The sequence below is a fragment of the Enterobacter sp. Lyrl_3 genome (assembly GCF_051948675.1).
Lineage (GTDB): Bacteria > Pseudomonadota > Gammaproteobacteria > Enterobacterales > Enterobacteriaceae > Enterobacter > Enterobacter cloacae.
This window is the reverse complement of record NZ_JAYJLI010000001.1, coordinates 228,693-455,231: the sequence shown is the minus strand read 5'-3', so window position 1 is coordinate 455,231 and position 226,539 is coordinate 228,693. Positions and strand designations below refer to the sequence as shown.

Genomic DNA, 226,539 nt, shown 5'->3' with positions numbered 1-226,539 from the left:
AAAGCGCTGACGGGCGAGGATCAGCTCGTGCAGTTGCTCAATCACCGGCATATCAATGTGGTAAGTTTCACCGTCTCCCCCGGTATCGTCATAGCTGGCGCCAAAGAGGTCGGGATAAAACACGCTCGGCACGCCATTTTCCCGCAGCAGGATCAGCGCATACGCCAGCGGTTTAAACCAGGCTTCCACCGGGGCTTCAAGCGCCTGCAACGGCTGGGTGTCATGGTTGGCAACCAGCGTCACCGCATGGAACGGATCGGCCTCCACCAGCGTGCCGGTGAAAATCTGGCTCATGTCGTAGTCCCGCCCCTGACGCGAGGCCTCGTGGAATTTCATCTGCAGGGGGGCATCAAACAGCATTGTTTTACCCTCGACCTGATTAATATAGGCCTGCAGTTTATCCACCTCGTGCGACCAGTATTCCGCGACGATAAACAGCGGCTGCGTCGCCACTTCCTGAACGTGTTCAATCCACTCCTTATAGAACCAGGCGGGGATGTGTTTGACCGCATCCAGGCGGAATCCGTCGCAGCCGGTTTGTTCCATGACCCAGCGCGCCCAGTACTTGATCTCCTCCGTCACGGCATGGTTACGGAAATCGATATTTTCGCCCATCAGATAGTCGAAATTACCCATTTCGTCATCGACCTGATCGTTCCAGCCTTCGCCGGTGTAGTCATTGACGATTTTGAAGATGCCATCCTCATCGGGGTTTTCGATGTGGTCGATGCCGCTAAAGCATTTGTAATCCCAGACGAACTGCGAATACTGTCCGGCGCGGGCAGGGAAGGTGTAACGGGTCCAGGCTTCACACTCGATGATCTCATCATCGATTTGCGTTCGGTCCTGTTCGTTCACGCGCTGAACGCGAACGTGCTCTTTCTCATCGGCGCCCATTTTGTGGTTAACCACCACATCCAGCAGCACCGCGATGTTATTACTTTTGAGCGCATCAATGGCTTCCAGAAGCTGGGCTTTATCACCGTATTTGGTGGCAACACTGCCTTTCTGGTCAAACTCGCCGAGATCAAACAGATCGTAAGAATCATACCCGACCGAGTAACCGCCCGATGCGCCTTTATAGGCTGGCGGCAGCCAGATCATATTGATGCCGATTTCGTTAAGATTGGGGGCTAATGCCGTGACCTCTCGCCACAATTCACCGCCTGCAGGGTAATACCAGTGAAAGCATTGTAACAGGGTGGGGTTTTTCATCGTCCGTGCTCCAGAAGCCGTTTGGCTGACTTCTGGAGTATGGATGAAGAAATCATAATTGTGTGTCGCGGGTCAAACTTTCTGGATAAAGAATATTCCCTGACAGCTTTCCATAGGTTGATGTGATGGATTGCTGTTTACCGGTTTGATCAATGAGGCTGCGCAGTTCGTCCATGCGTGTGGCAAGCAGCATTTTGAGCTCGGTCTCGTTTTGCAGAACCTTCTCGAGTAGAAAACGTGCCTGCTCAATCTGGGACGGATGTGCCTCCGAAATAGGGTTTTTGGAGATATTCTCTACCAGCTGAACATAAGATATCTCAAGGGTAATGAGCTCGTCCCAGAGACCGGAACGAGCATGTTTTAACATGGTAAGGCTGAGGTTATAGAGGGCCTGCCAGTTATCAAGAGCGGACGCTGGATTATTCATCAATAGATATCCTGAGAAGAAGGACCATTGGGACCAATTTGTTTCCACGCATCCGCAATGTTATTGAGCAGCGCTTCGACCTCTACAATCGCCTCCACGTCGTTACGCAGATTTGCATGCAACAAACGTCTGACCATGTACTCGTACAGCGCAGCAAGGTTGCCCGGCAGTTCACTGTCGATCTCCATATTCAGACCGGCTTTTAACCCGTTATCGATAATATTGATCGCCTTCGATAAGGCTTCGCCTTTTTCGGTGATTTTTCCTTCGTCCAGGAAAAGACGGGCGCGGACAAGGGCACTCAGTGCCCCGTCAAACAGCATTACGACAAGTTGATGCGGACTGGCACTCAGCACCGCGCTTTCCAGCCCGACCTGCTGATAAGCTCGGGCGCCATTTTGTGCATACATATACGTTCCTTACGACTAAGAACTGAACTGCTGTTTCAGGTAGGTGGCCGTGTTATTCAGTTTACTCATCATGGTATCAAGACTGTTGAACTGTGCTTTATAACGGGCCATCGTGGCTTCGATGCTCGCTTCCATTGCGTCGTAGCGCTTATCCAGGGTTTTCAACGTGCTGTTGATACCGTCAGTCGCGCTTTTGATGATCCCTTCTTTACCGGTGGTCGTGCTCAGCATGGCGGTCAGGGTATTGCCCATCTGCGTGGCCAGACCGGTTGTTTTGCCATCGCCAATAAAGTAGGCCTGCACCGCTTCCGGGCTGTCGGTGAGTGCTTTTGTCAGTTTGGCATCGTCGATTTTCAGGTTACCCATTGAGCCGTCAGCGCCCACGGTAGGATCCTGGGTGATACCGAGCTGGGCCATAATCGCGTAGGAGCCAGACTGGACCACGGTCAACATATCGCGCAGCTGTGACTGTACAGAACGCACGGTGTTGTCACCCAGCAGCGCACCGTTGCTGGCGGACTGATCGGCACCGGCTTCCACTTTCACATACTTGGTGATGCTGGCGATGGTCGATTGCAGGGAGTTGTAGGCGGTAACCCAATCCGTGACGGCTTTTTTGGTGGCATCGGTAGAGCGGGTAACATCTAAATTTTCGCTCTTGGTGCTTTCTGCCTTCAGGGTGAGGGTTACGCCCGGCAGCGCGTCATTAATTGTGTTGGTCGAACGCTCAATGTCGATGTCGTTGATGGTAACCAACGCATTTTGTGACGCGGTTTGCTGATTCATCGCGCCGGTATTCGTGGATGAGTCGTAGCTGATAATGCCTTTTAAGGTGTCGTCACCGGTCACCGTCACCGTCATGTCATTGGCCGTGCCGGTGGTTTTCGAGGACAGCATCAGGGTGTACTCGTTGTCCTTCGACTTCACTACCGTTGCCGTGACGTTGCCGTTAGCCTTGTTAATCGCGCTGGCAATACCGTTCAGGCTGGTGTCGCCGTCAGAAAGATCGACGGTCAGCGGTTTGGTGGTGCCTGGCTGACTGATGGTGATGGTACGCGTGGTACCGGTAGTCGCTCCCAGCTGCGCGGTGGCACTGGTCTGGACGGCAGAGGTTAATACCTGAGCTTTCGCCAGCGATTTAACCTGTACGCTATAGGAACCAACCGCTGCACCGGCCGTGGTCGTGGCGCTGAAGGCGGTGTTGGTTGAGCCAATAGACGCCGCGTTCCAGGTGTCCGTTTTTCCCAGGGCTGCAGTGGCGGTATTCAGCGACGTCATTGCACTTTGCAGCTTACTGAACGCGCTCAGCTGGGCATTATAGGATGTCTGCTGATTGGTGATGGTGTTCAGCTTGGTTTTTTCAGCCGTTTCGAGGTTGTTATACAGTGTTGCCAGATCCAGACCTGAACCTACGCCCAGACTCGTAATAGTCGCGCCTGAAGAGAGAGTGATTGAGCTACTCGCCATTTTTTTATTTCCTTTAGCCAATGGTAGTTTCAGGTAGTTATCGGCGACTTATGCAGATAGTTTACGTTTCAGGTAAAAAAATTATCGGCTGAATAGCGCTCAACCTTACGGCCATATAGCACTATTGGCGCGTGAGAGACATATATAAAAGAAAAACGCGGGAAGAATAAAATGTGAAAACGTTTCCTGAAAAAGTGCGTTTCTGATGGCGTTCTGAATAGACTTTAATAACTATAAATTCATTAAAATCAATGTATTAATAATTTTTTGACGAAATTTCTAAAGTCTTATTCAGACCCGTCGATAACTTTCATGACGGTGAGAGACGCCGTGAGTGTTAAGGCACCGACCCTAGAAACCATTTTTGAAGGAATTAAATTATGGCAGTTATCAATACTAACCTGTTGTCCCTGACCACTCAGAACAACCTGAACAAATCTCAGTCTTCTCTGGGCACTGCTATCGAGCGTCTGTCCTCTGGTCTGCGTATCAACAGCGCGAAAGATGACGCTGCTGGCCAGGCGATTGCTAACCGCATGACCTCCCAGGTTAAAGGTATGACCCAGGCGGCGCGTAACGCCAACGACGGTATCTCCCTGGTTCAGACTGCTGAAGGTAACCTGAACGAAATCAACACCAACTTACAGCGTATTCGTGAGCTGTCTGTTCAGGCTGCTACCGACACTAACGGTTCTTCTGACCTGACTTCTATCAACACTGAAATCAAACAGCGTCTGGCTGAAATCGACCGTATCGCGGGCGCAGCTAACTTCAACGGTAAGAAACTGCTGGACGGTTCCGTATCTACCGCGCTGAAAATTCAGGTTGGTGCAGGTACTTCTTCTAACGACACCATCTCCATCGACAGCAACGCGCTGATCAACGCCACCTCTGGTACCCTGAGCGCTGGCCTGAGCACTGCAATCTCCGATAACGCCTCTGCACAGGCTGTTATCTCTGCTGCTGACGCTGCAATCGCGAAAATCGATACCGCGCGTTCTAACATGGGTGCGATTCAGAACCGTTTCGAATCTACCATCAACAACCTGAACAACTCTATCAACAACCTGTCTGCTGCTCAGTCCCGTATCCAGGACGCTGACTACGCTACCGAAGTTTCCAACATGTCTCGCGCGCAGATCCTGCAGCAGGCTGGTACTTCTGTACTGTCTCAGGCAAACCAGGTTCCACAGGCAATGCTGTCTCTGCTGCGTTAATCGCCGCGCCTGTTTCACAAAAGGTTGCTGGAAACAGCAACCTTTTTTTTTGCCCGTCAGACAATCTCCGAAATAAGCCATTATTCCCGGGGGTGTTCCTTCCATTATCCCGGATATTCCCTTGTACGATGGGTAAGAATCGCAATCTTACTAAGAGAATCGGGATGAACAAGTTCGAGCGTACACGATCGCTGCATCAGTTTTACCGTGACGAATTTTCACGGTTAATTTTCCTGCCGGAAACGGATGCATTGCCTGCGCATATCGTTACCGAAATCCTGCATTATAAAAATTCCGATATTGCCACGCTCGAACCCCAGATCATGGAAGCCATGACCGATCTGGATGCAGACAAAGAACTCGCCGTGAAGCGCATGCTGTGCGCGATTGCTGCTGCAAACGCCGCGTTTGATTTTAAAAATGAAGGGAAGCCCACGCCATTTTCAAAAGAGATGAGCGACACCATTACCGGCTGGGTGGTAGAGGCGCTTCAACACGACAACAGCATTAATCTACTGGTGGCGGGTATTCAGGTCTTCTTCCGCATTAACGAAATTGACGCCGCCTTATTCCTGATTTCTAACTACTACGCGGTGGTGAGTCCATCCCCAACCGTGATGAAAATATTGTTGTTGGTTTGTCTGATGGAAGATGATTTTAATCAGATGCAGACGCTTATCCAGCAGCTGACCGCCAATCCTGAACATATTGGTGAAGACGCGTTAACGATGCTGATGATCGTCACGGGCATTCATAAGCTGGGTGGCTGTCCCGAATCGTTCATCGATTTTTCCGCCCTGAAAATGCCTGATTATGAGCCTGATTTTTCGCACTACGAGTGGCTTCTTCCGGCGGAAGAAAACGGAAAAACCACGGTTCTGGTGGCGTGCGACAAACGTTATTACTTCGATCATGCCCTGACGCTGTTAGGGTCTGTCTACCACACCAACGGCGATGGGCTTAACGTTCACCTGCATCTTTATAACCCGGATGATGAGACAAAGGCGCACGTTAATGCCCTGCACCAGCGTTTTCCGGGCATGGTGATATCCGCGACGGCCGAAACCATTACGCCTGTTTTTGGTATCAACGTCTGGTATGCCTCAAGACGCTTTGTCTTCCTTAGCTATGCGCTGAGCGTATTCACGTCACCGATCATGGTGCTTGATGCGGATTGTCTGGTGCGTAAGAACTGGTCGGATATTGAGCCACATCTCCCGAAGAGTGAGATTGTCCTCTCTTACAGCAACGGCGCGCCGCCGTGGGAGCAGGTGCCTGCGGGCTTTGTCTATACGGTCCCTGGCACGCTTTCGCGTAAATACCTTTCGCTTGTCGCCACCTTTATTGACTGGAACTTACGCCGCGGTAATGCGGAGTGGTTCCTTGATCAGGTCGCGCTGTCGGTCTCACTGGATGCCCTTCCGGCGATAGAACAGATGGCCATTCATCGCGAGCCGCTGGAGAAACTGATCGACATTCGTTACACCGACGACACGTTCAGCTGGACCGTGACCACGCAAAAATCAGGCGGCGAAGCGTACCAGAACTATAAAGCTGCGATGCAACAAACCTATTTTGGCTAACCACTGAACTCATGGAACTTTCTCTGTATGTTGTATCCAGATAATCGATTCACGCTATCCAGTCTGCAGGCTGCCGCTGCTCTGTATCAGTTTCCTGCCGGGGCGCCTGAAAATGCGCGCGTCCTGGATTTAGGCGGCGGACAGGGAGATGTGTTGTTATCCGCTGCGCTGGCCTGGCCGGATTGTGTCGGGATAGGGATAGATAGTAACGAAGAGGCTGTTTCAGCGGGGCAGAGGCAGGCGCAGCGTCTGGGTATCGCCAATATCGAACTGGTTGCGGCGGGTCTTAACGATGTGCTGAGCGTGTCGCCGGGTGAATTCGATTACATTCTGATCCGCGGGGACTTTATTCCTGCTGGCATGCCAGAGCGTGACGCGCTGTTGCAGTGGTGTCGCCGTCATTTGGCGGCGCGCGGCATGATTGCCATTCATCAAACCTTTACCCCGCCTGAGTCCGCGGCGCAGTATGTCCAGGATGCGCTGGCTTTCCATGCACGTCTGGCGGGCCGGCCAGAAGAGCAGGTGGCGTTTGCTCGCGGCATGCTCAGCTATCTGGCCATGACTCAGCCGGAAGGTGAGATCAAACACCATGTGCTCACGATGGAGCACGTTGATGACGCCACTCTTAGTGAGATGCTGGCAAGCGCCACCCATACCTCCGGTCAGTTTATTCACTTCAACGATAGCCTTTCCGCCTGCGGGTTACGCTACGTGGGAGATGCGCTGCCGCAGTACGAAACGGGTGAAAGCGTTAGCGAGCAAATTCATCAGCTGCACGCTCTGGTCTCATCCGGACAGACGTCGATTGCCGCGCAGCAATATCTCGATTTTGCCGTCAACCGTCGCGAGCGCGTCAGCCTGCTTTCCCGTGATGATGCCGTCAACGCGGCGGCGCTGGATTTTACCCGCCTGAACACGCTGCACTGGGCCGGTGATTTCAGGCGTTACCGCAACGAACGGGGTGAGATTGTTAATGCTCACACCAACGCGGAAGGGAAGTTTTTCTCAACGCTTAATACTACGACCCTGCACATTCTCGATCTGCTTGGCGGCGCATGGCCGCTGAGCCTGTCGTTTGAACAGCTGGTGTTCAACACCCGTCTTCCTGAAAAGGAGGAGGATGTCGCCCAGCAGGTACTTGAGTCACTGAAAGATCTGTTTCTCAATCAAATTCCGGGACTCTACTGGGCCGGTTCACCGGGGCCATACAATGTTCAACCGGAACGTGAACTTGCCTTCATTTCACCTCTTCAGGCAGGCGATGACGCCGACGTCACGTTTAATCTGTGGGGCGCGCGCGTCACGCTTAGTCAGGAAGAGCGTGAATTTGCACTTGCAGGCATGGATGTCAATCAGGCCAAAAGCAGCGAGCTTTTTTCGGCACTGAAAGCGAAAGGTCTGTTGAAAGGCACCCCTGAAGCGTGGCGCAGAGCACAGCAGCATTATTTACGCCCGGGGGATGTCGACTATCTCAAACGTAGCATCGATACGCTGTTGCTGCTTAACGTCGGGTCGCAGCAGGGCGGTTTACTGGCTGACGGACAGATAATGGCAGGGGAGAAGGATGAACAGGATCCTGCTATCGATCTCATCTACAAAAACGTCAATGCCCTGATTGCTGCGGGGCTGGCTAAAGACGCGCGTGATTATATCCGGGGACAGATTGAAAACGATCCCCATAACCTGCATATGCTTCGCTGCTATTCCCGCGCCAGCCTGCTGATGGGGGACTGGGATGAGGCCTTATCGGCACTCGGTCAACTGATGAGCCGCTACTCTGCCGGGCAGGATATCTGGTTCGACCTGGCCACGGTGCTGCAGAAAAAGGGTGAGTTGCATTATTCAGCCCGCATCCTCCAGGCGCTGCTGCGGTTGAATAAAAACAACGCGTCATTCTGGAATACGCTGGCGGTGGTGTATCACTCGCGCCGCAACATGGCCATGGCTGAACGCTGTGCCAGAGAGTCTTTGCGCTATAACGCCACGAACCCGCTGCATCTCGCGATGATGGGCATCATTCTGAGTGATAACCAGAAACTGACGGAAGCACGCTATTTCCTTGAGAAATCGCTCGAGTTTGCGCCGGGTGATTTTGACTGTTTCACCAGCCTGCTGTTTGTTCTGACCCACGATTTTTCCGTCTCGCCGGAGGTGCTCTTCGAGCGCCATCTTGCTTATGGCGAGCTGGTGAGCGCATGGGCGAAAAAATTCGACCTGGCGCTGCCGTGGCAGGGTAGCAAGGATCCTGAGCGGCCGCTGCGCGTCGGCTTTGTCTCCGGCGATTTCCGCAACCACCCGGTAAGCCGCTTCCTGCGGCCGTTCTGGGATGGTATGGACCGGGAACAGTTCTCCCTCTACGGCTATAGCACGCTCGATAAAGATGATGCCGTCACGGAGCACTTCCGTAACACCTCGACGAAGTGGTTATCCGTTACCGATCTCAATAACGTTGAGCTGGCAAAACAGATCCACAGTGACGGGATCGATATTCTTTTTGACCTCTCGGGCCATACCACCGGAACGCGGTTACCTGCGTTTGCCTTTAAGCCTGCGCCAGTGCAAATCACCTGGCTGGGCTACCCGGGCACAACCGGGATGACGCAGATGGATTACCGCATTATCAGTACCGGGTTTGTCAGAAATGCGGCGATAGACGCGCAGTTCACGGAGAAGCTGATTGCGATCCCGCTTGATAATTTCTTCGAGCCGGATGCGTCCAGTCCTGACGTCAATACGCTGCCAGCCCTGACGAACGGCTGGTTTACCTACGGTAGCTTTAACCGTCCTAAAAAATTGAACGATCGGGTCTTCGCGCTGTGGGCGCGCATTCTCCAGCATAACGCCACGTCAAGGCTGCTGATTGGTTTTATGGATGATGACGCGATGATCGCCCGCTACCGCAAAAAGCTCAATGCGCTGGGCGTGGAGGATGAACAGCTCATCTTCCGTAAAACCACGGGAATGGAGGCCTACCTGCAGATGCATCACGAGGTGGACATGCTCCTTGACTCCTTCCCATACAACGGAGGCACCACCACCAGCCATGGCATCTGGATGGGCGTCCCGACGCTCACCCTGGCAGGGGCGACCTATCCTGCCCGTCAGGGGCTGGAGATTATGCATATCTACGGGCTGGATGAATTTGTTGCGGAAAGTCAGCAGGACTATTTCGATAAAGCCGTGCGCTGGCAAACCCAACTGGAAACCCTTAACGCCTTGCGCCAGAACATGCGGAGCACGATCCCGACGCAGGGGCAGAGCAATGTGGCGATTCCTTTCCAGCAGGCCCTACGTCAGGCCTGGCGTAAATGGTGTGCTGACGAAGCACCTCACAGTTTCCGGGTAACAGGTACTGAGGATTAACTTATGAGAAATGTCTACGTTACCAGTCCACTTCTTCCGCCACTTGAGGAGTTTATCCCTTACCTGGAGACCTTGTGGGAAAGTAAAATTTTGACCAACAGCGGGCAATTCCATCAGCAACTGGAAGAGGCGCTGGCGGCCTATCTTGGCGTAAAGCATGTCTGCCTGTTCTCTAACGGTACGCTCGCGCTGCTGACGGCGCTGCAGACATTGCGTATTACGGGCGAAGTGATCACCACGCCATACTCCTTTGTCGCCACCTCTCACAGCCTGCTGTGGAATGATTTAACGCCGGTGTTTGCCGATATTGACCCTGTCACGTTTAATATCGATCCGGATCGCATTGAAGAACTGATTACGCCTAAAACAACGGCCATCATGCCGGTTCACTGCTACGGTATTCCGTGCGATATGGAACGCATCCAGAAGATTGCCGATACCTATGGGCTGAAGGTGATTTACGATGCGGCCCACTGTTTCGGCGTCAAACAGGATAACGCCAGCATTCTCAATTATGGCGATCTCTCCGTGCTGAGCTTCCACGCCACGAAGGTATTTAATACCTTCGAAGGGGGCGCCATTATTTGCCACGACGCCAAAACCAAACAGCGCATCGATTATCTTAAAAACTTTGGTTTTGCCGATGAAACCATCGTGATGGCGCCGGGTATTAACGCCAAAATGAATGAAGTGCAGGCGGCCATGGGACTGCTGCAATTAAAGTATATTGACGGTGCGCTGCAGGAGCGCGCGGTGATTTATCAGCGTTACGTTGAACTGCTCGATGCCGCGCTTCCGGCGCTGGAATACATTAAACCGGCCAGTAATATTGAATGGAATTATTCTTACTTCCCGGTACTTATTCGCGCAGATTCGGCGGTCAGCCGGGATGCGATTTATGCGGAATTACGTAAGCATAATATCTATGCCCGCCGTTATTTCTACCCGCTTATCAGCGCCTTCCCGATGTATCGCCACTTCCCGACGGCGAATGTACAACATCTCCCGGTTGCCGATGAAATTTCTCATGCGGTGCTTTGCCTGCCTATCTATCCCGGACTGCCGGTGGCCGATCAGCGTCGTATTATTGAGATTATTCAGGGCTTGTTTATCGATGCTGCTCATGCGGCAGAGCCAGCGCTGGTGGTCAATGGATAGGAAAGGAAACCGATGAAGCTGGCGATCATGCAACCCTATTTTTTCCCGTATTGCGGCTATTTTCAGCTCATGGCGGCCGTTGATGCTTTCGTGGTGTATGACAACATCAAATACACGAAAAAAGGGTGGATTAACCGTAACCGTATTCAGGTTCGCGGTGCGGAGTCGTTAATCTCGCTGCCGCTAAAAAAAGACTCGGACTTTCTGGATATCAGGGAGCGGCAGCTCTCAGCCACATTTGACCGCAACAAGCTGTGCAATCAGATAATCGGGGCGTATCGCCACGCCCCCTCATTTTCTGCGGTAATGCCGGTTGTTGAGGAGATTATTCAGAACCCGGACGAAAACCTGTTTAATTATCTGTGGCAGGGGCTGAACCGGCTGCGGGACTATTTTGGCTTCTCCTGCGAGCTGATTGTCTCGTCCTCATTACCGGCGAATCACGCGTTAAAGTCTCAGGATCGCGTCATCGATATTTGTCAGGTGATGAACGTCCGTACGTATATTAATCCCCCGGGGGGCATGGCGCTCTATTCCCGGGAGGATTTTGTCGACCGCGGGCTTGAGCTGAAATTTATCCAGCCGCAGCCGTGGCACTACCCGCATTCTGACGCGGCGTTTATTCCGTGGCTGTCGATTATTGACGTCATGATGTTTAACCCTCGCAATGAGGTGGTTCGTCGCCTCCAGCATGGTTATGAGTTAATTTAATATGTTTACATGGAAAAAATTGGGTAAGGTCTTTACCCCGCAGGAAGTGACCCATCTCCCCTGGCTTAAAGAGTTTGCGCAGGCCCCTGCGACGCTGATCTTTGATGATTTCGTACGCGTCTATTTCTCCTGCCGTCCACCCGCCGATGAACAGGGAAAATATGTCAGCTACTCCGCCTGGGTCGATTTGGCACGTGACGATCTCTTCCACGTGTTGCGCGTCGCCCGCGAACCGATTCTCCCGTTGGGCGGATACGGAGAGTTCGACGAATTTGGAACCTATCCCGTCTCCGTAATGCGCGATAACGATGTGGTAAAAGCCTGGTATGCAGGCTGGACCCGCTGCGAATCGGTGCCGTTTAACGTGGCGATTGGCATGGCGGTGAGCCATGACCAGGGGGAAACCTTTGTTAAAGCGGGCCCGGGACCGGCAATTGGCTACTCACCGGATGAGCCGTTTGTGATGAGTGGGCCAAAAATTCGCAGATTCAATAACCAGTGGCAGCTTTTTTATATCGCCGGGCGCAAATGGAAGTGGGTGGATGGCCGCGCAGAGCCGGTCTACAAGATCCGCATGGCGACCTCTGACGATGGCATCAACTGGACGAAGCTGAATAAAGATCTGATCCCCAGCCGTATCGAAGAGGACGAGGCGCAGGCCAGCCCGGATGTCTTTTACGCCAACGGCAAATACCATATGTTCTTTTGCTACCGCTACAGCGCCCATTATCGCGGAAAGCAGAACGGTTACCGCATCGGCTACGCGTGGAGTCTGGATATGATCACGTGGCATCGGGATGACAGTAAAGCTGGCATTGATGTGTCTGCCTCCGGGTGGGATGCCGAGATGATCAGCTACCCCCACGTATTTGAACTGGATGGCACTATTTACATGGCTTATCTGGGGGATCAGGTGGGCCGCTATGGCTTTGGCCTGGCACAACTTGAGGGCAAATTATGCTAACCCTGAACTGGCGTAAGCACGGACTAATCTATTCGCCGTCACAGTTTCCCCCACTGGCAAATGGGGTAGGGTTTGCCCAGTCTCCGCAAGCGCTGGTGTTTGATGACTTTGTCCGTATCTACTTCTCCACGCGTGAGCAAGAAAAGCACTCAGCAAAGTTCATCAGCCGCGTCTGCTATGTGGATATGGATAAATCTCTGCGGGAGGTGCTTCGCATCAGTCCCGAGCCGGTGCTTGCTCCTGCTGAACTGGGCACATTCGACGAGCACGGTATCTTCCCCTGCAACGTTTTGCGTCACGACGGCAAAATCATGGCATGGACAACCGGGTGGAACCGTCGCGTTTCGGTCTCGGTTGATACGGCTATTGGTCTGGCAGTAAGCACAGACAATGGCGAACACTTCACCCGTGTCGGAACCGGGCCGGTGATGGGCCCCTCATTGCACGAGCCGCACTTAGTGGGGGATGCCTTTGTTATCCATACCCGTGAACGTTTCCACATGTGGTACATCTTTGGCACGGGCTGGAAAAAGCGGACGCCGGAATCGGTGCCGGATCGCATTTATAAAATTGCCCATGCGGAATCAGACGATGGCATCAACTGGCAGCGTGACAGCCAGCAAATCATTCCTTCGGTGCTGGGGGAAGACGAATGCCAGGCGCTGCCGACGGTGATTGAAATCAATGGCCGGTATCATATGGTCTTTTGCTTCCGGGAGTGTTTCGATTTCCGTACTGGGCAGGGGCGCGGTTATCGTCTGGGCTATGCCTGGTCTGATGATTTACACCACTGGCATCGTGATGATAGCCAGATGGCGTCGCTCGCGTCCGTGGATGACTGGGACAGCGAAATGCAGTGCTATCCCCATCTTTTCCGCTGCGATGAAAAAGTCTATTTGCTTTATAACGGTAATGCGTTTGGCAAAGCGGGCTTCGGCCTTGCGGAACTGGTGTTATGAATCGCTGGGTGTTTTGTCAAAACCGCGCCTCTCGGGAGGAGATAGTCGAACATTTTAACCGGTGTGACCCGCTATTTATTGCGTCAATCAGCGAAAGAATAGCGTTACAGGACTATGCCCAAAAAATAGTGGCGCGGGCATGGCGAAGCGAAGCCTGGCAAAACAACACCCTCAGAGGACTGGTGGCTGCCTATTATAACGCGCAGTGTCAGCAGGGATTTATTACGAATGTTTCCGTTTTGCCGGACGCTCAGCATTGCGGCATGGGTAGTCAGCTGTTAATTCAAAGCATTGCACATTTACACTCCCAGGGTGTGACTGAAATTAATCTTGAAGTCGATAAGAATAACGTGTCGGCACAACGTTTATATCTAAAGCATGGTTTTACCTTTGGAATAGCAAACGGTTCAAAGATAACCATGACTTTACAGAGAGAGAAAACAACATGACCCTTCGTGATTACAATCTGGAAATCAAGGATACTGCCGATCATCAGTACGCCTATAACTTTGATTTTGATGTGATGCACCCTTTTATGATTCGTGCGTTCACACCGTTCTTTAAGCCGGGTAATTTACTTGAACTGGGTAGTTTTAAAGGTGATTTCACCGCACGCCTGGCTGAAAAATTTAACGCCATCACCTGCGTGGAAGCTTCCGAAGAGGCGATGACCATCGCCCGTGAGCGCCTGGGAAAAAATGTCTCGTTTGTCCATTCCCGCTTTGAGGATGTTCAACTTCCTGAGCGTTATGACAATATTGTTCTCACCCATGTGCTGGAGCATATTGACGATCCCGTTAACCTCTTAAAACGCATTAATGATGAATGGCTAACGGATGACGGACACCTTTTTCTGGTGTGTCCCAATGCGCATGCCGCTTCCCGACAGATTGCGGTCAAAATGGGATTAATCTCGCATAATAGTGCGGTGACGGAGGCCGAGTTTCTCCATGGCCATCGTTGCACTTATTCTCTGGATACGCTTGAGAGAGATGCCCGTCTTGCCGGACTGAATGTGGTTTATCGCACAGGTATTTTTTTCAAAGCGCTGGCTAATTTCCAGTGGGATAAACTTTTACAAACGGATATCATCTCGACGCAATATCTTGAGGGCTGCTACGAGTTAGGCCATCAATACCCTGATTTATGTTCAAGCATATTCTTGCTGTGTAAAAAAGGCTGACGTTATTCCTGCTGCAGGATGCATGTTATCCCGACATGCATCGGTAACCCCCAAATAACCCCTTATTTTACCCACTATTCATCCAATTGAACGCCCTGCAGAATCGGATAATCATGCCGATAACTCAACTAACGCAGGGCTGTTTATCGTGAATTCACTCTATACCGCTGAAGGTGTAATGGATAAACACTCGCTGTGGCAGCGTTATGTCCCGCTGGTGCGTCACGAAGCATTGCGCCTCCAGGTGCGTTTGCCGGCGAGCGTGGAACTGGACGATCTGCTACAGGCGGGCGGTATCGGGTTATTGAATGCAGTTGACCGATACGACGCTCTGCAAGGAACGGCATTTACCACTTACGCAGTTCAGCGTATTCGTGGTGCGATGCTGGACGAGCTGCGCAGCCGGGACTGGGTGCCGCGCAGTGTTCGCCGCAACGCGCGCGAAGTGGCGCATGCGATGGGGCAGCTGGAACAGGAACTGGGACGCAACGCGACGGAAACGGAAGTGGCGGAACGGCTTGGTATTCCTGTTGAAGAGTATCGTCAGATGTTGCTCGATACCAATAATAGCCAACTCTTCTCTTATGACGAGTGGCGCGAAGAGCATGGCGATAGCATCGAGCTGGTGACGGATGAGCATCAGCAAGAAAACCCGTTACACCATTTAATGGAAGGTAATTTACGCCAGCGCGTGATGGAAGCCATTGAAGCTTTGCCAGAGCGCGAACAGCTGGTGTTAACCCTCTATTATCAGGAAGAGCTTAATCTCAAAGAGATTGGCGCTGTTCTGGAAGTGGGAGAGTCGCGGGTAAGCCAGCTGCACAGCCAGGCCATCAAACGCTTACGAACCAAGCTGGGTAAGTTATAGGTGATTGATTCACCTGAAAAATGCCGCACAACGTATTGACAACCAGGAGTTATCATGACGGTGCAGCAATCTAAAAGACGGCCTTTAAGCCGCTACCTGAAAGACTTTAAACACAGCCAGACGCATTGCGCCCACTGTAACAAGTTACTCGATCGTATCACGCTGGTTCGTCGTGGCGAAATCGTCAATAAAATTGCGATTTCTCGTCTCGACACGTTGATGGACGAAGCCGCGTGGCTCGAAGAGCAGAAAGAGTGGGTGGCGCTTTGCCGTTTCTGTGGCGATCTCCACTGCAAAGAGCAAAGCGACTTCTTCGATATTATCGGTTTCAAACAGTTCCTGTTTGAACAGACCGAGATGAGTCACGGGACCGTTCGCGAATACGTGGTTCGCCTGCGTCGCCTGGGACAGCATCTGACCGTGAATAACATTTCCCGCGATCTGCTCAAGACCGGCTATCTGGATGAAAACCTGGAGCCGTGGCTGCCTGCGACCAGTACTAATAACTACCGTATTGCGCTGCGCAAGTACGCACAATATAAGGTCCAAATGCCGGCGGCGGTAAAGCAGAAAGCCCACGCCGGGACAACTTCTGATATATATTAAAAAAGAATAAGATGTAGCGCAGTCGCCTTTGACCTTGCAGGCGATTTCTCTACACTACACAAAAATTCCACTATATCGGGGTACTTATGAAATTAGCACTTCTGGGTCGTCAGGCGCTGATGGGCGTTATGGCCGTTGCGCTGGTCGCGGGAATGAGCGTGAAAACCTTCGCCGCAGAGAACCTGCTTAACAAAGTGAAAGAGCGCGGTACGCTGTTGGTCGGGCTGGAAGGAACCTATCCTCCGTTCAGCTTCCAGGGTGATGACGGTAAACTGACCGGTTTCGAAGTGGAATTTGCGGAAGAACTGGCGAAACACCTTGGGGTGAAAGCGTCCCTGAAACCGACCAAATGGGACGGTATGCTGGCGTCGCTGGATTCCAAACGTATTGATGTGGTGATTAACCAGGTGACCATTTCTGACGAGCGTAAGAAGAAGTATGACTTCTCCACGCCGTACACCGTGTCCGGTATCCAGGCGCTGGTGAAGAAAGGCAACGAAGGCTCAATCAAAACGGCCGCGGATCTGAAAGGTAAAAAAGTCGGTGTCGGTCTGGGAACCAACTACGAAGAGTGGCTGCGCCAGAACGTTCAGGGTGTGGATATCCGCACCTATGATGATGACCCGACAAAATACCAGGATCTCCGCGTTGGCCGTATCGATGCTATCCTGGTTGACCGTCTGGCGGCGCTGGATCTGGTGAAGAAAACCAACAATACCCTGGCGGTCGCCGGTGATGCGTTCTCTCGTCAGGAATCCGGGGTTGCTGTCCGTAAAGGTAACAAAGACCTGGTCAAGGCGATCGACTCCGCCATTGCGGATATGCAAAAAGACGGCAGCCTGAAAGCACTTTCTGAGAAGTGGTTTGGGGCAGACGTCACCAAATAAGTCTTTGACGTTAAAAAAAGGCGCTTTTAAAAGCGCCTTTTTTATTTCTTACGCGTCTGCGTGCATAATGAAAAATATCACATTTTGTCTGAGTTACCGGAGAACCCATGTCACTACAGAATTTAACGCGCTTTCCCCGCCTGGAGTTTATCGGCGCGCCGACGCCGCTGGAGTATCTGCCGCGATTTTCTGACTATTTAGGACGCGATATTTTTATTAAGCGTGATGACGTGACGCCAATGGCGATGGGGGGCAATAAGCTGCGCAAACTGGAGTTTCTGGCGGCTGACGCGCTGCGTGAAGGGGCGGATACGCTCGTCACCGCAGGGGCGATTCAGTCCAACCACGTTCGCCAGACGGCGGCGGTGGCGGCAAAACTTGGGCTGCACTGCGTGGCGTTGCTGGAAAACCCAATCGGTACACGGGCAGAGAACTACCTGACCAACGGTAACCGTCTGCTGTTGGATCTCTTTAACGTGCAGGTTGAAATGGTCGATGCGTTGACCGACCCGACCGCACAGCTCGATGAGCTGGCCACACGCCTTGAAGCACAGGGCTTTCGTCCGTATGTCATTCCGGTGGGCGGCTCGAATGCGCTGGGTGCGCTGGGGTATGTGGAAAGCGCGCTGGAGATTGCTCAGCAGTGCGAAGGGGCGGTGAGCCTCTCGTCAGTGGTGGTTGCCTCTGGCAGTGCGGGCACGCACGCGGGGCTGGCCGTCGGGCTGGAGCACCTGCTGCCGGACGTTGAGCTGATTGGTGTGACGGTATCGCGCAGCGTTGCGGATCAAAAACCCAAAGTGGTGAGCTTGCAGCAGGCGGTGGCAGACCAGCTCGAGCTGAAGGCAAAGGCCGATATTCTGCTCTGGGACGACTATTTTGCGCCGGGTTACGGTACGCCGAACGAAGAGGGAATGGAAGCGGTTAAACTGCTGGCGCGCCTTGAGGGCATACTGCTGGATCCGGTCTATACGGGCAAAGCGATGGCCGGGCTTATTGATGGCATTGCGCAGAAACGCTTTAAGGATGAAGGGCCGATTTTATTTGTGCACACCGGCGGCGCGCCCGCGCTGTTTGCCTATCATCCTAATGTCTAAAAATCAGGTCGAAAAATAATAATGCAAGAAAGTATTCAACTGGTTATCGATTCGCTGCCGTTCCTGCTGAAAGGCGCGGTGTTCACCTTACAGCTCAGTATTGGTGGCATGTTCTTCGGCCTGGTCCTCGGGTTTGTGCTGGCCTTAATGCGTATGTCGCCCGTCTGGCCGGTGCGCTGGCTGGCTCGCTTTTATATCTCTGTGTTTCGCGGTACGCCGCTTATCGCGCAGCTCTTTATGATCTACTACGGTTTACCACAGTTCGGGATTGAACTGGACCCGATCCCGGCAGCGATGATTGGCCTGTCGCTTAATACGGCGGCGTATACCTCGGAAACCCTGCGTGCGGCAATTTCGTCGATTGATAAAGGGCAGTGGGAAGCCGCAGCCAGTATCGGTATGACACCGTGGCAAACCTTGCGCCGGGCCATTCTGCCGCAGGCGGCGCGGGTGGCGTTGCCGCCGCTCAGCAACAGCTTTATCAGCCTGGTGAAAGACACCTCGCTGGCGGCGACGATTCAGGTGCCGGAGTTGTTCCGTCAGGCGCAGCTTATCACCTCGCGCACGCTTGAAGTGTTTACCATGTATCTTGCTGCCTCGCTGATCTACTGGGTGATGGCGACGGTGCTGTCTGCCCTGCAAAACTATTTTGAAAACCAGCTTAACCGCCAGGAGCGTGATCCAAAATGAGTGCTATCGACGTTAAAAACCTGGTGAAGAAATTCCACGGGCAAACGGTGCTCCACGGGATCGATCTGGAGGTGGAGCAGGGTGAAGTGGTGGCGATTATCGGCCCGAGCGGCTCAGGAAAAACCACGCTGCTGCGCAGCATTAACCTGCTTGAACAGCCGGAGGGAGGCACCATTCGGGTTGGGGAGATCACCATTGATACCGGTAAATCCATCAGCCAGCAAAAAGGCCTGATCCGCCAGCTGCGCCAGCACGTGGGGTTTGTTTTCCAGAGCTTCAATCTGTTCCCTCACCGGACGGTGCTGGAGAACATTATTGAAGGTCCGGTGATTGTGAAAGGTGAACCAAAAGAGGAAGCCACGGCACGCGCGCGTGAACTGCTTGCCAAAGTGGGGCTGGCAGGGAAAGAGACCAGCTATCCGCGTCGTCTTTCGGGCGGGCAACAGCAGCGTGTGGCGATAGCCCGCGCGCTGGCAATGCGCCCGGATGTGATCCTCTTTGACGAACCCACTTCTGCGCTCGATCCTGAGCTGGTGGGCGAGGTGCTTAACACTATTCGTCAGCTGGCACAGGAAAAACGCACCATGGTCATTGTGACTCACGAAATGAGCTTTGCCCGTGACGTCGCCGACCGGGCTATTTTCATGGATCAAGGACGGATTGTGGAGCAGGGGCCGGCAAAAAGTTTATTTGCCAACCCGCAGCAGCCGCGAACCCGTCAATTCCTTGAAAAATTCCTTATGCAGTAGCATTTTTGCACGCATTTGCTCCAGATTTTTCTTCTGGAGCAAATTATTCTCTCGCGGTTTCGTCTGCCATGTTTTTTTATTCCGCTCAGTACAGATAAACCTTATCAAAACTAAAGTTAATTGTGCTATTGCCGATATTTTGTGGTTAGAAATAAGTTTTATGTGTTAGGTTATATTCACCTTAATAATGAATATCATTTCAGAGGCTTCATTTAGTAAGTATGAAGGATTCAGACTTTTTCTCCTGGCGACAGGATTGCTTCCTCCGGTTTCAGGCACTGACCTGTGCCAGTGAGGTATATCAGGAACTGCAGCGACAAACTCAGGCGCTCGAATTTGATTATTACGCACTCTGTGTGCGCCATCCTGTGCCATTTACGCGCCCCAGGATATCTGTGCACGCCACGTATCCACAACAGTGGATGGCGCAATATCAGTCAGAGAATTATTTCGCCATTGATCCGGTGCTCAAACCAGAGAATTTCATTCAGGGCCATTTACCCTGGACGGATGAATTATTCGCGGACGCTGAGGCATTATGGAATGGCGCACGCGACCATGGCTTGCGTAAGGGAATAACACAGTGCCTGATGCTGCCAAATCACGCGCTCGGTTTCCTGTCCGTTTCGTGTACCAGCGTTCAGGCGGGCGCGGTCACCAGCGAAGAATTAGAGCTGCGGTTGCAGATGCTGCTGCAAATGGCGTTAACCAGCCTGCTGCGTTTTGAAGATGAGATGGTGATGCCACCCGAAATGAAATTCAGCAAACGTGAGCGGGAAATTCTGAAATGGACTGCGGAAGGGAAGACATCAGCGGAAATAGCGATCATTCTCTCTATCTCGGAGAATACCGTTAACTTCCATCAGAAGAATATGCAGAAGAAATTCAACGCGCCAAACAAGACGCAGATTGCGTGTTACGCGGCGGCAACAGGGTTAATCTGAGCAGAGAGAACGTTCTGCGTGCCAGACGAGATAACGGCTGAATGCAACACATTCAGCCGTTTTTTTTACTGACGGTAGGCTTGTTTAATTTGCTTAACGGTATTGGCAAATACCGCTGACTCAGCCTGGTTTTCCATCTGCGCGATTTGCTTTTCCATTTTAATGATCACACGTCCGGCGTCAGCCTGACCCATTGCCTGTAACATCAGCGTCAGCAGGGCTTTCAGGCAGTTGACTTCCTGGGCCAGTTCCTGGCTATTCTCCGCAGTTGCAAATTCAGGTGTGCTCATTTATTTTCCTCGTTATAAAACAGCGCTCGCGCGCGATGATGCAAGTCAAGGCGGCGGAGTATACCACAAGCTGTTCCAAAAAATGCAGCGGTTGTTTTTCATACTTTTCCGCAGGGTGTTTATTGGCATAAACACCGCGTGCCAGTAAACTGTACAGGGTCGAAGATTATTAATTGTTTATGGCCGGTTCGCTTGCCGTTAATTATTGTTACAAAAATTTGAGAACTGTTTTTTTGACCGTGACGGGGCAGCGATTTTTGTAACTTTTTGAATACAGATGCTTAAAAAAAGCCGTACAAGCGCTCACCGCGCGGGCTTTCTTTCCAGCATCTGTACAGGCTAATTTCCAAAAACGCGAGCGAAATCGAATAGCCGGTTTTTTAACGTTTTAATCTTGTGAGGAAAAACGTTAATATAAAGCCAATTATCACTCAGTAGCGTTATCCCTATTCTGGAGACATTCCCTTTGATCAACGTCCTTCTTGTTGATGACCACGAACTGGTGCGCGCAGGGATACGACGCATTCTTGAAGATATAAAAGGTATTAAAGTTGCCGGTGAGGCGTGCTGTGGCGAAGATGCCGTTAAATGGTGCCGCACCAATTCAGCCGATGTGGTGCTGATGGATATGAACATGCCCGGTATCGGTGGGCTTGAAGCAACACGCAAAATCGCGCGTACCTTTGTTGACACAAAAGTCATCATGCTGACCGTACATACCGAAAACCCGCTTCCTGCGAAGGTGATGCAGGCAGGGGCGGCAGGTTACCTCAGTAAAGGCGCCGCGCCGCAGGAAGTGGTGAATGCGATTCGTTCCGTCTTTGCCGGCCAGCGTTACATTGCTTCCGATATTGCGCAACAAATGGCGCTGAGCCAGATTGAGCCGGAGAAAACCGAATCTCCGTTTGCCAGTTTGTCTGAGCGTGAATTGCAGATTATGCTGATGATCACCAAAGGCCAGAAGGTAAATGAGATCTCGGAGCAACTGAATCTCAGCCCGAAAACGGTGAACAGCTATCGTTATCGGATGTTCAGTAAACTGAACATCCACGGTGATGTTGAACTGACTCATCTTGCCATCCGTCATGGTCTGTGTAATGCGGAGACGTTATTAAGTCAGTGAGTGATGTATTTGATTCAAAAGCATTTCTGAAAACCGTGACCAGCCAGCCTGGCGTTTATCGCATGTATGACGCTGGCGGTACGGTTATCTACGTGGGGAAGGCGAAAGATCTCAAGAAACGCCTCTCCAGCTATTTTCGCAGCAACCTAGCCTCCCGTAAGACTGAAGCGCTGGTCGCGCTCATCCAGAATATTGATGTCACCGTCACCCATACGGAGACAGAAGCACTCCTGCTTGAGCACAACTATATTAAGCTCTATCAGCCGCGCTATAACGTTCTGCTCCGGGATGATAAATCCTACCCGTTTATTTTTCTGAGCGGCGATACCCATCCCCGGCTCGCGATGCACCGTGGTGCGAAACATGCGAAGGGTGAATACTTTGGGCCGTTTCCTAACGGCTATGCCGTGCGTGAGACGCTGGCGCTGCTGCAAAAAATCTTTCCTGTTCGTCAGTGCGAAAACAGTGTCTACCGTAACCGCTCGCGTCCGTGCCTGCAGTACCAGATTGGCCGCTGCCTGGGGCCCTGCGTCGCCGGGCTGGTGAGTGAAGAAGAGTACGCGCAGCAGGTTGAGTACGTGCGCCTGTTTTTAGCCGGTAAAGACGATCAGGTCCTGACCCAACTGATTGCCCGTATGGAGAAAGCCAGCGCCGCGCTGGAGTTTGAAGAGGCCGCGCGCATACGTGACCAGATTCAGGCGGTGCGCCGGGTGACGGAGAAACAGTTTGTTTCGAACACCGGTGACGATCTCGACGTGATCGGCGTTGCCTTTGATGCCGGTCTGGCCTGTGTGCATGTGCTGTTTATTCGTCAGGGCAAAGTGCTCGGCAGCCGCAGCTATTTCCCTAAAGTACCAGGCGGTACGGAGCTGGGTGAAGTGGTTGAAACTTTTGTCGGCCAGTTTTATCTGCAGGGGAGCCAGATGCGTACGCTGCCGTCGGAGATCCTGCTTGATTTTAACCTTGCCGATAAAACCCTGCTGGCCGATTCTTTATCCGAGCTGGCGGGACGCCGGGTGAATGTCCAGACCAAACCGCGCGGCGACCGTGCGCGTTATCTGAAGCTGGCGCGTACCAATGCCGCGACAGCGCTCAGCACCAAACTTTCCCAGCAGTCGACGGTGAGCCAGCGTTTAACGGCTCTGGCGACGCTTCTGAAATTGCCGGAAGTGAAACGCATGGAGTGTTTCGACATCAGCCATACCATGGGGGAGCAGACCGTTGCTTCCTGCGTGGTGTTCGATGCGAACGGTCCGCTGCGTGCTGAGTATCGTCGCTACAACATCACCGGCATCACCCCGGGGGATGACTATGCGGCAATGAATCAGGTGCTGCGTCGTCGCTATGGTAAAGCCATTGAAGAGAGCAAGATCCCGGATGTGATCCTGATTGACGGCGGGAAAGGGCAACTCGGCCAGGCGAAGGCGGTCTTTGAATCCCTGGATGTCAGCTGGGATAAAAACCATCCCCTGCTGTTGGGGGTGGCAAAAGGGGCCGATCGTAAAGCCGGGCTGGAGACGTTGTTCTTCGAGCCGGAAGGTGAAGGCTTTAGCCTGCCGCCGGATTCCCCGGCGCTGCATGTTATTCAGCATATTCGCGATGAGTCACACGATCACGCCATTAGCGGTCACCGTAAAAAACGGGCGAAGGTGAAAAACACCAGCACGCTGGAGACCATTGAAGGCGTTGGGCCAAAACGTCGCCAGATGCTGCTGAAGTATATGGGCGGATTGCAAGGATTACTCAACGCCAGCATGGAGGAAATTGCAAAAGTGCCGGGTATTTCGCAAGGGCTGGCAGAAAAGATCTACTACTCGTTGAAACATTGAGGGCTCTGTAGCAACATAGAGCTAAATTTTACTGACAACAAATAGTTACCGTCATTATGCAATATAACATCCCTACGTTGCTCACTCTCTTTCGCGTCGTGCTTATCCCGTTCTTTGTACTCGCGTTTTATCTGCCGTTTGTCTGGGCCCCTTTTGCCTGTGCGCTGATTTTCCTGGTTGCCGCGGTCACCGACTGGTTTGATGGTTATCTGGCGCGCCGCTGGAACCAAAGCACCCGTTTTGGTGCTTTCCTCGATCCGGTGGCCGATAAAGTGATGGTGGCTATTGCCATGGTGCTGGTGGCTGAACATTACCACACCTGGTGGGTGACACTGCCAGCCGCCACCATGATTGGACGCGAGATCATCATCTCTGCACTGCGTGAATGGATGGCTGAACTGGGTAAACGCAGCAGCGTGGCGGTATCCTGGATCGGTAAAGTGAAAACCACCGCGCAAATGGCGGCGCTGGTCTGGATGCTGTGGCGTCCGAACGCCTGGGTAGAGTGGGCGGGAATCGGCCTGCTGTGGGTTGCCGCGGTGCTGACCCTGTGGTCAATGCTGCAATATTTGAACGCGGCGCGCGGAGATTTGCTTGAACAGTGATCGTTTCGCCGTAATTTTCAGCAAACGATCCGGGGATGCAAAAAATAACGTTGACTCATCACGTCATATCAGTAGAATGCAACGCATCGAACGGCGGCACAGTTAGCCGGACGATAATGAAATCAAGTGGTTAGCAGTTAACTTGATGACATGCGGGAATAGCTCAGTTGGTAGAGCACGACCTTGCCAAGGTCGGGGTCGCGAGTTCGAGTCTCGTTTCCCGCTCCAGATTAAAGACATGCGCAATAGCGGGTGTCAGTTTAAAAAGTTTAACGGCGCGTTAGCAAAGCGGTTATGTAGCGGATTGCAAATCCGTCTAGTCCGGTTCGACTCCGGAACGCGCCTCCACTTTCTTCCCGAGCCCGGATGGTGGAATCGGTAGACACAAGGGATTTAAAATCCCTCGGCGTTCGCGCTGTGTGGGTTCAAGTCCCACTCCGGGTACCATGGGAAAGTAAAGAATAATCAAAGCAATAAGCAGTGTCGTGAAACCACCTACGGGTGGTTTTTTTGTGCATGCAATTCACGCCCTGTGCATATCCTGTGCTCACGGGGTGCAATGAGCTGCAATCTACAGCCTGGCAATGCCGAATTGAACGTGTCGCCTCCTGCATAGAGAACCAGGCCGCTTTGCCTGTTTTCCGGTACTCTTCCGGGAAGGGGGGCCTGCTGAGCAAACTGTAATGCTCTAGCCACCCTGAGTACAAAGTTGCTTAATTCGTGCAATCACCTCATCTCTGTACTTCTGGTGTCCGCGCATAGCCCTTGGATGGGCAATTCTGAAACAGATTGCATTACCTGTTTTGAACTCCCATAGCTTCCCCGGAATGACTGCAGAAGTCTCATAGCCGCCCAGCTCAGTAAGCACCTGTTTTATGATGTAGTCTGTTCTCCGGGCTCCAGATGCAAAGATGATGAAATCAGGCTCAAGGTGTTTAATTTGTACCGCCAGTAGCTTCAGCGAGGCTAATATGACTTCCTGCACTTCATTTTGAGGGCGATTGAGAGGGGTCAGTCCGTCGTAATCCCACGCCAGTAGATTGGCATACACGATTGCCTGGGGAGGAATATTAAGCTCCCGGGCCAGCCTGAAATGATATTGCGTGAAGCGGCTACGCGATTTGAGGTTGGTGGTGCCATCACTTTGTACCGGAAGATGTTTCCTGTAACGATCTACAGCTTCTTCAACCACCTGCGCGATGGTGACGTCAGGTATAAGTCCCAGTATCCGTGATATCGTATTCTTACCATTCAGCGTATTCCAGCCTGCGGTTTCACGTCCAACCAGCATGATTTTTATCGGTGAGTGCCAGTATTCTTCAAACGGCACGGGTAAAAAGACGCCTGAGTATTTATCTTCATTCAGGTTAAATGACTGGGCGTCAACTTCCTGTAATATCCGTTTGTACGCGTCTAATAGCCTTTCCATTCTTCAATCCTGCCCCGTAATAAAAACACCTTCAGATATATATTATTTTCATGATATCAATCAGATACATGAGGATAAATATGCAAAAATCCTTCCGATTCACCAATTCGTCCATCAAAGCCCTTCCGGCAAACACAGATACCAGATCTACAGAGCTTGAGGTATCTGATACCGAAGTTATTGGCCTCAAATGTCTCTCAGGTCGAACGGGTAACAAACGTTTCCTCCTGCGCTACACATTCCACGGTACCAAAAAAAGTATCAGTATTGGCAGATTCCCTGAAATCGATGTGGGGACAGCCCGTCAGATAGCTCGTCGTCACAAGGAGGCGATTGCACTGGGAAATGACCCTAAAGCAGAACGCGATAATTATCGTGCGATGCCAACACTTAGTGAGTTTTTTCACCAGACCTATGTTCCGTTCATCAAACGCCATAAAAAGTCCTGGGATAAGGATGTTCAGCGTTTCACGCAATACATTGAACCTCGTCTGGGGAAGATACGTTACTGTGACCTTCGGGCCCGGGAGATCCAGCAGGTGCTTTTTGACATGCTTGAGGGCCGTATTCACGGCCAGCAGTATGCACCGTCTACCTGTAACAGGGCACTGGCTATTCTGAAAACTATGGGGCGTTATGCGCTACGACAGGATGTCCTGGAGAAGAATGAAGCCGATAAGATCCCTTTGCTGAAGGAGAATAATCAGCGGACGCGCTTTTTTGACGCTGATGAGATCAGGAGGATCCTCGACGCTGCGGCACGATATCCCAATAAGGCTGCTGGGGGACTGATAGCGATGCTGTTGTTAACCGGTACCCGCAAATCAGAAATGCTTAACGTCATGCACAAACATGTTGATCGAGATAACAGGTCCTTGTTTATTCCTTATACAAAGAATGGTCGCAGCCGGACTGTATATCTTAGCGAAGCCGCATTATCAATTATTGATTCGATCCCACGGGTTGGCAGTAATCCCTATCTGTTCGCCATAAAGGACAATGGAAAACCGATATCTGAACCCCGATGGGCCTATGAAAAAATACTGGCAGAGTGCGGGATAGATAAAAGTGAAGTCTGTTTCCACACCACGCGCCATTCTGTCGCATCATTACTTGTCTCCAGTGGTCAGTACAGTCTGTATGACGTTAAAGCCCAACTGGCGCATGCGAGTATTCAAAGTACGGAGCGCTACGCGAAATTGACACCAGAGCGTATGCGTCAGACCGGGCAGGGCGTAACTGACCTTCTTTTGAACACCGTTACTGCCGGTAACAATGATGATTTTAGCACCCCTTAAACGTGGAGAATGAGTATGCCGTTAAAATGTCCTAAGTGTGGTAGCCGAAACACAGTGACAGAAACTGCCGGAAAGATAGCAGAGGTGACTCGCGATGACCGGTTCCTGACATCGACATCCGGATATATTAGCCCGGACCAATTACCAGAATTGCTTAAAGAAATCATCAGGGCGATACAACGTCTCTTTAGATTCCTTGAACAGCGTGAAAGGAATAATGCGCCAGTGCTGATCTGCAAGGATTGTGGATATTATGAAAGAATATAGATGACCACTGAAGGCAATTCCAGATTATTTACCCTGTCTATGTAACCCCGATACTTAAAACGTATCGGGTTTTTTGTTTATGAGGATTATTCAATGAAATTTGTCTCGAACTGGCAAGACCTGCCGTCGCTCCTTCTTCCCGATTCAGTTATGTCTGTTTTGAGAAAAGAACTGATACTCCCATTTGATGATGAACTTTCCGCAATGAATTTTTGGGGAGAGGTGGGTGTAACATTAATGTACATTGAACCCGGAGATGTTCTCGAAGATATTAAACGACACGTACTGAATGTAATTCATCATTTAATTGCTAACCCCGAGTTCGTGGTCCGTCTGACAGATGAATATTACTTGATGCTATCAATTACAGAAGATAATGGAAATGGTATTTATCTGTTGTTTCATCCCAATTGTCCTCTGGGCGGGATTGATAAATTAATGTCTATGGCGGAATCCCGTCTGTAAATCAGATTAAAATCAGGAGATGAAAATGAGAAAGTCAAAGTCAGGAAAAAATAATAATGAACACGAGGGGCTGGAGTTAAATAATGATTTAAGTGATATTGAAAAAGGTATCACTGAAAACGGGCAAATATTACCTGAAGAGAGTTATAAGCTGCTCATTGAATCAGGACAGGCGGAAAAAATCAGCCCTAAAGCCAGTGGCATGCTGACATGGCAACTGGCAATGTCTGAAAAAGATAATGATCTCTATCTGCGCCTCCTGGCAAATGGCAGCGGCGGATTGTTTTCTAAAGACTGGATCCCTCTTTCTAAGATTGAAAGTGTGCTCGAAGTACAACCGACAACGGGCTTCAAATCTGGTGTATTCAGAACCCTTTTTAAAGGGGCAAGTGCCAATAATGCCGGTTTCCTGGCCGCTGTTTTACGCTCACCGGAGATATGTCTGCTTGAGGCGCACCCTGAGAAGTTGTTTACGCATGTTTTATATGCTGACTGGCGGGCGCGTCTTAAAACACTCAGTAAGGTTGGCGATTGAGAAAGGATTGCGAAGAATTAATTCTTTACCAGAACTGTTATACAACCAGAAACTACTACACATCTCTACTCACCTTTTAAAGGAAAATCTATTATGCAAACACAGTATGCCTTAAAACAGGCAGGATTAACGCTGCCTGTCACCAAATTATTTCAGCAGCACATCGCTACGCTTCTGGCAGAACAATCTCAGCAAACGTCGGTCAGGGCAGTAGTCATTAATTTTCGTGACCCGGACTACAGTGCAGAATCCGGCGGATTTCATCCGGTTGAAATGCGGTTCATCCGTCAGGATAACGAATGGTATTTCGATTATGTCACAGACTTTAGTTACATGGGACGAGTCTACCCGGAACTGGAAAAGGAAATAGATTTTTGCTGGTCGGGTCATTACGTCTTCCATTATCTGTTTGGAGATATTTCATTGGTATCTGAGAAGAATGAACTCTGGTCCCTGTGGGAGCGTAATTTTATGGAATATCTCTCTATGGGGATTTACCGGGTAACGGTAACTGTGGAAAGTTGTTGACCCGTTATGAACAGGAAGGAAGCGGGCGGCTTTGTAAACTTCTGCATGTGGCGTGCATCATAGCATGGGGATGATGTCTCTTTTTCCTGGCTGTTCGCATAAACATGTGCAGACACGGGGGATCTCAGATCCCTCGTGGTTTTTGCCCCCTATGGAGCATTCTCCTGTAGCAGGGTGATAACGGTTAATCCATTACCCCAACGACAGTATTACACCGGTAATAAATGTTCATGAATACAGTCAGTTATGTGGGTTTTGAGGTGGGCTATGTCATCGTTGACGATAAATGAAGGTTTTACAGATGTATAAAACTCGCGGTGAAAGGATCGCAGAAAGGCTGTGCTGGATATTACTTCAACTGTATACCGGTAATACGGTATCGGTTAATGATATATGTCAGCGTTTCGCGGTCAGTCGCCGAACCGGACAGCGTGATTTGTTGAGAGTTGAAACTGTAACGGAAACTATTTCACCTGGAAGGGTAAGGCTGGCAAGTTTGATAAGGGAACGAGTTAGACGAAATTTTTAATCGAATCCATATCAATACTATAAAATATGAAAATTAACGGGAGTAAATATATACTCCCGTTATAATGCAACCTTTTTTTAACTACTCAAATGATATTAATTTAGGTGCGACAGTGTTTTTATGATGTGTTGAATTTGCAAGATTAATAATATCATGAAATGATTTCATGTCGTCGTCAGTGATTTCTACGGCTGGATCAGCTAAATCGGCACAGGTAACATTTAACCAGTGTGTTAATGAATCAATCCTGTTTGAAGTAATATATTCAGTGTGACCAATATTCCACTTCCAGTTGATTATCCGAGCAGGTCTGAATCTCACCTCCCGAACCCCAATTGGTGTTACTGACTCAACGAGAGGGTATATCGTGTTAAGTACTTTATCATGTTCACTGTAGATATTTAAATGCCCCATTTTTGAACCGTAAGCCATTTTCATTATGTTCTCTGTATAACTTGTTATTGGGGTGGCTCCGGCCATAGAGATTGTTAAGAGAATATTATCATTTTTAATATAGGGTAATGTATTGTTTATTAATCGAGTCCCTAAAGAATGACCCATTATGATCACATTACGCTTTTCTTTAACGTATATCTCGTTTATTACGCGTGCTAATTTTTCTCTGTTATTAACTGCTGCTTTCGTTGCATTATACCAGGCCTGACGCGCTTTAAATGGGATGGAGATTGATGACAATAAAGGAGATGTTCTCAGGGGGAAGAGAGTATATAACCCCCACTTGTTCGCTATGTCAGAACTTAATATGGATAGTAGATTTGCCGATTCCCATTTATAGTGTCTGACATCAAGGCCACACCCTGCTTTAATTCGGTTAAACCATGATATATCATTTTCGGTCAGAAACCCTGATACAACAAGAAGAACCGGGCATTTTTTCATGGTAACTCCATTTTTTAGCTTACAAAAATAGCACTCAATGAAAATTATATTATCCGTGTCATTACGGGGCGTTACTTGGCTGGGTGTAACGTTTCAGTGCGGATTGTATATCTTCAGCAAGTTGTTGACGGATTGAGGCCGGTTGTATTACTTCGACATCCGGTATCCAGTATTTCATTAAAGGCATTATCTGATCTGTGTGTGTTACACGTGATATCACCAGTAAATCGCCAGACCGGGAAGTATGAATTATTTCCTGTCCTGGCAATAGATGACGGTGGGTAAACCACGGAGCAACATGTGCGGAAACTGAAATGAGAACTTCGATAAGGTCTTCGCTATACCAGATACCATCTGTCTTTTCTATTTTTTCATTAATTTCGGGGATTATCCTGAAAGCGATATTACTCATGCAAACGTCTTTGACAGATGAGATAACAAAGCTTTTTAATGTACTGTCATGGGCGGCAGCGAGATACCACAATCCGTTGTCATTAACCAGCCTGTATGGCTCAACAGCCCGAAACTCTTTATCTTTGTAATTAAAATTTACTTTCTTCTGTGACAGGATGGCATCGGATAATACATTCAGAATTGACATGAATGATCCGCAGTTTTCGTATGGACGTTGTTTTATCAGAAACGGGTTGTTTTTCGTGTTACCTAACAAAATACTCAGTAGTCTGTCATCCCAGCGAGGGAACAGCCCTTCAATACCCAGGATGCGCGTGAAATGACGTAAATCAGCATTGCTGCGTTGACCGAGAACACCGTCAGACAGGCGATAACGACCATTTTGTCGAATCAGATTAAGATAGGACAGGCGCTGAGTAAGATCACGACGGATAGTTTTTTCGCAAACGTTAAATTCCTCAGATAACTCCCGGACGGCTAGTGACTCACCATTGTTCAGGCGAGTTAATATCAATCCGAGTCGATATCCAAGTTTATCGTGCTTACCCATTCGTTTATCCGGTTAATGCCAGCGAAGAGGATATTTTCAGCAAAGTAACGGACAGGATGAGTCCACTTTTACTGTGACGGAGAAAAAAATTAACTCATTAATTATCAATATATTAAAACATTGCTGGAATCATCGAATAACATGTGGACTCATCCTGTCCATGTGTATTTTTACGTTCAGGGTGATAATTATCATCCTGACCTGTACATGACCTGTTTTTGCTGCATATTTGACCATGTACTTTTGCCATCAAGTCGGAGAGGCTGGGGGGAACGTAAGATACGAAGGTTAGAGAGGTTATCAGCAATTACAATGATGATTAATATTTTCATAATATCGGAGAACATCATATTAGTTGAAATAACATAAAGGTGGTTCTATGTATTTACATATCAGAAAGTATCAACTCGTAAATGCGAGATGGCGTGATGTTATTGATCTGACAGATTGTGAAGAAACAATCAGGCAGGTTGTCGGTACATTATTTGGAAATGATTTTATTGAGGTCAGCGTTGAAACAAATTGTTTTACTCTGACAGTAAACAGTACAAGCAGTAAAATACCACACGGCATACTGGTGAATATGGGGAAAAGGCTGGCGGCTAATCTCCAGAGTATCACCTGTCATGCCATGCGGATCTATCATGTAAATGGCCATCCTGACGCGCGGCAGTTATTTCACTGTTTTGATGCCGATTGCCTGTGATTAAGCCCCCAACTTCTGTTAAAGGAGTTGGGGGAGATTTAACGGTTATCAGACTGGAAGACAGAATGTCGGATATTTACGGGCTATGATATCCATCAGTGACTTCATTCGCGGTGTTACAGAACTAAATTTCATTTGGGGTATTTTTGCTCTTACCGCATTTTTTACATCAGTCACCGTTACTGAATAGCCTTCTGACGTCAGCCATTCAGCAACCTCTTTACAGGAATAACTTTTTTTATCTTTCAGCATAAGCCCCCATTGGCACTGAGTCAGCGCCCGGAGAAATAGTCTGACTAAAATATCATCACTACGTTTGCTTCCGACTTTTAGTTTCATATCAGAAAACACCGTCCGGCAATAGAGAAAATCACACCAGTCATCCCAGTCAGCCAGAGTCTTCAGTGTATGCGTTTGCCGCCAGTCGTCGAAAAGGGAGCGTTGCTGCAGAGCTTCTTCCATATTATCCCACGGGCGGGAAAACATCAGTAAATGCCCTTCATTCATGGCGGGCTGTACGGGGTGGCGTTTGAAATCGAATTCCAGATTAAGACGGATATCCTGTTCACGGGATATCAGATCGCTTTCCGACAGCCACATCTCACGCGTTGATATCAACGTACTTCGGGATAACGTCTGGCCGGGTAAACGATTAAGGTAAAGATCTACCATATAGTCGTTATAGTCACTGCGTGGAATATCGGCAGGAGGTTTAACGCCAGCCCTGGCATGAACAACCGGTTTTCCCTGAATAGCTCTATAGGTTAACTGCCCCCGGGTTTTCATGGCGATAAGCTGGCTGACCTCATGCTTACATGTCAACATTGATGAACCCGGATCAACAATATCGCACAGCGACTGGAAGCGGGAAGACAGTGGACCGCTCATGTTTATCTTGTTAAGTGGGCAATTTGTCAAAAAGCCATCGGTTGTGACGCTGACAACCGAGGAATCAGAAGGCAAAGCATTCATGAGTTCCCCGACAACGGCGCGGATAAATCCCGTCACATGCGCAGCAAAGAATGGCTGAGTAACCGATGATGGTGGGAGGGATCTGTTTAATCCACGGGCAGTATCAAAGGCGGTTTTGGCGCGAAGGCCTTGAGCAAGTTTGCCATAAAGCGAGTTGCCAATTTCTTTCCAGAATTTCTCCTCCAGAGAACCTTTGATATGGCGATTACGGTTCTCACGGACCTGTTGAACAAAGGGAAGAAACACCGATGTTGATTTGCTGTTATGTGCAGAGGTGGCACAGATCCAGGGGACGATGATCCCATTATGGATCGTCATATCTGCCCCGAGCGACAGAGCAAGTTCGATTTCAGGTGCCGTTGCCCATGATTCGCCACTTAATGGAAAGAATAACCCATATTGATCGGTCCGAACCGGCAGGCTGGGATAGGGAACTGATTCCGGGAACCGAAATTTGACAAGCGCAAATCCCATCACATGCCCACAGTAATCGTCCGGATTTTTACTGAGGCGGATGTTCCCGTAATCGGGTGTGAGGATATCTAATAGCCCGGTGGTATACGCTCCAGCCAGATCGTAGTCATACCAGTGATCAGACGGTGTAACCCCCATCATAAAACACTCATTGCGTCCGCCGTGGTAACAGTTGATCGGGAACGTTTCAAACAGCTCTCTTGAAGGAACACTGGCGGGGTTTTTAATCGTCCGGAATGCCTGTTTCTCCGTGAGCCAGAGTTCACGGGTTTTAATGTGTGTCCCAAGGCAGACTTCAGGAGACATATTGTTTTCTTTAAGTGTTTTGGTGAACCGTGAAACTGCCATCGCCCCGATGGTGGCGGGGACACGATCAATCATCAGCTCCCGGGCGCAAAAATTGCGAACCTGTAAAGCATAACGAACCGCAATCTCGGCATCCCGCAGAGCATAGGCTTCAAACCCTGCTCTGTCGCCCAGAAGATATTCACGCATATTGGTTATGGAATAAGGTGCAGGAATGGTGAGTTTGGGAAGACCCAGTAATTCACCACATTCAGCCAGACCCATACCCCCAGGAGTGATAAGCAGTGTATCGATGAAAGCTACGTTACTGCAACGCGGAGGGGAAGTTCGTTTGTCAAACATTATCTGTTCAGTCTTTACGCGACGTTCCTGCTGTTCATCAAAATCGATGCCGTAACGATTTTTGAAGCTGCTGACAGTACCGCGTATTCCTTTCAGAAGAATTTTGTAGTCTGACCAGAAATTGGCAAAGGAGGTGATATCCGCACGAATGAAATGCGCATATATATTAATAATACCGGGCCATTTTGTAATCACACCCGTTTCAAGAAGCGGTGTAATCGTTTGAAAGAGAAAGTCCTTAAAAGACAGTCGGGATTTTTTCTGTGAGTCAGGTGGATAGATAATATTCGATATACCAGTGTTATCGGGTAAGACGACATAACTCTGATATGACAGAATATCATTCTGTCGTGTTTCAGGGTTGAAAACATATTCGGTATCAAAACCGATATGGAGCGTCAGGTCGTTTGAAATCACAGACACGTTTTTTGATGCAGGTGGCATCACAGGATAATCATCAAGCGTTTTAGGTCTTTTAAGATTGAGCTCTGGCTCTGAAGTCACGGACTGATACCCCGAGGCGGCAGCGAGGATATCCTGCAAATTATGGCTCATAGTTAACTCCGAAAAAATGCCGGGAGCTGTGTCCCGGCATAAAGAATCAAGATTTAATAACATTTACTACAGATTTGAAAATATCGGTTTTGTGTGATTCATCATCTGCATGGATAAATGAAACAAGGTTCCTGCCTGCTTTAATCAGGATGCCACGTTGCGTCTTTTCCACAGATGGGGTGACGCGTGCTGATAACAGACAATTTTCATGTAACTGAAGAAACTTTTTTGAGGCGTAGCCGCCATGCAGTCGGGCTTTAATTTCATTATACATATCATCAAGAGAACCTGGTTCTCCTGATTCACTCAATACCGGATAGCCCTTCTTATCAAAAAGGCTGAGGATAGATTTACCATCATGTTCGAACAAGGTAACACCGTAAATGTATTTCATTCGAAAGGTGAGGGCGTCGGTGGTGTAGATCTCCTCCTGACAACTGAAATTTTTGAGACGCCTGGCTAATTCATTAAAAACAGCACGAACAGTAGCCGTGTCTTGCAGGGTGTAGGTATAAAGTACGAAGCCATCTGTGCCGATGAGCTTTACTAAGTTGCCCATAATCGTGATAGCGAGAACTAATGCAAAGGACAGATATTTTTCATCGTTGTCTACAGCTGTGCTTGCTGATTCGGGAATAATGTTCAGTGCATTATTAGCGTTATTTTCCGTTTTCTTAGTAACCATTTATATCACCTTTAAGTTTGTTTTGACGATGTGCATTTTCCCACTCAACAATATCTTCAAGAGAGAATCGTATAGCCCGCCCAATTCTGATGAAGGGCGGGAGTTTTCCGGGGTTGCGCGATATATCTGACGCAACCGTGGATGCAGAAAGATTAAATCTTTCTGCGAACTGCTTAATGGTTAAATACATAAACCTCCGGTTTCAGAGAATAAGAAGCCACGCGGATTTAATATCAATCCACATTCTGTGATGACTTAATGCAGGGCCCTGCAGAAGCATGCAATGACAATACCGTCCTTAAACGAGTGTTGCATCAATCACGAATCACAGATCATAGGTTCATTTTGTGTCATAACTTTCTATGACCTGAGAAACCACTGCGTGTGATGTCGCTGCATTGTGAAAAGCGTAGCGACGGGTCGCCGTGAGTGAATGGTGATTTAGCAGATGGGAAGCGATTGCAATATCCCCGGTCGCCTGTAGTACCCGGGTGGCAAAAGTACGGCGCAGGTCATGCATCCTCAGGTTATCAATGTTGGCATCCCGACAAATACGGGCAAAGGTTGCACGCGGATATGCCAGAGGGCGGGCATTGTCGGTTAGTTGTGGAAAAATGTAAGTTTTGCTGAGCATCAGGTCCTGCTGGCACTGGACAACTGCAATGGCTGGAGGTGCAAGTGGGCAGGTGAAAGGGTGTCCGGACTTTGTATCAGGCAGTATGAGTTGATGCATATCCGGGTGCCAGTACTCCCATTTCAGGGTACATACCTCACCAATACGCATCCCCGTATAAAGAGCAAGCAATATAGAATCAGCTGCCGGTGTTTGCAGCGCTGTTGCCGCGTCAATAAAGCGCGGGATTTCTGTCGCTGACAGTGTGCGATAGCGAATGTTATTTTCTTTCAGATAGCGGACATGTGACATCGGGGAATGTGTGATCCATCCAGCACGTACTGCCAGAGAGCATATTTTGGACAATATTGCGAGGATACGGTTTACTGTTGACGGACGTAATTTTTCCCGTAAGCCAGCAGCATATTGTTCTAGTTCTCCTGCCGTGATGTCGCGAAGTTGCCGCTTGCCCCAGAACGGGCGAACGTAGAGGTTGAGTTTTGACAACTCCGACTGAGGACTCTTTTTATACAACTGCAAATCCGGTAGCCACAGGTCATTGATGGCCTGTTCCACAGTGAATCGACGGGACTGAACCGCAAGACGATTTTTATCAGCAAGCAGTTTCATCACATGCTGACGGGCATCCTCAACGCAGAGCTGAGGGAACTGACCCAGGGTTTCATATATACGCTGATTGTTTATAGTGGCACGAAAGGCCAGCGTGATCCGATTGGGATACACCAGAGCACGCAGGTTTTGGCAGTGAATATCACGGTATTCCTGACAGCCCGTGAGGGGATGGGGAAGTTGGTTAAGTGATTTGTTGCTGAAACGCAGATCCAGAATGGGCATCGTATTTCTCCTGTAAAATAACACAGAAAAAATACGGTGCGAGATTACTGTCTGCCAGTCTCAGTTTTCACAGTTCATCAGGTGAAAAATGCTGATTCGGATATAATGGCAACACAATTCCATGTCGCCATTATATTAAGAAACTACAGTTTCATGATCTTGTTCGCTATTTTTTCGAAGTAAACCTCATTCTTAAGAAGAGTGATATTGTTAGTTTGAACACCCAGACCACTGGACGTTGACTGGAAATTCATTGAACCACTTATCTCGGTGGACTCTCCTGATAAAAAGGAAATCAAATCCTTGGATGATGGTACCCACTCAGGGTTCAAAAGTAATGCAATGTAGATATATGTCTTTCGAAGCAATTGTTCGATATCTTTTTTATGTCCCGTGGTGTTTTGCTTACCTTTAATGCAAAATGCTTTGATAATAAACTCATCGGGTGTGGTTAATGGTGTTTTAAACTCACTCAGTGATTCATCGTTACGAATGACTTCATAAGGCAGCATAGATAAAATGATCAATGCAATCATTTTAGGATGATAAAGGTAGTTATCACGAATGATTTTTCCTGCTTTCATTGTATTGAGCGTTGTTTGAATAAATACAAAAAGATATTCAGAGCAAAAGTAACAAAACACAAGCCAGGATAGGTCAATGGCTGGAATGTTAATATCCTTAGGTAGTTTGTTTAGCCAGTATTCAGACTTCAAAAAGGTCCTGATTTCAACAGTATATTCATGCATTTTTGCGCTGAAATCAAGCATTGCAACTTGACCAGATTGTTCCGTAACTGCGTGGGCAATAAATGTTAAAGGATTGCACATCTTTTTCAAGGTATTTAGAAAATGAAAAAGGGGTTTAGAATTACTATTGCCATTAACCGCAGATGCAAGTTCAGTATTAATAAATACGTCCAGTTGTCTACAGATTTTTTTCGGAATGACATTTTTACGGGATTGCTGTGCATAGAAATAAATAGCAAGTGAATTAAAGGCAGTGCACTCCTTTTTTAACCATAGTTCGATCACTGGGACGTGCTGAAAAAAATTGATATGGTTAGCAGTGGATGCTGAAGGAGATAGTACATGAAGAATATCTACAGAAGGTTTCATTTGCAATGTTTGATTAGGGTTGGTAGTCGTCATTAGATCCAGTAATAGCTGTTCAGAAAATAATTTAGACAGGTGATCAATGTCTTTTTGGTATTGATTAAGTATGGTTAAATTCCCCGGTACACGGGTTACATTGTTTTTCATTTTCTCGAACATGGTTTATCCTCGTTTAAATTAATACATTGATTTATAATGAAACATGCTGTGTTAGCGAGGAAATCCTAAATCGTGAGTGGTAGAGGGCGCAAGCTTGATTCTGCCGGGACATATACCATAAATAAAAGCCAGTCATCTGTAGTTGTAATGGTTATAGTTATTTAAATTCAATATGTTATTGATTTTGTTAGCGGGTATAAACCGGTTAGTTTTTATGGTTAAATTGTGAGCGTTATGGGGTTTCAGAGATGGTGGTGTTTAAATTACATAAAACCAAGGCCTGATAATCAGTATCAATACCGGAACGATGTCATATGATTAACACTGTCTATGGCATTGATAATGATCTATGCAAGGCTGAAATTAGCCCTGCTTCACGATGATATAGTGTTCTCTAAAGATTAAAAGGAAATAAACAGAGCCTTTCGCCGATGAATCAATGTGCTGATTTCTCGAAAATCAGCCTCAATACTACCAACATCACCAAAGACTTCACCACTAATCTCTCTTCGATTTTTCATGAAATTGGTGCTTAATAAGCTTTCTTTTTTTAGTGTCATTAATTTTGGTTTTATATCGTTATAGAAATGCTTACGGCTTACCCTGATGTTATGAATCGAGTAGTAAACTGTTTTATACATCAAAAATATAAGTAACTGGCCGAGAAGATATTCTTTTTCAATGTATTTATATTGAGAGGATTTTTCGCGTTTCGCCAGGTAGAAAACATGAGGTGCGATGATGGTGGGGATGAAATCTAGTGCTGGAGAAGTTTTTGTTTTTTCTGTTTTTCTTCCGGATTGAAGATGTTGAAGTACAGAGTATACAATGCTTAAAATTATGGCGTTACTTATATTATTAATTGCAGTTGGGTAAATATGCAGGTTGCTTATCAATTCTGAAAGGCAAAGTAAAACACCAGTGATGTTGGGTTTTCTGCCAGAGATTGTGGTGCTGTTGAAAATGTGACGATTCTTACGACTTATATTGACAAGTTTATGAGTGCAGAACTCTATATGTTCGACGATTTTATCTTGACTGTTTTTAATGTATTTTGAAATGTTAGTGATCCGGCCATTCAACGTTAGTTCATCAAGCAATATATCATTTTTAATATTGCGAATTTCATCGCAATGTTCACATTGAGAAACTATCTCATGTAATACATAACTCGAAGTATTGCGTGGCGATGCTGATATGTAATCTAAAATGGAATGCTCGACTTTGATCTTTTGTTTGTATTTTTTAATGCACTGTTTAATTATTGTTTGTAGGGTGTTTGAGATGTGTTTTTTATATTCTTTTAGAAAAGCTGGCTCTAAAAAATGTGAGGAGAAGATTAACTGCTGGTGAGATAATTTAATCTCAGGCTTGATCAATTTAATCCGGAAAACTCTTCCCTCCAACTCATAGCTGAACATGGAAGATAAGTCATAGTGGGGTGATAAATGTTCGAGTAACGAGATTCGTGTATTCACTAGCCGCTTGAATTTATGGTCAGCATACATAAGTGTTTTTTTTATTTGCTCATCGTAAAGTGGGCCGATAACGCAATTAGCAATACTCATACTATCCGGAGACCTCCAGTCAACAGGGGAATCACATTGACGGCCACCATTACAATCAAAGGGCATCAACGTTGCCGATTATGGATCATGTCAGCCCCACACACCAGAACGGGTGATATATGGATCATCATTACCCCAACGGCAGTTTTACACCATGGCTAATATGGATGCTATCTTACTAAGATAATTGGTTTTTAGCGAGTGACGAGCCAGGTTGTGTCAGTCTGTCTCATGTCGATATTACGGGGATGATGCAAACCTGAATGCTGCGATATTGGCGTGTCAGGGGAGGCATCTTACGGTATCATTTACCGCAATTTTTAAGATGCAAAGCCCTGCATCGCTAGCTTTTTCTTCAGACCAGGATGATTCATGAACGACAAAATCAGTCAGGACACGATCAACAAAGCCCTGTGGGCCGCGTGTGATACGTTCCGTGGCACCATCAGTGCTGATACCTATAAAGACTTTATCCTTACCATGCTGTTCCTCAAGTACATTTCAGATGTCTGGCAGGATCACTATGACGATTATAAAGAGCAATATGGTGATGCGCCGGAACTGATTGAAGCCATGATGGCGAATGAACGCTTCGTGTTGCCGAAAAGCGCCAGTTTTTACGCACTTTATGAGCGCCGTCATGAGCCGGGTAACGGTGAGCGTATCGATCAGGCGCTGCATGCGATTGAAGAAGCCAACGGCGCTAAACTGAAAGATGCCGGGAAAAGCGTGTTCCAGGATATTTCGTTTAACGCCGACCGTCTGGGTGAAGAAAAACAGAAGAACACCATCCTGCGTCAGCTGCTGGAAGACTTTGCCGGTGAAGATCTTAACCTCAAGCCAAGCCGTGTAGGTAAGCTGGACGTCATCGGTAATGCCTATGAATATCTGATCAAAAACTTTGCCGCCAGCGGTGGGCAGAAAGCCGGGGAGTTCTATACCCCGCCGGAAGTCTCGGACCTGATTGCTGAACTGCTCGATCCGCAACCGGGTGATACCATCTGCGATCCAGCCTGTGGTTCCGGTTCATTATTGATGAAGTGTGGGCGTAAAATTGTCTCCGGGCATGATAGTCGTAACTATGCCTTGTTCGGTCAGGAGGCGATTGGATCTACATGGTCGCTGGCGAAAATGAACATGTTCCTTCACGGCGAAGACAACCATAAAATCGAGTGGGGCGATACCATTCGTAACCCGAAGCTGCTCGATAAAAATGGCGATCTGATGCTGTTTGATATCGTGACCGCTAACCCGCCGTTCAGCCTGGATAAGTGGGGGCATGACGAGGCCGAGAATGATAAGTTTGGTCGTTTCCGTCGCGGTGTACCGCCGAAGACTAAAGGAGATTACGCCTTTATCTCACACATGATAGAAACCCTAAAACCGGGGACTGGTCGTATGGGCGTGGTGGTGCCACACGGTGTGCTGTTCCGTGGCTCCAGCGAAGGTAAAATTCGCCAGAAACTGATTGATGAAAACCTGCTGGATTCGGTGATTGGCCTGCCGGAAAAACTGTTTTACGGTACGGGGATTCCGGCTGCGATTCTGATTTTCAAAAAACAGAAAGTGGATGACAAGGTGCTATTTATCGATGCCAGCCGCGAATTCAAGGCAGGTAAAAACCAGAATCAGCTCAGCGAAGAAAACATTGAGAAAATCGTCAGGACCTACCGTGATGGCGATAACGTCGAGAAATACGCCTATCTCGCCAGCCTGAAGGAGATTCAGGACAACGACTATAACCTCAATATCCCGCGTTATGTCGATACCTTTGAGGAAGAGGACGAGATTGATTTACGTGCCGTACATGCCGAACGTGAGCAATTGAAAGTGGAACTGGCGAAGCTGGAAACGGAGATGGCTGAGTATCTGAAGGAGTTGGAATATGGTGCCTAAGGGATGGTGTTTAGGTAATTTTCGGAGCCTTAGAATATCTACTATCGATGGGGACCGAGGGAAAAATTATCCTAAAAAAGATGATTATTTAACCAATGGATACGCTTTGTTTTTAGGGGCCGATAATATAAATAGTGGCTCACTAACCCTGGATAAATGTATTTTCATTTCTAAAGAAAAACATGACGCAATGAATAAGGGGATTGTAAAAGATGAAGATATACTTCTTGTTATGCGTGGTAATGGCACCGGCCGCTCATGCATATATATAAATAGAATGAAACATCAGGCGGCTCGAATAAATTCCGGGTTGGTTATTATCAGAAATACCCCTGAGTTTACTGATGTGAATTTCTTGCATCAATTAATGCAGTCATCTTTTATTCAGAAACAGTTTTTAAGTTTTATGTTCGGAAGCGCACAACCGCAGTTAACGATACAGTTGCTAAATAGTTTGATCATTCCTGCGCCTCCTTTAGTAGAGCAAAAGAAAATCGCCAAAATCCTGTCAACTTGGGATAAGACGATTTCAGTGACTGAAAAGCTTCTCACCAACAGTCAGCAGCAGAAAAAAGCCCTGATGCAGCAATTGCTCACCGGGAAGAAACGCTTGCTGAATGAGAATGGGGGCAGATTTATTGGGGAGTGGTGTACGTGCACTTTGTCTGAAGTAGCACATATTATTATGGGATCATCACCTAAATCCGAAGCCTACAACGATATTGGCTTAGGTTTGCCATTAATACAGGGTAATGCCGATATAAAGTGCCGAGTTTCATGTCCCAGAGTTTATACGTCTGACATTACGAAAGAATGTTCTCCTGGAGATATTCTTCTAAGTGTCAGGGCACCTGTAGGTACTGTTGCACTTTCTCAACATAAAGCATGTATAGGGCGTGGTATATCGGCTATAAAATCCAAGAGAAAAATGAGTCAATCATTTCTTTATCAATGGTTTCTTTGGTTTGAACCAAAATGGTGTTGCCTATCACAAGGTAGCACATTTGAATCAATTAATAGTGATGATATAAAGACATTAAAATTATCAGTGCCCAATTTTGAAGAACAACAAAAAATCGCCGCCGTTCTGTCCGCAGCCGATGCTGAAATATCCACGCTGGAGAAAAAACTCGCCTGCCTGAGAGATGAGAAAAAAGCCCTGATGCAACAGCTACTGACTGGCAAACGTCGTGTTAAGGTCGATGAGGCGGTTGCCGAATGAAACTGACGAAAAGCGGGCCGCTGATTGACCGGGAAATCGGCTGGCTGGAAGAGGTGTTGCTGAAATACGGCAATGATGACTCTGTACTCTGTTTCTCTGAGCTGGATGGCTTCCTGACGGCGGTTGTCTCTGGCCCGAATATGATCCCCCCTAATACCTGGCTTAGTGCTATCTGGGGTCGTGGTGACTATCACCCTCACTGGACCACTGAAAAAGAGATGACGCGTTTTGTGGGGCTGTGTTTTCAGCATATGAACGATATCGCTGGCTGCCTGTATGAGGCCCCTGAACAGTTTGAACCGATTTTCAATAGACGTGAGGTGAAGGGGAAGACATATACAATCGTCGAAGAGTGGTGTTTCGGGTATATGAAAGGCCGGTCTCTGGATGACTGGTCAGCCTTGCCAGAGGCCTTACGTCCCTCGCTGGAGGCGATAGCCCTTCATGGTATCGAAAAGAACTTCCCAGTGGTTGAGAAAATGTCACCTGTTCAATTTGAACAGAGTATTACTCTAATTCAGCCTGTGGCACTGGCGCTTTACCAGCACTGGTTGTCGGTGAGAATGTCAGAGGCATCATCCCGGCCTGTTCCCGTGAAGGGGGCAGAAAAACTGCCCGGTCGTAATGACCCGTGTCAGTGTGGCAGTGGTAAAAAATTTAAAAAGTGCTGCCTGCACTGACAAAGCGGAAGGGGGCTTGCTCATGGCAGTGAACAATCTGGATCGTTCCCGGTGGTACATGGGAAATGTTCTCTGGTTCGGAGGCTACAACAGCAAAACGGATCGAGAGAATAACTTTGGCTTTCTCTTATCAGAGAATGGTAATGAGCTGTTTTTTCATAAGAATGAGATAAGCCGGAACTATACACCCGCTGACAATACACCGGTGCTGTTCAGGGAAGGTATAGGTAAAAATGGTAAGCCTACGGCTTTTAACGTTCACATTCTTGATAAAACAGATGAGGAGACGGCTGAGCTCCTCATTGAATATCTCCGGGCTATTATTGAGGAGGGCGTTGATTTCGCTCGTTGGCGTTATCGTGACTGCGTTATTAATTTCCTCACTCAGTCCTTTGGCGAAAGGGCTATAATTCGGTTAGTTACCAGTGATATAGCTGTTACAAAAGTCTTACCGCTATTTTTAAAATCACGTAACTACGATAACCAGTTTGCACTTTTCGCCTCTGATAAGAATTTTGATGATTTGACCGCACAACAAATATCTCCTGCGGTCATGCCCTCGTCATTTATCGATAATAACATTGAACAATTCGCTGTTTGGGTGAAAGGATGTTCTGCGGCTACGGATTGCCAGGGGGCTTCAACATCGGACATCATCAATGAATTACTCAGCCATATATCTATAAGTGCTATTCTCTACCTGGCTTTTTACGATTGTATAAGTAGTGAGCGGATTCTTGAGCATCGGCATGATGATATAGAGAATTTTGTTCGACGTAGTTTCACGAAAAATAAAATGGATATACAACCATTTGTCCGTGATGCCTATCAGCAGAAATTCTCATCGAGAAAGCAATTTTATAAACATTCCGTGATTAGTCCTTTTATCAATACGTATTTGATTAAACAGAAGATGTTCAGAAAAGATTTCAGTTTTGTTAATGATGTCGAGTCGAATACTGAAATTGCTTCTGATCCTGAATACTTCATTCTGAGTAAATTGTTACCGTTGCTTGGGCGCAACGATGAACAGTCCGTTCTGAGTATTATTCTGCATGAGATATGGCACGGAGTCTTGTCGGGTAAAATTCCGGTAAATCATCCTTCTGTTTTCAAATTGTTCCCACAATGTAGTTCATTACAAATTCGTTTCCCAAGTTTAGAATTATCCTGTGAGGCGTTTCACTGGAATGCAAAACAACCTGACGGAACGATAGAGAAAAAATTCCTTTGTCGTTCGAAAATCTGCCATGATCCGCAGGTACTACCCGATCTCAGTCGGGATTACATCGACTTCACTATTTATGACTGGCTTGCCCACTATGGCATGACCTATCTGATTGCAGGCGAACCTTCTAAGCGGGATTTCCCAATTAAACTGGCTGGGTATTTCAATCGTATCAGAGAATTACATTCCCGCTTGCATTGCCGAAGTTGTGGGGTGCTGATGGTTCCAGATATGAAATATGCTCGTGTGGAAGTCAGCGTCTGGGATACAAAGTCGAAAGGATTTGTGAAAAAACCTTTCCAGGCCGCGTATCGCCTGACCGTCTTTAAATGTGCCAGTCATTCGTGCGAACAGTTTGGTATCGGGCATTACATTAATCACTGTATTGGTTACAAATGCAGCGAAATAATTGACGCCAGGGATTTGCATGAAAAATGTTCAGAAGGACGATTTATTTGTGCATCCTGTGGTTCCTGCTGTACGACGCATCAGGAGAAATTTGGTAATGTAAACAAGGGCGAAACAGAACAGGTCAAGTACAATCGCCTTTATCGGGACTCGCCGTTCTTTTCATCATAAGTCTTCGTTCATTTTGAGTATGTCCGTAAGGACATACAGTTTCACCTCTTAGCCAAGAAGGATTACCGGGTGGATAAGCACTACCAACCTAAATTCCAGGAAGAATACAGCGCCAAAATTCCGGCACTGACGTTACTGACCAGCCTCGGCTGGACGTTTTTATCTCCGAAACAGATTATGGATTACCGGGGCTATAAACAGGATGAGGTGGTGCTGCGTCCGGTTCTGCGTGAAGAGCTGTCGAAGCGTTCCTTTATGGCGGGTGGCAAAACCTGCCAGTTATCGGAAAAAGCACTGGATAACCTGATATCACAGGTCTGTTCTCCGGCGCTCAATGAAGGGCTGCTCAAAGCCAATGAACGGATGTATAACCATCTGCTCTACGGTATCGCCGTCACGGAGTTTGTCGATGGCAAGAAGGTCAACCCCACCATTGCGCTGATCGACTGGGAACATCCGGAAAATAACCAGTTCCATTTTACTGAAGAATTTACGGTATTGCGGTCAGGTGGTGTTGAAACCCGGAGGCCAGATATTGTCTGCTTTGTTAATGGTATCCCGCTGGCTGTTATTGAAGCGAAAAGCCCGGCTGGTCATGGCAAGAAAGGGCCAACCATTGACGAGGGGATATCTCAGAGTATCCGTAATCAGCTCAACGATGAAATCCCGCAGCTGTTTGCCTACAGCCAGATATTATTGTCGATTAACGGGCATGACGGGCGCTACGGTACCTGTCATACACCAATGAAATTCTGGGCGGCATGGCGCGAAGAAGATATTACTGAAGCACAGATGTATGCGCTGCGCAACCATCAGTTATCGACTGAACAAATTCATGCGTTGTTTGATCATCGTCTTTCAGCCGATCTCGACTGGTATCAACAGCTAATCGCCGCTGGTGAACTGGCTGTCAGTGGACAGGATAAGATGCTTATCAGCCTGCTTTCGCCGGAACGTCTGCTGGAGATGACCCGCTTCTTCACCCTGTTTGATAAAAAGACCGGAAAGATTGTCGCCCGCTATCAACAGGTTTTCGGGATTAAAAGACTGCTGGAACGCATCAGTACTCGCAGACCGGATGGGGGCAGGGAAGGTGGGGTGATCTGGCATACCACGGGGTCAGGTAAATCGTACACCATGGTTTTCCTCAGCAAGGCGCTGATCCTTCATGACAGCCTGAAGGAATGTCGCATTGTGGTGGTGACGGACCGTGTCGATCTTGAAGGGCAGCTCAGCGGTACTTTCGCTTCTGGTGGAGAACTGGCCGGGAAGGATGATAAGGCCAAAGCGATGGCGACCTCAGGTCAGAAGCTGGCACAGCAGATTGGCTCTGGTAAAGAACGTATAATCTTTACCCTTATCCAGAAATTTAACTCAGCGACAAAATTGCCTGAATGCGTCAATACCAGCCCCGACATCATCGTTCTGATTGATGAAGGACACCGCAGCCAGGGTGGCGAGAACCATGTGCGAATGAAACTGGCCCTGCCTAACGCCGCCTTTGTGGCGTTTACCGGTACGCCATTGCTGAAAGAAGATAAAACCACCAATAAATTCGGACCGATTGTCCACGCTTATACCATGCAGCGAGCGGTAGAAGATAAAGCCGTTACACCTTTGCTGTATGAAGAACGTATTCCCGACCTTGAGGTTAACGATCGGGCAATAGATGCCTGGTTTGATCGTATTACCGATGGGTTAAGCGAAGCGCAAAAAGCCGACCTTAAGCGTAAATATGCCCGTAAAGGTGAGGTTTATAGTGCAGATGACCGCATCCGGCTGATTGCATTAGATATCGCCACGCACTTCTCGAAGAATATTGATGAGGGGCTGAAAGGCCAACTTGCCTGCGACAGCAAGATTTCCGCCATCAAATATAAAAAGTATCTTGATGAAGCCGGGTTGTTTGAGTCAGCTGTAGTTATCAGCCCGCCGGATACCCGGGAAGGGAATACCGAGGTGGATGAAAGCAAACTGCCGGAAGTGACAAAATGGTGGAAGGATAACGTTGGCACACAGGATGAGTCCGTTTATACCCGCAATATCATTAGCCGTTTCGATACCGATGATAAGCTAAAATTGTTGATCGTCGTTGACAAACTGCTCACCGGGTTTGATGAACCGAAAAATACCGTGCTGTATATCGACAAACCGCTTAAGTCCCACAACCTAATCCAGGCGATTGCCCGGGTAAACCGACTGCATCCACTGAAAAAGTTTGGCCTGCTGATTGATTATCGCGGCATTCTGGCTGAACTGGACACGACGATCGGTAAATATCAGGATCTCGCCTCCCGAACTCAGGGAGGATATGACATCAAGGATATTGACGGGCTGTACAGCGCCATGAGCTCTGAATACAAGCGTCTGCCGCATCTGTATAACCAGTTGTGGGCCATATTTGCCGGTGTTAAAAACAAGAATGATACTGAGCAGTTGCGTGCAGTTCTGGTGCCTAAAATGGAAGAACGTAACGGAGAGATGGTCGATATCCATCAGAAAACCCGTGATGATTTCTTCGAGGCATTAACGGCCTTTGCCGGATGCCTGAAAGTGGCACTGCAGTCCGCTACCTTCTTCACAGACAAGAGCTTTACGGAACAAGACCGAAATCTCTATAAAGAAACCGTAAAACAGATGTCCAGCCTGCGCCAGTGGGCAATGCAGGTCAGCGGAGAGCAGGTCAATTATGACAACTACGCTGAGCAGGTGAAAAAACTACTGGATAAGCATGTCACCGGCGTTGAGGTTCGTGAACCGGATGGCGTGTATGAAGTCGGTAAAATGGGGAAAAGTGAAAAGCCCGAAGAGTGGGACAGCAACAAAACCCGCAATGAAACCGACATCATTAAAACCCGCGTGACGAAGATGATTGAGCAGGAGCTGCGTGATGACCCGTATGCTCAGGAGGCCTTTTCAAAACTCCTGCGTATGGCTATCGAAGAGGCTGAAAAACTGTTCGACCATCCACTGAAACAGTACCTCTTATTCCGTGAATTTGAAGAACAGGTTGAAGCCCGTAAGCTCAGCGATATCCCGGATGCACTGGCGGTAAACAAGCATGCTCAGGCGTATTACGGTGTTTTTAAAAAAGAGCTACCGGAGGTTTTTGCGGTAAACGACGTTCAGGTGCAGGAGAAGTGGACGAAGCTGGCCTTTGAGGTGGACAGCATTATCGTCAAAGCAGTGGCAGAAAATTCCCTGAACCCTCAGGATATTGAGAAGGCCGTTAAGACAAGTTTGTTACCACTGCTGTTTACGGCCTGCCGGGAAATTGGTGCCGGAATGAATCAGGTTAACCGTATCGTGGAAACCATTATCCAGATCCTGCGCGTTGGTTTGATGAAATCATGAGTGAACAAGAATCGCCAGCAATGAAAGCGTTACGCATTGTTTATTGTGATGAGGTCATCGTCGTACAGTGTGTTCCGCGTCAGGTCGTTAAGGGCAGGGTGCTCATCAAGGTGCATCCGGACTGCCGGGTTATTGCCTCTGTACCGCCAGGAACACCGGAGCACGAAGTGCTGTCTGCGCTGAAAAAACGAGGGCGCTGGATATATCAGCAACTGCGTGATTTCAGGGAGCAACAGACACACATTGTGCCGCGTCAGTATGTCAGTGGAGAAAGCCATTACTATCTTGGTAAGCAGTATCAGTTGAAAGTGACAGAAGACGCTACTGTTCCGCAACGAGTGAAAATGTTGCGTGGGCGGCTGGAAGTTACTGTCAGACACAAATCGGCAGAAAAAGTAAAAGCGTTGCTGACCGAATGGTATCGGGAACGTGCCAGAGATGTCTTTCAACGCAGGCTTGATTCACTAATACCGCAGACCCTTTGGGTTAGTGAGCGTCCGCCGATACGTTTGCGAGCGATGCAAACGCAATGGGGAAACTGTTCTGCGAAAGGTTGTCTGACACTGAATCCATGGCTGGTTAAGGCATCCTCAGAATGTATCGATTATGTCTTGCTACATGAGTTATGTCATGTTGCTGAGCACAACCATAGTGAGGAGTTTTACCGCTTGATGGGGCAGGTTATGCCGGGGTGGGAAAAGGTCAAGAAGCGACTGGATGGGATGGCTGGGATGTTGTTGGCTGATATGTAACTTATCAATATGAGTTCTTAAGGGTTTGGTCAGTCTCGTTAATGCAGGGAGTATAAAAATGAGTAAGTTAGATAATAAAATTGAAGCACGCCATCGTAATTTGTTTGATGTTCTAAATGCGCAAAAATATACCGTTGATTACTTTCAGCGCGAGTATAGCTGGGGTGAGAAACATATTGAAGAGTTGGTTACAGACTTAACATCTGCGTTTCTCAATGAATACACCGTCGGTGATTCTCGGGAGCAGGGTGAAAACTACAATAATTATTACTTAGGACCATTTGTTGTGAGTAGTAAAGATGGGAAACGGAGTATTATTGATGGTCAGCAACGACTGACTTCATTAACTTTATTTCTAATTTACCTCCATAACCTTCAGAAAGAACTTAAATATGAAGAGAAAATAGAATCAATGATTTTCTCCGAGCTACGTGGCAGTAAATCATTCAATATAGTAGTTGAAGACAGAATTCCTTGCATGGAAGCATTGTTTAATTTTGGTAGCTATAGTTTAGTTGATGGGGATGATGAGTCAACCCATAACATGGTGGAGAGATATCAGAATATCACAGATGCTTTTCCTGATGAGTTAAAAGGTCAGGCTTTTCCTTTTTTTATCGACTGGCTTAAGTATAACGTTATTATGGTTGAGATAGTTGCCTATTCAGATGAAAACGCATATACCATCTTTGAGACTATGAATGACCGAGGATTGAATCTTACTCCGTCCGAAATGCTTAAAGGTTTTTTACTTTCACGTTTTCATCAGGGAGATAAACGCCAAAAGGCAAATGAACTCTGGAAAAAAGCGATGATGGATTTAAAAAACTATGACAAAGATGAAGACCAACGTTTTTTCCAGTCATGGTTGCGAGCTCAATATGCTGATACAATACGCCCGGGTAAAGCTGGTTCAAAAAATGAAGACTTTGAAAAAATAGGTACGCGTTTTCATAGCTGGGTTAGAGATAATCTTCAGGCGGTGGGATTGGACCCAGATAATGGTGAGACATTCGAACGATTTATACAAAATAACTTTTTGTTTTATTTGAATGCCTATACACAAATACTGAATGCTGAGAGAGCATTAACGCACCAACTGGAATATGTATTTTATATCCACCATTGGGGTATTGCACCTACTTTAAGTTTCCCTTTGATGTTGGCTCCATTAAATGTAGGTGACAGTCCTGAGGCTGTGATAGCCAAAATAAACCTGGTGGCGCGCTATATTGAAACATTTGTTGTTCGTCGTTCTGTTAATTTCCGAAAATTCTCTGCCAGTTCTATTCGTTACACAATGTACAGTCTTGTTAAAGAAATTCGTGGTAAAAGTATTGAAGAATTAAAAGATTTGTTATCTAAGAAGTTATCCGAAATGCCAGATACTTTTGCAGGAATGGAAGAGTTTCGTCTCCATGGTCAAAACTATCGTTTTGTGAAGTTTTTGCTTTCTCGTATAACTGCGTGGGTTGAGCAGCAAGCCGGAATGAGTACAACCTTCATTACATATTATCAGCCAGAACACGGTAAGCCATTTGAAGTCGAGCATATTTGGGCAGATAAATATGAACGTTACTCTGATGAGTTTGAACAAGAGCACGAATTTAACAATTACAGAAATCGCTTAGGTGATTTGGTTTTATTACCTAGAGGCTCAAACCAGTCATATGGTGATTTGTGTTACGATCAAAAGCAACCTCATTACATCAAAGAGAATCTCCTGGCTAAATCGTTATGCCCATTGGCATATATGAATAACCCTAATTTCAATCAGTTGAGAAATGTATTCGGATTGCCTTTCAAACCACATGATTCATTTAAAAAACAAGATGTCGATGAACGACAGTCTTTGTATAAAATAATTTGTGAGAATATTTGGGACCATAATTTATAGCAAAGTTAGGGTGTTATTTAATCTGTAATGGCATCATGATTTTTAAAAGGAGGTTGAATTGCGTTCTGAAACGTTTTTTGTCAAATTTATTGAACAACTGAAAGGTATTTCGGTTGAGGATGATGTTGAATTCAATTTTTTTGAATTGGGTGGTTCCGGATATCTCGAAAATCCAACTACGGATTTGATGGCTTTGTTTATGGGAGCCCAGAAAATGGTGCCGCCATGGTTGCTCAAAGCATTGCTATGTTGCCTGGATGATTCCCTCGATGTTGATGAAATTGATTTCACTTCTCTGGAGCTAATGAGAGAGGCCCGAACAGAAGATGGGAAATATATTGATATTCTTATCAGACATGATGAATTCATTATAGGTATTGAGCATAAAGTTCTGGCTGATACATATAATCCTTTTCCCAGCTATGTAAGTCTCATTGATAGTTACGGCGGCAACAATCAAAAACTATTTCGCTGTATATTAAAGCCTGACGGTAACAGCGCTAAAGGCGTAGACGGTTGGCAACTGATCAATTATTCACTGCTGCTGAAAACCGCCATTCGACGTCTGGGGTTAGAGATGATGAATCAAGAGTTCAGCAAGTGGACTTTTTTTTATCAGGAGTTTTTAAGTCATCTTAAAAAATTGAGTGAGGTTAGTATGGATAAAGTATCTGATAAAAATGTGGAGTTTGTCACTGAAAATTTCACAGCTTTGATAAAATCGGTTCAATTGCTGGAAATGTACCAAAATGCTATCACCGAGGAAGCTAAATCGGTTGTCTCAGAGGTATTGCCTGATATTCATATTGCAACAGGTATTAATAACTGGAAGGGTTACTATAAAGCAATTCATCTGATGCCGGGATGCTGGGGGCAAGGTAAAACAGGAATTACGTTAGTTTATCGCCCTTCAGAGGATGGTCGAGATGAAGCTGAGTTCTACGTATATGGATGGATACATTCAGATGATTACCCTGAAGTTAATGCACTAAAAGAAGAAATAAGAGTTGCTTTAAGTGCTGGAGATTTCATTCCAACAGCTAGCCCTGAGGACTATGAAGTATCAATTACTGGGAAGGGGAAAGTGCTTGAACTGAGTTTTTGGGGGAATACGAGAAGCAAAAAAGATGCACTGGTTCTTCTTAAGGATATGACTAAGTGGATGGACTCAAAAATAAGAACATAAAGTAATATGACTGAGTGATGACGATCTTTTTTAAATTGTGGATTATTAGGCTGGTAATTGAAGCGCCGAATAGACAGATATTGGAATAAAAGGAGAATATTCAAATGATTTATCAGTGTGATACTTGCAGTAGAACGACTTTTGAGATTAATTGTCCATGGTGTAGTGGAGTTTCGCCTGTAAAAACGTCTGCATGGGGTTCAGCATCATCGACCTCACAAGCAATAGATATACAACGTATGACACCATTGAATCCATCGTTTTATCCCGAATTTCAGTATCGTTCAAAGGGTGTTCTTAAAGATCTATTTGGGAAAAAGAAAGAACAAACTCAGCTTAATCAATTGCTTGAAAATGTTCTCGAAAAATACTCCAATTTAAAAGATCCATATTTTACTAACTTCATTTACACTTCCAGATTCTCACATAATAATAAATCTGAAGCAGATTTCTCAACAGATAATGGCACATACTCCGAATTACAACTTTTCCGTGAGGTGTTGGTCAGAAAAGGGTTCAATGAGCTTGAGGAGTTACCTGAGCTATTAGATAAATTACTCCTTACCACGTCATTTAACGCTCTTTATTATGGTTTCGCTAAGGAAGTTAAACGGCATATTAAATTTACACTTACTGAATCCTTGAAGTCATGGATTGAGGAAGCAGGCACCACTTTTCGGGCAGATCTTTCATTATTTCTATTCTATATATGGAGTAATAATATAGAGTTCTCATCAGTAGAATTCAATGAAAAAGCAGAGGCCACGCCTGGTGTCCCTTTGGTTTTATTTGAGGAAGTTAAAAAATACTTGGCAGTGTGCGAACGTATTTATTTTGACATTCTGGTTGATAGATTAGCTACACGCCTTGAGCATTTTAACCCTAATAAATTCGTCACCATGTATTTAGTTGATGCAATGGATGGTTTCCAGTTCGAAGATTTCCTTGTAGAAATATTCCAGACTATGGGTTATGACGTCAAAGAAACCAAGAGAACGCAAGATCAGGGTGCAGATCTTTTCGTCACTCGATTTGGTAAGGATATGGTTATTCAGGCGAAAAATTATTCTGGTTCTGTAGGTAACTCGGCGGTGCAGCAGGTGATCTCGGCTAAAACGTTCTATGGTTGTGATGAGGCGATGGTTGTGACTAATTCCTACTTCACACGCTCTGCCAAAGAATTAGCTGAGTCAGCCTTGGTACGTTTGATCGACAGGGATGAACTGCAAAAGTATCTGGATGATTACAATCAGAAGATAATTGAAGATTTCCAGTCAAACTCGTAACTTTGCAGTCATATAGATATAGCAAAGGACAGGTAGGCCTCCGTGAGAGGGGGACTTACCTGTGCAGATTCTGTGCTCAAAGTTATCCAAGTCTATCTATTTACTGCCAATTACAGTAAAATGAGTAAGCAATTACAGCAAAGTTTCGCAATGCACTGCTATGTAACTCATTGATCCTGCGTAGAATTTAAAATCCCTCGGCGTTCGCGCTGTGTGGGTTCAAGTCCCACTCCGGGTACCATGGGAAACAAAGAATAATCAAAGCAATAAGCAGTGTCGTGAAACCGCCCCTTAAGGCGGTTTTTTTATTTCTTTCACAATGCGCTAATCAATATCTCTTTGTTCGTATGATGGCGATCAGCCATATACATGCAGTAGTTACTGCAATCGCTATCAAATAGAGAATTAATGTGTAGTAATCCAGAAAATCCTCTTCGATAACAAACCCATACTTTTCTACATACCAGTCATATAGCTCCAAATCAGGCGTGAAGTAACAGAATATACAGTAAAGAATGCTTAAGAAGCTCAATTCGGCAAGCCAGATAAGCACTGAGTGAACGGGTTTCATCAGTAGACCTGTATAGTGCCAAATGCACGTAGTTGAGGGGTGATCATCGTTGATGGGGTTCTGACAAGCGCTCTCCAAAGCACCATATAATCATTGAGAGAGACAAGCGTTATACACCCATCACTGTTGCCACTGCTTCCTGCCGGGTGTAGACGAAATGATCCTCGCTCAACTTTATTTATAAAAGTAGTGTCATCAATCCGTTCATCTTCACGCAAGAGTGCAAACCATAAGTCACGGTCCGATCCGCTTCGAATTGATTTCATCCAATTGCTGGTACGGTTTTTAAGATTACCCCGAGATCTTACAACAATGTAATAATTACCCGGAGGAAGAGGCCCCCTTTTGGCGATTGCTATAGAATCTGGGTTGTTTCTGTGCTTCCCTTTATTGCCTGAATAGGCGGCGAAAAAACCCACACCAGGACAACTTAGTGACGATAGCTGCCCATTATTCATATGAAAATAGCAACGGATCATCTGTCTGCCCAAGAATCAGTAAAAATAATATTGCCGTCGCAGTGCTTCCAGGTTATGCGTTCATAACGCAAAGATATGCTTTCAAGATGGTTGTGCTTTTCAGTCGTAGGATCTTTCACATCGTGCATGACGGGGCATACAGACACTACCTTTACCCCTTCAAGATACATATTGAAGTATTCAACTTCCTGCCCAGCGTCGTTAATTCTGTACCACTTAAATTCCGCTGATTGTAACGTTTGCCCATGCGCCACAGCTTTATAAAGATATGGGCTTGATGAATCGAATTCTTTTTCAAAATTTAATGCGGAGTGAACTCGTGTACCTGTGATTTTTCCGGTTGCGCTATCAGTAGGAAGGTGCAAACCATGTCCAAATCCAAGAACTTCAATACTACCTTCACGGTGCTGAACATCTACAGAACCTGTAATGTTTGCACCGCCGTCATCTTTAAGCCAAAGATATGCGGGTATAGCCATTCTGAAAGCTCCTTTTCAGTGAGTTTGACGTGATTGTCAGAGACTAATAAATCAACAAACTCAGGCCGTCTCAAGGCATTGCGTGCTATACCTGTCGTGAATATCTCATTGTTATTTATATGAAATTACTTTTAATGATTCCTTTCATATCAAATCACACCCCGCCCAAATACGCCTTCCTCACCTCCTGATCCCCCAATAACTCCTCTCCGCTGCCGCTCAGGCGGATCTGCCCGTTAACCATCACGTAGCCGCGGTCAGAAAGCTTCAGCGCGTGGTGCGCATTCTGCTCCACCAGAAAAATGGTCATCCCGTTGCGGGTCAGTTCGCGCAGCGTCTGGAAGATCTGTTTCACCACAATCGGCGCCAGGCCGAGGCTGGGTTCATCCAGAAGCAGGAGTTTAGGGCGGCTCATCAGCGCCCGGGCGATGGCCAGCATCTGCTGTTCCCCGCCGGACATGGTCATCGCCCGCTGTTTACGCCGTTCTTTAAGGCGAGGGAAGAGGTCAAACATGGTGTGCATATCTTCCGTTGCAAACTGGCTGCCAATGGGGATGGTCCCCATCAGCAGGTTCTCCTCCACGGTCATATCGGGAAAAATACGTCGTCCTTCTGGCGCCTGGGCAATGCCTTCGGAGGCGACATAGTGGGTCGATTTATGGCTAATGTCCTCTCCGCAAAACACGATCTGCCCGCTGCGAATACGCGGCTGGCCGAAGATAGACATCAGTAATGTCGATTTACCCGCGCCGTTAGCGCCTATCAGCGCCACGGTTTCCCCTTTGTTTACTTCAAGGGTTACCTGTTTCAGCGCCTGGATCACGCCGTAAAACACGTCCACCTCGCGAAAGGCCAGCATCGGTTCGCTCATAGATTGACCTCGCTTTCATCGGTGCCCAGATATGCGGCGATCACTTTTTCATCATGCTGGATCTGCTCGGGTTTTCCCCTCGCGATGACGTCTCCATGGTCGAGCACAATGATGTCGTCCGAAATCTCCATCACCATTCCCATATCGTGTTCAATCAACAGTACCGTAATGCCGTGGTGGTCGCGCAGAAAACGGATGATGTTGCTCAGCTTGTGCGTTTCAACCGGGTTGAGCCCGGCGGCGGGTTCATCCAGACAGATCATCTCTGGTCCGGTGCACATGGCGCGCGCGATTTCCAGACGCCGCTGCTGGCCGTAGGACATCTCGCCCGCCAGGCGATTGGCACACTCCACAAGATCCACCACCTCAAGCCAGTAGAAGGCCCTGTCCAGGGCGTCGCTCTCTGCCCGTCGGTAAGCGGGGGTATTGAGGATCCCGGCGAGCAAATTACGGTTAACGCGCATATGCTGTGCGACCAGCAGGTTTTCCACGACCGACATCTCGCGGAACAGACGAATGTTCTGGAAGGTGCGTGCCAGCCCGGCGCGGTTAACCAGATGCGTCCCGCCAAACATCTTATAGAAAAGGCGCTGCCCCAACTGTGCAGGGTGAATCCAGTCGTCCGGCTGGAATTTTTGCCCGAGTACCTGAATGACGTTGGTCGTTCTGTTGCGTGCATTAAACAGAATGTTCCCGCCGGACGCTTTATAGAAGCCGGTCAGGCAGTTAAAGACGGTGGTTTTGCCAGCGCCGTTTGGGCCGATAAGGGCGGTAATTGAACCGCGCTGCACGTCGAGATTGACGTCATTAAGCGCCTTGATCCCGCCAAAATGCATCATCAGGTGCTCTACGCTTAAAATCGTTCCGTTCATGGCGCCACGCCCTTACGCACGGCAAACCCGCTGCGGTTAATGCGGATCAACCCGCGCGGACGCCAGATCATCATCACCACCATCAGCATGCCAAACAGCAGGACGCGATACTCAGCAAAGCTGCGCAACAACTCGGGTGTCACGGTGAGCACAAAGGCTGCCAGCACGACTCCGAGCGTGGAGCCCATGCCGCCCAGTACCACGATGGCGAGGATCAGCGCAGATTCAAAAAAGGTGAATGAGGTTGGATTCACAAAACCCTGATAGGTGGCAAAGAACACGCCCGCAATCCCGGCCGTTGACGCGCCCAGCGTAAAGGCCGAAAGCTTAACCAGCACATGGTTGAGGCCCATGGAGCGGCAGGCGATTTCATCTTCCCGCAGGGCTTCCCATGCCCGGCCAATTGGCATTCGCGTCAGGCGATGCTTGACATAAAGCACCAGCAGCACCACCAGAAACAGCACCGCGTAAATAAAGATAAACTTCATATTCGGGTTGTACGTCAGATGGAAAAATTCATGAAATGGCACGCCACCTTCTTTGGCGCGTCGACCAAACTCCAGTCCGAAAAACGTAGGCGGCGGCGCTGACACGCCATTAGGCCCGCCGGTGAAAGTTAGCCAGTTGTTCAGCACCAGACGGATAATTTCCCCGAACCCGAGCGTCACAATCGCCAGGTAGTCGCCGTGCATGCGCAGCACCGGGAAGCCGAGCAGGGCACCGGCAGCCGCAGCCATAATTGCCGCCAGCGGCAGCATGCTCCAGAATCCGAGTCCCAGATATTGATACCCCAACGCCAGCCCGTAAGCGCCGATGGCGTAGAAGGCGACATACCCCAGATCCAGCAGTCCGGCCAGACCCACGACGATATTCAGGCCGAGGCCGAGCAGGACGTAAATCAGCCCGAGGATAGCAACCGTCAGCAGGTATTTGGTGGCGACAAACGGGAAGCAGATCGCAAGGGCGATCGCCAGAGGAATAACCCAGCGCAGACGGCTTTTGTATTCCGGCGGGCGAACATATACCCCCGCGCTGTTGGCTTCGAACCGCGCCTGAAAACGGGCCCCGACAGCGGTACTTAAAAAAGCGCTCAGCAGAAAACGCCCAACCATCACTGTGCCGACCATCCAGGCCAGGCGCTGTCCGGCAAAGTTAAAGCTATATCCGTCCAGCACCACGCCCGCAATCGGGCCAAAAATAATCAATGCGATCAGCCCGGAAAACATCGCGTCCAGCAGGCAGCGCTTGAGGGCGAAACCGTGTGATGTCATCGTTTTCTCCTTCACACTTTGGCCACGACAGGGCGGCCGAGCAGTCCCTGAGGGCGGAAAATCAGGATCATGACCAGCAGCCCAAACGAGAACACATCTTTGTAGTCCGAGTTCACCATGCCGGAAAACTGAGCCTCGGCCACCCCCAGAATCAGCCCGCCGAGCATCGCGCCGGGCAAAGAGCCGATCCCCCCGAGCACCGCGGCGGTAAAGGCTTTGATACCAATCACAAACCCGACGTAGAAATCAAAGGTGCCGTAATTCATGGTAATGAGCACCCCGGCCAGACCGGCCATTGCCGCGCCGATGACAAATACCAGAGAAATAATCCTGTCGGTATTTATCCCCAGAATGGAGGCCATTTTTCGATCCTGTTGTACCGCACGACACATGCGTCCCAGCCGGGTATGGCTGATAATCCAGGTGAGCAATAGCATCCCGGCGAAGGAGGCGACCAGAATGAATACTTTGGTATAGGTAATCTGCACGAACCCCTCTCCCAGATGCAGACGAATCACGCCGTCCAGCATGGTGGGAACCCCTTGCTGACGCGGCCCCTGGCTCAGTTGCGCGTAATTTTGCAGGATAAGCGACATGCCGATGGCGGAGATCAGCGGCGCCAGACGGGTGGAGTTGCGTAGCGGTTTATAGGCAATGCGCTCGATGGTCCAGCCATACACTCCGGTGACCACGATGGTGAATACCAGCGTGCCGAGGATCAGTAGAGGGAACGACTGCAGGCCGAAGAAGGAGAGCAGCGCCAGGCCAATCGCGCAGAGATAGGCAGAGATCATATACACTTCGCCGTGGGCGAAGTTAATCATCCCGATGATGCCGTACACCATCGTATAACCGATGGCGATGAGTCCGTAGACGGAGCCCAGCGTTAAGCCATTAATTAACTGTTGCAGGAAGAATGTACTCATCTTAGCGCGCTCTTTATAACGGCCGCACAAACCGCGCAGCCTGATGTGTTGTTTGCGTCGGCAGGCGGCCCTGCCGACGTTGAGCGTGACTCCGTCCCGTTACGGCACTTCCTTATACTTTCCTTTGTCGTCCCACTGATACACCACGTAGTCAGAGACTTTCAGATCGCCTTTGCTGTCCCAGGCTTTTTTGCCCATCACCGTATCGACGGAATTAGCCTTCAGCCATTCGCTGGCTTTGGCTGAGTCCTTGCCGCCCGTCGCCTTGAATGCCGCGGCGATAGCCTGCACGGAGGCATAGGAGTAGAGGGTGTATCCTTCCGGTTCGAATTTACCGGCGCGGAATTTCTCAATTACCGCTTTACCGTCCGGGATCAGGCGCGGATCTTTACCGAAGGTCATATAGATGCCGTTGGTATATTGCGGTCCTCCCGCCGCGGTCACCATCTCTTCGTTGACAATACAGTCGCCGGAGAAGAATTTTGCCTGCACGCCCTGTTCACGCATCTGGCGAACCAGCGGGCCGGCTTCAGGGTGACAGCCCCCGAAGAAGACGACGTCCGGTTTTTGCGCCCCAATTTTGGTGACCAGGGCGTTAAAGTCTTTTTCTCCGCGGGATAACCCTTCGTACATTACGTCCTGCACGCCGCGTTTTGCCAGTGCGGCTTTGGTGGCGTCCGCCAGCCCCTGACCGTAGGTGTCTTTGTCGTGAATGATCACCACCCGTTTGGCTTTCAGCTTGTCGATAATGAAATCGCTGGCGACCTGACCCTGCTGGTCATCGCGGCCGCACATGCGGAACATATCGCTCATGCCGCGCTCGGTAATCTGCGGGTTGGTGGAGCCAGGCGTGATGGCGATGATCCCCGCGTCGCTGTACACCTCAGAGGCGGGCATGGTGGACGAAGAGCAGAAATGACCGACCACCGCGTTGACCTTATCCTGGTCGACTAAACGGTTGGCGACGGCAACGGCCTGCTTGGGCTCGCAGGCATCATCTCCCTGAACCAGCTTAATTTTTTCACCGTTGATCCCGCCTGCGGCGTTAATGTCCTCTGCTGCCTGTGTTGCGCCATGCCAGTACTGATCGCCGTAGGTGGCATTGGGGCCTGTAAATGGCCCGGCCACGCCAATGACAATATCTGCCCGGGCGGAAAATGCCGTCACCAGACAACCGGCCAACAAAAGAGAAAGAGGAGTTCTGATTAATTTCAGCGACATTATTGTGTTCCTTAGCAATGAGGTTTTTGCACCACGGTGTAAACCCGAACGCCCGGCGGCGCAGCCAATCAAAAACACGAGCGAGAAAAATGATGTTACGAACAAGATACGGTCAGCATCCTGCTTAATACGGCGAGGTTTCCATGCGCAGTGTCGCGTGCTGAAGATTAAGCAAAATCGTTGCCAGAATGGTTAACCTGTTGACGGCGTTGCGACATGTTGAGTATAGAGCGCCGTTGTACGCAGCCTTGCGGGACGCACTAAAATTACAGCGGAGATCACATCTCGTTAACAATAAAGCCCATAAGTTGTGCAAGGGTCACGATTTGCACGTTTTTGCAGCAATAATTCCCGTAACTTCCGCCGGGAAAGGCGTACGATATGTGCTAGGATCCTTTCCTTTTTGATCAGGAGTGTCAGCAATGACTGAAGGCCCATTAAATGAAAGCGAAATGGCGTGGCTGGAAGAGACGTTAATGTCTTACGGTCATGACGATGCGTCCGTGATTGACGTGTCCGAACTGGACGGCATGCTTACGGCAGTGCTTTCCGGCCCCGTGGTTGTCGAGCCAGACACCTGGCTGGTGGCGGTATGGGGCGGCGAGAAATATATCCCGCGCTGGAAAAACGATCGAGAAATGAACCGTTTTATCGATCTCTGCTTTAAGCATATGAACGACATTGCTGAGCGCCTGAGCGAATACCCGGATCAGTTTGAGCCGATGTTTGGTTATAACGACGTGGACGGCCAGAGCTACACCGTTGTGGAAGAGTGGTGTTATGGCTATATGCGCGGCGTGTCGCTGACCGACTGGTCTGCACTGCCAGAAGAGCTGAAAGCGGATCTGGATGTCATCGCGCTTCACGGCTCAGAAGAGAACAGCGAGAAGCTGGACGCGCTGAGCGAAGAGGAGTACATCGCCAGCATTGAGCGTATCCAGCCAGCGGCGCTGCGTTTATACGACTACTGGTCTGCTAACCCACAGCAACCGGAAGCGAAGAAACCGATTGTTAACGGCACAAAGGTCGGGCGTAACGATCCGTGTCCGTGCGGCAGCGGGAAGAAGTTTAAGAGCTGTTGCTTACACTGATAAAAAAGGGGCTGTTGATAGCCCCTTTTTTTTACCCCACTTCCGGCAGCATTCCCGCCGCAATCAAAAATTGCACCAGAATAATGACGACCCCGCAGGCAAACACAATGCACAGCAGCGGCTTTCCACCTGCCACCCGGTACCCTTGCCGGGCATGCTGTTGGCGGCTCTTCCACGCCAGCAGAGAAGGGAGCAGCAGGGCAAGGATGGATAGAGCCACCCCCGCATACCCCAGCGCCATGACAAACCCGCGCGGGTAGAAGAGGGCAAAGGCCAGCGGAGGCAGGAAGGTGATCGCCCCTGTCTGTAAGCGGCCGGTGACGGAATTGCGACGCTGGAACAGATCTGCCAGATAATCAAACAGACCGAGCGCCACGCCCAGGAAGGAGGTGGCCAGCGCCAGATCGGCAAACAGATGCACCGCCAGCTCAACGTGTGGAGAAGTTACCACTTCACGCAGCGCCAGCAAGAAACCGTTCAGACCGGCGTGTTCCGCCATCAAGCCAATAAAGGAGGAAGAGTCGATACTGCCCAGCGTCACCAGCTGCCAGAAAATGTAGGCAATCAGCGGGATGGCGCTACCGATAACAAACACGCGGCGAAGCTTGCGAATATCACCGTTCATGTAGCTGACAATGCTTGGCACACTGCCGTGGAAGCCAAATGAGGTAAAAATGACCGGGATCGCGGAAAGCGCCAGGCCTTTTTCCAGCGGCAGCGTCAGCAGGTTGACCTTATGAACATGCGGTGCCAGCAGAACCAGCATCACAATCAGAAAAAGAATTTTGGCGCTGAATAAAAAACGGTTAAACAGATCGACCAGCGAGGTGCCCACACAGACTACGCCGCCGCCGATGAGCGTAAAGAAGATGGCCCCCTTCGCTGGCGTAATGTCAGCACCGAACCCGTCGTTGACGCTGGAAGCGATCAATTCCCCGGCACCGCTGATATACGCAGCGGTCAGGGCGTACATCAGAAACATCATGCTAAAGCCGGTCACCCACTGTCCGTAACGGCCCAGATAGCGTGCCGCAAGCGAACCCAGCCCGGTATCGGCGGGGACGTGCTGATAAACCTCAAGCAGCAACAGCGCGGTGTAACACATTAATGCCCAGAGCGTACCCAGTAGCAGTAATGTCATGCCAAATCCGACGCCCGCGGCGGCCAGCGGCATCGCCAGCATTCCTGCGCCAATCGTCGTTCCGGCGACGATAAAAATACTTCCCAGGGTTCTGTTTTTCACGCTTTCCTCTACAACGCTTCACGATCGCGACAAAATCTGCGGCGCAGAGTAAGGGAAAAGCCGTATTTCGTCAAATCACCGTTACAAGAAGTGTAACTTTAACTTTACGATTTTAGCCGGGCGAGGCTCTTCAGGTAACTCTCTGATCCTTCGGAGGTGTAAGGCTACTTCATAAGGACAATAGGATCGCGTGAAAATCAGGCGTAATTTAAACAAAAATTGCAAAACATAAAATAAAATGAGGGTCTGATGGCGGGGGAAAATCCATTCACAGCGGCCTGGAGCCGGGGAGGCAATTTGCTATGTCACGGCCACTGGATCATCAGCTGGCAGAATACGGCGCTGACGTTGCCGGAATCCCGACGTGAAAAGGATATGGGCACATGGGCGATTTATTCGATTATCGATCCTGAGGATGAGACCTTTGCACAGGGGTTAAAAGAGGATGAGTGGATAATCGAAAACGTGGACTGGCTGACGGATTTATTCTTCGACGCCGGGATCCCGCTTGAGGCGGCAAACTACCGGTACTTTTTCCAGGCCGTAAATCCGCATGACTGGCGCTGCACCAGTTGCGCAGGTTGCATGTAAAAAAATACGGCGCTGAAAGTCAGCGCCGTATCGATATTAATTCTGGGTATCAAGCGTAGAGAGTTCTTTATCAATAAAGTAAAGACCTTCACCGGTTTTACCGGCCAGCGATAATTTATCCAGAACCGATTTAAACAGTTTCTCTTCTTCGTGTTGCTCGGCCACATACCACTGCAGGAAATTAAAGGTTGGATAATCCTGGCTGGTCATTGCCGCATGCACCAGCTCGTTAATTTTCTGGGTGATCAGCTGCTCGTGCTCGTAGGTAGCGCGGAAGAGTTCATCAAGTGAGCCATACTCCGCAAACGGTGATGCCACGTTATCAATGCGCGGCAGGCTGCCGGTATCTGTCAGATAATCAAAGAGACGCTGCATGTGGGTCATCTCTTCCTGAGCGTGACGACGCAGGAACGCGGCGGCACCTTCAAAGCTGTGATAGCTGCACCAGGCACTCATCTGCTGGTAGAGCAGGGAGGAAAAAAGCTCAAGATTCATTTGTGCATTGAGCTTGTCGATCATTTCAGTTTTCAGCATGGTGACGCTCCGGTTTATTATTTCTGGTTCACAATGAGCGACACTATAATTTGTTATTTAATTATATGCAAAACGTAAAATAAATATTTGTTTATTTAAAAATACGAATGGGAATAAAACGCATTGGCGATATTTATATTTATAAATGAGAATTATTTATTTTAACGGGCTGCCAGCCAAAACTGGCAGCGCAGATTAATACCACGGATTACTGGTGGCCGGTTTAACAGCATAACCCATGCATTTGTACTGAATGGTCACGCTCTCGTTCAGACACAGTGAGCCGCTAATCAGGGTGCAGGTTTTAATGGGCTGTCCATAGGAGGAGGCGGTGGCATATCCCATGCCCTGGCACGCTTTGGTTGCAGTGCCATTGTTCACATATTCATCAGACCAGGCGTTTTGCAGGGCGGCCTGACCATAGTCAAGGCGGACTATGCCATTTGGCGCATCCAGACTGCTCACCTGTGCCTGGCGGTTGATGCTACATCCCGCGAGCAGCAGGACCGTGCCGACAACGAAGACTCTTTTCATGGTTCGCTCTGAGTGGAGGGAAATACGTTATCGTACCGCTCGCTGTCCGCCGCAATGCCCTGAATAGCCGGACAATCTGCCCTTTCTCTTTGCAACGGGCCGGGCTCAGACCTGTCATCAACAAAAATGTGAGTCCTCTTTGGTTTTTTAAAACAATCTTTCATTTAATTTGAAAGTACGTTTGTGTGATAGTAGGGTGAAGATGAAAAGGTATCCATGATGGGCTCGCCCGCAACGCATTCAGGAGAGAGACAATGAAAATCGCACTGATGATGGAAAACAGCCAGGCCGCAAAAAATCCAGTGATTCTGAAAGAGTTAAAAACGGTCGCCGATGAAAAAGGGTTCCCGGTGTATAACGTTGGCATGAGCGATGAGAACGACCATCATCTGACCTATATCCATCTGGGGATCATGGCGAGCATTTTACTCAATGCGAAGGCCGTCGATTTTGTGGTGACTGGGTGTGGAACGGGCCAGGGGGCGTTGATGTCGCTGAACATCCACCCGGGCGTGATCTGCGGTTACTGTATCGACCCTGCAGATGCGTTTCTCTTCGCCCAGATTAACAACGGTAACGCGCTTGCCCTGCCGTTTGCCAAAGGCTTCGGCTGGGGTGCAGAGCTGAACGTTCGCTTTATCTTCGAAAAAGCGTTCACCGGCCGCAAGGGAGAAGGTTATCCGCCAGAGCGCAAAGAGCCTCAGGTACGTAATGCGGGGATCCTGAATCAGGTGAAAGCCGCTGTGGTCAAAGAGAACTATCTGGACACGCTGCGGGCAATCGATCCTGAGCTGGTAAAAACCGCCGTTTCCGGCCAGCGCTTCCAGCAGTGCTTCTTTGAAAACTGTCAGGACAAAGAGATCGAGGCTTTCGTGCGCGAGATTGTCGGCTAACACGCGTAGTTGAATACAGAAAAAATTGTGATGTGAGTCACAAAAATATTGATTTTTGTGATAGTGGTCATATTATAGGCACATTGACGATAAAGTTGTATAACAAGTTAATGGAGCATCACAATGAAACTGCGCAAAATCCTCAAAAGCATGTGGGCTAACTACTGCAACACCTTCAAAGACGTGCCGCCTGGCGCGATGTTCTGATAAAAAAACCTGCTTCGGCAGGTTTTTTTATGCCTGCAACCACCAGAAGGGAGATGAAAGGGGGCGTGTTTTGTTACTATGGCGGCCTTTGAATAAGGAGAAACCCCATGTCTCAAAACCTGAGCGCCGATCAGGAACTGGTATCTGATGTTGTCGCATGCCAGCTGGTCATCAAACAGATCCTTGATGTCTTAGATGTTATCGCGCCGGTGGAAGTGCGTGAGAAGATGTCTACCCAGCTGAAAAACATCGATTTTTCCAGCCATCCCGCTGCGGCTGACCCGGTTACGCTTCGGGCGATCCAGAAAGCCATCGCGCTGATTGAGCTGAGATTCACGCCGCAGAGTGAATCTCACTGATAGCGCGCAACGTGAGAAGGGCGACAGTGCCTGTCGCCCGAAAGCGTTTAAAAGAAGGTCTGTACCAGCAGATAACTCGCCGCGCAAGCACAGCTCACGCCAATTATCCCCGGCAGGATAAAGCTGTGGTTGATAATAAATTTGCCGATACGGGTTGTCCCTGAGCGGTCAAACCCGATGCAGGCCAAATCGCTTGGGTAGGTGGGCAGAACAAAATAGCCATACGACGCCGGGAAGAAAGCGATCAGCATTTTCGGATCGATACCCAGCATTAACCCCATCGGCGCCACGGCCGTCAGCGCTGCCGCCTGGCTGTTCACCAGTTTAGAGACCAGGAAAAGCACGATGGCGTAGGTCCACGGATGGCTTTTCACGACCCCTTCCAGCGCCAGTTTTAGCTCGTCGAGATGTGCCTGGAAAAAGGTATCACTCATCCACGCGACGCCGAACACCGAGAAAATCGCCACCATTCCGGCTTTAAAGACCGCGCCGTTAGAAATGGTCGCTGCATTGACCTTGCAGGTGACCAGCATCACCGCACCCGCAATGAGCATCATCATCTGAATGACAAGGTTCATCGACAGCGCCGTCATTTTGCCTTTCACCTCAAACGCCGGACGCAGTTCAGGCAATGCCCCGAGCAGCACCACCACCGCGATCCCGGCGAAGAAAATCCACGTTGACCAGTAGGCCTGTTTCGGAAAACGTTGATTCATCAACGTCTCGGTTCCGCCGTAGATAAACTCGCGCTGTTTTGGATCTTTCAGCTTTTCCTGGAATTCCATGTCATCGGCTAAATCTTTCCCGCGGCGTAAACTCCACAGGGCGGCAATAGTCACACCGAACAGCGAGGCGGGAACTGACACGGCGAGAATTTCGAGGATCCCCCACGCGTGTCCAATGCCATGCTGGGCGGCCAGAATGGAAATCAGCGACACCACGGCAACGGAGACCGGGGAGGCGGTGATCGCCATTTGCGATGCCACCGACGCCACGGCCATCGGACGTTCCGGGCGGATCCCTTTTTTCAGGGCGATATCGGCAATAATCGGGAACATGGTGTACACCACATGGCCGGTACCGCAGAGAAAGGTCAGCATCCAGGTGGTAAAGGGGGCGAGGAGGGTGATGTGCTGAGGATGCTTGCGCAGCAGGCGCTCGGCAAATTGCATCATCACATTCAGCCCACCTGCCGTCTGCAGGGTGGCCGCACACCCGATCACAGCGAGGATGGTCAGCATCACATCAACCGGCGGTTTACCGGGCTGCAGACCAAAGATAAACGTCAAAATAAACAGACCGATACCGCTTATCAGCCCCAGTCCCATCCCGCCAAAACGCGTGCCTGTCAGCAGGCACAGGAGGATGACAATAAACTCAATGGTGATCATGATGCTCCCTCGTCATTAATTATGTAATTAAATAAATCATTACATGTTGTAGGGATAATCATTGAGAGCGAGATCTGATTTGTTAAATCTTTTAAAAAGCAGGAGGTTGGCTGTGAAAAAGAGGCCCACTCCCGAACGGGAGCAGGCGAAAAGCTTAGTGGTGCTGTACTGTCACCAGATCGAGCAGGTGACGGTCGGTCTGTTCCGGGCATAACCCGGACTGTTGCGCGTTGCGGAGCTCATCCGCCAGTGCTTTAAGCAAAATGCCGTCCTGCTGCTGCTCTTTGTCCATATCGCGCAAGAACTGCAGTGTTGCGCTGTCATGCTGAGCCCTGGCTTCATCCGCCAGTTTATTCAGCGTGGCGCAGCGTTGCTCATACTCTTCAAGCGTTTTCCTGAATAACTCCTCCAGCGAGGAGTAGTGCCCATTAATTGCATCCGGGGCTTTGACGATAGGATTTGCCCCTGCGCCTTTCAAAAAGTTAAAGACGCGCATCATATGGGTGACGTTACTTTGTGCCTGGGTACGAAAAAAAGTGGCGGTACCGTTGAGACGGTTCTCAGAACACCACTCGCTCAAATGGAGGTGCAGATTCGACGCATAGAACTCCAGGTTCATCTGCGCATTGAGTTTTTGCATCATCGTTTGGGTAGTCATACCAATATCCTTATAGACTGTTAGTGTGATGTCCGTAACAAAACCTGAACGGGCAGGTTAAGACGAGTAAGTGGCAGAAAAGCATTTCTGCAGTGACAAAAGTCGACCGAATAATCACTTCCTGTGTTCGATATAAATAAGCATACCCCTGCTCGGTGTTTAAGAAAACTCTTAATTGGTGCGTTTTACCATACATTACAAAATTTAATATAGTACAAAAATAACAACATGTTGTTATAAAATAAGATTTATCCAATGCCTTGAAATTACTGGTTTTTAGCTATTTTAATATCGATATTTACCCACTGGGAATAGTGAGCCGGAATAATGCTCTGAGAAATAGTTAATTCAGGATTAACTATTTCAAATATATGATGCGCGGACTAAATTGCGCTAAATCAATTTTCGCAGAATAACGCCATAAAATATATTTTGCGGCAACGCCAGTGCTACACAGTTCCTGATGATGGTAACGCCGTACCGCGATCGCGCCCGGAGCGCGGGGGTTTGGGTATCAGGGATTTCTTAGCTGATCTTATGGATAATTCTGCTTATCTCGGTTTCATTTGTCCGACAAATACTGCCGTTTTTATGTCATTTTTCGCTGAATTTATGTACGCAATTACTGTAATTCTGCGGTGTGATGGCGCTCTCTTATGGATGATTAATTTCCCGCTAAAACTATCACCAGCACTAACGCTTATGACGAGGTAAGCGCTAATGCCTTGTTTTAAGTCCGATTAAATAAGAAGTACGCAAATATTCCCTACAGAAAAGAACGCTAATGCTGGAGTTTACCATGCACAAATTTACTAAAGCGCTGGCGGCCATCGGTCTGGCTGCCGTTATGTCACAATCCGCTATCGCTGAGAATTTAAAACTCGGTTTTTTGGTAAAACAGCCGGAAGAACCCTGGTTCCAGACCGAATGGAAATTCGCCGATAAGGCCGGGAAAGATTTAGGATTTGAAGTCATTAAAATCGCCGTGCCTGACGGTGAAAAAACGCTGAACGCTATCGACAGCCTGGCGGCCAGCGGGGCGAAAGGGTTCGTTATCTGTACGCCGGATCCCAAACTGGGCTCTGCGATTGCAGCCAAAGCGCGCGGTTACGACATGAAGGTCATTGCGGTTGACGATCAGTTCGTCAACGCCAAGGGCAAACCGATGGACAGCGTGCCGCTGGTGATGATGGCGGCCACCAAAATTGGCGAACGTCAGGGCCAGGAACTCTATAAAGAGATGCAGAAACGCGGCTGGGATGTGAAAGATACCGCCGTGATGGCCATCACCGCCGACGAGCTGGATACCGCCCGCCGTCGTACCACCGGGTCGATGGACGCGCTGAAAGCGGCCGGCTTCCCGGAAAAACAGATCTATAAAGTGCCGACAAAATCCAACGACATTCCGGGGGCCTTCGACGCCGCCAACTCCATGCTGGTTCAACATCCAGAGGTGAAGCACTGGCTGGTGGTCGGCATGAACGATAACACCGTCCTGGGCGGCGTACGCGCAACGGAAGGTCAGGGCTTCAAAGCGCCTGATGTGATCGGTATCGGCATCAACGGCGTTGACGCGGTGAGTGAGCTCTCTAAAGCGCAGGCGACGGGCTTCTACGGCTCACTGCTGCCAAGCCCGGACGTGCACGGCTATAAATCCAGCGAAATGCTCTACAACTGGGTTACCAAAGGGGTGGAACCGCCGAAGTTTACTGAAGTGACCGACGTGGTGCTGATCACCCGCGACAACTTCAAAGAGGAGCTGGCGAAAAAAGGACTGGGCGGTAAGTAATACGCGGTGATTGTGCCCCTCGCGAACCGCGAGGGGCCAGACGTACACACTACAGGAATCACGGAGACGTTATGCGACAGTCTGATCCGTATCTCTCTTTTCGCGGTATCGGGAAAACCTTTCCCGGTGTTAACGCGCTGACCGATATCAGCTTCGACTGCTATGCCGGTCAGGTTCACGCCCTGATGGGCGAAAACGGCGCCGGAAAATCCACGCTGTTGAAAATCCTCAGCGGCAACTACACGCCAACCACCGGCACGCTGGCCATTCGCGGCGAAGAGGTGGCGTTTGCTGATACCACCGCTGCGCTCAACGCCGGGGTGGCCATCATCTATCAGGAACTGCATTTGATCCCTGAGATGACGGTGGCGGAAAACATCTATTTAGGCCAGCTCCCGCACAAAAGCGGCGTGGTAAACCGGTCGCTACTTAATTACGAAGCGGGGCTGCAGCTGAAACATCTGGGTCTGGATGTCGATCCCCAGACACCTCTGAAGTATCTCTCCATCGGCCAGTGGCAGATGGTTGAAATTGCCAAGGCGCTGGCGCGTAACGCCAAGATCATTGCCTTCGACGAACCGACAAGCTCGCTTTCCGCGCGTGAAATCGAAAACCTGTTCCGGGTGATCCGCGAGCTGCGTAAAGAAGGCCGCATTATTTTGTATGTTTCGCACCGTATGGAAGAGATTTTTGCCTTAAGCGATGCAATCACCGTCTTTAAAGATGGCCGGTACGTGCGCACCTTTACCGATATGGAGCAGGTCAATCATGACCAGCTCGTTCAGGCGATGGTTGGCCGCGAGCTGGGAGATATCTATCACTGGCAGCCACGCGAATACGGCCCTGAGCGCCTGAAGCTGGAAAACGTTAAAGCGCCGGGTGTGCGAACGCCGATCTCGCTCTCGGTGCGCAGCGGGGAGATTGTCGGGCTGTTTGGTCTGGTGGGCGCAGGGCGTAGCGAGTTAATGAAAGGCCTGTTTGGCGGTACGCGCATCACCGAAGGGCAGGTATCCATTGACGGGCAGCGGGTCGATATCCAGAAGCCCGCACATGCCATCCAGGCCGGGATGATGCTCTGCCCGGAAGACCGCAAAGCGGAGGGCATTATTCCGGTGCACTCGGTACGTGACAACATCAATATTTCCGCGCGGCGGAAGTTTATTCGCGCCGGTTGCCTGATCAACGACGGCTGGGAGGAGAGCAACGCCGACCACCATATCCGTTCGCTGAACATCAAAACCCCGGGCCCGGAACAGCTGATCATGAATCTCTCCGGCGGTAACCAGCAGAAGGCGATTTTAGGCCGCTGGCTGTCGGAGGATATGAAGGTCATTTTGCTGGATGAGCCAACGCGCGGCATCGATGTGGGGGCGAAACACGAAATTTATAACGTGATCTATGAGCTGGCAAAACGCGGTGTGGCGGTGTTGTTCGCCTCCAGCGATCTGCCTGAGGTACTCGGCGTGGCCGACCGCATTGTTGTGATGCGTGAGGGCGAAATCGCCGGTGAATTGCTTCATGAACAGGCGAATGAACAACAGGCGTTGAGTCTCGCCATGCCGAAAGTTAGCCAGGCTGTCGCCTGAGTAAGGAGTTAATGATGTCCTCTGTTACTACATCCGGAGCGCCGAAATCGAAATCGGCCTTCAGTTTTGGCCGCATCTGGGATCAGTACGGCATGCTGGTAGTCTTTGCCGCACTCTTTGTCGCCTGCGCGATCTTTGTGCCCAACTTTGCCACCTTCATTAATATGAAAGGGCTGGGGCTGGCCATTTCCATGTCCGGTATGGTGGCCTGCGGGATGCTGTTCTGTCTGGCCTCGGGCGATTTCGACCTGTCAGTGGCCTCCGTCATTGCCTGCGCTGGCGTCACCACGGCGGTGGTAATCAACATGACCGAAAGCCTGTGGATTGGCGTGCTGGCGGGTCTGCTGCTGGGCGTTATCAGCGGTCTGGTTAACGGGTTTGTGATTGCCCGCCTGAAGATTAACGCCCTGATCACCACGCTTGCGACCATGCAGATTGTGCGCGGTCTGGCCTATATCATCTCCGACGGTAAAGCGGTGGGGATTGAAGACGAGCGCTTCTTCACCCTGGGCTATGCGAACTGGCTGGGTTTGCCTGCGCCAATCTGGCTGACGGTGGCCTGTCTGATCCTGTTCGGCTTCCTGCTTAACCGCACCACGTTTGGCCGAAATACCCTGGCGATCGGCGGTAATGAGGAAGCGGCGCGACTGGCGGGTGTACCGGTGGTGCGCACTAAGATCATTATCTTTGTGCTCTCCGGTCTGGTCTCGGCGGCAGCGGGGATTATTCTGGCATCGCGCATGACCAGCGGCCAGCCTATGACCTCCATTGGGTACGAGCTGATCGTCATTTCAGCCTGCGTGTTGGGCGGGGTTTCGCTGAAAGGTGGCATCGGAAAAATCTCATATGTAGTGGCCGGTATCCTCATTTTGGGGACGGTAGAGAACGCCATGAACCTGCTGAATATTTCGCCGTTCTCCCAGTATGTGGTTCGTGGCCTGATCCTGCTCGCAGCCGTGATTTTCGACCGTTACAAGCAAAAAGCGAAGCGTACCGTGTAACGTTCTTCCTGTCTTTTAATTGCTCAACTTATAACCTTAGTTGACGCCTGAACCGCCCCGCCAGTTCCGCTGGCGGGGCGGTTGTCAAATGGCGAGCGACGTCACACTGTCTATACTTACATGGCTATGAAAGAGGTAAAGGCGTTTACCTCTCGTAAACCGTAAGGAGGACCAGGGTGGCTGACTTGTTAACCGCACCGCCTGTACTGCCCGGACACTATGCTTTCTTTTTCGATCTCGACGGCACGCTCGCCGGGATAAAACCGCACCCCGACCAGGTGGTTATCCCGGAGGCGGTATTACAGGATTTGCATCAGCTCTCGCAAATGAATGAGGGAGCACTGGCATTGATATCAGGGCGCTCAATGGCCGAGCTGGATCTGCTCGCCAGTCCTTACCACTTTCCGCTGGCCGGTGTACACGGAGCGGAGCGCCGCGACATCCATGATCACACGCACATCGTTTCACTCCCCGATGCATTAATCGAAAAGCTGCAGGCGCAGCTCGCTGCTGCACTGGCTGAACTGCCGGGCACGGAGCTGGAAGCCAAAGGGATGGCCTTTGCTTTGCACTATCGCCAGGCACCGCAGCATGAAGAGGCCGTGCTTGCGCTCGCCGCCAGGGTCGCGCAGGCGCATCCTGAGCTGGCGCTGCAGCCGGGTAAATGCGTCGTGGAGCTTAAACCGAAAGGGATCAATAAAGGGGCTGCGATCGCCGCGTTTATGGCAACGCCGCCTTTCCGGGGCCGGACGCCCGTTTTTCTTGGGGATGACCTGACCGATGAGGCTGGGTTTCGTGTAGTGAATCAGGCCGGAGGGATCTCCGTGAAGGTTGGGCCTGGTGACACTGAAGCCGAATGGCGTCTGGCAAATGTGACCAGCGTCTGGCAGTGGATATCTGACATCGCTAACCAGCAACAACAACAAATAGCGCAAAACAAAGGGGGAAACCATTATGGGTCGCTTAGTCGTCGTCTCTAACCGTATCGCACCGCCTGACGATAAAAAAGCCAGTGCAGGTGGGCTGGCGGTGGGGGTATTAGGTGCCTTAAAAGCTGCTGGCGGGCTGTGGTTTGGCTGGAGTGGTGACATCTGTGAGGAAGAAAAACCACTTAAAAAGGTGACGCGCGGCAACATCACCTGGGCGTCATTCGCCCTGAAAGAGAAAGATTATGACGAGTACTACTCCCAGTTCTCGAATGCCGTGCTGTGGCCCGCATTCCACTACCGTCTGGACCTGGTCAAATTTCAGCGAGAATCGTTTGAAGGCTACAGCCGCGTCAATGCGCTGCTGGCGGATAAACTGCTGCCTTTAATCGAGGAAGACGATATTTTATGGATCCACGATTATCATCTGCTTCCCTTCGCCCGTGAGCTGCGAAAACGCGGAGTCAACAACCGCACCGGCTTCTTCCTCCATATTCCATTCCCGACACCGGAAATTTTTACCGCGCTGCCGCCGCATGAAGAGCTGCTGGAAGCGCTGTGTGATTACGATTTGTTGGGCTTCCAGACTGAGAATGACCGCATTGCGTTCCTGGATTCGGTATCGGGCAAAACACGCCTGATGACGAAAGGGGGCAAAACGCATACGGCCTGGGGTAAAACGTTCCACACCGAAGTCTATCCGATTGGGATAGAGCCGGATGAGATTGCTGAGCAGGCGTCTGGTCCGTTGCCGCCGAAGCTGGCGCAGCTTAAAAACGAGCTGAAACACGTGAAGAATATCTTCTCGGTGGAGCGTCTCGACTACTCCAAAGGGCTACCGGAGCGCTTCCTGGCGTATGAAACGCTGCTGGATAAATATCCGCAGCACCACGGTAAAATCCGCTATACGCAGATTGCACCTACGTCGCGTGGGGAAGTGCAGGCCTATCAGGATATTCGTCATCAACTGGAGACGGAAGCAGGGCGCATCAACGGCCGCTACGGTCAGCTGGGCTGGACGCCGCTGTTTTATCTGAACCAACACTTTGACCGTAAGATCCTGATGAAGGTGTTCCGCTATGCTGACGTCGGTCTCGTAACACCGCTGCGCGACGGGATGAACCTGGTGGCAAAGGAGTATGTGGCGGCACAAGATCCGGCCGATCCGGGGGTGCTGGTGCTTTCTCAGTTTGCGGGAGCCGCGAACGAACTCACTTCAGCGCTCATCGTGAACCCTTACGACCGGGATGATGTGGCGAACGCGCTCAACCGTGCTCTGACGATGCCGCTGACGGAACGTATTTCCCGTCATGCGGAAATGATGGATACGATCCGCGAGAACGATATTAATCACTGGCAGGCACGTTTTATTCGCGATTTGCGTAATATTGAGCCGCAAAGCCATGAAGGCGTTCTGCAAAAAAAGATCGCGACTTTCCCTAAACTGGCGTGATATTCCTCTGGGGGTTTAACGACCCCCAAGAGGCACCAACAGCACATCAACCAGGCTTGAGGCGACTATCGATTTCGCCGCGCAGGCCGCCCGTGAAATAAAGCTTTGGTTATGATTACCGCATATCACTAAATCAATTTTCTCTTTGCGACATACGTCGAGAATATGCGCATTCAGTTCACCTGTCGCAATGACGGTCTGATAAATGGGATATTGCGCTTTCTCCACCAGCTCCTGCAGAAATTGCTGCGTTTCTTCCTGTAATACCCCACGAATATCTTCCAGCATGGGGGCTGCCAGTTGATTGTACATCTCGGGTTCGGCCGCAAGGGTAATTAAGCTGATGCGCGCATTATGCGGGCGGGCGATGGACACCGCCCGGGCAACGAGTTGGTGACTTTCCGGTGAAACTGCAACAGAAACAAGAAGATGGGAGTAACTCATCACGCACTCCTTAGCTGTCTGAAAAACCGCGTCTGTGTCAGCATTACCGCGAAATCAGCACTTCTGCAAGAGGTGAATACGTCATTAGTGTGAAGCTTCTCATAATTATTCATTAATTATTCTTATAAGAAGAATAACGGCAAACCGCGTGCAAATGAAAAAAATTAACAACTTAACGTAAATCACACATTTTGATGCGCGTGATGTTAAATCGTTTTAAAGCGTTATAGACGCAATGTGAATGATCACGCTTTGAAACAAATTTTTCACCCCTCAAGCATAACTGTATGTTTTTCATAGGTAATGAAAATGTGGCCCTGAGATGTATAGCGTGTGAATTGTTGCGGTAGTCGCTATTGCTCAAAAAAGCAATCGCCATGCGCCTTCTGTTCACACTTCTGCATGAGTATTCGTCCATAAAGAATATAAAATGGTCTTGATCGGTTAAAAAATGAACAAATTACAAGGCTCACTGATGGATTTATGGATGATATTCACTTAAATTATGTGACATGGATCACATTTTTTTTAAATTTGAGGATGGCTGCATTGTATGTGTCAAAACTGACGAGTAGAGTTTGCGTCGAATTAGGAAAAATCTTAGTTATTTGTAAGAAACGATAAAACATGTAAGAAGCGCATCCGCGCTTCGTTGGTGCACGTTTTGCAGAATACAAACCTAAATTCAACTATGCATTTAGCCTTTTTTTTAAATACCGGGTGTTTTCCCGGCGACATCACGGGGTGCGGTCTTTCCGCATAAAAATAATAGTTGGTTATTCGGGATGGGAAAAATGCATACATCCGAGTTGCTAAAACATATCTATGACATCAACCTGTCATATTTACTGCTCGCGCAGCGATTGATTAGTCAGGACAAAGCGTCCGCGATGTTTCGTTTAGGTATTAACGAAGAGATGGCAACCATGCTGGGCGGGTTAACCCTGCCGCAAATGGTTAAACTGGCTGAAACGAATCAACTGGTTTGCCAGTTCCGCTTCGATAATCCTCAGACTATCACGCGGCTGACACAGGAATCTCGTGTGGACGATCTGCAACAGATCCATACCGGTATTCTTCTCTCCACCCGCTTGCTCAACGAAATCAGCCAGCCTGATGACGCAGCCCGTAAAAAAAGAGCGTAGAAATGAGCGAGAAAAGCATTGTTCAGGAAGCGCGTGACATACAGTTGGCCATGGAGCTGATTACACTGGGTGCTCGTTTACAAATGCTGGAAAGCGAAACTCAGTTGAGCCGTGGTCGTCTCATCAAACTGTACAAAGAGTTACGTGGTAGTCCCCCACCGAAAGGAATGTTGCCGTTTTCAACGGACTGGTTTATGACCTGGGAGCAGAACATTCACGCCTCCATGTTCTGTAATGCCTGGCAGTACCTTCTCAAAACCGGTTTGTGTAGCGGCGTCGATGCCGTGATCAAAGCGTATAAACTTTACCTTGAACAATGCCCACAGCAGGAAGAGGGTCCCCTGCTGGCGCTGACCCGCGCATGGACGCTGGTGCGTTTTGTTGAGAGCGGAATGCTTGAATTGTCGCGCTGCAACTGCTGCGATGGCAATTTCATTACCCATGCTCATCAGCCTGCAGGCAGCTTCGCCTGTAGTTTATGTCAGCCTCCATCCCGTGCAGTAAAAAGACGTAAACTTTCCCGGGATGCTGCCGATATTATTCCACAACTGCTGGATGAACAGATCGAACAAGCTGTTTAACCCGAACGTGTGGGAAAGATTCCAGCAGCGGTAAGCCATTACCGCTGCTTTTTTTTATCCTGGATTCGGTAAACGCTGCGAGCTGAACGTCCTTGCCATAGTCACTAGCGGAAGGATGATGTCGTGCTTATCTTATTAGGTTACCTGGTAGTTCTCGGTACAGTTTTCGGCGGTTACATGATGACCGGCGGGCACCTTGGAGCACTCTATCAACCGGCTGAACTTATTATCATCGGCGGCGCAGGGGTAGGGGCTTTTATCGTTGGCAACAACGGGAAATCGATCAAGGGGACGCTGAAAGCTATTCCATTGCTGTTCCGTCGCTCGAAATACACCAAAAGCATGTATATGGATCTACTGGCTCTGCTCTATCGCCTGATGGCGAAGTCGCGCCAGCAGGGGATGTTCTCGCTGGAACGGGATATCGAAAACCCGAAAGAGAGCGAGATTTTTGCCAGCTACCCGCGCATCCTTGCCGATGCCATGATGCTGGATTTCATTGTCGATTACCTGCGCCTGATCATCAGCGGCAATATGAATACCTTCGAAATTGAAGCGCTGATGGACGAAGAGATCGAAACCCACGAGAGCGAATCCGAAGTGCCGGCCAACAGCCTGGCGCTGGTGGGGGACTCATTGCCGGCCTTCGGTATCGTGGCGGCGGTCATGGGGGTTGTTCACGCGCTGGCCTCGGCGGATCGCCCGGCGGCAGAGCTGGGGGCGCTGATTGCCCACGCCATGGTGGGAACCTTCCTCGGTATTTTGCTGGCGTATGGTTTTATCTCTCCACTGGCCAGCGTTCTGCGCCAGAAGAGCGCGGAAACCACCAAAATGATGCAGTGCGTGAAGATTACGCTGCTCTCTAACCTCAACGGTTATGCGCCACCGATCGCGGTTGAGTTTGGCCGTAAAACGCTTTACTCCAGCGAGCGTCCGTCGTTTATCGAGCTTGAAGAACACGTGCGTGCGGTGAAAAACCCAAACCAACAGACGACAACTGAGGACGCATGAAAAACCAGTCCCATCCGATCGTCATCGTAAAAAAGCGCAAGCATAAGGGGCATGGGCACGGTGCGCATGGCTCCTGGAAAATTGCCTACGCCGATTTTATGACCGCAATGATGGCCTTCTTTCTGGTGATGTGGTTGATCTCGATCTCCAGCCCGAAAGAGCTGATTCAGATTGCGGAATACTTCCGTACGCCGTTGGCGACTGCGGTCTCCGGTGGGCCGCGTATCTCTAACAGTGACAGCCCGATCCCCGGCGGCGGCGATGATTACACTCAGAAGCAGGGTGAGGTGAAAAAAGAGCCGAACATCGACGAGCTGAAGAGAAAGATGGAGCAGGCGCGTCTGAAGAAACTGCGCGGCGATCTCGATCAGCTGATTGAAGCGGACCCGAAACTGCGCGCGCTGCGACCGCATCTGAAGATCGATCTGGTGCAGGAAGGGCTGCGTATCCAGATTATTGATAGCCAGAACCGCCCGATGTTCAAAACCGGTAGCGCCGAGGTTGAACCCTATATGCGCGATATTTTGCGCGCCATTGCGCCGGTGCTGAACGGTATTCCAAACCGCATTAGCCTGTCAGGCCACACGGATGACTTCCCGTACGCCACGGGCGAGAAGGGATACAGCAACTGGGAGCTTTCTGCCGATCGTGCCAACGCCTCGCGTCGCGAGCTGGTGGCGGGTGGGCTTGATGATGGCAAGGTACTGCGCGTGGTCGGCATGGCAGCAACCATGCGTGTCTCCGACCGCGGGCCGGATGACGCCATCAACCGTCGTATCAGTCTTTTAGTGCTGAACCAGCAGGCGGAGCAGGCCATCCTGCATGAAAACGCCGAAAGTCAGAATGAGTCACTGGACGATTTAAAACAGCCTGGGGCCGTTCCTTCGGCTGCCGTTCCAACATCGCCACCAGCCAATCCGAGGTGATAGCGTGAGCATGGATATTAGCGATTTTTACCAGACATTCTTTGATGAAGCCGACGAATTGTTGGCGGATATGGAGCAACATTTGCTGGATTTGGTGCCAGAAGCGCCAGACTCCGAGCAGCTCAATGCCATCTTCCGCGCTGCGCACTCCATTAAAGGCGGAGCCGGAACATTTGGATTTACCATCCTGCAGGAAACCACCCATTTAATGGAAAACCTGCTTGATGAAGCACGACGCGGTGAGATGCAGCTCAATACCGACATTATCAACCTGTTTTTGGAAACCAAAGATATTATGCAGGAACAGCTCGACGCCTATAAAAGTTCGGCAGAGCCTGATGCCGCCAGCTTTGAATACATCTGCAATGCGCTGCGCCAGCTTGCGCTGGAAGCAAAAGGTGAGGTCGCCGCAGCCGTTGTTCCTGCAGCCAAACTGAGCGTTGTTGATGCGCCAGCGGCTGAAGATGCAGCACCTGCCGCCGCTAAAGCGGGGAAACTGCGCGTTGTGCTGTCACGCCTGAAAGAGAACGAAGTCAACCTGCTGGAAGAGGAGCTGGGTAACCTGGCGACATTAAGCAACGTGGTAAAAGGCAAAGACAGCCTTGCTGCGACGCTCGATGACGGTATCAGCCAGGACGACATCGTGGCAGTGCTGTGCTTTGTTATCGAAGCCGATCAAATCGCCTTTGAAACGGAAGCGGTTGCCGTTGACGCGCCTGCTGCAGTGGAGGAGGTTGCCGCTGTGGCTCAGGCTGCTGCGCCCGCGGTCGCCCCTGCTGCCCCGGCGTTGAAAGCCGTTCCTAAAGAAGCTGCTGCCCCGGGCCGTGGTGAAAAACCGGCGGCGCGCTCCAGCGAATCGACCAGCATCCGCGTTGCCGTAGAGAAGGTTGACCAGCTGATCAACCTGGTCGGCGAGCTGGTGATCACCCAGTCAATGCTGGCCCAGCGTTCTAACGAACTGGATCCGGTCACGCACGGCGATCTGATTACCAGCATGGGGCAGTTACAGCGTAACGCCCGCGATCTGCAGGAATCGGTGATGTCCATCCGTATGATGCCGATGGAGTACGTGTTTAGCCGCTTCCCGCGTCTGGTGCGCGACCTGGCCGGTAAACTCAATAAACAGATTGAACTGACGTTGATGGGCAGCTCCACCGAGCTGGATAAGAGCCTGATTGAACGCATTATCGATCCGTTAACGCACCTGGTGCGTAACAGCCTGGACCACGGTATCGAACTGCCGGAAAACCGTATTGCCGCCGGAAAATCCCCGGTCGGTAACCTGATCCTGTCTGCGGAGCACCAGGGCGGGAACATCTGTATTGAAGTAACCGATGACGGCGCGGGCCTTAACCGCGAGCGTATCCTGGCGAAGGCGATTTCGCAGGGGATGGCGGTCAGCGAAAACATGACCGATGAAGAAGTGGGCATGCTGATCTTCGCCCCGGGTTTCTCAACCGCCGAGCAGGTGACGGATGTCTCCGGACGCGGCGTGGGAATGGACGTGGTGAAGCGTAACATTCAGGAAATGGGCGGCCACGTCGAAATCCAGTCTAAGCAAGGTTCTGGTACCACCATTCGTATTTTACTGCCGCTGACGCTGGCGATCCTCGACGGTATGTCGGTGAAAGTGGCGGACGAAGTCTTCATTCTGCCGCTGAACGCGGTAATGGAATCACTGCAGCCACGTGAAGAAGATCTGCACCCACTGGCAGGTGGCGAGCGTGTGCTCGAAGTGCGTGGGGAATACCTGCCGCTGGTGGAACTGTGGAAAGTCTTCGAAGTCGACGGGGCGAAAACAGAGGCCACGCAGGGTATCGTCGTGATCCTGCAAAGTGCGGGTCGCCGCTACGCGCTGCTGGTTGACCAGTTGATTGGTCAGCACCAGGTAGTGGTGAAAAACCTCGAAAGCAACTACCGCAAAGTGCCGGGTATTTCTGCCGCCACCATTCTGGGTGATGGTAGCGTGGCGCTGATCGTCGACGTGTCGGCGCTTCAGGGATTAAATCGTGAACAACGTGTGGCGTACACAGCCGCCTGATTAAGTAAAGGGTAAGAACATGACCGGTATGAGTAATGTAACGAAACTGGCGGGCGAGCCATCAGGACAGGAGTTCCTGGTATTCACTTTAGGCGATGAGGAGTACGGCATCGATATCCTGAAAGTGCAGGAAATTCGTGGTTACGATCAGGTTACCCGCATCGCGAACACGCCAGCGTTTATTAAAGGCGTCACCAACCTGCGCGGCGTGATTGTGCCTATCGTTGACCTGCGCGTGAAGTTCAGCCAGGGCGATGTGGAGTATAACGATAACACCGTGGTGATTGTCCTCAATCTGGGGCAGCGCGTGGTCGGTATCGTGGTGGATGGTGTGTCTGACGTGCTCTCACTGACGTCTGACCAAATCCGTCCGGCGCCGGAGTTTGCGGTCACGCTGTCTACCGAGTACCTGACGGGGCTGGGTGCGCTGGGTGAGCGTATGTTGATTCTGGTAAACATCGAGAAGCTGTTGAACAGCGAAGAGATGGCATTGCTGGATATCGCGGCGAACCATGTAGCGTAGGTAAATGCAAAACGGCAATCCAGGTTGCCGTTTTTTGTGTTTGCTCCCCCTCCCACAGGGAGAGGGGTGGGGTGAGGGCATCAGGCCACACCCCTTTTGTACTCTTACACTTCCTGCTCTACCAGCTCCGCTTCAGCTTCCCGCGCCCCTTCATTCTGCGACAGCATTGCGGTTGCAATCCCGTTACCCAGCACGTTAATGGCGGAACGCCCCATATCCAGGAAGTGGTCGATCCCCATCAGCAGCAGAATACCCGCCACCGGAATATTAAAGCTTGGGATGGTCGCCGCCAGTACCACCAGCGAAGAGCGTGGTACCCCCGCAATGCCTTTTGATGCCAGCATCAGCGTCAGCATCAGAACGGTAACCTCAGAGAAACTCAAATGAATATTGTACGCCTGAGCGATAAACATTGAGGCAAAAGAGCAGTAGACCATCGAACCGACCAGGTTAAAGGAATACCCAATTGGCAGGACGAAAGAGGCGATGCTGCGCGAGCAGCCAAATCGCTCCAGTTGCTCAAGAGTTTTCGGATACGCTGCCTCGGAGCTGCTGGTGGTAAAGGCGACCAGCACCGGATCTTTCAGCATGCTGAGCAGGCGGAACACCTCTTTTTTCAGCACCATGTAACCCACTGCCAGCAACACCATGCAGGTGAGCAGGATCGCCACATAGTAGCCGCCAATAAAGGAGGCATAGTTCAGCAGAATGCCGAGACCCTGGGTGGCAATCACCGACGAGATCGCGGCGAAAATCGCCAGCGGGGCAACATACATGACGTAGCCCGTGACCTTCAGCATTATATGGGATACCACATCCAGCGCCGCGACCAGCGGGGCGTTGAATTTCTGGCCCAGCGACGCGCCGCCGATGCCAAAGAACATGGAGAACACTACAATTTGCAGAATTTCATTGTTCGCCATCGCCCCGGCAATGCTGGTCGGAATGGTGTGTGAGAGGAACGCTTTCAGGGTCATGCCGCCGACGGCCAGCCCGGTATCCACTGCTTCAGTGGGGATCGTCAGGTTCAGACCGCTGCCTGGATGCTCCAGAGTGACAATAAACAGCCCCACCAGAATAGAAAGCACCGATGAGCTGATAAACCATACCATCGCTTTACCGCCTACGCGGCCAATAGTCGAGGTTTCGCCCATTTTCATAATGCCGACCGTCAACGTGCTGAAGACCAACGGTGCAATCACCATTTTGATCAGTCGCAGGAAAATATCGGTGAGAAGCGTAATGTTATCCGACCAGGTTTTGATGGCATCCGCAGATGCGTATTCATGAATGGCCGCCCCTGAAAGAATACCCGCCAGCATGAATATCACGATGAAGAGCGTAAGTTTGTTTGCACTTGCCACGAAAAAGACCCCTATGCGCTGTAGATGTCGCCCGCGCCGATATATATGGATTTTTTATTACTGCGCGGGAAATTATTCGGCACATAAATTGAAGTAAAGCGGGGGGAGATACAACTCCTTTTTAAATTTTATTAATTTTGTTGCTAATGCCGCGACGATATATTGTGACGCTTATCACACTTTAATGGGATATATCCTCAGGCAACATTCGGTAAATTCCGTTTATAAATCAATAACCCAATGTTTCTAAAATCATTTCTCTGTCAATCGGACAAGGGGGTGACTGACATGGCCGCCAGTGGTCGAAGCGATAACCATAAACTAAATTCTCAATAACCCCCTCGGAGGAACATTAAGCGGGGCTAACATCTTGAACGTTAAAACTAAATTGTTGTACGTGAACGGAGACGTCTTCTGGAGGGTGGTAAATGAAAAGAAAACGCCTTTTGACCTGCGCTGGCATTCTGTTAACCGCGACAACCGCCCATCAGGCGCTGGCGGTCACCAGTAGTGGCACTATCGGCGCGACGCTGACATTGACAAACGGGTGTCTGATTAATGGATCGCCCACTCAAAACGGCATTAACTTCGGGACACTGGATTTCGGGACCCATCCTGCAACCTTTTCCACCCTGACGACGCAGTTGACCGGTGCCAGCGGCGGAAACACCTTCACGATTCAATGTACAACCGCCAGCTACACGGTGGCGATAACCGGGAATACCAACTCCACTGCGCCGGGCACCGTCGTTGGCACGACGGGGACACCCGCCCGCTATCTGATCAACACCACCAACACGGCGCAGGGTGTGGCATACAGCCTGTATAGCGACAGCGGATTTAATAACGTTGTGGCGAATAACGCGGCATTGCCGATCGCGTCCACGGCCGGTGGGGTGGACAGTTACACCCTCTACGGGCGTATTACCGGCGGCGGAAACAGCGTTACGGTGGTACCGGGGACCTACACCGACACCATAAATGTCAGCGTAACCTATTAGCCCACTTAGCCCATGAAGACCGCTTTTTCAGGTCTGCGCCACTGCGCAGAGGGGATCGTGCATCTTTTTTTTACGCTGATCCTCGGGCTGGCGCTGGTGCCGGCCGCTATGGCCGTCACGTCGCAGTCCTTTAAGGTCAGCGCGACCATTGTGCCGGGATGCGCGGTGAGCACCGGCAGTGGGGGGCTGTTAGGCACGCTGAACTTCGGTACCCATACCGGCGTGGAGAGTGCTCCGGTGAGCACCAGCTTCGTACCAAACGGGGCACTCTCGATCGCCTGTACGCCAGGCGTGGCGCTGAGTATGAGTATTAACGGCGGGCAGAATTACGCCTCCGTGCGGCGAATGACGCGTAACGGCGGGAACGACGTGGTGGGATACCGGCTTTACAGCAGCAGTTCACTTGCGGCGAACAGCGAAATAGGGGTCAACCAGGCGATTCCGGTGACCTATACCAACAGCAATAACATCGCGCTGCCGCTGTTTGGCGTGGCGCTATTGACCGGGTTCAGCCCGGCAGGAACCTATTCTGATCAACTTACCGTGACCTTGTCATGGTGATAAAGGGAGAGAGTCGATGACGGCATATTTCAGGCACATATGTCTGGGAAGTTTGCTGGGGGTGATGGCCGTGGCGGCAGGCCAGGTGCAGGCCGCCGCCACCATTCTGTTATGGCCTATCGATCCGTGGCTGGCGGCTGATGCCAAAGCCACGGAGCTGTGGATCCAGAATCAAGGAAACAGCCCAACCACCATGCAGGTACGCATTGTGCGCTGGAAGCAGGAGGGCGGGTTCGAACGTTACAGTGCCCAGCAGGATGTGGTGGCCAGCCCGCCAATTGTCACCATCGCAGCGGGTAGCAAGCAGCTTATTCGTCTTATCAAACAGGGGACGGTTCCGGTGGGGGTCGAGCAGGCCTACCGCATTATTGTCGATGAAATTCCTCAGCCGGACAACAAAGCCGAACCGGCTATTGGTCTCAAACTGCAGATGCGTTATTCCATTCCCCTTTTTGTCTATGGGCAGGGGATCCCGACAAGCAAAGAGGGGGCGCACCATGCGTTTGTGGATACGCACAACCTCAGCTGGCGGGTAAAAAATGAGGGCGGACAGCCTCACCTGGAGGTTAACAACCGGGGCGATGTACACGTCAGGCTCAGTCAGGTTTCGCTGGTGCAGGGCGGGCAGAAACGTCCTGTTGCTGAGGGATTGCTGGGCTACGTGCTGGCGGGCAGTACCCGCAGCTGGGCCATCCCGGCCGGAATTCGGCAGCCAGACCAGATGCGCGCGCAGATTAACGCCAGGGATGAACAATGGCAGTCGACGCCCGTCAACTGAAACCGGCGATGATGATCCTGCTTTGCGTCACGACCAGCGCCTGGGCAGAACCCGGCGATGACAGTTTACCGCCGCCTCCCGAGGCCCGGGCGGTGAACGATGAGGCGGTTTTTCAGCTTGGCCTCATAGTGAACCACTACGATACCGGTCTGGTGGTGCCCGTGACGCAGCGTAAAGGCGCTTACTTTGTCTCGAGCGCCGATTTGCTGCGTGCCGGGCTGCCGCCGGAGCATGTGCCGACCGGCGAGGTGGATCTCTCATCGCTTGCTCAGGTTCGCGTGGAGTACGACAGCGCCGGACAGCGTCTGCTGCTCACCGTGCCCCGCGAATGGGTGGCCTCCCGGGTGACCTCCTTTGGCGGGCAAACCGCGCAAAGCAAACCTCACTTTGGGCGCGGGGCGCTGCTGAATTACGATCTTTATACTAACCACACGGAACACGTGGGCGGCCAGGCTTCTCTGTGGCATGAGTTCCGCTACTTCAATGAACGCGGCTCGCTCTCTTCTACCGGTTATGTGCGGAAAAATTTCGCTGGCGATGACGGCCAGCAGGCCGGATATGTGCGCTATGACACCACCCTGCTGGTCACCAACGAAGAGGACGCCACCACCTGGACGGCCGGGGATGTGATCAGCGATGCCCTGAGCTGGAGCTCCAGCGTGCGAATGGGTGGGATAAGCTATGGGCGTGACTTCTCCCTGCGCCCGGATCTGGTGACCTGGCCGCTGCCGGAATTCTCCGGGGAAGCAGCGGTTCCCACCTCGGTCGATCTCTTTATTAATGGCTATCGGTCTGGTTCTACGCAGCTTCAGCCGGGCCCCTTTACCCTGACGAATCTGCCCTATATTAACGGGGCCGGAGACGCGGTGCTGATCACCACCGATGCGCTGGGACGGCAGGTGAGCACTACGCTGCCGTTCTATGTCACCAGCGAACTGCTTAAACGCGGCTTGAGCGATGGGGCGGTGACGCTGGGAAGCCTGCGGCGCAACTACGGGATCGACAATTTTGATTATGGTCCGGCGGCGGGCAGCGGTTCTTATCGCTACGGGGTAACGGACTGGCTGACCCTTGAAGCTCACGCGGAAGGGGCGGAGTCGCTGGCGCTGGGCGGGGCCGGGACGGTGGTGAAGCTCGGGCACTTTGGCGTTGTGAATACCGCGTATACCCAAAGCCGGATGCGCGGCGATGAGGGCGGGCAGATCGCCTGGGGCTATCAGTACAGTACCAGCGATTTTAGCCTTGCCACTCAACATACGCGACGCGATCGCGGTTTTGGCAACCTGGCCCTCTATGACCAGCCGACGATCTATGACGAAAACGACCGGCCTGTCGCCAGCTTCAGCCGCAATACCGATCAATATTCCCTGACTTTTAACCTTGGGCAGTACGGCAATATCGGGGCTGCCTGGATCGGTGTGGAGAGTTTTGACAGCCAGAAAACAGAACTGCTTAACCTCTCATGGAGCCGCAACCTGTGGGGCGCGAGCAGTCTTTACCTCGCCGCAAGCCGTGATCAGCAGCGGGGCGACTGGACGGTTGCACTCTCGCTACAGGTCCCGCTTGGGGAACGGGACAGCGCCGCAGTCACCTTCGAAAACACGCCGGAGGCAGGCAGCACGCAGCGCATCAACTACAACCACTCCATGCCTTCCGATGGCGGGTTAAGCTGGAACATGGCATGGGCGCATCAGTCGCGGGCGAACAATTATCAGCAGGGAACCTTGGGCTGGCGTAACAATAATATCGAAGTGCAGGGCGGGGCCTACGGTGAAAAGGACATGATGACCTGGTGGAGCGAGGCGCTGGGCTCCATTGTGCTGATGGACGGCGAGCTGTTTGCGGCGAATAAAATCAACGACGCCTTTGTGGTGATCAGCACCGATGGTCAACCGGATGTACCCGTCAGCTACGAGAATCAGCCGGTCGGCAAAACGAATCGCAACGGCTATCTGCTGGTGAGCGGCGTGTCGGCCTATTACCCGGCCAGTTACCGCATTGACACCCTTAATCTGCCTGCCGATACGCGTCTGAAAGAGACCGAACGCCGGATTGCGATCCGCCGCCACAGCGGTTATCTGGTGGACTTCCCGATGGAGCAGGAGCGGGTGGCAAGTGTCATTCTGCATGATGCCGAGGGACAGGCCATTCCGGTGGGCAGCCAGGTCAGACGTGCCTCACGCAGCAACGCGGTGGTGGGTTATGACGGGATCGCCTGGCTGGAAAATCTTAGCGACGTCAATTCGCTGGAGGTGATCACCCCGACGGGCAAACGGTGCCTGGTGACGCTGACCGTTGGCGCGAACCCGGAACACAGGCTGCAAACCTACGGGCCGCTGGTATGTCGGGAGGCACGGTGACGCGTTATCTGCTGGTGATTCTGCTGCTCTTCTCCGGTGCCAGCGGCGCGGCCTGCACCGTCAGTACGGTGAATGCGTCGTTTGGCAGCGTGACCTCGTTCGCGCTGAGCGGAACCGGGGAAGTGGAAACCACCGGCACGCTGGTGGTGGCCTGCGATACGGTCCTCAACCTGCTTACCAACGACTCGGTGGCGCTGACTTACACCTCGGCATCGATATTCGCCAACAGTCGCGCCACCCTGAAGCGCACGGACAATGCGGCTATTACCGATGTCATACCCACGCGCCTGTGCGCTGCCTCCGGCTGTGGCGGTAGCAGCGAAGTGCAGATCGGTAATGCCTATACCTGGAGCGGGAACACGCTGCTCGGGCTGCTGGGGTCGAAGCGCTACAACATTCCGCTCTATTTCCGTACGGTGCCGGGGCAGAACGTCTCGGCCGGCCCGTATCAGGTGCTGCTGACATTCAGCATCAATTACAACGTCTGTGCCGTTGGCGCTGCCGGACTTTGCCTGACGCCGCAAACCGGCACGGCCACCACCACGATCCTTCTCAACATGACCGTCACTAACGACTGCAGCACCATGACCACCCCGGACGTGAATTTCAACAGCGCGCCGCTGGTACAAAGTTTTCCCACCGTCTCGCAGGCCATCGCCGTCACCTGCACCAAAGGCAGTACCTATACCATAGGGATTAACAATGGTGCCAATGCGCTGAACAACGTTCGTCGCATGGTGAGCGGCAGTAACTACATGAGTTACGACATCTATAAAGAAGCTACCACCAACCGCTGGGGCAGCAGCGGCACCGAACGCTGGACCAGTGCGACCTCGTCCCAGGTCAGTACCGACGGATTACTGCGTACCTACAATTACACCGCCAAAGTCCTGACCGGGCAGGCCACGCCCCCCGCCGGAACCTATACCGACACGCTGATTGTTGACGTGGCGTTCTAACCCCCGCGCTTTTCCCTTTCGCAAATGTAAAGTTCCTGTGGCCTGTGCCGATAACACCGTTAATAAATCTATGAGAAGGTGTTGTATGTTGAACCGTATCCGCGTTGTCACAATGCTCATGATGGTGCTGGTCATTTTCGCACTACTTCAGCTTATCTCCGGTGGGCTTTTTTTCTCGTCGTTAAAACAGAATCAGGACAGTTTCGCCGCCTCAAACGATCTGCGCCTGCAGCAGAGTGAACTCACGTCAACGTGGGATTTGATGCTGCAAACGCGTATCAACCTGAGCCGCTCCTCCGCCCGCATGATGATGGATCCCAATAACCAGCAGAGCAGCGCGAAAACCGATCTGCTGAAAAATGCCCGCGCAACCCTTGCGGATGCCGCAAAGCACTACGACGCCTTTAAGAAGATCGCCCCGCAGCCTGCCATGGAGCAGGTGAGCCAGAATATCGACGAAAAATATAACGCCTACTATGCCGGTCTGACGGAGCTTATCCAGTTCCTGGAGAGCGGCAACATGGACGCCTATTTCGCCCAGCCGACACAAGGAATGCAAAACGCGCTTGGCGCGGCGCTGAGTGAATACGCCAAAGCCAGCGCAGATCTCTACCACTCGGCCTTTACGGAAAGCCAGAATGATTACCGCTTTGCCAAATGGCAGATGGCGGTAATGGCGCTGGCGCTGGCCATTGTGCTGATCGCGGTATGGTACGGCATTCGCCATAGCCTGCTGAACCCACTGGGTCGCGTCATTGCCCATATCCGCGAGATTGCGAGCGGCGATTTGACCAAAACGCTCACTGTCTCCGGGCGGAATGAAATCTCCGAACTGGCCAACAGCGTAGACCATATGCAGCGTTCGCTTATCGATACCGTTGCCAACGTGCGTAGCGGCACGGATGCCATCTATACCGGCACCAGCGAAATTGCGATGGGCAATAACGATCTCTCTTCCCGTACCGAACAACAGGCCTCCGCGCTGGAAGAGACCGCGGCCAGCATGGAACAGCTCACCGCCACCGTGAAGCAGAACGCGGATAACGCGCGTCAGGCTTCTCAGCTGGCAGAAAGCGCGTCCGAAACGGCGCAGCGTGGCGGTCGGGTGGTGGATGGTGTGGTGAAAACCATGCATGAAATTGCCGACAGCTCGAAGAAAATCGCTGACATCATCAGCGTGATCGACGGCATTGCCTTCCAGACCAATATCCTGGCGCTGAACGCCGCCGTTGAGGCCGCGCGTGCGGGTGAACAGGGGCGCGGGTTTGCGGTGGTGGCCGGTGAAGTACGTAATCTCGCCAGCCGCAGTGCTAACGCGGCGAAAGAGATTAAAGCCCTGATTGAAGACTCGGTTTCCCGCGTCGATACCGGCTCCGTGCTGGTGGAAAGCGCAGGGGAGACCATGAATGACATCGTGAATGCCGTTACCCGCGTAACGGACATCATGGGTGAAATCGCCTCTGCCTCTGATGAGCAGAGTCGTGGTATCGACCAGGTTGCCCTGGCGGTATCGGAAATGGATCGCGTGACACAGCAAAACGCCGCTCTGGTGCAGGAGTCCGCCGCGGCGGCCGCTGCTCTGGAAGACCAGGCGAGCCGTCTGAAGATGGCCGTCTCGGCGTTTCGTCTCGCTTCACTCGCTGGAAATACGGTCACCCCGCAAGCCACGTATCGTGCGCCCGCCGCTGAGCCGGCGGCCACGCGTACCCGCGCCGCGACGACCGGACATGATGAAAACTGGGAAACATTTTGACTGACATTTAAACCGCGGCTGCTTGCCGCTTGATGGGAGCGTGGATGTTAAATCGTATTCGTATCTCGACCACACTGTTTTTGATTCTGATCCTTTGCGGTGTGTTGCAGGTTGGCAGTAACGGGTTGTCTTTTTGGGCGTTTCGCGATGGCTATCAGAATTTGCAGGAAGTTGAGGCGAGTAATCAGCAGCGCTCCGCACTGGCACAAACGCGTGCCGTGCTGTTGCAGGCAAGCACTGCGCTGAACAAGGCGGGAACCTTAACCGCGCTGAGTTATCCGCCGGATGATATCAAGGCGCTGATGGCGACGGCGCGCAACAGCCTTAAACAGGCCGACGCGCAGTTCAAAACGTTCACCGCGCAGGAGGACGTCAGCGAAAAAGGGAAAGCGCTGAAAGCTGCCATGAAGAAGAACTTTGAGCAGTGGCACAGCGATCTGGATCACCAGGCGACCTGGCTTGAGAACAACCAGCTCTCGGACTTTATGAGCGCGCCGGTGCAGGCCTCACAGGCGGCGTTTGATGACAGCTTTAACGCCTGGCAGCAGGATATTAACCAGTTTGTTCAGCGCGCAGGGGAAAGCAGCCGCATGAGCTACCACATGTCCGGCGTGATTTTTACCGTGGTGGTGATTCTGGCGGCACTGCTGACCGGTGCCGCGCTGCTCTGGTCGCGCAAGATGATTGTTCAGCCGCTGGCGATTATCAGCAGCCACTTCGACAGCATTGCGAAGGGGGATCTGGCGCGTCCGGTGGCGGTGTATGGCAAAAACGAAATTTCGGCGATCTTTGCCAGCCTGAAGGCGATGCAAGGATCGCTACGGGAAACGGTCTCCGATGTGCGCCAGGGCAGCTATGCCATGCACACCGGGATCTCAGAGATTGCGGCTGGCAATAACGATCTCTCTTCCCGCACCGAGCAACAGGCGGCCTCGCTGGCGCAAACGGCGGCCAGCATGGAACAGCTGACTGCGACGGTAAGCCAGAACGCCGACAACGCGCGCCAGGCGTCAGACCTGTCAAAACAGGCGGCGATGACGGCGAAGAAGGGGGGCGACCAGGCGTCTCATGTGGCCAGCACCATGCAGGATATTGCCGCCAGTTCGCAGAAAATTGGCGACATCATCAGCGTGATTGATGGCATTGCGTTCCAGACCAACATTCTGGCGCTGAACGCGGCTGTGGAAGCGGCGCGTGCGGGTGAGCAGGGGCGCGGGTTTGCGGTGGTGGCGGGTGAAGTCCGTAACCTGGCGAGCCGCAGCGCCAACGCGGCGAAAGAGATCAAAGGGCTGATTGAAGAGTCTGTCTCCCGCGTCCAGCAAGGCTCCGCGCTGGTGGATACGGCGGCGAAAACCATGCACGAGATTGTCACCTCCGTTACGCGGGTGAACGACATCATGGGCGAAATTGCCTCGGCGTCTGATGAGCAGCGTCGCGGGATTGAGCAGGTGGCCCAGGCGGTAAGCCAGATGGATCAGGTCACGCAGCAGAATGCCTCGTTAGTGGAGGAAGCGGCAGCGGCAACCGATCAGTTGGCCAGTCAAGCGGATCATCTGACCGGACTGGTCGCGGTATTTAATGTCAAAGAGCACGTTGAAGCAGTAACAGAAGTCGGGCGGTCGCAGGCCGTGCCAGTTGTATCCTGAATGTAATTAAGAAGGCGCTATGACATCACCAATGCCTCCAGGGCAAACGTCATTATTGTTGCAGATGACACAGCGCCTCGCGCTGTCCGACGCGCATTTTCGTCGGATATGTCAGTTAATTTACCAGCGTGCGGGGATCGTGCTTGCTGACCATAAGCGAGACATGGTCTACAACCGTCTGGTGCGGCGCCTGCGTACGCTGGGGCTGGATGACTTTGGTCGCTACCTGAGCATGCTCGAAGCGAACCAGAACAGCGCCGAGTGGCAGGCTTTTATTAACTCTTTAACCACTAACCTGACGGCCTTTTTCCGCGAAGCTCATCACTTCCCGGTACTGGCAGAGCACGCCCGCCGTCGCACCGGGGAGTATCGCGTCTGGAGTGCGGCGGCCTCGACCGGGGAAGAGCCTTACTCGCTGGCGATCACCCTTGCCGATACCCTGGGAATGGCGCCGGGTCGCTGGAAAGTGTACGCCAGCGATATCGACACCGAAGTGCTGGAGAAGGCGCGTAACGGCGTCTATCGCCAGGATGAGCTGAAGACGTTGTCGCCTCAGCAGCTTCAGCGTTACTTCATGCGCGGTACCGGCCCGCATGAAGGGCTGGTGCGCGTGCGCCAGGAGCTGGCGAACTGCGTGGAGTTTGCACCGGTTAACCTGCTGGATAAGCAGTACAACGTGCCGGGGCCTTTCGACGCCATTTTTTGCCGTAACGTCATGATCTATTTTGATAAAACGACGCAACAGGACATTCTGCGTCGGTTTGTTCCGTTGCTCAAGCCTGACGGTTTACTGTTTGCCGGGCACTCGGAAAACTTCAGCAACCTCGTGCGTGAGTTTAGCCTGCGTGGGCAAACGGTATATGCGCTGAGTAAGGAAAAAGCATGAGTAAAATCAGGGTATTGTCTGTCGATGATTCGGCGCTGATGCGCCAGATCATGACTGAAATTATCAATAGCCACAGTGACATGGAGATGGTCGCTACCGCGCCGGATCCGCTGGTAGCGCGGGATTTAATTAAAAAATTTAACCCCGACGTGCTGACGCTGGATGTCGAGATGCCGCGCATGGATGGTATTGATTTCCTGGAAAAGTTGATGCGTCTGCGTCCGATGCCGGTGGTGATGGTCTCATCGCTGACCGGCAAAGGCTCGGAAATTACGCTGCGCGCGCTGGAGCTGGGGGCGGTGGATTTCGTCACCAAACCCCAGCTTGGCATTCGTGAAGGCATGCTGGCCTACAGCGAAATGATCGCCGAGAAGATCCGCACCGCCTCGCGCGCGAAGCTCGCGGCCCATAAGCCAACGGCTGCCCCGGCAACCCTGAAGGCGGGTCCGTTACTCAGCTCGGAAAAACTGCTGGTGATTGGCGCATCAACCGGAGGAACAGAGGCAATTCGCCATGTACTCCAGCCATTGCCGCTTTCCAGTCCGGGTATTTTGATTACTCAACATATGCCGCCAGGCTTTACCCGCTCATTCGCGGAGCGTCTGAACAAGCTGTGCCAGATCAGCGTGAAAGAGGCGGAAGATGGCGAACGTGTGCTCCCGGGTCATGCTTACATCGCGCCGGGCGATAAGCATATGGAGCTGGCGCGCAGCGGCGCTAACTATCAAATCAAAATTCATGACGGGCCGCCGGTAAACCGGCACCGTCCGTCGGTGGATGTGCTGTTTCATTCGGTGGCGAAACATGCGGGGCGCAACGCCGTTGGGGTGATCCTGACGGGGATGGGCAACGATGGTGCCGCCGGAATGCTTGCAATGCACCAGGCTGGCGCCTGGACGATTGCGCAGAATGAAGCAAGTTGTGTGGTGTTCGGCATGCCGCGCGAGGCCATCAATATGGGTGGCGTGAGCGAAGTGGTCGATCTTAGCCAGGTAAGCCAGCAGATGCTGGCGAAAATCAGTGCCGGACAGGCAATACGTATTTGACTCAGGAGTATTATTTTATGGCGGATAAAGAGCTTAAGTTTTTGGTTGTGGATGACTTTTCCACCATGCGTCGCATTGTGCGCAACCTGCTGAAAGAGTTGGGCTTCAACAACGTTGAAGAAGCAGAAGACGGCGTGGATGCGCTGAACAAACTGCAGGCGGGCGGGTTTGGTTTTGTTATCTCTGACTGGAACATGCCGAACATGGATGGTCTGGAACTGCTGAAAACCATCCGCGCGGATGCAGGCATGGCCTCTATGCCGGTGCTGATGGTGACCGCAGAAGCGAAAAAAGAGAACATCATTGCCGCTGCACAGGCGGGCGCAAGCGGCTATGTGGTGAAGCCATTCACCGCGGCGACCCTGGAAGAGAAGCTCGGTAAGATCTTCGAGAAACTCGGCATGTGAGGTGTTGGTTATGATGCAACCTGCTATGAAACCCGTTGAAGAACATTCGCCCAGCGATATCATTGCCCGCATCGGCAGCCTGACACGCATGCTGCGTGACAGCCTGCGTGAACTGGGGCTGGACCAGGCAATCGCAGAAGCGGCGGAAGCGATTCCTGACGCGCGTGACCGTCTGGACTACGTTGTGCAGATGACCGCGCAAGCGGCTGAACGTGCGCTGAACAGCGTTGAAGCGTCACAACCGCACCAGGATGCGATGGAAAAGGGCGCGAAAGCGCTGACCAAACGCTGGGATGAGTGGTTTGAGAATCCTATCGAGCTGGCGGATGCCCGCGAGCTGGTGACGGATACCCGTCAGTTCCTGGGCGATGTACCGGGCCACACCAGCTTCACCAACGCTCAGCTGCTGGACATCATGATGGCGCAGGATTTCCAGGACCTGACCGGTCAGGTTATCAAGCGCATGATGGATGTGATTCAGGAGATTGAACGTCAGCTGCTGATGGTGCTGCTGGAAAACATCCCGGAACCGGCTGCACGTCCGAAACGCGAGAACGAAAGCCTGCTTAATGGCCCACAGCTCGACGCCACCAAAGCGGGCGTTGTGGCAAGCCAGGATCAGGTAGACGACCTGCTGGACAGCCTCGGCTTCTGATACGCCTTTCCGCCTCAGGTGTGCATGCGCCTGAGGCGGTTAACGCAGAATCACCGAAAAGAGCCCGAATAAACGGGCTTTTCCCGCCATTGGATTTCCTCTGCGCTGGCATGATACCCGTGACGTAATGGGCTGAGCATGCACTGTGGCAGAAGAGAACGACGACAAAACAGAAGCCCCCACACCCCACCGACTTGAAAAAGCGCGTGAGGAAGGGCAGATCCCCCGATCCCGAGAGCTGACATCCCTGCTGATCCTTATTGTGGGTGTGTGCATCATCTGGTGGGGTGGGGAGTCGCTCGCCCGAAAACTGGCGGGGATGCTCTCTGCCGGATTACGTTTCGACCACAGTATGGTCAACGACCCAAACCTTATCCTCAGCCAGATTATTCAGCTTATTAAAGGGGCCATGGTCGCACTGCTGCCCCTGATTACCGGGGTGGTGCTGGTCGCGCTGATCTCGCCGGTGATGCTTGGCGGTCTGGTCTTTAGCACCAAATCGCTGCAACCAAAATTTTCCAAACTGAACCCGCTGTCCGGCATCGCGAAAATGTTCTCCGCACAGACCGGGGCAGAACTGCTTAAAGCCATCCTCAAAGCAGCGCTGATGGGCAGTGCCGCGGGGTTTTACCTGTGGCACAACTGGCCGGAAATGATGCGGCTTATCAGCGAGTCGCCTTTGACCGCGATGAGCAATGCATTGAATCTGGTCGGACTCTGCGCGCTGCTGGTGGTCCTCAGCATTATTCCGATGGTGGGGTTCGACGTCATCTTCCAGCTGTACAGCCACTTCAAAAAACTGCGCATGTCCCGTCAGGATATCCGTGACGAATATAAGCAGATGGAAGGTGACCCGCACGTGAAAGGGCGCATCCGCCAGATGCAGCGCGCCGCCGCCCGTCGACGGATGATGGAAGATGTGCCGAAAGCCGACGTTATTGTCACCAACCCGACCCACTATTCCGTTGCGCTGCAGTACGACGAAAACAAAATGAGCGCGCCGAAAGTGGTGGCGAAGGGGGCGGGCTTAATCGCCCTGCGCATCCGCGAGATTGGCACGGAAAACCGGGTGCCAATACTGGAAGCGCCGCCGCTGGCGCGTGCGTTGTACCGCCACGCGGAAATTGGACAACAGATCCCAGGACAACTCTACGCCGCCGTGGCGGAAGTGCTGGCCTGGGTATGGCAGTTGAAACGCTGGCGTCTGGCTGGCGGTCAACGACCTGTCAAACCTGAGAACCTTCCGGTGCCTGCTGCGCTGGATTTTATGAACGAGAAGGACACTGATGGCTAATCTGGTGGCAATGTTGCGCCTGCCCGGCAACCTGAAATCGACCCAATGGCAAATCCTTGCCGGGCCGATCCTCATCCTGCTAATCCTGTCGATGATGGTATTGCCGCTGCCGGCATTCATCCTCGACCTGCTTTTCACTTTCAACATTGCGTTGTCCATCATGGTGTTGCTGGTGGCGATGTTCACCCAGCGTACCCTTGAGTTTGCGGCGTTTCCGACCATCCTGCTGTTTACCACCCTGTTACGACTGGCGCTGAACGTGGCGTCCACGCGTATCATCCTGATGGAAGGCCACACCGGCGCGGCAGCGGCGGGCAAAGTGGTTGAGGCCTTTGGCCACTTCCTCGTGGGCGGTAACTTTGCCATCGGCATCGTGGTGTTTGTCATCCTCGTTATCATCAACTTTATGGTTATCACCAAAGGTGCAGGGCGTATTGCGGAAGTGGGGGCGCGCTTTGTGCTGGACGGGATGCCGGGTAAGCAGATGGCGATCGACGCCGACCTTAACGCCGGGCTTATCGCGGAAGATGAAGCGAAAAAACGCCGTGCGGAAGTGACCCAGGAAGCGGACTTCTACGGCTCAATGGACGGTGCGAGTAAGTTTGTGCGCGGTGACGCCATCGCGGGCATTCTCATCATGGTGATTAACGTGGTGGGTGGCCTGCTTGTTGGGGTGCTGCAGCATGGCATGGGCATGGGCCAGGCGGCTGAAAGCTATACGCTGCTGACCATTGGTGACGGTCTGGTTGCGCAGATCCCGGCGCTGGTCATTTCTACCGCCGCGGGCGTTATTGTTACCCGCGTCAGTACCGATCAGGACGTTGGCGAGCAGATGGTTGGCCAGCTGTTCAGCAACCCGCGCGTCATGCTGCTGGCGGCGGCGGTGCTGGGCCTGCTCGGCCTGGTGCCGGGCATGCCGAACCTGGTTTTCCTGCTGTTCACGGCAGCACTACTGGGCCTTGCCTGGTGGATGCGTGGCCGTGAAATGAAACCCGCGGCAGAACCTGTACCGGTAAAAATGCCGGAGAACACGCAGGCCGTGGAAGCCACCTGGAACGACGTTCAGCTGGAAGATTCGCTGGGGATGGAAGTGGGTTACCGTCTGATCCCGATGGTCGATTTCCAGCAGGATGGCGAACTGCTTGGCCGCATCCGCAGTATCCGGAAAAAGTTCGCCCAGGATATGGGCTTCCTGCCGCCGGTTGTGCACATCCGCGACAACATGGATCTTCCGCCTGCCCGCTACCGTATTCTGATGAAAGGGGTTGAGATTGGCAGCGGCGATGCGTATCCAGGCCGCTGGCTGGCGATTAACCCGGGCACAGCCGCCGGTACGCTGCCGGGTGAACAGACCATCGATCCCGCGTTTGGTCTGGCCGCAATCTGGATTGAAAGCGCGCTCAAAGAGCAGGCGCAAATTCAGGGGTATACCGTGGTGGAGGCCAGTACCGTGGTGGCTACCCATCTTAACCACCTGATTGGACAGTTCTCAGCAGAGCTGTTTGGCCGTCAGGAAGCACAGCAGTTACTCGACCGCGTGAGCCAGGAGATGCCGAAGCTGACGGAGGATCTGGTGCCGGGCGTGCTGACGTTGACCACGCTGCATAAGGTGCTGCAAAACCTGCTTGATGAAAAAGTGCCGATCCGCGATATGCGCACCATTCTGGAAACCCTCGCCGAGCACGCGCCGCTGCAAAGCGATCCGCATGAGCTGACGGCGGTGGTGCGCGTGGCGCTGGGCCGCGCGATCACCCAGCAGTGGTTCCCGGGCACCGGTGAAGTGCAGGTGATTGGCCTGGATACGCCGCTGGAACGTCTGCTGCTGCAGGCCCTGCAGGGCGGTGGCGGGCTGGAGCCGGGTCTGGCGGACCGTCTGCTGGCGCAAACACAGGAGGCGCTGGCGCGTCAGGAGATGCTGGGGGCACCGCCGGTGCTACTGGTAAACCATGCGCTGCGTCCGCTGCTGTCACGCTTCCTGCGCCGTAGCCTGAATCAGCTGGTGGTGCTATCGAATCTGGAGCTGTCTGATAATCGCCATATTCGTATGACGGCGACGATTGGAGGTAAATAATGCGTAAGTGGTTAGGGCTATTACTCTTCCCGCTGGTGGCGCAGGCCGCGGGCGAAGGGACCTGGCAGGCCAGCAGCATCGGCGTGACCCTCAGCAACCGTGGCGTGGCGATGTCGTCGCGTCCGCTGGCGCCTTCTGAACCGGTGTCCGGTCAGATGAGCCTGGTGGTGTGGAACTACTCGCTGATTGGCCCGACGCCTGCCGGGCTGCAGGTGCGTCTGTGCTCCCAGAGCCGTTGCACGGAAATCGACGGAGAGAGCGGCACTACCCAGGCGTTTAACGGCGTACCTGCGGTAGAACCTTTACGCTTTATCTGGGAAGTGCCGGGCGGCGGGCGGTTGATCCCGGCGCTCAAGGTGCAGAGTAATTCCGTTATCGTTAACTACCGCTAGTTGCCTGCCTCAACGCCCGTTATCAACGTTTATGATAGCGGGCTCGCAAAAATGACCTCACCTTTTGAAGTAATAGAAACGCTGTTTTATAAATCAGTGATGCACGTAATGACACTCTTTGCATTTTTGCCAGCCTTTGCGGTGTGATGGCAGAAACAGAAAGGTTTCCACAGTGCGTTAATTCTACTGTAGCCGTGTAAAAACTCCCGGACGAGGTTTGCTTACAGGGGGTCTCCTAAAACTGATTAGGGTTGACGGCAATGAAAACACGAAAAATTGGACTCGCAAACTATCTTGCATACGGGGCAGGGGATTTCCTCGGCGCGGGAACGACCGCGCTGACGGCGGCCTGGCTTTTGTATTTTTATACGACCTTCTGTGGACTCACACCGATTGAAGCGACCTTTATTTTTGCTGCTGCAAGGGTACTGGACGCGGTGGTCAGCCCGCTGATGGGCTTTTTAACCGATAACTTTGGCACCACCTGGCTGGGAAAACGCTTTGGTCGCCGCAAATTCTTTATTCTGCTCGGCATTCCCTGCGTCTTCAGCTACTCCCTGATGTGGGTTGGGGAGATGAATTTCTGGTACTACCTGCTGACCTATCTGGTCTTCGATATCGTCTACACCATGATTCTGGTGCCGTATGAAACGCTGGTCCCGGAGATGACCGATGACTTTAAACAGAAAACGAAATTCTCCGGTGCGCGTATTTCGATGGCGCAGATGTCCGCTATCCTGGCTTCGTTCCTGCCGGGGATCCTGCTGACCCACTTTGGTAAAGACAACGCGATTTCATTCTTCTACGCAAGCCTGGTCTTCTCCGTGCTGTGCGCGCTGATGCTGACCTTTGTCTGGTTCTTCACCTGGGAGCGCCCGCGCGAGGAGTGGTCCGAAGCGGCCCTGCGCGCGGAAGAAGAGAAGAAAAAACTGACCCTGGGCCAGAGCCTGAATCGCCTGTTTGTGGAGTTAAGCTCGACGCTGCGCATCAAGATTTTCCGGCAGCACCTGGGCATGTACCTTGGCGGCTACATTGCGCAGGACGTCTTCAACGCCGTCTTTACCTATTACGTGGTGTTTGTGCTAATGCAGGAGGCGTCTATGGCGTCGAACCTGCTGGGCACGATGGCCATTTTCCAGTTCCTTGCCGTGATTGGGATGATCCCGCTGTGCATTCGCTTTGGGCCTGCGCCGTCTTACCGCATGGTGGTGGTGCTGTTTGGCCTGGCCTCTCTCTCTTACGCCGTGCTGTATTACGCCGGGCTGAGCGACGTTTACGCTTTGCTGCTGCTTATCTCCGCGGTTGCCGGTCTCGGTCGCGGCGGTATCAACTATGTGCCGTGGAACACCTATACCTACATTGCTGACGTGGACGAGGTGATCACCGGCCAGCGTCGTGAGGGCATCTTCGCTGGCATCATGACGCTGACCCGAAAAGCGTCTCAGGCCGGTGCGGTAATGCTGGTGGGCATCGTGATGCAGATGTCCGGCTTTGTCAGCGGTCAGAAAACCCAGCCTGCTGAAGTCAGTCACACCATACTGCTGATTTTGAGCGTGGGAACCCTTCTGGTGCTGTTCTGCGGTTTCCTGGTCTCCCTGCGCTTCAGGCTCAATCTACAAACCCACAGCACGCTGCGCGAAGAGACCGCGAAAATGCGCGAATCGGGCCGCGCCATGCCTGAAGCGGCCAGCCCGCGCGCCCGCGCCACCGTGGAAATGCTGGCCGGTATGCCGTTCGAATCCTTGTGGGGGAATAACAACATTGGTTATCTCAATCGCAATAAACCAGCGTCCCCTTCGCTGAAGGGACGTGCGGTACTGAATTCGACATACAACAGAGGTTAAGATGATGAAAGTTTGGCCTGTCAAACATAGCCCCTTGCTGCGTCAGCCAGAGCGTTTTATCGCCAGGGACGAGCTGAAATCGCTGATTCAGAAGGTGACGCATAACCTGGTCAATATCCACGACAAAACGGGTGAATTTTTGCTGCGGCTGGACGACGGGCGCGTCATTGATACCAAAGGCTGGGCAGGGTGGGAGTGGACGCACGGCGTCGGGTTGTACGGTATCTGGCAGTACTACTGCCAGACCGGCGACGACGGGATGCGCGACATTATCGACAGCTGGTTTGCGGACCGTTTTGCGGAAGGGGCAACCACCAAAAACGTGAATACCATGTCGCCGTTCCTGACGCTGGCGTACCGCTATGAAGAGACCCGAAATCCGGCCTGGCTGCCGTGGCTGGAGAGCTGGGCGGAGTGGGCGATGCATGAGATGCCGCGTACCGAACACGGCGGCATGCAGCACATTACCCTGGCGGAAGAGAACGCGCAGCAGATGTGGGATGACACGCTGATGATGACGGTCCTGCCGCTGGCCAAAATTGGCAAGCTGCTGAACAAACCGGAATACGTTGAGGAGGCCGTGTACCAGTTCCTGCTGCACGTGCAGAACCTGATGGACCGGGAGACCGGGTTGTGGTTCCACGGCTGGAACTATGACGGCAACCATAACTTTGCCCATGCCCGCTGGGCGCGTGGCAACAGCTGGCTCACCATTGTGATCCCGGACTTCCTCGAACTGGTTGATCTGCCGGAAAACAACGCCGTGCGCCGTTATCTGACGCAGGTGCTCAATGCGCAGATTGCCGCGCTGGCGACATGTCAGGACGACAGTGGCCTGTGGCATACGCTGCTCGACGATCCAGACTCATACCTGGAGGCGTCGGCCACGGCAGGCTTTGCCTACGGTATACTTAAGGCCGTGCGTAAACGCTATGTGGCGGCGGAATACGCTGAGGTCGCGGAGAAAGCCATCAGAGGGATTGTGAAAAACATCTCGCCGGAAGGGGAGCTGCTGCAAACGTCGTTCGGAACCGGGATGGGGAGCGATCTGGAGTTTTACCGCCAGATCCCGCTGACGTCGATGCCGTACGGTCAGGCAATGGCAATCCTCTGTTTGACGGAGTATTTGCGGAAGTACTTCTGATCATAAAAAAACCCGGCGATGATGGCCGGGTTTTTTGTATTACATACGTTCTACGGTTTCGATACCCAGGGTATCCAGACCCAGCTTCAGGGTCTTCGCCGTCAGCTGCGCCAGCTTCAGGCGGCTGTTGCGGACCGATTCATTTTCCGCAGACAGAATAGGGCAGTGCTCGTAGAAGCCGGAGAACAGACCGGCCAGATCGTACAGGTAAGCACACATCACGTGCGGCGTACCGTCGCGTGCAACAACGGACAGCGTCTCTTCAAACTGCAGCAGACGGGCCGCCAGCTGGGCTTCGCGATCTTCGGTAATGGTGACGGTCGCATTCGCCAGCACGCTTTCATCGATATTCGCTTTACGGAACACCGAGAGCACGCGGGTGTAGGCATACTGCATGTACGGCGCGGTGTTACCTTCAAACGCCAGCATGTTGTCCCAGTCGAAGATATAGTCGGTGGTACGGTTCTTGGAGAGATCCGCGTATTTCACCGCACCGATACCCACGGCGTTCGCCAGTTTTTCCAGCTCCTCGGCCGGCATATCCGGGTTCTTCTCTGCCACCAGGCGACGGGCGCGTTCCAGCGCTTCATCCAGCAGGTCGGACAGCTTCACCGTACCGCCCGCACGGGTTTTGAACGGCTTGCCGTCTTTACCCAGCATCATGCCGAACATGTGGTGTTCCAGCGGCACGCAATCGGGAACATAACCGGCTTTACGCACGATAGTCCACGCCTGCATCAGGTGCTGGTGCTGACGGGAGTCGATGTAGTACAGCACGCGGTCAGCATGCAGCGTTTCGTAACGGTACTTCGCACAGGCGATATCGGTGGTGGTGTAGAGGTAGCCGCCATCCTTTTTCTGGATGATCACGCCCATCGGTTCGCCTTCCTTGTTTTTGTACTCATCAAGGAATACGACCGTTGCGCCTTCGCTCTCAACCGCCAGATGTTTGGCCTTCAGGTCGGCCACAATGCCCGGCAGCATTGGGTTATAGAGGCTTTCACCCATCACGTCGTCGCGGGTCAGGGTGACGTTCAGACGGTTATAGGTGAGCTGGTTCTGGGACATGGTGATGTCCACCAGCTTGCGCCACATCTCCAGGAAATACGGGTCGCCGCCCTGCAGTTTCACCACATAGCTACGCGCGCGCTCGGCGAAGGCTTCATCTTCGTCGTAGTGTTTTTTGGCTTCACGGTAGAACCCTTCCAGGTCCGCCAGCGCCATTTCACCCGCGTTTTCCTGCTGCTGTTTTTCCAGGTAAGCAATCAGCATACCGAACTGGGTACCCCAGTCGCCAACGTGGTTCGCGCGGATCACCTTGTGACCGAGGAACTCAAGGGTGCGTACTGCCGCGTCACCGATGATGGTGGAGCGCAGGTGGCCAACGTGCATCTCTTTCGCGACGTTTGGCGCGGAGTAGTCAATCACCACGGTCTGTGGCTCTGGCTGGGTTACGCCCAGACGGTCAGATTTCAGCGCTGCGTCAACGTGGCTTGCCAGGAAGGCCGGCTCAAGGAAAATGTTGATAAAGCCCGGGCCAGCAATTTCGGTTTTGCTGGCAATGCCGGTGAGATCCAGATGAGTCAGCACCTGCTCAGCCAGTTGTCGCGGCGGCATGCCCAGTTTTTTAGCCACTGCCATCACGCCATTAGCCTGATAGTCGCCAAACTGTACTTTCGCTGACTGACGAACCTGCGGTTCGCAATCCGCAGGCGCACCTGCGGCAATCAGTGCCTGACTGACTTTTTCTGAGAGAAGAGCCTGAATATTCACCTGGATACCTTACGTTTTTGATGCGGGCTGACTGCCACCCGCGCCAGTTAAAGAATGAGGGCGGGAGTATACTGCAAATGCCTTCTGGCGTCAGCATTGCGGGGGGCGAAGATTGCGCAGAATCCAGGCTAAGAAAGCATGCATAATCATGCAGTGATAAAAAGCGTCATTCCGCGGTTGGTCAAAAGGGGGCAACAGAGTAAATTAGCGGCTTTGCGACACGATAAGAGACTGACTTATGGCGAACTGGCAATCCATTGACGAACTGCATGATATTTCCGCAGATTTACCGCGCTTCACCCAGGCGTTCACAGAACTTGCCACCCGTCTTGGTCTGGACATTGCGCCGCTTGAGGCCGATCACATCTCCTTGCGCTGTCATCAGAACGCCACCGCCGAGCGCTGGCGTCGCGGGTTTGAACAGTGCGGGGAACTGCTCTCTGAGAACATCATCAACGGCCGTCCTATCTGTCTGTTTAAACTTCATGAGCCGGTCTGCGTAGCGCACTGGCAGTTTAGCGTTGTTGAACTGCCGTGGCCGGGAGAAAAACGTTACCCGCATGAAGGCTGGGAGCACATCGAAATCGTGCTGCCAGGCGAGCCCGACACGCTGAATGCGCGCGCGCTGGCGCTGCTGTCTGATGAGGGGTTAAGCAAGCCGGGTATCTTTGTGAAAACGAGTTCACCAAAAGGCGAGCGCGAGCGTTTACCAAACCCGACGCTGGCCGTGACTGACGGACAGGTGACGGTGAAGTTCCATCCCTGGACGATAGAACAGATTGTTGCCAGCGAAGAGTAAGCGTTGTGACGACACGCGAAGACCGACCGGGAGCGGCGTGTCATGATGGTGCATTACGCGGAATTTAAGGAGGAGTGGATGGCGCGGCTGGAGATTTGCTGTTACAGCGTGGAGTGTGCCGTGATGGCGCAACGGCGGGGGGCAGACCGCATTGAACTGTGCGCGGCACCGAAAGAAGGGGGGTTAACGCCCTCGTACGGTGTGTTGAAGTCTGCCCGTCAGGCTGTCACCGTTCCGGTACACCCTATCATTCGTCCTCGGGGCGGTGATTTTTGTTACTCGGCAGGCGAGTTCAGTGCCATGCTTGACGATATCGCCCTTGTTCGCGATCTGGGTTTCCCGGGGCTGGTGACGGGGCTGCTCGATGAAGAAGGCAACGTCGATGTACCGCGTATGCGCCAGGTAATGGCGGCCGCAAAGGGGATGGCGGTAACATTTCATCGCGCGTTCGATATGTGTAAAAACCCATTGCAAGCCTTTGATACCCTTGCGGAACTTGGCGTGGCGCGTGTGCTGACATCGGGCCAGCAGTCGTCGGCTGAAAAAGGACTGCAATTAATTACGGAACTAAAAGCACATTCCGGTGTTCCAATAATAATGGCGGGTGCGGGAGTCCGTGCCAGCAATCTGGAACTGTTTTTAAACGCGGGGGTGGAAGAGCTTCACAGCTCTGCCGGGAAATGGATACCGTCGCCCATGCGTTATCGCAACACAGGGTTGTCTATGTCGACGGATGCTGAAGCGGATGAGTACTCACGCTACGGTGTAGATGGAGAGTCGGTTGCGGAAATGAAATCGCTGATTGAACGTCATCACGTGTAGCAACGTACCGATTTTTACCGCGCATCATGTCGCCCAATATGATGCTTGCTTGTACCAGGCCCCTGCCAATTACACAGGGGCCTTTTTTTCTCCTTCATATTTCAAGCCGCAGCTGCGTTGGCTGCCTCGCTCCCCCCAGTCACTTACTGATGTAAGCTCCTGGGGATTCGCTGCGTTGCCGCCTTGCTGCAACTTGAAATATTTTGGAGAAAACCTGCGATGACCAGGCCGGGTAAGGCGCAGCCGCCACCCGGCTAAAAGGCTACGGCTTCGTGGCAATCAACACCGCACGCATTGGCGCCGGATAGCCTTCAACGGTTTTGCTGTGGTCGGTTGGGTCAAGGAACTGCTCCAGCGATTCGGTCACCATCCACTCCGTGCGGCGTTGCTCCTCGATGGAGGTCACGCAGACGTCGGCGATGCGCACATCCACAAATCCGCACTTCTCCAGCCAGTTTTTCAGCGCCAGCGCGGAAGGAATGAAGTAGACGTTGCGCATTTGCGCGTAACGATCGCCGGGAACCAGAACGGTATTTTCATCGCCTTCGACCACCAGCGTTTCCAGCACCAGTTCGCCGCCGCTGACCAGCTGATCTTTCAGTTGCCATAAATGCTCCAGCGGGGAACGGCGATGGTACAGCACGCCCATGGAGAAGACGGTATCAAACGCTTTCAGCGCGGGCAGTTGCTCAATGCCCAGCGGCAGCAAATGCGCGCGCTGGTCGTTACCCAGTAGCTTACGCACGGCTTCGAACTGGCACAGGAACAACTGCATCGGGTCGATGCCAACGGCTAAATGCGCGCCCGCGCCAATCATGCGCCACATGTGGTAACCGCTACCGCAGCCGACGTCCAGAATGGTACGCCCGGTCAGGTCGGAGAGGTGCGGCAGCACGCGATCCCATTTCCAGTCGGAGCGCCATTCAGTATTGATATTCACCCCGTAGAGCGAAAACGGTCCTTTGCGCCACGGCATCAGGTTACGCATCAGCGTTTCGATGCGATTAATCTGCCCGGCGGGCAGCGGCTCTGCGCTTTCGGCCGTGACGCTGTGCAGCAGATCCAGACGGTGAGGCGTCAGCTCCGGCAGAAACTCCACCGCATTTGACCACTGCTTCAACAGCCCATGCTGCTGATCGCGCTGCCAGGTGGCAATCTGCGCAGGCAGGGTCTCCAGCCAGTGGGAGAGATGGTTTTTTGCAATCAGCTGATAGAAGTTACCGAACTCAATCATGCCGCGTCCTCAGCTTTCAGCGCCACCAGGGAGCCAAAGTTAAAGCACTGGAACCACAGTTCGCTGTGCTCAAAGCCTGCCTGGCGCAGACGCGCTTTATGGGTTTCCACGGAGTCCGTCAGCATCACGTTTTCCAGCATGCTGCGTTTCTGGCTAATCTCCAGCTCGCTGTAGCCGTTTGCACGTTTGAAATCGTGGTGCATGTTGAACAGCAGTTCGCCGACGGTCGCGTCTTCAAAGCTGAATTTCTCAGACAGCACCAGCGCGCCACCGGGGTTAAGGCCCTGATAAATTTTGTCCAGCAGCCGCTGGCGGTCATCGGGCACCAGGAACTGCAGGGTAAAATTCAGCACGACCATCGAGGCGTTGTGGATTTCGATGTCACGAATGTCGCCTTCAACGACCTCGACCGGAGTTGCCGCTTTCCAGGCATCAATATGGCGACGGCAGCGTTCAACCATCGCCGGGGAGTTATCGACGGCAATGATTTTACAGCCTTCGTGATGAACGTTACGACGTACCGACAACGTTGCCGCGCCGAGCGAGCAGCCCAGGTCATACACCTGCGTGCCGGGTTGAACGAAGCGCTCAGCCAGCATGCCGATCATGGAGATAATATTGGAATAACCGGGAACAGAGCGCTGGATCATATCCGGGAAGACTTCGGCTACCCGTTCATCGAAGGTCCAGTCGCCCAGGCTGGCGATAGGCGCGGAAAAAAGCGTGTCGCGATCTGACATAACGTAAAAATCCGGGAAAAATAAAGTGGCGTATTGTGCGCTAACGGAAGGAGAAAACCAACTCCCACGGCATATACCAAAGGTTAGCCAGCACCATCAGCAAAAGCGAACACCATGTCGCGCTCATGCCGGAACGACGCCAGCGGAATAAGCGGTGGTGAAAGCCGTAATAATGCATTAACCGACCCGCAATCAGCAGCAGGCCACAAATGTGTACCATCCAGGTTTCGGCGCCATTCATCTCCATAAACAGCAGCAAAATGAGTGCCACCGGAATGTACTCAACCGCGTTGCCGTGGATACGGATAGCGCTTTGCAGTTCGGAAAACCCCCCGTCGCCGTATGAGACGCGGTACTGCATTCTGAGTCGCACAACATCAAATGAAAATTTAATCAGCAGTAATGCACCTAGCACCGCATACAACGCGCTGACCATACAAACTCCCTGTGTTTTGGCAGATGGCGTCTCTATGATATGGCGTGATCTCAGAAAAGAGAAGATTGTTGTGGGATGGAGGGCGCGCTGCCGAGCGACGGAACCGCGGTTTGCAGGGCCTGCCAGAGCGTATCGACCAGTTCGGGGGCCTGGGCGATATCCGGCGTATGTAAAAAAAGATACGGCGTGGTGGTCTGTTCCCATTTCGCTAACGTGTGCAGCCAGACGGCGAACATCTCCTGATTTTGCTGCATATTGTCGCTGCCGATAAACCGGACCATCGGATTGTGCGCGGTTACGATAGCGTGGACCGGGACTTTGGGCTTCTTGCGCTGGGCATCAATAATGGCTTCGTTATGCGCAATTGCGCTGTGAACAGGACGACTGTCAAGGATGACGCGGTTGACTGAGCGCTCATGCAATCCCCGGTTGAGTGCTTTCTCTACCTCGCCTTTGGCAAAAAATTCAGGATGTCTCACTTCAACGCCGTAGGTAAAGTCCCGGGGCAGGCCATCAAGGAATGGCCAGAGCGCGGGCAGATCGCGCGGACCAAAGGTGGCGGGAAGCTGCAGCCAGTACTGGCCGATACGGTTTGCCAGTGGCGACATTCGGCCAAAAAACTCTTCGGTTAAATCACTGCAGTTACGCAGGGCGGCGTTATGGGAGATGGTTGCTGGAAATTTAAAGCAGAAGCGGAAATCATCCGTGGTTTGATCCCGCCAGCGCTCGACAATCTCTGCCCGGGGAAGGGCATACAGCGTGGTGTTGCCCTCCACGCAGTTAAAGTGCCGGGCGTACTCTTCAAGGCTGGTTATGCCAAGGCGCACCCATTTCGGGTGCGACCACTGGGGCAGGCCCACGTACATCATAACGCGCTTAAAATCTCATCCGTGCTGCGCACGCGACCGATGCGCGGGAAAATATGGGTCATGCTGCCCTGGTGTTGTTCCGCAGAAGCCGCGCTGCATGCGTCTTCGGCAATCACCAGGTTAAAGCCCAACTCCCAGGCGTTACGGGCGGTGGATTCCACGCCAATGTTGGTGGAGATCCCGCACAGGATAATGGTGTCGATACCGCGGCGGCGCAGCTGTAGCTCCAGGTCGGTGCCATAGAAGGCGCCCCACTGGCGTTTGGTCACTTCGATATCGCTGTCGCGTTTACCGAGCGAGACCGGATACGTCCACCAGTTGTCCGGCAGGGCGTGCGCGGGCGCCTGGGCGTCAACCGGCTGTTTTAACGCTTCGGCAAAATCGGTCGACCAGCCAACGCGCACCATGACAACCGGTGCGCCGCTGGCGCGGCATTTTTCCGCCAGACGGGCGGCACGGCTGACGACATCATCAGCGGTGTGCGGGCCGCCGGCAAAGGGAAGGATCCCTTCCTGTAGATCAATCACCACCAGGGCGGTTTTGCGGGCATCAAGTGTCAGCATGGTAACTCCAGTTAAATGAATCGCTTCCGTTACACCTTACGACGTTATGGCCTGTTATCGGTCGGATAATTTTGTTAATTTTTGTGAGAATGCGCAATAAGAGCGCAGCAAACGTGCGTCTGGCCGTGCTTCGCTCTTATCGTCCGGCGGAATTTCCAGTATAATAGCCGCCTTTTTTCATCCAGTTGTGACATACAGAAAGCTGCGACATAGTAGCCTGCATACCAGGCGACATTTAGCCTGCGGCTAATTAAGGGATATCTCATGCGTACAGAATATTGCGGGCAGCTGCGTCAGTCCCACGTCGGACAGCAGGTGACCCTGTGTGGTTGGGTCAACCGTCGTCGTGATCTTGGTAGCCTTATCTTCATCGATATGCGCGACCGCGAAGGTATCGTTCAGGTGTTCTTCGATCCGGATCGCGCGGACGCGTTGAAGCTGGCTTCTGAGCTGCGTAATGAGTTCTGCATTCAGGTCACCGGCACCGTACGTGCGCGTGACGAGAAAAACGTCAACGCAGATATGGCGACCGGTGCCATTGAAGTGCTGGCCTCCGATCTGACGATCATCAACCGTGCTGAAGCGCTGCCGCTGGACTCCAACCACGTCAACACTGAAGAAGCGCGTCTGAAATACCGCTACCTGGATCTGCGTCGCCCGGAGATGGCACAGCGCCTGAAAACCCGTGCGAAAATCACCAGCCTGGTGCGTCGCTTTATGGATGACCACGGTTTCCTCGATATCGAAACCCCGATGCTGACCAAAGCCACGCCGGAAGGCGCGCGCGATTACCTGGTGCCATCCCGCGTTCATAAAGGCAAATTCTACGCGCTGCCGCAGTCTCCACAGCTGTTTAAACAGCTGCTGATGATGTCCGGCTTCGATCGCTACTATCAGATCGTAAAATGCTTCCGTGACGAAGACCTGCGCGCTGACCGTCAGCCAGAATTTACCCAGATCGATGTGGAAACCTCCTTCATGACCGCTGAGCAGGTGCGTGAAGTGATGGAAGCGCTGGTGCGCAGCCTGTGGAATGACGTGAAGGGCGTGGAGCTGGGCGACTTCCCCATTATGACCTTCGCCGAAGCCGAGCGTCGTTACGGCTCCGACAAACCAGACCTGCGTAACCCTATGGAGTTGGTGGACGTTGCTGACCTGGTGAAATCCGTTGAGTTTGCGGTGTTTGCCGGCCCGGCTAACGATCCGAAAGGCCGCGTAGCAGCCCTGCGTGTACCGGGCGGAGCAGCGCTTAGCCGTAAGCAGATTGACGACTACGGTAACTTCATCAAGATCTACGGCGCGAAAGGTCTGGCCTATATTAAAGTAACCGAGCGTGCGAAAGGTCTGGAAGGTATCACCAGCCCGGTGGCGAAGTTCCTGAACGCGGAGATTGTAGAAGCGATCCTTGAGCGCACCGGCGCACAGGATGGCGACATGATCTTCTTCGGCGCTGACAACAAGAAAATTGTTGCCGATGCAATGGGCGCGCTGCGTCTGAAACTGGGCAAAGATCTGAACCTCACTGACGAGAGCAAATGGGCGCCGTTGTGGGTTATCGACTTCCCGATGTTTGAAGACGACGGTGAAGGCGGCCTGACTGCCATGCACCACCCGTTCACTTCGCCAAAAGACATGACGGCGGCAGAGCTGAAAGCGGCACCGGAAGAGGCAGTCGCGAACGCCTACGATATGGTTATCAACGGCTATGAAGTGGGCGGCGGCTCCGTGCGTATTCACAGCGGTGAGATGCAGCAGACGGTGTTCGGCATTCTGGGCATCAACGAACAGGAACAGCGCGAGAAGTTCGGCTTCCTGCTGGATGCGCTGAAGTACGGTACGCCGCCTCACGCAGGCCTGGCATTCGGTCTCGACCGTCTGACTATGCTGCTGACCGGCACCGACAACATCCGTGACGTTATCGCCTTCCCGAAAACCACCGCAGCGGCGTGTCTGATGACCGAAGCGCCAAGCTTCGCTAACCCGGCCGCACTGGCTGAGCTGGGTATCGACGTGGTGAAAAAGGAAGAGAAAAACTGATATGGCATATAAGCGTCCCGTTTCTGTCTTAGTTGTAATTTACGCTCAGGACACGAAGCGGGTGCTGATGTTGCAGCGGCGCGATGACCCTGAATTCTGGCAGTCGGTTACCGGCAGTCTGGAAGAGGGCGAAACCGCGCCGCAGGCCGCCGCGCGTGAAGTAAAGGAAGAGGTCACCATTGACGTTGCTTGCGAGCAACTGACCCTGAAGGACTGTCAGCGCACGGTGGAGTTCGAAATTTTTAGCCATTTACGTCATCGCTATGCACCGGGTATCGAGCGCAACACGGAATCGTGGTTCTGTCTCGCGCTCCCTCACGAACGGGAGATCGTGTTCACTGAACATCTGACCTACCGCTGGGTGGATGCGGCGGATGCCGCCGCACTGACCAAATCGTGGAGCAACCGGCAGGCGATTGAAGAATTTGTAATTAACGCAGCCTGAAAAGGCGCGATTTTTGGAGAACTTTTTATGGCAGGTCATAGTAAGTGGGCCAACACCAAACACCGCAAAGCGGCACAGGATGCCAAGCGCGGTAAGATCTTTACCAAAATCATTCGCGAGCTGGTGACAGCGGCGCGTCTGGGCGGCGGCGATCCGGCGTCTAACCCACGTCTGCGTGCGGCAGTAGATAAAGCGCTGTCCAACAACATGACGCGTGACACCCTGAACCGTGCTATCGCTCGTGGCGTGGGCGGTGATGAAGACACGAACATGGAAACCATCATTTATGAAGGTTACGGTCCTGGCGGCACCGCGGTAATGGTTGAATGTCTGTCCGACAACCGTAACCGTACCGTTGCAGAAGTGCGCCATGCGTTCACCAAAACCGGGGGTAACCTGGGGACTGACGGTTCTGTAGCGTACCTGTTCAGCAAAAAAGGCGTCATCTCCTTCGAGAAAGGCGACGAAGATGTCATCATGGAAGCGGCACTGGAAGCGGGTGCGGAAGACGTAGTCACCTTCGACGATGGCGCTATCGATGTCTACACCGCGTGGGAAGAGATGGGCGCAGTACGTGATGCGCTGGAAGCGGCGGGCCTGAAAGCCGACAACGCTGAAGTCTCCATGATCCCGTCCACCAAAGCGGATATGGATGCTGAAACGGCACCAAAACTGCTGCGTCTGATCGACATGCTTGAAGACTGCGACGACGTGCAGGAAGTGTATCACAACGGTGAGATCTCTGATGAGGTTGCAGCGACTCTCTGATGAGAGCGTTTAAACCGTTTACGGGAGACGCGTGATGTCGATTATCCTTGGGATTGACCCCGGCTCACGCGTCACCGGTTACGGCGTTATCCGTCAGGTTGGACGCCAGTTAACCTACCTTGGCAGTGGCTGTATTCGCACCAAAGTTGAAGATCTGCCGTCGCGACTGAAGCTCATTTATGCGGGCGTGACGGAGATTATAACCCAGTTTCAGCCTGACTATTTCGCCATCGAGCAGGTCTTCATGGCGAAAAACGCCGATTCGGCGTTAAAGCTCGGTCAGGCGCGGGGCGTGGCAATTGTTGCTGCCGTGAACCAGGATCTTCCGGTATTTGAATACGCGGCAAGACAGGTCAAGCAGACGGTGGTCGGGATTGGTAGCGCGGAGAAAAGCCAGGTGCAGCATATGGTGCGTACCCTGTTGAAGCTCCCCGCGAACCCGCAGGCCGATGCCGCCGATGCGCTGGCAATTGCGATCACCCACTGTCATGTCAGCCAGAACGCGATGCAAATGAGCGAGTCGCGGCTCAATCTGGCGCGAGGCAGGTTACGATAATGAGAAATCAGGCTGGATGTTTATCCAGCCTTTTTTTATTATGTCGCAAATCAATAATTTTCCAGAACGCAGGAGCGTCACGTGATAGGCAGACTCAGAGGCATCATCATTGAAAAACAACCCCCGTTAGTGCTGCTGGAAGTGGGCGGCGTGGGCTATGAAGTCCATATGCCAATGACCTGCTTCTACGAGCTGCCGGACGCGGGCAAAGAGGCGATTGTCTTTACCCAGTTTGTGGTGCGTGAAGATGCTCAACTGCTCTATGGCTTCAACAACAAACAGGAACGCACCCTGTTCCGCGAGCTGATTAAAACCAACGGCGTCGGGCCGAAGCTGGCGCTGGCCATTCTCTCCGGTATGTCCGCCCAGCAGTTCGTGAATGCCGTTGAGCGCGAAGATCCTGCCGCGCTGATTAAGCTTCCGGGCATTGGTAAGAAAACGGCAGAGCGCCTGATTGTTGAGATGAAAGACCGCTTTAAAGGTCTGCATGGCGATCTCTTTACCCCTGCTGCCGATCTGGTGCTGACTTCGCCGGGTGCGCCTGTGTCGGATGATGATGCCGAGCAGGAAGCGGTTGCCGCGCTGGTGGCGCTGGGCTATAAACCTCAGGAGGCCAGCCGAATGGTGAGCAAAATTGCCAAACCGGATGCCAGCAGTGAAACTCTGATTCGTGAAGCGCTGCGCGCTGCATTGTGAGGTAAAGGATGATTGAAGCAGATCGCCTGGTATCGGCAGGCACTATTCAGGCAGAGGACGTGGTGGATCGTGCGATCCGTCCGAAGTTGCTTGATGAGTATATTGGCCAGCCGCAGGTGCGTTCCCAGATGGAGATCTTCATCCAGGCGGCAAAGCTGCGCGGCGATGCGCTCGATCACCTGCTGATATTCGGTCCTCCGGGTTTGGGGAAAACCACCCTGGCGAATATCGTTGCTAATGAAATGGGCGTGAACCTGCGTACCACGTCTGGCCCGGTGCTGGAAAAAGCAGGCGATTTGGCGGCGATGCTGACCAATCTTGAACCGCACGACGTGCTGTTTATCGATGAGATCCACCGCCTGTCGCCGGTGGTGGAAGAGGTTCTCTATCCGGCAATGGAAGACTACCAGCTGGATATTATGATCGGCGAAGGGCCTGCCGCGCGTTCGATCAAAATCGATCTGCCGCCGTTTACCCTGATTGGCGCCACCACCCGCGCCGGGTCGTTAACCTCTCCACTGCGCGACCGCTTTGGTATTGTGCAGCGCCTCGAGTTCTATCAGGTCGCCGACCTCCAGCATATCGTGGGCCGCAGTGCCCGCTATATGGGGCTGGATATGAGCGAAGAGGGGGCATTTGAAGTGGCGAAGCGTTCGCGCGGAACACCGCGTATCGCTAACCGCCTGCTGCGCCGCGTTCGTGACTTTGCAGAAGTGAAGCACGATGGTTCTATTTCTGCCGAAATTGCTGCTCAGGCGCTGGATATGCTGAATGTCGATGCTGAGGGTTTTGACTACATGGACCGCAAGCTGCTGCTGGCGGTACTGGACAAATTCTTTGGCGGGCCGGTCGGGCTGGATAACCTGGCGGCGGCAATCGGGGAAGAGCGCGAGACAATTGAAGATGTACTCGAACCGTATCTGATCCAGCAGGGCTTCCTGCAACGTACCCCGCGTGGGCGTATGGCCACGGTGCGGGCGTGGAATCATTTTGGTATCACGCCACCGGCAATGCCGTAATGCTTAATTCCCTCTCCCACCGGGAGAGGGTTAGGATGAGGGCATCAGCGCCCTCGATATCAACTAGCGGTCTTCTTCATCATATTGAAAATAAACAGCACCGCCGCACACAGCACCACTGACGGCCCCGCAGGCGTGTCATAGAACGCCGAGAAGGTTAACCCGCCCGTTACCGCAATCATCCCGATAATCACCGCCACGCCTGCCATCTGCTCCGGCGTACGGGCAAAACGACGCGCGGTGGCCGCAGGAATAATCAGTAGCGACGTAATAATCAGCGCACCGACGAACTTCATCGCCACGCCGATGGTTAACGCCGTCACCAGCATCAGCAGCAGTTTCACCCGCTGCAGCTTCACGCCGTCTACAAACGCCAGATCCGGGCTGACGGTCATCGCCAGCAAATTACGCCACTGCCACAGCAGAATACCCAGCACCACCACCACGCCAATGGCAATAGCAATGAGATCTTCAGGCGTCACGGCGAGCAGGTCGCCAAACAGGTAGGCCATCAGGTCAACGCGGATATTAGACATCAGGCTCACTACCACCAGACCCAGCGACAGGGCGCTGTGCGCCATAATGCCGAGCAGGGTATCAATGGCGAGGTGAGGGCGTTTTTCCAGCCAGACCAGACCGGCGGCGAGGAGCAGCGTAACGACAATCACAGCATAGAACGGGTTGACGTCCAGCAGCAAACCAAAGGCCACGCCCAGCAGTGAAGCATGGGCCAGGGTATCGCCGAAATAGGACATTCTGCGCCAGACCACAAACGAGCCAAGCGGACCCGCGGCGCAGGCGAGCATAATCCCGGCCAGCCAGCCGGGCAGTAACAGTTCAATCATGAGTGTCCATTTCCCCGGCGCAGGACAATTCGTCCCTGTAAATCATGGCGGTGGTTATGATGATGGCGATAAATACCCAGTTGTTCAGCCCCGCGAGGGCCAAACATAGAGATAAATTCGGGGTGCATTGACACCACTTCAGGCGTGCCGGAACAGCAGATATGATGGTTCAGACAGAGCACTTCGTCGGTTTTCGCCATCACCAGATGCAGGTCGTGGGAGACCATCAGCACCGCGCAGTTCAGTTCGTGGCGCAGCTGGTCAATTAAATCGTAAAGCGCGACCTGACCATTGACGTCCACACCTTGCGTTGGCTCATCCAGTACCAGCAGCTGGGGGCTGCTGAGCAGCGCCCGGGCAAGTAACACGCGCTGGGTTTCCCCGCCGGACAGTTTTTGCAGTGGCGCGTCCGCCAGGTGGCCCGCCTGGACACGTTTCAGCGCCGGAAGAATATCGGCTTTACGCGTACCAGGGCGCAGGCGCAGGAAGCGGCTGACGGTCAGCGGCAGCGTGGCATCAAGATGTAATTTTTGCGGCACGTAGCCGATACGCAATTTTTCTTCACGCTTGATGACACCTTCATCAGGGGCTACCAGACCCAGCACCACGCGCACTAGGGTGGATTTACCCGCGCCATTCGGACCGAGCAGCGTCAGAATTTTACCGGGCTTCAGATCCAGCGAGACGTCAGAAAGGACGCGGCGCTGACCGAACGAGACCGAAACATTTTCAAGAGAAACCAAAGTTGTCATGTCAATTTAAGCTTGCAGAAGTCAACGAATGTTATAATATCACATTCCACGCATTCATTACGATGATTAGTCGCATTATGTTACATAAAAATACGCTTCTTTTCGCAGCATTATCCGCTGCCCTTTGGGGCACAACAGCACAAGATGTTAACGCTGCCGTTGTCGCTTCGCTCAAACCGCTGGGATTCATTGCATCGGCCATTGCAGATGGGGTGACGGAAACCCAGGTTCTGCTGCCCGATGGTGCCTCTGAGCATGATTATTCCCTGCGTCCATCTGATGTAAAACGCTTACAAAACGCGGACTTAGTTGTCTGGATTGGGCCGGAGATGGAAGCCTTCATGCAGAAGTCTGCGAACCAGATCGCGGACACGAAAAAGGTCACCATTGCCGAACTTTCTGGCGTGAAACCGTTGCTCATGAAGGGGAGTGACGACGACGGTGACGAACACGAAGGTCATCATGCTCATGATGAAAAAGGTGACGGGGATCACCATCACGGCGAGTACAATATGCATCTTTGGCTCTCCCCAGAGATAGCGCGGCTTTCGGCGGTTGCAATCCATGACAAATTAGTGGAACTTATGCCGCAAAGTCGAGCCAAACTAGACGCCAACCTGAAAGATTTTGAGGCACAATTAGCCGCAACCGATAAGCAGGTGGGTAACGAGCTGGCACCGCTGAAAGGAAAAGGGTATTTCGTTTTTCATGACGCCTATGGCTATTACGAAAAACACTACGGCCTGACCCCGCGTGGGCATTTTACCGTCAACCCTGAAATTCAGCCTGGTGCGCAGCGTTTACATGAGATCAGAACACAGTTGGTTGAGCAAAAAGCGTCCTGCGTTTTTGCTGAGCCACAGTTCAGGCCAGCGGTCGTAGAAGCCGTGGCCAGGGGAACATCCGTGCGCATGGGAACCCTTGACCCGCTAGGAACGAACATCCAGTTGAGTAAAGCGAGCTATTCGCAGTTCCTCACTCAACTGGCGAACCAGTATGCGAGCTGCCTGAAAGGAGATTAACGAGGAAGTGAATACGTGCAACAGATAGCCCGCTCTGTCGCCCTGGCATTTAACAATCTGCCCCGACCCCATCGCGTTATGCTGGGGTCGCTTACAGTTCTCACCTTAGCGGTCGCCGTCTGGCGGCCCTATGTTTACCACCCGAGTTCTGCCCCTATCATCAAAACCATCGAGCTTGAGAAGAACGAAATCCGTTCTCTGCTGCCGGAGGCCAGTGAGCCTATCGACCAGGCGGCTCAGGAAGATGAAGCCATTCCGCAGGATGAGCTGGACGATAAAACCGAGAATGAAGCCGGGATCCATGAATATGTGGTCTCCACTGGCGATACGCTGAGCAGCGTACTGAACCAGTACGGCATTGACATGGGGAATATCAGCCAGCTGGCTGCCGCAGATAAAGACCTGCGTAACCTGAAAATTGGCCAGCAGCTCTCGTGGACGTTAACGCCAGAGGGCGATCTGCAGCGCCTGACCTGGGAAATGTCCCGTCGCGAAACGCGCACCTACGACCGCACTGCAAACGGTTTCAAGATGACCAGCGAGTTGCAGAAGGGCGACTGGGTTAACAGCGTGATGAAAGGGACCGTAGGCGCAAGCTTTGTCTCCAGCGCGCGTAATGCGGGCCTGACCAGCGCTGAAATCAGCTCGGTTATCAAAGCCATGCAGTGGCAGATGGATTTCCGTAAGCTGAAAAAAGGTGATGAGTTCTCCGTACTGATGTCCCGCGAAATGCTGGACGGCAAGCGTGAGCAGAGCCAACTGGTGGGTGTACGTTTGCGCTCTGATGGTAAAGATTACTACGCCATTCGCGCTGAAGACGGCAAATTCTATGACCGCAGCGGTACCGGGCTTGCGAAAGGCTTCCTGCGCTTCCCAACGGCGAAACAGTTCCGCATCTCATCCAATTTTAACCCGCGTCGTCTGAACCCGGTCACCGGGCGCGTGGCGCCGCACCGTGGCGTGGACTTCGCCATGCCACAGGGCACACCGGTGCTGGCGGTGGGAGATGGTGAAGTGGTTGTCGCAAAACGCAGCGGGGCTGCCGGGTACTATGTTGCGGTCCGTCATGGTCGCACTTATACCACCCGTTATATGCACCTGCGTAAGCTGCTGGTGAAACCAGGCCAGAAAGTGAAACGTGGCGACCGTATCGCCCTCTCAGGCAATACCGGACGTTCTACAGGGCCACACCTGCATTATGAAGTGTGGATCAACCAGCAGGCGGTAAACCCGCTGACGGCGAAACTGCCGCGCACCGAAGGGCTGACGGGTAAAGATCGTAAAGATTACCTGGCGCAGGTGAAAGAGGTTGTGCCGCAACTGCGTTTCGACTAAACCCTTCCGTTTTGTCTAAAGCCGGCGTCAGTAAGCGCCGGCTTTTTCTTTTGTGCGTGGGGCGCTGCCTCGCTACACTATCGTCATTATATTTTGCGTCACCAGACCCTGGAACCAGCATGGAAACCAAAAAAAACAATATAGAGTTCATTCCTGAGTTTGAAAAATCCTTTCGCCACCCGCGTAACTGGGGCGCCTGGCTTGGCGTTTACGCGTTTGCTGGCATTGCCATGTTACCTGCCTCTGTGCGCGATCCCGTTCTGGGTAAAATTGGCCGTCTCGCAGGACGAATGGGCAAAAGTGCCCGCCGTCGCGCGCAAATCAATCTCTTCTACTGCTTCCCGGAAAAGAGCGAAGCCGAGCGCGAAGCGATTATTGATGACATGTATACCACCGCGCCACAGGCCATGGCGATGATGGCAGAGCTGGCGCTAAAAGGGCCAGAAAAGGTCCTTAAGCGTGTTGACTGGAAAGGGCTGGAGATCATTGACGAGATGCGCCGCAACGATGAAAAAGTGATTTTTCTCGTTCCGCACGGCTGGGGAGTGGATATTCCGGCCATGCTGATGGCATCTCAGGGCCAGAAGATGGCGGCCATGTTCCATAACCAGGGTAATAAAGTCTTTGATTTCGTCTGGAACACCGTGCGTCGTCGTTTTGGTGGACGCCTGCACGCCCGTAACGATGGTATCAAGCCGTTTATTCAGTCCGTGCGACAGGGGTACTGGGGTTACTATCTGCCGGATCAGGATCACGGCCCTGAGCACAGCGAGTTTGTCGATTTCTTTGCCACCTACAAGGCGACGCTTCCGGCGATTGGCCGTCTGATGAAAGTCTGCCGCGCCCGGGTTATTCCGCTGTTCCCGGTCTACGATGGCAACACGCACCGTCTGAGCATTGAGGTTCGCCCGCCGATGGACGACTTACTGACCGCGGACGATAACACCATCGCGCGTCGCATGAACGAAGAGGTGGAGGTGTTGGTGGGACCGCATCTTGAGCAATACACGTGGATCCTGAAGCTGCTCAAAACGCGTAAGCCTGGCGAGAAAGAGCCGTATCAGCGCAAAGAACTTTACCCAAAGAAATAAAACCCCTCACGCTGACCCTCTCCCCGTGGGGGAGAGGGAAACATCTGTTTATTCGACGGTTAATACGCGGGTGGTGTTGGTTGAGCCGATGGTGCTCATGACATCACCCTGGGTCACGATGACAATATCACCGGATACCAGGTAGCCTTTGTCGCGCAGCAGATTAACGGCATCGTGCGCCGCTGCCACACCGTCATTGGTGCTGTCGAAGTAAACCGGGGTTACGCCGCGGTACAGCGCCGTCAGGTTCAGCGTGCGCTCGTGGCGGGACATCGCGAAGATCGGCAGACCGGAGCTGATACGGGACGTCATTAGCGCGGTACGGCCTGATTCGGTCATGGTGATGATCGCCGTGACGCCCTTCAGATGGTTAGCCGCATACATGGCGGACATCGCAATCGCTTCTTCCACGTTGTCGAACTGCACGTCCAGACGGTGTTTAGAGACGTTGATGCTTGGGATCTTCTCCGCGCCCAGACAGACGCGCGCCATCGCGGCAACGGTCTCTGCCGGGTACTGACCGGCTGCGGTTTCAGCGGAAAGCATGACCGCATCGGTACCGTCCAGCACGGCGTTAGCCACGTCCATCACCTCTGCACGGGTCGGCATTGGGTTGGTGATCATGGATTCCATCATCTGGGTTGCGGTGATCACCGCGCGGTTCAACTGACGCGCGCGACGGATCAGCGCTTTCTGGATGCCGACCAGTTCCGGGTCGCCAATTTCCACACCCAGATCGCCACGGGCAACCATCACCACGTCAGACGCCAGAATCACGTCGTCCATGGCATCCTGATCGCAAACGGCTTCCGCACGTTCAACTTTTGCTACGATTTTCGCGTCGCAGCCTGCATCACGCGCCAGACGGCGGGCATAGTTCAGGTCTTCGCCGCAGCGCGGGAAGGAGACGGCCAGATAGTCCACGCCGATCAGCGCCGCGGTAACGATATCCGCTTTGTCTTTATCGGTCAGCGCTTCGGCAGACAGGCCACCGCCGAGCTTGTTAATGCCTTTGTTGTTAGAGAGTGGGCCGCCGACGGTGACTTCGGTGAACACCTTCATCCCCTGAACTTCCAGCACTTTCAGCTGAACACGACCGTCGTCGAGCAGCAGGATATCGCCAGGCACAACGTCAGCCGGCAGACCTTTATAGTCGATACCCACTTTCTCTTTATCGCCTTCACCTTTACCCAGGTTGGCATCAAGCAGGAATTTATCGCCGATATTGAGGAAAACTTTGCCTTCTTTGAAGGTCGAGACACGAATTTTTGGACCCTGCAGGTCACCGAGGATAGCAACATGGCGGCCCAGTTTAGCCGCGATCTCACGCACTTTGTCTGCACGTAATTTATGGTCTTCTGGCGTACCGTGAGAGAAGTTCATACGCACCACGTTGGCACCCGCGGCGATAATCTTTTCGAGGTTATTATCGCGATCGGTGGCCGGGCCTAAGGTGGTGACGATCTTGGTTCTGCGAAGCCTTCTGGACATGTAATACTCCGTTGACTGAAACAACTTTGGTGTTGCGTGAAGATTGAATCGGCCTTCATCTGCTGCAAAGCAACCGCGAGGGGACCGAATGCCGTAAATCGTTACATCGTAATTATTCGTTACGTCTTAGTTATCTACTATCAGGGAACATCGCTCTTTATAAGCAATTCTTTATCAAAACGCGATTCCTTGAGCGCTTCCTTGACACGCTTCAAGTTATCTCTGAATTTAGCGCCGCGGCGTAAGGTAAAACCGGTTGCCAGGACGTCAATCACCGTCAGCTGCGCCAGACGGGAGACCATTGGCATATAGATATCCGTATCTTCCGGAACGTCCAGAGTGATGGCGAGCGTGGCTTCTCTTGCCAGCGGCGTGCCTGCCGTCGTGAGGGCGATAACCATGGCATCGTTTTCACGCGCCAGCTGCGCCAGCTCAACCTGACTTTTGGTGCGCCCGGTATGGGAAATCAGGACCACCACGTCATCCTCGCTACAATTCATACAGCTCATGCGTTGCAACACGATGTCATCGGAATAAATGACCGGGACGTTAAAGCGGAAGAATTTATTCATGGCATCATGCGCCACGGCCGCCGACGAACCGAGTCCGAAGAATGCAATTCGCTTGGCCTGGGTCAGCAAATCGACCGCCCGGTTAACGGAACTCATATCCAGCGACTGACGCACGTGGTCAAGCGTGGCCATGGCCGATTCAAATATTTTCGCCGTGTATGCATCTACGCTGTCGTCTTCATCCACATTGCGATTAACATAGGGCGTACCATTTGCCAGACTTTGTGCCAGATGCAGTTTAAAATCAGGAAAGCCACGCGTTTCCAGGCTCCGGCAGAACCGATTCACCGTCGGCTCGCTGACGCCTGCATCCTGTGCCAGAGCGGCGATGCTTGAATGAATCGCCTGAGCAGGCGAGGCGAGAATAACTTCAGCCACTTTTCGCTCGGATTTGCTAAGGTGTTCCAGTTGAAACTGGATTTTTTCCAGCATGTTCATGTTAACAGGACGCTCATGGGTGTAAACGATTTCATCCATAGATGAAATTGAGATTCGATTTAGCCGATATTACCCTCGTGGCTTCCATAAAGGGTAACAGTCGACAAGATAATGTTGTTGTTTTTTTTCATTACTTGATCGGTGTCGGGTTTTACTGTGACCGTGTTGCGCAAAGAATCGACGCTTGTTGCGTCATCAGGCCAGCGTAATCCTCTTAAGGGGTGAAAAATCGCCGTATCGCACGCGACGTTAAGCGCTAATGGTTTCGGGAATGACGTAAAAGCAGTACAGTGCATTGTAATAAAATTACAACGATACCTGGCAGAAGCACCAGGTGATCCAACTGAGGAGAATGACATGGCGGTAACGCAAACAGCCCAGGCATGTGACCTGGTCATTTTCGGCGCGAAAGGCGATCTTGCACGCCGAAAATTGCTGCCTTCCCTGTATCAACTGGAGAAAGCGGGCCAACTTCATCCGGATACCCGTATCCTGGGTGTAGGGCGCGCCGACTGGGACAAGGACGCATACACCAAAGTCGTGCGTGAAGCGCTCGAAACTTTCATGAAAGAGAAAATTGATGAAAGTTTGTGGGATACCCTGAGCGGACGTCTCGATTTCTGCAATCTGGATGTGAACGACGTGAGCGCGTTTACCCGTCTGGGTGAGATGCTGGATCAGAAAAACCGGGTCACCATTAACTATTTCGCCATGCCACCAAGCACCTTCGGTGCCATCTGTAAAGGTCTGGGCGAAGCGAATCTGAACGCCAAACCCGCGCGTGTGGTAATGGAAAAACCGCTGGGTACCTCGCTGTCAACCTCCCGCGAAATCAACGACCAGGTGGGCGAATACTTCGAAGAGTGCCAGGTCTACCGCATCGACCACTATCTGGGCAAAGAGACGGTACTGAACCTGCTGGCGCTGCGTTTTGCCAACTCCCTGTTTGTGAACAACTGGGACAACCGTACCATCGACCACGTGGAAATCACCGTGGCCGAAGAGGTGGGTATCGAAGGCCGCTGGGGTTACTTTGACCAGGCCGGTCAGATGCGTGACATGATCCAGAACCACCTGCTGCAGGTACTCTGCATGATTGCCATGTCTCCGCCATCAGACCTGACCGCTGACAGCATCCGCGACGCGAAGGTGAAAGTGCTGAAGTCACTGCGTCGTATCGACCGTTCTAACGTGCGCGAGAAGACGGTGCGTGGTCAGTACACATCCGGCTTTGCGCAGGGCAAAAAAGTCCCTGGTTATCTGGAAGAAGAGGGCGCGAACAAGTCCAGCAACACTGAGACGTTCGTGGCGATCCGCGTGGATATCGATGACTGGCGTTGGGCGGGTGTGCCGTTCTACCTGCGTACCGGTAAACGTCTGCCAGCCAAATGCTCTGAAGTTGTCGTTTACTTCAAAAACCCTGAGCTGAACCTGTTCAAAGAGTCGTGGCAGGAGCTGCCGCAGAACAAACTGACTATCCGTCTGCAGCCGGATGAAGGTGTGGATATCCAGATCCTGAACAAAGTGCCGGGGCTGGATCACAAACATAACCTGCAGACCACCAAACTGGATCTGAGCTACTCCGAGACCTTCAATCAAACGCACCTGGCGGATGCTTACGAGCGCCTGCTGCTGGAAACCATGCGCGGTATCCAGGCGTTGTTTGTGCGTCGTGACGAAGTGGAAGAGGCGTGGAAATGGGTCGACTCCATCACCGAAGCCTGGGCTGCCGATCAGGATCCGCCAAAACCGTATCAGGCGGGCACCTGGGGACCTGTCGCCTCCGTGGCGATGATCACCCGTGATGGCCGCTCCTGGAACGAGTTTGAGTAAGATAATCCTCTAGCCCGAAGGTGTTATTTTACCGGTAACATGATCTAACACAGCTAGTGGCACAATTTTTATACTTTTAAGCTCCGCGTGGATTCACCCGCGGGGCTTTTTTTATTACACTGCCGGAAGCGATTTTGCCCCTGAGCTCCGGACAGCAAGCGTTTCAGCGTTGTTAACAACTGCCAGCGACTTTGTAAACTCCCGAGCCCGGACAGATAAATTAGAGGAGCTTTTATGAATCCGACATTGTTACGCGTAACACAACGCATTATCGAGCGCTCGAAAGAGACCCGTTCGGCCTACCTCGCCCGCATTGAACAGGCTAAGACCAATACAGTACATCGCTCACAGCTGGCCTGCGGTAATCTGGCGCACGGTTTCGCCGCCTGTCAGCCTGAAGACAAAGCCTCATTAAAGAGCATGCTGCGTAACAATATCGCCATCATTACCTCCTATAACGACATGCTCTCCGCGCATCAGCCGTACGAAGTGTACCCGGACATCATCCGTAAAGCGCTGCACAGCGTGAATGCGGTGGGCCAGGTGGCGGGGGGCGTGCCGGCCATGTGTGACGGTGTGACCCAGGGGCAGGACGGGATGGAGCTGTCGCTGCTGAGCCGCGAAGTCATTGCCATGTCTGCAGCGGTCGGTCTGTCTCACAATATGTTTGATGGCGCGCTGTACCTCGGCGTGTGCGACAAGATTGTCCCGGGGCTCGCCATGGCGGCGCTGTCGTTTGGTCATCTTCCGGCCATTTTTGTGCCGTCAGGTCCGATGGCCAGCGGTTTGCCAAACAAAGAAAAAGTGCGTATCCGCCAGCTGTATGCCGAAGGTAAAGCAGACCGCCAGGCGCTGCTGGAAGCGGAAGCCGCCTCTTACCATGCGCCGGGTACCTGTACCTTCTACGGTACGGCCAACACCAACCAGATGGTGGTGGAATTTATGGGGATGCAGCTTCCGGGCTCCTCCTTCATTCAACCCGATGCGCCGCTGCGCAAGGCTCTGACCGAAGCCGCCGCCCGTCAGGTGACGCGTCTGACCGGGAACGGCAACGAGTGGATGCCGCTGGGTAAAATGGTCGACGAGAAAGTGATCGTCAACGGCATCGTGGCCCTGCTGGCAACGGGGGGCTCAACCAACCACACCATGCACCTTGTGGCAATGGCACGTGCGGCTGGCATCCTGATCAACTGGGATGATTTCTCCGACATCTCTTCCGTGGTGCCGCTGATGGCGCGCCTGTATCCGAACGGTCCGGCAGACATTAACCACTTCCAGGCCGCCGGTGGTGTACCGGTGTTGATGCGTGAGCTGCTCAAGGGTGGTCTGCTGCACGAAGACGTGAACACGGTGGCGGGCTATGGTCTGCATCGCTATACCCTTGAGCCATGGCTGAACAACGGTGAGCTGGACTGGCGTGATGGGGCGAGCGCCTCTCTTGATCCGCAGGTCATTGCTACCTTCGAACAGCCGTTCTCACGCCACGGCGGCACGAAAGTGCTGAGCGGCAACCTGGGACGCGCGGTGATGAAAACCTCTGCCGTGCCGGAAGAGAACCAGGTGATTGAAGCCCCGGCAGTGGTCTTTGAGAGCCAGCATGATGTTTTACCTGCCTTTGATGCGGGCCTTCTCGACAAGGATTGCGTGGTGGTGGTGCGTCATCAGGGACCTAAAGCGAACGGGATGCCAGAATTACATAAACTTATGCCACCACTTGGTGTATTATTGGACCGCCGTTTCAAAATTGCACTGGTCACCGATGGACGCCTCTCGGGTGCCTCAGGTAAAGTGCCTTCAGCCATCCACGTAACGCCTGAAGCGTATGATGGTGGTTTGCTGGCTAAGGTGCGTGACGGCGACATCATCCGCGTCAATGGCCAGACAGGTGAGTTAACCCTGCTGGTGGACGAAGCCGAGCTGGCGGCCCGTCAGCCGCATATTCCAGACCTGAGCGCATCGCGCGTGGGAACCGGACGCGAAATGTTTGGCGCGCTGCGTGAGAAACTCTCCGGGGCGGAGCAGGGCGCAACCTGTATTACGTTTTAAGACGACTTGATTTTATCGATCTGGCGAGAGAAAACTCTGATGAAAAACTGGAAAACAAGTGCAGAAGCAATCCTGACCACTGGCCCCGTTGTGCCGGTTATCGTGGTGAACAAACTGGAGCACGCGGTACCGATGGCGAAAGCGCTGGTTGCGGGTGGTGTTCGCGTTCTGGAAGTGACCCTGCGTACCGCCTGCGCGATGGACGCGATTCGCGCAATCGCTAAAGAAGTGCCGGATGCCATCATTGGTGCGGGTACCGTTACGAACGCAAAACAACTGGCTGAAGTGACCGAAGCGGGCGCGCAGTTTGCCATCAGCCCGGGTCTGACCGAGCCGCTGTTAAAAGCGGCAACCGAGGGCACCATCCCGCTGATCCCCGGGATCAGCACCGTTTCTGAACTGATGCTTGGCATGGACTACGGTCTGAAAGAGTTCAAATTCTTCCCGGCAGAAGCCAACGGCGGCACCAAAGCGCTGCAGGCGATTGCGGGTCCCTTCTCTCAGGTGCGTTTCTGCCCGACGGGCGGCATCTCTCCGGCCAACTACCGTGATTACCTGGCGCTGAAGAGCGTGCTGTGCATCGGCGGCTCCTGGCTGGTACCGGCGGATGCCCTGGAAGCAGGCGACTGGGATCGCATCACCAGACTGGCTCGCGAAGCGGTTGAAGGCGCGAAGCAGTAAGCACCTCGCATCATGAAAAACGGGCCATCAGGCCCGTTTTTTTTATCAGTTAACGCTAACCGCGGCAGCGGCAGCTTTCGCCCTTGCCACGGCATCATCCACGCTATTGCCAGTGGCTAATGCCACGCCCAGACGACGCGTACCGTCGATCTCCGGTTTCCCGAACAGGCGAACCTGCAGACCTGCCCCAACCGCGCCTTCTATGTTGTCAAAGGTGATGTTCTGGCTGGTCAGTTGCGGGAGGATCACCGCCGAGGCGGCCGGACCATACTGGCGAATACCGCCAACCGGCAGGCCGAGGAACGCGCGCACGTGCAGGGCGAACTCGGAGAGATCCTGGGAAATCAGGGTCACCATCCCGGTATCGTGCGGGCGAGGGGACACTTCGCTGAATATCACCTCATCACCGCAGACAAACAGTTCCACACCGAACAGGCCGTAACCGCCCAGCGCCAGCACCGTTTTACGGGCGATCTCCTGCGCGCGCGCCAGCGCCAGGGCACTCATCTGCTGCGGCTGCCAGGATTCACGGTAATCGCCATCCTCCTGACGGTGTCCAATCGGATCGCAGAAATGGACACCATCAACGGCACTGACGGTCAGGAGGGTAATTTCGAAATCAAACTTCACCACGCCTTCAACAATCACGCGACCGGCTCCGGCGCGACCGCCCTGTTGGGCATAATCCCATGCCTTGTCCAGCGTGCTGCTGTCGCGAATAAAGCTCTGCCCTTTACCGGAGGAGCTCATCACCGGCTTGATGATACACGGATAGCCAATCTCCTCAACGGCCTGCAGGAAAGCAGCTTTATCGCCGGCAAAACGATAGCCAGAGGTGGGTAATCCCAGCTCTTCCGCCGCCAGGCGACGAATGCCTTCGCGATTCATTGTCAGCTTCGCGGCCTTTGCACAGGGCACCACGCGCTGGCCTTCCTGTTCAAGGGCAAGCAGCGTATCGGTGGCGATGGCTTCGATCTCCGGTACGACAAAATCCGGTTTTTCACGCGTAATCAGCTCGCGCAGGGCATCGCCATCCAGCATGTTAATCACATAAGAACGGTGGGCAACGTGCATGGCGGGTGCATCGGCGTACCGGTCTACGGCAATGACTTCCACGCCTAAACGCTGACACTCAATGGCGACCTCTTTGCCCAGTTCACCCGATCCCAACAGCATTACACGCGTTGCCGCAGGTCGCAGCGCGGTTCCTAACCGAGTCATAACAATCCCCCTAAAAAAGTTGCGCGCAGTATAAACGAAAACGTTTGCGTGTGTCTTGATCGGGGCCCGTGCGCGGGGAAGAAATTTGCGCTTCTTTAGCCCCGCCAGACATTTCCTGACGCCTGCTCGCTTACGCTGTGGAATATGTATACCGTTAAGTGAGGGAAACCATGTCTGGCTGGTTAAATCAATTGCAATCACTGTTAGGGCAGAAAACGTCGCCATCCGGCGAGCAGGGGCTGAGCAAACTGGTCCCCGGGGCGCTCGGCGGGCTGGCGGGCCTGCTGGTGGCGAATAAATCCTCGCGCAAGTTGCTGGCAAAATATGGCACCGGCGCGTTACTGGCCGGTGGCGGAGCCATTGCGGGCACGGTTCTGTGGAACAAATACAAGGACAGAGTGCGAACCGCACATAGCGATGAACCCGATTATGGTCAACACACGTCACCGTTGGATCTGCGCACTGAACGGCTGATCCTTGCGCTGGTTTTTGCCGCGAAAAGTGACGGGCATATCGACGATAAAGAACGGTCGGCGATTGAGCAGCAGCTGCGGGAGGCCGGTGTGGAAGAGCAGGGCAGAACGCTGGTGGCTCAGGCCATCGAACAGCCGCTGGATCCGCAGCGCCTTGCGCAAAGCGTAAAGAATGAGGAGGAGGCGCTTGAACTCTATTTCTTAAGCTGTGCCGCCATTGATATTGACCACTTTATGGAGCGCAGCTACCTCAATGCCCTCGGCGACGCGTTGAAGATCCCTCAGGACGTGCGCGACGGCATTGAGAAGGATATCAGGGAGCAAAAACAGGCGTTAGCGGGTTAACTGTCACCGTCGAGGTCATGTTTCGCTTGCATCATGCGCGTGTTTTGCCAACCTTATAGGGTGTAAAACTCAAAAGAAACATGACATGCCACCAAAAGCCCGACGTACTCCTTATGCGATCACCACGCATGGCGATACGCGCATTGACAACTATTACTGGCTCCGGGACGATTCGCGTTCCCGGCCAGAGGTGCTCGACTATTTGCACGCGGAAAATGACTATGGCCGCAAGGTCATGGCCAGCCAGCAGGCGCTTCAGGATCAGTTGCTGAATGAAATGGTGCAGCGTATTCCCCAGCGCGATGTCTCCGCACCCTGGACCAAAAACGGCTATCGTTATCGCCATATCTACGAGCCCGGTAACGAATATCCCATCTACCAGCGTCAGTCGGTGTTAAGCGCCGAGTGGGATGAATGGGATATTTTGCTGGATGCCAACCAGCGTGCTGCCCACAGCGAGTTTTATACGCTGGGCGGCATGTCGGTCTCACCCGATAACGCCATTATGGCGCTGGCGGAAGATTACCTCTCCCGGCGTCAGTACGGCCTGCGTTTTCGCAATCTGGAAACCGGGAACTGGTACCCGGAGATGATTGCGAACGTTTCGCCGGATTTTGTCTGGGCGAATGATTCCGAAACCGTCTACTACGTGAAGAAACATGCCTCCACGCTGCTGCCTTATCAGGTATGGCGTCATACCGTCGGCACCAGTGCGGATGATGACGAGCTGGTCTACGAAGAGAAAGATGAAACGTTCTATGTCAGTCTGCATAAAACGTCGTCACGCCACTATGTGATTATCTTCCTCGCCAGCGCAACCACCTCTGAAGTTCTGCTCCTGGATGCCGAGCTGCCTGATGCGCAGCCGCTCTGCTTCCTGCCGCGTCGTAAAGATCATGAGTACAGCCTGGATCACTTCCAGCACAGCTTTTACCTGCGCTCTAACCGCGAGGGCAAAAACTTTGGCCTCTATAAAACCAAAGTACGCGATGAACGGAAATGGGAAGTGCTCATTCCTGCGCGGGAACAGGTGATGCTCGAAGGATTTACCCTCTTTACCGACTGGCTGGTGGTGGAAGAGCGCCAGCGGGGGCTGACCAGCCTGCGGCAAATTAACCGCAAAACGCGGGAGGTCATCGGGATTGCGTTTGACGATCCGGCCTATGTTACGTGGATTGGGTTTAATCCCGAGCCGGAATCGTCCCGCTTGCGCTATGGCTACTCGTCAATGACCACGCCGGATACGCTGTTTGAGCTGGACATGGAGACCGGACAACGTCAGGTGCTTAAGCAGTCTGAGGTAAAAGGGTTTGATTCCGATAACTACCGAAGCGAACACCTGTGGGTCACCGCCCGGGATGGCGTTGAGGTGCCCGTCTCGCTCGTCTATCACAAGGCGCATTTCCAGAAAGGGAAAAACCCGATCCTGGTCTACGGGTATGGATCCTACGGCTCAAGCATGGATGCCGATTTCAGCAGCAGCAGATTAAGCCTGCTCGATCGTGGCTTTGTTTTCGCCATCGCCCACGTGCGCGGTGGCGGCGAGCTGGGCCAGCACTGGTACGAAGACGGGAAATTCCTGAAGAAGAAAAACACCTTTAACGACTACCTCGACGTCTGCGATGCGCTAATAGAGCAGGGTTATGGCGATCCGCAGCTCTGCTTTGGCATGGGCGGCAGTGCGGGAGGGCTGCTGATGGGGGCGGCCATTAACCAGCGTCCTGACCGCTTCAAAGGGGTCATCGCGCAGGTTCCGTTTGTCGACGTGGTAACCACGATGCTGGATGAGTCTATTCCGCTGACGACCGGTGAGTTTGAAGAGTGGGGGAATCCTCAGGACGAGATCTATTACCGCTATATGAAAGAGTACAGCCCGTACGATAACGTGGAAGCCAAAGCCTATCCGCACATGCTGGTGACCACCGGTCTGCACGATTCACAGGTGCAATACTGGGAGCCCGCAAAGTGGGTGGCTAAGCTGCGGGAGCTGAAAACCGATAATAACCTGCTGCTACTCTGTACCGACATGGACTCCGGACACGGCGGGAAATCGGGACGATTCAAATCGTATGAAGGGGTCGCGCTGGAGTATGCCTTTTTGATTGGCCTGGCGCAGGAAACGCTGACAGGCCGTGCCGGAAGTTAAGCTTCACCCAGATAGTGCTTGAGCGTTAAGCGAAGCTCCGGGCTCATTTTGTCGAGGTTGTTATACAGCCAGCGCAGGTAGCCCGGATCTTTATCGGCGATATCGGACACCGCTTTGCCGCGGTATTTGCCAAAGGTGAAGGTGGTCATAAGCGCCGGTCGCCCGGTGATCGTCGCCATATCATCTGGCGTCCAGCCAGAGGTATTCATAATATCTATGAGTAGCGCCGCGGTAATATAGCAGTCGTACAGGGCGCGGTGATGATGCAGCCCCTCAGGCGTTCTGACGCTGAGCTTACGCGATTTATACAGCGCCATATTGCTGTATTTGATCCCCGGCCACAGACGACGCGCCAGCTTCATGGTGCAAATCCATTCGCCGGGCATCTCGGGCAGTACCCGGCGGTCAAAGCTGGCGTTGTGCGCGACATACCACGGGCTACCGTAATAGTGCGGAATGACCTCTTCAATCCAGGGTTTATCCGCCACCATCGATTCTGTAATGCGATGAATGGCCATCGCCTGCGGGCTAATCGGGCGGTCGGGACGCACCAGATGGCTCATGGGATTGACGATTTTTCCGTCAATGACGTCAACAGACGCCACTTCCACTATTCCGCCCTGAAGATCGCAAGTTTCGGTATCGATGACGCGCAGCATTGAACGCTCCTGAGCTAAAACGCTTAGCCTAAAGGAATGATATCGCCTTGCCAACCCTGTCGGCCCAGAGATCCGGTCAATAATAGTTCGCCCTTATCCGCACGGACAATCAGCTGGCCTTTTTCATCCCACAGCGCGCTACCGCCACGGGCGTTCGCCATTAACACGGCAATGGCATACCTGTGCGCGAAGCGCTGCAACGTGTTGATGGACTGGCGCCAGCGGGTATCGCCCACCGACTGACAGCTGGTAAACAGCGTCGCCTGCGGATCCAGATTGGGGGAATCGGCATGCGTATCAACAATCGTCAGCTGTTTATCACCCGGCACCAGGCTGGCTCCACTTCCCTGGGGGTAGCGCAGGATGCTGTGCCGGGACGGCGAAAACAGGGCGAGGCCCTTTACGCGCTGACCATTCAGATCAAGGGGCAGACCGGCAATGATGGTGATCCGGTAACGCTTTGCGGCGGCGAGCAAAGGGGCCAACTGTGCGTCATCGGGTGGGGGAGGTAGGTCCGTCCTTCCCGATCCTGTTAACGAGAGTTCAGGAAAGACCAGGAGATCGCACCGCTGTTGTGCCGCTTTCGCAACGAAACGGAGATGGTGCGCTACGTGGTCATTTACACTGTGATGCTGCCCGGCATACTGGGCGGCGGCAATATTCCATTGTGACATCGTGACTTCCTTATACACAGAGTCGCAGGATTTAAGAATGCACCTAAACTAATCAGGGTTTTCTTATCCTGGCATATTCCGCGTAAGGAAGTGTAACGAGTCGTTAAGCTTATTTAACTTTAGGTTCGTACGGCAAACGAGAGAGATTGACCGACGCGAGTCGGTGCGCAATCAAACGTTCGCGGAACCAGTCACGCAGATGGGCGGGTTGTTCACGTTCCACCACCTCAGCCACGATTGGCATGTTGTAACGCTCTTTAAACGCGACACCTGCGGCAGCGAGATCGACATTCACTTTATCCATCTCGTCCTGAGGAAGGGCAGCCAGATTGATCTTCATTACCTTCTCCTTTTTATGCGGCGGCAACGTTACCGCGATTGCACGATGATGACAAGCGGAGGTGGGATGATCCTCGACTCGATTATTATACAGCGTTATTCTTTAGCATACAGGCATAACAAAAAGGAATGATTGCGATGGGTTTATCCGCTTCCCGCGCTGTATGCGCGCTGGCTTTTCTCTTCTCTTCCGTTACAGCGACCCCGGTGCTGGCGCATGCGCACCTCCAGCAGCAAATCCCGGCAGCCGATAGCCAGGTAACGGCTCCTCAGACGCTTACCCTGAATTTTTCCGAAGGCATTGAACCCGGATTCAGCGGTGTCGTGGTGAAGGATGCACAGGGGAACGTGGTTAAAACCGGTGATATACAGCGTGACGAGCAGAATAAGGCCCAGTTTAATGTTCCGCTGGAGCAGACGCTGGTGACCGGCACGTACCAGGTTGACTGGCATGTGGTCTCGGTAGATGGTCACAAAACCAAAGGCAGCTATCGCTTCAGCGTGAAATAATATGCTGGCCTTCATCTACGTGGGGTTGCGCTTTATCCATTTCGGTGCGCTGATGCTGATTTTTGGTAATGCGCTGTATAGCGTCTGGTTCGCGCCGTCTTCTTTGTACCGTCTGATGTCCTGTCGTTTTCAGGTGCAGCAGCAGATTGCGGCGCTGGTCAGTCTGTTGTCGGCGCTCCTGATGTTCATGATCCAGGCGGGGCTCATGGGCAACGGCTGGGGAGACGTGTTTAACCCGAACGTCTGGCAGAGCGTGCTGGCAACGCAGTTTGGTAGCGTGTGGCTGTGGCAAATTATCCTGGGCGCAATTGCGGCCTGTGTCGCCTGGCTTGCGCCCCAGAAAGGATCGCGACTCTTGCTGCTCGCCATGGGGCAATTTGTCCTGCTGGCAGGCGTAGGGCATGCGGCAATGAGCGACGGTGCAGCGGGGGCGTTGCAGCGTATCAATCACGCTCTGCATCTGCTCTGTGCCGCCACCTGGGTTGGAGGCCTCCTGCCGCTGCTGTATTGCATGCATCTGGCGAAAGGGCGCTGGCGGGTTGCGGCAATTTACACCATGATGCGCTTCTCTCGCGTGGGGCATTATGCCGTAGCGGGGGTCGTGCTTACCGGCGCGATCAATGGGCTCTTTATTCTGGGCATCACGGTGCCCTGGCACACGGGCTACGTGCAACTTTTGTTGTTCAAATGTGCGCTGGTGGCATTGATGGTGGTAATTGCGCTGGTGAATCGGTATTTTCTGGTTCCACGGTTTGGTGCCCACATCGGGCGCGAACAACAGATTTTTATCAGAATGACACAGGCAGAGGTGGTGCTGGGGGCGTTGGTGCTGGCAACGGTCAGCCTGTTCGCAACCTGGGAACCCTTTTGACAAGGTTAAAAAGCATATGAAAAAGACAGTACTTTCTCTCTTATTGTTGGCCTGCACGGGTAGCGCGCTGGCGGCACCACAGGTTATTACCGTCAGCCGTTTTGAAATGGGTAAGGATAAGTGGGCGTTCAATCGTGAAGAGGTGATGCTGACCTGCCGTCCGGGTCATGCGCTGTATGCCATCAACCCAAGCACGCTGGTGCAATACCCGTTAAACGACGCGGCCGAACAGCAGGTCGCCAGCGGTAAGAGCAGCGGACAGCCCATCAGCGTTATCCAGATTGACGACCCGTCCAGCCCGGGGCAGAAAATGAGCCTGGCGCCGTTTATCGAACGCGCTGACAAGCTCTGCTAGCTTTCGGTTTCCAGTAAAAAAAACCGCAGTGGCTTGCGAAAGCACTGCGGTTTTTCATATTTATTGATGTTTTGACGCTTTTTTTCCGGCCGCTTTAGCTGTGGACTGGAAAACCTGGCGTCGTCATCTATTCTTAAAAGGCAAGGCGACTTAGCCTGCATTAATGCCAACTTTTAGCGCACGGCTCTCTCCCAAGAGCCATTTCCCTGGACCGAATACAGGAATCGTATTCGGTCTCTTTTTATCTATATGTTTCTCAAGGGTTTTTTCGGCCTCAACACGAAATCCCCCGAAAATTACTCGAATATTCCATATCCTGTCTAAACCATAACATACTCTGCACCGCGTGCGTCCAGGTATTTTTTGGTCATTGTTAAATTTTTGTGGCCGAGTAAACGCTGAGCAAATTCTTCTCCGCGCTCCTTTTCATATAGCCTGCTCGCCAGGCTTCTGATCTCATGGAAAGGCGGTGGGTTAGGTCCGAATTTTAACCCGGTCGAATCCCTTATCTCCGCGAACGCTTGGGTGAGACCGTCAGGAGTTAGCGGCCCCGGCTTTCTCCCCCCGCGGCGAACCGGCGAGTAAAGCATGAAGTCGGAAGGGTTGTTCACCCGGCATCGATCAATGACATCCTGCAACACAAGCCCGGCGACGTCCAGCCTCAAATCAAGGGGGAGCGCCAGTTTGTGGCCTGTTTTCTCCTGAGTAACGAAAAGCCTCCCCTCTTTAATGTCACTGAACCTGAACAGTGAGATATCCTCTCGTCGCTGGCCGGTGACCAGTGCCAGATTGAATGCATTGGGCGCCCAGTCAGAATGAGTTAACGCGGCCTGGCGGATGACGGTGAAATGTTCGAGCAACAGGCGCTCTCGCTTAACTTTCGGTGTCGGCGTTCGCGTCGGCTCAGCCGGGTTCCTGTCGACATGTCCTTCTACGATCGCCTCCCTGAATATGTCCATCAGTACAGACCGCAGACCGGAAGCCATGCTCTTTTTATCGCAGAGAATGTACGCTTCAAGAAATGAGGCGATATCCTTTGTGGTGACTGATGCGAGAGGTATTTTTCCGAACTCTTCCTTTATGGTAGCGATCTGGTTTCGCCTGACCTTCATCGTGTTTGGTTTCAGCTCGCGCCGCTCGAGAATTACCTCGTAACGCTCCAGCCATGCAGCCACTGTGAAAGTGGGCACGTCTTTTATGCGGTCCAGGAGAGAAGAGGGAAGGTAATTCTGGTCGATGTAGTTGTTGGCCTCAATGGCCTGGGCAACAGCGTCCTTGCGATCAATTCGGCCAAGAGAAATCTCCTGCCCGGTCACCGGATTGCGCCAGCTGTAAAGTCTGTCTCTTTTACGATAGGTCAGGTTACGGGGCAGGTTAGCGTCGTAACGTACTGGCCTTTTCGCCATGAGTCAGTCTCTCCAGTAAGGTGCCGCCGGACGGCAGTTTGGTGTGTTTCGGTTTAGTGCGCAGATTCTTCTTGCGCGGATCCACGTAGATAGCGTCAGGCTGAACCTTATATTCCTTTCCGTGCAGCTCCGGCGCGGGATAAATTCGCCCCTCCCGCGTCCATCGACGCAGAGTAGAAAGGGAGGGTGGAGTCGTGTAGACCTCAGCAGCCCATTCCTGCAAGTTGAGAAGCTTAGCCATGAGAACTCCTTAGCCGCCAGGCATTATAAGCGAGGCAGCATTGACGTGTTGATTAATCGAAATCAGGTAAAAAGAAGCCCGGAGATGGGCCGGGCAAAAGGGATAACGGAGCAGTGCTTTCGCACCCAATAGCCAGCTCATAACTGGCTATCAGTTGCGTCATGGTTTGATGTGAAGACGCGGCTCACCGTCTTTCGGTTCCGGCCAGTGGCGGGTCATGTTCACCTTTAGTTTTTCTTCCAGCGCCGCGGTGATTTGCTCATCGGTGATACCGGCGCGCCGCTGCGCGTCCCAAAGCAGGAACTGCATATCAGCCCATTCACTTAGGTCGGCAGGATCGGCAGCAGCTTCCAGCGCCTCTTTCGAAAGGTGCTTCAGAGGTCCGATGGGGCCGACATTGCCGAAGGTCTTTTCTGACCATTCAGCGTGGCGCCGCCGGATCAGGTTTCTGGTGAACTGCGATTTCTTCGATTCGTAAGGTTTCACGCTCTCTCCTCATGCCGCACGCTGGGCGCGCAGCTTCTTCAGGTGATCTGCTGTTTCGATTTCTTCGGCAATCCGCTCGGCCTGTGCTTTGGTCAGCGGTTCGAATTCGTGTTGAAAGCGGCCCATGCTGGCGATGCAGGTGCGGCCGTTGCGGATGTAGTGGATGACTTCGTGGGTAGCGCGGAGGATTTTGCAGGGCGCGCCGTGGGGATCGGCGTACCAGGTATTAGGCTGGATTATCCTGAACATTGGGCACCACCTTAAATTCGATTACCCAGACCCATGGATTGGCCTTCCAGCTTTCTTCGCCGTAGATGGATTCCCACAGGTACTTAAATGCGCCTGTTGCCGTTGGCCTTCCTGTCATGTTGTGGTCTGCAATGCAGTCGTAACAGTCCTGGGCGTCAAAAAGCGCCTCCATGTCGATGCCTTCCGCCCCTGCGTCCGTTTCGCTGATGCCATTCAATCGCTCAACCCGCACGCCGGTAATCTCCAGCGTTAAACGACTGGCCCAGCGCGGCATGTGAATGGAAGGAGTCCAGCGTATTTCATCAACCGGCGGCACATTCTCGTAATGAGTTGGAACGTGCTCAGGGTAATTCGCGCGATAAAGTTTCAGGTCCGGCGCGCCAGCACCAGCTTCAGCCCACGTTTCGCGCACCCAGACGCGATCGCCGACGGCACCGAAAGGGCAGGTGTAGCCTTCATTCTCATCAGCAACGCCAAATACATCTTTCTTAGCAGGCTGTAGGTAGCCGTTTTTATCGACCACGCCAGGTGTGTACCAGTGGGCGTTTAAATCCAGATCGTAACCGTTATGTGTTGGGTGGAATCCATCAGACGGCTGAACTTTCATGATGCGACGCGTCTGCTTCTTCCGGCCGTCGAGGATGGCGCGAACCATCTCGCCATTAAAAATCATTCCACGCTCTTTCACTGGATCCCCCTTTGCTTATTCCTCAACTCGATCTCTTCCTGGCAACTGGCGCAGGTCTGGCAACCGGGAACGGCAGCGCGCCGCGGCTCGGGTATTGGTTCGTCGCATTCTTCAAAACGCTCAGCTGATACGGCGTTGCGGTTGAGCCGGTGAGCGGAAAGGGCAGCGTTACGCTGAAGCTCTTCAATCTCTGCTGCGGTATCGATGATATCGGCCATGGTCAATGCTCCCGGAACTGTCGGTTAATTCGGTTGAATGTGAACGCCAGCAATAAAAAAGGCCGCTTTAGCGACCTGGTGATTAGTGCCTTCATGCTGCACCGCCTTCATTCTTTTCGGCTTCGACCGCCATCTGCTCAAGCCGTCGCGATAGCTCGGCGGCCAGCGTCTGGAATTCCTCCTCGGTCACCACCGGGATCGGCACAAAGCGAATCCCGATGTGCGCGAGGTTATTGGCTATTTCGAGGCTTTTTCTCAAATCAACGGGCGAGGCTCTGTTCATGCGGAGCGCTCCGCCATTATTTCGGCCTTCTGCTCGTCGTTGAGCATGTCATCAGAGACGATCGCAACGCGATTGCTGGCGCTCCACGATACTGGAGCACTTTCTTTCAGCGCCTCAGCAGCATCACGCAAAGCTTGCGGCAAGCAGTAATAGTCATCACCATCAGGCATTATCTCTTCGCAGTGCTGCTCCAGATCGAACTCCGGCGGGTGGTTAGGTTCGCAGATCATTAACTGCAACTCGCTCGGCAGCAGGGAGTGCTCATAGCAATAGTCAGCCAGCGATTCAGCGTCGAAAAAGTACTGGTCACTGTCGAAAATAACTAGCGGCTCTCCGGCCCATACCGCGCGCTCAAAGGTAGAGAACTTCGCCTGTCGGCTTTCGCGGTGGCATTCTTCGCAATAGCCATGAGTGCTATGAATAGGGTGCTCGTCAGGTTTGTTTTTGCACTTGCGATGAGTGGCACCGCACCAACGCGCCTGGTGCTCGTCACCACCCCAGAAACGGCCTTGTCGGTCTACCCAGCCAGTTACAGTCTGGATGCTGGCCGCTTCATCGCTGTCCATCATCACGATTTTTTCAGTTTTCATATTCATTGTTCGGCTCCAAACCGCCCGTTAAGGCGGCCAGTTTTGACGACGAACTCCAGGAGGCTAATTCCCAGAGCTTCAATTTTCTTGTGATGCTTGTTGATGATGGGGGGAACCGTTTCGTTCCAGTTAGGCTTTGGCTTCTTGCGCATGGCCTGCTGGATTTCCTCGGTGCAGCGGCGGCAGGCGGCGCGTATGGCGTTGTCTGTTTCTGGCGTCATGCGGCCTCCGGGCGGGCAAGAAGTTTCGCCCCGAAAGCCATCAGCTCGTCCCGGTCCACAGTTGCGAAGTGGCAGTGTGTACGCGGGTACGGTCGCCAGATGATGAGCATCGAACCTTTGTTATTTCCCGATACTGGCTTACCGGTGACCGGGTTGATAAACGCCAGTCGGCCGGCGGTGATGAGGCGTACCTCGCTGGCGGTCTGGATAGCCTCCTTAAACCAGCCAACGGAAGTGTCTGCCGGCACCAGCATGACCGTGCCAATCTGATTTGCGCTCTCGGCTGCGGCCTTCTTAACGAAAGGTGTAATGTCGCTGTAAGGTGGGTTCAGCCAGACGTAGCCAGGAATGCTCAGGTAATCAGACCATGGCGTTTCCAGCGTGTTCTGCTCGGCGGTGATGAACTTTCGGCACAGCGCGTTATGCGGCGCGGCGGCGGCATCCAGTTGAAAGCAAAACTCAGCATCAAGGGAAGCGAAAAGGGCTGGTGGTGTGCGCCAGAGGTCGCGCTGGTCAAGCGGGGTTTTACTTCCGCCATAATCACCATTCAACTTCTCTGCTGGCAGCGCTGCGGCGATGCGCTCACCAATCCAGCGCATGACCGGAACTGCCATGCTATTTCCGATGGCTTTATAGCGTGGCCCGTCCGGGCATTCATCAGCATCCTTCCCGCGCCAGCTGATCAGAGTGTGATTATCAGGAAAGCCCTGAAGGCGCTCGCACTCAATCGGCGTAAGCCGGCGCACGGCTACACCATGCATTACCGCTGGTGCAAGGTTGGTTCCGCTGCTGGCGCTTGTTAATGTCGGTGATTGCTCTTCCGCGTAACCAATGCCACCCGCTTTAGCACCCTGTCCGGCCTTGAATGCATACGCTATAGCTGGCGGCTGGCCGCTATTGGCATGGCTTTTATCGTGGTTTCCTGCGCGAATCGTTGGCGATAAATCCGACGTCGCATCAGCGCCATTATCTTTGTAGCTAAATGCGATGCAGGCGTTTTCTTGTCCGTTGTTGCGCCCGAGCGTATGTGCAAATTCTCTGTTGGTGTCAGGATCCTGCGTGCCGTGCACTGCGAAGGTTTCAACTTCAAAGTCAATTCTCTGTCCTTTTGCAGTCAGACAGGCAGCAATATCAATGTTTCCACTGGTATTTCCACCGCCGAAAGCCACAACTGGAACACCTCTCCCGGTTCCGTCCTCACTACCATCAAACCCTTCACCCTTTAATGTGTGGCTAACGTCACCATTAGCGCACTGAGCTATCAGGTGTCCTGCTTGAGCCTGATTGTCGTCAGCGCCACACGTTCCAACGCCTCTTGCAGTAAGTGCGGCAACTGCCTTTTGCGTTTCTCGGCGCGGCGCAGAATCCCGGCGCACGCTGTCGAGCTCAAAAAGTACCGCTGCGGGATCGAATCCTTTTCGAGCACTTGCGACAACGAACACACGGCGGCGTCGTTGGGCCACTCCGAAAAATTGAGCATCAAGGACGCGCCAGGCGATAACCCTTTCTGGTCCAGACACACAACCAGCGTGCGTCCATTTTCCCCCTGCTGGCTGCAACTCACTGCTTTCTCCGGCAAGCCCTGCCAGAAAGCACCCGAATGCATTGTCTTTGCTGCTGAGCACGCCGGGGACGTTTTCCCAGACGATGATTGCTTCTGGCTCACCGCGTTCGCGGCGCTTTGCGTCGATTGCATTGGCTAATTCCACGTAAGATAGGGTTAACTGGCCGCGGTCATCAGACAGGCCTTCACGCAAGCCTGCGATACTGAATGCCTGGCAAGGCGTACCGCCGACCAGAACATCAGGCGCTTCTACTTCACCAGCGCGCACCGCATCGGCGATTTTGGTCATGTCGCCGAGGTTGGTTACTTCCGGCCAGTGATGGGCGAGGACTGCGGATGGGAACGGTTCGATTTCAGAGAACCAGGCAGGTTTCCAGCCGATGGGTTCCCACGCTTTACTGGCAGCTTCGATACCGCTGCACACGCTTCCGTATTTCATGATGCACGCTCCGGATCGTTAACATCACAGCCATTACGCTCAATATTGGTTTGCAGCCGCTTATCTCCGACCTCTTCAATGCTGCGGCCGGTAATCTCTGCGACTTCAGCGTTTGAGTGTCGCCACAGCAGCGCCAGCTCTTCGAGAGACCACGCTTTCATAGCACTGACTCCATTTCGTCGATGTAGAGGCCCTGAGCAATGAGGCGGCGACGCCGGGCGGCACGTTCAATGCACTCCTGCCGTCGGCCTTCCCATGACTGCTCTATGGCGCGCCGGGTGAACAGCCGCGATTTACCCTGCGGCGTAACAACCTTCGGCTTCGTAACGAGGTCGAAAGCGCGGTCGCAGATGCCGTCATCGTTGAGCCATTTCTTCGACTCAACGATCTGCGCTATCTGCCCGGAACCGCGGGTGATGCCGTTGGCGACCCGGTTGAACTCGATGAGCGTTACGCCAAACTTCTCAGCGATTTCGCTGCCGGTTACCGGGCGGCCACGCGTCTGAATCATCTAGATAACGCGTTCGCGGAGGCCGGAGAATTTCCCGGTACGCCCGGGCCTGCGGTAGAAGGGTGTGCGTTTCATTTCCACTGTTCCCCGAACGTGAAACCGATCTCCGCCAGCGCCTCGTCCATCTTCTCGATGAACTCAGGCACCATTTCATTGAAATCGGTCATGTATTGCGGATCCCGCTCAACGACGATGTGGTGAATACCTTCGCGTTTCATGCGCGGGTCGTAGTTGGCAAAAAACCAGGCGTCTTTCCCGGTCACCCACATGCTGTACTGCACCTGGGCCATATACGCAGACTTGATGGCTTCGAAACCGCCAAGGCGGAATTTCATGAAGTCGCGGGAGGTGAACGGGCATTTAAGCTCAAGACCGAACCCGTTACTGCACAGGCCGTCAGGGGAGCATGCGGTGCGCATGCTCTCGTCACGGAACAGGATCGGAGACTCCGTGACTTTCACATCCGTGGTGAACTCGAAGAGGGTGCGGGCGTCTTCCTCGTACTGCTTGCCCCAGGCCAGCGCCTTGGCGTTAACCTCTGGCGCCACGCCTGTGCATACCTCGGCGAGCAAGGTGTGAAAGTAGGACATTTTCATGTCTGTCCACTTCTTCCCCGATCTTGGCTTGGCTATGACGTTATGCACTTCGGAGGCTGTGATAACGCCGAGGCGCAGCCGGTGCCACGCCTCATCGCCCTGTTGAATAGTGGTTACGTCAATACCGGTCCGGGCAAGGATAATTTCTGGTGTCATGCTGCCGCCTTAGCCCTTTTCTGAAGGAAGCCAAACCCTTTCTGCGCCTCTTCTTCAGTGAGTTCTGACGCCTCAAGAATTTGCCGTTTGAAGATGTCGCTGCACAGTGGGAGGAAGTCTTTCTCCCAGTCTTTATCCAGGGTCGTTAAGAGATCGGTGATCGCCTGAAGCGTTTCTTCGCTTGCTGCTGGTGGAAGTGATTCTGTGGTGTTGCGCGGCGTGACGTCACGGATATCAACGTCCAGTGATTTGCCTTCCATTTCTTCGGCGGTAGGCTGCTGTCCGATCTCGGGCCAGGCCTTACGCAACGCCTGGGCTTCTGCGCATTTCGCCAGCTGTCCATACGGGCGCTTTTTCCACATTGCATTCGGCGCTGTGGTGTCGCGGCCGCCTGTAGCGTAGTTTTCAATCCAGTATTCTTTTGCGCTGAACTCGACGATCTCTCCGCTGGGCATGCGCTTGTAGACGGTGTATTTGCACCACTGAGGGAAGGTCACCTCGACGCCAGTTAACGTCTGAGTTACGTCGGGCCCGAACTCAGGCTCGCGGGCTCCGGCATAATCTCCGGAGCGGTCTGCCTGAATGCGGTAAAGCCCGATGCCCGGCATGACCACGTCGCGCCAATCACCTTTACCTGTTTTCGAGTCTTTGACGTACATCGGAACGAGGTGAACAGGTTTGAGCAACGGATCCAGCTGGCGGGCGCGGCAGTAGTCAAGCGCCATCATTACCGATTCGTCTTTGGCGCCAGGGTAGATGCTGTTCTTCAGCGCGCTCCAGGTGGAGACGTCGACGCCTATCTCCTGAAGCGACGTCGCTGTGATTGTTAATTCGTTTGCCATCATTAATCCCCTCAAAAATTAAAACGGGCAGCCGGTACGGTGTTCCCAGTCGTATTCCGCCTGGGCGTAAGCAACTGCCGAAATGAAATCGTTATAGGCCTCGCCAGCTTTATCGCTGCGAAGTCCTTCGTATGGGCTGGAGTCAATCGGAACTGAGAAGTGGAAGAGGCCGGACGGCTCTTTCGGCATCATGTCGATGATTTGCTGCGCCCGATCGTCGATCCACTTCTCTTTCTCGTCTGTGAGTTGCTGTTCAACCCAGCGCCGATCTTCGATTCGGTCGTAAGTGAGATATGCGTTCATGGCTGAACTCCTGAAATTTGGATGTGCAGATCCCGCCCGCATTGAGCCAGGCCGATCGGTGGAATAGGGTGGTTAGTGGTTTAGCCAGTCGTTACAGTGATGCATTGCAGCCTGGCACTGCTCTACGGTGAACCAGCCGAAGTGGCATTCGTGAACAGGTATACCCATCTTGCAGGCAAGCCATTGGTAAGCTTCAGTGCGGGTCATGGCACCCGACTTCCAGATACGTTCAAATGGCAACTTGCAGCTCTTGCGCGCGTCGCGGGTGGGCTTGTCTGCCAGAGTCCCAAGGGGGATCGCTGTGAAAGGATGAAGCCCTACGTATGCACCGCAGCATTCGCACAGATAGATATACGGCCATTCACTGAAGTCGCGTCCATAGACTTCTTCATGAGTGCCGATTCGCACTGAACCAGAGCACAGGTGGCAACTGGTTGGCGCGGGAAGAGGATTCTTTACCCTGGCCGTCGCCTTTTTGCTTGGGTTGGCTGGCGTTTTGATTTCCATATCAGCGTCCTCAGTGAACGATTGGGTTGCCGTGACCGTCCAGAAGGACGTCAATCACGCAGTCACTGAGGCGGATGATTTCTGCATCGGTGTGCAGGTAAACCCATTTGCGCTCCTGAATGACTGCTGAGACGCGATAGGTTCGACCCTCATGCATTGCCATCATGCCAGGAGTGACGCACTGGCGTATGAGCGGGGTGGTGCCGTAGTGCATTCCAATCATACCTTCACCTCAACCTGTTCCAGGAGGCCAGCGATATGTATCTGCCAGCGGTTAAGCGTCAGCTTGTCGCGCGGTGCCGATACCGACGTCAGCTGCCACTCGTTATCGTTAAGCTTTTTGGCGGTGTACTGCTTTCCGTTGTGGGTGACTGTCATGGTGCCTCCCGGGCGCGGAGCATTGCGTCAGCCATCTCGTAAGAGATTTCAGCTACTGACTGAGCAAAAATATCCATTCGTCCCAGAGGGTTCTCTGGCTTCGAAGTTAACAAGGCCGACTGCATAGCTTTAGCCGCGAAGTAGTCACGCATGCTTATTCCACGACCACCAAAATCATCGCTATCCCATGAGTTAATTTCAGGTGTACATACGCCTGATTGTGGAAAAGCTGGACCACCAGTTTTGTTGTTCATAAATCCTCTTGGCCTTATCGCGGCGAACGGAACGGTTATTACAAGACTTCAACGCATTTATTAAGTGTTTCAATGGGCGGTGGATGGCCGCCGGTTGTCATAACTAACCGCACTCATAGAGAACGGTGAGGTATGGCCAATAAAAAACCCGCCGGAGCGGGTCTATTTGATGCGTCTTACTAACTGCCCTTGTACGTTCACGCCGTCACCTGGCTGCAGCCTCCATAGCTCAGATAGCTGAGATTCAGTCCACTGACGGAAGTCGATTAGCTCCCGTAGAGAAATACCGATCTGGTGATTAATTTCGAATTCTGGCATCGCCTTACCCTCTGTCGTTACCCGCTGATGCGGGAGAAATGCTGATCAATCGACCCATTCGACATACTGGAGAAGCGATTCTGTCTCCGCGTCATCCGGCTCTTTATTCTCTGGATTGCAGTTCTTGCAATTAGTGGCCTGAACCGGCATTCCGCCGCATCCACACATTTCAGCAAGACCAGAACAGCATCTGGTGAACACGAATCCGTGGTCGCACTTTTCACACCCAAGCATGATTTCCACCTCTCTGTTTGTTTACCGTCAGCTCCTCGCAAAGAGCTGTTGGTAAAGATTCCCCGATGTTCGGGAACTGAGCAGCAAACCATTCCGGTGCGGAGTCCTCTTCGTGTGCTATACCCGCCACGCGTTACACACCTGCCTCAATCCCATTGGGCGCAATTTCAATTTGCCAGGAGCGCTCCGGGTGATTTGCTGCTTGACTGAATTCTTAATGAGCAGGCGACTTGCTGTCCGCCGCTGGCTAACTTCGCTCAGCTGTCGATGTTTCGTTTCGATGAGTTGATAATGTACCAATAGTTCATTCATGTAAAGTACCAAAAGTACATTATGTGTGAATGGAAAGTTCTTATACGATTAACTTTATGAACTTTAAGGAGAAATATTTTTGAGTTTTTTATTGATTGGGCGAGGTGGGTTGGGGCTGGTTTGATTTATTAGAGGTTCGTCACATCAACAAGCCTTGTGCGACCATTGAAAGTTGCGAAAAGTCCGCCGTCTGGCTCAACAACTGAAAGCTCAGCGTATCGAAGGAAGTCTGTTTTGATAACGGACATCAACACCTCTCCGGTATCAATGTTTATGACCTCAAGCCGGTGCGCGTAAAAATCATCTTTGTTTTTGCTACCGGCAAACGATAGGGCGATGTAGCGCCCAAATTCAGATATGGCCGAACTGATGAGGTGAGTGGAAGTTTCTATCTTGAATAACTCTTTCCCGGTGTTATCCATGACTATGGCTGCAGCCATGTTGTTGTCTTTGCCGGTATGGACAGAAAATAAAAATCGCCCGTTAACAGCTATGCATTGAGGCTTGGGAGAAAGCTGTCCGTCGAGCTTAACCATAAACATGAATTTTTCATTCTTCAAAACCGCCAGAGTGTCATCTCTGAGCTTGCTTTCATCACGTTTGAAAGCACCTAGTTGCCAACGTTTATCGTGGCTTAATTTGCAGGTGATTAAGTGGTCGCCAAGCTCGTACAAAACGCTTCCATCACTAAGATCTGTAACCTTAATTGCTTCCATGCTTAACTTCCTCAGCTATGAAATCTATATGCTCTGGATTGGCTTACCAGGACCTTCGCGCAGATCCGGAGAGATGAAAAATCTCCATCCTCGATATACCAGGTCTCATATTTTTTGTTGTCTGAAATCACAGCTAATTTTTTGTGCTGCTTTTGAAGGCGCTTTATGTAGAGATCATTGTCCAGAACGAAAATGTATATGCCGTCACCGTCAAAGCAGTCGATGCTCACATCGACGAAGATCTGGTCTCTCGGCTCGAACGTGCCAGACATAGAATCGCCATTCACGGCAATCATTTTTATGTGGTCAGCTGGGCGCCCACCAAATACGGCGCGAGCCTCTTCGGTTGAATACTCTATGGATCGGATTGTTTCAATGAACTCATCTCGCACAAGAATTCCTTGCCCAGCGCTAGCTTGAATATCAAAAACGTCTACACGGAAAGAATCGTCCCTCATTGCCATATGCCCTTCAGATATGCCATCTGCTGCACTATCGCCTAATAGGTAAGACGAGGATGTGCCAATTATAGCCGCCAGTTCCTGCAGCTTGCCACGTCTTGGAATAGCCTCCCCATTGAACCACTTGCTTACTGCTTTTGGTGTTAGCTTCATTCGCTTTGCAATTTCAGCCTGACGACCATGAGCAGGTAAACCAGCTTTATCACAGGCCAGCGCTAGCCGTTGGGAAAACTCTGTACGCGCTTTTTCTTCTTGAACCATAGGTTCAATCATAATATCACTTGCGCGAACTATCAGTTCCGACATAATATGTACTTACAGTTCAATTTTGAGGGTTAACAAATGCAACCTAAAAACCTTGGCGACATCATCAAACAAATCCGTGTACCGGTGGTGGCGAAGGCTTGCGGGCGCACTCCCCGCGCTATTTACAAGTGGATTAATAGCGGTTGCCTGCCGCGCACCGACTACACAGGCGAAACAGGCTATGCGTCCAAAATCGCAGCTGCATCTGGTGGTCAGTTTACCGAAAACCAGATTCTTGAAATCAGTAAACCAAAAGCCGCCTAACCGGCGGCCCTAACCACGAAAGGGAAAGCAATGCATTCACTTGCGTATCAACAAGGTAACAAATTTTCGCCAACGGCGATGATTTACCAGAATCGTCGGGAACCTGATTCCTCGGCGTTAAACATCGATGGGATCCGCGCAGCCGTACGCGCCTGGGCAGCTGATTGCCGCAGCCGTGAATTTGTCGCCGCTCTGATTGTTGAAGAGTGGCGGGCAACCGGCGGCACCGGACTGGATATCCCGACTGACTCACACCGCCAGATGCAGAAGGTGTTCCGCTGGATCGACGGCGACACCGAATATGCGGCCAACAACATTCGCCAGCTGGCACCGGCAATCATGTCCGTCCTGCCGCTGGAGTATCGAAACCGCCTGGCTCCACAGAACGACACGATGTCGCTGATCGCCTCTGCGATGAAAGAGTGTGCTGAGGCTAAACAGGCCGTGCTGCTGGACGTTCCGGAACATCAGAAGCTGAAAGAGGTGAGCGAGGGTATAGCTTCGCTGTTCCGCCTCATGCCGGATCAGGTAGGCCCGCTGATGACGATGGTCACTTCGATGCTAGGCGTCATGTAACCGGAGAAGACCATGAACCACATCGAATTTATCGAGAAGCATGTGCGCGATGAACTGATTAAACAGGGATTCACCGTAGCGGTGGCTCAGGGGGGGGCATTTCAGGCCGTCGATATGTACAAGCGTATGTCACAGGCCAGTCGCAAGGGGAGGATTTTCGATGACGTGTTACGACACGCGAAGCTTTGGGCAGAGAAGCAACAAGTTCCGTCAGACAAATTCGAAAAGAAGCGCGTTAAGCGTGTGCAGCAGCCTGGACTGCTCTGAAAAGGCGAAAGCCGCGGTGCTCGAACACCAACGGCTTTCAGGTGCAATTACGGCAGTAATTACGAGGTCATTATGACAAACGCTAATCAAAAACGCCAGGCGCAGGAGGTTTAACTGTGTCGAACGTAGCTTACGCAAATTTCGCGGCGCATTCCGCCGCCAGGAGCAACCGGATGGAGAACCAGAAAACCGGATTCATCCCGTTGTACCGGAGTGTTCTTAAGCAAACCTGGTCGAAGGACGTATTCCTGCGCACGCTGTGGGAAAACCTGCTGCTGTGTGCTGCTCGCCAGCCATATACAGCAAACTTCAAGGGGCGCCAATGGCCGCTGCAAACCGGACAACTGGTCACCACCTCAGCCGATCTCGGGCTGAATTTATGCGACAGGGAAGGGAAGCCATGCAGTCGCCACGCCGTAGACAGGATGCTTGATGTTTTCGAGCGTGAAGGGATGATTTCTCGCTCCGGAGAGAAGCGAAAGGGCTCTGTGATAACAATCACAAATTACGCTGAATATGCTCAAAAAATGGACGGTTTACCCGAGCGTATCACCGCGCATATCTCCGCGCTTAATGCCGAGCATGGCGAATCCAGTAATGGCGCGGCTTCGGAAGGTTATGCCGCGCATAACAGAGCGCATTTACCCGAGCGTTTCACCGAGAATCATGAACAACAATGTAATAACAACAATAAAAACATTAAAAGATCTTCGTCCGAGAATTCTGACGAATCCTCTGACGCACGTCTGAAGAAATTTTTATCAGCTCATCCAGAAGCTGCGGTTTACACCCCATCCGGTGCTAAGTGGGGATCGGCTGAAGACCTCGAGATCGCTAAGTGGATTTCCTCCAGGGTGAAGCTGATTAACCCAACCTGCAAAGCCCCGGACATGACCTCCTGGTCTAACACCGTTCGCCTGATGCGACAGATAGATAACCGGTCGCACCAGGATATCTGCGCGCTGTATGACTGGGCCAGCAAACACCACTTCTGGCAGACCAACATCCTGAGCCCGGAAAGCCTGCGTAAGCAGTGGGACAAGCTGACGATGCAGCGCAGCGCTGGTGGTGAGCAGCGCGCCGTCAAGCAGGAACTGGACTTCAACAACACTGACTGGGCCTATGGGGTGATCCGATGAAATCTCTTGCAGAGCAGATGCGTAACCATGACCGCGAGCAGATGAGCCGCATGGCCCATAACCTGCCAGAGCAGTACCAGGAGCGCGCGCCGGTCGAACAGGTAGCGCAGGTATTCAACAAGCTGTTCAACGAGCTGCGCGCCGCGTTCCCGGCCAGCATGGCAAACTTCCGCACCCAGGACGACCTGAACGAATTCCGCCGTCAATGGCTGCTGGCGTTTCAGGAGAACGGGATCCACTCAATGGCTCAGGTCGATGCCGGTATGCGTGTGGCTCGCCGTCAGGAACGCCCATTCCTGCCGTCTCCGGGCCAGTTCGTTGCCTGGTGCAAACAGAGCAGCGGGGCGCTGGGCATCACCGTTGACCAGGTGATCGCCGAATACTGGGACTGGCGTAACCGTTCGTTCGAATTCACTTCCAGCGAGCAATTCCCCTGGTCGCAGCCGGTCATGTACCACATCTGCGTGGAACTTCGTCACCGCAGCAAAGAGCGCCAGTTAACGCATGGTGAGCTGGCGCGCGAGGCGAGTGATCTGCTGGACATGTGGGAGAAACGTGTCGCCGAGGGTAAACCAGTGCCGCCGGTACGCCGGTCGATTGCAGCACCGGCTGCCGAACACGGGCCGACGCCGATCCAGCTGCTGCTGGCGAAGTACAACCGCAACAAGTCAAACGGGATGGTGTGACATGACCATAACAATCCGTGAACAGGTGCTGGCAGCCCTGCGCAATAACCCAGGGCTGAACAACGCCAAACTGGCAGGGCTTATCGGCATGGACACCAAAAAGATATCAGGGACGGTGAGTACGCTGCTGGCTGATGGCCTGATCAGCTGTGAAGGCAAATACGGACAGCGCCTTTACAGCCTTACCAGTTACGGCATGCGCTTCGCCCCTGACACGATACCGGGCATTAAGTATGGAAAGTCGAAGTTAGTTCAGAGGACGGACACAAACGTGATCTGCCTAGAGTGCCGGAACAGTCCGGCGATGAAGCGAGTATTGATGGTTTGGGGGAGGGTAGGGGTATGAGCAATCAAGAGTTAACTGAAGTTATCGTAACAAAGTACGCGCTTTCAAGTGGTCCGTTTAAAGTTATGGCCGATGTATCACATGGCGGAACAATGGCTTCGTACAGGCTACCTGGGTGCTATTTAACGACAGCTCACGGTAAGGATTTTTGGCTGAATGAGGCTGATGCTTTAGCTGATTGCGAGCGTCGTCGACTGGCGAAAATAAAGTCTCTTGAGAAGCAAAAAAAGAAACTCGAAAGCATGACCTTCCTCATTGAAGGAGCCGCCCAATGAGCAACATCGACAAACAGGAGCTGCGTGAAGCTGTACTTGAAGCTGACGAAGCTATTCAAATTATGAAATCAGATATTGAGGTCGACTCAGGACACGTTGATTCAATAAACGCTTTCTATTCACTGATATCGCCAAAGTCTGTGCTGGCGCTGCTGGATGAGCTGGAAGCCGCAGAGAGGAGGATTGCTGAGCTGGAAACCGATAATGCATACATCAGAAACCGCCACAAAGAACTGGACCTGTTAATCGGTAAAAACATTCTGGTAATGCAGGCCGCAATCATCGAATGGCAGGGAACCGGCGACGCCAGAAAAGGGTTGGCATGGATTTATAACACGCTGTTTGGGCCAGGCGAACTACCGGACGAGGCGGAGAAAGATGCCCAGGCATACTTCGACCGCAAATATGGCCCACTTGACGAAGAACTCATGACTCTTCATCGGTGGTTCTGGGAGCAAAGCGAGGCTGAGCGCGCCGCTGCAGCCGAAAAGGGAGAGTGAGCATGGCACTGACGAAAAAACAGCGCGCAGAGCTGCGCATGAAGTTCGGTGGTCGCTGTGCTTATTGTGGATGTGATTTACCGGAAAAGGGATGGCACGCTGATCATGTCGAGGCGGCTCTCAGGAAATGGGAATTCGGAGAGCGCCAAAAAGATGGAACTCGCCGCACTGTCGCAACGGGAGAGTTCTGGCGGCCTGAGAATGACGCTATCGAAAACATGTTCCCGGCCTGCGCTCCATGCAATCTGTTTAAAGCGACATTCACTGTTGAAGATTTCCGTAAACAGATAACCGCGCAGGCAGAGCGTGCGCGCGCCTACAGCGTCAATTTCCGAACGGCAGGGCGTTTTGGTCTGGTTGAGGTAGTCGATAAGCCAGTTGTTTTCTGGTTTGAAAGGTATCAGGAAGGAGCGACAGTATGAGCACAATTACCAAAGAACAGGCCAAGAACCTCCGCAATGCATTCCAGTTCTGGCAGCAGGACTATGACCCGGTAGAAGACAAAGAGCAGTACGACATGTTCGGGCTCGGCATGGTGGCCATGGATGCTCTGCTGGCATCGCTGGAGCCTGTATCTGTTTTCAAAATTGACCACGAAAGCAGCCTAATTAAGCATGTCAAAAAGGTTGTCAGCGAAACTAACGCCCCGCCAGCGCCGGAAATCTACCACGTCGGTGACGCCACTATGCGCCACATCTTCACGCCGACTGGCATAACTGATGTTTCTGACATGCAGCCTGTATTTGACCAGATTGAAACCGTGTTGGCAGGAATGTGGCAGCCAGCGCCGGTATCTGTGCCGGATGAAGCTACTCCTGAGAATATAGAAATCCTCGCCAGCACTTACGCGCCATGCGGCGTTACCTACCAGTGGGATAGGGATGAGTGCAATGCCGCGGCTGATTCATGGAACGCCTGCCGCGCCGCCTTGCTTAAAGGTACCTATGGCAACTCCCCTGTGGTTCCGGATGGGTGGGTGATGGTGCCGGTTGAGCCGACTGAAGATATGATCGTTAACGGGTTCGAGTCGGAGCCAGATGAAAGCTTTAGCGATGAGAAGGAATGGGAAGCGTACGACGCTATGAGTGGGTGCCAGCAGGCGGCGCACCGCGCGAAGCTGTGCTGGGCTGCGATGATTTCGGCAGCACCAAAGCCAGATGTGCGGTAATGCCTATCAATAATCACGGCGTGTGTGAGAAATGCCTTTAAACAATATTATGCTATTGAAATAAAACGATTATTTTGTAAATTGGCTTTCCCTCCGGATTTGAATTGGTACCATCATAGTGAAGTTAAATTCAAACCGGAGGGTGTTATGGTCTGTCCTGAATGTGGTTCAACCGCTATCGGAAAAGAGGTTACTCGCAGAGGGTGGAGTGGCGACTACGCTTGCCATCAATGCGGATGCAACAATGCAAAAGATGCATTTGAAAGTGAGAATAAATCGAAGGAGAAAGCGCCAACATTGAAGTTAAAAAAGAAAGCCTCACCCATTTGATTTTGTAAAATCATCAAGCCATAATCATGTCATCGGAGCCTGAACAACTCCGGTGACTTCTGCGCATTTAAGGGGACTTAAATGCGACCACAATCTGAACTCCTCACCTTGTCACAGATGCAGAAATGCACCTGCGATTTTCAGCATTCTGCGGTTTCCGTTAAGGAGGCCGTATGACTCTGCCAGTAGACGGCATCAAACTCCATCGCGGCAACTTCGCGGCCATTGGTCAGCAGATTCAGCCATTGCTGGATGCCGGGCAATGCTTCCGCCTACAAGTTAAACCATGGCGGGAGAAGCGCAGCCTGTCGCAGAACGCGCTCAGCCACATGTGGTACACGGAAATCAGCGACTATCTCATCGCCCGCGGCAAGACCTTCGCTACGCCTGAGTGGGTCAAAGACGCGATGAAGCACACCTATCTCGGCTACGAAAGCAAAGACCGGGTAGACGTCGTGTCCGGAGAGGTAACCGCGGTCCAATCCCTCCGCCATACGTCAGAGCTGGAAACCGGCGAAATGTACATCTTCCTGTGCAAAGTCGAAGCTTGGGCGATGAATATCGGCTGCCATCTTACCATCCCGCAGAGTTGCGAGTACCAGCAGCTGCGCGATAAGCAGGAGGCGTGATGTCTACTCCACTTTCCCGCGTCATCACAAACGAAATCTTCCGTGTTCCGGCGCGCCGTAAGCGTAAGCCAGCGGTTAATCCGTCTGACATCCCGACCATGAAAGACTACACCGCCAGCCTGGTGGATCAGAAATGGCTGCGTCTCGCGGCGAGGAGGAGCCATGCGTAAACCATCCCGCCGTAAGTGCAAAGTATGCGGTGAATACTTCGTGCCGAAATTCCATGATATCCGGATCCGCTGGTGCTGCCCGGAGCACGGCGCAATCCTCGCGATGGAAGAACGCGAGAAGGAGAAGGTAAAAGCCGCCGCTAAGCGCATCAAGGAGCAGAAAGAGGCAGAGAAGGCCGGGCGCAAACGCCGCAAGGAACGCCTGGCAGAGCTACGGCCTGCCGGGTACTACAAGGCGCAGGCTCAGCAGGCATTCAACGCCTTCATCCGTGCGCGCGATGCCGATTTGCCATGCATCAGCTGCGGCGAGACCAACCCACCCGATCTGCATGGCGGCCAGTGGGACTGCGGCCACTTCAAAACGGTCGGCGCTAATCCTGAACTGCGCTTTGAAGAGCGCAACGCCCATAAGCAGTGCAAATCGTGTAATGCCGGAGCGGGCAAATACACCGCCAAAGAGGCGACTGTCGCGCAGCAATACGAAGCTGGTCTGATCGCTCGTTACGGGCAGGATTACGTCGACTGGCTCAATGGCCCCCACGAAATGACCAACTACCGCCGGGAAGACTTCATCCGGATCCGCGATGAGTACCGCGCCAAGCTCAAAGCGCTGAAACAGCGGGAGGCAGCATGAAACCAATGATATTCGATCTCAAGCTACCTCATTGGGCTTTTCTGCTTGAGTGTCCGTTCTGTGGTGGCAGCGCAGAACTTTTTTCTGATGGTGATGGTGTCTACGCCGGTTGTTCGACAAAGCAATGCTTGATTAAGCCGATAACTGACACCTATCCAACAAAGCGCGATGCAATTCGCGCCTGGAATCGGAGGCCATCATGACCAGAGACGAGATATCCCGATACCAGACAGAAAGCGTTAAGCGCGCCAGCATGCCGCCAGTAGCAAAGCACAGCCAGACCAAAACCAATCAGCCACAGAAGGAAGCCGCATGAACAGTCAGCAACTGGAATACGTACGTCAGCAGCTCATTGTGGCGACCGCAGACCTCAGCGGGGCGACGAAAGGGCAGCTGGTAGCTTTCGCCGAGAACGCGCAATTCACCGCGACGGCGCGCAGCCGGGGCCGGAAGAAAATCACCGACCCGGTCACCGGCCGGAAAGTTAACCCTGATGGGCCAGCGATGAGCGGCAGCCAGTCCCGCGCTAAGGGATCGTCCATCGCGCTGGTGGGTCCGGTGGAGTTCGTGACAGCATCATGGCGCCGCGCTGTCCTGTCGCTGGATGACCACCAGAAAGCTTGGCTTCTGTGGAACTACAGCGAGAACGTTAGCTTTGAGAACCAGGTAACGATAACTCAGTGGGCATGGACGGAGTTCCGGGAACAGCTCGGCGCGAAGAAGGTGGCGGGCAAGACGATGGAACGCCTGAAGAAACTGATATGGCTGGCGGCGCAGGACGTCAAAGCGGAGCTGGTGGGGCGTGAGACGTACGAATATCAGGCGCTGGCGTCGCTGGTTGGCGTAACGCCAAAAAACTGGTCAGAGACCTTTACTGACCGCTGGGTTGAGATGCGCAGCATCTTCCTGCGACTGGATAGCGGGGCTTTATTGCAGGTTACGCGATCACGTTCACAACAAAAGGCGACAAATTTAGACTCAAGTCTTGCAAAACTGGATTGAAACGCATATATTTCATGTGAATCTGATATCGTCGCCATAGCTTTGATTGTCGACACAAAGAATTCAAGCCCGAGGTTAACGCCTTGGGCTTTTTCGTATCTGCACAACAGGTAAGAGCATTGAACCCGTAGACCTCGCGGATTGGTGAAAGGTGCCGCGCAGTGCTCTAACCGTTGTGGTGTAACTCAATTCCCGCTTGCGGGTTGAATGGGTAGAGTAATGCATCAACCGGTTATCCGGCAGGGCAGGCATGATGCTAATGCTGAACCTGAGTATCGGTTCGAGTCCGATCGCCACACACAGAACCCACTACCTGGGACCCTTCGGCCAGAGAGCCGACATTGCCTTACCCTCATCTTCCCGGCCTGTCGCCGGGTTTTTTATTCAGGCCGCAGACAATCAATTCCAGATGCCCCGTAGCTATCGTGTCTGACGGCCTTTCCCACTACACGAACAGCACCCGCTAACTACGCGAGGTGAGAGCATGTATCGCATGGAAAAAATAACCACTGGTGCTGCCTATGGCGCTTCAGCCGGGAGCATCCTAAACGGCATGCTGAATGCCTACAGCCCCGAGCAGTGGAACGCTATCGGCGTGCTGGTGGGTATCATCATTGCCGTACTGACGTATCTGACAAATCTCTATTTCAAAATCCGCGAAGACAACCGCCGTAGCAGGAGCCGAGATGAACCCAACATTGAGGAATAAGCTGGTGGGTGCCATTGTTGGCGGATCCGGAGCCATCACCATTGCTGCAGTAATGCTGGGCAATGCGGATGGGCTTGAAGGGCGGCGTTATTACGCCTATCAGGATGTTGTCGGCGTCTGGACCGTTTGCGATGGGCACACCGGTACCGACATTCGCCGCGGTCACCGCTACACAGACAAAGAGTGCGACAACCTGCTGAAGGCAGATCTGCGAAAGGTGGCAAATGCCATCGACCCGCTGATCAATGTTAGCATTCCTGAGCCTACCCGCGCCGCGCTTTACTCCTTCACCTATAACGTTGGCTCTGGTGCTTTTGCCAGTTCCACTCTGCTGAAGAAGCTGAACTCCGGTGATGTTCCGGGTGCCTGTAAAGAACTGCAGCGCTGGACGTATGCTGGTGGCAAACAGTGGAAGGGGCTGATCACCCGACGCGAGATTGAGCGCGAAGTTTGCGAGTGGGGCCAGAAATGAGCCGATTAACAGCAATCATCTGCGCTGTCGTTATCTGCCTGCTGGTTTCCATGGCCTGGGCGATTAACCACTACCGCGACAACGCCATCACCTACAAAGACCAGCGCGATAAGGCGACGGTCAGGGCAGACACATCGGAGGCGATCACCAGCAACGTGATCACCACGATGAACCTCATCCGTGACATCTCACAGGCTACCCAGAATGCAAAGAACGAACTGGCCCAAAAAGGCGAGACGCGCATTGTCTACATCAGGCAGGCGCTTGAAGGAGATCCGTGCGCTAACCAGCCTGTTCCTTCTGCCGCTGCTGACAGCCTGCGGGAATACGCAGACAGTTTACGTGCCAGCCCCAGTGGTGCCGATAAGCGCTGATCTGACCGCAGACACGCCGATCCCCAGAATGGTTGTTCCGTTCACATGGCAGGCAAGTCTGGAGTTAAACGCTCAGCTCTATACGGCGCTGGGGCAGTGCAATCTGGATAAAGCGGCAATCCGAAAAATCGAAGAGGAAAGGCAGCATGCAAAATAATCAATGCACCCAGGGTTTCGACAATCCATCCAAGTTCCGTGAGGAATGGGATAAGCAGACCCAGGGGAAATAGCGCAATGGGGACTTTAATCAAAGGCTGGAAGGTGATGCTTCTGACCAAGGATGGGCATGATTCTGGAAAGGCACCTGAGGAAGTCGGCTGGCAAAGCACCAATGAGCCAGACATTCGTGATGGGGTGCTGATTATCAAAAATGGCCTGGACACCCACGGCGTACCCCTCAGCATCATTCACGGCTTCAGCATCGAAGCTGTAAAGGCTGAATGACATTACAGAAGCTCTTCACTGAGGGGCTTCGATAATGATCTGTGTAACCCCGCAAGGATGGTGATCACATCTTTCTGACGGGTAAGCCGTAAGTGGCTAAGCACTTATGAGAAGCAGGGCAACAGCTGCGACAAGGCAAAGAGGTAATCATGTCCGACATCTACCAAATCACGCTAACCACTCAAACAGGCGAAACATTCACGGGCAAGATGTCACGACGTCAGCCTGAGCTGGTTAACGGCTTTGTGCCGCTGGCGACGGAAACGGGCCAGTGGCTGTATTTCGCTCCTGCCGATGTAAAGCGAGTGGAGTTCACGCCAGTACCAGCAGAGGAAGACACCAATGGCGACGAGCAGACTGTCAGTTGAAATCAAAAGCAGGTGGTGGCTTCCCGTTTACATCAAGACGCTGACAATGCTCTGCTTGATGATGCGGTGCGAGCCTGATTACCAAAAGGTGGGTAACTTCATCGTTAAGTATGGCATTAGCCAGAAGTTGAAGTATGAGCCTGTAAAGAGATAACGGAGTAACCCATGGCTAACGATGACGAGCGCAGGCCTTATCCGCCAGTTAACTTCATCGCCTCCGACAACTGGCAGCCATACACCAGGCTCATTCCCGCCAATGAAGTGCATGAGTGGGTAAGCCGCCAAATCCTCAGTGATACCGGCAGCATCCATAACCCTGACCATGAACACCTGTTAGAGGCTGACCTCTGCTTCATGTGGGCGTCCGATTCGTTTGCGAAGAAAGGTCGACATGTCCTCGGGCAGGCCGAGCAGGTAATGCTCCGCGCCGGTGGCTGGCAGAAAGCCAGAATGGAACAGCAGATGCATGAATGGTTCGGGCGAATCCCGAAGTTCATCATCACGCTGGCAGCTGACTACTGCTCGCAATGCAGCGACCTTGAGTTCTGCGCACTGGTAGAGCATGAGCTTTACCACATTGCCCAGGCCACCGATGATTTCGGTGCGCCAAGGTTCAACAAAGAGACCGGGCAGCCAGTGCTTACACTGCGCGGCCACGACGTCGAAGAATTCACTGGTGTAGTACGTCGATACGGTGCCAGTAAAGAAGTACAGGAGCTCGTTGATGCGGCCAATGCGCCAGCGGAAGTTGCTCACATCGATATAGCCAGGTCATGCGGGACGTGCATGTTGAAGCTGGCATAGACTTTATTAGGATTGTCATGGAGGTAACCGATGGCAGTATTATCGACAGAGGTTAAAGCCTTCATCGTTCAATCGCTCGCCTGCTACGAGCCGCCAGTAAAAGTCATTGAGCTTGTAAAGGCTGAATACGGCATTGATGTCTCACGGCAGCAGGTGTCGCAATATACGCCAGGAAACGCAATGGCGGCCAAGTTGAGCCAGAAGTGGATTGACCTGTTCAACGCCACCCGTAAACGATTCCAGAATGAGATCGCCGACATCCCGATCGCAAATAAAGCGTACCGGTTGCGCGTTCTCGACCGTATGGCGGCCAATGCTGAAAAGATGAAGAACTACGGCATGACCTCGCAGCTTATCGAGCAGGCCGCCAAAGAAATGGGCGATGCCTACACCAATCGCCAAAAAGTCGAGCACACAAGCCCTGATGGCAGCATGACGCCGCAGCCTACCATCATCCAGTTATTACCTGTTGAGCCGAAATCATGAGTGAGGCCGTTCAACTGCCGATCCCCGCCAAGCTTGCGCCGCTGTTCACTGCCGTGAATAAGCGTTACCGGTGCTCGCATGGTGGGCGTGGCAGCGCCAAGACGCGCACATTCGCACTGATGACTGCAGTAAAGGCGTATCAGTCGATGATGAACGGTGAAAGCGGCGTGGTGCTCTGCGCGCGTGAATTCATGAACTCTCTGGAAGAGTCGAGCATGCAGGAGGTGAAACAGGCGATCCTGTCTGTCCCCTGGCTGGCTTCCAACTTTGATATCGGCGAGAAGTACATCCGCACCATCGACAAGAGCGTTAACTACGTGTTCTGCGGTCTCCGGCATAACCTCGACAGCATCAAGTCGAAAGCGCGCATCCTGCTTTGCTGGGTCGACGAGGCTGAATCAGTCAGCGAAATAGCCTGGCAGAAGCTGAGCCCAACCGTTCGTGAGGAAGGCTCAGAGATTTGGGTGACGTGGAACCCGGAGCGCGACGGTAGCGCCACTGACAAGCGTTTCCGCAAAGAGGCTGGCGACGACTGCATCACCGTTGAAATGAACTACACGGATAACCCGTGGTTCCCTGATGTGCTGGAAGGTGAGCGACAGAACGATCAGCGACGCCTCGACCCGGCAACATACGCATGGGTGTGGGAGGGCGCTTACCTCGAAAACTCTGATAAGCAGGTGCTGGCCGGTAAATACCGGATCGCTGAGTTCTCGGACCAGTTATGGAAAGAGGCCGAACGTCTGTTCTTCGGAGCTGACTTCGGTTTCGCTAAAGACCCTAACACGCTGGTGCGTTCGTTCATCCTGCATAACCGGCTGTACATCGAATACGAAGCATACGGGCAGCAGACGGAGCTCGACCACATGCCAGAGCTGTACGACACTATCCCCGGATCGCGTGACTGGCCCATCAAGGCAGACTCCGCTCGACCCGAGACGATTAGCTATCTCAAGCGGCAGGGATTCAACATCTCAGCTGCTGAGAAGTGGCAGGGAAGCGTTGAGGATGGGATAGCGCATCTTCGTGGATTCGACGAAATCATTATTCATCCTCGCTGCAAGAACGTGGCGCGAGAGGCCCGCATGTGGTCTTACAAAACGGACCGCATCACCGGTGAGGTGTTACCGAAGCTCGCTGATGGTTACGAACACTGCTGGGACGGCATTCGCTACAGCCTCGACGGACACATTAAGCGCAAAGGTCAGATGGCCGGGATGATGATTCCGAAACGCCTTCGCTAACCAAACGGACAAACCATGACTGACAAATTAACTCTCGCCGTCAACCATGCGTTGAACGATGCGCGGATGGCGCGTGCCCGTATGGGGCTGATGGCGCCGACGATGGGGCTGGACAACAAGCGCCATTCCGCATGGTGCGAGTATGGCTTCCCTGAGCAGGTAACCTACGAAAACCTTTATGCCCTGTATCGGCGCGGTGGTATCGCTCACGGCGCCGTAGAGAAGTTGGTGGGCAAGTGCTGGCAGACTAACCCGGAAATTATCGAGGGTGATGATGCCGACGAGAGCGAAAACGAAACCGCCTGGGAGAAAAAGGCCAAACAGGTATTCACCAACCGATTCTGGCGCTCATTCTCTGAGGCCGATCGCCGTCGTCTGGTGGGCCGTTATGCTGGCATCCTTCTGCACGTCCGCGATGAAAAAGACTGGAACCTTCCGGTAACCAAAGGGCGAGGTCTTCAGAAAATATCGGTGGCGTGGGCAGGATCGCTTACGGTGAGCGAGTGGGACACTGGCCTGAACTCGAAGACGTACGGCCAGCCTAAGATGTGGCAGTACGCCGAACGGTTGCCGAATGGTTCAAGTCGCCGTGTCAACATCCACCCCGATCGCGTTTTCATCCTTGGCGATTACTCAGACGATGCTATTGGCTTCCTTGAGCCAGCATATAACGCCTTCGTGAGTCTTGAGAAGGTAGAAGGCGGGTCTGGTGAGTCATTCCTGAAGAACGCCGCTCGCCAGCTTAATGTCAATTTTGAGAAGGAAATCGACTTCAACAATCTTGCGTCTCTTTATGGCGTGAGCATTGACGAGCTGCAGGATAAGTTTAACGAAGTGGCCGGGGAAATGAACCGTGGCAACGATGTTTTGATGACAACCCAAGGGGCCACGGTCACACCGCTGGTGACTGCTGTAGCTGATCCTTCAGCGACCTATAACGTCAACCTGCAAACGGCTGCCGCCGGTGTTGATATCCCGACGCGCATTCTGGTTGGTAATCAGCAGGCCGAGCGCTCCAGCACCGAAGACCAGAAATACTTTAATGCTCGTTGTCAGTCGCGCCGAGTAGACCTCGCTTTCGAGATAGAGGACTTCTGCGACAAGCTTATCGACCTGCAGATCGTCGACTCAGTAATCCAGAAGGCTGTTATCTGGGATGACCTGAACGAGCAGACCGGTACTGAAAAGCTCACCAACGCTAAGACCATGGGCGAAATTAACCAGACCATGCAGGGCAGCGGCGACGAACCAGCGTTCAGCCGTGAAGAGATTCGTACAGCTGCGGGCTATGACAATGACGATGAAGAGCCTTTAGGAGAAGAGGATGGCGACGAAGAAGACGAAGCCACCGATTCTGCCGCGTAACTACCAGGATCCGACAGGAGCCGATGCGCTGGAACGCCGGGCAATGAAAGACTTCGCCAGGCGGATAAATAAGATTGGCAAAGCGTACAAATCAGCACTCGACAAAATACCTTCCTCCCTCGCAGTAAATGCCAGATACGAATACCAGTTAAACCCAACGCTACTCTCCATCATCCTGAACGATGCCAGTTACTTGGTGGATCAGGTGCTGCTTGAAGGTGGCGATTATGACCTGTGGTTTTACGAGTACATCGATCTGGCTTCGGAGAAGGGGACCGGGCAGTCGTTCTACAACCTCAGCCAGCAATCCCCGGTTTACGCAGCCGGGCGTGAGTCGCTGGCGTCAATTCTCGCGAGCGACCCATATCAGCAACGCATGGCGCTGGTGCATTCCCGAGTGTTTGAGGAAATGAAGGGGCTGACGGCTGACGTTAAGCGCGATATGGCGCGTGTGCTGACTGATGGCGTCGGCCGCGGTCTCAATCCGTTGGATATTGCACGCAACCTGACAGACCAGACCGGCATCGAGAAGCGCAGGGCAAACCGTATAGCACGCACTGAAGTGACGACCGCGCTGCGCCGGGCCAAGTGGGATGAAGACCAGGAAGCGAATGACCTCTTCGGCCTGAAAACGCTGCTGGTTCACATCTCAGCTCTGTCGCCGACAACGCGACATACCCACGCAGTGCGCCATGCCCACCTCTACACCAATGAAGAGGTGCGTGACTGGTACAGCAAAGATGGCAACTCCATCAACTGCAAATGCAGCCAGCAGTCGGTGCTGGTGGATGCGGACGGGAATCCGGAATACCCGGATACCATCACGAAACTCAAACAGGAATATAAATCGATGCAGGCGCGCGGTTACGCCTGGGCGGAGAAATAGCTATGCCTATGCAGGTCAACATTACCACGAAGGTGAACAGCCAGTCCATCCGGCGCGAAACATACAACGGGCGTGAGCACCTGGTGCTGCCGAGTTACACACTTCCGGCGAACGTCGTCATGAATGGCGGCTTGTACACGCAAGAGCAAATAGACGCCCACTATAAGGGCCTGGAAGGCACCCTGGCACCGCTTGGGCATCCTCAGGTTAACGGTCAGTTCGTGTCTGCTTTCTCCCCCGAGGGGATTAACGCAGGCCATATCGGTGCGTGGAACCGCAACGTTAAGAAGTCCGGTAATCGCATCTACCTCGAAAAGTGGGTTGATGTGGCCCGCGCCAGTGAGTCTGAAGGTGGCCGAGAACTACTCGAGCGCGTCGCAGCTATCGAGCGCGGTGATGACGTTCCGCCGATTCATACCAGTGTTGCCGCATTCCTCGACCAACTTGAACCCAACGATCAGCAGCGCGCCACAGGTGCTGAGTGGGTGGCAGATATCCACGGCATGGACCACGACGCGATCCTTCTGCACGAGGTCGGGGCCGCCACTCCTGAGCAGGGCGTTGGCCTGATGGTTAACGCTGATCTTGCACAGCCGCTTAAGGCTAACTCCGGCGCGCTGGTGGGTGAATCCTACCGGGAGCGCGAGCAGCGTCTCGATCGGGCAGCCAAAGCCAAGTTTGCGCCGGGCACGGATGAATATGCCTGGGTTGCTGACTTCACTGACTCGCAGGTGGTCATCGTGCGAAATGGCGGTGATGCTCAGGTTTACGGTTATTCCGCTGATGGCGGGAAGATCACAATCGACGATACCGGAACCGCAGTAGCGCGCCAGGAGTCGTGGGTGGCCGTCGTCGCTAACAAATTCAAAGCTCTATTCACACCGCAGGAACAGCCTGCACCAAACCACAAAACGGAGGGCGACATGCCTTTAACCACTGAAGAGAAACAAGAGCTGATCAGCGAAATCGGTAAAGGCCTGGCCGCTAACTTCGCCGATGCCCTGAATCCGATTAAGGATGCGATCACCGGTCTGCAGGCCAATCAGGACAAGCTTGCCGAAACCCTGACTGCCAACTCTCGCGCCGAAGAGAAAACAAAGCGCGAAGCGGTTGCGAAGGCCCATGGCGACATCGTGGCTAACGCACTGTCAGGAGAAGCGCTGGACGCCATGTTCAAGTCGCTGGGCGAAGCTGCTCCGCTGGGTACTAACAATGCACAGCAGCACAAAGAAACCGGCGCACCTGCCGCTGACGAACACTTCAAGTAAGGAGCCGGAATAATGCCACGTTATCGTCGCGTTAATATCGACGGTCAGTCTATGTACAAGACCGAAACCCGCACTACGGCCGCCGCGCTGCTTCCCGGTACTGCGGCAACTATCAACTCATCCGATAAATTCGCTCAGGCCACCGCGCTAACCGGTCGCCTGTACATCATCGATGTTGGTTACCACCAGGGCCTGACCATCACTGAATCAATCCCTGCCGGTGATTCTGCTGTCGGCAACTACGTCGAAGAAGGTCGTGAGCTGGCGCTGCGCTGCCTGCCTGGTGCGTATAAGAAAGACAGTCCGATCAAGCTGGGTACTGCCGGTCAGTTTACCCTGGCAACCGATGATACTGATTCAGTGATCGGCTACAGCCAGGATGAATACACCATCGCGGCCAGCACCACTGACTTCATTCGCGTGCGTATGCGCGTTGGCACTGTCGCCGCAGCTGGCGCGTAACAAAAGGACAAACACATATGTACTTCTCTAAAGAGACGCTGGCGACTAACTCCCGCCTCGGCGGGCACTGGAGCGAACTGTGGGCAAACCGCAACATGTGGAACCTTCAGAACGATTCCATCATCGCGGCTAACCGCGCAATCATGACGCCTGACATGCTGGCATGTAACGCCGTTGGCGGTTTCTCCCGTGACTTCTGGGCTGAGATTGACAATCAGGTGCTGCAACTGCGCGATCAGGAAGTTGGCATGGAAATCGTGAACGACCTGATCGGCGTTCAGACCGTGCTGCCGGTCGGTAAAACCGCCAAGCTGTATAACGTGGTCGGCGACATCGCTGACGACGTGTCAGTAAGCATCGATGGTCAGGCGCCATTCTCCTTCGACCACACTGATTACGCGAGCGATGGCGACCCGATTCCGGTGTTCACTGCTGGCTACGGTGTTAACTGGCGTCATGCTGCTGGCCTTAACTCTGTAGGCATTGATCTGGTTCTGGATTCGCAGATGGCGAAGATGCGCAAGTTCAACCAGAAGCGCGTCAACTACTACCTGAACGGCGATTCAAAAATTCAGGTTCAGTCCTACCCGGCGCAGGGCATTAAGAACCACCGAAACACCAAGAAGATCAACCTCGGTTCCGGTGCTGGTGGCGCGAGCATCGACCTGACCACCGCTGACATGACTGCGATCTTCGCATTCTTCGGTAAAGGGGCATTCGGTACAACCGCGCGCACCAACAAAGTCGCCGCATACGATGTGATGTGGGTTTCCCCGGAAATCTGGGCAAACCTGGCGCAGCCGTACGTGGTGAATGGCGTTGTAAGCGGCACTGTATTGCAGGCGGTTCTGCCGTTCGCGCCAGTGAAAGAAATCCGCATGAGCTTCGCGCTGACCGGTAACGAGTTTATCGCGTACGTTCGTCGCCGTGACGTGATCTCTCCACTGGTGGGTATGGCTGTAGGCGTTGTTCCGCTGCCGCGCCCACTGCCTAACGTTAACTACAACTTCCAGATTATGTCTGCTGAAGGTCTGCAAATTACCGCAGACGATCAGGGCCTGTCTGGCGTTGTCTACGGCGCTAACCTGGCGTAAGGAAACAGCATGGCTAAATACGAAGTTTTGCGCCCATGGTTCGGCGTGAAGATTGGCGACGTGGTGGAGTTGAAAGAGCTTCACCCGGCGCTGAAGTCTAACGTCCGGCTGATGAAAGGCGAGGCTGGTGGTGAGCTGAAACCTGCGACACCTGATGCCGGTACCGGTGAGAAATCACGCAAAGAGGTTATCCAGGCTCGTCTGACTGAACTGGGTATCGAGTTTAAAGGCAATCTTGGCGCTGAAAAGCTCAGTGAGCTATTGCCGGATGGTGAGCTCGAAAAGCTTTTCCCTGCTGAATAACAGCCGCCGCTAAGGCGGTTTTTTTATGCCCCGCTCCGGCGGGGTATTTCACGGAGTCGATAATGGTAACTCTCGAACAGGCGAAGGAGTATCTGGAGAGCCAGGGAATTACCATTCCCGATTTTGTTCTTCAGGCTCTCGTCGACCAGGCAAACAGTATTCAGGAGTGTCTCGATGCACATTATCCTGCATCGACCTCGCTGTTGATTCAGCTCTATCTGCTGGCGCTTATGGGGCTCGGGCAGGGGGATAAATACATCTCCAGCCAAACGGCACCAAGCGGGTCGTCTCGCTCGTTCCGATACCAGTCTTTCACCGATCGCTGGAAAGCATCAGTGAACCTGCTGCGCGGGCTGGATAAGTACGGCTGCGCCACTGCCCTTATTCCTGCTGACCCTACCGCCGCCCCGGCATTCGCTGGTATCTGGATCGGGAAGGGTGGCTGCATGTGCGGGGATAAGTGATGAAGTACAAATCAGTGACAGAAGGCAAGCCGAAGCCACTCACCCGCGTATGGGTCGAAACCGACACCGGGCGGGAAACTACCGGCTACGTGAAATCGGACGGCGAGTGGCATATCAACTGTGCGCGCATCCGGGCGACTGGCGCAAAGGTGCTGCGCTGGAAGGAGGGCTGATGTCATCGGTAGCGAACTGGAGCTATACCGCCACTGCGACCATCTGGCGCAAGCTGGAAGGTAATGACGAATACGGCGATCCGCTGGGCTATGCCGAACCTGAGCAAATCCTCTGTGATTACGAAGGTGGGCTCAGCAAGAAGTTAGCCAGCCTGGGAGCTGAAATCGTCGTTAAGAACACTGTCTGGACTGAGTTCGCGCTGGCTGCTGCGGGTGATTACCTGCTGATTGGCGTGTCTACCGAACCCGACCCGGTTGTCGCCGGTGCCGACGAGGTGCGGCAGGTTATCCGCTATGCCGATACGTTCGAACGGCTGACTGATGATTACGCGATACTAACTGGCGTATGATTTCAACGGAGGTGCTCTGATGTGGATCAGCTTGACAGTTATAATTCTCGGTGTTGCAACTATCGCGATTTCCTCCAGAAGCATTTACGAGATGTGGCGATGGCTACGCGAGAATCAGAAAAACTAAGGTCGCTTAGGCGGCCTTTTTTATTGCCTGGAGAAAACCATGGGCATCAAAGTGAAGGGCATCAGCCAGGCGAAGAAGCACCTTAACGATGTCATCAACGACGTTAAGGGGCGCAAGGTAATCCGCGCCCTCCAGTCAGCGATGATTCTCATCGGTGCCCGGGCAGCCTATTACACCCCGATCGACACCTCTACCTTGGTTAACAGCCAGTTCCGTGAAATCGACGCTGGCGGGGTTCTCATTACTGGGCGCATCGGTTACTCAGCCAACTATGCCGCGTACGTTCATAAGGCGTCCGGAAAGCTGAAAGGCCAGCCGCGCGCGCACTTCGGCGTGACCAGTAACCGGTCTGAGTTCGGCCCGCAGAAACCGAAAGAATTCGGTGGCGGGACAGGAAAGGGCAACTACTGGGATCCGCATAGTGAGCCTCAATTCCTGACCAAAGGCGCGAATGACGAGCGCAATAACGTTGACGCGGTGATGCACAAGGAGCTTTCGTTATGACACCCATGATGCATGAGCGGGTGCGCAACATGTTCGGCGACGCCGGGCTAACGACCGGCTTCACGGTGCAGCAGCTGATGTACGACGACCCTGGAGACCTGTCGAAGGCGATCATGGTATTCAGGCCAAACGGCGGATCGAACATCCGTACTGACCTCGGTTCTGAATATCACGTCCTGGTCGACGTCGTAGGCGCAAAAGATAAGCGCAAGGACGCACTCAATGCCGTGCAGCGCATCGTCGATTACGTCCAGGCCAACCCCATGGCTGACGAGTGCGTCGGCTACATCCAGAACATGGGCGCAATTCCCGCGCCGGTGCTCACAGAAGAAGGGCGAATAGTCTTCCGACTCCAGTTCGCCTGCACTTACGGCGAATAGCCATCCCAACCAAATAACCCGCTCTGGCGGGTTTTCTTTTATACGTCAAAGAGGAGTTTCACATGGCTAATTGCCAGAACTCGAACGAGCGCCTTTTCGGCGGTGCGGTCGTGCTGGAAGTCGCCGATGGCTGCCCGGACGTCAAGCCACTTGAATCTGAGTGGAAGGCGCTGGCTGCTGGTACGTCGAAGGGCTTCGACTTCAACCCGAACTCGGTTACCTCTGATGCGGATGACGGCGGCGGCTATGTCGAGACCATCATCACCAACAGTGACTTCACCCTGAGCTTTGAAGGCGAAGTGCGCAAGAAGGACAAACTGGATCAGTACGGCGTTGGCAAGTTCATTAAGTATTTCGCTGACGAGCTGAAGGCCAAGCGCCAGCCTGGTATCTGGGTGCGCATGGACTACGGCCCGATTGAATTCATCGGCTACATGAACATTAACGCGTTGAGTTCTGATGGTGGCACCAACGACATCGTTACATTCTCAACCGAGTTCAAAGTCGGTGACGCGAGCACCATCGAAGTGAACGAAATCACTGCGGTTGCGGTGACTGGCGTGACGGTAACCCCGACAACCAGCACCGGCACGGCAGGCGGTACCAGCACCTTCACGGTGAACATCGCACCAACCGGCGCCACCAACAAAGACTTCACTGTAGCGACTACCGACGCGACCAAAGCAACGGCCACCGCCTCCGGCAACACCGTTACCGTGACGCGTGCTGCCACCGGCAGCGCGCAGATCATCATCAACACCGAAGATGGCAACTTTGTGGCCGTGCATACGGTTACCGTTACCTAACGGACATTCCAAAGGGCGGCGTGCTGCCCTTGATAATGACCGTTTACTGGAAGGCCTATGACCGCTTTAACCGATATTGGCGAACTTTCTATCAGCGACAGCCGAGAAGGCGGGAAAGACTACCTGCTCAGGCCATCATTCGAGGCAATGACCAGAATCGGCACTCCGGAAGAGATTGTGCGGGCCTATGCCACCATCCATGGGAATGATGTCGCTCAGCTGATAGAGGTTTGCGCTGGCACGCTGGGACGCTTTCCAGAATGGCTTTCTCCATCATTCAACCGCGCCGCTGAGAAGCTGCTATCAACGTGCATGCTTGTGCTGCAGGCGTGCTGCGATGACGATCTGACGCCAATGATAGGCGAGTGGAAGGGGTGGCGGCACTGCGTCGTATACCGGCCGGGCAGATTGCCAAAGAACGACATTATCGTGCTGGCGCAGCACCTCATGCAGCACGGCATCGTCGGAAAAGCCAAGGTTCGCCAGTTGCAGCGCCATGAAACAGGCGAGCGCACTACAGAGTTTAAAGCATTCGACTACATCAGCGCAGCTCGCAGCCACTTCGGCATGAACCGCGACGAAGCCTCTCAGTTAACGATGACCGAATTTCAGATGCTGCTGGCGGCTAAATACCCGGACCAGAAAGGCTTCACTCGTGAAGAGTACGACAGCATCGCCGACGAATACCTGGCTAAACAGGCCGCACGCAGGGCAAAAGCAAAGCAATAACCGGAGAATGACATGGCAGGTGAGAAGAACGCCGGTAGCATCGTTTATGAAATCAGCGCCGACGTTGAACCGTTGCTGCAGGGCGGGAAACAGGCCATTGATGCTCTGGATAAACTGGATGCTGCAGCCCAGCAGTCCGGCAAGGGAATGGATAACCTCGACCAGAGTACGTCTCAAACTGGATCCGCGTTTACTGAACTGGCCGGTTATGCCAACTCCATGGACAACCAGCTGCGCAAGCTGAACACCAACGTGAGCGGTATTGCCCGCGCTATGGAAGAGGCCCGCAGCGGCACAGGCGGCGCGAGCAGTGAATTCAGCCGAGCCGAATCCATCATCGAGGCGCTTGGCAACCAGCTGGCGGTGCTTGACGAGGCGCAGGAGAATGGCGCGCGCAGTGCCGCAGTCCTAGCTGCACAGTTGCGTGCAGGGTCGAAAGCCACCGACGAAGAAAAGCAAAAGATCGGCGAGCTTACTGGTCGCCTGTATGACATGAAGACTGGCGTTGAAAATGGCGCAAAGGGCACTGGCAACTGGAAAACCAGCATGCAGCAGGCCGGGTATCAGGTTCAGGACTTCATCGTACAGGTGCAGGGCGGACAGTCTGCGCTGGTGGCGTTCGCTCAACAGGGCTCGCAACTCGCTGGTGCATTCGGTCCTGGTGGTGCAGTCGTTGGCGCCATAATAGCGCTTAGCTCTGTGCTGGCTGGCGTGCTGATTACTTCGCTTAATGGCGGTAAGAACGCCATGGATGCGCTGAAAGACGCAGCTGAAGCGATGGATAAGGTGATCACCATTTCCTCGCAAGGCGTGGCTGCGCTTTCCGACAAGTATGCTGCCCTGGCGCGCGTAAATGCCGACGTGGCTACTTTGCTGCGAAATCAGGCGCTGCTCGAGTATAACCAGGCGATCTCAAAGATTCCGAAGGCCATTAGTGACGCGTCTGATGCTTTCATTACGTTAGGCGATCGCGCACTGGCGGCGGTTGGGGGCGCGTCTCCAAGCATCAAAAAATTCAACGATGAGCTTTCTGCGCTTGGCGTTACCACAAATGACTGGAGCCAGGCCATTCAACAGGCCAACAGTCAGGGTCAATATGCCTCTGGCATTGTGAGCTCTTTATCTTCAACGGTAAGCACGCTTTCTTCTCGCCTGGGCATCAGCAAGCAGTCAGCGTTTGATCTCGCAAGAGAATTATCAGATCTGAGCAATAACCCATCACCGGAAGCACTCCAGGAACTGGCGAAAAAACTCCAGGAAATGCAGTCCTCCTCCAAAGATGGGCAGTCAGCTATTGCTGAGCTTGCTGGTAAGCTTGTCGATCTTGCGAGAGAGGCGGCCAACGCGAAGATCAACGTAGACAGCCTCAATAAGTCCACGGATAACCTTACCGCCGGACAGAAGAACCTTATTAAGCAGTCAGAGCGCAACCTGGCGCTGTCGAAGCTACAGGGTGAGGCTCGAGCCCGTCTGCAGGCACAATACGCTGCCGAAGATGCCGGCTTTGCGAAGGATGATCCGCACGCCAAGCAGATGGAAGATGACGCTGCCGCTACGTACAAAAATACGCAGGCGCAGAAGACACTCCAGTCAGAGCAGAAGAAAGGCGCATCACAGTCCGAGTCTATTGCTCAGAAGCTAGCGAATCTGAAACAGCAATCAGAACTTGCAGCCGACTCAACTAATAAGTTGAGCCGCGAGCAGGCGATCCTGAATGCTCAGCAGTCTCTTGGAAAAGGAGCAACGAAAGAACAGCTGGCGCTGGCTGCTCAGTACGCCGCTACAAAATGGGATACGGCCAACGCACTCAAAGCGCAGGCTGCAGCCGAGAAACTGCTGCCAGAAGCGCGCGAAAACGCCAGCTATAAGCAGGATGTTGAGGATCTGAAAACCGCACTGGCTGCGAAGAAAATCAGTCAGGAGCAGTTCAATCAGACATCTGAACGACTGGAAGCAACCCACCAGGCCAACCTTGCGAAAATCCGTGCCGATCAGGCTGTAAGCCCGCAGCAGGAAGCTGCTGGCGGCGTGGACCCGGTGCAGCAACTGGCGAATGAAAATGCCCGTAAACTCGCGCTTATTCAGGCCTACGAGCAGCAGGGGATTATCACTCACCAGAACGCACTTATGCTGCGCGCTACTGCTGACAGAGAGTACGAGCAGGCTCGCATCGCTGCACAGTGGGAGATCTTCCGTAACCAGAGTGCAGGCAATGAAGCGCTGGCAGCTTCCTTTGATGCGCTGGCCGGTAATGCGTCAAATGCCTTAACCGGCATCATCACCGGGAGCATGTCGGCTTCTGATGCTCTACGCTCGATCGGCAATACCGTCCTGAACAGCCTTATTAACACCTTCGTGCAGATGGGTGTTGAGTGGGTGAAATCGGCCATCATGGGTCAGACGGCCACAACTGCAGCGGTTGCAGCATCTACCACGGCACAGGCGGCAGGCATTGCCACCACGACGGCGACGTCTACCGCGGCGGCGGCGGCCACAACTGCAGCATGGACTCCTGCGGCCATCATGTCATCCATCGCATCATTCGGTGGTGCGGTGGCGATCGGTATCGGTGCTATGGCTGGCATCCTGGCCTTGTCTGGTAAGCGTAAGAACGGCGGTCCAGTATCGGCTGGCGGAATGTATCAGGTCGGCGAAGGTGGCATGCCGGAGATTTACCAGGCCAGCACCGGTAAGCAGTACATGATACCGGGCGACAATGGCAGAGTGATCAGCAACAAGGAGATGACTGCTGGCGGAGGAGGGGTAGTTATCAACATCCAGAACTACACGTCATCGTCTGTTGATGCACAGGCTGGCACTGATGCAAATGGTGGGCTTACCGTTGATGTCATTGTTGCAGACCTGAACAACGGCGGGCCAATCAGTAGCGCTATTACCAGCAATATGAACGTTAAACGCACGCCAAGAGGGCAGGGCTGATGCCAATTATCGACTATCCCGACTGGCTGCCGCTGGCGCAGAAGGCCAGCAAAAACATGACGCTCGATACCGGGTTCCAGACCGATCAGCCAGCGGTCGGCCCGGCTATCTTCCAGAGCCTTACTGACGACCTGAAAGTGACCTGGTCACTGACGTGGATCTTCACTCTGGCTGAGGAGCGAGCATTCCAGCAGTGGCTGCGCAGCCCGAACTATCTCAACCGGGGTCTGAACTGGTTCCGGATGAATATCAATCTTGGCGGCAGTGGCCTGCAGCTGCAGGAGCTTCACTTCACGCAGATGCCAGTGCAAACCAGTATTGACGGCGGAGTGGTGACCTGGACTGGGACCGTTATCGCTAACCACCTCTACAACGCAGATGACGAGTTTGATGACGTTATTGTTGAACTACCGCCGCCGTGGGATTCGTGGCTGGATATCGTTGTCACGGGTTATCCGGACGGGCGTGATCCGGAAAGTCTTCCGAGGGTGCCATAATGCCGAGTTTCAGGGAGTATAAGCAGCAGCGCCCGACGCGCGGCCTGTACGACACCATCACGTTCTATCACCCATCATTTGGCTATGTCCGCCTTGTCGATAAACAGTTCTTCCCGAAGACGCTTGGCGGCCAGACGTACACGCCAGCGCGATTTGAAATCGAAGAGAGCCAGCAGAGCGGAACGCCGGTGATCGACGCGACCGTGAAGTTAGGGCGGCTATCGTCGGACGTCAAAGCGCTGATGAAGCAGTGGAAGGGTGCGGACAGGCTGACGGCTATCACGGCCACGCGGCAGATATTCGACAGTGGCGACGTGTCGGGGCCGATTAAGTCGTGGCAGTTATACGTAAAGACGGTGGATATCGACGCCGACGCTGCATCGGTAACCCTCTCCGTGACCAACCCGCTGAACAACAACATCGGACGGCTTTATGACCCTACGGAATACACCGGCCTGCAGTACCTCTGATTTTGTTAGGAAGTTGATCGGCGTGCCGTGGGCTAACCGTGCCTGTTCTTTCGAGAAAGTCGATTGCTGGGGGCTGGTGGTGCTGTATTACCGGCACGTTCTCGGCATTGAGCTGCACCAGACACCGGACTACGAAGCCGGGGCCGACTTCTTCACCTGCTATCAGGGTGATGTCGTTTTCTGGCGTCCGGTCGATAAGCCGGTCGAGGGTGGGATATTCGTCGGGTACCGCGGCGCACAACCGGCGCATGTTGGCCTGGTGCTGAACAGGCAGGCGCTGCACTCGCGTGGCGAGAACGGAAGCGTGCGCATGGACTCGTTGCTGGTCATTCAGCGAGCATTCACCAAAGTGGAGTATTTTTCTTATGGCGCTGGTTGAGATATCGAATTTTCCAGGAACGCCTAAGCTGCGTTGCAGGGTGCCAAACGGCACCCTTTTTTATGACTGGCTGGCGGCCAATGACGCTAATTTTCATCGTGATCTGCTGATCGTCCGCAATGGCGTTAAGCTGGGCGACGATGACGAGCTGGCGTTTGAGCTGAGTGAGCTGGACCACATCCAGATATTCGACCAGCCAAAGGGCATCGTTGAAGACATTCTGAGCCCGATATTTAAGGTGGTGGGACAGGTATTTTCGTTCCTGGCTCCGAAGCCGGCGATCGCTAATACCGGCGGCAACACGATTGACTCGCCAAACAATAGCCTGACCGGCCAGACGAATACTGCGCGCGTCTATAAAGCAAAACCGGACATTTACGGGCAAATCCGCTCGTTCCCGGACCTGATTCAGGAATCTTTGTTCGAATATGTGCGCCAGAGCGACACGGATGGCGGCCTGAAATACGTTACTGAATGGATGTGCATCGGGATCGGCAAATACGATTACGAATCTGTGCGTTATTCAGAGTCCAGCCTCGGAAGCATGGCCGGTGCAGAGTTTCAGTTTTACCAGCCGGGCGAAGTGATCCCCACCATCAACGAAGGCTACGGGTTCGACGACGTCGACGGGCAGGAAGTGCCTGGCCAAAACGAATCGGACAATTTCCCGATCGAGACAGCCACCGCCAATACGGTTGTGAGCGGAACTTACTCCGGCGGGCAGATTGCAGTAAAAATCATCAAGCAGGCTGAGTTTGATTACTTCATGGGCCTCGTCCTTCCGCATGCGGTTACATTCACGATAAACGTCACTTACAGCACCACGACGGGCAACGTGACGCAGGATGTCGATTTCTCCGGCACGCTGATATCTGCTGTCGAAACTAACGACGGCGCGGTTGTTAACCCGGTCCGGTGGTACACATTCACGATGGGGGATCTGATTGGCCCTCCTGACGTGCCGGCAACGGCGACAATCAACACGACGAAATTCATCCTCAACGATAACGAAGCGCTCGTGGTAGGCCCGTTCTTCTCGCCGGTCGAGTCTTCTCAGTTGTGGCTGCACACTCAGGTGCAACTGGGCGGCAAAAAGTCAGCCGACTGGAAGGTCACGATCTGGAAGATTGACGATGACTACAACCAGGTGCCGGGTACTCAGCAGACGTTCACGTATCACCAGGGGACGCCGCACAAATCATCCAGCGAAGTGTTTTATCGCACTGATAAGCTGACGCCGAACGGAGGTTTCGGCAAGTACGCCATTAACTTACAGCGCACAGATAACTCAAGTGATGCTTCTATCCTGAAGGTTGAGGAGATCCACTCGGTCAACGTCAGAACCAACGTAGTGCATCCAACCGATACGCTGGTGCGCGTGAAGGTAAGGGCGACAGAGAACGCCCTCGGAAGCCGTGACCGCAAATACAACGCCCTGGTGACGCGTCATACCATCACATACGACCTGGACACGCAGACGGTGGATTACACGCTGCGTCCTTCGCGTTCGTTCGCTGATGCAGTAGCACACACCTGGCTGATTATGGGTGGGCAGCCGGTCAGCAGCATTGACCTGTACGGCCTCTACTCTATTGCCGAGAGCCTACCTGACGAGCGTCTGGGTTACTTTGACTACACGTTTGACGACGAGAACGATTCTCTCGGCGACCGCGTGCAGACGATCTGCAATGCGGCGTCGGTGGTGGCGTACTGGGACGACGGCGTGCTGACGTTTACCCGTGATCAGAAAGTGGATTACCCGGCGGCCGTATTCAACCGGGCCAACATGAAGACGGACGAGTACAAAATGACGTACGAGGCCACGCTTCCTGGCGGCTACGACGGCGTACAGGTGTCCTACGTCCACCCGACCACGAACAATAAGACGTACATCAACTACCGCGTGCTGAACGGCGCCATCGTCGAGCAGGAAGCGGAAAACCCGAACAAGCTGGAGATAGTCGGCTTCCGTAACGAGTATCAGGCCCGGGAGCGCGCATTACGCGAAACCAAACGCCTGATCTACTCGCGCGTGAAGATGAACGCCAAAGTGTTTGAGGACGGCATTATCCAGGTCGGTAGCGTCATTCAGATGCCAGACATTTACGACAGTAACCAGCAGCAGGGTTACATCACCGGCCGCTCCGGGAATAACTTTGATACCAGCGAGCCGATCGCCTTTACCGGTTCAATGTACGTGCTGGTGACCGACAGTCTGGGTAACCCGACACTGCGTTATCCGGCCACCGCCCGCGGTGACACGAAGTACGGCTTCACCTCGGCAATACCCGACATTCAGCTGAATATATGGAACGGAGACACTGTGCAACTTCCGTCGCGCTATCTCATAGCGACGGTGGAGGAACTGGACAGTCAGCTATGGACGGTCAACAGCATCAAACCGAACACAGATAACACGGTATCTCTGACCGTCGCGGAATACAGCGACGCCATCTACCAATAAGAATCGTCCCCGACCAACCGAACCCGGCCACCGTGCCGGGTTTTTTTATGGAATCAATATGGCTACTACACCTACTCAGAATTCGGTTCCGAGCGAGTCCCCACGCGATTTGAAATTTAACGCCGGGAAAATCGATGAGTTTGTAACCTCTCTGGCTCTTCAGTACATCGACCGCTTTGGCATTGCTCATTACACGATTGAAGGCCTGAAACAGCTCGTATTAGAGCAAATTTATAGCCTTGGATGGAACCTGAAGGGCTCATTCCAGGCCGGGGGAACAGTTCAGAACCCTGGCGATCTGCTGCAAGATACATCAACCGGAATCTGGTATCGATGGGATGACCTCTCTTCGCTTCCAAAAACTGTACCAGCAGGATCAACGCCGTCATCTGCTGGTGGCACTGGCCCTGGGAAATGGCAGCCTGTCGATGTAGCTGATGTGCTAAGGAAAGATCTTGCTAAACCTTCTGGAGCGGGATTATCTGGTTATGATGCAACAGTTTCATATCCAGCTAATACTGTTGGTGCCGAATTAAATAATCGCAGGAAAAATATGGTGTTTGCGACAGCGGACGCCGGAATACCAAACAATGGCACTGAAGTGTCAGCTCAGGTAAGCGCATTTATAAACTCAAACAAAGGCAAAGTCATCGTTTTTGATTCTGGATATTACATGTTTGCCGGGGTTGTACTGAATGGTGGTGGATGGGATGGGACCACAATAATATTCAAAGGGTATCATCTTATGAGCCCTAATACGGATGGTTCAAATAACCTTGCCGGTAGCTGGAGCGGCCTTATCCTAGGAAGCAATGTCAACGATGTTACTCTTTATTATCGTGGTGATGGAAACAAAGCAAATCAGTATAATAGAGAGCATATCTTTAATGTTATCGTGCATGGAGCACAGAACATTAAGATCCCCTTCGCTGACATTAAAGAAATCCGAGGTGACGGGATCTACATCACCCGTGATGTCGTGAGCTATGTAAACGCAAAAAATTTGTATATTGGCTACGTCAATATCTATAACAGCACAAAAGATGGCCGAAATGGGGTATCCATTACCAGTTGCGATGGTGGTCATATCGATTACTTTCGCTCAGAAAATGTCGGAGGCATTGTTGAAGGGGTTCAGCAACCCGGTGGCCTTGATATAGAGCCAAATGCAGATCCTGGAAATACCTTCCTGGTTCGTGACTTTACCGTTGATTTTGCAGTTGCGATCAACGCAGGCAGTGTAGGCGTTGGATTGGTTGGTATGTCTGACCTAATGAGAATTAAGAACTGTCACATTAAACAAGCCTACGTTAAAACCATGGGTTCAATCCGCATGACTGGATGTCAGGACAGCTCTATAGTTGGGATGGCAGATACTGTTGGCACTGGAGCAGCCAGCATTATTCATTCAGCAGACCGGTGTTCTTTTGATATCAACGTAACAGGGGCTGGTTTTGCCGCTCAGGTTGGGATATTGGGTAACGTGAAAGATACCACAATCAAAATAAAAGGGAGCTCAATCTCTAACGCAGGGGTGCTCGTGGCTGCTGCTGAAAGATGTTCCTTTGATATTGATATCCCCAACTTTGATAAATCTGGAGGATCAGGTAACTATATAGGACTATGGTTCAGGAACCCAAATAACTATACATCTCCAGTCATTCGAGACTGCACGTTCAAATTAATATGCCCAGCAAGTTCTGGCGCAAACCAAGCTGTAAACTGGCTTAGCACCGACACAACACCAGTGACATTCGCCAACAGCAACAAACTTCTTTCTGATAGTAACTTTGTGGGTTATGCGAACTTCACATCTGTTGTTGGTAGCGCTGGTGATAAGATCACTAAAGAACCAGGGATTCCAGGTTTGACCAGTGTATCATCCATTCCAGCCAATGGTGCATTCAGGGCTGGAGATATTGTTTACAGCTCTTCTCCAGGAACATTAACATTTGGATGGATACGGTTGACAACTGGTGCATCTCACGTACTCGGGACTGACTGGGGAAGGCTAACTTACTCAAACACGTAATAAGTGTGGCCCGCACATTGGCGGGCCTCTCCTGCGACTTTAAATTGATTTATTGCTAAGAATATGTATTTTATTTTTAATTGCCTTCGAAGGTATTATTTCAACGTATTTATATGTTGAGAATGAATAAATCAAGCTTATGATAATGACTGGTATTGCCATCAACTCAAATCCATAATTGAAATCCTTGCAAATTATTACAGCGAGGCAGATAAAAATTTTATGCGACAAATAGAGGGTGTATGATGAGTCACCAAGTCTATCCATGAAGTCAATTTGTTTAAGGTTTTTATTCAAGCATATAGCGCTGAATACAATAAGGGCTGAAGGAATTCCACTCGTCAGGAATATATCTCCATTAACAAAGAGAAGAACGTAAAATGCAAGAATTAGAATTAATGTGCTTATGCTTTCGCTAATGTTGAAAATACTAATTTTTGTTAAGTATAATCTACCTATCATTACACCTAATGCAAATTCAAAAATACGTGTTGTTCCGTAAAACTCAGTTAGAGGTGACTTTGTAGCGAATAAGTTAATAACTACTAAAAATGCCAGGATAAAATAATGTAAATATTTAACGCCGAACACCAAAGAAATTGACATTATTAAATAGAATGCCATTTCAAAGTTCAGCGTCCATCCAACGATAAGTGTGGGGTAATAATTCATATCCGCTGGATTTCTGGCAGGAATGAAAAGCAGTGACTTTATAAAATGTGATAATTCAAAAGCGCTGGATGGATGTGTCCAAGGATAGTAAATTATGATTAATGCAAAAATCCCGGAGTACAACCAGTACGCAGGTGCTATTCTTGCAATTCGGTCTGATAAAAACTGAAGAGGTGATTTAGGTCGCTCAGATATTGATAAATAGATCACAAAACCGCTGATAACGAAGAAAATATCTACTCCAGATGAGAAACTCCCTGCAACCGCATTGTGCAACCAATCTGGAAGATACCCTCTGTTTATTAACATTGTTCTGTAGACATGATGCAGAAGAACCATCATGGCCGCGATTCCTCGCAGGTATTGCACAGACCTAATCATGTGATGTCTCAATCTCCTAAAAAGGATTGTGATGATAATACATAAATGTGTTTGATTCATAATACTTAAGTTTTTTCTATCCGAAAAATCCTGAAGTGTTCACATGCCGCGCAAAAAAATTTAAGTTACAGACATCCATTGCTGCTTTATACTGTGTATGCATACAGTTGTTTTGTGAGGTTCCTATGCCACGCTCAGCAGACATCAATATCGCCTTTGTTGCAGCCACTGAACCGCTTCTTCCTACATCTGCGAGCATTGTTGAAACGCATGGGTGCTATGATGTCATTGAGAACGCATCGGCATTAAAGTGCGGAGACACATTGCTCATCTGGTTTTGCGGCCGCCAGCAGCATGCGTACTGGGCCGGTGACGCGCTCATTACTGATGATGGTGAAGCCATTGAAGGCGAGGCGCTTGATGACGTTCGCCTGGTAGGTGTAGTTACGCATACCATTCACCCAGTTTCTTCAGATGAAAACCCCTTCATGTAGTATTCAAAATGAGCAGTTGAACCGCTCCCATCAAAAATTTACAAACACAACAAAACTAATTGCTATAGCCGCTTAGAAGCGAAGCGGCCAGGAAGTAGCCACACAGAAACGAACGGCCATCTTGATCAGTACCTCAGTTAAAACTACTGTATATAAAAACAGTATTCGAGGTAAGCATCATGGAGTTCTTCAGACCGGCAGAGTTACGCGAAATTATTGCTATCCCGCTTTTCAGTGACTTAGTGCAGTGTGGTTTCCCGAGTCCAGCTGCTGACTACGTTGAACAGCGCATCGATCTCAATGAGTTACTTGTCGCTCACCCGAGTTCGACATATTTCGTCAAAGCCGCGGGTGATTCTATGATCGAAGCCGGTATCAGCGACGGTGATCTGCTGGTAGTCGACAGCTCGCGCACTGCTGAGCACGGTGACATTGTTATCGCCGCTGTGGAAGGGGAGTTCACTGTTAAACGCCTGCAGCTGCGTCCGACCGTGCAACTCAATCCTATGAACAGCGCCTACAGCCCGATTGTTGTTGGCAGCGAAGACACGCTGGACGTTTTCGGCGTCGTGACTTTCATCGTGAAATCTGCGAGCTGAATATGTTTGCGCTCTGTGATGTGAATTCGTTCTATGCATCATGCGAGACTGTATTCAGGCCGGACCTGAGAGGGCGGCCGGTTGTCGTTCTCTCAAATAACGATGGCTGTGTAATCGCACGTAGCGCCGAGGCCAAGGCCGCTGGAATTACCATGGGTGAGCCGTTCTTCAAGCAAAAAGAGTTGTTCCGGCGCGCTGGTGTTGTTTGCTTCAGCAGTAACTACGAACTTTACGCTGATATGTCCAACCGTGTAATGACGACGCTCGAAGAAATGAGCCCCCGCGTCGAAATTTACAGTATCGACGAAGCTTTTTGCGACCTGACAGGTGTCCGCAACTGCCGGGACCTGACGGAGTTCGGCAAAGAGATCCGCGCTACCGTTCTGAAGCGTACGCACCTCACCGTTGGTGTTGGCATTGCCCAGACGAAGACACTGGCGAAGCTGGCCAACCACGCCGCGAAGAAATGGCAGCGGCAAACGGGCGGGGTAGTGGACCTGTCAAATATCGATCGCCAGCGCCGACTGCTTGCTCTGGTTCCGGTGGAGGACGTTTGGGGCGTCGGCAGGCGCATCAGCAAGAAGCTCAATGCCATGGGCATTAAAACTGCCCTCGACCTTTCGGAGCAGAGCACCTGGATTATCCGCAAACACTTCAACGTCGTGCTGGAAAGAACAGTACGCGAACTGCGCGGCGAGCCATGCCTCGATCTGGAGGAGTTTGCACCGGCAAAGCAGGAAATCGTCTGCAGTCGGTCATTCGGAGAGCGCGTCACAGAATATGAGCAGATGCGTCAGGCCATCTGCAGCTATGCGGCCCGTGGCGCTGAAAAACTACGTGGCGAGCACCAGTATTGCCGTTTTATATCTGCATTCGTGAAAACCTCCCCCTTTGCGCTAAATGAGCCGTATTACGGTAACAGCGCGTCAGTGAAGCTTCTTACCCCCACTCAGGATTCCCGCGACATCATCAACGCTGCGGTAAAGTGCCTGGACAAAATCTGGAAAGACGGACACCGGTACCAGAAAGCCGGAGTAATGCTGGGTGACTTCTTCAGCCAGGGCGTAGCCCAGCTAAACTTATTCGATGAAAACGCTCCGCGCGCAGGAAGTGACAGGCTGATGGAGGTACTCGATCACCTGAACGCTAAAGACGGAAAAGGTACGCTCTACTTTGCCGGGCAGGGCATTCAGCAGCAGTGGCAGATGAAGCGTGAAATGCTTTCTCCGCGTTATACAACAAGGATCTCGGATCTGCTGCGGGTAAAGTGATTCGCATGATATTTCATAAGGGCTATATGACATGAGCTACGTTGTACTGGTAAGATACAATAGTTCAATAAGGAAATAGCCAAAATGTTAAACTTAGTATTATTTTTAGTAGCATTATTACTTGTCATCGTGATTGTTAAGCTCCTTAAACCAGGGAAAATAGCTGCGAAGATTTTTGCAAGCATGATTATAGCAATATTGGTTTTATGTGGGGTAGGTTATAGCATATTGATATATAATGAGAACCAAGATAAGGCAGATTATATCGAGAAGTTAAAAGTCTATTCTTCGAAAATCGATGAATATGCAAAAACACACAGTTATACTGTTGGTGATATACTTGCAGATAAATCTGGTAAATTTGACGAAGAAACAAAAAATTATTTTAGATCTCAAGTAAAAGCGATTGAGCCTACTAAGAAGCTTACTATGATTGCTGATGTTGTAGCTTTCGCCAATAACTATCGTAGTGCAAATGGAATTAGCACCGGGCAAACATATAATGATTATTATTCAAGGGGGAAAACCACATTACATCTAAATGAGCCTTTGAAAGGTCAGGTAGATGTGGTGATTGTTTCCTATAATTACTTTATAGACTCCTGGGATGCTGTTAAACTTGTTGAAAATGGTATTTACGAAGGGTGGTTATTTAAAATTTATAATTTAGATGGCACCGAGACATATAGTTTGAAAAAAGGATGGTCTCCTTCAACTAGTCATGATTATGAGATGTTTGGTGATGCAAAGGGGCGTTGATTATTTTTATCAGTAAAATACTTTTCTTATGGTTTTAAAATTGGGTTTATCAGTTCTGGTGTTTGATTCTTAACATTCCCCACGGCGCGCGACACGGCGTGCCAGATAAACTTGTCGGCCGGCACGGCACCGTCGGCCGCTATCTCTTCAGCTTCTTTCCCGCCTATGTCCTGGCGCATCCACTCCCGGGCGGCTTCTGGCGACAAAACAAGTGGCCGACGGTCGTGAATATCTACCAGACCTTTATCCGCAGCCGATGTCACAATGAGAAAACCTTCCGCATCATCGCCGCGCTCAAACGGTGTGCTGCCGATCGCCGCCATAAAAATCGGCTGGCCGTCTGCTCGGTGAATGAAATATGGCTGCTTCTTGTCGCCTTCTTTTTTCCACTCGAACCATCCGTCGGCGAAGCATATCGCCCGGCCATGCTGCCAGAGAGGCTTGAACATCCTACTGGTGGCCGCCGTCTCGACCCGCGCGTTTATCAATGGTGCTTTATCCCACCACCCGGGTGCGTAACCCCAGAACACCGGGTCGAGATGCAGCTGCTCGTCGCGTTCACTCAGCAGCAGGACTTTTGTACCGGGCGCCACGTTGTACCGGCCAATAGGCTCAGGGTCGTATGCGATGTCGCGATCGGCTTCGTCGGCAAGGTAAGCCAGATATTCTTCACGGGTTTGGGCTTGTGCAAAACGTCCACACATAGAAACCTCCAGTCAGTCAGACTGAAAGTATAGGGCAGGGAGAAAAAGTAGCGCGCGCTGGTTAAGTCTTACAAACGGATTCGGGGCGATTATGCTGATGAGGATGAAATGCGTAAAGCAGCGTGTTGCGAAACTGGAAGGAGCTACGCAAAAGAGGGGATGTTTTTCGGATCGGAGCGATCCCGAAGTTCACTCGTCGCTCACTCGAAAAAGATAGCAACGGTTTGATCTTGAATGGATGTATTGGTAAGCATTGAAACCCGTATTTAACGGGTTTCTGACATGTAACAGTATGAATTATATCAAAAAGGGCTGGTTGTAGCGGAAACAGGAATCGTATTCGGTCTCTTTTTATCTGATTGAAAGTAGCGACAAAATCCACTTATCGACTCTCTCAGAAGGGACACTTCCAGTGAACCGCCTTCAACCATACCACACTACGGCAGGCGGAAGTCCAGCCCTTTTTGACGGTTTTGTTAAATTTTTGTATGTGGTTGGCAAAAGCAAGACGCAGGGTTAAAAGCGGGCGTTGATGGCCGTTTTAATTTCATCAAGCAGCTCAAAGCGGCGGCGATATTCTGCCCGTTTCTTACTGGCAATCTCGTCCAGGGATTTGCGCGCCATCTCAAGTGGTAACTGCCAGCAGAAGGTCGAGCGTTTCTTACCGTCCAGGGTTTCCCAAAACTCATCGTAGCTGGCGTGGAAATGACGGCCTTTGCTCAGGCGATAACGCAGCGCGCGGAAAACATGGCCCTCATCACTGACGGCATAAATGGCGCGGATGTTTGACTGTGCGACCAGCTGGAAAATCACTTCCATCAGTACGCGTTTTGGGAACAGACCGTGGCAGGCGCGGGTAGCCTGTTTTATCACATCGCGCGTGACGCCACGGCGAGGCCCCTGAAGACCGCCGATCACCAGTACCCGTTGTCCCGCGCTGTGCGCAACAGTGAAGGTCAGACTTGCGAGTAAGGTATTCTCGTCATCGCGCAGCCACAGTGTGCTTTCACCTTCGCGCTCGGCTTTGTGAGCGGAGGAGGCGTTGACGGTATAGAGCACCTCATTTTTAGCCCTGAACTGCACGACAGGTTGCTCCTGAGGGCTGGTCAGCGCATGGGCGAGTAAGGGGTCTTTCAGACCATCAATCCAGTGGTAGTGGCTGACGATCGCGTCAGCACGGTCGCCGGCATTCAGGCCGCGCATCAAGTACTGGCGGTGGGTTTTACTGGGTAACGTGATTTGCGCGGCCAGTAACCGATCGAAGTCATCCCGGCCAGAGAGTGCCTCAAGCATGCGTCGGGTAGAAGACCAGAACAGAAGCGAGCGTAACAGGAATTTCAGCCGATACTCACGCTTTTTCCAGATGGGGCCCGGAACGCATCTTCCGTTGACCAGGTCGGAAATAATATGTGTACGATGCGGATAGAGCACATCGTTATGCAGGTGAGTATTGGACACGTTGAAACCTCTCTTTTATTTAGCGCTTATTTTAAAGGCCCGATAAAAAGGGATTAATAGCGCGGGAAGGTTTATTTCCGTTTGGTTTAGCGTTTGTTTGGCTTTGTGATGCCCGGCGCTGATATTTGCATTTTCTGATGCGGCTATACTTATTCAGGGAGGCCTTATGTATCAGCGAATCGATGGTGGAAAGTGGCGTCACGTCTGGGTTGTGAGCGATATACACGGTTGCTATCAGTGGCTGTTGGACGAACTGAAACGCCGCCTTTTTAATCCTTATGAGGATTTGCTGATCTCCGTTGGGGATTTGATTGATCGGGGCCCTGACAGCGTTAAGTGCCTGCAACTGATCAATGAAAAATGGTTTCGCGCAGTCCGGGGGAACCATGAGCAAATGGCAATCGACAGCGTGAAAAATAACGACTTTGCGCTCTGGTTGATGAATGGTGGAAGCTGGTTCTCGCAGCTTGATGATTCGCAACAGCAGCAGGCGCTGACCCTGTTAGAAGCGTGCCGACAGTTGCCGCTGATTATTGAGATAACCTGCACAAACGGCCTGAATGTCATTGCTCATGCTGACTATCCGGCAGCGGAATATCGCTGGCGGCAGCCGGTGAGCGCTGAGCGGGTGCTGTGGGATCGGGATCGGCTAATGGGGTTTATGGCAGGAAAAGGGCAGGGAATTCGCGGGGCGGATCACTTCTGGTTTGGTCATACGCCGCTGGATAAGCGATATGATTTTGACAACCTGCACTACATTGATACCGGCGCGGTGTTTGACGGCTATTTCACGCTGGCGCAGTTGCAGTAATAAATAACCCGCCTTCGGGCGGGTTCTCTCTGGTCAGGCAAGACGCATGACCCAGGCATCGGTTTTACTGTCGTAATGCTCGCGGTAAAGGACGGAATGTTCGCCATCAAGGATTGCCGGAACGCTGGTGTCGGCATCCCAGGCATCCAGTTGCATACACAAATCCGGGTCGGATTTGCAGGGAATACTTAACGTTCGTTCGCCCTGGGTTTCGCCGCGCAACTCTGCGTCGTCGATTTCAAAAGCGCCAATTCGCACGCTGGTTTTCGTCATAATGCTCTCCGGGTGTGTTGTCAAAATCTGGTATGACCAGTACAGCCATCCATTTTTGATCGTAGACAAGGAGAGCAAAATCGCCAGTAAAAAAGTGCGCTTTTTTTAGTCGGCGCGATCGTTACCGGTAAACAAGCGACCATCGCGCACCAGTTCGCGTGGATAGCTGTTTTTCAGACGCGAACCCACTTTCTTTGCCAGTCCCAGCGGGTATCCCTGGTACGTCACCACAACGTCATCCTGAGAAGGGGCCGTTTCCGGATACACATCGCGCCCCCGGTACCACTCTTCAGCTTCCTGATGCGTCAGCGCGAAGGTGTTAGCCGTGCCGGCAAGGGCAATGACCGCCTCGTGCTGCCAGCGATAGCCTTTGTTATGCACTTCCGCCAGGCGGATCCCGATTCGGGAAAAACGAACTTTGCCGATAAGCGGTTCGATGTTCGCCGGGAAAAGCCAAATCTCTTTATCGCGCTGCCAGAGGTGAAGATCGTCATTCCAGTTCAGTCCGGCTATGCGGGCTGCGGTGGTGACCTGCTCTGCTTCACGGCTCTTCAGCGGTGTGAAGGGGAAATTACCGACCTTAAATGTTGGCGCGGGCAGTGGTGTGATGGCGGCAGTTTTACGCAGACGGGCGACAAAAAAACCTTCGCAGTCATAAATCTGCGGGAATACGTGGAGGAAACCTTCCGGGGTGATGGCGTCTTCAGCCGAGGCAAATAAGTCATTCAGTGGCAGAAACTCAACCGCATCGGGGTATTGCGCTTTCAGCCACAGGCAGACGTCTTCGTTTTCATCACGGTTTAACGTGCAGGTGGAATAAACCAGCGTACCGCCTGGACGAAGGGCATGAAACGCGCTGTCGATCAGTTCGCGCTGCGTTGCGGCAATGTCGAGGTTGCTTTCAACTGACCAGTTTTTTAGCGCATCGGGATCTTTGCGTACCACGCCTTCACCGGAGCAGGGAGCGTCCAGCAGTATGGCGTCAAACGCTTCCGGCAGGGCGGCGCCAAACACGCGTCCGTCGAAATGCGTCAGGGCAACATTCTGAATGCCGCAGCGGCTGATGTTGGCATGCAGCACCTTCACGCGGCTGGCTGAAAACTCATTGGCGAGAATGGCCCCGCGGTTAGCCATGCGGGCGGCAATCTGCGTGGTTTTTGAACCGGGGGCGGCAGCCACATCCATGACCCGTTCAGGCGCGTTGCCATCGGCAAACAGCGCAGCAACCGGCAGCATTGAGCTGGCTTCCTGAATATAAAACAGACCGCTCAAATGCTCGGCGGTACTGCCCAGCGGCAGTGACGCCTCGTCCTCCCGTTCGATCCAGAAACCCTCTTCACACCACGGAACGGGCGTGAGCTGCCAGTGGTAAGGTGATACCAGCGCAAGGAAATCCGCGACGCTGATTTTCAGCGTGTTGACGCGAATACTCCGGCGTAACGGTCGCTGACAGGCGGCGATAAAATCGTCTAACGAGAGGTGAGAAGGAAGCGCCTCGCGCATCTGCGCCAGGAATTGTTCAGGAAGATATACGGAGTTTTGAGCCACGGGCACACCACAGGGAAAAGTTCAGGTGCGCAGTGTAACATAAAGGCTCCGGCGCGTTGACACCGGAGCCCTGAGATTAACGCGGCAGGGCGGTTCCCCACTCACGCCACTCTTTAGGTTCGCTTTCAAGCAGCAGGAAGTGTTTGCCCGGCTGTGCTTTCGGCGCCAGCGGTGTACCCGGCGGCGTGGCGAAAGCAATACCGCCGCGAATAAACTGGTTGAACGTACCGGTTTTCACCACGCCACCCGTCAGGCCGAAGTCCAGCGAATAGCCGGAGGCCAGCCAGAACACCGAGTTATTCCGTACCAGATGCTGGTAACGATCGCTGATGCGTAACGCCACCATCACGCGGTCGGAGAGCGTCCCGAGCGTCAGGCCGGTCACCGTTCCCACTTCAATACCGCGGAACAGAACTGGCGTGCCGATGCTAAGCGAGCCGGCTTCCGGTACCTCCACCACAATGCTCAGACCATCAAGATAGCGCGAGTCGGTGATGGTGGCTTCCTGCAGTTCAAAATCACGACGCGCGTTGCCACGGCCAGGCTCGACGTTGATATACGGCTGCAGGATGGTGTCGAGATGCTCAACGCCCGCGGCCGAGATCTGCGGCGTCACCACGGAGAAACGCGTGCCTGAACGGGCAAACGTCTGCACATATTCCGGATAAAGCACCGCGGTGGCCTGCACTTCATTGCGGGCGGTGATCAGCGTCAGCTTCTGGATCTGTCCGATATCAATGCCCAGGTAGCGGATAGGCATTCCTTCCGCCAGCTTTCCGGCATCGAAGGCGTGCAGGGTAATCTGCCCGCCAACCGCACGTGCAGCGGTTTCAGACGGGAAGAGGATACGCTTGTCACCCTTGCGCATATTGCCGCCCGCGCCGGGCAGGTTATCGAAGCTGATCGCCCCGCGCAGCGCGCGAGAGAGCGGGGAGGCCTGCACGGTCAGCCCGCTACCGTTAAGCTGAACTTTTGCACCACCTTCCGCCCAGAAGACGCTGTTCGGGGTAAGCAGTTTGCGATACTCCGGCTTGATGTGCAGTTCAATATCAAAGGCGTCTGCACGAGGGCGAACGGTGATGACCTCCCCAACTTCAAACTTGCGATACAGCACGACTGAGCCTGCCTGAACGTCCGGCAGCGTTTCCGCACTCAGCGTCAGCGTGGTGGTCGGCAGATCGCTCATGCTGTTTTCAATCGCTTTATCCAGATTGGCATACAGCGGATAGCTGTCGCGGACAGGACCTTTGCTGCCCGGCAGGATGCGGATCCCGCCGTTCACCCACTCGCTCGCACTGGCTCCGAGGAATTCAACGCCGTCCAGCCCAACCTTCACGTCTACGCGGCTGTTAACCACGAATTTGCTGTCGCCATGCACCAGATTGCTGTATTGCGGATCGATTGCGGCGGAGAAGCTCACACCGTTTTCCGACAACGACCGCTCCAGCACCTGGCCTACCTGCACGCCGTGTAAGATCAGCGGCTGACCGGCTTCGATACCGTAACTTTCCGGCGCGTTCAGCGTAATGGTCACCACGCCGGGTTTTTGCAGCAGGGCTTTATCCGCCGGGGCAACCACAAAGGTGTTGCTGGGCTGGCCTTCGCCGGGGATCAACTCGAAGGTACTGCCTGTCAGGAGGCTGCTGATGCTGGCATCACTCAGGGACAGTTTCGGGCTGCGCATTTCGATACGCGTTTTCTCGCGCAGAAGATCTACCACGCTTGGGTCAACCGTCATCTCCCCGGTTACGGAACCGCCCGGATTGAGCGTCATTTTGGTGAGCTGACCGACCTCCAGACCCTGATACATCAGCGGCGTAGAACCGGCTTTTAACCCTTTGGCATCGGGCAGGGCAAGTTTGACGATCACGCCACGCTGGCTGTGCGCCAGGTCGGCATACAGACCGAACGTGTCATCTGCGGCGGCAGGGCTGGAATTTTCCGGGGAGTCAAAGGCAATGGCGCCATTGACCAGCGCGGCCAGACTTTCAAGCTTCACTTTCGCACCGCTAAGGCTTAGGTCAGCGTCCACGCCGGAAACGTTCCAGAAACGGCTGCCTTTTTTCACCAGATTGGTAAAGCGACGCTCAATTAACACATCGATAGTCACCCCCTGCTTGTTGGGGTTGATGGCGTAATCGTACACCCGGCCCACCGGGATTTTACGGAAGTACACCAGCGAGCCACTGTTGAGTGACCCTAAGTCCGGCGCCTGCAGGTGGATCATCAGATCCCCGTTATTGAGACGATATTTGGGCTGCGTATCAAGCGCCACAAAGTGATCCTGTGGCTCACCTTTACCCGGCATCATGCCGATATAGTTCCCGCCAACCAGCGCATCCAGACCGGACACCCCGGCCAGAGAGGCCTTTGGCGTGACCAGCCAGAACTGTGTTTCGCTACGCAGCGCGTCCTGCATATCAGATTTGATGCTGGCCCGCACCTGAATCTTATTCAGCCCTTTTCCAAGGGAGATATCCTGGACGGTACCGACTTCCACCCCCTGGAAACGCACCGGGGTACGTCCGGCCACAATGCCGTCGGCAGACTGGAAATCAATGGTGATGGTACTTCCGCGATCTTCATAGCTCGTCCAGATAAGCCAGCCTGCAATCATCAGGGCGATGACAGGCAGCAACCAGAATGGCGAAATGCGGCGTTTTGTTTTAATTCTCGCTTCAGTCGGCGAAGCGGGGGTTTCCTGACTCATGTGCATCCCAAAGTAAGCGGCTATCCAGCCATTCCACAGCAAGAATAGTCAATATCACCGCAGAGCCGAAATAAAAAGCTGCGGGTCCCATTGTAAAAGCAAGTAGCTGGTCGCGGTTAATCAGCGACATCATCAACGAAATCACGAACAGATCCAACATCGACCAGCGGCCAATCCAGGTAACGAAGCGCAGGAGCAGGATACGGGTACGTAAACCTTGCTCACATTTAAAGTGAATACTGATGAGCAGGGTAAACATCACTACCACTTTGGTAAACGGCACCAGAATACTGGCGATAAACACAATTGCCGCCACGCCAATATTACTGTGCGCAAGGGAGATAATGCCCGAGAGGATGGTATCCTCCTGCCGCCCGCCATTCACGTAAACAATGGATATCGGCAACATGTTGGCAGGAAGCAGGAATATCAACGAGGCAATGAGGGCGGCCCAGCATTTTTGCAGGCTGTTGTTGCGCCGCAGTCGCAAGGGAATATGGCAGCGTGGGCAGCGGCCGCGCGCATCGGGCAGCCCGGTGTAGTGGCAGCCCAGACAGACCCGGAGATTCTCGTCCGGGCGCGTGGCGGGGCGCTGCGGGTAAAATCGCTCCCAGAGCTGCTCAACGTTGAGATGGATCAGCGTCAGGATACTGAGCAATACCAGACAGATAAAAGCAAAGAGGCCAACGCCCGGTTGCAGAAACGCGTAGTCCTGCACTTTTATGGAGGCCACGCCAACGCCCACCAGATAGATATCCAGCATCACCCACTCTTTGAGTTTATCGAGCATCAGCAACACCGGGCGCAGGTTCATGCCGAGAATATTACCGAACCAGAGATACGCAATGGCGGCGACCAGCACCAGCGGTGCACCAACGGTACAGAAAAGCACCATGGCTGCGGTCACCGGATCGCCCTGGCGCGTCATCTGCCAGATCCCCTGCAGCACGTTGGCATCGATGCGCACGCCGAGCAGGTAGAGCTTCAGCAGCGGCTCGCTCCAGGCAAAGGGCATCAACAGCAGCATGGTGACCGCCATGGCGGCGAGACGGGTTAATGACCAGTCGCGGCCGTCACGAATTTTGGCGTCGCAGCGGGGACAAAAGGCGCTTTGGTGCGATTTCATCTTCGGCAACATAAAAAGCGTATCGCACTGGGGGCAACGCTGATAATGTGCACGAGGCAAAGCTGCGCTTACCGTATGGACAGTTATCTTTTTTGTCGGCGTGATTTTGGTTGTTTTTAAGGCCATCAGTTGCGCACAAATAGGTATTGTTGAAAGTTATAATAACTCATGAATGGATTCATCTTGAGCATGAGCGCATTTAATGCTTATTTTAATAGGCTATGCGGTAATTTTGTAAGACAACTAAGTGATTGAAGAATGAACAAAACAGAATTCTACGCGGACCTGAACCGCGATTTTAAGGCATTGATGGCGGGTGAGACCAGCTTCTTAGCCACTCTGGCAAATACTAGCGCATTGCTGTTTGAACGTCTCTCTGACGTGAACTGGGCCGGTTTTTATCTTCTGGAAGGTGAAACGCTGGTGCTGGGGCCGTTCCAGGGCAAACTGGCTTGCGTACGCATTCCGGTCGGCCGGGGTGTCTGCGGCACGGCAGTCGCCGAGAATCAGGTACAGCGTGTGGAAGATGTGCATGCGTTTGACGGGCACATTGCCTGTGATGCCGCCAGTAATTCTGAAATCGTGCTGCCGCTGGTGGTAAAAAATCAGATTATTGGCGTTCTGGACATCGACAGTACGGTCTTCAGTCGCTTTACAATCGAGGACGAACAGGGGCTGCGCGAGCTGGTGGCGAATCTGGAAAACGTTCTTGCAGCAACCGATTATCAAAAATTCTTTGCGAGCGTCGCAGGATAATCAACGGATAACGTAGCATTTACTGATAGCGTCATTATAATGACGCCTGTTCATGCCTGCGCTTGTTGGCAACGTCCGTTGTAATCAGGAAATTTCATGGAAAATCAACCTAAGTTGAATAGCAGTAAAGAAGTTATCGCATTTCTGGCCGAGCGTTTCCCACAGTGCTTCAGCGCTGAAGGCGAAGCTCGTCCCCTGAAAGTCGGTATTTTTCAGGATCTGGTAGCACGCGTTGAGGGGGAAATGAACCTCAGCAAAACTCAGCTGCGTTCCGCCTTACGTCTTTATACTTCGAGCTGGCGTTACCTGTACGGTATCAAACCGGGCGCGACTCGCGTGGATCTTGACGGCAACCCATGTGGTGAGCTGGACGAGCAGCACGTCGAGCATGCGCGTAAGCAGCTTGAAGAAGCCAAAGCACGCGTTCAGGCACAACGTGCAGAACAGCAGGCGAAAAAACGTGAAGCCGCTGCGGCAAACGGCCAGGAAGAAGCGCCTCGCCGTGAGCGTAAACCGCGTCCTGCACCGCGTCGCAACGAAAATAACGATCGCAAACCGCGTGCTGACAAACCAGCAGCTAAAGCCCCGCGCGCGCCTCGTGAAGAGCAGCGCCACACTCCGGTTTCAGACATCAACGCCCTGAGCGTCGGTCAGGCACTTAAGGTAAAAGCGGGTAACAATGCAATGGACGCCACCGTTATGGAAATCACCAAAGATGGCGTTCGTGTACAGCTGACTTCTGGTATGTCAATGATTGTACGCGCAGAACACTTGTTGTTCTGAAACGGAGGCCAAGCCTGGCATGAACACTTTTTTTAAGCTCACCGCGCTGGCCGGCCTGTTTGCCATAACAGGCCATGCTTTCGCAGTGGACGATATTACGCGTGTTGATCAAATTCCGGTTCTCAAGGAAGAGACGCAGCACGCGACGGTGAGCGAGCGTGTGACGTCACGCTTCACCCGTTCGCACTATCGTCAGTTCGATCTCGATCAGGCCTTTTCGGCCAAAATCTTCGACCGCTATCTGAACTTGCTGGATTACAGCCATAACGTACTGCTCGCCAGCGATGTCGAGCAGTTCGCCAAACGTAAATCCGACGTCGGTGATGAGCTGCGTTCCGGCAAGCTGGATCTGTTCTACGATCTGTATAACCTGGCACAAAAGCGCCGCTTTGAACGTTATCAATATGCGCTGAAAGTGCTGGAACGTCCGATGGACTTCACCGGCAACGACACCTTTAATCTGGACCGCAGTAAAGCGCCCTGGCCGAAAGACGAAGCCGAGCTGAACGCGCTGTGGGACAGCAAAGTGAAGTACGACGAACTGAGTCTCAAGCTCACTGGCAAAGATGAGAAAGAGATCCGTGACACGCTGACGCGCCGTTACAAGTTTGCCATTCGTCGTCTGGCACAAACCAACAGCGAAGATGTTTTCTCGCTGGCAATGACTGCCTTTGCCCACGAAATCGACCCGCATACGAACTATCTCTCCCCGCGTAACACCGAACAGTTCAATACCGAAATGAGCCTGTCTCTGGAAGGTATCGGCGCGGTGCTGCAGATGGACGACGATTACACGGTGATCAACTCCATGGTTGCGGGTGGCCCGGCATCAAAAAGCAAAGCGATAAGCGTAGGCGATCGCATTGTCGGTGTAGGCCAAACCGGGCAGAACATGGTTGATGTCATCGGCTGGCGTCTGGACGATGTGGTTGCGCTGATCAAAGGTCCGAAAGGCAGCAAAGTTCGTCTTGAAATTCTGCCTGCCGGGAAAGGCACCAAAACCCGTATCGTTACCCTGACCCGCGAGCGTATTCGCCTTGAAGACCGCGCGGTGAAAATGTCGGTGAAAACCGTCGGTAAAGAGAAGGTGGGTGTACTTGATATCCCTGGCTTCTACGTAGGGCTGACCGATGACGTAAAAGTGCAGCTGCAGAAGCTTGAGAAGCAGAACGTCAGCAGCGTGATCATCGATCTGCGCAGCAACGGCGGTGGTGCACTGACAGAAGCCGTTTCTCTGTCTGGCCTGTTTATCCCGTCTGGGCCGGTCGTGCAGGTGCGCGATAACAACGGTAAAGTGCGTGAAGATGCCGACAATGATGGTGTGGTTTACTACAAAGGCCCGCTGGTGGTGCTGGTCGATCGCTTCAGTGCGTCAGCGTCAGAAATCTTTGCCGCTGCAATGCAGGACTATGGTCGCGCGCTGATCGTGGGTGAGCCGACGTTCGGTAAAGGTACCGTCCAGCAGTATCGTTCTCTGAATCGTATTTACGATCAGATGCTGCGTCCGGAATGGCCTGCGCTGGGGTCTGTTCAGTACACCATTCAGAAATTCTATCGTGTGAACGGCGGCAGTACGCAGCGTAAGGGCGTGACGCCAGACATCATGATGCCGACAGGCACGGAAGAGACGGAAACCGGTGAGAAGTTTGAAGATAACGCGTTGCCGTGGGATAGCATCAATGCCGCGACTTACGTGAAAGCCGGTGATATGACCCAGTTTGGTCCGGAGCTACTGAAAGACCACAACGAACGCATCGCGAAAGATCCTGAATTCCAGTACATCATGAAGGACATTGCCCGTTTTAATGCCCTGAAAGAAAAACGGAATATTGTTTCTCTGAACTACGCTCAGCGTGAGAAAGAGAACAATGAGGATGATGCAACGCGTCTGGCGCGTATCAACGATCGCTTCAAACGTGAAGGTAAGCCGTTGCTCAAGAAACTGGACGATCTGCCAAAAGATTACCAGGAGCCGGATCCGTACCTGGACGAGACGGTACATATCGCTCTTGACCTGGCGAAACTCGAAAAAGCCAGGCCCGCCGAGCAACCCGCTCCGGCAAAATAATCCCCAACAGGCACAAGAAATTGTGCCTGTTTCTTTTTGTTCTGCATCCTTCCGTCAGGCAGATTTCCAATTGTGTAAAGTTGTGTCTTTCTGGTGACTTACGCCCTTCGGATGCTTGAAAATAGCCACAATACCCATACGATGTGGGTAATCGCATAGTGCGTTTTGTTAAACTGAGGTTAAAAGAAAATTATGATGCGAATCGCGCTCTTCCTGCTCACCAACCTGGCGGTAATGGTGGTATTCGGGCTGGTGCTAAGCCTGACAGGAATTCAGTCGAGTAGCGTTCAGGGTCTGTTGATTATGGCGCTGCTGTTTGGTTTTGGTGGCTCTTTTATTTCACTGCTGATGTCGAAGTGGATGGCGCTGAAATCGGTAGGTGGTGAGGTCATTGAACAGCCGCGCAACGATATGGAGCAGTGGCTGATGAATACGGTGGCGCAGCAAGCTAAGCAGGCGGGGATCGCCATGCCGCAGGTTGCCATTTACCATGCGCCGGACATCAATGCCTTTGCTACGGGTGCCCGTCGCGATGCGTCGCTGGTTGCCGTAAGTACCGGGCTGCTGCAGAACATGAGCCGTGACGAAGCCGAAGCGGTTATCGCGCACGAAATCAGCCATATTGCGAACGGTGACATGGTAACCATGACGCTGATTCAGGGCGTGGTGAACACCTTTGTGATCTTTATTTCCCGTATTCTGGCGCAGATCGCCGCTGGCTTTATGGGTGGAAACCGCGATGAAGGTGAAGAGAGCAACGGTAACCCGCTGATCTACTTCGCGGTATCGATGGTTCTGGAACTGGTGTTCGGCATTCTGGCCAGCATCATCACCATGTGGTTCTCCCGTCACCGTGAATTCCATGCGGATGCCGGCTCTGCGAAACTGGTTGGTCGTGAGAAGATGATTGCTGCCCTGCAGCGTCTGAAAACCAGCTACGAGCCGCAGGAAGCTAACAGCATGATGGCATTCTGCATTAACGGTAAATCAAAATCGTTGAGCGAGCTGTTTATGTCTCACCCGCCGCTGGATAAACGTATTGAAGCGCTGCGCAGTGGGGAATACCTGAAGTAACGCTGAAGATGCAGTCTGAGCCGGGCGGAGGAAACTCCGCCCGGCTTTTTTATGCCTGTACGCTGGGCTGCGTGACGCGCAGGCCGCTGACGATCGCGGCAAGGGTAGCAAGTGCACCTGCGGTGAGGAGCGCAAGGTGATTACCATTCTGCCCGGCGAGATTGAACATCAGGGCGACCAGTGCCGCACCAGTGCTTTGCCCCAGCAGGCGCGCGGTACCCAACATGCCACTGGCTCCTCCACTGCGGTGGCGCGGTGCGGAGGTGATAATGGTGTGGTTGTTCGGCGACTGGAACAGGCCAAAACCGGCACCGCAGAGGATCATACGCCAGATAATATCCAGATCCGTAGGTTGCGAGGGAAGCAGCGCCAGCGCAAACAGACCTGCCGCCATGACCGCCAGTCCCAGCGCGCCCAGTAATCCGGCATGCACGCGCTCTATGAGATAACCTGCCAGCGGTGCCATCACCATCGTTGCCAGCGGCCATGGGGTCAGCAGCAGTCCGGTCTCCACTTCCGAACGTCCTATTACGCTCTGCAGGAAAAAGGGGAGAGAGACGAGGGCGAGCATCTGGGCGCAGAACGAACAGATGGAGGTGCATATTGAGAGCGAAAAAAGCGGAATACGCAGCAGATCCACCGGCAGTAACGGCACAGGCAAAGCGAGCTGGCGGCGAACAAAGAAGTAGCCAATGATCAGCAGAGCAGCAACCTCTGCGACGGTCAGCAGGAGTGATTGACCCTGCGCAAAGCCGCTCAGGGCCGTAATCAGCAGGCCAAAGGTCAGCGCATTCATCACCGCACTGGCGATATCAAAACGAGGCATGGTGCTTTTGGGGCCGTTCCCCGGCAGATAGCGCAGGGCAAAGAAGATGGCCACTATACCCAGCGGCACATTGATGGCGAACAGCCATTGCCATGAGGCGACAGACAGTATAGCCGCCGCAATGGTGGGCCCGGCGGCCGAGGATACCGCCACAATGAAGGAGTTTATCCCCATTCCGCGCCCCAAATGGCGCTGAGGATAAATTAAGCGAATCAACGCGGTATTAACGCTCATCAGCGCCGCGCCGCCAAAACCCTGCGCAATGCGGGCCAGTGTCAGCATATGCAGCGAATCAGAGAGGGCGCAGAACAGGGAGGTTAAGGTAAACACAGCCAGACCGCATTGATACACCCGCCGGTAGCCGAACATATCACCCAGAAACGAGAACGAGAGCAGTGAGATCACGATCGCTATCTGATAAGCGTTAACAATCCAGATTGAGCTGGCGGGTGAGGCATGCAGATCGCTGGCAATGGTAGGCAGGGCAACATTGGCAATCGCGCCGTCGAGTACGGCCATTGAAATACCGATGATAATCGTAGCGATAGCGCCATACCGCTGGGGTAAAGGCAGGCCATCGGACAGTTTTTTTTCCATGTGGGATGAATAGCTCAGTGTGAAATTATTCTCAGGGTAACTATTTTAGCACTGTTACAACCGCTTTATGTCGCAGATTTGTAACGAAGTAAACGCGGATTGATTGCAGCAGGCATGACGGGAATTTATAATAAAAACCGGTTCTGATTTTTATAAAACACTCTCTATGAGGTGATGAATGGCAATTGCAGATTTGGATAAACAACCCGATTCTGTTTCTTCCGTGCTGAAGGTGTTTGGCATCCTGCAGGCGCTCGGAGAAGAGCGTGAAATTGGTATTACAGAATTGTCGCAGCGTGTGATGATGTCGAAAAGCACCGTTTATCGCTTTTTGCAAACCATGAAGTCACTGGGGTATGTCGCGCAGGAAGGCGAGTCTGAAAAATATTCTCTGACGCTGAAACTGTTCGAATTAGGTGCCCGTGCGCTGCAAAACGTTGACCTGGTGCGTAGTGCAGATATCCAGATGCGTGAGCTCTCTCGTCTGACCAAAGAAACCATTCACCTGGGTGCTCTGGATGAAGACAGCATTGTTTACATCCATAAAATTGACTCAATGTATAACCTGCGCATGTACTCTCGCATTGGGCGTCGCAATCCGTTATACAGCACGGCTATCGGCAAAGTTCTGCTGGCCTGGCGCGACCGTGAAGAAGTGAAGCAGATTCTGGATGGGGTGGAGTACAAACGCAGTACCCAGCGTACCATCACCAGCACGGACGAACTGCTGACGGTGCTTGATAAGGTACGTGAGCAGGGCTATGGCGAAGATAACGAAGAGCAGGAAGAAGGGCTGCGCTGCATTGGTGTGCCGGTATTTGACCGCTTTGGTGTGGTGATTGCGGGCTTGAGTATCTCCTTCCCGACGCTGCGCTTCTCAGAAGAGCGTCTGCATGAGTATGTTGCTATTCTTCATACCGCCGCGCGTAAGATTTCTGAGCAGATGGGCTATAACGCGTATCCGTTTTAACCCCTCTCAGCATAAAAAAACGCCGCAGACATTGCGGCGTTTTTTATCGGTCGTAAAAAAGGGTAATTAACCGTTATCAATGACGACAGAAGTTTTACGCAGAACCGGGCAGTTGGTTAACCCGATGATCCCGCTATCAGAATGCAGGTACTGGGCGGTGCTCATTCCCTGGGCGGTCAGGTATTTACACTGGATACCTAATCCAGCTGCGTTTTCGGTGCTCCCCACAAGCACGCCATATCCGGTTAATAAAAGGCCAATCCATACTACGGCCAGTGCAATAATTGTTCGAATGATTAAATGCATCATTGCCTCTTTATCTTTGTTGTCATGCCTCAAGACTAAACGGTTTACTCTATGAAACAAGTGCATGATTCTGAAAAGGGCTTACAGGCGTTACAGTTAGTCCTTGTTTAAGATAACCGTGATAACCTGTATGCAACAGGTGTTAAGACGGAGTGTGGAGTGAAAAAAATACGCTGGGTAATTCTGGTTATCGTGCTGATTGCATGCGTGGTGTTGTGGACGCAGACGATCAATGTGATGTGCGATCAGGATGTACAGTTTTTTAGCGGCGTTTGCGCAATCAATAAGTTTATTCCGTGGTAACAGGCATTTTTTCTTAAGGTGATTTCCTTCCTTCGCGCCAGTGGTAAAATGCGTGTTTTTATTGAGGTGGTGAAATGGGTGAGTTACTGAATTCAGGGCTGCTGAATATGGCATCCCTGATGGTTTCTGTCGTTGTTTTGCTGGTGGGACTTGTCATCTGGTTTTTCGTAAACCGTGCGAGCTCCCGGACGAACGAGCAGATCGAACTGCTGGAAGCGCTGCTCGATCAGCAAAAGCGTCAGAATGCGCTGTTACGCCGTCTGTGTGAGGCTAACGAACCGGAAGAGAAAGAAACGGCGAAAGAGGCTGCTGAAGAGAACGACGACAAAGACGAATTTATCCGTCTGGTGGCAGAGCGTTAATCTTTCTGGCCTGGGAGGTGGTTGTGGTCTGGAAAAATCCCTGGTATGACGCCTCCCTGAAGCATCACACACCGAACGGTTTTCAGAATACCTGTCCCGTTGGGCATCAGCCCGGCGACCTTGAGCGCTGGCGTAAAGCGCGTAAAGAAGCCGGTTTGCCCAAACCTCCTGCGCTCGGTTATGACGACTTTATCCGCCAGTGGTGGCAGCCCGTGTCGCTTAATCAACCTCATGAAGATGGGGTATGGTGGCTGGGGCATGCGAGTATGCTGCTGCAAATGGACGGCAATACTCTTCTCACCGACCCGGTGTTTTCCCGACGCGCCTCTCCCGTACCGTTCCTGGGGCCCCTGCGCAGAACGCCTCCCGCTCTCTCTGTGGAACAACTCACGCAGCTTGATGCAGTGGTTATCTCTCACAATCATTACGATCACCTTGATGACGCGACCATTCGCCGTATCCTGAAGCGCTTTCCCGATGTCAGTTTCTTCGTGCCGTTAGGACTTGCACAGTGGTTTCGCCGCCGGGGAGCAAGGCGCATCGTTGAGCTCGACTGGTGGCAGAGTATCACCTGGCAGGGGATAACCCTGACCGCCGTTCCGGCACAGCACTGGAGCATGCGAACATTCTGGAACCGCAATCGCTCTCTGTGGTGTGGCTGGGTCTTTGAGGGGCGACACCGCCGTTTCTGGTTTAGCGGCGATACGGGCTACTCTCCGGAGCTGCTTTTGATCCCGGAACGATTGGGCAAAATCGACGCCGCCGCGTTGCCCATTGGCGCCTATGCACCAAGATGGTTCATGGCGGTACACCATATGGATCCGCAATCTGCCGTCGCACTGTGGCAGCAGCTGGGGAGTCCCTTAGCCTTTCCCATTCACTGGGGGGTGTTTGAACTGGCGGATGAATCACTGGATGAACCTGTCAGAGAGTTAACTGACGCGCTTGTTAATTTAGCACCGGTTAATAATTCCTTCAGGATACTGAAAATTGGTGAATATTTATCCTTGTAAGCGAAGCGATGATTTGTTGCATATATTCTGCTATTAAAGCCACTATCTAATGTTTTATTTTTATCGAAACGTTTTGCTTGCCTTCTTTTGAGGCAGAGTCATAAAAATTTCATTATTTTGGTGCATAACGTTTTTATTATCTGGTGATTTTTAACACAGTTTGGCCGGGCTTATTAGCTGTGTATTTTCTTTGTAACAATACAGTTGCGTTACAATGATTTGAGCATAACTTTTCACAAAATGTTCTAAATCAATCACTGTTTCCGGCTTTCTTTCGTAGGTTGCTGGACGCATTGTAATGATTGAGCTATGTTAAAAAAGTCTTTGATTACAGCGGGTGTGAAAGCAACGTTGAGTCTGTATAAGGACGAGGACTGGTTTGTATGCGGTAAGCATAAATGTGCAAATCCTTACAGGCTGTGTTCGAATTTGTGCGGCGGATCGAGACATGTTTAAAAATGGCTTGCCATATTAAACATAGTGTGTGATAACCCGTTTTGGGTCAAACGAGGTACAGTTCTGTTTATGTGTGGCATTTTCAGTAAAGAAGTCCTGAGTAAACACGTTGTCGTTGAATACCGCTTCTCTGCCGAACCTTATATTAGTGCCTCAAGCAGTAATGTCTCAGTTTTATCTCAGTCAATGCCTGCGGGCTAAGAAAACACTCTAAGGAATTTTGCAAATGGCAAAGATTAAAGGTCAAGTTAAGTGGTTCAACGAGTCTAAAGGTTTTGGTTTCATTACTCCTGCTGACGGCAGCAAAGACGTGTTCGTACACTTCTCTGCAATCCAGGGTAACGGCTTCAAAACTCTGGCTGAAGGCCAGAACGTTGAGTTCGAAATTCAGGACGGCCAGAAAGGCCCAGCTGCAGTTAACGTAACTGCTATCTGATCGAACCGCTGCTGACTGAAGCGCGTAGCACTTCAATCTCAGACATAAAGCCTCGCAAACGCGGGGCTTTTTTATATGCCTTATCTTTCAAAATATTACCATCCCTGTCTCTGTTAGTACCTTGTTGCAAAGCTACGAGATTATTAGCACTGTTTTCCCCCCTCCACAGCGGCTTTTCCCGTTAAATCAGGGCGTTGTTCAACAGCCCTGGGGTTCAGGTGAAGAAGAAAATGATACCGAGTGCCGGCAGTTTCACCCCGGCACGTTTTGCTCTGCTCTGTTTTGCTATTTTTTGCAGCCTGGCATTTTTACTGGGACGCGTTGCCTGGCTGCAGATTATTAAACCTGACAATCTGGTAAAACAGGAAGATATGCGATCGCTGCGTGAGGTGGCGATTGATGCACCGCGTGGCATGATCATGGACCGTGAAGGTCGTCCGCTGGCGGTGAGTGTGCCCGTCAGGGCCGTGTGGGCCGACCCCAAAACGGTGCTGGCAAAAGGTGGGGTTGGGTTTGATGACCGCTGGCAGGCGCTGGCCAGTGCGCTGCATCTCTCCCTTAGCACGCTGGCATCGCGCATTAACAGTAATCCGCAGGGACGCTTCATTTACCTTGCCCGTCAGGTGGATCCTGCTCAGGCGCAGTGGATCGATAAACTCAATTTGCCGGGCATCAACCTGCGCGATGAGTCCCGGCGTTTTTATCCGGCAGGTCATGTGGCCGCAAACCTTATCGGTTTTACCAATATTGATGGTCAGGGGATTGAAGGCGTAGAGAAGAGCTTCAACGCGCAGCTTATGGGGAAGGCCGGGGTCCGGCAGGTGAGGGAGGACCGCTATGGACGCGTGGTGGAAAACCTGACCGAAGTGGCGCCCGTTCCTGCGCATAATATCCAGTTGAGCATTGACGAGCGGCTGCAAACCATCACCGAGGACGCGCTTGATAATGCGGTGGCCTGGAATAAAGCCGAGTCGGGTGCATCGGTCCTGATCAATATCCCCACAGGGGAAATACTCGCCATGGCGAGCTATCCCGATTTCAACCCGAACAACCGTGAAGGTGCAACGTTAAACGATTTTCGTAATCGTGCCATTAGCGATACCTTCGAACCCGGCTCCACCGTTAAGCCGCTGGTTCTGATGACGGCATTGCAGCAGGGGCTGGTGCAACCGGACAGCGTCATTGATACCCATCCGTATACCCTTGACGGTCACCGTATCCGTGATGTGGGTTACTACCCGGAACTGACGATGACCGGGATCCTGCAAAAATCGAGCGACACCGGTGTTTCCCGTCTCTCTCTGGCGATGCCCATCCAGCATCTTATCGATACCTACCGGAACTTTGGCTTTGGCACCAATACCGGGCTGGGTTTAACGGGCGAAAGCTCAGGGTTACTGCCGCAGCGTAAATTCTGGAGTCAACTCGACAGGGCAACCTTTGCCTTCGGCTATGGCCTGATGGTGACGCCCCTTCAGCTGGCCCATGTCTACGCCACCATTGGCGGGTATGGGCTTGAGCGCCCGCTCTCGATCACCCGTATCGACCCGCCGGTGATAGGCCACAGAGTCATGCCAGAAGAGATTGCCCATGAAGTGGAACACATGATGGAAAGCGTGGCGCTTCCGGGCGGTGGAGGAGTGAAGGCCGCCGTACGGGATTACCGGGTGGCGGTCAAAACCGGTACGGCGAAAAAGATTGATGACAGTGGCAAGTACGTCGATAAGTATGTCGCCTATACCGCAGGCGTTGCGCCTGCCAGCGACCCGCGTTTTGCGCTGGTGGTAGTCATAAACGATCCGCAGAACGGTGCCTATTATGGTGGTGCCGTTTCAGCGCCCGTTTTCAGTGAGATCATGGGGAATGTGCTGCGCCTTGAGAACGTGAAACCGGATGGCCTGCCGGCTGATTCCGGCCACCTTATCGTCATGCGTTAACCCTGGCGTTTTATAACGGGGCGAATAGCGGTACACTTCGCCCTTTGATTTATGTCCCGGAGTTGTCATGCCCTTCAGTTGCCCCCTTTGTCACGCGCGCCTGACGCGTTCTGAGAAAAGTTATGCGTGTCCGCAGGGACATCAGTTTGATATGGCGAAAGAGGGGTATGTGAATCTTCTGCCGGTGCAGCATAAACGCTCCCGCGATCCGGGCGACAGCGCAGAGATGATGCAGGCGCGACGTGCCTTTCTGGATGCCGGACATTACAAGCCGCTAAGAGAGAGTGTCGCTCAGCTGCTGGACCACACGCTGACGCAGAGTGCCTCCGCTCTGCTGGATATCGGCTGTGGTGAAGGGTATTACACCGCAAGGTTTGCCGAGATTGCCGCCGGGAAGGGCGCGCAGACGACGGGTCTGGACGTGTCGAAAGCGGCGATTCGCGCAGCGGCAAAACGCTACGCGGGGGTGATGTTCTGCGTGGCCTCAAGCCACCGGCTGCCGTTTGAAGATGCCAGCATGGATGCCGTTGTGCGTATTTATGCTCCCTGTAAGGCAGAAGAGCTGGCTCGGGTGGTAAAACCCGGCGGGTGGGTGATAACCGTCACGCCAGGACCACGTCATCTGATGGAGCTGAAAGGGCTGATTTATGACGAGGTTCGCCTGCATGCTCCCCATTCAGAACAACTGGCTGGTTTTGTGCTCAGGCAGGAAGAAACAGTAGCGTATGAGATGGATTTGAAAGGGGATGAAGCCGTGGCGTTACTGCAAATGACCCCGTTTGCCTGGCGGGCAAAACCGGCTGTCCGGGAGACGCTGGCTGCACAGGCCACGTTTCGCTGCCAGACGGATTTCAGCATCCACTGCTGGCAGCGCGAAGGTTAACCCGCGAAGTGTGCCCAGAGTATCTGGGCACCAATACCGATTAACACGATCCCGCCCAGGATCTCGGCTCGCTTACCCAGCAGCGGGCCGATAAAACGGCCAACCATCATACCCAGGGTGGACATAATCAGTGTGGCGCAACCAATGGCCAGCGCGGTGGCAATGATATTCACCTGCAGAAAGGCCAGACCAACACCGACGGCCATCGCGTCAAGGCTGGTGGCAATTGCGGTGGTGACCAGCAGCCAGAAACCGTGGCGGTGCTGAGGCTCTTCATCTTCATCGCTGTTGCCACGGAATCCTTCAATCACCATTCGTCCGCCGAGAAACACCAGCAGCACAAACGCAATCCAGTGGTTCCACTCCAGTACAAACTGGCTGGCCAGCATACCCAGGCCCCAGCCAATAAGCGGCGTCAGGGTTTCGATAGCACCGAAAATCAGACCTGTGCGCAGCGCTTCAGAAAATTTTGGTTTATGGAGTGTGGCACCTTTTCCGATGGAAGCAGCAAAAGCATCCATGGACATGCCGAAAGCGAGAAGAATGGTGGCGGAGATGTTCATACAAGCGTCCAGACCGGGAGATATCCATATGACACATCACTGCCCCCAGTAAACAGCAGTTGATGTATCTATGGTCTCGCCTGACCGTCGCACAATGATGTGCAGAAAACGATCCGTACGCGCCACGTTTTTCAACGAGTATGTTGACACGTACATCTCCTGAGTACAGGAAATTAGCTACTCCCCAACGACGGGCGCAACCTTAACATATTTTGAGAATATAAAACAACAACAGCGGGGGTATTATTTTATTATCTTGTTGATAACGATTTTCATTTAGATTTATTCGTAAAAATAGCGTTAAAAAATAGGAAGGATAAAAAGAATGGAATATAGCTATGGCTATATTTCGTGAGCAACGTTAACACGGAATATAGCCGATGCTATAAATATAACTTATTGAGTTTTAATGAGTAATTTGTATATCTTTTCCAGGTCATCTATATTTTTGACCCGAATGAGCAGGCGGCGCTGTTCTAATTGCATCACCAGCACCCCGTCTTCAGATAAATTCATCTCTTTAATGCGGTTATATTCTATCCAGACATTGGCAAAGAAGAACCCGTGTTTTTTAAAAATGAGTTTTGGCGAACGGATCCAGAACAGGTAAATCGCCATTAATGCCAGCGCACATAATAACCATGTGGTTAATATTGCACCATGGCTGGTCACGTTATTGTAAATCAGGATGACCACCAGACCGGCGAAGATAAACGCATCAATGCGTCCACGGCGTAAGAGGGGAAGGGTCAGCAGCGTCTCGCCGTGGCGGCGAGGCATAATGAACTCGTCATAGATCGCGTAAGCCAGAAGGGCAACAATAAACAAAACCAGTACGGTGTCCGTGACAGTCATTCATCCTCCAGATAAAAAAACCGGGGGCAAGCCCCCGGCGTATAACATAAAGCTTTACAGGCCCAACAGACCAACAGCGTAGCCCGCGATACCGATGACGAAGAAGCCAACGATGATCCACAGCGGGTTCACTTTCTTACGCAGCAGCCACATACAGGCGAAGGTCAACAGCAGCGGCACCAGGCCAGGCATCAACTGGTCAAGGATGGTCTGCACGGTGGTCACACGGGTTTGCCCATCCTGTCCGGTGATGGTTGAAACCACCAGCGGGATGTTCACGTGCGTCCACTTGTTAACCAGCGCCCCCATCACAAACAGGCCGAGGATTGACGCCCCCTCTGTCAGTTTTTGCAGGAAGCCGCCGCCCATATCTTTAACGATATCCACCCCTTTACGGTAACCATACGCCACGCCGTAGTAACGGGTCAGCAGACGCACCGCATTGAAGAGGATGAAGAACAGCAGCGGACCGAGCAGGCTGCCGCTCATCGCGATACCCGCGCCCAGCGCTGCAAAGACCGGACGAACGGTACCCCAGAAGATCGGGTCACCTACGCCTGCCAGCGGACCCATCAGACCGACTTTAATACCGTTGATGGCACCATCGTCGATCTCTGCGCCGTTTGCACGCTGCTCTTCCATCGCCAGGGTAACGCCCAGTACCGGTGCCGCTACGTAAGGATGGGTGTTAAAGAATTCCAGGTGACGCTTAATCGCCTGGCGACGTGCTTCGTTGTTCTCCGGGTAGAGGCGTTTGATTGCCGGTACCATGGAGAAGCAGAAGCCCAGGGCCTGCATACGTTCGAAGTTCCATGAACCCTGAAACAGGTTAGAACGGATGAACACGCCACGAATATCACCCGGAGTGAGTTTCTTCTCAGGGGTAGTTTTAGTCATATCAACCATTTCGCTCACCTGTTAGTCCAGTTCGTTATCGAGATCGTTATTACCAGCAGCCTGCGCTGGGGCACCCGCAACGCGGTTATATTTCGGGCTGAGCTGGATGTAGAGAATTGCCATTACCGCACCAATCACACCGAGAGCAACCAGGTTGAAGTTGGTGAACGCCGCGGTTACGAAGCCCAGGTAGAAGAATGGCATCAGGTAGCCTGCGCGCATCATGTTGATGACCATCGCATAACCAACCACCACGATCATACCACCGGCGATGTTCAGACCGCTGGTGACCACTTCAGGGATGGCGTTGAGCATGCCCTGAACTTCGCTGGTGCCTACGGAGATAGCGACGATAACGGCAGGAATAGCGATACGCATCGCCTGCAGGAACAGGGACGAGACGTGGATCCAGGAGAGCGCCGTAAGGTTGCCGTTTTCGGCCGCCTTATCCGCCGCGTGCTGGAAAGCCACGGTGATAGTACGAACGATAATGGTCAGTACCTGGCCTGCGGCAGCCAGCGGAATTGCCAGAGCGATACCGGCACCGATGCTTTGATGACCGGCAATGACCAACACGGTTGAAATAATGGACGCCAGCGCGGCATCGGGCGCAACCGCCGCACCGATGTTCATCCAGCCAAGGGCGATCATTTCCAGGGTACCACCGATGATGATACCGGTTTTCATATCACCGAGAACGGCGCCAATCAACGTACAGGCCACCAGAGGGCGGTGGAACTGAAATTCATCAAGTACGGATTCCATACCCGCAATACACGCGACGATGAACACCAGCACAATCTGAAGAGTGGTAATCTCCATTGTACTTCTCCTATTGCATAATCTTTATGTGAAAAACCGGCGCGGGCTTATTTCCCAACTTTGCCGATCAAATCCATCATTTTCAGTTTCGGGTCCGTGGAAACCTTACGGGCTTCCAGTTCAATACCGCGAGCATTCAACTTGTTAAATGCCTCGATATCCTTCGCATCGACTGAAATCGCGTTGTTGACCTGCGTTTTGCCCTGACGGAAAGCCATACCACCAATGTTCACGGAGGTGATTTTCACGCCGCCTTCAACAATGCGCTCGACGTCTGTCGGGTTAGTGAACAGAAGCATCACACGTTCACCGGCATATTTCGGGTTGTTATAGACGCGGATCATCTTGGCGACATCCACCACGTGCGCGGTAACGCCCGGAGGAGCAACCTGGGTGAGGAGGGTTTTACGCACCGTGTCGGCGGCCACTTCGTCGCTGACCACGATAATACGTTGAACGTTGGTCTCTTTGGTCCAGCGCGTTGCCACCTGGCCGTGAATTAAACGGTCATCGATGCGCGCAAGGCCAATCACCATATAATCGTTCGGGCCCATCGGTTTTGCGGGGGCAGCGGCTTTCGGTGCCGCGGCAGCCGCCGGTGCGGGTTTCTCAACCGGCTGTGCCTTCAGCGCTTTCACGCCTTCGCGACCGGTTTCGACCGCCAGGGCAACCAGCTCATCAAAAGCCGGATTGTCGTCGCGTGCCATGAAGGTTTCCACCAGCATCGGAATATTGACCCCGGCGACAACTTCATAGTGCTCTTTATCGACGACAATGCGGCTGGCAGCGTTGAACGGGCTGCCGCCCCATGTATCAACGAGAAACAGCACGCCTTTGCTGGTATCCAGCTTCGACAGTTGAGCCGTGTATTTCTCAATCAGCGTCTCGGCGTTTTCACCGGGAACGAAATCGATCCAGCCGACGTTTTCCTGCTCGCCCAACAGCATCTCTGCTGTTTTGAGTAGCTGCTCTGCAGCCCAACCATGTGTGCCTATGACAATAGCAATGGTCACTTGCTACCTCCTTTTATTATCATTAATACCTCTGCCAGGCAGACGTACTGAGAATCGTATTGGCGAACCGAATCGATTCAGATAAGGGTTAGAGTTAAAAAAGCTCAGACTTACGCGAATTATTTTAGATAGTGAAAAAATAATTTATGTGATGAAGATCCGTAATTTAGGTTTCGAAAATCAGAAATTACTCAACACAAATTCTGCCTTTTCACGTTTTTGCAAAGGAACGTAAATCTTTGCTAAAAACGTAATGTCTCTGATATGTTTAGCCTCCGTTTAATTGATCAGGAGTATAGGGCTACAGCCCACTATATGGACCGTCACCGACGTCAGTCATCTATCAGGCCACTTCGCGCCTTTTTCACCGGCGATCCTCGCCACGTATCGACTCTGTTTACCGCTGTTTTGCCCACATTGAGTGGGGCACCGTTTCGTCATTCCTTTAGCAGGAGCTTGTCATGGAATTCTTAATGGACCCGTCAATCTGGGTGGGATTGCTCACGCTGGTGGTGCTGGAGATCGTTCTCGGCATTGATAACCTGGTGTTTATTGCCATCCTCGCGGACAAACTGCCGCCAAAACAGCGTGATAAAGCGCGTCTGATCGGCCTCTCGCTGGCGCTGGTTATGCGTCTGGCGCTGCTGTCCGTGATCTCGTGGATGGTCACCCTGACAAAACCGCTCTTTACCGTCATGGATTTCACCTTCTCTGGCCGCGATTTGATCATGCTGCTCGGGGGGATATTCCTGCTCTTTAAAGCAACGACAGAGCTGCACGAGCGGCTGGAGAACCGTCAGCACGACGATGGTCATGGCAAAGGCTATGCCAGCTTCTGGGTTGTGGTGCTGCAGATCGTGGTGCTGGATGCTGTCTTCTCGCTTGATGCGGTGATCACAGCGGTGGGTATGGTGAACCATCTCCCGGTGATGATGGCGGCGGTGGTTATCGCCATGGCGGTTATGCTGCTGGCGTCTAAACCGCTGACCCGCTTTGTGAACCAACATCCGACGGTCGTGGTGCTGTGTCTGAGCTTCCTGCTGATGATCGGTCTGAGCCTCGTTGCGGAAGGTTTCGGTTTCCATATTCCGAAAGGTTATCTGTATGCCGCGATCGGCTTCTCGATCCTGATCGAACTGTTTAACCAGATTGCACGCCGTAACTTTATTAAGCAGCAGTCCAATCAGCCGCTGCGTGCCCGTACGGCGGATGCCATCCTGCGCCTGATGGGCGGTCGCCGTCAGGTGAATGTGCAGAGTGACACCGAGAACCGTAACCCGGTTCCGGTGCCGGAAGGGGCATTTGTGGAAGAAGAGCGTTATATGATTAACGGCGTTCTCTCCCTGGCCTCCCGTTCACTGCGCGGCATCATGACCCCGCGCGGCGAGATCAGCTGGGTTGATTCCCGGTTGAGCGTTGATGAAATTCGTCAGCAGCTGCTCTCTTCACCGCACAGCCTGTTCCCGGTGTGTCGTGGTGAGCTGGATGAGATCATCGGTGTCGTGCGTGCCAAAGAGATGCTGGTCGCGCTGGAAGAGGGCGTTGACGTCGAAGCCATCGCCGCCGCCTCACCGGCTATCGTGGTACCGGAAACGCTGGACCCCATCAACCTGCTTGGCGTTCTGCGCCGTGCCCGCGGCAGCTTCGTGATTGTCACCAACGAGTTCGGTGTGGTGCAGGGGCTGGTCACGCCGCTGGACGTGCTTGAAGCCATTGCCGGTGAATTCCCGGATGAGGACGAAACACCGGAAATCGTGGCCGATGGTGAAGGCTGGCTGGTGAAAGGTACCACTGACCTGCACGCGCTTTCGCATACGCTGGGGCTGGAAAACGTGGTCAACGATGAAGAAGACATTGCCACTGTGGCCGGTCTGGTCATCGCCGTAAACGGGCAGATCCCGCGCGTGGGGGATGTGATCGAACTGCCCCCGCTGAGCATTACCATTGTTGAAGCCAACGACTATCGCGTTGATATGGTGCGTATTGTTAAAGAGCAATCCGTGCACGACGAAGATGAGTAACGCTTCTTAACGCAACGGCATTAAGGGCACGATGTGCCCGTTATGATGCGCTGGCGGAGGTGAACTCTCCGCCAGCCATTGTGGAAAATCCCGCAGCGGCATCGGCCGCGCATAGAAATACCCCTGCAGAGTATGAACACCGTGTCGGCGTAAGTAGCGCGCCTGCTCCTCCGTTTCGACCCCTTCCGCAACCAGCTCAATATTCAGCCGCTGACCCAGCGCAATAATGATATCTGTCACCGTTGAGTTCACGGCATCGGTTCCAATGGCGGTGGTAAAGGACTGGTCGATTTTCAGTACGTCAGGATGAAGCTTTTCAAGCCAGGAGAGCGAACTGTTCCCGGTACCAAAATCGTCGATAGCCAGTTTGACCCCTTTGCGATGCAGCTCGCGCACGATGCGATAATCTGCATCGACCAGCGCGTCACGCTCGGTAAGTTCGATAACCAGCCGCTGGCTCGGGTTTGCACTGAACCAGTAACGGTTCAAATCCTGAAGTAGCACGGCGTGACGGAAGTGGCTGGCCGCCACGTTAATACCGATGTGAAAGCCCGGGTGGGAGGGGAAGTAGCCTATCTGGCGAACCGTCTCGGCAATCACGTAGCGGGTCAGGGGAACAATCAGGTTATGTTCTTCTGCCAGGGGGATGAACACTTCCGGGGTGATCCAACCCTGACGCGGGTTGTTCCAGCGCAGAAGAATTTCCACGCCGATACACTCCTGCGTACGGGCATTCACAAGCGGCTGACAGAACAGCTCAAATTCCCGCGCCGCAATCCCCATATCGATTTCCCACGTGAAGCTCATCCGGTTTGCTGTGGCCAGCCAGGCCAGATACCCCAGAACCAGGCTCAGCATTAACCCCAGCGGCAGCTGTGCCGGCAGGCTTTTAAGTGCCAGCGCGCCAGGACCCGGCCCACTGACCGTGATGGTAAATGGAAAGCGTGTAGAGACTTCCTCTATTCGCGAGTCAGCCTCATTAAACTTCAGCGCGTCGGTAATACCTTGACCGTAGCGTAAAGAGCGATCTCCCACGGTTAACGCCACGTCAGTGATAAGCGGGCGGGGCGGCTCAAGGATCATTCTGGTGATGAGATCGATATTGATCACCTCCATCACCCCCTCTTCACCGCGTTGTGACGTCGGGTGCCACTGGATAAGAATAGGGCTGCCTTTAAGCAGCCACTTATCGGTCGATAAAATCAGTTTTGGCAGACCTGACGGCAGTTCGGGAAATAATTCATGAACCGGGACGGCGCGACTGCCAAAAATACTGGAGCAGTAGAGGATCCCCTCTTTAATCAGGGTAATCGAGCGGACGGTCTGTAAAATGGCGGCCTGCTTACGCAGAGTCAGATGTGCCTGCGGGCACGGCTGGCCGACAAGATCCAACAACTCCGGTCGGCGGTTATCCAGGGAAAGCAGGACGTTTTCAAGTGAGCGAACGGTATGGCTGGCGAAATCGACAATGCGTTGTTGATTAACATTGCGCTGTGAAATAAATCGAATGCCCAACGTCAGGATGAGCGTAAGGAGCGCAACCGTCACGCAGACGATAACGCGTTTTCGGCGATAGTTTTTAATGATCGTTTGTGCGGTTTGCATGAACGGTCGCCTGATACACCTCCAGCCCCAAAAGCCAGACGCAACAGTGAAAGTGTAGTGGGGAAAGTGAAAGGCGACGAGAATCAGAAGGAAATTTCGCCCATCCGTTGCAGATGGGCGAGGGGAGGTATTAGTCGCACTGTACCTTAATGGCCAGACCACCACGGGAAGTCTCACGGTACTTCGCGTTCATGTCTTTACCGGTTTCGTACATGGTCTCAATAACTTTATCCAGCGACACGCGAGGCTCGCTGGTACGGCGCATTGCCATACGGGAGGCGTTAATCGCTTTCACCGACGCAATGGCGTTACGCTCAATGCACGGTACCTGCACCTGCCCGGCAACCGGGTCACAGGTCAGGCCCAGGTTATGTTCCATACCGATCTCCGCCGCCACGCAAACCTGCTCAGGGCTTGCGCCCAGCAGTTCAGCCAGACCAGCGGCCGCCATGGAACAGGCCACACCCACTTCACCCTGGCATCCTACTTCAGCGCCAGAGATAGAAGCGTTCATTTTGTACAGCGCACCGATGGCACCTGCCGCCAGGAAGTAACGGATGTAGATATCTGGCGTAACAGGTTCAATAAAGTGATCGTAATAAGCCAGCACCGCCGGAACAATACCGCACGCACCGTTGGTGGGCGCCGTCACTACGCGGCCACCGGCAGCGTTTTCTTCGTTAACTGCCAGAGCGAACATATTCACCCAGTCGACCACGTTCATCGGGTCGTTGGAGAATTTATCGGTGGTCACCAGCATGCGGCGCAGGGCAGAGGCACGACGCGGTACGCGCAGCGGACCCGGCAGCACGCCTTCGGTGTTCATCCCGCGATCGATACAGGCGCGCATGGTCTGCCATACGTTTGCAAAATAGTCTTCGATCTCTTTTTTGCTGTGCAGTGCCAGTTCGTTCTGCATCACCATGCCGGAGAGCGACAGGCCGGTCTCTTTGCAATAACCCAACATCTCGGTGGCCGATTTGAAAGGATACGGCACGTTGACGTCGCCAGTGCTCTCTTTACCGAAATGCTCTTCATCCACGATGAATCCACCGCCGATGGAGTAGTACGTTTTGCTGTAAATCTCTTTTTCGCCATTCCATGCATGGATGGTCATGCCGTTTTCATGCAGCGGCAGGTTGTCGCTACGAAAACGCATCCCGTCATCCTGCGGGAAATCCACTTCGTGCTGGCCGTTAGCCAGCAGCAGGCGACCGCGCGCTTCCACGTCACGGATGAATGCCGGGATGGCATCAATATCTACAGTGTCCGGCATATTGCCTGCCAGACCCATAATAATGGCGATATCGGTGTGGTGGCCTTTACCCGTTAATGACAGTGAGCCGTAGACATCCACGGCGACACGGGTAACGCTTTCCAGTAATCCTTTTTCGACCAGATCATCGACGAACTGTTTACCGGCCTTCATCGGCCCAACAGTATGGGAAGACGAAGGGCCAATTCCCACTTTGAACATGTCGAATATACTAATCACTTTCACACTCCTGACAGGGTTACCGGGGTTCCAGTAACGATGTTATAACTGCGCATAGTGTAAGAGGGAACATCGACCTCGGCTTAACTATTCACATGAATTAAACTAATGGTTAACGATGGTTTTGCTAATAGCGCGACGCCGATCGCAAACCTGACAAAAGAGGGTGGAATGTAAAGTATAGTCAAGGCTTCAGGCCGATTTGCAGAGCCAGTTCACGAATGATGCCCGCCGTCATGCCCCAGACAAAATAATGCTGATACCAGGACAACCAGACCCGATGATCGTGTCCACGGCGCTGAATATCCAGCGGGTGATAGCGACTGAGGCGAAGGGCTTCTTCCAGTGGCATTTCAAACACCGCAGACACCTCATCAACACTGGCGTGATACTGAAGGCCGGGCGGGATAATGCCCACCACCGGCGTCACCTGGAAACCGGTCACGCTGTCCACCGGCGGGAGGACGCCGACAATCTCGACGGCCTCCGGTGGGATCGCCACCTCTTCCTGCGCTTCACGCAGCGCCGCGGCAATCAGCGAGGCATCGCTGCTGTCTACCGCGCCGCCGGGGAAAGCGACCTGACCGGCATGTTTGCGTAAATGAGGGGAGCGCTGGGTCAACAGCAAACCGGGCTGCTCACGGCGCACCACGGGGATCAGCACCGCCGCCTGACGTTGATTAAGCGCTTCGCGGCTCACCTGTGGCCGCAAAAGCTGAAAGCGCGACAGAAAATCATCCAGCGTCAGGTTCTCTCTCTCCACCCGTCAGTTCTCCAGTTGTTGCAGGATACGGTTAACTTTATCAAAGGTTTCCTGATATTCCGCCTCGACCTGGCTGTCAGCAACAATCCCGCCGCCTGCGGAACAGTAAAGCTGGCCGTCGCAGGCCGTCAGGGTGCGAATAGTGATGCTGGTATCCAGCGTGCCGCAGACGCTAACGTAGCCAATGCTGCCGCACCAGGCGTTGCGACGGTGCGGTTCCAGCTCATCGATAATCTCCATCGCCCGCACTTTTGGCGCGCCGGTGATGGAGCCACCCGGGAACGCGGCGCGCAGAAGATCGCAGGGGGTACGCGAAGCCGGCAGTTGTGCGGTAATGGTGCTGACCAGATGGTGCACCGCCGGGAAAGGCTCGACGACGAACAGCTCCGGCACGCGAACGCTGCCCGGTACCGCCACCCGGCCAATGTCGTTGCGCATCAGGTCGACAATCATTAAATTTTCGGCGCGATCCTTCGGTGACGCGGCGAGCTTTTTCGCCTGCTGGCGGTCGGCAGCCGGATCGCTCAGGCGCGGCAAGGTCCCTTTAATCGGGCGTGTCTGGATCTTGCCTTCCGCCAGATGAATAAACCGCTCAGGCGAAAGACTCAGGATCGCGCCCTGATCGAGACGGATAAACGCACTGAACGGTGCCCGGTTGCTGGCATTGAGGCGGGTAAAGGCCTGCCATTCATCGCCCTGATACGTCGCCTGGAAGCGCTGGGCAAGGTTCACCTGATAACAATCGCCGCTTTGCAGATATGCCTGTACGCGTGCGAATTTTTCCGCATAGGTCTGCGGGGTCATGTTTGAACGCCACGCAGAGGTCAGACGGAAATCTGGCGCGGCTGCGGGCTGCTGCGCGTTCAGCCACGCCAGGCGTGCCTCCACATCCGAATGGCTGAGCAGGGAGACCACCTGTTTATGGTGATCGACAATCAGCGCCCAGTCGTAAAGTCCCACCGCCATATCCGGCAGCGGAAGATCCGCCTTCGCAACGGAAGGCAGCGTTTCAAAGCGGCGACCAAGGTCATAGCCAAACACGCCCAGCGCACCACCCTGGAAGGGAAGATCCGGGTTAGGCGTGGCAGACAAACCCAGCTCGTCGATAGCCTCCTGAAGCTTGATCAGCGGATCGTGCGTGGAGGGCTGGTTTTCGGATGTCACCGTGCGCACCGGGTCAGCAACCACAATGTCGAAGCGGCTGTAAGGATGGTCCGCATGGCCGGAATGCAGCAGCATCGCCCAGGGAAGATGGCTCAGACGAGCAAACCAGAATTCAGCGGCGTCAGTACGCCACGGCAGGGTAATAACAGTGGGGAAGCGCATGTTCATGTGTGGCATACTACCGGGCAGCGTGAAATAATTAGCGCGAATAATTTAGCAGGAGTTGACGATGTTTGCAGGTTTACCTTCTCTGAGCCACGAGCAACAGCAGAAAGCGGTTGAGCGGATCCAGGAGCTGATGTCCCAGGGGATGAGCAGCGGGCAGGCCATTTCTCAGGTGGCGGAAGAACTTCGCGCCACCCATACCGGCGAGCGGATCGTGGCGCGTTTCGAGGATGAAGATGAAGAGTAACCGGCTTACACAGCCGCGATAATCTTAATCTCTACCTTGTATTCCGGCTTCATCAGCGTGGCCTGTACGGTACAACGTACAGGCGCGTGACCCGCCACCACCCACGCATCCCAGGCTTTGTTCATGGCCGCAAAATCGTCTTTATTCGCCAGGAAAATGGTGGCGTCCAGAATACGCGATTTGTCGCTGCCTTGCTTTTCCAGCACCGCATCGATCTGCGCCAGGGTGTCAGCTGTTTGTTCAAAGGCATCCGCATCCAGATTGGACGGCACGCCAGTGTAATAGAGCGTCTGGTTATGAATGACTACATCAGACCAGCGGGCTTCGGCATCAATGCGCACAATTGTCATAAACGTTTCCTCGTTACTTTCGTCATCAGGCGGCAAGACTGCCATATTGTTTCGTCGTCGTCACTATTTGGGGTGGCACAGGAGAGGATGGGCTGACATAATCCCTGTGCAAAAATACAGTGAGAGAACACCGTGGCAGACGATTTTTCCCCTGAAGGGCAGTTAGCACAGGCTATTCCCGGTTTTAAACCGCGTGAACCGCAGCGTCAGATGGCGCATGCCGTCGCTCGCGCCATCGATAAGGCACAGCCGCTGGTGGTCGAGGCCGGAACCGGCACGGGAAAAACCTACGCTTACCTTGCACCGGCGCTGCGCGCGAAAAAGAAGGTGATCATCTCTACCGGCTCGAAGGCGTTGCAGGATCAGCTCTACAGCCGTGATTTGCCGACGGTGGCAAAAGCGCTGAAATACAAAGGGCGGCTGGCATTGCTGAAAGGGCGCTCCAACTATCTCTGCCTGGAGCGTCTTGAACAGCAGGCGCTGGCGGGCGGCGACCTGCCGGTGCAGACCCTGAGTGATGTGATCATCCTTCGCGCCTGGGCTAACCAGACGGAAGAGGGGGATATCAGCACCTGCGCGAGCGTGGCGGAAGACTCTCCCGCCTGGCCGCTGGTGACCAGCACCAATGACAACTGCCTGGGCAGCGACTGCCCGCTGTATAAAGACTGTTTTGTGGTCAAAGCGCGTAAAACGGCGATGGATGCAGATGTGGTGGTGGTCAACCACCATCTGTTTCTCGCGGATATGGTGGTGAAAGACAGCGGTTTTGGCGAACTTATTCCTGAAGCGGAAGTGATGATCTTCGACGAAGCCCATCAGCTTCCGGATATCGCCAGCCAGTATTTCGGCCAGTCGCTCTCCAGCCGCCAGCTGCTGGATCTGGCGAAAGATTTCACCATTGCTTATCGCACTGAATTAAAAGATACCCAGCAGCTGCAAAAATGTGCCGATCGCCTCGCGCAAAGCGCGCAGGATTTTCGCCTGCAGCTTGGCGAGCCGGGCTACCGCGGCAATTTGCGCGAGTTGCTGGCGGACAATAATATCCAGCGTGCGCTACTGCTGCTGGATGACGCGCTGGAACTCTGTTACGACGTGGCGAAACTGTCGCTTGGCCGTTCTGCGCTGCTGGACGCTGCCTTCGAGCGTGCCACGCTCTATCGCGGGCGGCTGAAACGGCTGAAGGAGATCAACCAGCCGGGGTACAGCTACTGGTATGAATGCACCTCGCGTCATTTCACCCTGGCGCTTACGCCGCTGACGGTGGCAGACAAATTCAAAGAGGTGATGGCGCAAAAACCGGGGAGCTGGATATTTACCTCCGCGACCCTGTCGGTGAATGACGATCTGCACCACTTCACCGAGCGTCTCGGGATTGAACAGGCGGAGTCACTGCTGCTGCCGAGCCCGTTTGATTATGAAAAACAGGCGCTGCTCTGCGTGCCGCGTAATCTGCCGTTACCCAACCAGCCTGGCGCCGCACGCCTGTTGGCAGCCATGCTGAAGCCGATGATTGAGGCCAACAATGGCCGCTGCTTTATGCTCTGCACCTCTCACGCCATGATGCGCGACCTGGCAGAACAGTTCCGCGCCACCATGACCTTGCCTGTCCTGCTGCAGGGGGAAACCAGCAAAGGGCAACTGTTACAGCAGTTTGTCAGTGCCGGAAATGCGCTTCTGGTGGCAACCAGCAGTTTCTGGGAAGGCGTAGACGTGCGGGGCGATACCCTGTCGCTGGTGATTATCGATAAACTGCCTTTTACCTCGCCGGACGATCCGCTGCTCAAAGCGCGAATGGAAGACTGCCGTCTGCGCGGAGGCGATCCTTTCGACGAGGTACAGCTGCCGGACGCGGTGATCACCCTCAAACAGGGGGTAGGACGCCTGATCCGCGACGTGGACGACCGCGGCGTGCTCGTTATCTGTGATAACCGGCTGGTGATGCGCCCCTACGGTGCGACCTTCCTCGCCAGCCTGCCGCCCGCGCCGCGTACGCGGGACATTAAACGCGCGGTTCGCTTCCTGGCCAACCCAACGGCGGAGTAATTTGCCCGGGAGTGTGCTAAGATGCGCGCCATTTTGTGACTGACCATTGCGAGAGCGCGACGACTGATGCGAATTCTGGCTATTGATACCGCTACAGAGGCGTGTTCCGTTGCTCTGTGGAACGACGGTGCTATTTCTGCTCATTTCGAAGAGTGCCCACGAGAACACACCCAACGTATTCTGCCCCTGGTGAAAGCGATTTTGACCCAGGGCAACACCACCTTAACCGACCTCGATGCGCTGGCCTTTGGCCGTGGCCCCGGCAGCTTTACGGGTGTACGCATTGGGATCGGTATTGCGCAGGGGCTGGCGCTGGGCGCTGACCTTCCGATGATCGGTGTTTCCACCCTGGCGACGATGGCGCAGGGCGCGTGGCGTATGACCGGTGCTACCCGTGTGCTGGCAGCGATTGATGCCCGCATGGGCGAAGTCTACTGGGCTGAATACACCCGCGACGAGCAGGGCGTGTGGCACGGCGAAGAGACGGAAGCGGTACTCAAGCCGGAAGCGGTAACCGAACGGTTGCAAAACCTCTCCGGTGAGTGGGCGACGGTAGGGACCGGTTGGGCGGCATGGCCTGACATGGCAAACGGTACCGGCGTAACGCTGGTGGACGGCAACATGCTTCTGCCTGCCGCAGAGGATATGCTTCCTCTGGCCTGCCAGCTGCTCGCAGCAGGAAAAACCGTGGCCGTTGAACATGCCGAGCCGGTTTATTTGCGAAACACCGTCGCGTGGAAGAAACTTCCAGGCCGCGAGTGAATCTCAGTAACAGGAACTGAGAAAAAGGAGTCGCATCATGGCGGTTCAGACTAAAGTAGTACGCCTAATTATGGCAGGCGCTGTGGCCATAGCACTGAGCGGATGCGTTTCCGTTCCTGATGCGATTAAGGGCAGTAGCCCTACGCCACAGCAGGATCTGGTTCGCGTGATGAATGCCCCTGAGCTTTACGTCGGTCAGGAAGCGCGCTTCGGCGGGAAGGTGATTGAGGTGCAAAACCAGCAGGGGAAAACCCGGCTGGAGATCGCCACCGTGCCACTGGATAGCGGCGCGCGGCCGATCCTCGGCGAAACCTCGCGCGGGCGCATTTTTGCCGATGTCAGCGGCTTCCTCGACCCGGTTGATTTCCGTGGACAGCTGGTGACCGTCGTCGGGCCGATTACCGGCACGACACAGGGCAAAATCGGCACAACGCCTTACAAATTTATGACCATGCAGGTTAACGGCTACAAACGCTGGCGGCTGACACAGCAGGTGATCATGCCGCCCCAGCCTGTTGATCCGTGGATGTGGGGCCCCCACCCGTATCGTTACGGCTACCCCGGCTGGGGCTGGTATAACCCAGGCCCGGCGCAGGTACAGACGATCGTTACTGAGTAACTTACTGTTATTGTTAGAAAAGAGACAGCGGCTCAGCCGCTGTCTCTGTTTTTTTACGGCTAAAACGAAAAAAAAGAGTGACGCGCTTCGCAACCTTAAATCTGGGCAATTAATAAACTGGTACGCTGAGTTAATATAATGTTAACAAACTGTTTATTATCGGGGTTGTGATGACGACGAACACTCAATTCAGAGGTGATGCATTGAACAAGGTTTGGCTTAACCGTTATCCCGCAGATGTGCCTGCGGAGATCAATCCTGACCGTTATCAATCCCTGGTTGAATTATTTGAACACTCGGTAAGGCGTTACGCCGATCAGCCCGCGTTTATCAATATGGGTGAGGTGATGACGTTCCGTAAGCTTGAGGAGCGGAGTCGGGCGTTCGCGGCCTATTTGCAGGAAGGGCTGGGGCTGCAAAAAGGGGATCGCGTCGCGCTGATGATGCCGAACCTGCTGCAATACCCGGTCGCGTTATTTGGTATCCTGCGGGCCGGGATGATTGTCGTCAACGTCAACCCGCTCTACACCCCACGTGAGCTGGAACATCAGCTGAACGACAGCGGCGCGACCGCAATTGTGATCGTCTCAAACTTTGCCCACACGCTGGAGAAAGTGGTCGACAGAACCCAGGTGAAACACGTCATCCTGACGCGCATGGGGGATCAGCTCTCCACCGCCAAGGGCACGCTGGTTAACTTTGTCGTCAAATACATTAAACGTCTGGTACCGAAATACCATCTGCCGGATGCCATCTCCTTCCGCCGCGCGTTGCATGCCGGTTATCGTATGCAATACGTCAAACCAGAAGTGGTGTCAGAGGATCTTGCGTTCCTGCAGTACACCGGTGGCACTACCGGCGTGGCCAAAGGCGCCATGCTGACTCACCGCAATATGCTGGCGAACCTTGAGCAGGTGAATGCGACCTACGGGCCGCTGCTGCATCCGGGCAAAGAGGTGGTCATCACCGCGCTTCCGCTTTATCACATTTTTGCGCTGACCATGAACTGCCTGCTGTTTATTGAGCTGGGCGGTCAGAACGTGCTGATCACCAACCCACGCGACATTCCGGGGCTGGTTAAAGAGCTGGCGAAATACCCGTTCACCGCCATGACCGGGGTCAATACCCTGTTTAACGCGCTGCTTAATAACAAAGAGTTCCAGCAGCTTGATTTCTCCACGCTGCACCTCTCTGCGGGCGGCGGAATGCCGGTTCAGCAGGCGGTGGCAGAGCGCTGGGTGAAACTCACCGGCCAGTATTTACTCGAAGGCTATGGCCTGACCGAATGCGCCCCGCTGGTCAGCGTCAATCCGCATGATATCGACTATCACAGCGGCAGTATCGGCCTGCCCGTACCGTCGACGGAAGCCAAACTGGTGGATGATGACGACAACGAAGTTGCACCGGGCGAGCCGGGTGAACTGTGCGTTAAAGGGCCACAGGTGATGCTGGGCTACTGGCAGCGTCCTGATGCCACCGACGAAATCATCAAAGACGGCTGGCTACACACCGGTGATATCGCGGTGATGGACGAAGAGGGCTTCCTGCGCATTGTCGATCGTAAGAAAGACATGATCCTCGTCTCGGGATTTAACGTCTATCCGAATGAGATCGAAGATGTGGTGATGCAGCATAGCGGCGTGCTTGAAGTTGCCGCGGTTGGCGTACCTTCCGGCAGCAGCGGCGAGGCAGTGAAGATTTTTGTGGTGAAGAAAAACGCCTCTCTTACCGAGGAGGAGCTCATCACGTTCTGCCGCCGTCAGCTCACCGGCTATAAAGTGCCGAAGCTGGTGGAGTTCCGCGATGAGCTGCCGAAATCGAACGTCGGGAAGATATTACGACGAGAATTACGTGACGAAGCCCGTGCCAAAGTGGACAATAAGGCCTGAGCTTCACGCTAATCGCCCAGACGCCGGTTTAGCCGGCGTTTTTTATGGGCGCAAACAAAAGAGAAACCGTTTTGAATTACCAGATGATCACGACCAACGACGAGCTGGCTTCGCTGTGCGAAGTGACGCGCGACTTTCCTGCCATCGCCCTGGATACCGAGTTTGTCCGTACCCGGACGTATTATCCGCAGTTGGGTTTGATTCAGATGTACGACGGCAAACACGTGTCGCTGATTGACCCGCTCGGCATTACCGACTGGACGCCGATGCGTGACCTGCTGCTTGATACTGCGGTCACCAAATACCTGCACGCAGGCAGTGAAGATCTGGAAGTCTTTCTGAATACGTTTGGCATCATGCCGCAGCCGCTGATTGACACGCAGATCCTCGCCGCGTTCAGCAATCGTCCGCTTTCATGGGGCTTTGCCGCCATGGTTGAGGAGTACACCGGCCTGACCCTGGATAAAAGTGAATCCCGTACCGACTGGCTGGCGCGCCCGCTCACAGAGCGTCAGCTGGATTACGCTGCAGCAGATGTGTTTTACCTGCTGCCGATTGCCGGACAACTGATGAAAGAGGCAGAAGCCTCCGGCTGGCTGCCTGCTGCACTGGATGAGTGCAGCATGACGCAGCAGCGTCGCCAGGAAATCGCTGACCCGAAAGAGGCCTGGCGCGATATCAGCAACGCGTGGCAGCTGCGTACGCGTCAGCTGGCCTGTCTGCAATTGTTAGCCGACTGGCGCCTGCGTAAAGCGCGCGAACGCGATTTGGCCGTTAACTTTGTGGTACGCGAAGAGCACCTGTGGGCGGTCGCACGCTATATGCCAGGCAGCATGGGGGAGCTGGACAGCATTGGGCTTTCAGGCAGCGAAATCCGCTTTCACGGAAAAACGCTGCTCGCGCTGGTGGCCAAAGCGCAGCAGATACCGGATGACGCACTGCCAGAGCCGCTGCTGAATCTGATGGATATGCCGGGCTATCGCAAAGCGTTTAAAGATATTAAAGCGCTGGTGCAGGCTGTGGCGGCAGAAAGCAAACTGAGTGCCGAACTGCTGGCATCACGTCGTCAGATAAACCAGCTTTTGAACTGGCACTGGAAGCTGAAACCGCAGAATGGCTTACCGGAAATGATGGCGGGCTGGCGCGGGGAATTGATGGCCGATCGCCTGAATACGTTGCTGGAAGGGTATCCACGATAATCAATATGCCGGGCGATATACCCGGCATATTCCCCCGGTGGCGCTGCGCTTACCGGGGCTACGAAATTAAAAACTACGGACGCGACTCTTCCGCTTCCGGGAGCGTGACGTTCAGCTCCAGAATCGAAATATCCCCGTCTTTTTGCTCCAGCTGCACGGTGACCATCTCCGGGTCAATCTGCACATATTTGCAGATCACTTCCAGGATGTCCTTGCGCAGCTGCGGCAGGTAGTGAGGCTCGGCGTCGCTACGACGACGCTCCGCAACGATGATTTGCAGTCGTTCTTTTGCGATGTTGGCGGTGTTCTTTTTCCGCGAGAGAAAAAAGTCCAGTAATGCCATAACTTATCCTCCGAACAGGCGTTTGAGGAAACCTTTCTTCTCTTCTTCAATGAAGCGGAAAGGACGTTCTTCTCCCAGCAGACGGTCAACCGTATCCGCATACGCTTTACCGGCATCTGCTGTTGTATCAAGGATCACTGGCTCGCCCTGGTTAGAGGCGCGCAGCACGGACTGGTCTTCCGGGATGACGCCCACCAGTTTAATGCGCAGGATCTCCAGCACGTCTTCCATGCTCAGCATGTCACCTTTGTTTACGCGGCCCGGGTTATAGCGGGTCAGCAGCAGGTGCTCTTTAATCGGGTCTTCGCCATTTTCCGCACGGCGGGATTTGGATGCGAGGATCCCGAGAATGCGGTCAGAGTCACGGACGGATGACACTTCAGGGTTCGTGGTGATGATCGCTTCATCAGCGAAATAGAGCGCCATCAGGGCACCGGTTTCGATACCGGCAGGGGAGTCACAGACAATGAAGTCGAACTCCATTTTTTTCAGCTCATCGAGCACCTTTTCAACCCCTTCGCGGGTCAGGGCGTCTTTGTCACGCGTCTGAGAGGCCGGGAGGATATAAAGGTTCTCGGTGCGCTTGTCTTTAATCAGCGCCTGGTTAAGGGTGGCATCGCCCTGAATCACGTTTACGAAGTCATACACGACGCGACGTTCACAACCCATAATCAGGTCGAGGTTACGCAGACCGATATCGAAATCGATAACGACGGTTTTCTTTCCCTTCTGGGCCAAACCAGTAGCGATGGCCGCGCTGGAGGTGGTCTTGCCAACGCCTCCTTTACCCGAAGTAACAACAATAATGCGTGCCATAGAAATTCCTTGTTAAAAAGGGATCAATTCAACGGTTGAACGGTCAACGCGTCGTCTGCCAGTCGCAGACGAGCCGCTTTGCCATAAAATTCGGCTGGGATCTTGTCGCTCAGCCAATATTCACCTGCGATGGACACCAGTTCCGCAGTCAGGTGAGTACAAAATATTTGTGCGTCCCGATCGCCACTCGCCCCGGCGAGTGCACGCCCACGCATCATACCGTAAACGTGAATATTGCCATCTGCAATCAGCTCAGCGCCAGCGCTGACGTGGCTTGTAACAATTAGATCACAGTTTGGTGCATAAATGCGCTGTCCGGAACGAACCGGCACATCAATCATTCGCGTTTTTGTGAGGGCGGTAACGTTTTGTACCGCAGGTGGGGGCGTTTCAACGGCAACGGGGGCCGCACGTGGGGCTTTTTCTTTGCCCTCGTTCAGAAGAGGCAGTCCCGCACGGTCGATTTCCGCTTTCAGCTCAGGATCTTTACAGCCGCTGATGCCCACAATGCGCAGACCGGTAGAGGAGACGGCCTGCTGGAGTTGTTTCCAGTTAACCGGGGATTCCAGACCGCTGACATTGATAACAACAGGGGCGTGTTTCAGAAAGGCGGGAGCCTGAGCGATTTTGTCTTCTAACGCCTGACGAATAACCTCGGGTTTTGCATCATGCAAATGTACCACTGATAAGGTGAAGCTACTGCCTTTAAGCTCGATGGGCGTGTTTGACATCCTGGCCTTACTCAATTTGCTATTAACCGCAACCACTCGCTGCGATATTCCGAAGAGTATCAGGCATGTTATAGTCAGGAGTATATTGAGGCAAGCAACCACCTATGAATTCAGAGTAAAAACATGTTTTGTGTGATCTACAGAAGTACAAGCCGCGACCAGACCTATCTTTATGTCGAAAAGAAAGACGATTTTTCCCGCGTGCCAGAAGAATTAATGAAGAGCTTTGGCCGACCTCAGCTGGCGATGCTGCTGCCGCTCGACGGTCGTAAGAAACTGGTTAACGCCGATCTGGAAAAAGTTAAAACGGCCTTAACGGAGCAAGGCTATTATTTACAGCTTCCGCCACCTCCCGAGAATTTATTAAAACAGCATCTTGAGGCGACCGGTAAAAAATAGCCTCACCTGTTTTCGGGCATAACACATCAACCGTTTAGGGGTCGACCATGTATCAACATCATAACTGGCAAGGTGCATTACTGGATTATCCCGTCAGCAAAGTGGTTTGCGTGGGCAGCAATTATGCCAAACACATTCAGGAGATGGGCAGCGCGACGCCAGAAGAGCCGGTGCTGTTTATTAAGCCGGAAACCGCGCTTTGCGATATCCGCCAGCCGCTGGCACTGCCGCAGGGACTGGGTTCAGTGCATCATGAAGTGGAGCTGGCGGTGCTGATTGGCGCGACGCTACGCCAGGCCTCCGAAGAGCATGTGCAAAAAGCTATTGCCGGTTACGGCGTGGCGCTGGATCTGACGCTGCGTGAGGTACAGGGCAAGCTGAAGAAAGCAGGGCAGCCGTGGGAAAAAGCCAAAGGCTTTGATAATGCCTGCCCGATCTCGGGTTTTGTTCCGGTCGGCGAATTTACCGGCGATCCACAGAACACGTCCCTCAGCCTGAAAGTGAACGGTGAGATCCGCCAGCAGGGCACCACGGCAGATATGATCCATAAGATCGTGCCGCTGATTGCCTATATGAGCCGCTTCTTTACCCTTAAGCCGGGTGATGTGATCCTGACCGGTACGCCAGAAGGTGTCGGACCTCTTAACGGTGGAGACGAACTGGACGTGAGCTTTAACGGCCTGTCACTGAAAACCCGCGTGCTGTAAACGCATTTTGCCGCCCCTCAGGGCGGCAAAACTTGCATCAACGTGCCAGACTCGTTATAAGGTGCGCTTTCTTTTGACGTGTGGACATCCTGATGAACGACATCCCTTTCTGGCAACGCAAAACTCTCGACGAAATGACTGACGTGGAGTGGGAGTCGTTATGTGACGGCTGCGGGCAGTGCTGCCTGCATAAGCTCATGGATGAAGACACTGATGAAATCTATTTCACCAACGTTGCCTGTAAGCAGTTAAACATCAAAACCTGCCAGTGCCGCAACTACGAGCGCCGCTTCGAGTTCGAGCCGGACTGCATTAAACTCACCCGTGAGAACCTGCCGACGTTTGAATGGCTGCCGCATACCTGCGCGTATCGCCTGCTGGCGGAAGGGAAGGATCTGCCGACATGGCACCCCTTGCTGACCGGCTCTAAAGCGGCCATGCACGGCGAGCGTATCTCTGTGCGTCACATCGCGGTGAAAGAGTCCGAGGTGCGGGACTGGGAAGACCACATTATGAATCACCCGACCCGGTGATAAATAAAAACCCGCCGAGGCGGGTTTTTATTGGGGTGCGGCCTGATGCCCTCACCCCAACCTTCTCCCACGGGAGAGGGCGCAAAAACTAAAAACGGCAACTATCGTTGCCGTTTTGCTTTTACCTTCCGAACAGATCGCGCTTCTTCGGCTTAAACGGCTGAGCAATCAGCACCAGCAGCGCCACGACGAAGTAGGCCACAAAAATGCCCACCAGCCACTGCGGCATCTCCAGCGACAGGAATTCCCACTGACGTACAGAGCAGTCACCGGAAGCGACAAACACCTGCGGCAGCCATTTATCCAGCGGCAACCAGCTCGGGAAGCGGGCAGCGAAATCACAGGTCATGAACGGCGACGGGTGCAGTTGCATCATGGTGTGCTGCCAGGAAAGCTCAATCCCTTTCCAGGCGCTGTACAGCCAGACCGCGATAGCGACGTAACGGAGCGGTGTTTTAGGTGCAATCGCACCCAACAGACCCGCGCCCATGACGCCAAACAGCGCGCAGCGCTCGTAGATACAGAGCACGCAGGGTTTGAGTCCCATCACATGCTGGAACCACAGCGCGACCATTTCCAGCGCAAAGGCGGTCAGGGCCATTAACAACCATGCTCCGCGACCGCGGGAGCACTGGTTTAAAAATCTCAACATAATCATTTCCCTGGAACATGCTTAGAAAGCGCAGTGTAAACGAATTTTAATGCGCCGCAAGTATACCCGCTTGTATCAGCCATTGCGTACAGGGAATGAGGGTAATTTTGACGCAAAGCAATCCCACAATGGTGAGCACCAGCGTATAGGGCAGCGCCATCCAGACCATCTTTCCATAAGAAAGACGTATGAGTGGCGCGAGGGCCGAGGTCAGCAGGAACAGGAAAGCGGCCTGTCCGTTTGGCGTCGCCACCGACGGCAGATTGGTGCCGGTATTAATGGCAACCGCCAGCAGCTCGAACTGCCCGGCGTTGATAATGCCTTCTTCCATCGCCGCTTTGGCTTCATTGATGTAGACCGTGCCGACAAAAACGTTATCGGAGATGGACGACAGCAGGCCGTTGAAGAGATAGAAGAGCGACAGTTGCGCGTCGGGCGCCGCCTGCAGTACAAAAGTAATAATCGGGGCGAACAGGTGTTGGTCGATAATCACCGCCACCACCGCAAAGAAGACCGCCAGCAGCGCGGTAAACGGCAGGGCTTCGGTAAAGGCTTTACCGATAGCATGTTCATCCGTTACCCCGCTAAAGGTCGTCGCAAGAATAATAACCGAAAGACCAATCAGCCCGACTTCGGCAAGATGGAAAGCCAGCGCGACGATAAGCCAGATACCGATGATCCCCTGCGCAATCAGACGCAGCGTCTCCTGGCGCGTGCGCTGCGTACGGTTCTGCTCGTCAAATTTATGCAGCTCTTTGCGAACTGGCTCAGGCAACTGCGCACCGTAGCCGAAAACGTTGAATTTCTCGACCAGGATACAGGTCGCTAACCCGCAGACGAACACGGGCAGGCTGACCGGTGCCATGCGCAGGAAAAACTCGCCAAAATGCCACTCAGCCGCTTTGGCGATGATCAGGTTTTGCGGCTCACCTACCATGGTCATCACGCCACCTAATGCGGTACCGACGCCCGCGTGCATCATCAGGCTGCGCAGAAACGCGCGGAACTGTTCCAGCACCTCACGGTTATGCGCCTCGACGTGGCTGTCGTCCTGCAAATCCTCGCCCGGACGGGACGATGCCACGCGGTGATAAATGCCGTAAAACCCGACGGCAACGCTGATGACCACCGCCACGACGGTTAGTGCATCCAGGAAGGCCGAAAGGAATGCGGCAGCAAGGCAGAACGCCAGCGACAGCATCGTTTTAGACGGAATGCTAAGCAACAGGCGGGTGAAGATAAACAGCAGCAGCTGTTTCATAAAGTAGATACCGGCCACCATGAAGATCAGCAGCAGAAGCACTTCAAGGTTGGATGCCAGCTCGGCTTTGACATGTTCTGCGCTCGTCATACCGATAACCACGGCTTCAAAAGCCAGCAAACCACCCGGCAGCAGGGGATAACATTTCAGCGCCATGGCCAGGGTGAAGATAAACTCCGCCACCAGCAGCCACCCGGCGACGAACGGAGCGATACTAAAAATAATGGGATTAACAACCAGGAAAACCAGAAGTATCAGTTTGTACCAGT

At 52.9% G+C, this 226,539-nt stretch carries 240 protein-coding genes, 3 tRNA genes and 4 pseudogenes (2 of these 247 running past the window's edge); 157 read left to right on the top strand and 90 right to left on the bottom strand.

Features of this window, described 5'->3' with window-relative positions:
* The 4 genes in view from amyA to fliD are tightly spaced (at most 52 nt apart) and all read right to left on the bottom strand, a layout consistent with a single transcriptional unit that may run on beyond the window.
* Positions 1–1,215: the 5' portion of an alpha-amylase gene (gene amyA / locus VF709_RS02390; protein WP_020687606.1), read on the bottom strand. The gene continues 273 nt to the left of window position 1, outside the view; the window shows 1,215 of its 1,488 coding nt (coding positions 1–1,215); its start codon is at positions 1,213–1,215; the stop codon falls past the left edge of the window.
* 52 nt (positions 1,216–1,267) lie between these two features.
* Positions 1,268–1,642 carry a flagella biosynthesis regulatory protein FliT gene (fliT, locus tag VF709_RS02385; protein ID WP_013096006.1) on the bottom strand — a complete coding sequence of 125 codons (375 nt, stop codon included), beginning with the start codon at positions 1,640–1,642 and terminating at the stop codon, positions 1,268–1,270.
* On the bottom strand, positions 1,642–2,052 hold the full coding sequence (gene fliS, locus VF709_RS02380; protein ID WP_023622487.1) for a flagellar export chaperone FliS: 411 nt from the start codon (positions 2,050–2,052) through the stop codon (positions 1,642–1,644). The genes fliT and fliS overlap by 1 nt, the downstream gene beginning before the upstream one ends.
* 15 nt (positions 2,053–2,067) lie before the next feature.
* Positions 2,068–3,519, bottom strand: a complete 1,452-nt coding sequence (gene fliD / locus VF709_RS02375; protein WP_149896306.1) for a flagellar filament capping protein FliD — start codon at positions 3,517–3,519, stop codon at positions 2,068–2,070.
* A gap of 380 nt (positions 3,520–3,899) precedes the next feature.
* Here fliD and VF709_RS02370 point away from each other — a divergent pair, with 380 nt between their 5' ends.
* The 16 genes from VF709_RS02370 to sdiA all read left to right on the top strand — a co-directional run bounded on the left by VF709_RS02370 (position 3,900) and on the right by sdiA (position 20,495).
* Positions 3,900–4,736: a flagellin FliC gene (locus tag VF709_RS02370; protein ID WP_013096009.1), complete on the top strand. Its 837-nt coding sequence runs from the start codon at positions 3,900–3,902 to the stop codon at positions 4,734–4,736.
* 164 nt (positions 4,737–4,900) lie between these two features.
* Positions 4,901–6,319, top strand: coding sequence for a hypothetical protein (locus VF709_RS02365; RefSeq protein WP_058660525.1), 1,419 nt, complete (start codon positions 4,901–4,903; stop codon positions 6,317–6,319).
* A 27-nt stretch (positions 6,320–6,346) separates the two neighbouring features.
* On the top strand, positions 6,347–9,682 hold the full coding sequence (locus tag VF709_RS02360; RefSeq protein WP_440230848.1) for an O-linked N-acetylglucosamine transferase family protein: 3,336 nt from the start codon (positions 6,347–6,349) through the stop codon (positions 9,680–9,682).
* Positions 9,683–9,685: 3 nt separating this feature from the next.
* On the top strand, positions 9,686–10,840 hold the full coding sequence (locus tag VF709_RS02355; protein ID WP_149896308.1) for a DegT/DnrJ/EryC1/StrS family aminotransferase: 1,155 nt from the start codon (positions 9,686–9,688) through the stop codon (positions 10,838–10,840).
* A 12-nt stretch (positions 10,841–10,852) separates the two neighbouring features.
* The gene (locus tag VF709_RS02350; RefSeq protein ID WP_048972052.1) at positions 10,853–11,551 is read left to right on the top strand and encodes a WbqC family protein; all 699 of its coding nucleotides are present in this window, start codon (positions 10,853–10,855) and stop codon (positions 11,549–11,551) included.
* Position 11,552: 1 nt separating this feature from the next.
* A complete protein-coding gene (locus VF709_RS02345; protein ID WP_028028148.1) occupies positions 11,553–12,515 on the top strand; it encodes a glycosylase in 963 nt (320 codons plus the stop codon).
* Positions 12,509–13,474: a hypothetical protein gene (locus VF709_RS02340; RefSeq protein WP_013096015.1), complete on the top strand. Its 966-nt coding sequence runs from the start codon at positions 12,509–12,511 to the stop codon at positions 13,472–13,474. Before VF709_RS02345 ends, VF709_RS02340 begins: the two co-directional genes overlap by 7 nt.
* Positions 13,471–13,923: a GNAT family N-acetyltransferase gene (locus tag VF709_RS02335; protein WP_149896309.1), complete on the top strand. Its 453-nt coding sequence runs from the start codon at positions 13,471–13,473 to the stop codon at positions 13,921–13,923. The genes VF709_RS02340 and VF709_RS02335 overlap by 4 nt, the downstream gene beginning before the upstream one ends.
* Positions 13,920–14,657 (top strand): class I SAM-dependent methyltransferase, encoded by a 738-nt coding sequence (locus tag VF709_RS02330; protein WP_023622419.1) that lies wholly within the window; start codon positions 13,920–13,922, stop codon positions 14,655–14,657. The genes VF709_RS02335 and VF709_RS02330 overlap by 4 nt, the downstream gene beginning before the upstream one ends.
* A gap of 148 nt (positions 14,658–14,805) precedes the next feature.
* Positions 14,806–15,525, top strand: a complete 720-nt coding sequence (locus VF709_RS02325; protein WP_013096018.1) for an RNA polymerase sigma factor FliA — start codon at positions 14,806–14,808, stop codon at positions 15,523–15,525.
* 54 nt (positions 15,526–15,579) lie between these two features.
* The gene (gene fliZ, locus VF709_RS02320) at positions 15,580–16,131 is read left to right on the top strand and encodes a flagella biosynthesis regulatory protein FliZ (protein ID WP_013096019.1); all 552 of its coding nucleotides are present in this window, start codon (positions 15,580–15,582) and stop codon (positions 16,129–16,131) included.
* 86 nt (positions 16,132–16,217) lie between these two features.
* Entirely contained in the window at positions 16,218–17,018 is an 801-nt protein-coding gene (tcyJ, locus tag VF709_RS02315) for a cystine ABC transporter substrate-binding protein (RefSeq protein WP_149896310.1), read from the top strand.
* A gap of 107 nt (positions 17,019–17,125) precedes the next feature.
* A complete protein-coding gene (gene dcyD, locus VF709_RS02310; RefSeq protein WP_149896311.1) occupies positions 17,126–18,112 on the top strand; it encodes a D-cysteine desulfhydrase in 987 nt (328 codons plus the stop codon).
* Between the two features lie 21 nt (positions 18,113–18,133).
* On the top strand, positions 18,134–18,802 hold the full coding sequence (gene tcyL / locus VF709_RS02305; protein WP_013096022.1) for a cystine ABC transporter permease: 669 nt from the start codon (positions 18,134–18,136) through the stop codon (positions 18,800–18,802).
* Positions 18,799–19,551 (top strand): L-cystine ABC transporter ATP-binding protein TcyN, encoded by a 753-nt coding sequence (gene tcyN, locus VF709_RS02300; protein ID WP_013096023.1) that lies wholly within the window; start codon positions 18,799–18,801, stop codon positions 19,549–19,551. Before tcyL ends, tcyN begins: the two co-directional genes overlap by 4 nt.
* Positions 19,552–19,772: 221 nt before the next feature.
* Positions 19,773–20,495, top strand: a complete 723-nt coding sequence (gene sdiA, locus VF709_RS02295; RefSeq protein ID WP_440230846.1) for a transcriptional regulator SdiA — start codon at positions 19,773–19,775, stop codon at positions 20,493–20,495.
* A 65-nt stretch (positions 20,496–20,560) separates the two neighbouring features.
* Here sdiA and VF709_RS02290 read toward each other — a convergent pair whose 3' ends face one another.
* A complete protein-coding gene (locus tag VF709_RS02290) occupies positions 20,561–20,785 on the bottom strand; it encodes a DUF2594 family protein (RefSeq protein ID WP_013096025.1) in 225 nt (74 codons plus the stop codon).
* Complete coding sequence (locus VF709_RS02285; protein ID WP_418250438.1) at positions 20,772–20,852, bottom strand: hypothetical protein; 81 nt, start codon at positions 20,850–20,852, stop codon at positions 20,772–20,774. The genes VF709_RS02290 and VF709_RS02285 overlap by 14 nt, the downstream gene beginning before the upstream one ends.
* 399 nt (positions 20,853–21,251) lie before the next feature.
* On the opposite strand from VF709_RS02285, the gene uvrY reads away from it, so the two are divergent.
* The 6 genes from uvrY to VF709_RS02255 all read left to right on the top strand — a co-directional run bounded on the left by uvrY (position 21,252) and on the right by VF709_RS02255 (position 24,789).
* Positions 21,252–21,908 carry a UvrY/SirA/GacA family response regulator transcription factor gene (gene uvrY, locus VF709_RS02280; protein WP_013096026.1) on the top strand — a complete coding sequence of 219 codons (657 nt, stop codon included), beginning with the start codon at positions 21,252–21,254 and terminating at the stop codon, positions 21,906–21,908.
* Entirely contained in the window at positions 21,905–23,737 is a 1,833-nt protein-coding gene (uvrC, locus tag VF709_RS02275; protein ID WP_013096027.1) for an excinuclease ABC subunit UvrC, read from the top strand. The genes uvrY and uvrC overlap by 4 nt, the downstream gene beginning before the upstream one ends.
* 56 nt (positions 23,738–23,793) lie before the next feature.
* The gene (pgsA, locus tag VF709_RS02270) at positions 23,794–24,342 is read left to right on the top strand and encodes a CDP-diacylglycerol--glycerol-3-phosphate 3-phosphatidyltransferase (protein ID WP_013096028.1); all 549 of its coding nucleotides are present in this window, start codon (positions 23,794–23,796) and stop codon (positions 24,340–24,342) included.
* Between the two features lie 152 nt (positions 24,343–24,494).
* Positions 24,495–24,570, top strand: a tRNA-Gly gene (locus tag VF709_RS02265).
* A 46-nt stretch (positions 24,571–24,616) separates the two neighbouring features.
* Positions 24,617–24,690: transfer RNA gene (locus VF709_RS02260), tRNA-Cys, on the top strand.
* Between the two features lie 12 nt (positions 24,691–24,702).
* Positions 24,703–24,789: transfer RNA gene (locus VF709_RS02255), tRNA-Leu, on the top strand.
* 241 nt (positions 24,790–25,030) lie between these two features.
* Here the strand turns inward: VF709_RS02255 and VF709_RS02250 are convergent.
* Positions 25,031–25,771, bottom strand: coding sequence for a hypothetical protein (locus tag VF709_RS02250; protein WP_440230845.1), 741 nt, complete (start codon positions 25,769–25,771; stop codon positions 25,031–25,033).
* Between the two features lie 80 nt (positions 25,772–25,851).
* On the opposite strand from VF709_RS02250, the gene VF709_RS02245 reads away from it, so the two are divergent.
* The 4 genes from VF709_RS02245 to VF709_RS02230 all read left to right on the top strand — a co-directional run bounded on the left by VF709_RS02245 (position 25,852) and on the right by VF709_RS02230 (position 28,864).
* Positions 25,852–27,069: a site-specific integrase gene (locus VF709_RS02245; protein ID WP_045418864.1), complete on the top strand. Its 1,218-nt coding sequence runs from the start codon at positions 25,852–25,854 to the stop codon at positions 27,067–27,069.
* A gap of 360 nt (positions 27,070–27,429) precedes the next feature.
* Positions 27,430–27,801 carry a hypothetical protein gene (locus tag VF709_RS02240; RefSeq protein ID WP_223283620.1) on the top strand — a complete coding sequence of 124 codons (372 nt, stop codon included), beginning with the start codon at positions 27,430–27,432 and terminating at the stop codon, positions 27,799–27,801.
* 25 nt (positions 27,802–27,826) lie between these two features.
* Positions 27,827–28,336, top strand: a complete 510-nt coding sequence (locus VF709_RS02235; protein ID WP_195808946.1) for a hypothetical protein — start codon at positions 27,827–27,829, stop codon at positions 28,334–28,336.
* Positions 28,337–28,429: 93 nt separating this feature from the next.
* On the top strand, positions 28,430–28,864 hold the full coding sequence (locus VF709_RS02230) for a DUF2787 family protein (protein WP_060579567.1): 435 nt from the start codon (positions 28,430–28,432) through the stop codon (positions 28,862–28,864).
* A gap of 610 nt (positions 28,865–29,474) precedes the next feature.
* On the opposite strand, the gene VF709_RS02225 is transcribed toward VF709_RS02230, so the two are convergent.
* Both VF709_RS02225 and VF709_RS02220 read right to left on the bottom strand, forming a co-directional pair.
* On the bottom strand, positions 29,475–30,293 hold the full coding sequence (locus VF709_RS02225) for a DUF726 domain-containing protein (protein ID WP_440230844.1): 819 nt from the start codon (positions 30,291–30,293) through the stop codon (positions 29,475–29,477).
* 61 nt (positions 30,294–30,354) lie between these two features.
* Positions 30,355–31,257, bottom strand: coding sequence for a helix-turn-helix transcriptional regulator (locus tag VF709_RS02220; RefSeq protein ID WP_094887996.1), 903 nt, complete (start codon positions 31,255–31,257; stop codon positions 30,355–30,357).
* Between the two features lie 379 nt (positions 31,258–31,636).
* Here VF709_RS02220 and VF709_RS02215 point away from each other — a divergent pair, with 379 nt between their 5' ends.
* The gene (locus VF709_RS02215) at positions 31,637–31,963 is read left to right on the top strand and encodes a hypothetical protein (RefSeq protein WP_440230842.1); all 327 of its coding nucleotides are present in this window, start codon (positions 31,637–31,639) and stop codon (positions 31,961–31,963) included.
* 48 nt (positions 31,964–32,011) lie between these two features.
* Here the strand turns inward: VF709_RS02215 and VF709_RS02210 are convergent, their stop codons facing one another.
* From VF709_RS02210 to VF709_RS02185, 6 genes are all read right to left on the bottom strand, one after another.
* Entirely contained in the window at positions 32,012–34,612 is a 2,601-nt protein-coding gene (locus VF709_RS02210; protein ID WP_440230841.1) for a hypothetical protein, read from the bottom strand.
* Between the two features lie 46 nt (positions 34,613–34,658).
* Positions 34,659–35,297, bottom strand: coding sequence for a hypothetical protein (locus tag VF709_RS02205; RefSeq protein WP_440230840.1), 639 nt, complete (start codon positions 35,295–35,297; stop codon positions 34,659–34,661).
* Positions 35,287–35,487, bottom strand: coding sequence for a helix-turn-helix transcriptional regulator (locus VF709_RS02200; RefSeq protein WP_440230839.1), 201 nt, complete (start codon positions 35,485–35,487; stop codon positions 35,287–35,289). The genes VF709_RS02205 and VF709_RS02200 overlap by 11 nt, the downstream gene beginning before the upstream one ends.
* A 150-nt stretch (positions 35,488–35,637) precedes the next feature.
* Entirely contained in the window at positions 35,638–36,765 is a 1,128-nt protein-coding gene (locus VF709_RS02195) for a tyrosine-type recombinase/integrase (protein ID WP_440230838.1), read from the bottom strand.
* Positions 36,766–36,908: 143 nt separating this feature from the next.
* Positions 36,909–38,039, bottom strand: coding sequence for a hypothetical protein (locus tag VF709_RS02190; RefSeq protein ID WP_440230837.1), 1,131 nt, complete (start codon positions 38,037–38,039; stop codon positions 36,909–36,911).
* A gap of 401 nt (positions 38,040–38,440) precedes the next feature.
* Positions 38,441–39,673 carry a hypothetical protein gene (locus VF709_RS02185; RefSeq protein WP_440230836.1) on the bottom strand — a complete coding sequence of 411 codons (1,233 nt, stop codon included), beginning with the start codon at positions 39,671–39,673 and terminating at the stop codon, positions 38,441–38,443.
* A gap of 306 nt (positions 39,674–39,979) precedes the next feature.
* On the opposite strand from VF709_RS02185, the gene VF709_RS02180 reads away from it, so the two are divergent.
* The 9 genes from VF709_RS02180 (at position 39,980) to VF709_RS02140 (ending at position 53,687) form a co-directional block, all read left to right on the top strand.
* A complete protein-coding gene (locus VF709_RS02180) occupies positions 39,980–41,503 on the top strand; it encodes a type I restriction-modification system subunit M (protein ID WP_440230834.1) in 1,524 nt (507 codons plus the stop codon).
* Positions 41,493–42,725 (top strand): restriction endonuclease subunit S, encoded by a 1,233-nt coding sequence (locus VF709_RS02175; RefSeq protein ID WP_440230833.1) that lies wholly within the window; start codon positions 41,493–41,495, stop codon positions 42,723–42,725. The genes VF709_RS02180 and VF709_RS02175 overlap by 11 nt, the downstream gene beginning before the upstream one ends.
* Positions 42,722–43,405, top strand: coding sequence for a YecA/YgfB family protein (locus VF709_RS02170; RefSeq protein WP_440230831.1), 684 nt, complete (start codon positions 42,722–42,724; stop codon positions 43,403–43,405). The genes VF709_RS02175 and VF709_RS02170 overlap by 4 nt, the downstream gene beginning before the upstream one ends.
* Before the next feature lie 22 nt (positions 43,406–43,427).
* Positions 43,428–45,212: a cold-shock protein gene (locus tag VF709_RS02165; protein WP_440230830.1), complete on the top strand. Its 1,785-nt coding sequence runs from the start codon at positions 43,428–43,430 to the stop codon at positions 45,210–45,212.
* A 69-nt stretch (positions 45,213–45,281) separates the two neighbouring features.
* Positions 45,282–48,566 carry a type I restriction endonuclease subunit R gene (locus tag VF709_RS02160; RefSeq protein ID WP_440230828.1) on the top strand — a complete coding sequence of 1,095 codons (3,285 nt, stop codon included), beginning with the start codon at positions 45,282–45,284 and terminating at the stop codon, positions 48,564–48,566.
* Positions 48,563–49,318, top strand: a complete 756-nt coding sequence (locus VF709_RS02155; RefSeq protein ID WP_183169020.1) for a M48 family metallopeptidase — start codon at positions 48,563–48,565, stop codon at positions 49,316–49,318. The genes VF709_RS02160 and VF709_RS02155 overlap by 4 nt, the downstream gene beginning before the upstream one ends.
* 58 nt (positions 49,319–49,376) lie before the next feature.
* Positions 49,377–51,215, top strand: a complete 1,839-nt coding sequence (locus VF709_RS02150; RefSeq protein WP_440230826.1) for a DUF262 domain-containing protein — start codon at positions 49,377–49,379, stop codon at positions 51,213–51,215.
* 58 nt (positions 51,216–51,273) lie between these two features.
* Positions 51,274–52,401, top strand: coding sequence for a PD-(D/E)XK nuclease family protein (locus tag VF709_RS02145; protein ID WP_440230824.1), 1,128 nt, complete (start codon positions 51,274–51,276; stop codon positions 52,399–52,401).
* Positions 52,402–52,505: 104 nt separating this feature from the next.
* Positions 52,506–53,687 carry a restriction endonuclease gene (locus tag VF709_RS02140; protein ID WP_440230822.1) on the top strand — a complete coding sequence of 394 codons (1,182 nt, stop codon included), beginning with the start codon at positions 52,506–52,508 and terminating at the stop codon, positions 53,685–53,687.
* Positions 53,688–54,257: 570 nt separating this feature from the next.
* On the opposite strand, the gene VF709_RS02135 is transcribed toward VF709_RS02140, so the two are convergent.
* The 7 genes from VF709_RS02135 to VF709_RS02105 all read right to left on the bottom strand — a co-directional run bounded on the left by VF709_RS02135 (position 54,258) and on the right by VF709_RS02105 (position 60,377).
* A complete protein-coding gene (locus VF709_RS02135; protein WP_256065134.1) occupies positions 54,258–54,716 on the bottom strand; it encodes a DUF2778 domain-containing protein in 459 nt (152 codons plus the stop codon).
* A 17-nt stretch (positions 54,717–54,733) separates the two neighbouring features.
* The gene (locus VF709_RS02130) at positions 54,734–55,216 is read right to left on the bottom strand and encodes an Hcp family type VI secretion system effector (RefSeq protein ID WP_013096029.1); all 483 of its coding nucleotides are present in this window, start codon (positions 55,214–55,216) and stop codon (positions 54,734–54,736) included.
* A gap of 154 nt (positions 55,217–55,370) precedes the next feature.
* Positions 55,371–56,087 carry an ABC transporter ATP-binding protein gene (locus tag VF709_RS02125; RefSeq protein ID WP_038419955.1) on the bottom strand — a complete coding sequence of 239 codons (717 nt, stop codon included), beginning with the start codon at positions 56,085–56,087 and terminating at the stop codon, positions 55,371–55,373.
* Positions 56,084–56,959 carry an ABC transporter ATP-binding protein gene (locus VF709_RS02120; protein ID WP_029882584.1) on the bottom strand — a complete coding sequence of 292 codons (876 nt, stop codon included), beginning with the start codon at positions 56,957–56,959 and terminating at the stop codon, positions 56,084–56,086. The genes VF709_RS02125 and VF709_RS02120 overlap by 4 nt, the downstream gene beginning before the upstream one ends.
* Positions 56,956–58,230, bottom strand: a complete 1,275-nt coding sequence (livM, locus tag VF709_RS02115; protein ID WP_440230819.1) for a high-affinity branched-chain amino acid ABC transporter permease LivM — start codon at positions 58,228–58,230, stop codon at positions 56,956–56,958. The genes VF709_RS02120 and livM overlap by 4 nt, the downstream gene beginning before the upstream one ends.
* Before the next feature lie 11 nt (positions 58,231–58,241).
* Entirely contained in the window at positions 58,242–59,156 is a 915-nt protein-coding gene (locus VF709_RS02110; RefSeq protein ID WP_020687620.1) for an ABC transporter permease subunit, read from the bottom strand.
* A gap of 99 nt (positions 59,157–59,255) precedes the next feature.
* Positions 59,256–60,377 carry a branched-chain amino acid ABC transporter substrate-binding protein gene (locus VF709_RS02105; RefSeq protein WP_013096034.1) on the bottom strand — a complete coding sequence of 374 codons (1,122 nt, stop codon included), beginning with the start codon at positions 60,375–60,377 and terminating at the stop codon, positions 59,256–59,258.
* Positions 60,378–60,799: 422 nt separating this feature from the next.
* Between VF709_RS02105 and VF709_RS02100 the strand changes: the two genes are divergently transcribed.
* On the top strand, positions 60,800–61,468 hold the full coding sequence (locus tag VF709_RS02100; protein WP_013096035.1) for a YecA/YgfB family protein: 669 nt from the start codon (positions 60,800–60,802) through the stop codon (positions 61,466–61,468).
* Positions 61,469–61,499: 31 nt separating this feature from the next.
* On the opposite strand, the gene tyrP is transcribed toward VF709_RS02100, so the two are convergent.
* Positions 61,500–62,711 (bottom strand): tyrosine transporter TyrP, encoded by a 1,212-nt coding sequence (gene tyrP / locus VF709_RS02095; protein WP_149896315.1) that lies wholly within the window; start codon positions 62,709–62,711, stop codon positions 61,500–61,502.
* Positions 62,712–62,960: 249 nt separating this feature from the next.
* Here tyrP and VF709_RS02090 point away from each other — a divergent pair, with 249 nt between their 5' ends.
* Complete coding sequence (locus tag VF709_RS02090; protein ID WP_013096037.1) at positions 62,961–63,302, top strand: hypothetical protein; 342 nt, start codon at positions 62,961–62,963, stop codon at positions 63,300–63,302.
* 36 nt (positions 63,303–63,338) lie between these two features.
* Here VF709_RS02090 and ftnA read toward each other — a convergent pair whose 3' ends face one another.
* Positions 63,339–63,836: a non-heme ferritin gene (gene ftnA / locus VF709_RS02085; protein ID WP_013096038.1), complete on the bottom strand. Its 498-nt coding sequence runs from the start codon at positions 63,834–63,836 to the stop codon at positions 63,339–63,341.
* Positions 63,837–64,031: 195 nt separating this feature from the next.
* Entirely contained in the window at positions 64,032–64,370 is a 339-nt protein-coding gene (gene yecR / locus VF709_RS02080) for a YecR family lipoprotein (RefSeq protein ID WP_013096039.1), read from the bottom strand.
* A gap of 254 nt (positions 64,371–64,624) precedes the next feature.
* On the opposite strand from yecR, the gene VF709_RS02075 reads away from it, so the two are divergent.
* From VF709_RS02075 to VF709_RS02065, 3 genes are all read left to right on the top strand, one after another.
* Positions 64,625–65,263: an RpiB/LacA/LacB family sugar-phosphate isomerase gene (locus tag VF709_RS02075; protein WP_013096040.1), complete on the top strand. Its 639-nt coding sequence runs from the start codon at positions 64,625–64,627 to the stop codon at positions 65,261–65,263.
* Positions 65,264–65,386: 123 nt separating this feature from the next.
* Positions 65,387–65,470, top strand: a complete 84-nt coding sequence (azuC, locus tag VF709_RS02070) for a stress response protein AzuC (protein ID WP_014832437.1) — start codon at positions 65,387–65,389, stop codon at positions 65,468–65,470.
* A gap of 107 nt (positions 65,471–65,577) precedes the next feature.
* Positions 65,578–65,829 carry a DUF2766 family protein gene (locus tag VF709_RS02065; protein ID WP_023620128.1) on the top strand — a complete coding sequence of 84 codons (252 nt, stop codon included), beginning with the start codon at positions 65,578–65,580 and terminating at the stop codon, positions 65,827–65,829.
* Between the two features lie 47 nt (positions 65,830–65,876).
* Here the strand turns inward: VF709_RS02065 and VF709_RS02060 are convergent, their stop codons facing one another.
* Both VF709_RS02060 and VF709_RS02055 read right to left on the bottom strand, forming a co-directional pair.
* On the bottom strand, positions 65,877–67,220 hold the full coding sequence (locus tag VF709_RS02060) for an anaerobic C4-dicarboxylate transporter (RefSeq protein WP_013096042.1): 1,344 nt from the start codon (positions 67,218–67,220) through the stop codon (positions 65,877–65,879).
* A 154-nt stretch (positions 67,221–67,374) separates the two neighbouring features.
* Positions 67,375–67,878: a non-heme ferritin-like protein gene (locus tag VF709_RS02055; RefSeq protein WP_020687625.1), complete on the bottom strand. Its 504-nt coding sequence runs from the start codon at positions 67,876–67,878 to the stop codon at positions 67,375–67,377.
* A gap of 799 nt (positions 67,879–68,677) precedes the next feature.
* On the opposite strand from VF709_RS02055, the gene araF reads away from it, so the two are divergent.
* The 5 genes from araF to otsA all read left to right on the top strand — a co-directional run bounded on the left by araF (position 68,678) and on the right by otsA (position 74,633).
* Positions 68,678–69,667 carry an arabinose ABC transporter substrate-binding protein AraF gene (gene araF, locus VF709_RS02050; RefSeq protein WP_028027935.1) on the top strand — a complete coding sequence of 330 codons (990 nt, stop codon included), beginning with the start codon at positions 68,678–68,680 and terminating at the stop codon, positions 69,665–69,667.
* Positions 69,668–69,738: 71 nt separating this feature from the next.
* On the top strand, positions 69,739–71,253 hold the full coding sequence (gene araG / locus VF709_RS02045; protein WP_013096045.1) for an L-arabinose ABC transporter ATP-binding protein AraG: 1,515 nt from the start codon (positions 69,739–69,741) through the stop codon (positions 71,251–71,253).
* A gap of 14 nt (positions 71,254–71,267) precedes the next feature.
* Positions 71,268–72,254 (top strand): L-arabinose ABC transporter permease AraH, encoded by a 987-nt coding sequence (araH, locus tag VF709_RS02040; protein WP_013096046.1) that lies wholly within the window; start codon positions 71,268–71,270, stop codon positions 72,252–72,254.
* 176 nt (positions 72,255–72,430) lie between these two features.
* Positions 72,431–73,234 carry a trehalose-phosphatase gene (gene otsB / locus VF709_RS02035; RefSeq protein ID WP_013096047.1) on the top strand — a complete coding sequence of 268 codons (804 nt, stop codon included), beginning with the start codon at positions 72,431–72,433 and terminating at the stop codon, positions 73,232–73,234.
* Positions 73,209–74,633, top strand: coding sequence for an alpha,alpha-trehalose-phosphate synthase (gene otsA, locus VF709_RS02030; protein WP_440230814.1), 1,425 nt, complete (start codon positions 73,209–73,211; stop codon positions 74,631–74,633). The genes otsB and otsA overlap by 26 nt, the downstream gene beginning before the upstream one ends.
* A gap of 15 nt (positions 74,634–74,648) precedes the next feature.
* Here otsA and uspC read toward each other — a convergent pair whose 3' ends face one another.
* Positions 74,649–75,077 carry a universal stress protein UspC gene (uspC, locus tag VF709_RS02025; RefSeq protein WP_040019960.1) on the bottom strand — a complete coding sequence of 143 codons (429 nt, stop codon included), beginning with the start codon at positions 75,075–75,077 and terminating at the stop codon, positions 74,649–74,651.
* A gap of 794 nt (positions 75,078–75,871) precedes the next feature.
* Between uspC and flhD the strand changes: the two genes are divergently transcribed.
* The 6 genes from flhD to cheW all read left to right on the top strand — a co-directional run bounded on the left by flhD (position 75,872) and on the right by cheW (position 81,304).
* Entirely contained in the window at positions 75,872–76,222 is a 351-nt protein-coding gene (gene flhD / locus VF709_RS02020) for a flagellar transcriptional regulator FlhD (protein ID WP_013096050.1), read from the top strand.
* A gap of 2 nt (positions 76,223–76,224) precedes the next feature.
* Positions 76,225–76,803 carry a flagellar transcriptional regulator FlhC gene (gene flhC / locus VF709_RS02015; RefSeq protein ID WP_013096051.1) on the top strand — a complete coding sequence of 193 codons (579 nt, stop codon included), beginning with the start codon at positions 76,225–76,227 and terminating at the stop codon, positions 76,801–76,803.
* A 123-nt stretch (positions 76,804–76,926) separates the two neighbouring features.
* Positions 76,927–77,814 carry a flagellar motor stator protein MotA gene (gene motA / locus VF709_RS02010; protein ID WP_008500417.1) on the top strand — a complete coding sequence of 296 codons (888 nt, stop codon included), beginning with the start codon at positions 76,927–76,929 and terminating at the stop codon, positions 77,812–77,814.
* On the top strand, positions 77,811–78,740 hold the full coding sequence (gene motB, locus VF709_RS02005) for a flagellar motor protein MotB (RefSeq protein WP_013096052.1): 930 nt from the start codon (positions 77,811–77,813) through the stop codon (positions 78,738–78,740). Before motA ends, motB begins: the two co-directional genes overlap by 4 nt.
* Before the next feature lie 4 nt (positions 78,741–78,744).
* Positions 78,745–80,781 carry a chemotaxis protein CheA gene (gene cheA / locus VF709_RS02000; protein ID WP_028027937.1) on the top strand — a complete coding sequence of 679 codons (2,037 nt, stop codon included), beginning with the start codon at positions 78,745–78,747 and terminating at the stop codon, positions 80,779–80,781.
* 19 nt (positions 80,782–80,800) lie between these two features.
* Complete coding sequence (cheW, locus tag VF709_RS01995) at positions 80,801–81,304, top strand: chemotaxis protein CheW (protein WP_013096054.1); 504 nt, start codon at positions 80,801–80,803, stop codon at positions 81,302–81,304.
* Positions 81,305–81,408: 104 nt separating this feature from the next.
* Here the strand turns inward: cheW and VF709_RS01990 are convergent, their stop codons facing one another.
* The gene (locus VF709_RS01990) at positions 81,409–82,668 is read right to left on the bottom strand and encodes a dicarboxylate/amino acid:cation symporter (RefSeq protein WP_023620134.1); all 1,260 of its coding nucleotides are present in this window, start codon (positions 82,666–82,668) and stop codon (positions 81,409–81,411) included.
* 428 nt (positions 82,669–83,096) lie between these two features.
* Here VF709_RS01990 and VF709_RS01985 point away from each other — a divergent pair, with 428 nt between their 5' ends.
* The 16 genes from VF709_RS01985 (at position 83,097) to bglB (ending at position 101,465) form a co-directional block, all read left to right on the top strand.
* Complete coding sequence (locus VF709_RS01985; protein ID WP_013096056.1) at positions 83,097–83,669, top strand: spore coat protein U domain-containing protein; 573 nt, start codon at positions 83,097–83,099, stop codon at positions 83,667–83,669.
* 12 nt (positions 83,670–83,681) lie between these two features.
* On the top strand, positions 83,682–84,230 hold the full coding sequence (locus VF709_RS01980; protein ID WP_028027938.1) for a Csu type fimbrial protein: 549 nt from the start codon (positions 83,682–83,684) through the stop codon (positions 84,228–84,230).
* Positions 84,231–84,246: 16 nt separating this feature from the next.
* The gene (locus tag VF709_RS01975; RefSeq protein WP_028027939.1) at positions 84,247–85,008 is read left to right on the top strand and encodes a fimbrial biogenesis chaperone; all 762 of its coding nucleotides are present in this window, start codon (positions 84,247–84,249) and stop codon (positions 85,006–85,008) included.
* Positions 84,984–87,368 carry a fimbria/pilus outer membrane usher protein gene (locus VF709_RS01970; RefSeq protein WP_095439694.1) on the top strand — a complete coding sequence of 795 codons (2,385 nt, stop codon included), beginning with the start codon at positions 84,984–84,986 and terminating at the stop codon, positions 87,366–87,368. Before VF709_RS01975 ends, VF709_RS01970 begins: the two co-directional genes overlap by 25 nt.
* Entirely contained in the window at positions 87,365–88,327 is a 963-nt protein-coding gene (locus tag VF709_RS01965) for a Csu type fimbrial protein (protein WP_038420939.1), read from the top strand. Before VF709_RS01970 ends, VF709_RS01965 begins: the two co-directional genes overlap by 4 nt.
* A gap of 85 nt (positions 88,328–88,412) precedes the next feature.
* Complete coding sequence (gene tar / locus VF709_RS01960; RefSeq protein WP_095452728.1) at positions 88,413–90,080, top strand: methyl-accepting chemotaxis protein II; 1,668 nt, start codon at positions 88,413–88,415, stop codon at positions 90,078–90,080.
* A gap of 44 nt (positions 90,081–90,124) precedes the next feature.
* Positions 90,125–91,726 (top strand): methyl-accepting chemotaxis protein IV, encoded by a 1,602-nt coding sequence (gene tap, locus VF709_RS01955; protein ID WP_029882322.1) that lies wholly within the window; start codon positions 90,125–90,127, stop codon positions 91,724–91,726.
* Positions 91,727–91,745: 19 nt separating this feature from the next.
* Positions 91,746–92,612 carry a protein-glutamate O-methyltransferase CheR gene (gene cheR / locus VF709_RS01950; protein WP_008500429.1) on the top strand — a complete coding sequence of 289 codons (867 nt, stop codon included), beginning with the start codon at positions 91,746–91,748 and terminating at the stop codon, positions 92,610–92,612.
* On the top strand, positions 92,609–93,658 hold the full coding sequence (locus VF709_RS01945) for a protein-glutamate methylesterase/protein-glutamine glutaminase (RefSeq protein WP_440230806.1): 1,050 nt from the start codon (positions 92,609–92,611) through the stop codon (positions 93,656–93,658). The genes cheR and VF709_RS01945 overlap by 4 nt, the downstream gene beginning before the upstream one ends.
* A gap of 17 nt (positions 93,659–93,675) precedes the next feature.
* Positions 93,676–94,065 carry a chemotaxis response regulator CheY gene (gene cheY, locus VF709_RS01940; protein ID WP_008500431.1) on the top strand — a complete coding sequence of 130 codons (390 nt, stop codon included), beginning with the start codon at positions 93,676–93,678 and terminating at the stop codon, positions 94,063–94,065.
* A 10-nt stretch (positions 94,066–94,075) separates the two neighbouring features.
* A complete protein-coding gene (gene cheZ, locus VF709_RS01935) occupies positions 94,076–94,720 on the top strand; it encodes a protein phosphatase CheZ (RefSeq protein ID WP_013096065.1) in 645 nt (214 codons plus the stop codon).
* 145 nt (positions 94,721–94,865) lie between these two features.
* Positions 94,866–96,014 carry a flagellar biosynthesis protein FlhB gene (gene flhB, locus VF709_RS01930; protein WP_013096066.1) on the top strand — a complete coding sequence of 383 codons (1,149 nt, stop codon included), beginning with the start codon at positions 94,866–94,868 and terminating at the stop codon, positions 96,012–96,014.
* Complete coding sequence (flhA, locus tag VF709_RS01925; protein ID WP_020687642.1) at positions 96,007–98,085, top strand: flagellar biosynthesis protein FlhA; 2,079 nt, start codon at positions 96,007–96,009, stop codon at positions 98,083–98,085. The genes flhB and flhA overlap by 8 nt, the downstream gene beginning before the upstream one ends.
* Positions 98,085–98,477 carry a flagellar protein FlhE gene (flhE, locus tag VF709_RS01920; protein WP_095439697.1) on the top strand — a complete coding sequence of 131 codons (393 nt, stop codon included), beginning with the start codon at positions 98,085–98,087 and terminating at the stop codon, positions 98,475–98,477. Before flhA ends, flhE begins: the two co-directional genes overlap by 1 nt.
* A gap of 260 nt (positions 98,478–98,737) precedes the next feature.
* The gene (locus tag VF709_RS01915) at positions 98,738–100,321 is read left to right on the top strand and encodes an MFS transporter (protein ID WP_129252427.1); all 1,584 of its coding nucleotides are present in this window, start codon (positions 98,738–98,740) and stop codon (positions 100,319–100,321) included.
* Between the two features lie 4 nt (positions 100,322–100,325).
* Positions 100,326–101,465: a beta-galactosidase BglB gene (gene bglB, locus VF709_RS01910; RefSeq protein ID WP_013096071.1), complete on the top strand. Its 1,140-nt coding sequence runs from the start codon at positions 100,326–100,328 to the stop codon at positions 101,463–101,465.
* Positions 101,466–101,504: 39 nt separating this feature from the next.
* On the opposite strand, the gene argS is transcribed toward bglB, so the two are convergent.
* Positions 101,505–103,238, bottom strand: a complete 1,734-nt coding sequence (gene argS, locus VF709_RS01905) for an arginine--tRNA ligase (RefSeq protein WP_029882318.1) — start codon at positions 103,236–103,238, stop codon at positions 101,505–101,507.
* A gap of 238 nt (positions 103,239–103,476) precedes the next feature.
* Between argS and VF709_RS01900 the strand changes: the two genes are divergently transcribed.
* Positions 103,477–104,037: a VOC family protein gene (locus tag VF709_RS01900; RefSeq protein WP_013096073.1), complete on the top strand. Its 561-nt coding sequence runs from the start codon at positions 103,477–103,479 to the stop codon at positions 104,035–104,037.
* A gap of 78 nt (positions 104,038–104,115) precedes the next feature.
* On the top strand, positions 104,116–104,859 hold the full coding sequence (gene cutC / locus VF709_RS01895) for a copper homeostasis protein CutC (RefSeq protein ID WP_149896378.1): 744 nt from the start codon (positions 104,116–104,118) through the stop codon (positions 104,857–104,859).
* A gap of 262 nt (positions 104,860–105,121) precedes the next feature.
* Here the strand turns inward: cutC and cmoB are convergent, their stop codons facing one another.
* From cmoB to VF709_RS01870, 5 genes are read right to left on the bottom strand one after another with little or no spacing between them, the layout of a single operon-like run.
* Positions 105,122–106,093 carry a tRNA 5-methoxyuridine(34)/uridine 5-oxyacetic acid(34) synthase CmoB gene (cmoB, locus tag VF709_RS01890; RefSeq protein ID WP_013096075.1) on the bottom strand — a complete coding sequence of 324 codons (972 nt, stop codon included), beginning with the start codon at positions 106,091–106,093 and terminating at the stop codon, positions 105,122–105,124.
* Positions 106,090–106,833, bottom strand: a complete 744-nt coding sequence (gene cmoA, locus VF709_RS01885; RefSeq protein ID WP_013096076.1) for a carboxy-S-adenosyl-L-methionine synthase CmoA — start codon at positions 106,831–106,833, stop codon at positions 106,090–106,092. The genes cmoB and cmoA overlap by 4 nt, the downstream gene beginning before the upstream one ends.
* A 40-nt stretch (positions 106,834–106,873) precedes the next feature.
* On the bottom strand, positions 106,874–107,269 hold the full coding sequence (locus tag VF709_RS01880; protein ID WP_013096077.1) for an MAPEG family protein: 396 nt from the start codon (positions 107,267–107,269) through the stop codon (positions 106,874–106,876).
* Between the two features lie 50 nt (positions 107,270–107,319).
* The gene (locus VF709_RS01875) at positions 107,320–108,138 is read right to left on the bottom strand and encodes a DUF72 domain-containing protein (RefSeq protein ID WP_129252432.1); all 819 of its coding nucleotides are present in this window, start codon (positions 108,136–108,138) and stop codon (positions 107,320–107,322) included.
* Positions 108,135–108,701 carry a hydrolase gene (locus VF709_RS01870; protein WP_045292479.1) on the bottom strand — a complete coding sequence of 189 codons (567 nt, stop codon included), beginning with the start codon at positions 108,699–108,701 and terminating at the stop codon, positions 108,135–108,137. The genes VF709_RS01875 and VF709_RS01870 overlap by 4 nt, the downstream gene beginning before the upstream one ends.
* 264 nt (positions 108,702–108,965) lie before the next feature.
* On the opposite strand from VF709_RS01870, the gene aspS reads away from it, so the two are divergent.
* The 6 genes from aspS to ruvB all read left to right on the top strand — a co-directional run bounded on the left by aspS (position 108,966) and on the right by ruvB (position 114,222).
* A complete protein-coding gene (aspS, locus tag VF709_RS01865; RefSeq protein WP_013096080.1) occupies positions 108,966–110,738 on the top strand; it encodes an aspartate--tRNA ligase in 1,773 nt (590 codons plus the stop codon).
* A 1-nt stretch (position 110,739) separates the two neighbouring features.
* Positions 110,740–111,183 carry a dihydroneopterin triphosphate diphosphatase gene (gene nudB, locus VF709_RS01860; RefSeq protein WP_023620451.1) on the top strand — a complete coding sequence of 148 codons (444 nt, stop codon included), beginning with the start codon at positions 110,740–110,742 and terminating at the stop codon, positions 111,181–111,183.
* 27 nt (positions 111,184–111,210) lie between these two features.
* Positions 111,211–111,951, top strand: a complete 741-nt coding sequence (locus VF709_RS01855; RefSeq protein WP_013096082.1) for a YebC/PmpR family DNA-binding transcriptional regulator — start codon at positions 111,211–111,213, stop codon at positions 111,949–111,951.
* A gap of 34 nt (positions 111,952–111,985) precedes the next feature.
* Complete coding sequence (gene ruvC, locus VF709_RS01850; RefSeq protein WP_013096083.1) at positions 111,986–112,507, top strand: crossover junction endodeoxyribonuclease RuvC; 522 nt, start codon at positions 111,986–111,988, stop codon at positions 112,505–112,507.
* An 81-nt stretch (positions 112,508–112,588) separates the two neighbouring features.
* Entirely contained in the window at positions 112,589–113,203 is a 615-nt protein-coding gene (gene ruvA, locus VF709_RS01845) for a Holliday junction branch migration protein RuvA (RefSeq protein ID WP_020687649.1), read from the top strand.
* 8 nt (positions 113,204–113,211) lie between these two features.
* Positions 113,212–114,222 carry a Holliday junction branch migration DNA helicase RuvB gene (gene ruvB / locus VF709_RS01840; RefSeq protein ID WP_020687650.1) on the top strand — a complete coding sequence of 337 codons (1,011 nt, stop codon included), beginning with the start codon at positions 113,212–113,214 and terminating at the stop codon, positions 114,220–114,222.
* 59 nt (positions 114,223–114,281) lie between these two features.
* Here ruvB and znuB read toward each other — a convergent pair whose 3' ends face one another.
* Positions 114,282–115,067, bottom strand: a complete 786-nt coding sequence (gene znuB, locus VF709_RS01835) for a zinc ABC transporter permease subunit ZnuB (RefSeq protein WP_440230798.1) — start codon at positions 115,065–115,067, stop codon at positions 114,282–114,284.
* Positions 115,064–115,819: a zinc ABC transporter ATP-binding protein ZnuC gene (gene znuC / locus VF709_RS01830; RefSeq protein WP_149896319.1), complete on the bottom strand. Its 756-nt coding sequence runs from the start codon at positions 115,817–115,819 to the stop codon at positions 115,064–115,066. The genes znuB and znuC overlap by 4 nt, the downstream gene beginning before the upstream one ends.
* A 77-nt stretch (positions 115,820–115,896) precedes the next feature.
* Here znuC and znuA point away from each other — a divergent pair, with 77 nt between their 5' ends.
* From znuA to lpxM, 3 genes are all read left to right on the top strand, one after another.
* The gene (gene znuA, locus VF709_RS01825; protein WP_013096089.1) at positions 115,897–116,841 is read left to right on the top strand and encodes a zinc ABC transporter substrate-binding protein ZnuA; all 945 of its coding nucleotides are present in this window, start codon (positions 115,897–115,899) and stop codon (positions 116,839–116,841) included.
* Between the two features lie 15 nt (positions 116,842–116,856).
* The gene (gene mepM / locus VF709_RS01820; RefSeq protein ID WP_250020549.1) at positions 116,857–118,176 is read left to right on the top strand and encodes a murein DD-endopeptidase MepM; all 1,320 of its coding nucleotides are present in this window, start codon (positions 116,857–116,859) and stop codon (positions 118,174–118,176) included.
* A gap of 119 nt (positions 118,177–118,295) precedes the next feature.
* Complete coding sequence (gene lpxM / locus VF709_RS01815; protein WP_058650808.1) at positions 118,296–119,267, top strand: lauroyl-Kdo(2)-lipid IV(A) myristoyltransferase; 972 nt, start codon at positions 118,296–118,298, stop codon at positions 119,265–119,267.
* A gap of 48 nt (positions 119,268–119,315) precedes the next feature.
* Here the strand turns inward: lpxM and pyk are convergent, their stop codons facing one another.
* Both pyk and VF709_RS01805 read right to left on the bottom strand, forming a co-directional pair.
* A complete protein-coding gene (gene pyk / locus VF709_RS01810; protein ID WP_013096092.1) occupies positions 119,316–120,758 on the bottom strand; it encodes a pyruvate kinase in 1,443 nt (480 codons plus the stop codon).
* Between the two features lie 140 nt (positions 120,759–120,898).
* Positions 120,899–121,768, bottom strand: coding sequence for a MurR/RpiR family transcriptional regulator (locus VF709_RS01805; RefSeq protein ID WP_029882312.1), 870 nt, complete (start codon positions 121,766–121,768; stop codon positions 120,899–120,901).
* Between the two features lie 357 nt (positions 121,769–122,125).
* Here VF709_RS01805 and zwf point away from each other — a divergent pair, with 357 nt between their 5' ends.
* The 3 genes from zwf (at position 122,126) to kdgA (ending at position 126,328) form a co-directional block, all read left to right on the top strand.
* Entirely contained in the window at positions 122,126–123,601 is a 1,476-nt protein-coding gene (gene zwf, locus VF709_RS01800) for a glucose-6-phosphate dehydrogenase (protein WP_014832396.1), read from the top strand.
* Positions 123,602–123,835: 234 nt separating this feature from the next.
* On the top strand, positions 123,836–125,647 hold the full coding sequence (gene edd / locus VF709_RS01795; protein WP_029882311.1) for a phosphogluconate dehydratase: 1,812 nt from the start codon (positions 123,836–123,838) through the stop codon (positions 125,645–125,647).
* Positions 125,648–125,686: 39 nt separating this feature from the next.
* Positions 125,687–126,328, top strand: coding sequence for a bifunctional 4-hydroxy-2-oxoglutarate aldolase/2-dehydro-3-deoxy-phosphogluconate aldolase (gene kdgA, locus VF709_RS01790; RefSeq protein ID WP_029882310.1), 642 nt, complete (start codon positions 125,687–125,689; stop codon positions 126,326–126,328).
* Positions 126,329–126,373: 45 nt separating this feature from the next.
* Here the strand turns inward: kdgA and purT are convergent, their stop codons facing one another.
* Positions 126,374–127,549 carry a formate-dependent phosphoribosylglycinamide formyltransferase gene (purT, locus tag VF709_RS01785; protein WP_048972807.1) on the bottom strand — a complete coding sequence of 392 codons (1,176 nt, stop codon included), beginning with the start codon at positions 127,547–127,549 and terminating at the stop codon, positions 126,374–126,376.
* Between the two features lie 170 nt (positions 127,550–127,719).
* On the opposite strand from purT, the gene VF709_RS01780 reads away from it, so the two are divergent.
* The gene (locus VF709_RS01780) at positions 127,720–128,367 is read left to right on the top strand and encodes a tellurite resistance TerB family protein (RefSeq protein WP_020690815.1); all 648 of its coding nucleotides are present in this window, start codon (positions 127,720–127,722) and stop codon (positions 128,365–128,367) included.
* An 85-nt stretch (positions 128,368–128,452) separates the two neighbouring features.
* Positions 128,453–130,513, top strand: coding sequence for an oligopeptidase B (gene ptrB / locus VF709_RS01775; protein WP_149896320.1), 2,061 nt, complete (start codon positions 128,453–128,455; stop codon positions 130,511–130,513).
* Here the strand turns inward: ptrB and exoX are convergent.
* From exoX to VF709_RS01760, 3 genes are all read right to left on the bottom strand, one after another.
* On the bottom strand, positions 130,510–131,172 hold the full coding sequence (exoX, locus tag VF709_RS01770) for an exodeoxyribonuclease X (protein ID WP_020690817.1): 663 nt from the start codon (positions 131,170–131,172) through the stop codon (positions 130,510–130,512). The two genes, ptrB and exoX, sit on opposite strands and share 4 nt — an antisense overlap.
* Positions 131,173–131,195: 23 nt before the next feature.
* Complete coding sequence (locus VF709_RS01765) at positions 131,196–131,846, bottom strand: carbon-nitrogen hydrolase family protein (RefSeq protein ID WP_187170758.1); 651 nt, start codon at positions 131,844–131,846, stop codon at positions 131,196–131,198.
* Between the two features lie 109 nt (positions 131,847–131,955).
* Positions 131,956–132,186 carry a DNA polymerase III subunit theta gene (locus VF709_RS01760; protein WP_013096102.1) on the bottom strand — a complete coding sequence of 77 codons (231 nt, stop codon included), beginning with the start codon at positions 132,184–132,186 and terminating at the stop codon, positions 131,956–131,958.
* Positions 132,187–132,323: 137 nt separating this feature from the next.
* Between VF709_RS01760 and yobA the strand changes: the two genes are divergently transcribed.
* From yobA to VF709_RS01745, 3 genes are read left to right on the top strand one after another with little or no spacing between them, the layout of a single operon-like run.
* Complete coding sequence (yobA, locus tag VF709_RS01755) at positions 132,324–132,695, top strand: CopC domain-containing protein YobA (RefSeq protein WP_013096103.1); 372 nt, start codon at positions 132,324–132,326, stop codon at positions 132,693–132,695.
* Position 132,696: 1 nt separating this feature from the next.
* On the top strand, positions 132,697–133,566 hold the full coding sequence (gene copD, locus VF709_RS01750; protein ID WP_187170757.1) for a copper homeostasis membrane protein CopD: 870 nt from the start codon (positions 132,697–132,699) through the stop codon (positions 133,564–133,566).
* Between the two features lie 16 nt (positions 133,567–133,582).
* Positions 133,583–133,921 carry a YebY family protein gene (locus VF709_RS01745; protein WP_038419913.1) on the top strand — a complete coding sequence of 113 codons (339 nt, stop codon included), beginning with the start codon at positions 133,583–133,585 and terminating at the stop codon, positions 133,919–133,921.
* Between the two features lie 320 nt (positions 133,922–134,241).
* Here the strand turns inward: VF709_RS01745 and VF709_RS01740 are convergent, their stop codons facing one another.
* The 22 genes and pseudogenes from VF709_RS01740 to VF709_RS01635 form a co-directional block, all read right to left on the bottom strand.
* The gene (locus VF709_RS01740) at positions 134,242–135,327 is read right to left on the bottom strand and encodes a tyrosine-type recombinase/integrase (RefSeq protein WP_440230791.1); all 1,086 of its coding nucleotides are present in this window, start codon (positions 135,325–135,327) and stop codon (positions 134,242–134,244) included.
* Positions 135,296–135,568, bottom strand: coding sequence for an excisionase (locus VF709_RS01735; RefSeq protein WP_440230789.1), 273 nt, complete (start codon positions 135,566–135,568; stop codon positions 135,296–135,298). The genes VF709_RS01740 and VF709_RS01735 overlap by 32 nt, the downstream gene beginning before the upstream one ends.
* Before the next feature lie 165 nt (positions 135,569–135,733).
* Positions 135,734–136,006, bottom strand: a pseudogene (locus tag VF709_RS01730) (dATP/dGTP pyrophosphohydrolase domain-containing protein); the annotation flags it as partial.
* Between the two features lie 57 nt (positions 136,007–136,063).
* A complete protein-coding gene (locus tag VF709_RS01725) occupies positions 136,064–136,303 on the bottom strand; it encodes a DUF4222 domain-containing protein (protein WP_063401377.1) in 240 nt (79 codons plus the stop codon).
* The gene (locus VF709_RS01720) at positions 136,281–136,976 is read right to left on the bottom strand and encodes a hypothetical protein (RefSeq protein WP_440231019.1); all 696 of its coding nucleotides are present in this window, start codon (positions 136,974–136,976) and stop codon (positions 136,281–136,283) included. The genes VF709_RS01725 and VF709_RS01720 overlap by 23 nt, the downstream gene beginning before the upstream one ends.
* An 11-nt stretch (positions 136,977–136,987) precedes the next feature.
* On the bottom strand, positions 136,988–137,209 hold the full coding sequence (locus VF709_RS01715; protein ID WP_440230787.1) for a TraR/DksA family transcriptional regulator: 222 nt from the start codon (positions 137,207–137,209) through the stop codon (positions 136,988–136,990).
* 91 nt (positions 137,210–137,300) lie between these two features.
* On the bottom strand, positions 137,301–137,492 hold the full coding sequence (locus VF709_RS01710; RefSeq protein ID WP_195207138.1) for a DUF1382 family protein: 192 nt from the start codon (positions 137,490–137,492) through the stop codon (positions 137,301–137,303).
* Positions 137,489–138,088, bottom strand: a complete 600-nt coding sequence (locus VF709_RS01705; RefSeq protein ID WP_440230785.1) for a hypothetical protein — start codon at positions 138,086–138,088, stop codon at positions 137,489–137,491. Before VF709_RS01705 ends, VF709_RS01710 begins: the two co-directional genes overlap by 4 nt.
* The gene (locus VF709_RS01700; RefSeq protein ID WP_150320594.1) at positions 138,085–138,303 is read right to left on the bottom strand and encodes a hypothetical protein; all 219 of its coding nucleotides are present in this window, start codon (positions 138,301–138,303) and stop codon (positions 138,085–138,087) included. The genes VF709_RS01705 and VF709_RS01700 overlap by 4 nt, the downstream gene beginning before the upstream one ends.
* Positions 138,300–138,902, bottom strand: coding sequence for a phage N-6-adenine-methyltransferase (locus VF709_RS01695; RefSeq protein ID WP_440231018.1), 603 nt, complete (start codon positions 138,900–138,902; stop codon positions 138,300–138,302). The genes VF709_RS01700 and VF709_RS01695 overlap by 4 nt, the downstream gene beginning before the upstream one ends.
* A pseudogene (gene dcm / locus VF709_RS01690) lies at positions 138,891–140,306 on the bottom strand (DNA (cytosine-5-)-methyltransferase); the annotation flags it as partial. The pseudogene dcm and the gene VF709_RS01695, both read right to left, overlap by 12 nt.
* Positions 140,303–140,467: a hypothetical protein gene (locus tag VF709_RS01685; RefSeq protein ID WP_440230784.1), complete on the bottom strand. Its 165-nt coding sequence runs from the start codon at positions 140,465–140,467 to the stop codon at positions 140,303–140,305. The pseudogene dcm and the gene VF709_RS01685, both read right to left, overlap by 4 nt.
* Positions 140,464–140,892 (bottom strand): annotated as a pseudogene (locus VF709_RS01680) (regulator). The gene VF709_RS01685 and the pseudogene VF709_RS01680 overlap by 4 nt, the downstream one beginning before the upstream one ends.
* A complete protein-coding gene (locus VF709_RS01675) occupies positions 140,889–141,569 on the bottom strand; it encodes a lambda exonuclease family protein (RefSeq protein ID WP_032608700.1) in 681 nt (226 codons plus the stop codon). Before VF709_RS01675 ends, VF709_RS01680 begins: the two are co-directional and overlap by 4 nt.
* On the bottom strand, positions 141,566–142,411 hold the full coding sequence (bet, locus tag VF709_RS01670; RefSeq protein ID WP_063869132.1) for a phage recombination protein Bet: 846 nt from the start codon (positions 142,409–142,411) through the stop codon (positions 141,566–141,568). Before bet ends, VF709_RS01675 begins: the two co-directional genes overlap by 4 nt.
* Positions 142,412–142,429: 18 nt before the next feature.
* Positions 142,430–142,714, bottom strand: a complete 285-nt coding sequence (gamL, locus tag VF709_RS01665; protein ID WP_022651075.1) for a host nuclease inhibitor GamL — start codon at positions 142,712–142,714, stop codon at positions 142,430–142,432.
* A 72-nt stretch (positions 142,715–142,786) separates the two neighbouring features.
* Entirely contained in the window at positions 142,787–143,221 is a 435-nt protein-coding gene (locus VF709_RS01660; RefSeq protein ID WP_063869133.1) for a zinc-finger-containing protein, read from the bottom strand.
* A gap of 10 nt (positions 143,222–143,231) precedes the next feature.
* A complete protein-coding gene (locus VF709_RS01655) occupies positions 143,232–143,444 on the bottom strand; it encodes a cell division protein FtsZ (protein WP_063869135.1) in 213 nt (70 codons plus the stop codon).
* Positions 143,441–143,599 carry a hypothetical protein gene (locus VF709_RS01650; RefSeq protein WP_063869137.1) on the bottom strand — a complete coding sequence of 53 codons (159 nt, stop codon included), beginning with the start codon at positions 143,597–143,599 and terminating at the stop codon, positions 143,441–143,443. Before VF709_RS01650 ends, VF709_RS01655 begins: the two co-directional genes overlap by 4 nt.
* The gene (locus tag VF709_RS01645; RefSeq protein WP_063869139.1) at positions 143,596–143,853 is read right to left on the bottom strand and encodes a hypothetical protein; all 258 of its coding nucleotides are present in this window, start codon (positions 143,851–143,853) and stop codon (positions 143,596–143,598) included. The genes VF709_RS01650 and VF709_RS01645 overlap by 4 nt, the downstream gene beginning before the upstream one ends.
* 992 nt (positions 143,854–144,845) lie before the next feature.
* A complete protein-coding gene (locus VF709_RS01640; RefSeq protein WP_440230780.1) occupies positions 144,846–145,433 on the bottom strand; it encodes a hypothetical protein in 588 nt (195 codons plus the stop codon).
* Positions 145,434–145,444: 11 nt separating this feature from the next.
* A complete protein-coding gene (locus VF709_RS01635) occupies positions 145,445–146,200 on the bottom strand; it encodes a LexA family transcriptional regulator (protein WP_128350921.1) in 756 nt (251 codons plus the stop codon).
* Between the two features lie 36 nt (positions 146,201–146,236).
* On the opposite strand from VF709_RS01635, the gene VF709_RS01630 reads away from it, so the two are divergent.
* From VF709_RS01630 to VF709_RS01420, 43 genes are all read left to right on the top strand, one after another.
* The gene (locus tag VF709_RS01630; RefSeq protein ID WP_033817243.1) at positions 146,237–146,464 is read left to right on the top strand and encodes a hypothetical protein; all 228 of its coding nucleotides are present in this window, start codon (positions 146,237–146,239) and stop codon (positions 146,462–146,464) included.
* Between the two features lie 30 nt (positions 146,465–146,494).
* Positions 146,495–147,040, top strand: a complete 546-nt coding sequence (locus VF709_RS01625; RefSeq protein WP_440230779.1) for a toxin YdaT family protein — start codon at positions 146,495–146,497, stop codon at positions 147,038–147,040.
* A 12-nt stretch (positions 147,041–147,052) separates the two neighbouring features.
* Positions 147,053–147,307 carry a hypothetical protein gene (locus VF709_RS01620; protein ID WP_045892380.1) on the top strand — a complete coding sequence of 85 codons (255 nt, stop codon included), beginning with the start codon at positions 147,053–147,055 and terminating at the stop codon, positions 147,305–147,307.
* 173 nt (positions 147,308–147,480) lie between these two features.
* Positions 147,481–148,446, top strand: a complete 966-nt coding sequence (locus VF709_RS01615; protein ID WP_440230777.1) for a replication protein — start codon at positions 147,481–147,483, stop codon at positions 148,444–148,446.
* Positions 148,443–149,132: a replication protein P gene (locus VF709_RS01610; RefSeq protein ID WP_440230775.1), complete on the top strand. Its 690-nt coding sequence runs from the start codon at positions 148,443–148,445 to the stop codon at positions 149,130–149,132. Before VF709_RS01615 ends, VF709_RS01610 begins: the two co-directional genes overlap by 4 nt.
* A gap of 1 nt (position 149,133) precedes the next feature.
* Complete coding sequence (locus VF709_RS01605) at positions 149,134–149,478, top strand: winged helix-turn-helix transcriptional regulator (protein ID WP_440230773.1); 345 nt, start codon at positions 149,134–149,136, stop codon at positions 149,476–149,478.
* Entirely contained in the window at positions 149,475–149,753 is a 279-nt protein-coding gene (locus tag VF709_RS01600) for a hypothetical protein (RefSeq protein WP_045626126.1), read from the top strand. The genes VF709_RS01605 and VF709_RS01600 overlap by 4 nt, the downstream gene beginning before the upstream one ends.
* Positions 149,750–150,253: an ead/Ea22-like family protein gene (locus VF709_RS01595; RefSeq protein ID WP_440230771.1), complete on the top strand. Its 504-nt coding sequence runs from the start codon at positions 149,750–149,752 to the stop codon at positions 150,251–150,253. Before VF709_RS01600 ends, VF709_RS01595 begins: the two co-directional genes overlap by 4 nt.
* A gap of 2 nt (positions 150,254–150,255) precedes the next feature.
* Entirely contained in the window at positions 150,256–150,675 is a 420-nt protein-coding gene (locus VF709_RS01590) for an HNH endonuclease (RefSeq protein WP_440230769.1), read from the top strand.
* Positions 150,672–151,421: a hypothetical protein gene (locus VF709_RS01585; RefSeq protein WP_440230768.1), complete on the top strand. Its 750-nt coding sequence runs from the start codon at positions 150,672–150,674 to the stop codon at positions 151,419–151,421. Before VF709_RS01590 ends, VF709_RS01585 begins: the two co-directional genes overlap by 4 nt.
* 503 nt (positions 151,422–151,924) lie before the next feature.
* Positions 151,925–152,380: a YbcN family protein gene (locus VF709_RS01580; RefSeq protein ID WP_032669762.1), complete on the top strand. Its 456-nt coding sequence runs from the start codon at positions 151,925–151,927 to the stop codon at positions 152,378–152,380.
* Complete coding sequence (locus VF709_RS01575) at positions 152,380–152,550, top strand: NinE family protein (RefSeq protein WP_440230766.1); 171 nt, start codon at positions 152,380–152,382, stop codon at positions 152,548–152,550. Before VF709_RS01580 ends, VF709_RS01575 begins: the two co-directional genes overlap by 1 nt.
* Positions 152,543–153,184, top strand: a complete 642-nt coding sequence (locus VF709_RS01570) for a recombination protein NinG (RefSeq protein WP_440230764.1) — start codon at positions 152,543–152,545, stop codon at positions 153,182–153,184. Before VF709_RS01575 ends, VF709_RS01570 begins: the two co-directional genes overlap by 8 nt.
* A complete protein-coding gene (locus VF709_RS01565; RefSeq protein WP_071966104.1) occupies positions 153,181–153,387 on the top strand; it encodes a Lar family restriction alleviation protein in 207 nt (68 codons plus the stop codon). The genes VF709_RS01570 and VF709_RS01565 overlap by 4 nt, the downstream gene beginning before the upstream one ends.
* 109 nt (positions 153,388–153,496) lie before the next feature.
* The gene (locus tag VF709_RS01560; RefSeq protein WP_440230762.1) at positions 153,497–154,186 is read left to right on the top strand and encodes a bacteriophage antitermination protein Q; all 690 of its coding nucleotides are present in this window, start codon (positions 153,497–153,499) and stop codon (positions 154,184–154,186) included.
* Between the two features lie 484 nt (positions 154,187–154,670).
* Entirely contained in the window at positions 154,671–154,895 is a 225-nt protein-coding gene (locus VF709_RS01555; RefSeq protein WP_013095970.1) for a class II holin family protein, read from the top strand.
* Entirely contained in the window at positions 154,873–155,367 is a 495-nt protein-coding gene (locus VF709_RS01550) for a lysozyme (protein ID WP_440230760.1), read from the top strand. The genes VF709_RS01555 and VF709_RS01550 overlap by 23 nt, the downstream gene beginning before the upstream one ends.
* Positions 155,364–155,741, top strand: coding sequence for a DUF2570 domain-containing protein (locus VF709_RS01545; RefSeq protein WP_440230758.1), 378 nt, complete (start codon positions 155,364–155,366; stop codon positions 155,739–155,741). Before VF709_RS01550 ends, VF709_RS01545 begins: the two co-directional genes overlap by 4 nt.
* On the top strand, positions 155,710–155,898 hold the full coding sequence (gene lysC, locus VF709_RS01540; RefSeq protein WP_440230757.1) for an Rz1-like lysis system protein LysC: 189 nt from the start codon (positions 155,710–155,712) through the stop codon (positions 155,896–155,898). Before VF709_RS01545 ends, lysC begins: the two co-directional genes overlap by 32 nt.
* 77 nt (positions 155,899–155,975) lie before the next feature.
* A complete protein-coding gene (locus tag VF709_RS01535; RefSeq protein ID WP_263522283.1) occupies positions 155,976–156,185 on the top strand; it encodes a hypothetical protein in 210 nt (69 codons plus the stop codon).
* A 149-nt stretch (positions 156,186–156,334) separates the two neighbouring features.
* Positions 156,335–156,553, top strand: a complete 219-nt coding sequence (locus VF709_RS01530) for a hypothetical protein (protein ID WP_058647150.1) — start codon at positions 156,335–156,337, stop codon at positions 156,551–156,553.
* Positions 156,554–156,718: 165 nt separating this feature from the next.
* Positions 156,719–157,357: a putative metallopeptidase gene (locus VF709_RS01525; protein ID WP_209662626.1), complete on the top strand. Its 639-nt coding sequence runs from the start codon at positions 156,719–156,721 to the stop codon at positions 157,355–157,357.
* Positions 157,358–157,387: 30 nt separating this feature from the next.
* The gene (locus tag VF709_RS01520) at positions 157,388–157,843 is read left to right on the top strand and encodes a DUF2280 domain-containing protein (protein WP_440230754.1); all 456 of its coding nucleotides are present in this window, start codon (positions 157,388–157,390) and stop codon (positions 157,841–157,843) included.
* A complete protein-coding gene (locus VF709_RS01515) occupies positions 157,840–159,087 on the top strand; it encodes a PBSX family phage terminase large subunit (protein WP_045343423.1) in 1,248 nt (415 codons plus the stop codon). Before VF709_RS01520 ends, VF709_RS01515 begins: the two co-directional genes overlap by 4 nt.
* Positions 159,088–159,102: 15 nt before the next feature.
* Positions 159,103–160,452 carry an anti-CBASS protein Acb1 family protein gene (locus VF709_RS01510; protein ID WP_440230751.1) on the top strand — a complete coding sequence of 450 codons (1,350 nt, stop codon included), beginning with the start codon at positions 159,103–159,105 and terminating at the stop codon, positions 160,450–160,452.
* Positions 160,412–161,338 carry a phage minor head protein gene (locus VF709_RS01505; protein ID WP_440230749.1) on the top strand — a complete coding sequence of 309 codons (927 nt, stop codon included), beginning with the start codon at positions 160,412–160,414 and terminating at the stop codon, positions 161,336–161,338. Before VF709_RS01510 ends, VF709_RS01505 begins: the two co-directional genes overlap by 41 nt.
* A 2-nt stretch (positions 161,339–161,340) precedes the next feature.
* Complete coding sequence (locus VF709_RS01500; RefSeq protein ID WP_440230747.1) at positions 161,341–162,606, top strand: hypothetical protein; 1,266 nt, start codon at positions 161,341–161,343, stop codon at positions 162,604–162,606.
* A 12-nt stretch (positions 162,607–162,618) separates the two neighbouring features.
* On the top strand, positions 162,619–163,068 hold the full coding sequence (locus VF709_RS01495; protein ID WP_440230745.1) for a gp53 minor capsid family protein: 450 nt from the start codon (positions 162,619–162,621) through the stop codon (positions 163,066–163,068).
* A 17-nt stretch (positions 163,069–163,085) separates the two neighbouring features.
* Positions 163,086–164,162: a major capsid protein gene (locus tag VF709_RS01490; RefSeq protein WP_440230743.1), complete on the top strand. Its 1,077-nt coding sequence runs from the start codon at positions 163,086–163,088 to the stop codon at positions 164,160–164,162.
* Positions 164,163–164,171: 9 nt separating this feature from the next.
* Positions 164,172–164,465 carry a hypothetical protein gene (locus VF709_RS01485; RefSeq protein WP_440230741.1) on the top strand — a complete coding sequence of 98 codons (294 nt, stop codon included), beginning with the start codon at positions 164,172–164,174 and terminating at the stop codon, positions 164,463–164,465.
* 62 nt (positions 164,466–164,527) lie between these two features.
* Positions 164,528–164,929 (top strand): DUF7370 family protein, encoded by a 402-nt coding sequence (locus tag VF709_RS01480; RefSeq protein ID WP_440230739.1) that lies wholly within the window; start codon positions 164,528–164,530, stop codon positions 164,927–164,929.
* Entirely contained in the window at positions 164,929–165,102 is a 174-nt protein-coding gene (locus VF709_RS01475; protein WP_046619671.1) for a hypothetical protein, read from the top strand. The genes VF709_RS01480 and VF709_RS01475 overlap by 1 nt, the downstream gene beginning before the upstream one ends.
* Entirely contained in the window at positions 165,102–165,452 is a 351-nt protein-coding gene (locus tag VF709_RS01470) for a hypothetical protein (protein WP_440230737.1), read from the top strand. The genes VF709_RS01475 and VF709_RS01470 overlap by 1 nt, the downstream gene beginning before the upstream one ends.
* Before the next feature lie 166 nt (positions 165,453–165,618).
* Positions 165,619–166,083, top strand: coding sequence for an HK97 gp10 family phage protein (locus VF709_RS01465; protein WP_440230735.1), 465 nt, complete (start codon positions 165,619–165,621; stop codon positions 166,081–166,083).
* On the top strand, positions 166,080–166,463 hold the full coding sequence (locus VF709_RS01460; RefSeq protein WP_032608745.1) for a phage tail termination protein: 384 nt from the start codon (positions 166,080–166,082) through the stop codon (positions 166,461–166,463). The genes VF709_RS01465 and VF709_RS01460 overlap by 4 nt, the downstream gene beginning before the upstream one ends.
* A 62-nt stretch (positions 166,464–166,525) precedes the next feature.
* Positions 166,526–167,269, top strand: a complete 744-nt coding sequence (locus VF709_RS01455; RefSeq protein ID WP_440230732.1) for an Ig-like domain-containing protein — start codon at positions 166,526–166,528, stop codon at positions 167,267–167,269.
* Between the two features lie 57 nt (positions 167,270–167,326).
* Entirely contained in the window at positions 167,327–167,998 is a 672-nt protein-coding gene (locus VF709_RS01450; protein ID WP_440230730.1) for a DUF6246 family protein, read from the top strand.
* A 12-nt stretch (positions 167,999–168,010) separates the two neighbouring features.
* Positions 168,011–170,938, top strand: coding sequence for a tail protein (tape measure) (locus VF709_RS01445; RefSeq protein WP_440230728.1), 2,928 nt, complete (start codon positions 168,011–168,013; stop codon positions 170,936–170,938).
* Positions 170,938–171,435, top strand: coding sequence for a hypothetical protein (locus VF709_RS01440; RefSeq protein ID WP_440230726.1), 498 nt, complete (start codon positions 170,938–170,940; stop codon positions 171,433–171,435). The genes VF709_RS01445 and VF709_RS01440 overlap by 1 nt, the downstream gene beginning before the upstream one ends.
* The gene (locus VF709_RS01435) at positions 171,435–171,905 is read left to right on the top strand and encodes a hypothetical protein (protein WP_227160110.1); all 471 of its coding nucleotides are present in this window, start codon (positions 171,435–171,437) and stop codon (positions 171,903–171,905) included. Before VF709_RS01440 ends, VF709_RS01435 begins: the two co-directional genes overlap by 1 nt.
* Complete coding sequence (locus VF709_RS01430; RefSeq protein ID WP_062728750.1) at positions 171,868–172,284, top strand: NlpC/P60 family protein; 417 nt, start codon at positions 171,868–171,870, stop codon at positions 172,282–172,284. The genes VF709_RS01435 and VF709_RS01430 overlap by 38 nt, the downstream gene beginning before the upstream one ends.
* The gene (locus VF709_RS01425; RefSeq protein WP_440230724.1) at positions 172,271–174,748 is read left to right on the top strand and encodes a host specificity factor TipJ family phage tail protein; all 2,478 of its coding nucleotides are present in this window, start codon (positions 172,271–172,273) and stop codon (positions 174,746–174,748) included. Before VF709_RS01430 ends, VF709_RS01425 begins: the two co-directional genes overlap by 14 nt.
* A gap of 58 nt (positions 174,749–174,806) precedes the next feature.
* Positions 174,807–176,780: a hypothetical protein gene (locus VF709_RS01420; RefSeq protein ID WP_440230721.1), complete on the top strand. Its 1,974-nt coding sequence runs from the start codon at positions 174,807–174,809 to the stop codon at positions 176,778–176,780.
* Between the two features lie 39 nt (positions 176,781–176,819).
* Here VF709_RS01420 and VF709_RS01415 read toward each other — a convergent pair whose 3' ends face one another.
* Together VF709_RS01415 and VF709_RS01410 are read right to left on the bottom strand one after the other, a co-directional pair.
* Positions 176,820–177,833: an acyltransferase family protein gene (locus tag VF709_RS01415; RefSeq protein WP_440230719.1), complete on the bottom strand. Its 1,014-nt coding sequence runs from the start codon at positions 177,831–177,833 to the stop codon at positions 176,820–176,822.
* Between the two features lie 305 nt (positions 177,834–178,138).
* Positions 178,139–178,285, bottom strand: coding sequence for a hypothetical protein (locus VF709_RS01410; RefSeq protein WP_440230717.1), 147 nt, complete (start codon positions 178,283–178,285; stop codon positions 178,139–178,141).
* Positions 178,286–178,506: 221 nt separating this feature from the next.
* Between VF709_RS01410 and VF709_RS01405 the strand changes: the two genes are divergently transcribed.
* From VF709_RS01405 to VF709_RS01395, 3 genes are all read left to right on the top strand, one after another.
* A complete protein-coding gene (locus VF709_RS01405; protein WP_045909003.1) occupies positions 178,507–178,926 on the top strand; it encodes a translesion error-prone DNA polymerase V autoproteolytic subunit in 420 nt (139 codons plus the stop codon).
* A 2-nt stretch (positions 178,927–178,928) separates the two neighbouring features.
* The gene (locus VF709_RS01400; RefSeq protein ID WP_440230715.1) at positions 178,929–180,197 is read left to right on the top strand and encodes a Y-family DNA polymerase; all 1,269 of its coding nucleotides are present in this window, start codon (positions 178,929–178,931) and stop codon (positions 180,195–180,197) included.
* An 84-nt stretch (positions 180,198–180,281) separates the two neighbouring features.
* Positions 180,282–180,956: a hypothetical protein gene (locus VF709_RS01395; protein WP_440230713.1), complete on the top strand. Its 675-nt coding sequence runs from the start codon at positions 180,282–180,284 to the stop codon at positions 180,954–180,956.
* A gap of 26 nt (positions 180,957–180,982) precedes the next feature.
* Here VF709_RS01395 and VF709_RS01390 read toward each other — a convergent pair whose 3' ends face one another.
* Both VF709_RS01390 and VF709_RS01385 read right to left on the bottom strand, forming a co-directional pair.
* Complete coding sequence (locus tag VF709_RS01390) at positions 180,983–181,660, bottom strand: SOS response-associated peptidase (RefSeq protein ID WP_440230711.1); 678 nt, start codon at positions 181,658–181,660, stop codon at positions 180,983–180,985.
* A gap of 516 nt (positions 181,661–182,176) precedes the next feature.
* Entirely contained in the window at positions 182,177–183,118 is a 942-nt protein-coding gene (locus VF709_RS01385) for a VirK/YbjX family protein (protein WP_020690823.1), read from the bottom strand.
* Between the two features lie 166 nt (positions 183,119–183,284).
* On the opposite strand from VF709_RS01385, the gene pphA reads away from it, so the two are divergent.
* Entirely contained in the window at positions 183,285–183,929 is a 645-nt protein-coding gene (gene pphA / locus VF709_RS01380) for a protein-serine/threonine phosphatase (RefSeq protein ID WP_038419910.1), read from the top strand.
* Positions 183,930–183,962: 33 nt separating this feature from the next.
* Here the strand turns inward: pphA and VF709_RS01375 are convergent, their stop codons facing one another.
* The 4 genes from VF709_RS01375 to yebS all read right to left on the bottom strand — a co-directional run bounded on the left by VF709_RS01375 (position 183,963) and on the right by yebS (position 189,712).
* Positions 183,963–184,202 carry a YebV family protein gene (locus VF709_RS01375; protein ID WP_013096113.1) on the bottom strand — a complete coding sequence of 80 codons (240 nt, stop codon included), beginning with the start codon at positions 184,200–184,202 and terminating at the stop codon, positions 183,963–183,965.
* A gap of 105 nt (positions 184,203–184,307) precedes the next feature.
* A complete protein-coding gene (gene rsmF, locus VF709_RS01370) occupies positions 184,308–185,750 on the bottom strand; it encodes a 16S rRNA (cytosine(1407)-C(5))-methyltransferase RsmF (RefSeq protein ID WP_038419909.1) in 1,443 nt (480 codons plus the stop codon).
* Positions 185,751–185,826: 76 nt separating this feature from the next.
* A complete protein-coding gene (locus tag VF709_RS01365) occupies positions 185,827–188,460 on the bottom strand; it encodes a PqiB family protein (protein ID WP_038419908.1) in 2,634 nt (877 codons plus the stop codon).
* Positions 188,429–189,712 carry a membrane integrity lipid transport subunit YebS gene (gene yebS, locus VF709_RS01360; protein WP_045903173.1) on the bottom strand — a complete coding sequence of 428 codons (1,284 nt, stop codon included), beginning with the start codon at positions 189,710–189,712 and terminating at the stop codon, positions 188,429–188,431. Before yebS ends, VF709_RS01365 begins: the two co-directional genes overlap by 32 nt.
* A gap of 132 nt (positions 189,713–189,844) precedes the next feature.
* Here yebS and VF709_RS01355 point away from each other — a divergent pair, with 132 nt between their 5' ends.
* From VF709_RS01355 to htpX, 4 genes are all read left to right on the top strand, one after another.
* Complete coding sequence (locus VF709_RS01355) at positions 189,845–190,342, top strand: GAF domain-containing protein (protein WP_013096117.1); 498 nt, start codon at positions 189,845–189,847, stop codon at positions 190,340–190,342.
* Positions 190,343–190,438: 96 nt separating this feature from the next.
* Complete coding sequence (gene proQ, locus VF709_RS01350) at positions 190,439–191,125, top strand: RNA chaperone ProQ (protein WP_023620460.1); 687 nt, start codon at positions 190,439–190,441, stop codon at positions 191,123–191,125.
* A gap of 19 nt (positions 191,126–191,144) precedes the next feature.
* Complete coding sequence (gene prc, locus VF709_RS01345) at positions 191,145–193,193, top strand: carboxy terminal-processing peptidase (RefSeq protein ID WP_013096119.1); 2,049 nt, start codon at positions 191,145–191,147, stop codon at positions 193,191–193,193.
* 192 nt (positions 193,194–193,385) lie between these two features.
* The gene (gene htpX, locus VF709_RS01340; protein WP_013096120.1) at positions 193,386–194,267 is read left to right on the top strand and encodes a protease HtpX; all 882 of its coding nucleotides are present in this window, start codon (positions 193,386–193,388) and stop codon (positions 194,265–194,267) included.
* A gap of 49 nt (positions 194,268–194,316) precedes the next feature.
* Here the strand turns inward: htpX and VF709_RS01335 are convergent, their stop codons facing one another.
* Positions 194,317–195,690 carry an MFS transporter gene (locus tag VF709_RS01335; RefSeq protein WP_038419904.1) on the bottom strand — a complete coding sequence of 458 codons (1,374 nt, stop codon included), beginning with the start codon at positions 195,688–195,690 and terminating at the stop codon, positions 194,317–194,319.
* A gap of 178 nt (positions 195,691–195,868) precedes the next feature.
* On the opposite strand from VF709_RS01335, the gene kdgR reads away from it, so the two are divergent.
* Complete coding sequence (kdgR, locus tag VF709_RS01330; protein WP_013096122.1) at positions 195,869–196,660, top strand: DNA-binding transcriptional regulator KdgR; 792 nt, start codon at positions 195,869–195,871, stop codon at positions 196,658–196,660.
* Between the two features lie 66 nt (positions 196,661–196,726).
* Here the strand turns inward: kdgR and VF709_RS01325 are convergent, their stop codons facing one another.
* A complete protein-coding gene (locus VF709_RS01325) occupies positions 196,727–196,966 on the bottom strand; it encodes a YobH family protein (protein ID WP_013096123.1) in 240 nt (79 codons plus the stop codon).
* Positions 196,967–197,125: 159 nt separating this feature from the next.
* Between VF709_RS01325 and mgrB the strand changes: the two genes are divergently transcribed.
* The 7 genes and pseudogenes from mgrB (at position 197,126) to rlmA (ending at position 202,356) form a co-directional block, all read left to right on the top strand.
* Positions 197,126–197,269: a PhoP/PhoQ regulator MgrB gene (mgrB, locus tag VF709_RS01320; protein WP_013096124.1), complete on the top strand. Its 144-nt coding sequence runs from the start codon at positions 197,126–197,128 to the stop codon at positions 197,267–197,269.
* 74 nt (positions 197,270–197,343) lie between these two features.
* On the top strand, positions 197,344–197,631 hold the full coding sequence (locus VF709_RS01315; RefSeq protein ID WP_020690832.1) for a YebO family protein: 288 nt from the start codon (positions 197,344–197,346) through the stop codon (positions 197,629–197,631).
* A gap of 23 nt (positions 197,632–197,654) precedes the next feature.
* Entirely contained in the window at positions 197,655–198,644 is a 990-nt protein-coding gene (locus VF709_RS01310) for an MBL fold metallo-hydrolase (protein ID WP_013096126.1), read from the top strand.
* Positions 198,645–199,169: 525 nt separating this feature from the next.
* Positions 199,170–199,314: pseudogene (locus tag VF709_RS01305) on the top strand (DUF2627 domain-containing protein).
* Positions 199,315–199,326: 12 nt separating this feature from the next.
* On the top strand, positions 199,327–199,536 hold the full coding sequence (gene cspE, locus VF709_RS01300; protein ID WP_001062678.1) for a transcription antiterminator/RNA stability regulator CspE: 210 nt from the start codon (positions 199,327–199,329) through the stop codon (positions 199,534–199,536).
* A gap of 230 nt (positions 199,537–199,766) precedes the next feature.
* Positions 199,767–201,473 carry a peptidoglycan glycosyltransferase FtsI gene (ftsI, locus tag VF709_RS01295; RefSeq protein ID WP_072193823.1) on the top strand — a complete coding sequence of 569 codons (1,707 nt, stop codon included), beginning with the start codon at positions 199,767–199,769 and terminating at the stop codon, positions 201,471–201,473.
* A gap of 67 nt (positions 201,474–201,540) precedes the next feature.
* On the top strand, positions 201,541–202,356 hold the full coding sequence (gene rlmA / locus VF709_RS01290) for a 23S rRNA (guanine(745)-N(1))-methyltransferase (RefSeq protein ID WP_013096129.1): 816 nt from the start codon (positions 201,541–201,543) through the stop codon (positions 202,354–202,356).
* Here the strand turns inward: rlmA and mntP are convergent.
* The 5 genes from mntP to manX all read right to left on the bottom strand — a co-directional run bounded on the left by mntP (position 202,353) and on the right by manX (position 206,506).
* Complete coding sequence (gene mntP / locus VF709_RS01285) at positions 202,353–202,919, bottom strand: manganese efflux pump MntP (protein WP_013096130.1); 567 nt, start codon at positions 202,917–202,919, stop codon at positions 202,353–202,355. The genes rlmA and mntP overlap by 4 nt on opposite strands.
* Before the next feature lie 396 nt (positions 202,920–203,315).
* Positions 203,316–203,774, bottom strand: coding sequence for a DUF986 family protein (locus VF709_RS01280; protein WP_013096131.1), 459 nt, complete (start codon positions 203,772–203,774; stop codon positions 203,316–203,318).
* Positions 203,775–203,828: 54 nt separating this feature from the next.
* A complete protein-coding gene (locus VF709_RS01275) occupies positions 203,829–204,680 on the bottom strand; it encodes a PTS mannose transporter subunit IID (RefSeq protein ID WP_006175979.1) in 852 nt (283 codons plus the stop codon).
* 12 nt (positions 204,681–204,692) lie between these two features.
* Complete coding sequence (gene manY / locus VF709_RS01270) at positions 204,693–205,493, bottom strand: PTS mannose transporter subunit IIC (protein ID WP_003859914.1); 801 nt, start codon at positions 205,491–205,493, stop codon at positions 204,693–204,695.
* 47 nt (positions 205,494–205,540) lie between these two features.
* Entirely contained in the window at positions 205,541–206,506 is a 966-nt protein-coding gene (manX, locus tag VF709_RS01265; RefSeq protein ID WP_038419895.1) for a PTS mannose transporter subunit IIAB, read from the bottom strand.
* A 264-nt stretch (positions 206,507–206,770) separates the two neighbouring features.
* On the opposite strand from manX, the gene VF709_RS01260 reads away from it, so the two are divergent.
* Together VF709_RS01260 and yoaE are read left to right on the top strand one after the other, a co-directional pair.
* The gene (locus VF709_RS01260) at positions 206,771–206,980 is read left to right on the top strand and encodes a protein YoaL (RefSeq protein ID WP_071843273.1); all 210 of its coding nucleotides are present in this window, start codon (positions 206,771–206,773) and stop codon (positions 206,978–206,980) included.
* A complete protein-coding gene (gene yoaE, locus VF709_RS01255) occupies positions 206,968–208,527 on the top strand; it encodes a CNNM family cation transport protein YoaE (protein WP_013096133.1) in 1,560 nt (519 codons plus the stop codon). Before VF709_RS01260 ends, yoaE begins: the two co-directional genes overlap by 13 nt.
* A gap of 6 nt (positions 208,528–208,533) precedes the next feature.
* On the opposite strand, the gene VF709_RS01250 is transcribed toward yoaE, so the two are convergent.
* The 4 genes from VF709_RS01250 to pabB form a co-directional block, all read right to left on the bottom strand.
* The gene (locus VF709_RS01250; protein ID WP_440230698.1) at positions 208,534–210,132 is read right to left on the bottom strand and encodes an EAL domain-containing protein; all 1,599 of its coding nucleotides are present in this window, start codon (positions 210,130–210,132) and stop codon (positions 208,534–208,536) included.
* A 130-nt stretch (positions 210,133–210,262) separates the two neighbouring features.
* Entirely contained in the window at positions 210,263–211,627 is a 1,365-nt protein-coding gene (gene sdaA / locus VF709_RS01245) for an L-serine ammonia-lyase (protein WP_038419892.1), read from the bottom strand.
* 184 nt (positions 211,628–211,811) lie between these two features.
* A complete protein-coding gene (locus VF709_RS01240) occupies positions 211,812–212,390 on the bottom strand; it encodes a CoA pyrophosphatase (RefSeq protein WP_013096136.1) in 579 nt (192 codons plus the stop codon).
* 3 nt (positions 212,391–212,393) lie between these two features.
* On the bottom strand, positions 212,394–213,722 hold the full coding sequence (gene pabB / locus VF709_RS01235) for an aminodeoxychorismate synthase component 1 (protein WP_148790662.1): 1,329 nt from the start codon (positions 213,720–213,722) through the stop codon (positions 212,394–212,396).
* Positions 213,723–213,783: 61 nt separating this feature from the next.
* Here pabB and VF709_RS01230 point away from each other — a divergent pair, with 61 nt between their 5' ends.
* Positions 213,784–213,966 (top strand): YoaH family protein, encoded by a 183-nt coding sequence (locus tag VF709_RS01230; protein ID WP_008500497.1) that lies wholly within the window; start codon positions 213,784–213,786, stop codon positions 213,964–213,966.
* A 5-nt stretch (positions 213,967–213,971) separates the two neighbouring features.
* Here the strand turns inward: VF709_RS01230 and VF709_RS01225 are convergent, their stop codons facing one another.
* The gene (locus tag VF709_RS01225) at positions 213,972–214,316 is read right to left on the bottom strand and encodes a RidA family protein (protein ID WP_013096138.1); all 345 of its coding nucleotides are present in this window, start codon (positions 214,314–214,316) and stop codon (positions 213,972–213,974) included.
* Positions 214,317–214,448: 132 nt separating this feature from the next.
* On the opposite strand from VF709_RS01225, the gene VF709_RS01220 reads away from it, so the two are divergent.
* From VF709_RS01220 to rnd, 5 genes are all read left to right on the top strand, one after another.
* Positions 214,449–216,359, top strand: coding sequence for an ATP-dependent DNA helicase (locus tag VF709_RS01220; RefSeq protein ID WP_013096139.1), 1,911 nt, complete (start codon positions 214,449–214,451; stop codon positions 216,357–216,359).
* A gap of 66 nt (positions 216,360–216,425) precedes the next feature.
* On the top strand, positions 216,426–217,121 hold the full coding sequence (gene tsaB, locus VF709_RS01215; protein ID WP_013096140.1) for a tRNA (adenosine(37)-N6)-threonylcarbamoyltransferase complex dimerization subunit type 1 TsaB: 696 nt from the start codon (positions 216,426–216,428) through the stop codon (positions 217,119–217,121).
* A gap of 37 nt (positions 217,122–217,158) precedes the next feature.
* Positions 217,159–217,740 (top strand): Slp family lipoprotein, encoded by a 582-nt coding sequence (locus tag VF709_RS01210; protein WP_013096141.1) that lies wholly within the window; start codon positions 217,159–217,161, stop codon positions 217,738–217,740.
* A 203-nt stretch (positions 217,741–217,943) separates the two neighbouring features.
* Positions 217,944–219,629 (top strand): long-chain-fatty-acid--CoA ligase FadD, encoded by a 1,686-nt coding sequence (gene fadD / locus VF709_RS01205; RefSeq protein WP_072193822.1) that lies wholly within the window; start codon positions 217,944–217,946, stop codon positions 219,627–219,629.
* A gap of 71 nt (positions 219,630–219,700) precedes the next feature.
* Positions 219,701–220,828 (top strand): ribonuclease D, encoded by a 1,128-nt coding sequence (gene rnd, locus VF709_RS01200; RefSeq protein ID WP_187170760.1) that lies wholly within the window; start codon positions 219,701–219,703, stop codon positions 220,826–220,828.
* A 73-nt stretch (positions 220,829–220,901) separates the two neighbouring features.
* Here rnd and minE read toward each other — a convergent pair whose 3' ends face one another.
* The 3 genes from minE to minC are packed head-to-tail and all read right to left on the bottom strand — an operon-like array spanning position 220,902 to position 222,718.
* The gene (minE, locus tag VF709_RS01195; protein WP_008500504.1) at positions 220,902–221,171 is read right to left on the bottom strand and encodes a cell division topological specificity factor MinE; all 270 of its coding nucleotides are present in this window, start codon (positions 221,169–221,171) and stop codon (positions 220,902–220,904) included.
* Between the two features lie 3 nt (positions 221,172–221,174).
* A complete protein-coding gene (gene minD, locus VF709_RS01190) occupies positions 221,175–221,987 on the bottom strand; it encodes a septum site-determining protein MinD (protein WP_013096144.1) in 813 nt (270 codons plus the stop codon).
* A gap of 23 nt (positions 221,988–222,010) precedes the next feature.
* Complete coding sequence (minC, locus tag VF709_RS01185; protein ID WP_129252455.1) at positions 222,011–222,718, bottom strand: septum site-determining protein MinC; 708 nt, start codon at positions 222,716–222,718, stop codon at positions 222,011–222,013.
* A 123-nt stretch (positions 222,719–222,841) separates the two neighbouring features.
* Between minC and VF709_RS01180 the strand changes: the two genes are divergently transcribed.
* From VF709_RS01180 to VF709_RS01170, 3 genes are all read left to right on the top strand, one after another.
* Complete coding sequence (locus VF709_RS01180) at positions 222,842–223,117, top strand: YcgL domain-containing protein (protein ID WP_013096146.1); 276 nt, start codon at positions 222,842–222,844, stop codon at positions 223,115–223,117.
* 47 nt (positions 223,118–223,164) lie between these two features.
* On the top strand, positions 223,165–223,824 hold the full coding sequence (locus tag VF709_RS01175; RefSeq protein WP_038984664.1) for a fumarylacetoacetate hydrolase family protein: 660 nt from the start codon (positions 223,165–223,167) through the stop codon (positions 223,822–223,824).
* Positions 223,825–223,916: 92 nt separating this feature from the next.
* Complete coding sequence (locus tag VF709_RS01170; RefSeq protein WP_014832353.1) at positions 223,917–224,357, top strand: YcgN family cysteine cluster protein; 441 nt, start codon at positions 223,917–223,919, stop codon at positions 224,355–224,357.
* A 121-nt stretch (positions 224,358–224,478) separates the two neighbouring features.
* On the opposite strand, the gene dsbB is transcribed toward VF709_RS01170, so the two are convergent.
* Together dsbB and nhaB are read right to left on the bottom strand one after the other, a co-directional pair.
* A complete protein-coding gene (dsbB, locus tag VF709_RS01165; protein WP_028028084.1) occupies positions 224,479–225,009 on the bottom strand; it encodes a disulfide bond formation protein DsbB in 531 nt (176 codons plus the stop codon).
* A 46-nt stretch (positions 225,010–225,055) separates the two neighbouring features.
* Positions 225,056–226,539 carry the 3' portion of a Na(+)/H(+) antiporter NhaB gene (gene nhaB / locus VF709_RS01160; RefSeq protein ID WP_045903159.1) on the bottom strand. 55 nt of this gene lie beyond the right edge of the window, so the window shows 1,484 of its 1,539 coding nt (coding positions 56–1,539); its start codon lies off the right edge, out of view — the gene reads right to left on this strand; its stop codon occupies positions 225,056–225,058.

Bases quoted from the DNA above. Each gene is read 5' to 3' on its own strand.
- fliT (WP_013096006.1), bottom strand. From the start codon at position 1,642: ATGAATAATCCAGCGTCCGCTCTTGATAACTGGCAGGCCCTCTATAAC.
- fliS (WP_023622487.1), bottom strand. From the start codon at position 2,052: ATGTATGCACAAAATGGCGCCCGAGCTTATCAGCAGGTCGGGCTGGAA.
- fliD (WP_149896306.1), bottom strand. From the start codon at position 3,519: ATGGCGAGTAGCTCAATCACTCTCTCTTCAGGCGCGACTATTACGAGT.
- VF709_RS02370 (WP_013096009.1), top strand. From the start codon at position 3,900: ATGGCAGTTATCAATACTAACCTGTTGTCCCTGACCACTCAGAACAAC.
- VF709_RS02365 (WP_058660525.1), top strand. From the start codon at position 4,901: ATGAACAAGTTCGAGCGTACACGATCGCTGCATCAGTTTTACCGTGAC.
- VF709_RS02360 (WP_440230848.1), top strand. From the start codon at position 6,347: ATGTTGTATCCAGATAATCGATTCACGCTATCCAGTCTGCAGGCTGCC.
- VF709_RS02355 (WP_149896308.1), top strand. From the start codon at position 9,686: ATGAGAAATGTCTACGTTACCAGTCCACTTCTTCCGCCACTTGAGGAG.
- VF709_RS02350 (WP_048972052.1), top strand. From the start codon at position 10,853: ATGAAGCTGGCGATCATGCAACCCTATTTTTTCCCGTATTGCGGCTAT.
- VF709_RS02345 (WP_028028148.1), top strand. From the start codon at position 11,553: ATGTTTACATGGAAAAAATTGGGTAAGGTCTTTACCCCGCAGGAAGTG.
- VF709_RS02340 (WP_013096015.1), top strand. From the start codon at position 12,509: ATGCTAACCCTGAACTGGCGTAAGCACGGACTAATCTATTCGCCGTCA.
- VF709_RS02335 (WP_149896309.1), top strand. From the start codon at position 13,471: ATGAATCGCTGGGTGTTTTGTCAAAACCGCGCCTCTCGGGAGGAGATA.
- VF709_RS02330 (WP_023622419.1), top strand. From the start codon at position 13,920: ATGACCCTTCGTGATTACAATCTGGAAATCAAGGATACTGCCGATCAT.
- fliZ (WP_013096019.1), top strand. From the start codon at position 15,580: ATGACGGTGCAGCAATCTAAAAGACGGCCTTTAAGCCGCTACCTGAAA.
- tcyJ (WP_149896310.1), top strand. From the start codon at position 16,218: ATGAAATTAGCACTTCTGGGTCGTCAGGCGCTGATGGGCGTTATGGCC.
- dcyD (WP_149896311.1), top strand. From the start codon at position 17,126: ATGTCACTACAGAATTTAACGCGCTTTCCCCGCCTGGAGTTTATCGGC.
- tcyL (WP_013096022.1), top strand. From the start codon at position 18,134: ATGCAAGAAAGTATTCAACTGGTTATCGATTCGCTGCCGTTCCTGCTG.
- tcyN (WP_013096023.1), top strand. From the start codon at position 18,799: ATGAGTGCTATCGACGTTAAAAACCTGGTGAAGAAATTCCACGGGCAA.
- sdiA (WP_440230846.1), top strand. From the start codon at position 19,773: ATGAAGGATTCAGACTTTTTCTCCTGGCGACAGGATTGCTTCCTCCGG.
- VF709_RS02290 (WP_013096025.1), bottom strand. From the start codon at position 20,785: ATGAGCACACCTGAATTTGCAACTGCGGAGAATAGCCAGGAACTGGCC.
- pgsA (WP_013096028.1), top strand. From the start codon at position 23,794: ATGCAATATAACATCCCTACGTTGCTCACTCTCTTTCGCGTCGTGCTT.
- VF709_RS02250 (WP_440230845.1), bottom strand. From the start codon at position 25,771: ATGGAAAGGCTATTAGACGCGTACAAACGGATATTACAGGAAGTTGAC.
- VF709_RS02245 (WP_045418864.1), top strand. From the start codon at position 25,852: ATGCAAAAATCCTTCCGATTCACCAATTCGTCCATCAAAGCCCTTCCG.
- VF709_RS02240 (WP_223283620.1), top strand. From the start codon at position 27,430: ATGAAATTTGTCTCGAACTGGCAAGACCTGCCGTCGCTCCTTCTTCCC.
- VF709_RS02235 (WP_195808946.1), top strand. From the start codon at position 27,827: ATGAGAAAGTCAAAGTCAGGAAAAAATAATAATGAACACGAGGGGCTG.
- VF709_RS02230 (WP_060579567.1), top strand. From the start codon at position 28,430: ATGCAAACACAGTATGCCTTAAAACAGGCAGGATTAACGCTGCCTGTC.
- VF709_RS02225 (WP_440230844.1), bottom strand. From the start codon at position 30,293: ATGAAAAAATGCCCGGTTCTTCTTGTTGTATCAGGGTTTCTGACCGAA.
- VF709_RS02220 (WP_094887996.1), bottom strand. From the start codon at position 31,257: ATGGGTAAGCACGATAAACTTGGATATCGACTCGGATTGATATTAACT.
- VF709_RS02215 (WP_440230842.1), top strand. From the start codon at position 31,637: ATGTATTTACATATCAGAAAGTATCAACTCGTAAATGCGAGATGGCGT.
- VF709_RS02210 (WP_440230841.1), bottom strand. From the start codon at position 34,612: ATGAGCCATAATTTGCAGGATATCCTCGCTGCCGCCTCGGGGTATCAG.
- VF709_RS02205 (WP_440230840.1), bottom strand. From the start codon at position 35,297: ATGGTTACTAAGAAAACGGAAAATAACGCTAATAATGCACTGAACATT.
- VF709_RS02200 (WP_440230839.1), bottom strand. From the start codon at position 35,487: ATGTATTTAACCATTAAGCAGTTCGCAGAAAGATTTAATCTTTCTGCA.
- VF709_RS02195 (WP_440230838.1), bottom strand. From the start codon at position 36,765: ATGCCCATTCTGGATCTGCGTTTCAGCAACAAATCACTTAACCAACTT.
- VF709_RS02190 (WP_440230837.1), bottom strand. From the start codon at position 38,039: ATGTTCGAGAAAATGAAAAACAATGTAACCCGTGTACCGGGGAATTTA.
- VF709_RS02185 (WP_440230836.1), bottom strand. From the start codon at position 39,673: ATGCCCTTTGATTGTAATGGTGGCCGTCAATGTGATTCCCCTGTTGAC.
- VF709_RS02180 (WP_440230834.1), top strand. From the start codon at position 39,980: ATGAACGACAAAATCAGTCAGGACACGATCAACAAAGCCCTGTGGGCC.
- VF709_RS02175 (WP_440230833.1), top strand. From the start codon at position 41,493: ATGGTGCCTAAGGGATGGTGTTTAGGTAATTTTCGGAGCCTTAGAATA.
- VF709_RS02170 (WP_440230831.1), top strand. From the start codon at position 42,722: ATGAAACTGACGAAAAGCGGGCCGCTGATTGACCGGGAAATCGGCTGG.
- VF709_RS02165 (WP_440230830.1), top strand. From the start codon at position 43,428: ATGGCAGTGAACAATCTGGATCGTTCCCGGTGGTACATGGGAAATGTT.
- VF709_RS02155 (WP_183169020.1), top strand. From the start codon at position 48,563: ATGAGTGAACAAGAATCGCCAGCAATGAAAGCGTTACGCATTGTTTAT.
- VF709_RS02150 (WP_440230826.1), top strand. From the start codon at position 49,377: ATGAGTAAGTTAGATAATAAAATTGAAGCACGCCATCGTAATTTGTTT.
- VF709_RS02140 (WP_440230822.1), top strand. From the start codon at position 52,506: ATGATTTATCAGTGTGATACTTGCAGTAGAACGACTTTTGAGATTAAT.
- VF709_RS02135 (WP_256065134.1), bottom strand. From the start codon at position 54,716: ATGAATAATGGGCAGCTATCGTCACTAAGTTGTCCTGGTGTGGGTTTT.
- VF709_RS02130 (WP_013096029.1), bottom strand. From the start codon at position 55,216: ATGGCTATACCCGCATATCTTTGGCTTAAAGATGACGGCGGTGCAAAC.
- VF709_RS02125 (WP_038419955.1), bottom strand. From the start codon at position 56,087: ATGAGCGAACCGATGCTGGCCTTTCGCGAGGTGGACGTGTTTTACGGC.
- VF709_RS02120 (WP_029882584.1), bottom strand. From the start codon at position 56,959: ATGAACGGAACGATTTTAAGCGTAGAGCACCTGATGATGCATTTTGGC.
- livM (WP_440230819.1), bottom strand. From the start codon at position 58,230: ATGACATCACACGGTTTCGCCCTCAAGCGCTGCCTGCTGGACGCGATG.
- VF709_RS02110 (WP_020687620.1), bottom strand. From the start codon at position 59,156: ATGAGTACATTCTTCCTGCAACAGTTAATTAATGGCTTAACGCTGGGC.
- VF709_RS02105 (WP_013096034.1), bottom strand. From the start codon at position 60,377: ATGTCGCTGAAATTAATCAGAACTCCTCTTTCTCTTTTGTTGGCCGGT.
- VF709_RS02100 (WP_013096035.1), top strand. From the start codon at position 60,800: ATGACTGAAGGCCCATTAAATGAAAGCGAAATGGCGTGGCTGGAAGAG.
- VF709_RS02090 (WP_013096037.1), top strand. From the start codon at position 62,961: ATGGCGGGGGAAAATCCATTCACAGCGGCCTGGAGCCGGGGAGGCAAT.
- ftnA (WP_013096038.1), bottom strand. From the start codon at position 63,836: ATGCTGAAAACTGAAATGATCGACAAGCTCAATGCACAAATGAATCTT.
- yecR (WP_013096039.1), bottom strand. From the start codon at position 64,370: ATGAAAAGAGTCTTCGTTGTCGGCACGGTCCTGCTGCTCGCGGGATGT.
- VF709_RS02075 (WP_013096040.1), top strand. From the start codon at position 64,625: ATGAAAATCGCACTGATGATGGAAAACAGCCAGGCCGCAAAAAATCCA.
- azuC (WP_014832437.1), top strand. From the start codon at position 65,387: ATGAAACTGCGCAAAATCCTCAAAAGCATGTGGGCTAACTACTGCAAC.
- VF709_RS02065 (WP_023620128.1), top strand. From the start codon at position 65,578: ATGTCTCAAAACCTGAGCGCCGATCAGGAACTGGTATCTGATGTTGTC.
- VF709_RS02060 (WP_013096042.1), bottom strand. From the start codon at position 67,220: ATGATCACCATTGAGTTTATTGTCATCCTCCTGTGCCTGCTGACAGGC.
- VF709_RS02055 (WP_020687625.1), bottom strand. From the start codon at position 67,878: ATGACTACCCAAACGATGATGCAAAAACTCAATGCGCAGATGAACCTG.
- araF (WP_028027935.1), top strand. From the start codon at position 68,678: ATGCACAAATTTACTAAAGCGCTGGCGGCCATCGGTCTGGCTGCCGTT.
- araG (WP_013096045.1), top strand. From the start codon at position 69,739: ATGCGACAGTCTGATCCGTATCTCTCTTTTCGCGGTATCGGGAAAACC.
- araH (WP_013096046.1), top strand. From the start codon at position 71,268: ATGTCCTCTGTTACTACATCCGGAGCGCCGAAATCGAAATCGGCCTTC.
- otsA (WP_440230814.1), top strand. From the start codon at position 73,209: ATGGGTCGCTTAGTCGTCGTCTCTAACCGTATCGCACCGCCTGACGAT.
- uspC (WP_040019960.1), bottom strand. From the start codon at position 75,077: ATGAGTTACTCCCATCTTCTTGTTTCTGTTGCAGTTTCACCGGAAAGT.
- flhD (WP_013096050.1), top strand. From the start codon at position 75,872: ATGCATACATCCGAGTTGCTAAAACATATCTATGACATCAACCTGTCA.
- flhC (WP_013096051.1), top strand. From the start codon at position 76,225: ATGAGCGAGAAAAGCATTGTTCAGGAAGCGCGTGACATACAGTTGGCC.
- motB (WP_013096052.1), top strand. From the start codon at position 77,811: ATGAAAAACCAGTCCCATCCGATCGTCATCGTAAAAAAGCGCAAGCAT.
- cheW (WP_013096054.1), top strand. From the start codon at position 80,801: ATGACCGGTATGAGTAATGTAACGAAACTGGCGGGCGAGCCATCAGGA.
- VF709_RS01985 (WP_013096056.1), top strand. From the start codon at position 83,097: ATGAAAAGAAAACGCCTTTTGACCTGCGCTGGCATTCTGTTAACCGCG.
- VF709_RS01980 (WP_028027938.1), top strand. From the start codon at position 83,682: ATGAAGACCGCTTTTTCAGGTCTGCGCCACTGCGCAGAGGGGATCGTG.
- VF709_RS01975 (WP_028027939.1), top strand. From the start codon at position 84,247: ATGACGGCATATTTCAGGCACATATGTCTGGGAAGTTTGCTGGGGGTG.
- VF709_RS01970 (WP_095439694.1), top strand. From the start codon at position 84,984: ATGGCAGTCGACGCCCGTCAACTGAAACCGGCGATGATGATCCTGCTT.
- tar (WP_095452728.1), top strand. From the start codon at position 88,413: ATGTTGAACCGTATCCGCGTTGTCACAATGCTCATGATGGTGCTGGTC.
- tap (WP_029882322.1), top strand. From the start codon at position 90,125: ATGTTAAATCGTATTCGTATCTCGACCACACTGTTTTTGATTCTGATC.
- cheR (WP_008500429.1), top strand. From the start codon at position 91,746: ATGACATCACCAATGCCTCCAGGGCAAACGTCATTATTGTTGCAGATG.
- VF709_RS01945 (WP_440230806.1), top strand. From the start codon at position 92,609: ATGAGTAAAATCAGGGTATTGTCTGTCGATGATTCGGCGCTGATGCGC.
- cheY (WP_008500431.1), top strand. From the start codon at position 93,676: ATGGCGGATAAAGAGCTTAAGTTTTTGGTTGTGGATGACTTTTCCACC.
- cheZ (WP_013096065.1), top strand. From the start codon at position 94,076: ATGATGCAACCTGCTATGAAACCCGTTGAAGAACATTCGCCCAGCGAT.
- flhA (WP_020687642.1), top strand. From the start codon at position 96,007: ATGGCTAATCTGGTGGCAATGTTGCGCCTGCCCGGCAACCTGAAATCG.
- flhE (WP_095439697.1), top strand. From the start codon at position 98,085: ATGCGTAAGTGGTTAGGGCTATTACTCTTCCCGCTGGTGGCGCAGGCC.
- VF709_RS01915 (WP_129252427.1), top strand. From the start codon at position 98,738: ATGAAAACACGAAAAATTGGACTCGCAAACTATCTTGCATACGGGGCA.
- bglB (WP_013096071.1), top strand. From the start codon at position 100,326: ATGAAAGTTTGGCCTGTCAAACATAGCCCCTTGCTGCGTCAGCCAGAG.
- VF709_RS01900 (WP_013096073.1), top strand. From the start codon at position 103,477: ATGGCGAACTGGCAATCCATTGACGAACTGCATGATATTTCCGCAGAT.
- cutC (WP_149896378.1), top strand. From the start codon at position 104,116: ATGGCGCGGCTGGAGATTTGCTGTTACAGCGTGGAGTGTGCCGTGATG.
- cmoB (WP_013096075.1), bottom strand. From the start codon at position 106,093: ATGATTGAGTTCGGTAACTTCTATCAGCTGATTGCAAAAAACCATCTC.
- cmoA (WP_013096076.1), bottom strand. From the start codon at position 106,833: ATGTCAGATCGCGACACGCTTTTTTCCGCGCCTATCGCCAGCCTGGGC.
- VF709_RS01880 (WP_013096077.1), bottom strand. From the start codon at position 107,269: ATGGTCAGCGCGTTGTATGCGGTGCTAGGTGCATTACTGCTGATTAAA.
- VF709_RS01875 (WP_129252432.1), bottom strand. From the start codon at position 108,138: ATGATGTACGTGGGCCTGCCCCAGTGGTCGCACCCGAAATGGGTGCGC.
- VF709_RS01870 (WP_045292479.1), bottom strand. From the start codon at position 108,701: ATGCTGACACTTGATGCCCGCAAAACCGCCCTGGTGGTGATTGATCTA.
- aspS (WP_013096080.1), top strand. From the start codon at position 108,966: ATGCGTACAGAATATTGCGGGCAGCTGCGTCAGTCCCACGTCGGACAG.
- nudB (WP_023620451.1), top strand. From the start codon at position 110,740: ATGGCATATAAGCGTCCCGTTTCTGTCTTAGTTGTAATTTACGCTCAG.
- VF709_RS01855 (WP_013096082.1), top strand. From the start codon at position 111,211: ATGGCAGGTCATAGTAAGTGGGCCAACACCAAACACCGCAAAGCGGCA.
- ruvC (WP_013096083.1), top strand. From the start codon at position 111,986: ATGTCGATTATCCTTGGGATTGACCCCGGCTCACGCGTCACCGGTTAC.
- ruvB (WP_020687650.1), top strand. From the start codon at position 113,212: ATGATTGAAGCAGATCGCCTGGTATCGGCAGGCACTATTCAGGCAGAG.
- znuB (WP_440230798.1), bottom strand. From the start codon at position 115,067: ATGATTGAACTGTTACTGCCCGGCTGGCTGGCCGGGATTATGCTCGCC.
- znuC (WP_149896319.1), bottom strand. From the start codon at position 115,819: ATGACAACTTTGGTTTCTCTTGAAAATGTTTCGGTCTCGTTCGGTCAG.
- znuA (WP_013096089.1), top strand. From the start codon at position 115,897: ATGTTACATAAAAATACGCTTCTTTTCGCAGCATTATCCGCTGCCCTT.
- lpxM (WP_058650808.1), top strand. From the start codon at position 118,296: ATGGAAACCAAAAAAAACAATATAGAGTTCATTCCTGAGTTTGAAAAA.
- pyk (WP_013096092.1), bottom strand. From the start codon at position 120,758: ATGTCCAGAAGGCTTCGCAGAACCAAGATCGTCACCACCTTAGGCCCG.
- VF709_RS01805 (WP_029882312.1), bottom strand. From the start codon at position 121,768: ATGAACATGCTGGAAAAAATCCAGTTTCAACTGGAACACCTTAGCAAA.
- zwf (WP_014832396.1), top strand. From the start codon at position 122,126: ATGGCGGTAACGCAAACAGCCCAGGCATGTGACCTGGTCATTTTCGGC.
- edd (WP_029882311.1), top strand. From the start codon at position 123,836: ATGAATCCGACATTGTTACGCGTAACACAACGCATTATCGAGCGCTCG.
- kdgA (WP_029882310.1), top strand. From the start codon at position 125,687: ATGAAAAACTGGAAAACAAGTGCAGAAGCAATCCTGACCACTGGCCCC.
- purT (WP_048972807.1), bottom strand. From the start codon at position 127,549: ATGACTCGGTTAGGAACCGCGCTGCGACCTGCGGCAACGCGTGTAATG.
- VF709_RS01780 (WP_020690815.1), top strand. From the start codon at position 127,720: ATGTCTGGCTGGTTAAATCAATTGCAATCACTGTTAGGGCAGAAAACG.
- ptrB (WP_149896320.1), top strand. From the start codon at position 128,453: ATGCCACCAAAAGCCCGACGTACTCCTTATGCGATCACCACGCATGGC.
- exoX (WP_020690817.1), bottom strand. From the start codon at position 131,172: ATGCTGCGCGTCATCGATACCGAAACTTGCGATCTTCAGGGCGGAATA.
- VF709_RS01765 (WP_187170758.1), bottom strand. From the start codon at position 131,846: ATGTCACAATGGAATATTGCCGCCGCCCAGTATGCCGGGCAGCATCAC.
- VF709_RS01760 (WP_013096102.1), bottom strand. From the start codon at position 132,186: ATGAAGATCAATCTGGCTGCCCTTCCTCAGGACGAGATGGATAAAGTG.
- yobA (WP_013096103.1), top strand. From the start codon at position 132,324: ATGGGTTTATCCGCTTCCCGCGCTGTATGCGCGCTGGCTTTTCTCTTC.
- copD (WP_187170757.1), top strand. From the start codon at position 132,697: ATGCTGGCCTTCATCTACGTGGGGTTGCGCTTTATCCATTTCGGTGCG.
- VF709_RS01745 (WP_038419913.1), top strand. From the start codon at position 133,583: ATGAAAAAGACAGTACTTTCTCTCTTATTGTTGGCCTGCACGGGTAGC.
- VF709_RS01740 (WP_440230791.1), bottom strand. From the start codon at position 135,327: ATGGCGAAAAGGCCAGTACGTTACGACGCTAACCTGCCCCGTAACCTG.
- VF709_RS01735 (WP_440230789.1), bottom strand. From the start codon at position 135,568: ATGGCTAAGCTTCTCAACTTGCAGGAATGGGCTGCTGAGGTCTACACG.
- VF709_RS01725 (WP_063401377.1), bottom strand. From the start codon at position 136,303: ATGTTCAGGATAATCCAGCCTAATACCTGGTACGCCGATCCCCACGGC.
- VF709_RS01720 (WP_440231019.1), bottom strand. From the start codon at position 136,976: ATGATTTTTAATGGCGAGATGGTTCGCGCCATCCTCGACGGCCGGAAG.
- VF709_RS01715 (WP_440230787.1), bottom strand. From the start codon at position 137,209: ATGGCCGATATCATCGATACCGCAGCAGAGATTGAAGAGCTTCAGCGT.
- VF709_RS01710 (WP_195207138.1), bottom strand. From the start codon at position 137,492: ATGAACAGAGCCTCGCCCGTTGATTTGAGAAAAAGCCTCGAAATAGCC.
- VF709_RS01705 (WP_440230785.1), bottom strand. From the start codon at position 138,088: ATGAATATGAAAACTGAAAAAATCGTGATGATGGACAGCGATGAAGCG.
- VF709_RS01700 (WP_150320594.1), bottom strand. From the start codon at position 138,303: ATGACGCCAGAAACAGACAACGCCATACGCGCCGCCTGCCGCCGCTGC.
- VF709_RS01695 (WP_440231018.1), bottom strand. From the start codon at position 138,902: ATGCGCTGGATTGGTGAGCGCATCGCCGCAGCGCTGCCAGCAGAGAAG.
- VF709_RS01685 (WP_440230784.1), bottom strand. From the start codon at position 140,467: ATGAAAGCGTGGTCTCTCGAAGAGCTGGCGCTGCTGTGGCGACACTCA.
- VF709_RS01675 (WP_032608700.1), bottom strand. From the start codon at position 141,569: ATGACACCAGAAATTATCCTTGCCCGGACCGGTATTGACGTAACCACT.
- bet (WP_063869132.1), bottom strand. From the start codon at position 142,411: ATGGCAAACGAATTAACAATCACAGCGACGTCGCTTCAGGAGATAGGC.
- gamL (WP_022651075.1), bottom strand. From the start codon at position 142,714: ATGAACGCATATCTCACTTACGACCGAATCGAAGATCGGCGCTGGGTT.
- VF709_RS01660 (WP_063869133.1), bottom strand. From the start codon at position 143,221: ATGGAAATCAAAACGCCAGCCAACCCAAGCAAAAAGGCGACGGCCAGG.
- VF709_RS01655 (WP_063869135.1), bottom strand. From the start codon at position 143,444: ATGATTGGAATGCACTACGGCACCACCCCGCTCATACGCCAGTGCGTC.
- VF709_RS01650 (WP_063869137.1), bottom strand. From the start codon at position 143,599: ATGACAGTCACCCACAACGGAAAGCAGTACACCGCCAAAAAGCTTAAC.
- VF709_RS01645 (WP_063869139.1), bottom strand. From the start codon at position 143,853: ATGAACAACAAAACTGGTGGTCCAGCTTTTCCACAATCAGGCGTATGT.
- VF709_RS01640 (WP_440230780.1), bottom strand. From the start codon at position 145,433: ATGGAAGCAATTAAGGTTACAGATCTTAGTGATGGAAGCGTTTTGTAC.
- VF709_RS01635 (WP_128350921.1), bottom strand. From the start codon at position 146,200: ATGTCGGAACTGATAGTTCGCGCAAGTGATATTATGATTGAACCTATG.
- VF709_RS01630 (WP_033817243.1), top strand. From the start codon at position 146,237: ATGCAACCTAAAAACCTTGGCGACATCATCAAACAAATCCGTGTACCG.
- VF709_RS01625 (WP_440230779.1), top strand. From the start codon at position 146,495: ATGCATTCACTTGCGTATCAACAAGGTAACAAATTTTCGCCAACGGCG.
- VF709_RS01620 (WP_045892380.1), top strand. From the start codon at position 147,053: ATGAACCACATCGAATTTATCGAGAAGCATGTGCGCGATGAACTGATT.
- VF709_RS01615 (WP_440230777.1), top strand. From the start codon at position 147,481: ATGGAGAACCAGAAAACCGGATTCATCCCGTTGTACCGGAGTGTTCTT.
- VF709_RS01610 (WP_440230775.1), top strand. From the start codon at position 148,443: ATGAAATCTCTTGCAGAGCAGATGCGTAACCATGACCGCGAGCAGATG.
- VF709_RS01605 (WP_440230773.1), top strand. From the start codon at position 149,134: ATGACCATAACAATCCGTGAACAGGTGCTGGCAGCCCTGCGCAATAAC.
- VF709_RS01600 (WP_045626126.1), top strand. From the start codon at position 149,475: ATGAGCAATCAAGAGTTAACTGAAGTTATCGTAACAAAGTACGCGCTT.
- VF709_RS01595 (WP_440230771.1), top strand. From the start codon at position 149,750: ATGAGCAACATCGACAAACAGGAGCTGCGTGAAGCTGTACTTGAAGCT.
- VF709_RS01590 (WP_440230769.1), top strand. From the start codon at position 150,256: ATGGCACTGACGAAAAAACAGCGCGCAGAGCTGCGCATGAAGTTCGGT.
- VF709_RS01585 (WP_440230768.1), top strand. From the start codon at position 150,672: ATGAGCACAATTACCAAAGAACAGGCCAAGAACCTCCGCAATGCATTC.
- VF709_RS01580 (WP_032669762.1), top strand. From the start codon at position 151,925: ATGACTCTGCCAGTAGACGGCATCAAACTCCATCGCGGCAACTTCGCG.
- VF709_RS01575 (WP_440230766.1), top strand. From the start codon at position 152,380: ATGTCTACTCCACTTTCCCGCGTCATCACAAACGAAATCTTCCGTGTT.
- VF709_RS01570 (WP_440230764.1), top strand. From the start codon at position 152,543: ATGCGTAAACCATCCCGCCGTAAGTGCAAAGTATGCGGTGAATACTTC.
- VF709_RS01565 (WP_071966104.1), top strand. From the start codon at position 153,181: ATGAAACCAATGATATTCGATCTCAAGCTACCTCATTGGGCTTTTCTG.
- VF709_RS01560 (WP_440230762.1), top strand. From the start codon at position 153,497: ATGAACAGTCAGCAACTGGAATACGTACGTCAGCAGCTCATTGTGGCG.
- VF709_RS01555 (WP_013095970.1), top strand. From the start codon at position 154,671: ATGTATCGCATGGAAAAAATAACCACTGGTGCTGCCTATGGCGCTTCA.
- VF709_RS01550 (WP_440230760.1), top strand. From the start codon at position 154,873: ATGAACCCAACATTGAGGAATAAGCTGGTGGGTGCCATTGTTGGCGGA.
- VF709_RS01545 (WP_440230758.1), top strand. From the start codon at position 155,364: ATGAGCCGATTAACAGCAATCATCTGCGCTGTCGTTATCTGCCTGCTG.
- VF709_RS01535 (WP_263522283.1), top strand. From the start codon at position 155,976: ATGGGGACTTTAATCAAAGGCTGGAAGGTGATGCTTCTGACCAAGGAT.
- VF709_RS01530 (WP_058647150.1), top strand. From the start codon at position 156,335: ATGTCCGACATCTACCAAATCACGCTAACCACTCAAACAGGCGAAACA.
- VF709_RS01525 (WP_209662626.1), top strand. From the start codon at position 156,719: ATGGCTAACGATGACGAGCGCAGGCCTTATCCGCCAGTTAACTTCATC.
- VF709_RS01520 (WP_440230754.1), top strand. From the start codon at position 157,388: ATGGCAGTATTATCGACAGAGGTTAAAGCCTTCATCGTTCAATCGCTC.
- VF709_RS01515 (WP_045343423.1), top strand. From the start codon at position 157,840: ATGAGTGAGGCCGTTCAACTGCCGATCCCCGCCAAGCTTGCGCCGCTG.
- VF709_RS01510 (WP_440230751.1), top strand. From the start codon at position 159,103: ATGACTGACAAATTAACTCTCGCCGTCAACCATGCGTTGAACGATGCG.
- VF709_RS01505 (WP_440230749.1), top strand. From the start codon at position 160,412: ATGGCGACGAAGAAGACGAAGCCACCGATTCTGCCGCGTAACTACCAG.
- VF709_RS01500 (WP_440230747.1), top strand. From the start codon at position 161,341: ATGCCTATGCAGGTCAACATTACCACGAAGGTGAACAGCCAGTCCATC.
- VF709_RS01495 (WP_440230745.1), top strand. From the start codon at position 162,619: ATGCCACGTTATCGTCGCGTTAATATCGACGGTCAGTCTATGTACAAG.
- VF709_RS01490 (WP_440230743.1), top strand. From the start codon at position 163,086: ATGTACTTCTCTAAAGAGACGCTGGCGACTAACTCCCGCCTCGGCGGG.
- VF709_RS01485 (WP_440230741.1), top strand. From the start codon at position 164,172: ATGGCTAAATACGAAGTTTTGCGCCCATGGTTCGGCGTGAAGATTGGC.
- VF709_RS01480 (WP_440230739.1), top strand. From the start codon at position 164,528: ATGGTAACTCTCGAACAGGCGAAGGAGTATCTGGAGAGCCAGGGAATT.
- VF709_RS01475 (WP_046619671.1), top strand. From the start codon at position 164,929: ATGAAGTACAAATCAGTGACAGAAGGCAAGCCGAAGCCACTCACCCGC.
- VF709_RS01470 (WP_440230737.1), top strand. From the start codon at position 165,102: ATGTCATCGGTAGCGAACTGGAGCTATACCGCCACTGCGACCATCTGG.
- VF709_RS01465 (WP_440230735.1), top strand. From the start codon at position 165,619: ATGGGCATCAAAGTGAAGGGCATCAGCCAGGCGAAGAAGCACCTTAAC.
- VF709_RS01460 (WP_032608745.1), top strand. From the start codon at position 166,080: ATGACACCCATGATGCATGAGCGGGTGCGCAACATGTTCGGCGACGCC.
- VF709_RS01455 (WP_440230732.1), top strand. From the start codon at position 166,526: ATGGCTAATTGCCAGAACTCGAACGAGCGCCTTTTCGGCGGTGCGGTC.
- VF709_RS01450 (WP_440230730.1), top strand. From the start codon at position 167,327: ATGACCGCTTTAACCGATATTGGCGAACTTTCTATCAGCGACAGCCGA.
- VF709_RS01445 (WP_440230728.1), top strand. From the start codon at position 168,011: ATGGCAGGTGAGAAGAACGCCGGTAGCATCGTTTATGAAATCAGCGCC.
- VF709_RS01440 (WP_440230726.1), top strand. From the start codon at position 170,938: ATGCCAATTATCGACTATCCCGACTGGCTGCCGCTGGCGCAGAAGGCC.
- VF709_RS01435 (WP_227160110.1), top strand. From the start codon at position 171,435: ATGCCGAGTTTCAGGGAGTATAAGCAGCAGCGCCCGACGCGCGGCCTG.
- VF709_RS01430 (WP_062728750.1), top strand. From the start codon at position 171,868: ATGACCCTACGGAATACACCGGCCTGCAGTACCTCTGATTTTGTTAGG.
- VF709_RS01425 (WP_440230724.1), top strand. From the start codon at position 172,271: ATGGCGCTGGTTGAGATATCGAATTTTCCAGGAACGCCTAAGCTGCGT.
- VF709_RS01420 (WP_440230721.1), top strand. From the start codon at position 174,807: ATGGCTACTACACCTACTCAGAATTCGGTTCCGAGCGAGTCCCCACGC.
- VF709_RS01415 (WP_440230719.1), bottom strand. From the start codon at position 177,833: ATGATTAGGTCTGTGCAATACCTGCGAGGAATCGCGGCCATGATGGTT.
- VF709_RS01410 (WP_440230717.1), bottom strand. From the start codon at position 178,285: ATGCGTAACTACACCTACCAGGCGAACGTCATCAAGCGCCTCGCCTTC.
- VF709_RS01405 (WP_045909003.1), top strand. From the start codon at position 178,507: ATGGAGTTCTTCAGACCGGCAGAGTTACGCGAAATTATTGCTATCCCG.
- VF709_RS01400 (WP_440230715.1), top strand. From the start codon at position 178,929: ATGTTTGCGCTCTGTGATGTGAATTCGTTCTATGCATCATGCGAGACT.
- VF709_RS01395 (WP_440230713.1), top strand. From the start codon at position 180,282: ATGTTAAACTTAGTATTATTTTTAGTAGCATTATTACTTGTCATCGTG.
- VF709_RS01390 (WP_440230711.1), bottom strand. From the start codon at position 181,660: ATGTGTGGACGTTTTGCACAAGCCCAAACCCGTGAAGAATATCTGGCT.
- pphA (WP_038419910.1), top strand. From the start codon at position 183,285: ATGTATCAGCGAATCGATGGTGGAAAGTGGCGTCACGTCTGGGTTGTG.
- VF709_RS01375 (WP_013096113.1), bottom strand. From the start codon at position 184,202: ATGACGAAAACCAGCGTGCGAATTGGCGCTTTTGAAATCGACGACGCA.
- VF709_RS01365 (WP_038419908.1), bottom strand. From the start codon at position 188,460: ATGAGTCAGGAAACCCCCGCTTCGCCGACTGAAGCGAGAATTAAAACA.
- yebS (WP_045903173.1), bottom strand. From the start codon at position 189,712: ATGGCCTTAAAAACAACCAAAATCACGCCGACAAAAAAGATAACTGTC.
- VF709_RS01355 (WP_013096117.1), top strand. From the start codon at position 189,845: ATGAACAAAACAGAATTCTACGCGGACCTGAACCGCGATTTTAAGGCA.
- proQ (WP_023620460.1), top strand. From the start codon at position 190,439: ATGGAAAATCAACCTAAGTTGAATAGCAGTAAAGAAGTTATCGCATTT.
- prc (WP_013096119.1), top strand. From the start codon at position 191,145: ATGAACACTTTTTTTAAGCTCACCGCGCTGGCCGGCCTGTTTGCCATA.
- htpX (WP_013096120.1), top strand. From the start codon at position 193,386: ATGATGCGAATCGCGCTCTTCCTGCTCACCAACCTGGCGGTAATGGTG.
- VF709_RS01335 (WP_038419904.1), bottom strand. From the start codon at position 195,690: ATGGAAAAAAAACTGTCCGATGGCCTGCCTTTACCCCAGCGGTATGGC.
- kdgR (WP_013096122.1), top strand. From the start codon at position 195,869: ATGGCAATTGCAGATTTGGATAAACAACCCGATTCTGTTTCTTCCGTG.
- VF709_RS01325 (WP_013096123.1), bottom strand. From the start codon at position 196,966: ATGCATTTAATCATTCGAACAATTATTGCACTGGCCGTAGTATGGATT.
- VF709_RS01315 (WP_020690832.1), top strand. From the start codon at position 197,344: ATGGGTGAGTTACTGAATTCAGGGCTGCTGAATATGGCATCCCTGATG.
- cspE (WP_001062678.1), top strand. From the start codon at position 199,327: ATGGCAAAGATTAAAGGTCAAGTTAAGTGGTTCAACGAGTCTAAAGGT.
- ftsI (WP_072193823.1), top strand. From the start codon at position 199,767: ATGATACCGAGTGCCGGCAGTTTCACCCCGGCACGTTTTGCTCTGCTC.
- rlmA (WP_013096129.1), top strand. From the start codon at position 201,541: ATGCCCTTCAGTTGCCCCCTTTGTCACGCGCGCCTGACGCGTTCTGAG.
- mntP (WP_013096130.1), bottom strand. From the start codon at position 202,919: ATGAACATCTCCGCCACCATTCTTCTCGCTTTCGGCATGTCCATGGAT.
- VF709_RS01280 (WP_013096131.1), bottom strand. From the start codon at position 203,774: ATGACTGTCACGGACACCGTACTGGTTTTGTTTATTGTTGCCCTTCTG.
- VF709_RS01275 (WP_006175979.1), bottom strand. From the start codon at position 204,680: ATGGTTGATATGACTAAAACTACCCCTGAGAAGAAACTCACTCCGGGT.
- manY (WP_003859914.1), bottom strand. From the start codon at position 205,493: ATGGAGATTACCACTCTTCAGATTGTGCTGGTGTTCATCGTCGCGTGT.
- VF709_RS01260 (WP_071843273.1), top strand. From the start codon at position 206,771: ATGTTTAGCCTCCGTTTAATTGATCAGGAGTATAGGGCTACAGCCCAC.
- yoaE (WP_013096133.1), top strand. From the start codon at position 206,968: ATGGAATTCTTAATGGACCCGTCAATCTGGGTGGGATTGCTCACGCTG.
- VF709_RS01250 (WP_440230698.1), bottom strand. From the start codon at position 210,132: ATGCAAACCGCACAAACGATCATTAAAAACTATCGCCGAAAACGCGTT.
- pabB (WP_148790662.1), bottom strand. From the start codon at position 213,722: ATGAACATGCGCTTCCCCACTGTTATTACCCTGCCGTGGCGTACTGAC.
- VF709_RS01230 (WP_008500497.1), top strand. From the start codon at position 213,784: ATGTTTGCAGGTTTACCTTCTCTGAGCCACGAGCAACAGCAGAAAGCG.
- VF709_RS01225 (WP_013096138.1), bottom strand. From the start codon at position 214,316: ATGACAATTGTGCGCATTGATGCCGAAGCCCGCTGGTCTGATGTAGTC.
- tsaB (WP_013096140.1), top strand. From the start codon at position 216,426: ATGCGAATTCTGGCTATTGATACCGCTACAGAGGCGTGTTCCGTTGCT.
- VF709_RS01210 (WP_013096141.1), top strand. From the start codon at position 217,159: ATGGCGGTTCAGACTAAAGTAGTACGCCTAATTATGGCAGGCGCTGTG.
- minE (WP_008500504.1), bottom strand. From the start codon at position 221,171: ATGGCATTACTGGACTTTTTTCTCTCGCGGAAAAAGAACACCGCCAAC.
- minD (WP_013096144.1), bottom strand. From the start codon at position 221,987: ATGGCACGCATTATTGTTGTTACTTCGGGTAAAGGAGGCGTTGGCAAG.
- minC (WP_129252455.1), bottom strand. From the start codon at position 222,718: ATGTCAAACACGCCCATCGAGCTTAAAGGCAGTAGCTTCACCTTATCA.
- VF709_RS01180 (WP_013096146.1), top strand. From the start codon at position 222,842: ATGTTTTGTGTGATCTACAGAAGTACAAGCCGCGACCAGACCTATCTT.
- VF709_RS01175 (WP_038984664.1), top strand. From the start codon at position 223,165: ATGTATCAACATCATAACTGGCAAGGTGCATTACTGGATTATCCCGTC.
- VF709_RS01170 (WP_014832353.1), top strand. From the start codon at position 223,917: ATGAACGACATCCCTTTCTGGCAACGCAAAACTCTCGACGAAATGACT.
- dsbB (WP_028028084.1), bottom strand. From the start codon at position 225,009: ATGTTGAGATTTTTAAACCAGTGCTCCCGCGGTCGCGGAGCATGGTTG.